The organism is Reyranella sp. (assembly GCF_036558665.1).
Lineage (GTDB): Bacteria > Pseudomonadota > Alphaproteobacteria > Reyranellales > Reyranellaceae > Reyranella.
Map to the genome: position 1 here is coordinate 1 of NZ_DATBFE010000073.1, position 189,200 is coordinate 189,200.

The window sequence follows — 189,200 nt, forward strand, 5'->3', positions numbered from 1 at the left end:
CAGGTGATCGAGGCCAACCGCGGGCGAAGAGCGGCGTGAGATCGCATTGCCGATATGAATTCGAGATCCGCGATGTCGACGCGACAATGGCAACCATCGTTGCCCCGCCCTGCGTCAACCGCGTGCCGACGATGACCGGCGGCGTCTGCCGCAATCAGCTCAAGCGCGGGCGGCCGGGTCGAGATCCCGCTGGTCGCGATCGTGTGCTTCGAGGGGACAAGGTCGCGCACGAGCATTATCTACTGGGATCGGGCCTCGGTCCTAGTGCAGATCTGAAGCCTCGATCCCACCGGCCTGCCAGTGTCGGGGATCGAGACCGCGCGCAAGGTGAGGGACGAGCCCAAACCCAGCAATGCGCTCATGCCGCGCTGGGCCGGCAGCGAAGGCAAGCCGATCTAGCCGGCGACGATCACCACGAGAAAGGCGTCGTCGCGGCGCCGATCACGGCGCCGCCAACGCCACCGATCACCGCGCCGGGCAGGAGGCCGACGCCGGTCGTCGAACCGACCACCGCGCCGGCGCCCGCGCCGATGGCGCCGCCAGTCAGGGCGCGCGTCCCCGGATCCTGACCGCAGGCCGCGACTGCGAACATCATGGCCAGCAGGATCAGAAATCTGCTCACTGAAGATTCCTCCGTCGTGAACACTCCTTAGAACGCGGACGGATCGGTTTGGTTTCGCACCAAAGCGCCCGGGTCGCCGGCCGCCATCGCGAGCCGCGCCATCAATTTGGCAAGAATTGGCCGCTGGCCGACCAAGATCTTCACCATGGCTTCGCGCGGCTCGAACCATGCCGCGCGGTCGACCTCGGGGAAGGATGCAAGACGGCCCGACCGCGGCGGCCATTCCATTTCGAACGTGCCCGGCTTCAGGTCGGCCGGATCGAAGTCCGCCTCGACCGCCCAGGGATGCACGATCTTGCCGCTGGGCTGGCGCACTGGCGGCAGGCGCTCGAACCGGCCGCGCACGGCGAAACCCGTCTCTTCGAGCGTCTCGCGCTTGGCGGCGGCGAGCAGATTCTCGCCCACGTCGACCTCGCCTTTGGGGATCGACCATGCGCCGTCGTCCTTGCGCGTCCAGTAGGGACCGCCGGGATGGACCAGCAGGAACTCGAGCCGGGACGCCGCGCCTTTGGCTCGCCGATAGATGACGAGGCCGGCGCTGGCCTTCTTCTTCGCCATGGCCGATTCAACGCCAGCTGCAAGGAAGTGTTTCCATCGCGCGATTTCCGGCAGATCCGGAAACGCCCCGCGGCTACATCGATCTGGCCTCGCGCTCCTGTTCGGCGCGATCCCGCGCCATGACCTTGCGGAAGTTCACGAGATCGGCGCCGCGAAGCTGCGCATGCTTGAGCGCCGCGTTGCCGATCGGATTGGTCGCGCGGCCGTTGACCCGGATCTCGAAGTGAAGGTGCGGTCCGGTACTGCGGCCGGTGTTGCCGGTATAGCCAATCAGATCGCCCTGGTTCACATGGGCGCCGGCAACGATGCCCGGCGCAAACGCGGAGAGATGACCGTAGATGGTGGCGAGCTTGCCGGGATGCTCGATCTCGATCCAGTTGCCGTAGCCGCCCTTGGCCTCGGCGCCCAGCACGACGCCGTCACCTGCGGCATAGACGGGCGTACCCACGGCAGCGACCAGATCGACGCCGTCATGCATCTCCATCACGCGGCCACCAGGATGGCCCGGACCGAAGCCGAAGAAGCGCTGCGTCCCGGCCGGCGCAAGACCGAGCGACAAGCCGAGGGACGTCGGCTGGTTGACCGATGCGGCCCCTGTGAGCAGAGGACTTGGGGCCAACGCTGCCGGCGGCGCCTGCCAGCGTCCGCCACCCGCCCGCCCCTTCGGCGGAGCTGGTCCAGCGGCGAGCTTGTGCCCCCAAGGCTGGTCCATCGGGTCGGCACGCATGCCGAAGCCCGAGGTGACGACGATCGTCTTCAGCGGCATTTCGAGCACGGGTGGCGAGGTGGCCTCGCCGTTCGCCAGCCAGAACGTATCCTGCGCCGCACCTGCGGGGCGGAAACGGTGAAGGATCAATGTTCCTTTGGCGGCAGTCTTGATCTCGGCCCACAGCAGGCGCCCGACCTCGATCGGATCACCCGCGGCAGTGAAGGCCCGCTCATAGCGAACATAAAAGCGGTCGCCGTCATGCACGTCGCGGTCGAGATCGATGGTGCCGCCCAGCGCTTTCACGAGCTCGAGCACCGCCGTGCGCGGCACCCCGGCCTGGACGGCGGATTCGGCCAGGCTACCGCTCACGCCTCCACTTGTGCCGATCGCGCGCGTGAACGGAAGATAGCTCTGGAGCTGGGCCTCCTCACAGCCACAACCAAGCAGCCGCTCTTCCTCCGGCGATGCAGCCAGAACCGGTGTTGCCAGACAGACGCCGGCGACGGCGAGCATCGCCACAGGCGACGATATCCTGATCATCAGCCCTCGGACGCGGTGAGTGAGGTACACGATGGATTTCCAGCACGAAACCCCACATCGAGGTGTGACAAGCCGGTGACGAGTCAGTGGCCGGGTTTCCAGTCGCGGATCTCGCGCTCCGCTTGCGCGAGCTGGGCCGGCGTCATGCGCGCCCTGAGGGCGGCGCGGTCCTTGATCGCCTGGTCGAGGCGATTCCGGTTCTTGGGAGTGTAGCGCATGATCGCGAGGCTGATCCATTTGTAGGCCTGCACGTCGTCATGCGGCGGAATGCCTTCGCCGAAGCCGTACATGAATCCGATGTCATTCTGGGCGCGCGCATAGCCTTGTCGTGCGGCGCGCAAATACCACTTCGCCGCTTCCGCATGATCGCGCGGCACACCCTCGCCGCTCCAGTACATCGCCCCCAGAAGGGTCTGCGCCTCGGCATTGCCCTGCTCCGCCAAAGGCTGCCAGATGGCGATCGCGGCCGCATAGTCCTTTCGCTCATAGGCTCCTGCTGCAGTGCGCATTCGTTCCTCGAGCGACTGCGCAAAGGCCGTGGTCGCGGCAAGCAGCAACATCAGCGACATGAAGAGTACCGAGGAGCGCATTCGCTCATCGTATGGCGCAACACAATGGGAGTCACAGGTGCCAATTCGCGTGGCAAATGAACTTCCTGCCCGTCAAGTGATCAGGCCGCGTGAAGAATCCGCCGGGCGGCTGTCGCTGCACGCAGGCCCTATGCATCCCTTGTCCGGACGACCGGAGACCGCGCTATAGTCGCGCCCGAACGGAGGATGGGCCATGCAGGAACAAAAGATCTACGGCCGGCGCGACGGCGCGGTTGGGCACGTCGTTTTCAATAATCCGGCCAAACTGAATGCCGTGTCGCTCGACATGTGGGACGGCTTCGTGGGCATCCTCAAGGACTACGAAAAGGATTCCGAGATCCGTTGCCTGGTGATCAGCGGCGCCGGCGGCAAGGCATTCGTTTCCGGAGCCGACATCTCCAAGTTCGAAAGCGAACGCGCCAACGCCGACGCACAGGTTCGTTACGACGCGATCTCCAAGCAGGGCTACGAGGCACTCTACGACTTTCCCAAGCCGACCATCGCCAAGGTGACCGGCTATTGCATCGGGGGCGGCATGAATCTTGCGGCCTGCTGCGACATGCGCTTCTGCAACGAAGGTGCGCGCTTCGGCATACCCGCGGCCAAACTGGGACTCGGCTACGGCTTCCTGCGCATCGAGCGGCTGTCGCGCATCGTCGGCCTGCCGCGGGCGATCGAGTTCCTGTTCACCGGCAGGCAGTACACCGCGAAGGAGGCGTACGAAATGGGCCTCGTGAACGACGTCGCGCCGGATGCCGAGCTCGATTCCCTGGTCGCCAGGACGACCGACGCCATCGCGCAGAACGCGCCGCTCACCATCGCGCTCGCCAAGGCGGCGGCGCGCGAGATCGCCAAGCCCGAGTCGCAGCAGGACCACAAGAAGCTCGAGCTGATGGGCAAGGCCTGTTTCGACAGCCAGGATTACAAGGAAGGACGGCGCGCCTTCATGGAGAAGCGCAAGCCGACTTTCCGCGGAAGCTAGAAAACAAGAATCGTCGCCCCGAGCGAAGCGCAGCGAAGTCGCAGGGCCTCGCCTGCAACCGAAAAGTCCCTCCACTTCGCTTCGCTCCGGCGGGACGACAAAAGCCTCGAGGAAATGCCATGACCGACCTGCCACTTTCCCAGCTCTTCGTGCTCGATCTCACGGCGCATCGCGCCGGGCCGACGGCGGTGCGCCAGCTTGCCGACTGGGGCGCCAGAGTGATCAAGATCGAGCCGCCATCCGACGGCAAGACCGACACGATGGGCGGCGCGCGCCACGGCTTCGACTTCCAGAACCTGCACCGCAACAAGCAGGCGATGACGCTCAACCTCAAGAGCGCGGAAGGCCACGCGATATTCATGAAGCTCGCGGCCAAGGCCGACGTCATCGTCGAGAACTACCGCTCGGACGTGAAGCACCGCCTGAAGGTCGACTACGATACGGTAGCCAAGGTCAATCCGCGCATCGTCTACGGCTCGATCGCAGGCTTCGGTCAAAGCGGGCCGGACGCCGCCCGGCCCGGCGTCGACCAGATCGCGCAGGGCATGGGCGGGCTGATGTCCATCACCGGCGAGCCAGGGCGCGGCCCAATGCGCGTCGGCATTCCGATTGCCGATCTGACTTCCGGTCTGCTGCTGGCCCAGGCGATCCTGCTGGCGCTTTACAATCGCGAGCGCACCGGCAAGGGCCAATGGGTCCATACCTCGCTGATCGAGGCGCAGATCTTCATGCTCGACTTCCAGGCGGCGCGCTGGCTGCTGAAGGGCGAGGTCGCCGAGCAGGCCGGCAACGATCATCCGACCTCGATCCCCACGGGCGTGTTCCCGACCAGGGACGGCTACATCAATATTGCGGCGGCGGGCGACAACATGTGGAAGCGCTTCGCCAGGGCGCTGGGCGCAACCGAACTGATCGATCATCCCGAGCATGCGACCCCGACGCTGCGCTCGCGGCATCGCAAGGCACTCAACGAGCGCATCGGCGCGGTGACCAGGACCAACACCTCCGCGCACTGGATCGAGGCACTCAACGCGGCAGGCGTGCCGTGCGGGCCGATCAACACGATCGACAAGACCTTCGCCGAGCCGCAAGTCCAGCATCTCGGCATCGCGCGGCCGGTGAGGCACCCCAAACTCGGCGCCATCAAGGTCGTGGGCCAGCCGATCAACCTTTCCGATTTCCCGCAGCCGAAGGAGCTCCGGCCGACGCCCGATCTCGGCCAGGACACCGACGACGTGCTGGCGAGCCTCGGCTACGACAAGCCGGCGATCGACGGGCTGCGCGCCGCCCGCGTGATCTGAAGCGCCATCAGGCGGTCGGCAGATCCAGCAGGCTCGCCTGCTCGCCGCCGCTCACGACCTCGAGCAGGGGCGGCCGGCCGTGCGGGGTCTGCACGAAATGGTCGGCATCGGCGCCCGCGATCGAGAGCCGTACGCGGCTGCCCCTGGCGAAGCGCCACGCCACCGGCAGAAGCGCGAACCTGAGAAGCTGCGGCACCCCGAGCGGCATCGGTTTCATGTCCTTGCGCGCGAAAGTGCGCCACGGCCAGCTGGTGCGATAGTTCGCCGGGCACGGCGCCTCGGCGCGATGGACCGCGCGTAGCACGCCCTCGGTGACGTAGCGCACGGCGCCGTCGGCCTCGACTTCCGACAGATAGGCGAAAACCGCGGCGTCGGGCTCGCTCGAGGCAAGCCAAAGCGAGACCACGGGATGGCCGGCGATCTCCAGCAGCTCCCCGAGCGGCAGCGTCGTGAAGCTCGGCAGCTTCGCCTCGCGTTCCGGCCAGTCGTTGTAGTAGGCGGTGGCGTCGATGCCGGCGATCCGCTCGTAGCGCGTTTGCGAGCCGCTGCCGGCGGCGGCGTCTGTCCGATGGGCCTCGCGCGTGCTGCTCACCGGCAATGCGTCCACGAGCTCGCGGCGTGGCGCGATGTACAGGCGGCGGCTCCCCGGCAGCGGTGGCCAGTTCCGGGCCGCGCGCCATTGCTCGGCATGCATGACGAAGTAATGGACCGGATCCTCGTCGGCGAGGCCGGTGTCACGGCCGGCGAGATGCTGGTCGAAGAAGCGCAGTACCTCGCCCAGCACCGGAAACTCCGGCTCCTGGCGCGCACGCCACGGCGATGCGTTGACGCGCGCCCCGTGATCCCAGGGCCCCAGCAGCAGGCGCCGTTCGGGATTGGGCAGGCTGAGAAAGCGCGACAGGGCGCCGTTGGCGTAGCCCGCCCCGTCCATCCAGCCGGAAACGGCATAGACCGCGACATCCTTCGGGATCCGGTCGAGATAGTTGTAGGGACTGAACGACGCCGACGTGAAGTTCGCATCGTAGGGCAGCGCATCGTCGCGGCATTTGAATTCGGTGATGAAGTCGGGCATGCGGAAATTGGCGAGATGCCCCTTCACCGCCTCGCGCGCCAGCGACCCATCGCGATCCTCGTCGACCGGCATCGGGCCGAGCAGCGCCGGATCGGCGAAGTAGCTGAACCGGGCGCGCAGATCGCGCCGGTCGTGGTCGAGCGCCAGCATCAGCTCGTCGTACACGAGTGCCAGCCGCTTGATCAGCATCCCGCCCGGATAGTAGTTGTCGGCCCAGGTATCCCAGACCGCGAACAGCGGCGCGATCGCCTTCACCGCCCGGTGGCCCGTGCTGGCAAGGAAGTCGCACGCAGCTCCCAAATACGAAATTCCGGTCGCACCGATCACGCCGTCGCTCCAGGGCTGACGCACGATCCAATCGGCGATGACCCGATAGTCGTCGCGCTCGCGCGGCGAGCGGAAGGAGTCCCGGGTGCCGAAGCTCGCGCCCGTGCCGCGGGCATCGACCACGACCAGCGCATAGCCGCGCGGCACGAACAAATCCCTGTAGCGACAGGTGTTGGGCGACGACTCGACGGCCGTCGCCCCGGGGGCCAGCTCGAAGCGTCGCACATAGGGCGTCAGGATGAGCACCGTCGGCCATCGCCTCGTCGAGTCGCCGTCGGGCAGGATCACATCCACTGCCAGGCGGCAGCCGTCCGCCATGGTCACGTAGACAGAACTGGGCGCTCCCACCTTGAACTCCGCGGGGCGGCCTTCGAGGTAGCGGCTTGGCGGCACGCGCCACGCCATCCCGAGATCGTCGCGATCGGGCATCTCATTCCTTCGACTGAAATGGAACGGGCAGGCAAACCTTCAGTGGGCGATGTCCTTGCTCGGCCGGGGCGGAGAAGGTCGCGATGACCCGGCCCACCTGCCTACATTCCTGATGTCGTTCGCCCTGGCTGCCGGGCCGGGGAACCGCCGGAAGCCCGGCGATTCCTCGCTTCCTTCGCGATCGTTCGGTAGCGATCGACCTCACATGCCGAGCGTCGTCACGAACTTGGTGTTGAGGTAGGCCTCGAGTGCCTCGACTCCGCCTTCCGAGCCGTAGCCCGAATCCTTGATGCCGCCGAACGGCACCTCGGGCAGCGCAAGGCCATGGTGGTTGATCGAAACCATGCCGCTTTCGAAGGCAGCGCCGACCTGCGCCATGGTCCTGGTGTTCTTGGTATAGGCGTAGGCCGCCAGCCCCCAGTCCAGGCGATTGGCTTCCTTCATCACGCCGTCGAAATCCTTGAACGGGGTGATCGGGGCGAGCGGACCGAACGGCTCCTCGTTCATGATCCTGGCACTGAGAGGTACGTCGGTCATGACCGTGGGCTCGTAGAAATAGCCCTTGTTGCCCTTGCGCTGGCCGCCGGTCTTGACCTTGGCGCCCTTGGCGATGGCGTCGCTGACGAACGTGTCCATGGCATGCAGCCGGCGTTCAGCCACCAGCGGCCCCATCTTGGTGTCGGCCTCCAGTCCGTTGCCGATCTTCACGTTCCTGGCGTAGGTGGTGAAGCGCTCGACGAACTCCGGATAGACCTTCTCGTGGACAAGGAAGCGCGTGGGCGCGACGCAGACCTGGCCGGCGTTGCGGAACTTGTTGGCGCCCAGCACGTTCACCGCCTGGTCGAGATCGGCATCCTCGAACACGATCGCCGGCGCATGTCCGCCGAGCTCCATAGTGACGCGCTTCATATGCGCACCGGCCAGTGCGGCGAGTTGCTTGCCGACCGGCGTCGAACCGGTGAAGGTGACCTTCTTGATGATCGGATGCGGGATCAGATACTCGCTGATCTCGGACGGCACGCCATAGACGAGCTGGATCACCCCGGCGGGCACGCCCGCGTCGACGAATGCCTTGACGAGCTGGGCGCAGGAGCCCGGCGTGTCTTCCGGCCCCTTGACGATGATCGAGCAGCCGGTGGCGATGGCGGCGGAGGCCTTGCGCACCACCTGGTTGATCGGGAAGTTCCAGGGCGTGAAGGCGGCGACCGGACCCACCGGCTCCTTCATCACGAGCTGATGGATGTTCTCCGCCCGTGCCGGCACGATGCGGCCGTAGGTGCGGCGGCCTTCCTCCGCCATCCAGTCGATGATGTCGGCGGCGAGATTGGTCTCGACCTTGGCCTCGGCCAGGGGCTTGCCCTGCTCCATGGTCATGATGGTGGCGATCTCGTCGAGCCGCTGCCGGATCAGGTCGGCCGCCTTGCGCATGACCTTGTAGCGCTCGTACGCCGAGACCTTCTTCCACTGCCTGAAGCCCTTGTCGGCCGCGGCCAGGGCACGGTCGAGATCGGCCTTCTCGGCATGTGCCAATTGGCCGATCACCTCTTCGGTCGCGGGATTGACGATGGGAATGGTCCGTCCCTGCGCGCCCTTGGTCCAGGCACCGTCGATCATCAGGGAGACGTCGCTGTAAGTCGTCATTGGATTCCTCCGTTCTTGTCAGCTTCCGCGATAGGTCGAATAGCTCCAGGGCGTGCACAGCAGTGGCACGTGATAATGCCCCTCGGGCTCGGCAATGGAAAAGCGCAAAGGCACGATGTCGAGGAAGGGCGGATCGCCGCCGTCAACACCCCTACTGCGGAAATGGTCACCGACGGCGAAACGCAACTCGTAGCGCCCGATCGGCAACGGGCGGCCGTCGATCAGAGGCGCGTCCGTACGACCATCGTTGTTCGTTACCGTGCGGACGATGCGGTACGCCCGTTCGCCCGCCAGTTCGTAGAGCTCGATCGCAAGGTCGGCGGCCGGGCGGCCGGCATGGAGATCGAGGACGTGGGTCGAAAGCCGGCCGTTGACATCGGGCACGCCATCGCCCGTCACCAGCGCCACAACGCGCAGCCGCGAGATGTAGAAGACTTCCTGCAAAGCCGCCCTGAATTCGCCTGCGGCATCATGCGGCAGCCGCCGCTCGAACTGATGCAGGATCGAATCGCTCGTGTGGCGGCGGACGCAGACGATGAAGGGAAAGCCGAACTTCGCGCGATAAGCCTCGTTCAGGCGATGGAAGCGCGCGAATTCCTCGTCGGACAGCGAGTCGAGCCTTGCGCTCGTCTGCTCGCTCTTTGACTCGTCGGTGATGGCACCGGCGCGCGCCGCCTTGCCGGCAAGATCGGGGTGATTGCGCAGGAAGGCAAGCTGCGTGTCGTGGGAAGCCGTCTGCACCGCCGCCATCATGGCGGCATGCAGGCCAGTCACGGTGGCGAAAGGCCGCTTGGCGTGGGTAGTCGCCGCCACCCACGGCGCCAGCTCGAAGATTCCGCCGAGCGCGGCCTCGAAATCGGCAAGGTCCATGCGGTTGAGGTCTGCCAGCGCCACCGTCATGGCGCCCGACCTAGCATGCCGCGACCGCCGTCTCTATAGTCCGGCCGGCCCGTCACGACAGAAGACGGGGCCTACTGAAAAGGGAGGATCGCATGATCGACCGAAGCCGTTTCACCCGCCGACGTCTGGGCAAGGCCGCGCTGGCCGGCGCCACGGCGCTCGGGGCGCCGCTGCCGCTGCGCCATGCCCTGGCACAGTCCGGACCCGCGAACCTCAAGGTCGCCCTGCTGCTGCCGACGTCGGGCGGCCAAGCGCAGATCGGTCAGGCCTGCAAGCGCGGTGCCGATGTCGCAAACGCCGTCTTCGCCGACATGAAGATGCCGGTGAAGCTCGAGATCATGAACTATGACACGGAGACCAAGCCGGACGTCGCCCGCACGCAGGCCGAGAAGGCGATCGACGCGGGCGCTCACGTGCTGGTCGGTGCCTTCGATTCCGGACAGACCATCGCCATCGCCCAGGTCGCCGAGCAGCGCGGCGTGCCGCTCATCGTGAATATCGCCGCGGCACCGCAGATCACCGAGCAGGGCTACAAGTTCGTGGTCCGCAACTTCCCGACCGCGCCCATGTTGATCAGCGGCGCCTTCGCGCTCCACAAGGAAATCTTCAAGGCCTCCGGAACCACGCCCAAGACCGCCGTCCTGATGAGCATCAACGACACCTTCGGCACGGCGATGATGGGCGGCATCAAGGCGATGTTCCCCAAGCTCGACATGCCCTACCAGCTCGTCGATATCATCAGCTACGATCCGGCGGCGAAAGATCTCTCGGTCGAGGTCGCCAAGGCCAAGGCCACCAAGGCCGACATGCTGATGCCGGTCTGCCGGCTGAACGACGCCAAGCTGATGATCCAGGAGCTGGTGAAGCAGCGCTGGGAGCCGATGGCGGTCATGAACCCCGGCTCGCCCGGCCTCTACGAGCAGGATTTCCTGAAGACCATGGGCAAGTATGGCGAGTTCCACATCTCCAACGTGCCCTGGCTCGATCCCAAGTCGGCCATGACCCAGTCGCTGGAGAAGCAGCACGCCGCCAAGTTCTCCGGCGATCAGCTCGACCTCAACGGCGGCTTCACCTTCGAAGGCATGCTGATCGCGGCGCAAGCCTGGCTCGACGCCAAATCGACCAAGCCCGACGCTCTGATGGAGGCGCTGCGCAAGGTGAAGATCGACCAGCACGTCATGGTCGGCGGCCCGATCCAGTTCGACGCGAAGGGCCAGAATGTCGGCATCAAGGCGGCCGCCGTCCAGAACCTGAAGCGCAAGCCGACCGTGGTGATGCCCAAGGAATCGGCGGCAGCCGCGCTCGTCTTCCCCGAGCCCGGCTGGAACGACAAGCGACGGACGTGAGCGCAGTTTGCCCAGGGGAGTGCTCCCCTGGAATGACCCGATCGTGACTCCGGACTTCCTTCTTGCGCTCGCCCAAGCCGTCACCAAGGGCCTGCTCACCGGCATGGTGTACGGGCTGATGGCGCTCGGCCTGTCGGTGATCTTCGGCGTCATGCGCGTGGTCAATTTCGCGCATGGCGAGATGATGATCGTGGGCATGTATCTCGCCTGGGCCGGCTTCGAGTATTTCCAAATCTCGCCCCTTGTGAGCTTGCCCCTGATCGCCCTGCTTTTCTTCGCGATCGGCTACGTCCTGCAACGCGGCCTGATTTCCCCCTTCATCGGCCGTCCCGAGCACCAGCAGTTCCTCCTGCTGCTGGGCGTCGCCCTGATCCTCGTGAATCTCTGCCTCGCCGTCGTCGGACCGGACTCGCACGGCGTGCAGCTCGACTCGCAGTTCGATTCCTACGAGATCGGCCCCCTGGTGCTCGACGCCGTCCGGCTGCATGCGGCGGTCGGCGCGATCGTGATCGCGGGCCTGCTGTGGCTTTTCTTCACCCATACACGGATCGGCAAGTCGATCCGCGCCGCCGCCGACAACCACATGGGCGCGCTTGTCGTCGGCCTGAACGTGCGCCGCCTCTATGCCATTACCTTCGGGGTCGGCGCCGCCTGCGTTGGCGCGGCGGGCGCGCTCATGATCACCATCATTCCCGTGACACCGTCGCTTGCCGCCGAATACACCCTGCTCGCCTTCGTGATCGTGATCGTGGGCGGGCTGGGCAGCATGACGGGCGCCCTGATGGGTGGCCTGCTGATCGGCGTTAGCGAGGCGGTGGCGGGGCTGCTTGCCGATCCCTCGCTCAAGAGCATGTTCAGCTTCGGACTTCTGATCCTGGTGCTGTTGCTGCGTCCGCAGGGACTGTTCGGCAAACGCGGCGCATGACGGCCTTTCGCCGCCTTTTGACCGGCGTGGCACCGCATACCTCATGGATGCTGGGCATCCTGCTGCTCCTGCTCGTCGTCGCGCCGCACCTCGTCGACAAGTACGCGCTCTCGGTGCTGATCCTGATCCTGTACTTCGCCTACGTAGGCCAGGCCTGGAACATCATGATGGGTTTCGCCGGCGAGCTGTCGCTGGGACATGCGCTTTACGCCGGTCTCGGTGGCTATGTGGCGGCCGGGCTGTTCATGCACTACGGCATCGGCCCGTGGGCGGGTTCCTTCGCTGCGGCGGCGGCAGCCGCACTAGCGGGTGCCGTTGTCGGCTATCTCGGCTTCCGCTTCTCGCTGGCGGGCGTCTATTTCGCGCTGCTGACCATCGCGTTCGGCGAGTTCACCCGCATCGCCTTCGATCATCTCGACTGGTTCGGAGGCTCGGCCGGCCTGTTCCTCAAGGTCGACGTGGCGCCCAACGCCTTCGATCTGCGCGGCGGGCCTCTTCTCTTCTACTACGTGATCTTGGCCCTGGCGGCGAGCGCCTTCGTGCTGAGCCGGCTGCTGCTCGAAAGCCGGCTCGGCCGCTACTGGCTCGCGATCCGCGAGGATGCGGAAGCAGCGCAGGCCGTCGGCGTGCCCGTCCTGCGCTACAAGTTGATGGCGGTGACGATCTCCGCCGCCCTCACCTCGCTCGCCGGCGTCTGGAACGCGTTTTACTACAACAACCTCTTCCCCGAGACTGCGTTCGGCATCGGTCGCTCGATCGAGATCACGCTGGCCCCGATCATCGGCGGCCTCGGCACCTTGTTCGGGCCCGTCGTCGGCGCTGTCGTCCTGACCGGGCTGGGGGAAGCTTTCACCAGCGTCGGCGACATGCTGGGCATCCCGGGCATCAAGCAGATCTTCTACGGCCTCGCGCTCCTGGTCATCGTCATGTACCGACCGGCCGGCCTATGGCCGTGGCTGGCCGAGCGGCTCGGCGTCACGGAGCGGCGGCGATGACCGGCGCCCATCTCGAGCTGACCGGGATCGGCAAGAGCTTCCGCGGCCTGCGCGCGGTGCACGATGTCAGCTTCGAGGTGCCGTCGGGCGCCATCCATGCCCTGATCGGTCCGAACGGCGCCGGCAAGACCACGATCTTCAACATGATCGCGGGCGTCTATCGACCCGACGCCGGCAAAGCGATGCTCGACGGCCGTGTGATCACCGGCCTGCGGCCCGACAAGGTCTGTGCCGCCGGCGTCGGTCGCACCTTCCAGCTCGTGAAGCCCTTCAAGGGCTTGAGTGTGCTCGAGAACGTGACGGTGGGCGCACTTCATCGCCATCGCGATCTCGGCGATGCCCGCACGAGCGCCGAGGCCATTCTCGCCCGGCTCGGCCTGCACGACCGGCGCCATCACATGGCCGAGAGCCTGACCCTTCCCGATCGCAAACGACTCGAAGTGGCGCGCGCACTCGCCACAGAGCCCAAGCTCCTGCTGCTGGACGAGGTGATGGCGGGGCTGCGGCCGACCGAGGTCGACGTCATGGTCGGCTTTCTGCGCGACCTCAATGCCAGGACCGGCCTCACCATCCTCCTGATCGAGCATGTGATGCGCGCCGTCATGGCGCTTGCCGCCCGGGTCGTCGTCGTAAGCTACGGCGAGAAGATTGCCGAAGGCTCGCCCCGCGAGGTCTCGCGCAACCAGGCCGTGCTCGACGTCTATCTCGGCGAGGAGGATGCGGCGTGAGCGCGCCGCTTCTGCGGGTCGAGGACCTCGATCTCCACTACGGCGACGCCCAGGCGCTTGACGGCGTGTCGCTCGAACTCGCGGCGGGCGAGATCGTGGCCATCGTCGGCGCCAACGGGGCGGGCAAGAGCTCGTTGATCCGCGCCATCCACGGCATCGAAAAGCCGGCCGCCGGCAGGATCCTGCTCGACGGCACAGATATCGCGGGATGGCCGAGCTATCGCGTATGCGAGGCGGGCATCGGTCATGTCGCGGAAGGACGGCAGGTCTTCCCCAACCTCACCGTGCTCGAGAACCTCGAAATGGGCGCGACCCTCAAGCGCGCCCGGCCGGAAGAAAAGAGGACGCTCGACCGCGTGCTGGCGATGTTCCCGCGCCTCTCCGAACGACGCAAACAGCCGGCCGGCACACTGTCAGGCGGCGAGCAACAGATGCTGGCCATCGGCCGCTGCCTGATGGCCCAGCCGCGGCTGATCATGTTCGACGAACCGTCGCTTGGTCTCGCGCCGGCGATCGTGCAGGAAGTCTTTCGCATCGTGCGGCGTCTCCATGAGCAAGGCCTTGCCATCCTGCTGGTGGAACAAAACGTGACGGCCTCGCTCAAGATCGCCCATCGCGGCTACGTGCTGGAGAACGGACGGATCGAGCTTTCCGGCCCGGGCAGCGACCTCCTGGCGAACGACCGCGTGCGACAGGCTTATCTCGGTCTGTGACTCCACGTCATTGACGGACCCGCGGTCGCTCGGCAATTGTGCTCCATCGGATACAGACTGCTGCCGCGTGCGGTGCAGCCCGGTCCGGGATCGCCAGGATCTTCCCGACGACGGGAACATCCGCCCTCCCCGGCAGGCTCGGCCGTGGAGGACCCTCGACATGAATCGTCGCGACTTTTAGAAGGCAGGCGCCGCTGCCGCGGCGGGTCTGGCGCCGCGCCTGGCTTCCGCCGATATCGTCGATTTTTCACCGATCCCCCGGGGCTGGCGCACCTTCGTCGTCACGACGCGGGTCGAGCCGACCTTCGCCAACAAGGCATGGATCCCGCTGCCGACCTTCGAGGGCACTGGCTGGCGGCGGCCCGGCGATGTGAGCTGGAGCGGCAACGCCAGGGTCGCCGAGCGCGTGCGCGATCCCCGATATGGTGCGGAAATGCTGCGCGTCGAATGGGTCCCCGACCTGCAGAACCCGGCTATCGAGGTAACGACCCAGGTCCGGACGCAGGATCAGTCGCTGCACTCCGGTCGGGGCGCGGCAGCGCCGCTCGACGAACACGAGCGCGGGTTTAGTCTCATGGCGACCGACCTTCTGCCGGTGGACGGGATCGTGAAGGAAACGGCTGACGGCATCGTGCGCGGCAAGACCAAGGACGTGGAAAAGGCCCGCGCGCTCTACGAATGGGTGGTCGAGAACACCTTCCGCAATCCTAGCACGCGTGGGTGCGGTGTGGGCGATGTCAGCTTCATGCTCAAGACCGGCAACCTCAACGGCAAGTGCGCGGACCTCAACCCGCTCTACGTCGCGATGGCGCGCTCGGTCGGCCTTCCAGCGCGCGATGTCTACGGTATCCGGGTGGCGCCCTCCAGGTTCGGCTACAAGGCGCTGGGCGCCGGCTCCGAAATCGTTACCAGGGCGCAGCACTGCAGGGCCGAGGTGTGGCTGTCGGGCAGCGGCTGGACTCCGGTCGATCCCGCCGACGTGCACAAGGTGGTTCTCGAGGAGCCGCCGAGCAATCTCGCCATGACCGATCTCAAGGTCCTTGCCGCGCGCAAGACCCTCTTCGGCGCCTGGGAAGGCAACTGGGTCGCCTTGAACGTCGGGCACGACATCAAGCTGCCCGGCTGCAACGAGCCCGCGATCCCCTTCCTGATGTATCCCCAGGCCGAAGACAAATCGGGCCTTGTCGACCCGCTCGACGCGGACGCTTTCAAGTACGGGATAACCGCGCACGAGCTTGCCAGCTGAGCCGCGGGCATTTCGCTCTGGCGCGATCCGCTTTATATCGTGCGATATGGCGGCGTCGTCCATCACGGAGCCGGCCGCAGCGGCCCCGAGTCTCGCCATTCGCTACTACATGGCGATGGCCGTTCCATTCGCGATCGACGTCGCCACCTCCGCCATCTATTCGGTGATCAACGGCCAGCCGCTCGTCCTTCTGCCCATGGCGGCAGTCTCGGCTGCCTTCCTCGTGGTCGGCGTCGGTGTCGGCGCGTTCCTGCTCTTCCGGCCCGTCCAGCGCTTCATGGCCGGCGATCTCGCCTTCCCGGCGATCGAGCATCGCCTCGCGACCCTGCCCTGGTCGTCGGCCGTGCTGGTTGCCTGTCTCTACGCTCCGATGATGGCGTTGCGTCTCCTTTCGCCCCGCATGGGAATCACGTTCGGGGCGACCATCGAGATCGCCACCTGGATCGATACGGTCGCCACCTTCCTCGTCATCACGGCCTTCAACGTCGTGCTGACCTATTTCATCGTCAGCGCCTATCTCGATCGATTGTGCGGCTACTTCTTCCTGAGTCGCGGTGTCAACCTCGCCACGTTTCCCGGCATCTTCGGGCGCAAGATCGGTCTGGCGATCCTGTTCGTCTCGTTCGCCGCCATGACTCTCCTGGCCGGCGACATTGCCAGCTACAGCGGCGACCGCCTCATCCGCGAGGCGACCATGGACGTCGTCGGGTCGGTGGCCGGTATCGCCATCATCTACTACTGGATCGCACAGGCGCTGACGGCGCCGATCGCGCGACTGGACTATGGCATGCGCCATGTGGCGGCCGGCGACCTCGCCGTCCGTCTTCCGGTCACCTCCGACGACGAAGTCGGTCGCGCCACCAGCGGCTTCAACCAGATGGTGGAAGGTCTGGCCGAACGGCAGTATCTGCGCGACACGTTCGGCAAATATGTGAGCGAAAGCGTGGCCGCAGCCATTCTGGCCGATCAGGCGAGCGGCGGCCGCGTCGCCGACACCCTTGCAGAGGCGACGCTGATGTTCACCGATATCGAGGGCTTCACCGCCCTGTCGGAGCGGCTGGCACCGCCTGAAGTGGCGCGAATCCTGAACATCTACTACGCGACGGTGGTTCCCGTGATCCACCGCTATCGCGGCGTCGTGAACAACTGCATCGGCGACGGCCTTTTCGCGAGCTTCAACCTGCCGCTGCCGCAAACCGACCACGCCGCGGCGGCGATGCGGGCGGCCCTCGACATCCAGCGGGCCCTCGCCGGCGCGGCCTTCCCGGCGGGCATCGACGTGCGCACACGGATCGGCATCAACACCGGACCGGTGGTCGGCGTGACGATCGGCACCGCCGATTGGCTGAGCTACACACTGCTCGGCGACGCCGTGAACATCGCGTCGCGCGTCGAGCAGCTCAACAAGCAGCTCGCCAGCTCGATCCTCGCAACCGAAAGCACGGTCCGCGCGGCCGGCGACGGCTTCCGCTGCACCTGCCTCGGTCCGACCGACGTCCGCGGGCATCGCGGCGATGTCGTCGTCTACCGCGTCGATCCGCCCGCATGAGCGCCACCCCGGCCGAGATCGCGGCACTCCGCCGACGCTATCTCTGGATGGCGACATCGATCTTCTTCCTCGACCTTGGCATTGCGCTGATCTTCAGGCTGGTCAACGGAGGCTGGAGCGACTTCTGGATCTCGGAAGGTCCCGGAGTCGTATTGTTGCTCGGCATCAACTGGCTGCTGGCACGCCGCCTGTTCGAGCCGATCAACCGCTTTCTCCAAGGCGCGGCTACGTTCAACGATACGGAGCGGCGGCTGACGCAGCTGCCTCTGCTCACCGCTCGATGGGCGGCGTTGTTTGCTTTCATTCTCTACGCGTTCAGAAATTCTATCAGCTGGTGGCTGCCGTCGCCCACCCCTGGCCTTCAGGGTCAGACGATCGCGGACTACATAACAGTCTGCCTTGTCCTGCCGGTCTTCTACTTCACCTACACCTATTTCGTTGTCAGCGACTATCTTGCCCGCCTCTGCAGCTTCATCTTCGAGCGCTATGGTCGGAATCTTGGGCTGTTCTTCGGCAGCTATACATTGAAGCTGATGGTGGCGCTGCTGGTCATCTCGGTTGCGCCCTTGTCGGCCATCGTCGTTGATCTCTTCTCCTACGATGGCGAGCGCCTGCAGGCCGAAATACTGGTCGATGTAGCGTCGGCCGTGATGGGCGTAGCGATCACCGCCTACTACATCAGCCGCTCGCTGCTCCAGCCGATCACCATCCTGTCGAGCGCCATGTCGAAGGTGGCCGGTGGCAACCTCGAAATCCGCGTGCCGGTGACCTCAAACGACGAGGTTGGCGAGCTGACCGGCCGCTTCAACGACATGGTGGGCGGCCTGCGCGAGCGCGAGCAGATCCGCGAAACCTTCGGCCGCTATGTCGACGAGAACGTCGCGGCGGCAATCCTGCGCCGCCAGGGCGACGGGCAGCGGTCCGGCGAAATCGCCGAGGCGACCATCCTTTTCACCGACATCGCAAGCTTCACGACCATTGCCGAGTACCTGGCACCTCACGAGCTGGTGACGGCACTGAACGACTATCTCGATACCGTGCTGGCGCCAATTCGCCATCACGGCGGAGTGGTGAACACCTTCATCGGCGATGGGCTGTTTGCTTCCTTCAACATGCCGCTCGCCTGCGACGATCATCCGGCGGCCGCCGTGCGCGCGGCGATCGACATCCAGCGTGCGGTGGGAAGCCGCACTTTTGGCGATCAGGGTGTCGCTCTGGCCACACGCATCGGCATCAGCACCGGGCCGGTGATCGGCGGCGATGTCGGCACGGGCAATCGCATGAGTTTCACCTTGCTGGGCGATACGGTGAACCTCGCTGCCCGGCTGGAAGAGTTGAACAAGGAGTACGGCACGCGCATTCTCGCTTCCGAAAGCACCCGCGCCGCCTGCGGCAGGAGTTTTGCCTTTCAACCGCTTGGCAAGGTTTCGGTGCGTGGCCGCAGCGAAGCCGTCGCCGTTTTCAGTATCGATCCGCTTCTCCAGGAAGGTCCGTGATGAATGCCTTGGGGTTGTCTCCAGACCAATTGAAGCTGCAGGCGCGCGCCCGCGAGTTGGCTGCCGGCCCGATCGCCACGCGCGCCGCGGAGATCGACCGGACCGAACAATACCCCTGGGACAACGTCGATCTCCTGAAGGCCGCCGGGCTGATCGGGATGACGATCCCCGCGCAATATGGCGGTCAGGGCAAAGGTTGGCTCGATGCCGTACTCGCGATCGAAGCCCTGTCCGCGACCTGTGCCGTTACCGGCCGCATCGCCGTCGAGACCAACATGGGCGCGATCAGCGCGGTCATGGCCTACGGCTCCGAGGAACAGAAGAAGATGGCGGCCGACATGGTACTCGCGGGCGACAAGCCCGCGATCTGCATCACCGAACCGGACGCCGGCTCCGATGCCGGCGGCATGACCACCCGCGCCGACAGGAAGGGCAATCGTTATCTGCTGAACGGCCGCAAACACTGGATCACCGGGGGCGGCGTCTCGCGCCTGCACCTGATCTTCGCCAAGGTCTACGACGAGCAGGGCGCGTTCGAAGGCATCGGCGGCTTTCTCGCCATCCGGGACGAAACCAAGGGCCTCAAGATCACCCGGCGCGAGCCGACCATGGGCCTGCGCGGCATTCCCGAGGCTGTGATCGACTTCGAGGACATGGATGTGCCGCCCTCCTCGGTCGTCATCCCGCCGCGCGGACTCAAGAAGGGTTTCGCCGACCTGATGAATGCCTACAACAGCCAGCGCGTGGGCGCGGCGACAGTTGCGCTCGGCATCGCCGAGGGTGCCTACCAGCTCGCCCTCGACTGGTCGGAGCAACGTCGGCAGTTCGGCCGGCCGATCAACGAGTTCCAGGGCCTGCAATGGAAGCTCGCCGACATGTCGATCAAGCTCGCGGCGGCCCGGGCGCTGATCTACGGCGCCGCCCGCTCGGGCGAAGGCGGCTTTCCCGACATGCTGCTGGCGGCGCAGGCCAAGGTCTTCACGTCGGAGAATGCCATCCAGGTGGTCAACGACGCCCTGCAGTTCTTCGGCGCACGCGGCTATTCGCGTGAGTTGCCGCTCGAACGCATGGCCCGCGACGTGCGCATGTTCACCATCGGCGGCGGCACCGCGGAGGTGCTGCGCAACGTTGTCGCCGGCGCGCTGCTCAAGAAGAAGCTGCCGCAGACCCGGGACGGCTGGACAGGATGAGCTTCCGCACGTCGTGCAAGCTCGGCACGACGAGGCACAATCTTTGGATCTCGTCAGTCGGCTCGATCAAGTCGGGCACCATCACCGTCATCATGCCTGCGGCCGAGGCGGCGCGAATGCCGTTGTGGGAATCCTCCAGCGCCAGGCACCACTGCGGATCGACAGCCAATTGCTCGGCGGCTTTGAGGAAAGAGTCGGGAGCGGGTTTGCTGGCGATGTAGTCACCGCGGGCGACAATGATATGGAAGCGCTGCGCCAGACCGTGCACTGCCAAATGGCTGCGCACGGTGGCGTGTGACGACGATGTCGCGATGGCGCGCGGCAGACCGAGTTCGTCAAGCAGGCCGAGAAGCTCGACGGCCCCCGCCTTCAGCTCCAGCCCGGCTTCCGCCAGTCGCCTGAATTGCCGCCCCCAGGCGATTCGCAGCTCGTCGAACGGATATGAGTCGCCATAGTGAGCGAGAAGAATTTGCCGCGCTTCGGTTGTGCCAATGAGCAGGCGGAATACTTCGATGTCCAGTCGGCAGCCGACCTCCTTGGCCGCCGTCAAGGCGGCGCGCGCGTGGAGCGTCTCGGTGTCGAACAACAGGCCATCCATGTCGAACACGACGGCCTGGATGGGGTGCGGAAGGATCATCCGGCTCGCCTCGTCGACCCGAGCAGCGTCTCGAGACTGATCGAGCGCAGCGTCGCCTCGGCGATCTCGTCGATTTCGATCAGGATGCGCTGCAAGGCACCCCCGATGTCGGTGTCCTCGCCCGGCTCCTTCGCACGCTGCCCCGGCGCCGGCTCGAACAGGGCCACGATATCCATCAGGGTCGTGCGGCGACGATTGCCGGTGAAACGATAGCCGCCCGCGGCACCGCGGCCACCGCGAACCAAGCCGGCATTGGCCAAGATGCGCAGCACCTTCGCGAGGTGGTGTCCCGACACGTCGAAACGCTCGGCGAGATCGGTCACCGAGAGCGTGCGGTCAGGATCGCGCGCCAGCTCGAGCACGGCGTAGAGACCGAGCCGCGTTCCCGTCTGCAATTTCACGCACCTCTCCTCACGAGAGGTCCTTGTCGAGCTGCAGCGACGGCCCGGCCACCATGCCCTGCGCGCGGAAGAAGGAAAGGATCAGATGGTCCTTGCGATCGACAAGCGTGCGCACGCGCGCCACGCCCTTGGCCCTGAAACGCGCGACCAGCGCCTCGAAGAGCTGCGTGCCGACCCCTCGCAGGCGCAGCCTGGGTTCGATCTGGATGGCGAACACCCAGCCGGCGGCCGGCTGGCCGAATTCCCAGGCACGGATCTCCCCCGCGATGAAGCCCGCCAAGGCGCCCTTGTCGGTTTCGGCCACCAGGAACTGGCGGTCCGGTCCCAGCATTTCTTGCCAGTATTGCGGCTTGCTCGTGCCCGTCAGCCGCGAGTCCAAGGCGGAAATCGCCGACAGATCAGAGATTTGGGCGGGGCGGATGGCAATCATTGGAAGAAGAGTAAGATGCGCTTGCGGTCGCGAAAGTAAATAGGTATTTCCGTACTGAATTGCAGAATACAGGAAACGCCCATGGCCGATGCCGCGCCCATCGACTTCCGCACCTCGCCTGATCGCTATCGACACTGGAAGCTCGCCCTGGAGGACGGGATCGCCTATCTCACAATGGACGTGAACGAGGATGCGGGCCTTCGCCCAGGCTACAAGCTCAAGCTCAATTCCTACGATCTCGGTGTCGATATCGAGCTCGCGGACGCCGTCCAGCGCCTGCGCTTCGAGCATCCCGAGGTCGGCGCCGTGGTGATCCGCAGCCAGCGCGACCGCATCTTCTGCTCGGGGGCCAACATCAACATGCTGGGTCTCAGCACGCACGATCACAAGGTGAACTTCTGCAAGTTCACCAACGAGACACGGCTTGCGATCGAAGATGCGACAGAGAATTCCGGCCAGAGGTATATCTGCGCCATCAACGGCATCGCGGCCGGCGGTGGCTATGAGCTGGCCCTCGCCTGCGACCAGATCCTGCTGACCGACGATGGCTCGAGCGCGGTCTCGCTGCCCGAGCTGCCGTTGCTCGCGGTGCTACCCGGCACCGGCGGCCTGACGCGGCTCGTTGACAAGCGGCTGGTGCGCCGTGATCGCGCGGACTTCTTCTGCACCACCGCCGAAGGTGTGCGCGGCAAGCGTGCGCGCGATTGGCGGCTGGTCGACAGGCTGATCCCGCCCAGCAGGCTCGCCGACGAGACGGAGAAGATTGCCCGGGAGATCGCAGCGAAATCGAGCCGGCCGAGGGATGCCAAGGGTATCGCCCTGCCGATCGTCGAGCGCGCCATCGAGGGCGACACCATCCGCTATCCCCATCTCATGGTCGAGATCGATCGCGACCAGCGCGCCGCGCATTTCCGCATCAACGGTCCGACGAAGTCACCACCCGTCGACGCTGCAGCTGTTCAGGCCGAAGGCGCCGCTTTCTGGCCGCTGGCGCTCGCGCGCTCACTCGATGACGCGATGATGCACCTCAGGCTGAACGAAACCGAGATCGGCACCTGGGTTCTACACAGCCAAGGCGATCCTGCGCAGGTCGAAGCCTATGACGTGCTCCTCGCAAAGGAGGCCTCGAACTGGCTGGTGCGTGAGATCGTGCTCTACTGGAAGCGGACATTGAAGCGGCTCGATGTCAGCTCGCGCAGCCTTATTGCCCTGGTCGAGCCCGGCTCCTGTTTCGCCGGCTCCCTGTTCGAGATCGTGCTGGCGGCTGACCGTTCCTACATGCTGCATGGCCAATTCGAGGCGTCGAACCTGCCGGAGGCCGAAGTGAGATTGACGCCGATGAACTTCGGTCCCTACCCGATGGGCAACGGCCTGACGCGTCTTGCCACGCGCTTCCTGGCCGAACCGCGGCATGTCGACAAGCTGAAGGACGAAATCGGCGAAGCAATCGATGCCGAAACCGCCGACGAACTCGGCCTCGTCACCTTCACGCCCGACGACATCGACTGGGAGGACGAGGTGCGACTTGCCATCGAGGAGCGCGCGGGGTTCTCGCCCGACGGGCTGGTCGGCATGGAAGCGAACCTGCGCTTTGCCGGGCCGGAGACCATGGAGACCAAGATCTTCGCGCGCCTCTCGGCCTGGCAGAACTGGATTTTCCAGCGGCCCAATGCGACTGGCCCGGAGGGCGCGCTGAAGCTTTACGGCACGGGCAAACAGAGCAAATACGACCGACGACGCGCCTAATTGGCGGGCTTGAGGAGGCAATCATGGCCATCGACTACAGCCAGCTCATTCCCAACAATGTCGACCTCGCGAGCGACCGGCGGCTGCAGCGCGCGCTGGAGAACTGGCAACCGCGCTTCCGCGACTGGTGGAAGGAGATGGGACCGGACGGCACGTCGAACTTCGACGTCTATCTCCGCACCGCCATTTCCGCCGAGGCCAACGGCTGGGCCAATTTCGGCTATGTGAAGATGCCGGACTATCGCTGGGGCATCTTTCTTGCCGGCCGGGATCCCAACCGTACGATCGCCTACGGCGACAACAAGGGCAGGCCCGCCTGGCAGGAGGTACCGGGCGAGTTGCGCTCGACATTGCGCCGCCTGATCGTGACGCAAGGCGACACCGAGCCTGCCTCGGTCGAGCAGCAGCGGCTCCTGGGAAAGACCGCGCCCTCTCTCTACGACCTGCGCAATGTCTTCCAGATCAATTGTGAGGAAGGCCGGCACCTTTGGGCCATGGTCTATCTGCTGCACGCCTATTTCGGCCGCGACGGCCGCGAGGAAGCCGAGATGCTGCTGGAACGCCATTCGGGCGACCCCGACAAGCCGCGCATCCTGGGCGCCTTCAACGAGAGGACGCCGGACTGGCTCTCCTTCTTCATGTTCACCTACTTCACCGACCGCGACGGAAAGTACCAGCTCGCTTCGCTCGCCGAATCGGGCTTCGATCCGCTGTCGCGCTCCTGCCGGTTCATGCTGATCGAAGAAGCGCACCACATGTTCGTGGGCGAATCGGGCATCCAGCGCATCGTCCAGCGCACCTGCGATCTTATGAAGGAGCGCAAGACCGATGACGTGCGGTCGCTCGGCGCCATCGACCTGCCGACCATTCAGAAATACCTCAACTTCCACTGCTCGGTATCGCTGGACCTGTTCGGCCAGGAGGCCTCCACCAATGCCGCGAACTACTACACGATGGGCGTGAAGGGCCGGTACCTCGAGACGCGCATCGACGACGATCACGTGCTCACCGAGGCCACCTACGACATCGACACCGCCGAAGATGGCCGCATCGTGCGCAAGACCGTGCCAGCGCTGCAGGCACTGAACGAGCGACTGCGTCAGGACTACCTCGAGGATTGCGCCAAAGGCCTGCTGCGCTGGAACAAGGTGATCGAGCAGGCAGGTATCGATTTCGAGCTCAGGCTGCCGCATCGCGCCTTCCACCGTCGCATCGGCGCCTTCTCCGAGTTCTTCGTCTCACCCGGAGGCAAGGTGATGAGCGAGGCCGAGTGGAAGGCCAGCGAGGCCAAATGGTTGCCGACCGATGAGGACCGCGCCTTCGTCACTTCGCTGATGGGACCAGCGGTCATCGAACCCGGCAAGTTCGCCAACTGGATCGCGCCGCCCCAGCGCGGCATCAATAACCAGCCGGCCAATTTCGAGTACGTGCGCTTCAACTGACGTCCTATAATTAACTGGGAGGAAGACGTCGGGATGGTGCAAGGCATCGATTTCAGCCCGGACCACAAGGTCCGGCTGCCGACTCGTTTCAATGTCGCGGTGCCTTTTATCGATAGGCACCTGGGCGAAGGCCGGGGCGCGAAGGCGGCGATCCGCACCGCGCATGAGACCGTAACCTACGCCGAGCTGGCCGAGCGCGTGAATCGCAGCGGCAATGCGCTGCTGGCGATGGGATTGAGGCCACGTGATCGGCTGTTGATGGTCGTGAAGGACTGCCCGGCCTTCTTCTATCTCTTCTGGGGCGCCATCAAGGCCGGCATCGTGCCAGTGCCTCTCAACACGCTCCTGCGCACGCCGGACTATTCATACATCATTGACGACTCCGGTTGCGGCCTCGTCGTCCATTCGTCGGAATTCGCAAACGAGGTCGCGCCGGCGCTTGCGCAGCTCGAGGACAAAGCACCGCGTGCCCTGACGGTCGACGCCTTCCTGGCGGAGATGGCAAGAGCTGCGCCGGCGGCCGAGCCGCACCTTGCCGACCCGGCCGACGACTGCTTCTGGCTTTATTCCTCCGGCTCGACCGGCCGGCCCAAAGGCGCCGTGCACGCTCAGCGGGACATGGTGGTAACCAGCGAACTCTACGGCGTGCGCGTGCTGGGCGTGACGGAAGACGACATCTGCTACTCCGCGGCGAAGCTCTTCTTCGCCTATGGGCTTGGCAACGCCATGACCTTCCCGCTCTGGGTCGGCGCCACGGCGGTGCTCGACGAGCGACGGCCGACGCCGGACGCGACCTTCGAGACCATCGAAGCCTTCGAGTCCACGATCTTCTACGGCGTGCCGACGCTATACGCCGCTCAGCTCGCGGCTCTGGACGCCAGGCCGCGCCGCTTCCCGAGTCTGCGGGCCTGCGTCTCGGCCGGTGAGGCCTTGCCCGCCGAGATGTTCCGCCGCTGGAAGGAAAAAACCGGCACCGTGATCCTCGACGGGATCGGCTCGACCGAGGCGCTGCATATCTTCATCGGCAACCGACTCGACGATTTTCGTCCCGGCACCAGCGGCAGGCCGGTGCCGGGCTACGCGGCGCGCATTCTCGACGAAGCCGGCAAGCCGGTCGCCAAGGGCGAGCGTGGTCGGCTGTGGATCCGTGCCGAGTCGACGGCGAAATACTACTGGAACAAGCCCGACAAGACGGCCGAGACCATGGTCGAGGGCTGGCTCGATACCGGCGACACCTACCGCCAGGACGAGGACGGCTACTTCATCTACGAGGGCCGCAGCGACGACATGCTGAAAGTGGGCGGCATCTGGTGCTCACCGGTCGAGATCGAGAATTGCCTGATCGGCCATCCCGCGGTCCTCGAGGCGGCTGTCATCGGCCATGCCGACGCCGATTCCCTGATCAAGCCGAAGGCGGTCGTGGTGCTGAAGCAGGCCGCAGATGCACGTGCGGCACTGACAGACGAGTTGATGGCGCTCTGCAAGAAGACGCTCGCCCCCTACAAATATCCGCGTTGGATCGAATACGTGCCCGAGCTGCCCAAGACCGCCACCGGCAAGATCCAACGCTATAAGTTGAGAGCGTAGCGGTCTTCGTCCCATGCTCGGGATGACACTGATCACGTTTTCGGCTTCTATAACGATCAAACGAAACAGGGAGTGGGGTATGAAAAGCACGTTGGTGGGGGCTGCGGCGGTCGCGGCGATCCTGGCATTCGGGTTGCCGCCGGCGCTCGCGCAACAGGGCGTGAAGATCGGGTTCGTCAGCACGTTCTCCGGCCCGCAGGCGGCGATCGGCGAGGATATGCGCCGCTCGGTCGATCTCGCCGTCGAGCATCTCGGCGGCAAGATGGCGGGCAAGCCGATCCAGATCGTCTACGAGGACGACCAGTTCAAGCCCGACGTCGGCAAGCAGAAGTCCGAGAAGCTCGTCCAGCAGGACAAGGTCGACTTCGTTTCCGGCTACATCTGGTCCAACGTGCTGCTTGCCTCGCTCAAGACCGTGGTCGACGAGGGCGACACCATCCTGATCGGCGCCAATGCCGGCCCGTCGCAGATCGCGGGCGAGCTCTGCAACAAGAATTTCTTCTCGACCTCGTGGCAGAACGACCAGACGCCGATGGCGATGGGCGAATACCTGAACACGAAGGGCGTGAAGAACCTCTACCTGATGGGCCCCAACTATGCTGCCGGCAAGGACATGCTGGCGGGCGTGAAGCGCACCTACAAGGGCAAGATCGAGGGCGAGGACTACACCAAGTGGCCCGACCAGCTCGACTTCTCGGCCGAGCTCGCCAAGATCGCCCAGGTGAAGCCCGAGGGCATCTTCATCTTCTATCCCGGCGCGCACGGCGTTCAGTTCCTGAAGCAATACGTGCAGGCCGGTCTCAGCAAGACCATCCCGCTCTATCAGGTGTTCTCGATCGACGCCATCACCCTGCCGCAGCAGGGCGAGCTGGCCCTCGGCACACTGGGCGCCCAGGAATGGGTCAACGACCTGCCCAACGAGCAGAACAAGCGATACGTCGCGGACTTCAAGAAAAAGTACGGCGTCTACCCCTCCTACTATGGCGCCCAGAGCTACGATGCGATCATGCTGATCGCCTCGGCGGTCGAGGCGCTCAAGGGCGACGTGAAGGACAAGGCGAAGGTCCGGGCGGAAATCGCGAAGGCCAACTTCAAGTCGCTGCGTGGCGGCTTCAAGTTCAACACCAACCATTTCCCGATCCAGAACTTCTACATCCAGGAGACGGTGAAGGACGCGGACGGCAAGATGACCGTGAAGACCATCGCCACCGCAGTCACCGATGGCAAGGATCCGTACTATCAGAAGTGCGCGATGAAGTGAGGTTTCGGCCGCGACCGGCGACGGGAGCGCGCCATCGCGCTCCCGTTTCGTTTGGGGCGGCTGCGGTCGTCGACGAATGACATGACGGCTACGGGCTGAAATGGACTATCTGCTGATCCAGGTGCTGAACGGTGTCCAGCTCGGCCTGCTGATGTTCCTGCTCGCCGCAGGTCTCACGCTTACCTTCGGCATAATGGATCTCGTCAACCTCGCGCACGGCTCGCTCTACATGATGGGCGCCTATTTCGCCTGGACGCTGATCGGCTGGACGGATTCCTTCGTATTGGGCACGCTTCTCGCCCTGCCGGCCTGCTTCCTGCTTGGCGTGATCGTCGAGGTCACGGTGGCGCGGCGACTCTATGCCCGCGATCATCTCGAGCAGGTGCTTGCCACTTTTGGCCTGATCCTGTTCTTCAACGAGCTGGTGCGCGCGGTCTGGGGGCCGGACGGCAAGAGCATCGCCGTGCCGGCCTTCCTCAACCGCACCGTCAACATCCTGCCCGGCGTCCCCTATCCCGCCTATCGCTTCGCGCTGATCGCGGTGGGTCTCGTCGTCGCGGTCGTGCTCGCGTGGCTGGTGGCACGCACGCGGCTTGGCATGCTGATCCGGGCCGGCGCCTCGAACCGCCGCATGATCGCTGCGCTCGGCGTCAATATCGAACTGCTGTTCAGCCTGGTGTTCGGTCTCGGGGCGGTGTTCGCCGGTCTCGCGGGCCTGATGGCCGCACCCATCGCATCGGTGAAGATCGGCATGGGTGACGACATCCTGATCGTGGCGTTCGTGATCATCGTGATCGGCGGCATCGGGTCGATCAAGGGCGCCTTCGTTGCCGCCATGGTCGTGGGCCAGATAGACATCGTCGGCCGCGCCTTCCTGCCCGACTTCCTGAAGACCTTCATGGGCGCTGCCAGCGCCTCCGCCGCGGCGCCCGCGATTTCGCAGGTGCTGATCTACCTCGTCATGGCCGCCGTCCTGGTATGGCGGCCGACCGGCCTGTTCGGGCAACGGAGCTGAGGCGTGCAGCAGCCTGCTCGTCTCATGCCCGCTCCCTGGCGCACGCCGCGCGGTATCATTACCGTGCTCCTGCTGCTCCTGCTCGCCGTCCTGCCGCTGCTGACACAGGCCTTCGACCAGCGGTACCTGCTCTCGGTCGGCACCCGCATCGTCATCTGGTCGATTGCAGCAGTGAGCCTCAACATGATCCTTGGCTACGGCGGCCTGGTGAGCTTTGGCCACGCGGCCTTTCTCGGCATCGGCGGTTACGCCGTCGGCATCCTCTCGGCCGAAGGCTACGAGAGCGGCTGGATGCAATGGCCGGTCGCCATCGTCGTCGCCGTCGCATGGGCGACCCTGATCGGTGCGCTGTCGCTCCGCACACGCGGCGTCTATTTCATAATGATCACGCTCGCCTTCGCGCAGCTCGTCTATTATCTGAGTTCGGGCCTTGCCGCCTATGGCGGCGACGACGGTCTCAACATCAGCCGCAGCCGTTTTCCCGGCCTGATCGAGTTGCGCGACAAGGCCGCGTTCTACTGGCTCTGCTTTGCGCTGCTCTGCGCCACGCTGTGGTTCTGCAGCCGCCTTGTCCACTCGCGCTTCGGCCATGTGCTGCGCGGCGCGAGATCGAACGAGCTGCGCATGATGGCGCTCGGCTTCCCGGTCTTCCGCTATCGCCTCGCCGCCTTCGCGATCGCCGGCGGTTTCGCGGCACTTGCCGGCATTCTCCTCGCCAACGATGGCGCCTACATCTCGCCCGCCATGATGTCGTGGGTGAAATCGGGCGACCTCATCGTGATCGTCGTGCTGGGCGGCATCGGCGCCCTGTTCGGCCCGCTGTACGGCACCATCGCCTTCTTTGCCGTCGAGGAATTTCTGCCGCCACTGCTCGATCTGTTGCACCGCGGGTGGGGCGAATACTGGCAGATCGTCTTCGGCCCGCTCCTGGTGATCATCGCCCTCTATGCGCGCGGCGGGATCGATTCCCTGCTGGGCCGGCGTCATGCCTGAGCCGCTTCTTCAGGCGCAGGCGCTGGTCAAGCGCTTCGGCGGCCTGATCGCCACCGACAATGTCGCGCTCGACGTGATGCCGCGCGAGATCCATGCCCTGATCGGCCCCAATGGCGCCGGCAAGACGACGCTGGTTGGCCAGCTCACCGGCAATCTGCGGCCGGATTTCGGCACCATCCGCTTCGCCGGCCGCGACGTCACGCGGCTGCCGATAGACGCGCGCGTGCGCCTCGGCCTCGCGCGATCGTTCCAGATCACCTCCGTGTTGCGCGACTTCACCGCACTCGACAATGTGGCGCTCGCGGTCCAGGCGCACGACGGTCACTCCTTCCGCTTTCTCGCCGATGTCCGCCGCGATCGTGGTTTGCGGGACCGCGCCCAAGAGGGCCTCGAAGCGGTCGGCCTCGGTCGCCGTGGCGAGACGCTGGCCTCGGCCCTGAGCCATGGCGAGCAGCGTCAACTCGAGATCGCCATGGCCCTTGCGGGCGAGCCGAAACTGCTGCTGCTCGATGAGCCGATGGCCGGCATGGGCGTCGAGGAGTCGCAGCGCATGGTGGAGCTGCTGCGCGGCCTCAAGCAGCGTTGCGGCATGCTGCTGATCGAACACGACATGGACGCAGTCTTTGCCCTCGCCGACCGCATCACCGTGCTGGTCTATGGCCGTGCCATCGCCTCGGGGTCGCCCGACGAGATTCGCAACAACGCCGCCGTGCGCCAGGCCTATCTCGGCGGGGAGGCGCCGTGATGCTGCGGGTGCATGAGCTCACGGGCTTCTATGGCGCAAGCCAGGCGTTGTTCGGCATGGAGCTCTCGGTCGATGCTGGCGAGGTTGTGACCCTGATGGGGCGCAACGGCATGGGCAAGACGACGACCGTGCATGCGATCATGGGATTGTTGCCGGGGCGCCGTGGCATCGTAGAATTCGACGGCCATCGCCTCGATCGGCTGCCGTCCTTCCGTATTGCCCGTCTCGGTCTCGGCCTGGTGCCGGAAGGCCGGCAGATCTTCCCCAACCTGTCGGTGCGCGAGAACCTGATCGCTGCGTCGGCCAACCGAAGCAGGCAACGCGATCCGTGGACGATCGAGCGCGTGTTCAGCCTCTTCCCGCGGCTCGCCGAGCGGATGAGGAATCGCGGCAACCAGCTGTCCGGCGGCGAGCAACAGATGCTGGCGATAGGCCGCGCCTTGATGACCAACCCGCGGCTGTTGATTCTCGACGAGGCCACCGAGGGTCTGGCCCCGCTCATCCGCGAGGAAATCTGGTCGTGCCTGCGGCGGCTCAAGGCCGAGGGCCAGGCGATCCTGGTGATCGACAAGAACGTCGCCGCCCTGATCGGCCTCGCCGATCGCCATCATATCGTCGAAAAGGGCCGCGTCGTCTGGTCCGGCAGCTCGCAGGCTCTCGCCCTCGACAGCGCCTCGCAGCACAGGTATCTCGGCGTTTGATCAAGCGGAGCTTGCGATGCGTCTTGGTTTTTTCGTCTGCCTGCTGGCTATCCTCGCCGGTCCCGCCTTTGCCCAGAGGGTCGATGTCTACAACTGGTCGGACTATATCGCCGAAGACCAGCTCGAGATCTTCAGCAAGGAAACCGGCATCAAGGTCAACTACACGACCTACGACTCCAACGAGATCCTCGATGCCAAGCTCCGGACGGGTCATTCGGGGTATGACGTCGTGGTGCCGACGGCCTCGCCCTTCTTCGTGCGTCAGCTCGCCGCCAACCTCTTCCTGCCGCTCGACAAGTCGAGGCTCAGGAACTGGGGCAATCTCGATTCCGGAATCATGGAGCGGCTCGCCAGGTACGATCCCGGCAACGCTCACGCGATCCCGTGGATGTGGGGCACGGTCGGCATCGGCTACAATGTTGCGGCGATCAAGAAGCGCATGGCCAACGCCCCCGTCGACTCGCTCGCCATGATCTTAGATCCTGCGATCGTATCGCGCTTCGTCGACTGTGGCGTGATGGTGCTCGACAGCGCGACAGACGTGCTTCCCGCAGCGTTGAAATACCTGGGCCTGGATCCCGACTCCAAGGAGACAGCGGACCTGAAGAAGGCAGCCGAGGTGATCAAGGCGGTCCGCCCATACATCCGCAAGTTCCATTCCTCCGAGTACATCAATGCCCTGGCCGGCGGCGATATCTGCCTCGCGTTCGGCTATTCCGGCGACATCCTGCAGGCGCGCGACCGTGCCGCGAAAGCGGCGGAGAAGCGCGACATCGCCTACTCCATTCCCAAGGAGGGTGCCATGCTCTGGATCGATGTCGCGGCGATACCGAAAGATGCGCCGCATCCCGACGAGGCCTATCGGTTCCTCGATTTCATGCTCGACCCCAGGGTCGCCGCGGCGTCGAGCGCAATTACCGGCTATGCGAATGGCAATTCCGCCGCTACGCCGCTTCTCGCCAGCTCCATCTCGCAGGATCCCGCCGTCTATCCCCCGCCGGAAGTGCGGGCCAGGCTCTATTCCATCACCGCCGCGAACGCCGAGGAGGTGCGCGCACGCACCCGGCTTTGGACCGCGATCAAGACCGGACGATGAATTGCCCCCGGTAGATCGACCGCTCGTCAGGATCGAGGGGCTTGCCAAGCGCTTCGGCGAAGTCGAAGCCGTGGCTGGCGTCGATCTGGAGGTCGGCCGCGGCGAGTTGTTCGCGCTGCTCGGCGGCTCGGGCTGCGGCAAGACCACGCTTCTGCGCCTGCTGGCGGGCTTCGAGACACCGGATGCTGGACGCGTCGTGATCGACGGACAGGACATGACAGGCGTGCCGCCGCATCTGCGGCCGGTCAACATGATGTTCCAGTCCTACGCCCTCTTTCCGCACATGGACGTCGCGGCGAATATCGCCTACGGCTTGCGGCGCGAGGGAACGGCGAAACGCGAGATCGAAGCGCGCATCGACGAAGCGCTGTCGCTGGTCAAGCTCGAAGGACTTGGCGCGCGCAGGCCTGCACAGCTTTCCGGCGGCCAGCGTCAGCGTGTGGCGCTGGCGCGCGCTCTGGTCAAGCGGCCGAAGCTCCTGCTGCTCGATGAGCCGTTGGCCGCGCTCGACCGCAAGCTGCGCGAGGGCACCCGTTTCGAGCTCGTCCGTCTGCAGGAGCAGCTCGGCCTCACGTTCATCGTGGTCACGCACGACCAGGAGGAGGCGATGTCGATGGCGGGCCGCCTCGCGGTCATGAACGGCGGCCGCATCGTGCAGGTCGGGAGGCCCCACCAGATTTACGAACATCCGGCCTCGCGCTTCGTCGCCGATTTCATCGGCATCGCCAATATCCTCGATCTCGGCGATGGCCGCTGGCTCGCCCTGCGGCCCGAGAAGATCGCGCTCTCGATCGACCGGCCCGCCACGGCACAGGCCATTTCCGGCGACGTCGTCGACATCGCCTACGAGGGCGACCGCTCCCTTTACCGCGTCGCCGTCAAGGGCAGCATGGTAATGCTGGTCTCGCGCGCGAACACGATCCGCACCCGCGAGGACGCTTTCCACCGTGGCCAGCACGTCTGGCTGGGTTGGGCCAACGACGCCGGGCAGGTCCTTCATGAGTAGCCGAAAGCAGTTGGTGGCGTCCTGACCATGCGTGCCGTCATCGCCCTGCCGTTCCTCTGGCTCGCCGTCTTCTTCCTGCTGCCGTTTGTCCTGGTCTTGGCGATCGCGTTCGGCATCAACGCCCCCGACTCCGCGCCGCCGGTCGAGCTTGGCTGGAACCTGGGCAACTTCAAGCTGCTCTTCACCGATGACCTCTATGTCGCGGCCTGGCTGAGCTCGCTGCGCATCGCCGCCACTTCAATGCTCGCCGCGCTGCTCCTCGGCTATCCCATGGCCTATGCCATCGTGCGTGCCCGACCCGAGCGCCGGCCAATTCTCCTGATGCTGGTCGTGCTGCCGTTCTGGACGTCGTTCCTGATCCGCGTCTATGCCTGGATGGGATTGCTGGCCGAGAACGGCATCCTGAACCAGGTTCTGCGCTGGTCGGGTCTCGACGCACATCCCGGCACCATTCTCGGCACCGAGTGGGCGGTGCATCTCGGCATCGTTTACGGCTACCTGCCCTTCATGGTGCTGCCGCTCTACGCCACGCTGGAGAAGCTCGACTGGAGCCTGCTCGAAGCCGCGGCCGATCTCGGCGCCACGCCGATCGAGCGCTTTCTCACCGTCACGCTGCCATTGTCGCGGCCCGGCATCGTCGCCGGCTGCCTGATGGTCTTCATCCCGGCGGTGGGCGAGTTCGTGATTCCCGACCTCCTGGGTGGCACCGGGACGCTGATGATCGGCAAGGTGCTGTGGGACGAATTCTTCACCAATGCCGACTGGCCAATCGCCTCGGCCGTGGCCATCTGCCTGCTGGTGCTGCTGGTGGGCCCGATCGCGCTGTTCCAGCGCCAGCAGGCGAAGAGCCTGGAGCGCCCCTGATGGCCGGCCGCGCGCGCTTCGCCTTCACGGTACTTTGCTTTGCCTACGCCTTTCTCTACCTGCCGATCGCGCTGGTGATCGTCTACTCGTTCAACGCCTCGCGGCTGGTGACGGTGTGGGCCGGCTTTTCGCTGCACTGGTGGCAGGCTCTGCTCCACAACGAGGCCATGCTGTCGGCTGCCTGGCTGTCGCTGCGCATTGCGCTCGTGAGCGCCACGCTGTCGGCGCTGCTCGGGCTTGCCGCGGGCTACGTGCTCGCTCGGGTCGGGCGCTTTCCCGGCCGCACGCTGTTCGGCAGCCTCGTGATCGCGCCCATGGTCATGCCCGAGGTCGTGATGGGCATCTCGATGCTGCTTCTGTTCGTGGGTTCGCAGCAGGTCCTTGGCGGACCGGATCGCGGCTTTCTCACCATCGTGGTCGCCCACACGACCTTCTCGCTCTCCTTCGTCGCCATCGTCATTCAGGCCCGGCTGGCCGACTTCGATCGCTCGCTGGAAGAGGCGGCGATGGATCTCGGCGCCACGCCCTGGTCCACCTTCCGGACCATCACCCTGCCGCTGATCGCGCCCGCGATCGGCTCGGGCTGGCTGCTCGCCTTCACCCTTTCCCTCGACGATCTGATCATGACCCAGTTCGTGGCTGGCGCAGCGACGCAAACCCTGCCGATGCGGGTCTATTCGAGCGTACGCCTGGGCGTCGATCCGCAGATCAACGTGCTCGCCACGCTGATCGTCGCCGTGGCCGCGGCGGCGCTCGCCGTCTCTGCCCGGCTGACCCGCCGGAGATAGTCCTCGTTTCATCTTCTGCGACGTTGACAAGCAGTCGGCTTCGTGACTGGATAATTGTCTCGCATCCGACGCGGAGGTTTTGATGCTTCCACCGGGCCAGCGTGCCGCGATGATTGCTGGTGCAAGCATTCGGGCATCGGCATAGCGGAACTCACGAATGACGCGCCGGGAGCGGCCATCGCGGGTCGCATCAGTCAGGCCAGACCCCAACTTGGCCGTTCCCGTTGTGCGGTTCTCGCAGATACTCCTCGAAGGGCATCGGTCGGCTATCGTTGCCAGCTATAGACGTCGTGCCCATTTCTCCGACCAGACATGCAGCGGCAGGAACAGGTCGAGCAGTTCGCTGCCCAGGGCCGTGAGCCGATAGCCGCTTGCCTCGTCCAGTTCGATCAGCTTCGCGGCGCGCAACTCCGCCAGCCGTGAGTTGACGATCGTCGGACTGGCACCGGTCGCCGCCTGCAGCGCACGAAAGCGCCTGGGCTCCTCGCGCAGCTCCCAGATCAATCGCAGCACCCAGCGGCGGCCCAGGAGGTCGAGCAGCAGCATGATCGGCCGGCCGGTCTTCGAGCCGCGCACAGGACGTCCCGGCACAATCGGTTTCACCATCAATTTCACTCCGTTACTACATTTTATGTAGCGTACCGATCTCGGCTAGTGCTACCAGAACTGTAGCAAAACCGACGGAGTACCTCCATGTCCCGGATCGCCCCCGCTCAACCGCCTCACGCGCCCGCCATCGCCGAAGCCCTGGAGCGCATCATGCCGCCGGGCCTCGAGCCGCTGGTCCTGTTCCGCACCATGGCGCGCAACCCACGCATCTTCGCCAAGCTGTTTGCCGGCGGCCTGCTCGACAAGGGCGCGCTTGGCCTCCGCCAGCGCGAGCTGGTGATCGACCGCACGACAGCGCGCCTTGGCTGCGAATATGAATGGGGCGTCCACGTCGCTCTGTTCGCGAAGCGGGTGGGCTTTGGCCCTGTCGAGATCGCCGCCACGATTACGGGCGACGGTGCGGCCGGTTGCTGGTCGCCTCCCGAACAGGCGCTGGTGGCGCTGGTCGATGATCTGGTCGACCAACGCACGATCGGCGATGGAACATGGCAGAGCCTGACCGCACATTTCGACGAAGCGCAAATCCTCGAAGCCATCGCCCTGGCGGGCTATTACCACACGATCAGCTTTCTCTGTAACGGCCTGCGGCTGCCGCTGGAGTCCTACGCCGCCCGCTTTCCCGACGCCCGCTCGCCGTGACCTCGGCGATGCGCCGGTGCGCAGCCGACTACCTCCGGACCTTCAACAACCGGTCGATCGCCAGGATCGCGAGACCGAACACGAGGCCCCAGAAGGCGGATCCGACGCCCATCAAAGTGATGCCCGAGACGGTGACGGCAAGTGTGCCGGCGGCAGCGAGACGATCCTGATCGGCCGAGAGCGCCGCCCCCATGGCACTCGCCGTCGAGCCCAGCAGCGCTGTGCCCGCCACTGTCGCCAGCAGCGCCGGCGGCAGGGCCGTGAACAGGCCGACCAGCGAGGCGCCGAACAGCGCAATCAGGCCCCACCACAGCGCATAGAACGGACCAGCCAGCCACCGCTTGCCCGGGTCGGGATGGGCATCCGGGCCGGTGCACAGCGCGGCGGAAATGGCGGCGAGGTTCGAGGTGTGTGCGCCAAGGAAGGCGGTGCCGAGCGAGACCGCACCGGTGACGGCGAGCACGGGCTGGGTCGGCGGCTGGTAGCCCGAGGCGCGCAGAACGGCGAAGCCCGGCAGATTTTGCGATGCCATGGTCACGAGGTAGAGCGGCACGCCGAGTCCGATCAGGGTCGGTGCATCCCAGCTCGGGCTCTCGATCATGAGCGTTGAGACACCGAGCGCAGGAATGGGCTTCACCAGACCGAGCGACCAGGCGAGCGCTGCGCCGGCGACCAGCACGATCAGCGAAGCGACAGTCGGCAGCAGGATCCGGGCGAGCAAAAACAAGACGATCATCGACAGGACCAGCAGCGGCTGATGCGGCACCTGCTCGAACATCGCCACCACCAGGCGCAACAGAATCCCGCCCAGCATGGCCGCCGCGATAGCGGCTGGAATCCTCTCGATCAGGCGGCCGAGCGGCCGGATCGCCGCCGTCGACAGGATCAACACCGCCGACAGGATGAAAGCGCCAACGGCAGCGCGAAAACCCGGCACGCCGGCGGTCGAGGCGATCAGAGCGGCGCCGGGTGTCGACCACGCGGTGATGATCGGCATGCGATAGCGGACACTCAGCACGAGCGCACTCAGGGCCGTGGCGATGCCGAGGCCCGACACCCATGAGCTCGCTTCCGTCGGCGTGGCGCCGACGGCCTGTGCCGCCGCCAGCACGATCGGCAACGTGCCGCCCACGCCGGCCACCGTCGCCACCAGCGCGGCCGTCGCGACGGACACCAGACCCGATGTCCTCGATCTCATCGTGATTTGCGCCGGCCCGCCGACGGTCATGTGCGCATTCCAGACAATTTGGGTCGGTGACCATAACGGCGGGCGAAATAAATGCCAGTGAGCGAAATGCAGCGCTTGAGCTTTCTCCCGTTCGCTTGCAAGGGTGCCCGGCGGAGGAAGTTCATTGCATGCTGCCTCTCTCGGATACCCTTGTCCTCGATCTCACGCAGGTGATCGCAGGGCCCACCGCCGGCCAGATGCTGGGCGACATGGGCGCCGATGTGATCAAGGTGGAGCCGCTTCAGGGCGAGCATTTCCGACCGCATTTCGGCGGCGCCTGGGTGCCGTCGATGAACCGCAACAAGCGCGGCCTCGCGCTCGATCTGCGCACACCAGGCGGCCGCGAGGTGCTGATGAGGCTGGTGCGCAAGGCCGACGTCTTCATGGAGGCCTTCACGCCGGGCGTGATCGACAAGCTTGGTTTCGGTTGGGACCTCGTCGCGAAGGAGAATCCGCGGCTCGTCTATGCCTCGATCTCGGGTTACGGCCAGACCGGCCCCTACTCTCGCCGCGCGGGCTACGACCCCTGCATCCAGGCCGAGATCGGGTTGATGGACGCGACCGGACCCTATCAGGGCGAGATGTGCCGAGTGGGCACCGCGCCGATCGACTATTGCACCGGCGCCTTCTGCGCCGCCGGCATCGCCTTCTCGCTGCTCGGCCGCCACAAGACCGGCAAGGGCCAACGACTCGACCTGTCGCTGTTCGATGTCGGCATGCACATGATGAGCCACTGGATCACCAACCATGGGCTGACCGGCGAGGATCCCGAGCGCATGGGCACGTCGAATTCGCTGATCTGTCCGCTGCGCGTCTTCCCGACGCGCACACAGCCGATCTTCATCGCCGGCACCAACGACGCCTTCTGGCGCTTATTCTGCACAGCGCTCGGCCGAAAGGACTGGCTCGAGGACAGGCGTTTTGCCACCAACGCCGACCGCGTCGCCCATCGCCCTATCCTCGAGACCATGATCGAGGCGCACTTCCTGGAGCATACTGCGGACGAGCTCTTGGACAGGCTGATTCCGGCCGGCATGGCCTGCTCCGCCGCCTACAAGGTGAGCGACGTGGTGGCGAACGCACATGCCAAGGCGCGCGGCAGCGTGCTGGAGATCGACTATCCTGGTCTCGGCCCGGTAAGATCGGCCAACAATCCCCTCAAGCTCTCCGACGCACGGGTGGACACTCGGCGCAAGGCACCGGCGATCGGAGAGCACACTGTCGAGATCATGCGTGAAGTGGGCTATAGCGATGCCGAGATCGCCGCCCTCCGGGAGGCCAAGGCCATCGCCACCGCATGAAGATCGTCTATTCCGACAAGCACGCCGTCCACGATCCGCAGACCTTCTTCGTGCGCGGCGTGAAGCAGCGCAGCGCCGAGCAACCCGAACGTGCGATACGCCTGCTGGCGGCCGCACAGGGAGCGGGACATGAGGTCATCGCCGCCAAAGTCCATGGTATGGGCCCGGCAGCAGCGGTGCATACGCCCGATTACCTCGACTTCCTGCAAATCGCAGCGCTCGAGTGGGTGAAGCTCGCGAATGCCTCGGCGGAGGTGGTGCCCAACGTCCACCCGGCGCGCTATCCCGCGACTTATCCGAAGGCGCTGGCCGGCCGCGCCGGCTGGCATCAGGTCGATCTCGCCTGTCCCATCGGACCCGGCACCTGGGAGGCCGCGCTCGCCGCGAGCGAGGTCGCGACGACGGCCGCTGACCTCGTGCTCGGCGGCGCCCGCGAGGCCTACGCGCTGTGCCGTCCGCCCGGGCACCATGCCTATGCCGACATGGCCGGCGGCTTCTGCTTCCTGAACAATACGGCGGTCGCCGCGCAGCGCCTGCGCGGCAGGCACCCGCGCGTGGCGATCCTCGATGTCGACGTCCATCACGGAAACGGCACGCAGGGCATCTTCTATGAGCGGCCCGACGTGCTCACGGTCTCGATCCATGCCGATCCTGCCCACTACTACCCATACTATTGGGGCCACGCCCACGAGGTCGGCGCAGGGGCGGGCCAGGGCTTCAACCTCAACCTGCCGCTGCCGGTCGGGTCCGGCGATGAGCCCTGGCTTGCGGCGGGCGAGGCGGCGCTGACGCGGATTGGGCAGTTCGCACCGGAGGCGCTCGTGATCGCGCTGGGCCTCGACGCCAGCGAAAGCGATCCGTTGCAGGGCCTGAAGGTCACTGGCGCCGGCTTCCATTCGATGGCGCGGAAGATCGCCACTCTCGGCTTGCCTACGGTGCTGGTGCAGGAGGGCGGCTATCTCAGCGACGATCTGGGCCGCAATCTCGTGCAATTCCTTTCAGGCTTCGACGCCGGGCGCTAGCTTGACCGCGGCGATCTCGACTCCGCGGGGTGCGACGGGCGCGACCACCTTGGGCTGCTGCAACTCCATCTCGGCCCATGAACCCCGGAGGATACGCTCATGAAGATCGTTGTCGGCTCCGATCATGCCGGCTTTGCCATGAAGGCGGAGTTGCTGGCCTACCTTCGCGAGCTTGGCCACGACGTGCTGGACGTGGGCTCCTACGACCCCCGGCCTGTCGACTTTCCCGACGTCGCCCGCAAGGTGGCGGCAGCCATTACTTCCGGACAGGCCGAGCGCGGGCTGATGGTGTGCGGCACCGGCGTCGGTGCCTCGATCGGGGCCAACAAGATGAAGGGCATACGTGCCGCCGTTTGCCATGACGTGCATTCGGCGCATCAGTCCGTGGAGCATGACGACGTCAATGTCATGTGCATCGGCGCGCAGATCGTCGGCCCGTGGCTCGCCAAGGATCTGATCGCGGCCTATCTCGACGCCAAATTCTCGACATCCGAGGAGTTTCGTCGCCGCGTCGCCAAGCTCGCCGACATGGATGCCGAACGACAACCAATCGACAAGTGAACCGGCGGAGGGAGCGAGAGATCGCAACCGGCGAACTCCAGCGATCCTCCGTCAGCCGCCGCCGTCACCGCCCACGGCGATGATGGTGAGCTTGTCCGGCAGCTCCTCCTTCGCGACCTCGATCGTGGGTTTGTCCGGCCAGACGAAGGCGGGCTCCAGCGGCGCCAGCAGGGTCACGAACCTGTCGAGTTGCGCACGGCCCCAATAGTGCATGGGCAAAACGATCTTCGGCTCGATCTGCTTCACGACATCGACCATCAGCGGCACGCCCATCGTGTAGGCGCCGTCGATCGGCACCATCAACACGTCGATGCGGCCCAACGCCTCGAGATGCGCGGGCGTCAGGCGCTGATGCAAATGGCCGAGATGGGCGAGACAGAGATCGCCGACGGCGAAGATGAAGATCGAGTTGCCGTTGATGCGCACGCCACCCGACCAGTCGCGTGCATTCGTGGGCACGTTCCAGACCCGCATGTCCTTCAGGGTGATATCGTGCCGAGCCTCGGTCTCGCCTTCGCGCGGCCAGCCGCGCAGGGCGTAGGTGATGCCTTCCTCCGGCTCGTCGGTGAAATGCGTGCCGTGGGCGTTGTTCATGGTGACGATGTCGGGATGACGGCCGAAGCCGTTGATGCCGTTGTAGTCGGTGATGGCCCGCACGCCCTGCGGCGTGTCGATCTGGTAGCTGGCATGCCCGAGGAAGGTGATGATGGCGCGGTTGGGCGACGGGCCGTCGGCCAGCCGCAAGCCGTCATCGAACGAGGCGCGTTGCAGGCGTGGGCTGAACTCCTCGACGAGGTTCTTGGAGCAGCGCGCCAGCGCCGGTCCGGCCAGCAGGGCCAAGGCGGCGGCAATCAGGGCGGTAAGGGAAAGTCGCAGGGCCATGGAAGAACCTCGCGCGGGATAGCTGAATGACGGACTTTCGGGTCAAAAGCAGGGGTAGGCCAGCCCGAACGCCTTCCAGCCTCCCGTTGACTCTTCAAAGAGAGGTGACTAGAACAAAACAGGAACTATTTATCCGCAACTCTGAGAGAACAGTCCGAGGGGGCAATGTCTGTCATTTCCCCGAACGTCCTTGCTTCCCCTGCAGCCAACCAGCAGGGACAGGTTCTGCCGACGCTGAGGGAGCAGGTCCGCCGGCTGGAACGTGCCCATAGCATCCAAAGGACGGGCCGGATGGCCGTTCCAACCGGTATCGCGACCATCGATGCCTTGCTGCCGGAAGGGGGGATGCTGACCGGCGCCCTGCACGAGATCGAAGCGGGTCCCGCCCCCTCCGGCCGCATTGCGTCCCATGATGGCGCTGCCCTGGGCTTTGCCGCCTGTCTCATCGGTCGTTTCGGACCAGGCACGATCCTCTGGTGCCGCCAACCTTTGGGTACGCTCGACGCTCCACCCTATGCCCCGGCCCTCTCTGCCTGGTTCGATCCGGCACGGCTGCTGATGGTCACTGCCCGGCGCGAGGAGGATCTCTTCTGGGCGATGGAGGAAGGACTGCGCGCACCCGGCATCGCCGCCGTGCTGGGCGAGACCCGCGCGGCCGATCCCACCGCCGGCCGCCGGCTCTCGCTTGCCGCCGAAAAGAACGGTGTGCCCGCCTTCCTGCTGCGCCCTCAGCCCGCACCGCCGCAAAGCGTCTGCACGACGCGCTGGCGGGTCGCCTCAGCCGCTTTGCCCTCGACTGCGCCGGGACTGGCCGATCCCGGCATCGCGCGCTGGCACATCGAACTCAGGCGCAACCGTTTCGGCACACCCTCGACCGAGGAAATGCCGTCCTGGCTCGTGGAGTGGAACGATGAAACGCATCATCTCGCTGTGGTTCCCCAAGCTCGCCACGGATCGGCTGGCCCGTCCCCGGCCGGAATCGCCCGGACAGACCCAAACCGCCAAAGACTGGTCGGCTAGGGCCGCCGCCACGGTCGTCTGGCTCGAAGGCTGCCCGCGATTGGCGGCCCTCAACGCCCATGCCCGTGCCGCCGGCCTGCGCCCGCATATGCGACTTGCCGATGCGCGCACGTTGGTGCCCGATCTCGTCACGGCGGGCGTCGAGTCGGAAGCCGATCGTCGCCTGCTCGAAGCCATTGCCAACTGGTGCGATCGCTACACGCCCTGGGTCGCGCTCGATCCGCTGGGGGCTGCGATCGCCGAACCCGATGCGGACGGCCGCCTCGAGGCTTGCAGTGCCGGCGGCTTTGGCGGCGATGCCGGCTTACTGCTCGACGTCACCGGCTGCGGTCATCTCTTCGGCGAGGACGAGGCCGGCGAACGCGCGCTGCTGACCGATCTCGTCGAGCGTCTGGCGCGCCACGATTTCACCTGCCGCGCCGCCATGGCCGACACGGCGGGCGCGGCCTGGGCGCTGGCCCGCTATGCCGAACGCCAGGCCGATCTCTTCTGTCCGCGTCATGGTCAGCGCGAAGCGCTTGCTCCCTTGCCGGTCGACGGGCTGCGGCTCAATACGCCTATCCTGGAGACCTTCCTGAAGCTCGGTCTGCGCCGCATCGGCGATCTCTACGCTTTGCCGCGGGCGCCGCTGGCGCGACGCTTTGGCGATCAGCCACTCACACGGCTCGACCAGGCCCTGGGCCGCGTCGATGAACCGATCGAGCCGCGCCGTGTACCGCCTGCCTTCCGCACGCGCCTTGCCTTCGCCGAGCCGATCGGCCGGCCCGAGGATATCGCCGCCGCGACCAGCCGGCTCCTGGCTGCACTCTGCAGGCAGCTCGAGCAGGCGGGCGTCGGTGCGCGCAAGCTCGAGATCGCGCTCTATCGCGTCGACGGCTCGGTGGATCGCACCGGAATCGGCACCAGCCGCCCCAATCGCGACAACCCCAGGCTCATGAAGCTCTTCGGGGAGAAGCTGGGTGAACTCGATCCCGGCTTCGGCGTCGAGCTGATGATTCTGGCCGCGCCGGAAGTCGAGGAATGGAGCGGCACGCAGGATCTCCTGCCCGACACGGACGCCGCCGGCACTTCTTTCGGCAATGAGGATGGCACGATCGATCTTGCCGATCGGCTGGCGCTGCGACTGGGCACGGAGAATGTCGTGCGCCTCGTCCCGCGCGACAGTCATCTGCCGGAGCGCGTGCAAACGACGGCGCCGATTTCTGCCAAGCCGGTACCGGAGGGTGCCTGGGCGCGGCTCGCCTCGATGAAGGGCGCGCGACCGACCCGGCTTCTGCAACGACCCGAGCTGGTCAGTGTGACTGCGCTGCTGCCCGACGATCCGCCGCGACAATTCCAATGGCGTCGCCATGCCCATCGCGTCGTCCGTGTCGAGGGGCCGGAGCGGCTGGCCGACGAATGGTGGCGGCCGCGCTCCAATGGCAAGTATGCACTGGCCAGTTCAATGCCGCCGGCGCGCGACTATTACCGCGTCGAGGACGACGATGGCGGCCGCTTCTGGCTGTTCCGCGACGGCCCGCACAATGCCGCCAGATGGTTCCTCCACGGATTTTGCGCGTGATCGGCCATGCATTACGCCGAGCTGCAAGTCACGACCAACTACAGCTTCCTGCGCAGCGGCTCGCATCCGGGCGAACTGGTCTATCGGGCGATCGAGCTAGGCCACAACGCCATCGGCATTGCCGACCGCAACACCCTGGCGGGCGTCGTGCGCGCCTGGTCGGCGATCAAGGAATATTACGAAGACGACCCGGCACCGGCGGAAAAATGGATCAAGCTCCTGGTTGGTGCGCGCCTGGAGACGCGGGACGGCTATTCGCTGCTCGCCTATCCGGTCGACGTCGAAGGTTACAAGCGGCTGTCGCGTCTCCTGACGGTCGGCAACCGCCGGGCAGCGAAGGGCGAATGCGCCCTCACCTTCGACGACCTCACCGAACATGCCGAAGGCCTGATCGCGATCGTGCTGCCACCGCGGCGCATTGACGATCCTCTTTTCCACGACAAGCTGCGCCGGCTGGCGCGACTGTTCGGCGACCGCTGCTATCTCGCCGGAAACATGCTGTTTCGCGGCGACGACGCACGACGCCTAGCATATCTCGACAATCTTGCGGCCCAGATGAAGGTCGGCTTCGTCGCCACCAACGACGTGCACTATCACGTGCCCGAGCGGCGCGCGCTGCAGGATGTTCTGACCGCCATTCGCCTCAATTGCACGGTCGAGGAGCTGGGCTTCCGACGCTTCGCCTCAGCCGAGCGACACCTGAAAGCGGCGGAGGAGATGGAGCGCCTCTTCCGCAATCATCCCCATGCGGTCGAGCGCATCCAAGAGATCGTCGGACGCTGCAAATTCAAACTGACCGACCTACGCTACCAGTATCCGGTCGAGTATGAAGGCGGCGAGACGCCGATGCAGAAGCTCGAGCGCTTGACCTGGAAAGGCGCGGTCGATCGCTACCCCGAAGGGATTCCTCCCGACATCGCAGAGACGATCCGGCACGAATTCGCTCTGATCGCAAAGAAGGAAATCGCGCAGTATTTCCTGACGGTGCACGAGATCGTCAAGCAAGCGCGCGAGATGGGCATCCTGTGCCAGGGCCGCGGCTCGGCCGCCAACTCCGTGGTCTGCTATTGCCTGCGCATTACCGAGGTCAATCCCGACGAAACCGAGGTTCTGTTCGAGCGCTTCATCTCGAACGAGCGTAACGAGCCGCCCGACATCGATGTCGACTTCGAGCACGAACGCCGCGAGGAGCTGATCCAATGGATTTACGGGAAATGGAGCCGTGACCGTGCGGCGCTCGCGGCCACCGTGATTGCCTACAGGAGCCGCAGTGCCATTCGCGACGTCGGCAAGGCGCTCGGCCTCTCGCCCGACACGCTGGGCGTGATGGCCGACACGGTGTGGGGCATCGGCTCGGGCGGGGTCGATGTCGCGCATGTACACGAGGCTGGTCTCGATCCCAAGGATCCGCGGCTCGCCCTGGCGCTCGAACTGTCGGCGACGCTGTGCGGTTTTCCGCGTCATCTCTCGCAGCATGTCGGCGGCTTCGTGCTGACGGAGGGCCGGCTCGACGAATTGATCCCGATACAGAACGCGGCAATGGAAGACCGTACCGTCGTCGAATGGGACAAGGACGACCTCGATGCACTCGGCATCTACAAGATCGATGTGCTCGCGCTCGGCATGCTCACCTGCCTGCGCAAGGCTTTTGCCTTGATCGAACAGCATTACGGCACGCGTCCCTCGCTCGACATGCGGCCGACCGATCCGGATGTCTATGGCATGTTGTGCAGGGCCGACTCCATTGGCGTGTTCCAGGTCGAGAGCCGGGCGCAGATGTCGATGCTGCCACGGCTCAAGCCCAAGGATTATTACGACCTCGTGGTCGAAGTGGCGATCGTGCGGCCTGGCCCGATCCAGGGCGGCATGGTGCATCCTTACCTGAAAAACCGCGCCAACCCTGAACGCGTTGTCTATCCCAAGCCGGAGATCGAGAGTGTCCTGAAAAGAACCCTGGGTGTGCCGCTGTTCCAGGAGCAGGCGATGCAGATTGCCATCGTCGCAGCGGGCTTCAGCCCGGCCAAGGCCGACAAGCTCAGGCGCGCAATGGCGACCTTTCGCCGTTCCGGCACGATCCACAGGCTCAAGGACGATTTCATCAAGGGCATGGTTGCCAACGAGTACGAGCGCGAGTTCGCCGAGCGCTGCTTCAAGCAGATCGAGGGCTTCGGCGAATACGGCTTTCCCGAAAGCCATGCCGCGAGCTTCGCCATCCTGGTCTATGTCTCGTCCTGGGTGAAATATCATTTCCCCGAGGTGTTCGCCGCCGCGCTCCTGAATGCGCAGCCAATGGGTTTCTATGCGCCGGCCCAGCTCGTGCGCGATGCACGAGCGCACGATGTCGAAGTGAGGCCGCCCGACGTGAATGCCAGCGACTGGGACTGCACGCTGGAAAAGACCGACGGCCGGCGCTGCGCGTTGCGGCTGGGCTTCCGCCAGATCACCGGCCTCGCTGAAGCCGACATGAAACGCATGGTCGAGCGCCGCACTACGCCCTATCGCGATCCGGCCGATCTGTGGCGGCGCGGCGGCCTCTCCAGGCGCCAGATCCTGACTCTGGCCCGCGCCGATGCCTTTGCGTCGATGGGCCTCTCGCGGCGCGACGTATTGTGGGCGGTGCGCGCCTTCTCGGATGCGCCGCTACCGTTGCTGGACGCGCGGCCGGTAGGCGATGCCGAACCTGCCGTTACCCTGCCCGCGCTGACGCTCGGCGAACAGGTAGTGGACGATTATGCCACCCTCTCGATGTCGCTGCGTGCCCATCCCGTGTCGCTCCTGCGACCGATGCTGTCGGAACGGCGCGTCTCGCGCAGCGATCTCCTGCTCGATTCCCGCAATGGCGACCGTTTCACGCTCGCCGGGCTGGTGCTGGTGCGGCAGCGGCCCGGGACCGCCTCCGGCGTGGTGTTCGTCACCATCGAGGATGAATGCGGCATCGCCAATCTTGTGGTTTGGCCCAAGGTGTTCGACGCGCATCGCCGCATCGTCATGGGATCGCGCCTGCTTGGCGTCAGCGGTCAGGTGCAACGCGAGGGGCTTGTGATCCATCTCGTCGCGGAACGGCTGTGGGATTGGTCGTCCGAGCTCGACCGCATTGCCGACGTCGACGAGAACTTCCGGCTGCTCATGGCGCGCAACGATGCCGTTCGCGCCGACCGGCCAGATCCCCGCACACAAACCCCGCAGGCCGACGCCACGCACTATCGCGCCGCCAAAAGCTTGCCCGTGAAGAAGAAGACCTACGACCGCAGCCAGATCGCGCTCGATCGACCGACGATCCGCATCGCTTCACGCGATTTCCACTGATCCTCGAACCCACCTCTCTCTTCCCGAGGGCACGCCGCGCGCCTCGCGACAGTGACACCCGACGTGCTCCTCTCCCCGCGGCAACCCGCCTATAGTAGCAACATGACTCTGCTGCGCGCTGCCCTGTGGGCCGTCGTGATCGCGGCCACGACGTATCTCCTGGTGGCAGGCCGCGGGCTTCTGCTGCCGCTCGTGCTGGCACTGGCGCTCTGGTACATGATCGACGCCATGGCCGACGCGATCGAGCGGCCGCGCCTTGGCCGTCTCCATATCCCGCGGCCGCTGGCGCTGCTGGGCGCGGTGCTGATCATGAGCGGCATCGTCACCGTGATCGCCCAGACCATCGGCCACAATGTCACCGCCGTCGCCGATGCCGCGCCCGCCTACGAAGGCCGCCTGCAGCATCTGATCGACCAGGCCGCACAGCTGATCGGCATCGAGCAGTCGCCCACGATCAGCGACCTGTTCTCGCGTATGAGCCTCGCCGAGACGGTGGGCGGCGTGGCGCGCGCCGCCGCCACCGTGGTGAGCGTGGCCGGCATCGTGCTGATCTATACCGGCTTCCTGTTCGTCGAGCAGGTCCACTTCGGCCGCAAGCTCAGGCTGATCTTCGGCGCTCGTGCCCAGCGCGCCCGGCTGCGCTCGGTGCTGGAGCAGATCGACCGCGACATCCGCGTCTATCTGCGCATCAAGACCACGCTCGCCGTCGTCACCTCCGGCCTGGCTTACGCCGTGATGCGCTGGGTCGGCGTCGATTTCGCCGGGTTCTGGGCGGTGATGGTATTCTTCTTCTACTACATTCCGACCGTGGGCTCGATCCTCGCCATCGCGGCACCGGCATTGCTGACGCTGGTGCAATTCGATCACCTCACGCCGTTCCTGATCGTGCTGATCGTCATCGGCACCATTCAGATCGTGACCGCGAACGTCATCGAGCCCGCCATCATGGGCCGCTCGCTCAATCTCTCACCGCTGGTGGTGATCGTGTCGTTGATGGTGTGGAGCACGATCTGGGGCGTGGTCGGCATGTTCCTGTGCGTGCCGATCATGGTCGTGCTGCTGATCGTGCTCGCGCATTTCGAGACCACGCGTCCCGTGGCGATCCTCCTCTCCGCCGACGGCCGCATTCCCGAACCGCCCCATGAACCGGCCGAGACGACGGCCAATTGACAAGCGTGCGACTGCCCGCCCGCATGAGCCCATCCGTGATCTATCCTGCCTTGCGACCGGCATCTCTCCGAAAGGAAAGTCTTTGGCGGGCGATCCGGCGTCCCTCTTCGCTGAGCCGCACGCTCTCGCCCGCATAGTCGATCCAGGTACGGCGGGCGCACTCGCGGGCGACGGCAATGCCTTCGTCGGGTCTTATGCCGAGCCGCTCGCCGATGATGGCAATCGCATGCCAGGCTTCCGGATTCTCGGAATGCTCCAGCAGCGCGCGGCAGAAGGCCCGCGCATAGATATGGTTGGATCGCATGGAAGGCCGGAAGACCAAACAGGACGACGGTTGAAGATGCCACGATGATGCAAAACCTGCGCCATCGTCCAAGGAAATGTGCCGCGGCCTGACGCCGAACCGCTTGACGCGGTTGCAACGGAGCTTCAGGTTGAGCCTGCCTGGCGAGGCGGTCCCTTGGGTGGGAGGACGAGGCCGAGGGGCCTTATTTCACTCCGCCGGGCACGGGAGCCCTCCCCATTATTTCGAGGGCGCATCTATTTCGACGTCGTAGATGCTGGCCCCTCGGCTGCCTGGACCATCTGCACCCCGGCCAGGCGCAGCGGCAAAGCCCCCCAGTCGTTAACGGCTTGTGCCGCAAAGCTCTCACCGGTCTTCAACTGCGCGCAGCTCCCCCGCGCGCCCACGGGCGTTCAAGCGGCGCCTCCCCGATCGGCGAAGGCAAAGACCTGCTTTTGCCGACCTCGGCGGGTGCGTTTCCTGATGACCGTGGCCAGCGCAGCGCCAATGTTGTAGCAGTATCAGTGGGAATTTATCCGCTTGCGCTGCAGCGAAGAACGAGGGTCAGGCGTGTCCGGGGGAGGGTCACAATGGCGGCTCGGATCATCATCCAGCATGTGTCGGCTGCGAAGGCCAACCAGATCGAGCAGTTTCCCGTCGACGGCCTCGCCGAGCTCAGCATCGGTCGTGATCCAGGTTGCAACATCGTCTTCGATTCGGGACGCGACGACTATGTCAGTCGCCGCCACGCCGCGATCCGCATCGAGAACGGCGAGCGCTTCAAGCTTGTCGACCTTGGCAGCCGCAACGGCACGCGGCTGAACGGCGAGGTGGTCACGGCCGAGACCGAACTGTCGCCCGGAGATACCATCGAGCTGGGTGCCGGCGGGCCGCGATTCACCTTCGATGTCCAGCCCCGGCCCGCCACTTTCATGGCGCGCACACGCATCATTTCGAAGGATGTCGCCGCGACGCGCATCCTCAGCCCCGCGTCCGGCAATGCGCCGGCGAAGGAGGCAGCAGCGACGCCCCTGGCGGCCCAACCCGTGACGACTGGCATCGGCCGCAATACCGTCATCGGCATGATGGCCGCGCAGCAATCGCGGACCAACCGCAACTGGACGTATGTCCTGGCGGGTGTGCTGTTCCTCGTCGCTGCCGGCGGCGGCGGTCTCTACTACCACAACAAGATCAAGGCCGACGAGGCGGCGGCCGAAATGGCCCGGCAGGCCGAGCAGCTCAAGGCGCAGAAGGAATCCGCCGCCGCCGAAGCAGCCCGGCAGGCCGCCGCGCTGCAGGCGCAGAAAGCGGCCGCCGAGCAGGCCGCAAGAAGGGCCAAGGAGGAAAGCGATGCGGCCCTGAAGAAGGCAATGGGCCTCGGCCCACGCGAGATCGTCCGCAAATTCGGCAACGCCGTCGTCCTGATCGAGGTGCAGTGGCGGCTGTTCGACCAACCTTCCGGCAAGCCGCTCTTTCACAAGGTCGTCACCGTGAAGGACAGGAAATATCCGGCGTATGTCCAGCTCGGGAACGACAAGTTTGTCCGCTGGCTCACGACCGAAGACGAGAACCAGACGAACATTCCGATGGGCATCGCCGCCCAAGGGAGCGGCTTCGTCATCAGCAGCCAGGGCTATCTGTTGACCAACAAGCACGTCGCAGCGGGCTGGACGGTGAGATATTCGCGTGACGCGGGCTTCCAGAGGGGAGTGGCATTCGACATCCGCCAGAAGCAGCCACCCTACTTCTTCAATCCGTCGGAGCAGGACGAACTGAGGCTCTGGATTCCGGAGCAGGGCGTCGTGTTCCGTCCCGACATTCAAATGCCGGTCGACGGACGATTGCACCCCCTCGAGGGGCGCAATGATCAGCTCGATGTGCGCTTCCCCGGCAGCCCTCTGCGGCTGGCCGCGCGGCTGATGCGCGTGTCAGTCGAAGCCGATGTGGCCGAGATCAAGGTCGACAGCGAGCAGCCGCTGACGGCGGTCGAGCTGTCGGACGGCAGCACTGCACCGGTCGGCGAACAGGTTACGGTGCTCGGCTATCCCAGTTTCTCGGATCAGGTGATGTCGCGCGCGCTCATTCCCTCGACCGAGCTCGGTAACCGCAGCCAGCATCAGGAAGTGGTGCCCGAGCCGACAGTCACCAGCGGCAACATCTCCCTGATCAGCACCGGCGTGCAGCGCAGCGGCGGGCTCACGACTGTCGGCGTGGGGGACGCCTATCAGCTCACCGTGCCCAGCACGCACGGCAATAGCGGTGGTCCGGTCTTCGACCACACCGGCAAGGTGATCGGGATCTTCACCTACGGGACGGCGCGCGAAACCACGACCTACGCCATCCCGATCAAATTCGGCATCGAGCTGTTCAAGGTACAGCGCGCCACGCCGAAATAGCGCGGCCACGATTCCTCGGTCCACGCCGCGACCCCGGCGCAACGCCACCGACATCGTCGTGGCGATCCGCTACGGCCAAGGTCGATAGCGACAACACGCCTGACGGCCCTCGCGACGTTCGAAGTCCAGGCACTCGGCGGCCGCAGTCCGGGTGAAGGCACGAGTTCGCAGGGACCCGCGACCGTTCATCTGGCCGCGGAGAAATGGTCACAGGGCGGGCTGCCGACCGCCCTCGTCCAAGGCATCAAGGGCTTATCAGCCAACGTGCGTTCTCGATCTCAAAAACCGGACGCGCGCGGGAAAACTTCCTGTTGCGCGGCCGCCCGCCCCTTGCGTTCTACGGGCCGGGTCTTTGGTCATCACTGTTGGGAGTGATCCATGATCATCGAGGGCGAGTGGGAGCGCATCGATCCGGCAAAACCCAAAGCCAAGTTGGACAGCCAGGCGAAGCCGGTGAAGGTCGAGCCCGTCGAGGCCGATCCGCCCAAGGGGGAGGAACAGTATCTCGCCGCGGCGGTCGAGGCCTATTTCGAGCAGTCCGGAACGGCCCAGGCCGCGCGAAGCGCGGTCGCCGAGGAGCAAAGCGATGCATTCAAGCAGAAGCTGGCCGGCCTGAAGGAGCATCTCAGGGAGCGCGATCCGAAGGGCTAAACAAGTCCTTCGTGATGGTGCTGCGCGGGGGTGAGGCCCGGGGCCGCAGAACAGACGCTGCCCTCGCTACTTCCCGCGTGAGCCCTTGGGTGACGCCCACGGCAACATGCGTTGGCCACTGCGCAGCCGCACGCTCCACCGCTTCTTGCGCTTCTTCTTCCGCGCCTTGGCACGCTCCGGCTCACCCATCAGGAGCGGCAACTGATCGAGCACGTCGCGGCCTTTGTCGGTGAGGGCGACTCGGTAGTCGGCGCGCGCCACCAGGAGCCCGTGCCCGATCAGCAGCGCCACGATCGCGTGCGAAGCATCCATGGGATAGCCCTCCGGGCTCCTGCCGCACCGCTCCAGTATCGCCCACAAGATCGTTTCGGCCCGCGCTGCCATTCGCCCCAAGCTAGGACGGGCCGGCGCCGCACTCCAGCGATTCGTGCGCCGTCTGCGTGGACTACTGGATGACGTCGTCGGCGCGAGCGAGGACAGACGGCGGAATCACCAGGCCAAGTGTCTTCGCAGTCCGGAGGTTGAGGACGAGCTCGAACAAGTTCGGTTGCTCGACCGGAAGGCTGTCAGGCGGCGCCCCCTTCAGAAGCTTGTCGGCATAGTCCGCGCCGCGTCGGTAAACGGCGGCGAGGTTGGGGCCGTAGGAGAGCAGCGCGCCCGCCCGCGCGAAGTCGGTATAGATCGACACTACGGGCAGCGTCCGGCCGGCTGCGAGGTCAAGGATCTCCCGGCGGTGCGCGGTGATGGTGCCGTCGTCCATCACGAACAGCGCTTGCGCGCCGGCAGCGGCGGCGGCTTCGAACGCGGCGGCATAGTCGTCCGGCCGTTGGACCGGCGTGCGGACGAAGGTGAGGCCGAGTCGGTTGCCCCGTCGCACGACTTCGTCGACGATCAGCACCGCGCCAGGATTGTCGGCCTGATAGAGTGCCGCCATGCGTGCGAGGCCGGGCATGATCTCGCGCATCAGCTCGACGCCCTTGGGGCCGAGCGCGTCGGGCATGAAGCTGATGCCGGTGATGTTGGCGCCTGGCCTGGCAAGGCTCGCCACCAAGCCCGACCTCACCGGATCGGCTACGCGCATGATAATCACCGGCACCGTGGTGGTCGCGTTCTTGGCGGCCCGCGCGGCTGGCGTGTTGACCGCCACCATGACGTCCACCTTGGCGTCCAGCAGTTCGCGCGCGAGCGCCGGCAGGCGGTCGCCGTGGCCGGCTGCACTGCGCAGCTCGATAGCGAGCGTCTTGCCCTCGACGTATCCCAGCTTGCGGAACTCGTCCTGCATCGTCTCAAGCAGGCCGGGCTGCAGGTCCTGGGCGAGGATGCCGACGCGGCCTGGCCGCACCGTCTGCTGCGCCTCGAGCCGCGACGGCTGGCCGAGCAACACCAGCCCAATCAGGAAAGCCCCCCGTCCCAGCATCATCGCTCGCCCCCAAAGCTGCGGCAGCTTATCCTGTTTGTGCGCGGCACGCCTCAATCCCGGCCGTGCCGATTGCTGTAGAAGACGAGCGCCATCAGGCCGACGCCCAGGCCGAGCGTGGCCACAATCCCGAGCGTCATGGCGATCCAGCCGTTCGTGGACATGCCGGTACCTTCCTCGCCGCCGGCGATGCTCCAACCCTCGTAGAGGATGACGAGCGCCAGCACGAGCATCACCACCAGCAGCGCCACCGTCATCCACGTGCCCTTTCGTCCACTCGTCCTCAACGCGTGCCTCGCACCATCGCTCGAAGGTCCCGACAGGTAAGGGACTCTGTGGCGCAGAGGTTGCATAGATTCCAGGAGCAGGCATAGTCGTCCGCGACAAGATGCCGATCCACTGGACCATATCCCATCCGACGCGCCTGGTCGTCGCCGTCTGCAAGGATGTAGTCAATCGCCTCGACATCGAGGCTTATCTCGACGGGGTCGTGGTCGAGGGCGCCATGCCCTACCGCAAGATCTTCGAGCTGCACGCCGCGGTCTCCGGTCTCAGTGACGACGACATGATGGCGCTCGGCGCGCGCATCCAGGCCTATGCCGCGGCGCCCGAACCGATGGGACCGCTGGCGATCGTCGCACCCACTGACGAGCAGTACGAATATGCGCGGCGCTACGCGACGCTCGCCGCCGCCCGCCGGCCGCTCAAGATCTTTCGCGAACTGCACGTTGCACGCCGCTGGCTCGATTCGCTCGAGAGCGGGGAATCGAAGGCCTGATGCTCCGAGGAAGCCTGCTTGCGCCGGCGCTTGCCGCAGCCCTCGCGCTGCCCGAGCCCGGGCCTGCCTTCGCCTGGGGGGCGACCGGCCACGAATATGTCAGCGGTATCGCCGCGCAGACACTGCCGGACGAGCTCCCCGCCTTCGCACGCACCCCGGAAGCGATCGCCACCATCGCCGTCCTGGGCCGTGAGCTCGACCGCTCCAAGGGCGCGGGGCTCACGCACGACAGCGAGCGCGATCCCGGCCACTATGTAAATCTCGACGATCAAGGCGAGGTCGCCGGGGTCTTCCCGCTCGAAGAAGCGCCGCTCACGCGCGAGGCCTACGACACGAAGCTGCGCGCCCGGGGTTTCACGCAATACAAGGCAGGTTACCTGCCGCTCTCCATCGTCGATGGCTGGCAGCAGCTCGTGAAGGACTTTGCCTACTGGCGCGCCGCATCGGTGGGCGCACGCACCGCGGCAGGCGCGGCCGACCGCGCCTGGTTCGACCAGGACCGCCGGCGCCGCGAGGCACTCACCATCCGCGACCTCGGCATCTGGAGCCACTATCCAGGTGATGCGAGCCAGCCCCTGCATGTCAGCCAGCATTTCGATGGCTGGGGCCCCTTTCCCAATCCGCGCGGCTTCACGACCAGGCGCGGCACCCATGCGTGGTTCGAGGGTGCGTTCGTACGCGCCAATGTCGAACGCGCCGCAGTGCTTGCCGCGATGCCCGCCTACCGGCCATGCATCTGCACCATTCAGGACAGGGCGCGGGCGGTGATCCTGGAAAGCCACCGCGAGGTGATCCCGTTCTACGAGCTCGAGAAGGCCGGCGCCTTCACCGACGGCAACCCGAACGGCATCGCCTTCGCGACCGCACGCCTGGCGGCTGGCACGGCCGCCGCGCGCGACATGGTCGTCGACGCCTGGCGCGCCAGCGCTGACGTGGGAGTGGGCTATCCGATGATCAATGTGCGCGACATCGAGAGCGGCAAGCACATCCTCACACGGGACGATTTCGGAAGGGATTGAGGAAAGCCTGCCGCCGCAAGAGCACGGCGTGACGGATGAAGCTCACAGGGTCAGGGGACGCGGGCCCGGGTTCAGGAAGCCGAAGGTTGCGAGGCCGAGATTGATCGTTCCCAGGCTGCCGGCGCGGGCGCCCTTGGCCTTGCGGAACGCATCGAGGCCGGCCTTGCCTTTTGCTACGCCCGCCGGGCTCGCCTCGTTGGTTGCCATGAGCAGCGGCAGGTCGTGCGCGTTCTCCGCGCGCGCGAGTTCGCGCAGGACCGTCGTCAGGCTGGCCTCGATCCTCTCGTCACCCCATGCGCCGCCGAACGGCATCGAGATCGCTGTCCGCGGGAAGACGATAAAGCTCACCGGGAAATTATTGTCCCACCGTCCCGGGTTCAGCTTCCGGACGCCGAGGTCGAGGCCGACGCGGTGCGAGCATTCGCCGAGTGCGTGATTCCAGCCGCCCACGTCGACGAAATAGAAGCCGCACTGGCGGTTCTGGTCGTGACGCACCGCGAGACCGAAATCGCCCAGTTGAACGCTGTGCTCGCTCCGCAGATAGCGGTCGAGCGCGCCGAAGGCCACCTTCGATGCGTCGACATAGGAATTCTGGCGAAACTCGGTGATCGCACCCATCGCACGTGCCAGATTGCGCGGCGTGGTCGAGACATAGTAGCCGGGCCTCGGGTCGCCGAACCGCGCCTGCTGCACCACCGGAAACTGCACCGGCAACTTCGGGTTGCCGCCGGGGTGAAAGCCCGGAGCCGTCCGGTCGATCTCGATCTGCTTGCCGGTGACGAACGGATGGGCGGAAGCGGCACTCGCCACTCCGAACCAGCCCTGTGCGACGTTGCCGGCGTTTCCCAATGTATCGTCGGGATTGAGACGAAGCGGACCGTAGGCGGTCGGCGAGCCGTCGAAGTCCAGGTTCACATGGCCGAAGAACACAAAGGCCAGTGCCCTTTCCGGGGCCGCATCCAGCGACACCCGGGTGAGGGCGACGTCCAGGAAGTCCCGACCGTTCCGCCATCCACGAAAATCCTTGAACAGCAACTTGGCCATGGAAACGGCTCCCCTCGCACAGAGTCCGCAGCCGATCTTCGTTCGATGGACGGCGGCTCGCGTCGACCATGGCCGGATTCGGGACTCTTGAAAAGGCCGGACGCTGCGGTGCGTCCGCTGGCGGCACGCGGATGGCCGCGATGCTCAGGGGCTGGCGTGACTCGTGGTCGAGGGATCCACGTAGGACAGCTTGCTTCGATTGAGGAAGTACTCGTCCTTGGGAAAGAGATCGGTGTTCACATCGTGATCGGATCGCGGATCGTTCGGGCCCCACATCCGTGCCGGTTTCCGGGTCAGCCTGGCCAGAATGCGGTCCGGATTCCAATTTGCGGCGTCGAGATACTTCCGCACCTCCACGGAGTGAAGCCGGGCTGCAAGAAGATCCTGGGAATACGCGATCGGTCGATCGCTGCCGATCGCGACATGGAAGAAGCTCGAGGGTGGATGCTATCGCGGCAAGGTGCGCTACCTCGCCGAAGACGAGCGACCTCAACCGGCCTGTCACGCGCGAATTTTGTGCCGAGTGTGGGACCCACGCGGCCATCCGGTGGTCCGACTTTCCGGCCGACATCGCCAAGCTCGGGACGCTCGACGATCCGACCCTGTTCGGCTCACCTCACTGAAGGGCACCGACGACGTTGGGGACAACGGGCGGCGCAGAGGTTCGCGCTACGGCTCAGGAGCGCTCAGCGCATCTTCCAGCCCAGCCGCCTGAAATACTCACAGGCAATCTCGTCACGCCAGGCTTCGGGCACGACCCCATGCAAGGAGAACCAGCGGATGGCACGCAAGAGCCAATCCGGAAATTCGGCGACGAACCTCGCCCGATCGACGTATCGCATCGGCTTCCCCAATCCCACTCCGACAGACTAGCAGACCATGGCGCCTCGGGCAGGATCATTTTTGCGTCCGCCATGGCTAGACGTAGTCGACCGCACGTTCGAGGGCGAGGCTGAGGCGGGGATTGGTGTCGGCGACCGCCAGCGCGCGGTCGGTCAGCGCGCGGCGCAGATCGATCTGAAAGCCGCTGGGCTCGTAGCTGTACCTTTCGAGATCACGGAAGCAGGCGGCGACAGCCTCCCGGATGGCAGCAAATTGCGCCACTTCATCGGGCGTCGACAGGGCGATATTCTCTATCTCCTCGACGCAGCGCGCCATCCGCTCGCTTGGACCGGTCCAGTCCATGACGACGCTGTCCCCTCAGTGGCGTACGCTCTGGATGATGTCGCACAACACGGGAAAGCTGCGCTCGATTGAATCGCCGTCGTCGCCTGGCCCGTGCTCGGCATGGAGGTAGGAGTTGAGCCTGCCGGCATGGTTCCGGGCGACCGCGAGCACCTCGAATACGCCGACCTCGCCCATCCCGTCGACCTGGCGCATACCGACACTCCTGAATTCGAAATACTCGCGCGTCAGCTCGACCGTGCGATCGGACGCATTGATGCGGTTGTCGGCAGTCATTTCGCCGAGGCTGCGCGCGATGCCGACGGTCGCCGGAACAGTCACAAGTCCGCTGTGGACGCTCGTACGCACGGTCATGAACTCGCTGGCGAAGGCGCGCCGGATCGCGATCGCCGCCGCCAATGCCCGGGTCGCATGACCGTCGTCGCCGTCGTCGGTGGTGAAAACCGCGATCAGCCCGTCGCCCCGGGATTGCACGACCGTTCCCTTGTATTGGTGGATGTAGTAGCCGAGCGTCTCGTGGACGCGCCGGGCGAGCTCCGCCATGGCCGGCTGTCCGACCGCATGCACCAAGCTCGGAAATCCCTCGAAGCGCCCCACCATAATCGTGCCAAAAACCTTCGACGCCTGTCCCTCAGGCGCCGGGTCGGCGATCGTTTGCATGGTCCCTCCCGAATTCAGCGCGTACGCCGCACCACCCACACCCCCCGTACCCGACGCGAGTCATAGCCCGCGCGGCCGCCGCCGCTCAACGCCTTTTGTGTGCCAGCTCGGTACCTCTTCAGGACATGGCCAGGCGGAGCCGTAACCCGGGCTAGGTAAGGCGGGTCGCCTCGTCGATCAGTTCCTGAGCGGCGATGTCCAGGAGCTCGTCCTCGGCCGTGCCGTCGAGCACCCGTTCCTTGCCGATCTCAAGCAGTACCGGTACGGCGAGCGGAGAGATGCGATCGAGACGGCGGTATTCGATCCGGCCCTTGGCGCGCTTCAGGAGATCGCCGAGGCGCTTCAAGTCGGCGAGTTGCCAGGCCGCGTCCTGACGCGTGGCCCGCAGCAGGATGTGATCTGGCTCGTGCTTGCGCAGGGCGTCATAGATCAGGTCGGAACTGAAAGTGACCTGGCGGCGCGACTTCTCCTCGCCCGGGAAGCGGCGCTCGATCAGGCCCGCGATCACGGCGACGTTGCGGAAGGAGCGGCGCAGCATGGTGGACTCATCCATCCACGCCTCGAGATCGTCGCCCAGCATGTCCTCTTCGAAAAGCTGGTCGAGCTGCGCCTTGGTGGGCGGGCGGAGGCCCCACAATGCCAGTACATAATCGGTAGCGACGAAGCCCAGCGGCTTCAGCCCCGTGCGCTCCATGCGGCGCGTCAGCAGCATGCCGAGCGTCTGATGCGCGTTCCGTCCTTCGAAGCAGTAGGCGACGATGAACTGCTTGCTGCCGCGCGGAAATCCCTCGATCAGGAGATTGCGGCTGTCAGGCAGGGTCGAGCGCCAGCGCTGCAGGTTCAGCCATTCGCGCACCTCGGCCGGCAGCTTGGGATGCCGCGCCGGGTCCTCCAGGATGCCGCGCACACGGTCGGCAAGGAAGGTCGACAGCGGCAATCGACCGCCACCATAGGCCGGCACCTTGGGATCGCCCGTGGTGGCGAGCGAGCATTGCGCCACCAGCTCCTTCACGCCCTCGAAGCGCAACAGGCGGCCAGCGAAGACGAAGGTATCGCCGGGCACAAGACCCTGGATGAAGGCCTCCTCGACTTCCCCCAGCACAGGCCCCCGCCGGAGCCTCACCTTCAGAAGCGGCAGTTCGACGATGGTGCCGACATTCATCCGGAACTGGCGGGCCACCATGGGCGAAGCGAGCATCCAGCGGCCGTCGGGCAGCTGCTTCAGCCGATGCCAGCGCTCGTAGGCCGCCAGCGCGTAGCCGCCGGTCGCCACGAAGTCGAACGTGTCGTCGAAGTCCTTGCGCGCAAGGTCGCGATAAGGCTGTGCCCGGCGTACCTCGTTGAAGAGGACCTCGCGGTCGATGGGCCGGGCGCAGGCGCTGCCCACGATATGCTGCGCCAGCACGTCGAGGCAGGCGGGCCGCGGCGGGTCGCCGTCGAGCTCGCGCGCCTCGATCGCCTCCAGCGCCGCCAGCGATTCCAGAACCTCGAAGCGGTTGGCCGGCGCGATCATGGCGCGGCTCGGTTCGTCGAGCCGATGGTTGGCGCGGCCGATCCGCTGCATCAGGCGGCTTACCCCCTTGGGCGCCCCCATCTGGATCACGAGATCGACGTCGCCCCAATCGATGCCGAGATCGAGCGAGGAGGTCGCGACCACGGCGCGCAGCTTGCCCGCCGCCATCGCCGCCTCGACCTTGCGGCGCTGCTCGATGGCCAGCGAGCTGTGATGCAGCCCGATCGCGAGATTGTCCTCGTTGATGCGCCACAGGCGGTCGAACGTGAGTTCAGCTTGCGCGCGCGTGTTCACGAACACGATCGAGGTGTTGTGCTGGCGTATGATGTTGTAGACCTCGGGCACGGCGTGCTGCCCCATATGGCCGCCCCATGGCAGCCTTTCGTGGGCATCGATGATCGTGACTTCGGGCGATGCGCCGGGCTCGCCGTGCACGATCTCGACCTTCTCGGCGCTCAGGCGCAGATAATCGGCGAGCTCGGCCGGATTGGCGACGGTGGCGGAGAGGCCGACGAAGCGCGCCTGCGGCGCAAGCGTTGCCAGCCGCGCGAGGCCAAGCGCCAGATGATGGCCGCGCTTCGAGGTCGCGAAGGAATGCAGCTCATCGACGATGACCCCGCGCAGGCTTGCGAAGAACTTCTCCGAGTCGGGATAGGAGAGCAGCAAGGCCAGCGACTCGGGTGTCGTCAGCAGCAGGTCCGGCGGCCGCTCGCGCTGCCGCAGCCGCCGGCTCTGCGGGGTATCGCCCGTCCGGCTTTCGGCGCGCACCGGAAGCTGCATCTCGGCGATGGGCGTCTCGAGGTTGCGGCGGATGTCGGTCGCGAGCGCCTTGAGCGGGGAGATATAGAGCGTGTGCAGTTCTCCCTTGCCCTTGACGTGCGCCAGGTCCTTGCCGGCGTGTCGGCGCCGGGTGAGCTCGATCAGGGATGGCAGAAACCCCGCCAGGGTCTTGCCGCCGCCGGTCGGCGCGATCAGGAGAGCGCTCTCTCCCCGCGCCGCCAGATCGATCAGCGCGAGCTGGTGGCGCCGGGGCGTCCAGCCGCGGCTTTCGAACCAGCGTGCAAACAGGTCGGGAAGCCCCATATCTGCGGGACAAGATGCTTTGCTTTCAATGGCGACTGACACCCTGAATCCCACCCCTTCGAGTTCGCGGACCTGGCTCTACCCCACGCCACGGGGGCTCTATTGCGCGCCTGGAGATTTCTACATCGATCCGGCCGTCGCCGTACCGCGCGCCGTGATCACCCATGGTCACGGCGACCACGCGCGGCCCGGACATCGCAGCGCGCTTGCCACGCCCGAGACGCTTGCCATCATGCGAGCACGCTTCCAGGACATGCCCGATACCCGGCAGCAAGCGCTGAAATACGGCGAAACCGTGCGGATCGGCGACGTGGACGTGAGCCTCGTTCCGGCCGGTCATATTCTCGGCTCGGCCCAGGCGGTGCTGGAGCATAGGGGCCGGCGCATCGTCGTTTCCGGCGACTTCAAGCGCCGGCCCGACCCGACCTGCCCGGCTTTCGAGCCGGTGCCCTGCGATGTCTTCATCACCGAAGCGACCTTCGCGCTTCCCGTCTTCCATCATCCCTCCGATGCCGGCGAGATCGGCAAGCTCCTGCGCTCGCTCCACACCTTTCCCGAGCGCACCCATCTGGTGGGCGTCTACGCTCTCGGCAAGTGCCAGCGCGTGATCAAGCTCCTGCGCGCCGCTGGTTATGACAAGCGAATCTGGCTGCATGGCGGTTTGGCTTCACTGTGCACGCTCTACCAGAAGCACGGCATAGATCTCGGCGACATTGCGCTGGTGTCCGACGCCGTGCTCGAGACATTCAAGGGCGCAATCGTGCTTTGCCCGCCCTCGGCCATCGCCGACCGCTGGTCGCGACGTTTTTTTGAGCCCATCCCCGCCATGGCCTCGGGCTGGATGAGCGTGCGCGCCCGCGCCCGTCAGCGAGGCGCCGAACTGCCACTGATCATCTCCGATCACGCCGACTGGAGCGAGCTTACGCAGACCCTGAGGGACGTCGGCGCACCAAGAGTCTGGGTCACGCATGGCCGCGAGGAGGCGCTGGTCCATTATGCCCGGTCGATGGGCATCGAGGCCGAGGCGCTGCATCTCGCCGGCCGCGAAGAAGAGGACGAGTCCTAGGTGCAGGCCTTCGCCGAACTGCTGGACTCGCTTTCCTTCCAGCCGGCCCGCAACGCCAAGCTGCGGCTGATTGAAACCTACCTGCGCGAAACCCCTGACCCCGACCGCGGCTGGGCGCTGGCGGCCCTGACCGGCGGGCTCGACTTCGCGGGCGCCAAGCCGGCGCTGTTGCGCTCCTTCGGCGAGGACAAGATCGGCGCCGAGCTGTTCCATCTTTCCTACGACTATGTCGGTGATCTCGCAGAAACCCTGGCGCTGATCTGGGAAACCGATCCGAACGCCGGACCGCCGCCCAGCCTGGGCGAGGTCGTCGAGACGCTGCAGCGCGCTACGAAAATGCAGACGCCGGCGATCCTGAAACGGTGGCTCGATGCCCTCGATGCCACGGGCCGGTGGGCACTCCTGAAGCTTCTCACCGGCGCGCTGCGGGTCGGCGTGTCGGCGCGACTCGCCAAGCAGGCCGTCGCCAATGTCGGCAGCCAGCCGGTGGCCGAGGTCGAGGAGGTGTGGCACGACCTCGCCGCACCCTATCGGCCGCTATTCGACTGGCTGCTGGCCGGCGCGCCCAAGCCCAAGAGCAACATGGGTGGTGCTTTCCTCTCGCCCATGCTCGCCAATCCGATCGACCGCGCGGAGCTCGACACGCTCGAGCCGGCGCACTTCCGCGCCGAATGGAAATGGGATGGCATCCGCGTTCAGGTCGCATCGTCGGGCGGCGTGACGCGGCTCTACAGCCGCGCCGGCGAGGACGTTTCGGGCGCCTTTCCCGACATCATCGAGGCCATCGACTTCGATGGCGTGTTCGACGGTGAGTTGCTGGTGCGTCGGGAGGAGTCGGTGGCACCTTTCAACGACCTGCAGCAGCGGCTGAACCGCAAGTCCGTCACGCCCAAGATGTTGAAGGAGCATCCTGCGCACGTCCGCCTATACGACGTACTGTGGCTGGAGGGCCAGGACCTGCGCACCCTTTCCTTCGACGAGCGACGAGCACGGCTCGAGGCCTGGATGGCCGAGAAGCCGCGTCAGCGCTTCGATCTCTCGCCGCTGGTACGCTTCACCGACTGGGCGCATCTCGCCAAGCTGCGCGAGGGGATGCGCCAGGACGGTATCGAAGGGCTGATGCTGAAGCGCGGCGACAGCCCCTATCTTGCCGGCCGGCCGAAGGGACCGTGGTTCAAGTGGAAGCGCGACCCGCTGCTGGCCGACTGCGTGATGATGTACGCGCAGCGCGGGCACGGAAAGCGCAGCTCCTTCTATTCCGACTACACGTTCGGCTGCTGGCGCGAGACAGCGGACGGCAAGCGCGAGCTGGCGCCCGTCGGCAAGGCCTATTTCGGTTTCACCGACGAGGAGTTGCGCTGGCTCGACAAGTGGGTGCGCGACCACACGACCGATCGCTTCGGTCCGGTGCGCGAGGTCGAGCCCAGGCTGGTGCTGGAGGTCGCCTTCGATGGCGTGGCGCGCTCGACGCGGCACAAGTCAGGCGTATCGCTGCGCTTTCCCCGCATCAATCGCATAAGGACTGACAAGCCTGCCGCCGAGGCCGACACCGTCGACAACCTGCTGCGCCTCGTGCCAAGAGCAGGCCATGAAGAGACCGCCTGACGCCTCGCCGACGCAAACCCACACACTGCCGGTGGAAGAGCGCAGGATGCACGGCCGCGCCCTGCGCGGTCGTTGCCCGCGCAGGGAGCAAGCAGCGTGGCGGCCTGCCGCCAATCGGCGCGATCCGATCGAGATCCTGATCGAGCAGGGCGAAAGGCGGCTGCAAGAACTGCTGCCGCTCCGCTATGCGCGCATGAAGGCCTCGCCTTTCGCCTTCCTGCGCGGCGCCGCCGCGGTGATGGCCGCCGATCTGGCCGCGACCGCGTCGACCGGTCTTTTCGTCCAGGCTGCCGGCGACTGTCACTGCCTCAATTTCGGCGGCTTCGCGACGCCCGAACGACGGCTCGCCTTCGACATCAACGACTTCGACGAGACGGCGGTAGCGCCCTGGGAGTGGGACCTGAAGCGCCTGGCGACGAGCTTCGCCGTCGCGGCCGGGGATGCCCGGGCACGCAGCGACCTCGCCCAAACGGTCGCACGCGCCTACCGTGAGGCCATGGCCGGGCTTGCGGCGACGCCGGTGCTCGACGCCTGGTACCAGGCGCTCACCATCGACGATGCGGCAACCGCCGAGGCCATCGGCGTCGACGATCGCGTCCTGAAGAAGGCCGACAAGGTGCTCAGGCACGCCGCCGACATGATCTCGCTGCGCCACAGCGGCGGCAGCGCACCCCGGATCGAGGACCAGCCTCCGCTCGTCTATCACCCGCCGGCTGGCGAAGCCGATGCCTTTCGTTCGGCTGTCGAGGCCATGCTCGCCGACTACGAAGCCTCGCTGATACCCGAGCGGCGGACGCTTTTTCGACGCTACCGACTGGTCGACGCCGCCTACAAGGTCGTGGGAGTAGGCTCGGTGGGCACGCGCTGTGGCGTGCTGCTGATGCGGTCGGGCAGCGGCGAGGCGCTCTACCTGCAATTCAAGGAGGCGGCGCGCTCGGTCCTTGAGGCCCATGCCTGGCCCAGCCCCTATGCCCATCACGGCGAGCGCGTGGTACGCGGCCAGCGCCTGTTACAGGCGGCCAGCGATATTTTCTTGGGCTTTGCGACGGGGCCTACCGGCCGGCACATGTACGTGCGCCAGTTGCGCGATGCCAAGATAAAGCCGCAACTGGAGACGATGTCGTGGCGCAGCCTTCGTCGCTACGCCTCGACCTGCGGCGAGGTACTGGCGCGGGCCCATGCGCGCACGGGCGACGCGGTGCTCCTTTCCGCCTACCTTGGCAAAGGCCCTGCGTTCGACGAGGCCATCGGCGCTTTCGCGCTCGCCTACGCCCGACAGACTGAATTGGACCATGCCGCACTCCTGCAAGCCATAAAGGAGGGCCGTTTGCCGAGTGCGGAGCGGGATTCTTAAGGCCCTTGCAGGGACTGTGACCCGTCCCCATTATCCGGACGTCATGATCGATCCGTTTGGCCGGCATATCACCTATTTGCGCGTCTCGGTGACCGACCGCTGCGACTTCCGCTGCGTCTACTGCATGGCCGAGGATATGACCTTCCTCCCCAAGGCCGACGTACTGTCGCTGGAGGAGCTGGAGCGTCTGTGCACGGCGTTCGTGCGGCGTGGCGTCAGGAAGCTGCGCATGACCGGCGGCGAGCCGCTGGTGCGCAAGAATGTGATGTCGCTGTTTCGCGGCCTCGGCCGCCATCTCGACAGCGGCGCGCTCGACGAGCTGACGCTGACCACCAACGGCAGTCAGCTGGCCAAATATGCGCCGGAGCTGGCCGATATCGGCGTGCGCCGCGTGAACGTCTCGCTCGATACTCTCGACAAGAAGAAGTTTCGCGAGATTACGCGCTGGGGCGACCTCGATCAGGTGATGCACGGCCTCGACGCCGCCCAGCAGGCCGGACTCCGTGTCAAGATCAACGCGGTCGCGCTACGGGGCGTCAACGACGGCGAGTTCGAGGACCTGATCCGCTTCAGCCATGGCCGCGGCATGGATCTGGTGCTGATCGAGGTCATGCCGATGGGCGAGATCGGCGGTGAGAACCGGTTGGACCAGTATCTGCCGCTGTCGCTGGTGCGTACCGAGATCGCCCGGCACTTCACCCTGACCGAGACCGACTATCGCACAGGCGGGCCGGCGCGCTACTTCACCGTCGCGGAAACGGGCGGTCGGCTCGGCTTCATCACGCCTCTCACCCACAATTTCTGCGAAAGCTGCAACCGAGTGCGGCTCACCTGCACCGGGACTCTTTACATGTGCCTCGGTCAGGAGGACGCCGCCGACCTGCGCGCGCCGCTGCGCGCGTCCGAAAGCGATGAGTTGCTCGACCGGGCCATCGACGAGGCGATCGCACGCAAGCCCAAGGGCCACGATTTCATGATCGACCGCCGCCACACCGCTCCCGCCGTGCGGCGCCATATGAGCGTCACCGGGGGCTGACGCCGCTCACGCGGCCTGCCCGGACCGCGTATCTCCTGTCTTGATCTGTGCTCGCCGCACCGCCTCGCGGTGCGAGATGTACATGGCGCTGCCGAAGATCACCGCAGCACCGACAAAGGTCCAGACATCGGGATGCTGGCTGAACAACAGGAAGCCCAGCAGGGCATTCCAGAGAAGCGACAGGAAGCCGATCGGCTGAAGGAGCGTGATGTCGGCGAGTTGGTAGCCGTTCTGCTGGCTGAGATGGCCCAGCGTTCCGCACAGGCCCGCGGCCACGAACCACAGGATGTCGGTCCAGGCGGGCGTTTGCCAGAACCATAGGGCGACGGGAGCAGCGAACAATACGATCGTGAGGTTCTGCCAGATCACGATCGTGTTGGCCGAATCGGTGCGCGCCAACCCCTTCGAGATCAGGTTCGAAGCCGAGAAAATCGGCGTGCTGGCCAGGATGCAAAGAGCACCGATGCCGATGTCGCCGAACCCCGGCCGGATGATGATCATGGCCCCGGCGAAGCCCACCAGCACTGCAATCCAGCGCCGCAGCCGGACATCCTCGCCGAGGAACAGCGCGGCGCCGATGGTGATGAAGATCGGGCCGGTGAAACCCAATGCCGTGACGCTGGCGAGTGTGGTGAGCGGCAGCCCGACGAACCACAGGAACATGCCCCCGGTATGGAGCGCGCCCCGAAAGACATGCAGGCCCGTGCGTCGTGTGTACATCGAGGCGTACAAGCCGCGCCGCAGGACGATCGGCAGCAGAAACATCGAGCCGAAGAAGTAGCGAAGGAACGACATCACATAAGGATTGAGATGTTGCGCCGGGATCAACGTGAACACGTTCAGGAGCGCGAACAGGACGCCCGACAGCCCGACCCAGAGAATGCCGCGAAGGTTGGGCGAAAGCGCGTTCCAGCGCAGTGCGACCGAAGACATCAAGGATGAAGCCACGCGCCGACTATGTCATAGCGGCTGCAACGGCACACGATGCGGCGGACGATGGATTTCGAAGCGCGAGCTTAATCGGCCGCGGTCGCGGTGGCGGGCGGAACGGACCGACCCGCGGCCTCCTCGCGCAGTTGGGCGACCCGCTCCATCAGTTCCTCGAGATAAGCATCGTGGATGCCGAGCGCTCGCGCATGCTCGGCCGTGTTCGCGAGATAATCGCGGCAGGCGCCACGGCGGCCTTCGGCGAAGGCGATGTGATGCGCGGTCCGCTCCATCGACAGGTCGCCGCAATACTGGCAGTGGCTCGTATCGACCTCGAACGTCACGACCGTCACCGTGCGGCCGTCGCGCAGCCTGGCCGCTATCCAGCGTGGCTTGTAAACGCCCGACAGCATCTCGCGATTCCACACGATGGCGAGCTCGCTGCGCACCTGGTGCGGCGCGAGCCGATAAGCGATGCCCTCGCAGCTTCCGCCCTGCTCCAGTGCCAGCATGAGACCCGGCAATTCCGGCGTGCCGCGACCCATCGGCGTCCAGAAGCAGAAGGACCGACGCAGACCTTCCACGAGGCAGGGCGACGATTCGGCATACTCGATCACCGGATTCCACATCAGCGAGCCGTAGGCGAACACCCAGGCATCTTCTCCCGGAGCATAGCGGCCAAGCGCCTCCGTCAGGCTGGCCTCGCGTTGCTCGGCGGTCAGAAAGAAATCGTATCCGGCCTGGTGGGCGTCCCGGACGATCTGCTCGATCCGCTCGTGGCTGAGTTCCTCACGCTTGAGCAACGCCGGCCTCCGTTCAGATGCCGTAGACGATGGACATGGTCTCGGCGACGCAGGCGGGCCGCTCCTGTCCCTCGATCTCGATCGTCATCTGGTTGGTGAGCCGCACGCCGCCACCGGCCACTGCATCCGCGGCGAGGAGTTTGGCTCGGGCGCGCACGCGCGAGCCAGCCGGGACAGGGCTCGTGAAACGCACCTTGTTGCAGCCGTAGTTGATGCCGTTGCGCACGTTGTTGATGTGCGAGATCTGGTGGTTGAGCATGGGAATGAGCGACAGTGTCAGAAAGCCGTGGGCGATCGTCTTGCCGCCCGGCATGTCCTTCCTGGCGCGCTCCACGTCCACATGGATCCATTGATGGTCGCCGGTCGCATCGGCGAAGCGGTTGATCCGGTCCTGCGTTATCTCAACCCAGTCGCTGACCCCGATCTCCTGGCCCACATACTTGTGCATGTCGTTGGGGTGGGCGAATTCCCGCTTTGCCATCTTCTCCTACCTCGGCACTCTTCATTCCTTGGGCGTGCAACATACCACAGGATAGCTGGCTTGGGCCAAATTCCAGCTCGAAGGGCGGCCTCTGGTACGACAATTCTCGGCCGAACCCTAGCCCGGAGATCGGCCTATCGGGTGCCAATTGTAGCGCCGAGGTCCCATTTGTATCGTCGTCCGCTTGCCCGCATTCTGCGAGCCGCAAGAATGCCAGAAGGAGGTGCGCTGATGGCGTACGAAACGATCCTCTACGAAGTCCGGGATCGCATCTGCACCGTAACACTCAACCGTCCCGACAAGCTCAACGCCTGGACGCGCCAGATGCATCTCGACCTCAAGGAAGCCATGCAAACCGCGGGGGCAGATCGGGATGTGCGCGTCATCATCCTGACCGGCGCGGGCCGCGGCTTCTGCGCCGGCGCCGACATGGGCGGCCTGCAGGCCATCGGAGCGGGTGCCGCGGCCGGCCCTGATCGCACATCCAGCGTCAGCCACGCCCTCCCCGGTGCCAGCGAGCTTGCCGATTTCCGCATGACCTATTCGTACTTTCCGGCGATTCCCAAGTTCATCGTCGCTGCCATCAACGGCCCGGCGGCAGGCCTGGGTTTCGTGATCCCGCTCTATGCCGACCTGCGCTTCGCGGCCGAATCGGCGGTGTTCACGACCGCCTTCGCCCAGCGCGGCCTGATTGCCGAGCACGGGGTGAGCTGGCTGCTGCCACGGCTCGTCGGCCTGCCGGCGGCGCTCGATCTTCTCTGCTCCGCTCGCAAATTCCGCGCCGCGGAGGCTCTCTCCCTGGGGCTGGTGAGCCGCGTCATCCCCGACGACAAGCTGATCGAGGAGACGCGCGCCTATGCCCGATTGATGGCGGATACCGTCTCGCCGCGGTCGGTTGCCGTAATGAAACGGCAGCTCTGGGAGGCTCAGTTCCAGAGCCTCGCTGAGGCCACCGTGCAGGCCAACCATGAGATGGAGCTCTCGTTCCGGACCGCTGACTTCAAGGAAGGCGTCACCCATTTTCTCGAGAAGCGCGCGGCGCGATTTACCGGAAGCTGACGGCCACCGTCACGGTCGGCTACACCTTCTCGGTTTCGCTGGCCCGCGGCTGCCAGGTCATGAGACGGGCTTCGATCATGCCGACGGCGGCATCGAGCACCAGAGCAAAGACGGTCAGGACGAGAATGCCGGCAAAAACAGTATTGACGTCGAAGGTTCCCTCGGCCTGCAGGATCAGGTAGCCGACGCCTCGCGCGGACCCCAGATATTCGCCGACCACGGCACCCACAAAGGCCAGCCCCACGGCGTTGTGCAGGCTCGCAAACACCCAGCTCATGGCCGACGGCAGGTAGATCGACCGTAGGAGCTGGCGCGGCGAGGCACCCAGCATCCGGGCATTGGCGATCAGCGTTGGACTCACTTCGCGCACGCCTTGATAGACGTTGAAGAAGACGACGAAGAACACCAGCGTGACGCCCAGCGCCACCTTCGACCAGATGCCGAGCCCGAACCACACCGCGAAGATGGGCGCCAGCACCACGCGGGGCATCGAGTTGAAGCCCTTGATGTAGGGATCCATTACGGCCGACGCGGTGCGCGAGAGGGCCAGCCAGAGCCCGATGGCAAGGCCGAATACGGAACCGATGACGAAGCCCAGCGCCGTCTCCAGGAGCGTGATCCAGAGATGAGCGAAGATTTCGCCCGAACTGAACCATTCGACGATCACCTGGAACACCTTCTGCGGCTCGCCGAAGAAAAAGGCGGCGCGGTTGTCCTGCTCGAAATAGAAGTTCGGCACCAACCCCGGCTTGGTAAGGAGGTACCAGACGGCGATCAGCAGCGCGAGAATCAGGACCTGCAGGGCGCGCAATCGCATGATCAGGCGGCCTTCTGCCGTTCGTAGGCCTTCAATACCTCGTCCTTCATGGCCCCCCAGATCTCGCGGTGCAGCGCCAGGAATGCCGGCGTCATGCGGATCTCCGACACGTCGCGCGGCCGCGGGAGATCGATCTTGAAGTCACCGATCGGGCGTGTGCCGGGGCCGGCCGACAAGACGACCACCCGGTCCGACAGCGCAATCGCCTCCTCGAGATCGTGGGTAATGAACAATACCGACTTGCGGTCGTCCGCCCACAGCGCCAGCAGCTCGTTCTCCATCAGCTGGCGCGTCTGAACGTCGAGGGCGGAGAACGGCTCGTCCATTAGCAGGATATCAGGCCGCATGATGAGCGTCTGCGCGAGCGCGAGCCGCTTGCGCATGCCACCCGACATCTGGTGCGGATAGCGATCGCCGAAGCCCGCCAGCCCGACACGGCGCAACCACGCATCGCCCTGCTGGCGTGCCTCGGCCCGCGGCACGCCGCGGAAGTCGAGGCCGGCGACGACGTTCTCGATCCCGGTCCGCCAGGGCATCAGGGCATCGGCCTGGAACATGTAGCCGGCTCGCCGGTTGACGCCCTGCGCCGCCTGCAGCCGTTCGCCGAATATGCTCACCACTCCGGCCGACGGCGCCAGCAGGCCAGCCGCCACGTTGAGCAAGGTCGACTTGCCACAGCCGGTCGGCCCGACGACCGACACGAACTCGCCCTCGCCCACGCGCAAGGTCGCGTTCTCGACCGCCGTGTAGGGCGCACCGCCGTCACGGCCGGCAAAGCGGCAGGTGATGTCGTCCAGCGCCAGCGCCGGCGTCGCGCTCATCGATGCCGCTTGCCTAGGCGTGCTTCTTGGCGCGCTGCGCGAACTCGTTGGTCCACGTGTCCTCGAGCTTGATCTTGTCCTTGACGGCAGCGATCTTGGGATCGCCTTCGGCCAGGAACTTCAGGCAATTGGCCGGGCCTTCAGGCGGCATGATGCCATCGGGCGAGATCGTCTCGCGCACATTGGCAAATGCCTTCTCGTAGATCGCCTTGTCGCCCAGCAGATAGGCTGGCGGCACCGTGTCAGCGACTTCCGACGGCTTGGCGGTCTGCAACCATTCGTCGGCGCGAACGATCGCCGTCGCCAGCGCCTGCGCCGTATTCGGCGTCTTGGTCAGAAAGCCGGGCTGACAGTAGAGGCACGCTGCCGGCATGGCACCGCCGAACAGCTCCTTGTTGCCCTTCATCGTGCGGGTATCGACGACGATCTTCACTTCGCCCTTTTCCTGCAGGATGGTGAGCGCGGGATCGGCCTGCGATATGCCGTCGACGGACTTGTTCTCGATCGCCGCGACCACCGACGCGCCGGCGCCGACGCCGATCACCGAGAAATCCGTGGCCTTGAGTCCGCCCTTGGCCGCCCAGTTCGCGACCAGCATGTGCGTCTGCGATCCCGGCGCGCTGACGCCGAACTTCATGCCCTTGATGTCGGCGGGACCTTTCACCTTGTCGGCCACGTCGGTTCGCATGCCGATGGCGAGCTGCATGCCGCGCCCGATCAGCGCGAAGCCCTTGATCGCCTGGCCACGCTGCTGCATGCGGATCGTATGTTCGTAGGCGCCGGCGACGACGTCGGCGCTGCCGCCCATCAGGGCCTCGAGCGACTTGGCACCGCCCTGGAAGTCGTTGATCTCGACATCGAGACCGGCGTCCTTGAAGAAGCCCTTCTTCTCCGCGATCGTGAGCGACAGATAGTACAGCGCCGACTTGCCGCCGACAGCCAGGACCACCTTCGATTTTTCGGGCTTGCCCTGGGCGCGCGCGACATGGGGCGCGGCGACAGTGCCGACAAGAAGCGCGGGCGCGGCGGCCAGCACCGAGCGGCGCCGCATATCCAGCTTGGTCATTCGCTTTCCTCCCATCAAGGATCGGCGGGAGATTGCCGCAAGCGCAAGGGCGCTGCAACACGACCCTTCGTCGCGTCAGCTGAACTGTCGTTCGTTCCACCATGGGAAATAGGACGGCATGCCGGTCGTCACCCTCATCGGGAAACGCGCCGTTCGCTTCTCGAGGAAGGCGGTTACGCCTTCCTTCACGTCGGCGGACTTGCCGCGTTCGTAGATCCCCTTCGAATCGACCTTGTGTGCCTCCATGGGGTGGTCCGCCCCCAGCATCTTCCAGATCATCTGTCGATTGAGCGCGACCGACACGGGCGCCGTGTTGTCGGCGATCTCGCGCGCCAGCGCATAGGCCGCGGGCAAGAGCTCGCCCGGCCTGTGAATGGAGCGCACAAGGCGGCCGCGCAACGCTTCCTCGGCGGGAAAGACGCGACCCGTCATGACCCATTCCAGCGCTTGCTGCGGGCCCACGAGGCGGGGCAGAAACCAGCTCGAACAGGCCTCCATGACGATCGCGCGGCGGGTGAAGACGAAACCGTAGCGCGCCGCTTCGGAGGCGAGCCGCACATCCATCGCAAGCTGCATGGTGACGCCGACCCCGACCGCCGGCCCGTTGCATGCCGCGATGGTGGGCTTGAGCGAGTCGTAAAGCCGCAGCGTGAAGAGGCCGCCGCCGTCGCGATGGCCGTCCAGGCCGGGATCGACCGGCCCGCGATTTCGCGCATCGAAGGTACCGGCGCCGCCCGAGAGATCGGCGCCGGCGCAGAAGCCGCGCCCGGCGCCGGTGAAAACGATCGCGCGCACGTCGTCGTCGCGGTCGGCCCGGTCCATCGCATCGAGGAGCTCGGAAAGCATCTTGCCGGTGAAGGCGTTGAGCTTGTCCGGGCGATTCAGCGTGACGGTGAGAATGCCGTCCTCGACGCCATACTTGATCTGCTCGTAGGTCACGCCTCTCTCCTCATCCCTGGTTGATGAGCACCACACCGCCCATGATCAGGACGATACCGCCGATCTGCCTGACGCCGAAGGGTTCGCCGAAGAACAAGTGTCCGAGCACGGCGACGATCGCGTATGACAGCGATACGCTGGGAAACGCCACCGATACCGGCAGCTTGCGCAGCGCGATGATGTAGAGAAAGGCTGCCGATCCGTACAAAGCCAGGCCGCAGAGCGTCGACGGACGCAGAAGCTGGCTGAAGAAGTCCGGCGCGTCGGCACCCTGCTTCAAAAGAATCTGGCCGGCGATGCCGGCCAGGATGCCGACGGCCAGCGCCACGTAGGAAACCAACATCGTTTACAACTCCGATTGAGAAGCCTGGCGGTGCGGCTGCCCGGCGGCCTTCGTGTCCACCGGCGGACGCTCGACCTCGAGCCCGCCGCCCGCCTCGGCCGGCTTGCGCCGGAAGACCTCGCGCACGAGGTATTGCGGCTTGCGGTTCACGGCGAGGAACATGCGGCCGAGATATTCGCCGATCAGCCCCACCACCACGAGCTGCACACCGGCAAGCACGAGCACGGCGACCATCAGCGAGGCCCAGCCCTGCGGCGGCTTCCTGTCGGAAATCGCCTCGGCGAAGACGATGACTGCGGTGAGTGCGCCCAGCGTGCCGAAGGCAATGCCGAACAGGGTGGCGAACCTGAGCGGGATCACCGAGAAATTGGAGAACATCGAGAGCCACAGCCGGAACAGCCGCGGCAACGTATAGTTCGAGCGCCCCTCGACGCGTGCCAGATGCTCGACCTGCAGGCGACCGACGTTTTGGGTGATCTGGAAAACAAGGCCATCGACGTACGGATAGGGGCCCTCGTAGCTCGCCACGATATGGTCGCGGACGAAGGCCGACAGGCAACGAAAGCTCGACAGATAAAGGCCCGACGGCTTGTCGATCAACCGGTCGGCGCACCAGTTGGTAAAGCGACTGCCGAGGTTGCGCCAGACGGCATGCTTCTTCTCGTCATAGTAGGTGTAGACGGCGTCGTAACGGCCGTCGCGCGCATACTCGAACACCCGCTTCACTTCGCCCGGCGGATTCTGCAGGTCGTCGTCCATCGTGATCGTGAAATCGCCGCATGCGCGGGCGAGCCCGGCCATGACGGCGTTATGCTCGCCATAGTTCCGGCTGAGACTGAGCACGATGACCGGCGGTCCGGGTTCGGCGGCAAGCTGCTTGCAGACATCGAGGCTGTTGTCCGGACTGCCGTCGACCACGAGCACGATCTCGAGCCCGCCCGGAATGTCGAGCGCGCGCAACGCGCCCACCAGCTCGCCGACCGTGGCCGCCCCGTTGTAGACCGGCACGACGATCGAAAGCGCCGGCGCGTCAGCCATCGCGGACCGCCACGAGAATCAGCGAGCCCCCGAACGGAAGGCGCACGCCGCATCGGATCGCGGTGCGCTCGACGGCCAGTGCCGCGGAGAACAGCGCGTCCTGCCAGCGTGGGAAATCGCGCACGTCGCTTTCGGCGTCGTTCCTTTCGATCAGTCTGTGCAAGAGCATCAGGGGAAACAGCAGGGTATTCCAGTAGGTCGAGAGCAGGATGCGAAAGCCATGGCGAGCGACCATCGCACGCGCCTCGCCACTGGTGAAGCGCCGGACATTGTGCACGCGCTTGTCGTGCGCCGACAACAGCCACGAGTAGGCTGGCAAATTGAAGACGGCGACGCCCTGCGGCACGAGGCAACGATGGGCCTCGTCGATTGCAGCCGCAGGTTCCACGCCGGCATGGCAAAGCACGTCGAGCGAGAGATAGGCGGCGATGACAGCATCGCCCAGCGGCATCCCGTTGACTGTCCCGGCGACGATGGGCCGTTGCGTCTTGGCGATGGCAAGCGCGGCCGCGTTGAGATCGTATTCGAGGCCGACCGTGGTGCGGCCGGCAACGCTGGCCCCGAGCCGCGCGAGCATCCCTCCGGTGCCGCATCCCGCGTCCAACACGCATCCCCGAGCCTCGGAGCGTTCGAGAGCCCGGCGAAGCAGATCGGCGACGAGGAGACGCAGGCCGCGATACCACCACATGCGATCTTCCACCGCATGCATTCGCTCGTATTCTGCCTGCTCCACGCGCCGCCCGCTCCCGCTTGTCGCTCCGGCCTCTCCTTATGATATCTTCGCCGCGCCTTGCCAACCGCTGTGACCAAGCCCCCTCTGCACGCGCCGCGCATCGAGCGACTCCTCATGGTGCCGCTGTTCGCACTGCCGATCCTGTGGCTGGCCGGCTACTTCTTTCCTCCGATCAATCACGATGTCGGCGCCATCCTCGCCGTCTCGGGCCGCTGGATCGACGGGCAGAAGCTCTACGTCGACGTGATCGACGAGAACCTGCCGCTGACCTTCATCGTCCATGCCGTGCCGGTGCTGACGGCCAAGGTTCTCCCCGGCGACGTGCCGTTCTGGTTCACGGCCTGGATGGTGGCCGGCATCTTCGCGTCCTTCTTCGCCTGCCGACGCCTGGTCCGCCTCGTGCCGTCGGCGGATCACGCCCTGACCGAAGGCTTGTTGCCGCCGGTGCTGCTGTTCCTGTTCACCGTGCTGCCCAACGAGCATTTCGGGCAGCGTGAGCACATCATGTTCGTGGCAAGCGCGCCGTATCTCTTCGCCTCGATGGCACGCGCGGAGGGTGTGTCGAGTTCGCGAGGCACGGCGATCGCGATCGGCCTCGTGGCCGGCGTGGCCTTCGCCCTCAAGCCTTATTTCCTCGCGATACCGGCATCGGTCGAACTCTACCTGCTGATCCGGCGCGGCTGGCGGGCGACGCTCGGTGACGAGATACCCTGGTCGATTCTGGCGGTCGCCGTGATCCACCTCGTCCTGATGTATACGGTGTTCTCGGCTTACGGCCGCTTCGTGATGCCGCTTGCCGTCGAGGCCTATTCACCGATCGGCGATGCCGGGTGGTGGCAGATCCTGACCGGCAACGTGATGGCGCCGACGCTGATTGCGCTTCTGATCTTCGGCGCCTTCGCCGTGTTTCTCACGCGCACGCTCGCCGCGCGTGCGCTGGTCGCATTCGGCATCGGTGCCGCCGTCTCGGCCATCGCGCAGGCGAAGGGGTGGCCCTATCACCTGCTGCCGGCGCTGTCGGTGGCAATCCTGCTGGCGGCGCTCACCATCTCGCAGACGGTCGACCGCTATCTGCCGATCAGCCGCAGCGGCCACCGATTGCCGGTGTCGGTGATCTCTGCGACCCTCATGGTGCTGCTTTACTTCCAGGCGGCGCTCTACACACCGCCCTTCTTCAAGCAACGCCAGTACGAGGACTCGGTCGGCGGAATCCTGCGCCACATCGTCGAGCAGAATGCGCCACACCGCACGATCCTGACCTTGTCACCCGGCATCTATCCCTTCTGGCCGATGCTCAACTACGTCCACGGCCGGATGACCATGCGCTTCCTGACGATGTGGGTGCTGCAGGGAGTCTACGCCACCTGCGAAGACTTCCCCGCGCTCTACAATCCGCCCGATACGATGTCGGATTCGGAGAAGTTCGTATACGACGCCGTCTCGCAGGATTTCGCCGCCGGCAAGCCCGATCTTCTGATCGTCGACACCATTCCCGGCATGCCCCGTTGTCAGGGCAAGGTCTTCGACTACCTCGAATACTTCCGGCAGAACAACACGTTCGCGGACGCCTTCGCGCACTACGAGCACCTGATGGACTTCGACCGGTATCGGATCTACCGGCGCAGGAAGCGCTGACGCGCTGTCAGGGTTCGTCCCATTTGCCCAGCACCTTCGCTCGCACCGCTTCCGGGATCTTGTCGATCTCCGGTACCTTGAAGACGCCGGAAGCGACGAGAACGACCTCGCTGCCGCACACTAGGTCGCAACTGCAGAAGCAGAAGTTGAGCGTGCGGCGGGCAATGCGCGCCGTTCCCTCGAGCCATTGGCCCAGCCGCGCACCGCGCACGAACTCGGTGCTGAGCGATACCGTCGGATGCGGCCAGCGGATGCCGGTAGCGTGGCCCGATCCGGCGCCCATCACCATGTCGGCGACCGTGACGAGCAGACCGCCATGCGCCCACCCCATGGGATTGCCATGGCGCGGCTCGAGCGGCAGGCCGACCCTCAGCCCTTCGCCCTCGGCCTTGCACCAGAGCGGGCCGATCAGCCCGATGAAGTCGTCGGTGACGGCGAGCTTGCGGAAACCTTCGGGGACGAGGGTATGCGTCATGTCGGCAATCCGTTCAGGGAAGCGGCCAGGCGATCGAGCGCGGTGCGCACGGCGGGAGCGAACGGGACGCTGCGACCGGTCTCCTCGTTCAGCGACACCATGACCGCCTTGAGCACGGCGGTGCAGTTTTCTTCGTCATCGAACAGGGCATGGCCGACGAGGCATTTGCGGTCATGCGCCTCGATCAGCCGCGCGCAGGCGGTGGCGGTGCCGGGATAGAACATCTGACGTCTGAAATCGATCTCCAGGCGGCCGACGACGAGACGGAAGGGCGGCAAGCCGGCACGCACGATCGCCCGCAGGTAGGAGACCCGCGAACTCTCCAGGAGCTGCAGGAAAGCGCCGTTATTGATGTGGCCGTTGGCATCGACGTCGGCGAAGCGCAGACGCTCGGAAGTCGCGAAGCCATAGATGCCGCGATCGGCGAGATCGAACACCATGAGGCCTAGCGCTCCGCGAATTCGAGGGTGAGGCCGGCGGCTAGCCCGGGTGGAACCAGAAGTCGCTCCGAATCGGGCTTCAGCAGCGCCACGTCGCGCTTGCGCAAAAGCGCCTCGCAATCGGCGAGATTCTCGACCCGCAACCGCAGCAGGGCCGGATGATCGTCCGGCCGCACCGGCACGATGCCGGGATAACGGGCGGCATAGGCGTCTCGTGTCAGGTAACGGATCGGCTGTGTGCCGGTATCGACCGCAAGCCCCTCGCCTTCGCCCCTGACTGCATCGGCGCCAAAATACCTCTGGAGCTCGCCGATCCAGCTGACGGGCTGCTCGGCGATCACCGTGACGCCGAGGATGCCACGCGCGCCGTTCGGATGGCTGGCCCACTCGTGGCGGTAGACGAACTGCGGCGTGAGGTGCTGGCAGACAAAGAAGCCGACCACCGGCATGTGCGACTTGGGAACCCGCACCGTCATGAATCGCGCGTGCTCGGTTCTTCCCCCGATCTCGACGGCACGGTCGAAGGAAAGCGGCGCGTCGGGCTGCAATCCCGCAGCCCGGAAGGCGTTGTACGCGAGATCCGCGCCGTCGGTCGCCAGCGCCACATTGGCGAGGCCCCCGCCGCCCCTGAGCCAGGCGCGCCGCTCGGCATTGAACTCGGTGTCCTCGACGATGCCCAGAATCTCGAAATAATCGCGCTCGAAGATCATCAAATGGTTGGCGGTGCCGAGCTTCCTGTGAAAGCCGCGCGGCTGAACCTGGAAGCCCAGGCGTTCGTAGGCCGCCTGTGCCGCATCGATACCGTCCACCATGACGACCACATGGTCGAGGCCCCTTACCGCCCGCTTCATTCCGGCCGCCGCCGGATCAGGTTGATGCCTTTGGCCGTCATGACGAGCTCGCCCTTCTGGTTGACGGCGCGCCAGCTCTCGTGAATGACGCCGAGCTCCGGCTTGCTCCGGGACGGCACCTTGGCCGCGCACTCGATCCAGGCAGTGAGGGTATCGCCCGGTCTCACCGGCTTCAGCCAACGGATCTCGTCGACGCCCGGGGAGCCGAGCGCCGTGCGCTTGTCGAGGTAATTGTCGACGAGGAGGCGCATCAGCTTGGCGCAGATCTGCCAGCCCGACGCGATGAGGCCGCCGAACACCGAGTCCCTGGCGGCACCAGTATCGACGTGGAAATACTGCGGATCGTAGTGTCGCGCGAAGTCGACAATCTCCTGCTCGGTGAAACTTGTCGAGCCCAGCGGGTATTTCCTGCCGACCTCGTAGTCGTCCCAATAGCGCGGGGCGTTGAGCGGTGCATCCATCGGGAGCGCAAGATGCGGTCGGACGGTCAGTCTGACAAGGCCTGCCCGAACCGCTTGGCGATCTCTTCCAGCATCACCTCCGACGCACCGCCGCCGATCGCCTGGACGCGCACATCGCGCGCCATGCGCTCGATCGCGCTTTCGCGCACGAAGCCCATGCCGCCGTGGAACTGCACGCAATCGTACAACACCTCGTTCACAAGATCGCCGGCCAACGCCTTCACCATCGACACCTGCGCCACGCAGTCGGTGCCCTGGGCATCGAGCCAGGCAGTGTGATGCACGAGCTGGCGCGCCGCCTCCACCTCGGCCAGCCGACGTGCCAACCGCTGGCGGATCGCCTGCTTCTCCCACAAGGGCGCCCCGAAGGCGGTGCGCTGGCTCACATGGTCGAAGGTCAGGCGGATCGCCTCGCGCGCTTCCGCCATCGCCATCGCACCGATCACCAGCCGCTCGGTCTGGAAGTTAGCCATGATCGAATAGAAGCCGCGATTCTCCCCGCCGAGCACGTTTTCCGCCGGAACGCGGCAATCCTCGAACACGAGTTCGGCTGTATCCGAGCTGCGCCAACCGGTCTTGTCGAGCGCGCGGCCGACCCGAAAGCCGGGCATTCCCTTCTCCACGATGAACATGGTGAGGGCGCGGCTGCCCTTGGCCTCCGCGTCGGTGCGGGCGGCGACGAAATAGAGATCGCCGTGGACCCCGTTGGTTATGAACATCTTGGAGCCATTCAGCACATAGGCGTCGCCGTCGCGCGCAGCCCTGGTGCGGATGCCCGCGACGTCGGAACCGGCGGCCGGCTCGGTGACCGCGACCGCCGTAATCGTTGTGCCGGCAAGAACGCCCGGCAGATACTTGTCGAGCTGCCGCTTGCTGCCGAAGCGGACGAGATGCGGGCTTGCCATGTCGGTGTGGACGAGCACGGTGATGGCGAACCCGCCGTGGGTCGATCGGCCCACCTCCTCGGCGAGGACGACGGACGCCCGGGCATCGAGCCCCGCGCCGCCGAGTGCCTCGGGGACGCGCAGCGAGAAGAAACCAAGCTTCCCCATCTCCTGCAGCACCGCCCGCGGCACGAACCCTGCCTGCTCCCATTTCGGCCCCTCCGGCCTCACCCTGTGGTCGACGAAGCGGCGCAGCTGGGCCCGGATCAGGTCGTGCTCCTCGGTGAAAATGGGACTGTCCATGGGTTCAGATCTGCTCTTGACGCAATTGCGAGTGCCTCTTATCTTCTCTGTGCGAGTAAGTCGCAACTGCATAGGTCCTGCACAGAAAGACGCGCGCCAGAATGTATATCTGTGTCTGCCGAGCCATTCGAGACCGTGATGTCGAAGCTGCCGTCCGGGCCGGAGCCCGGCGCCCGGTGGATGTATTCCGGGCTGCGGGCTACAGCCCGCAATGTGGCGGATGCGCCTCCGACATGCGCAAGCGGATCGACCAAACGATCGCCACCGAACAGGCCGCTCCGCAGACCCTGCTTGCCGCCGACTGACGCCTGACGGCGCGCCGGACGTCAGTCCGGTTCCTTGCCTTCGCTGATCTGGGTCTGCAGGTAGTTCTGCTCGCCGACCTTCTCCAATAGCGCAAGTTCGGTCTCGAGGAAGTCGATATGGGATTCGGCATCCTCCAGGATATCGACCGCGATCTCGCGGCTGACATAGTCCTGGCCCGCCTCGCAGGCGGCGGCCGCTGACACCAGATCCGTCCGCGCCCCAGTCTCCAGCCTCAGGTCGGCATTGAGGCATTCGGCGACGGTCTCGCCGACGCCGAGCCGGCCAAGATCCTGAAGATTGGGCAAACCTTCGAGCAACAGAATGCGCTGGATCAGGCGATCGGCGTGCTTCATCTCGCCGATCGACTCGTCGTAGATCTTTTTGGCCAGCCGCTCGAACCCCCAGTGCTTCATCATCCGGGCATGCAGGAAATACTGATTGATGGCGGTGAGCTCGTTCTTCAGGAGCTTGTTCAGTTCACCGATGATCTGCGGGTTGCCCCTCATGACAGACCTCCCGAGGAATGCATCTCTTTAGACACCGACCGCCGCGGGCAATGCAACCGAAGAGCGCGCGATTGAGAACCGTTCGCCCGGAAATTCGCCAACGCCACAGATTTCGCGGCGCGCCCGCCTGCGAAAATGAGACGCAACAATAAATGCAGGGGAACGTTTCATAGTCCGGGCCGTGGAAAAATGTAGGAGTTCGGTTATGCCACTAGACAAGCCCAAGCACGCTTTCAGCCTTCCAAAGCTGGCCTATGCGGAGAACGCCCTCGAACCGGCGATTTCAGCCAAGACAATCTCTTTTCATTACGGCAAGCATCACGCGGCCTACGTGAACAAGCTGAACGAGTTGATCGCGGGCACCGACTACGATGGCCTGTCGCTCGAGCAGATCGTCGCCAAGTCCGCCAAGAACGAGAAGGACAAGGCGATTTTCAACAATGCCGGTCAGGCCTGGAACCACAATTTCTATTGGGAGAGCATGTCGCCGAAGGGCGGCGAGCCCTCGGGGAAGCTCAAGGACGCCCTGCAATCGAGCTTCGGCGGCGTCAAGGAGTTCAAGGACGCCTTCCAGAAGGCCGCGGTCGCGCAGTTCGGCAGCGGCTGGGCGTGGCTCGTGAAGGGCAAGGACGGCAAGCTCAGGATCACCACGACATCCAACGCCGACACGCCGATCGCGCACGGTGAGACGCCGCTGCTTACCGCCGACGTCTGGGAGCATGCCTACTATCTCGACTACCAGAACCGTCGTCCCGACCACCTCACAGCCTGGCTGGACAAGCTCGCGAACTGGTCGTTTGCGGAGAAGAACCTGGGCTAAACAGGAGGAAGGCACATGCTGGGCACTATCCTGCTGATCATCCTGATCCTGATATTGCTCGGCGCGTTGCCGACATGGCCGTACAGCAGCGGCTGGGGCTACTATCCCAGCGGCGGCGTCGGACTGATCCTCATCATCGTGATCATCCTGCTCCTGATGGGCCGCCTCTAGGTCCATCGGGGGCGATCCCTCAGTAACGAAATGCGACGTTGATCGACGCGTACTGGTCGAAGCGGTCGCGTTCGAAGAATTCCGGCGTGCGCAGAACCTGCGTGAATGAGACGCGCACGCCGCGGAACAGCAGCGCCAGCCCGATCGTGCCTTCGGCGATGAACGGGCGGTGGCTCACGCGCATGCTGTTGCCATCGGTATTGCCGTCGAGAAACATGTTGCGCGCCACCGCTTCCCCCGCCAGGCCGAAGAACAGGTACCACGCGAAACCTTCGCCGACGAAACCTTCCGACCCCGGCAATGCTGGACGCGTCCGCGGCGGACCGAAATCGGCACGCAGATCCTTGCCGATGCGCACCAATCCGCCGGCGCTCGCGTAGGCCGAGACATTGCCGACCGCCGCGCCGACGATCGGCACGACGTCGTATTCGAGTTTCGGGCGATCGAGGACGATGCCGCGCCCCACCCGCCACCGGCGCTCGAAGGTGAGATCGAGGGTCGGCTCGTTATGGAGCTGGTTGGCCCAGCCATTGGCCGGCCCATCATTGATCAGCCGGTGGAAGTTGTTCTGCACGAACGCCCCGCCGGCGGCCGGCCCCACCAGCCCGAAGTCGAGCTGCAGCGTGTCGAGCCGCACGGGCTCGGCCTTCCCGGTCTTGGGATCGACACGCTTGTAGGTCGACTGCAAGGCGACGCTCATGTACAGCCAGGCGGCATAAGGCCGATCGTTGAAGATCGGCTGGCTGGTTTCCGTATCCTGTGGCGTGTAGAGGTTCTGCCCGAGCGAAATGCCGACCCGTCGGGTCACCGAGTTGACGGGCTGCTCGCCGAGAAAGGTCGGCAGGGTGAGCAGTCGCGCCCACCCGTCGGGCAGATCGGACAGAGCCGGCGACAGCCAGCCGATGCGCAGGCCATTCGTGTAGTCGCGGTCCGATTTGCCGACGAGGTTGAAGAAATCGTTTTCGACCTGAACGGTGAAGACATTGCGCTGCTCGTCGGGAGCCGATGCGACGTCGATCGGGACGAACTGCTGTGCGGTCGCGGTGGTCATTTGCCCCAGCAGGAGGAGAGCCGCCAGCGCAGTGGTCCTGGGCATGTCCTTCCCCGATCGGTCGGACGCCAACGTCAGGCCTGTCCAAAGGTTCCTAGTGCCGATTGGCGGCAGCTTGCGGATGCCACAGGTGGGCTCGCCAATGAGAGGCGATCAGCAGGGTGAAGGTAATGCCGATCAGGCTGAACAGGGAACCGGTCACGGCGAAGCCGACATGCTCGATCGAGGGCCCGCTCAGCAGCAGACCTAGCGGCAAGCCGTAGACGGCGAGCATGCGCACACCCATGACCCTGCCGCGAAAGGCGGGATCGGCGGTGCGCAAGAGGATCACCGCCATCGGCACCATGCAGAAGCTCTGCGCCACGCCGATCACGATCAGCAACGCCTCCCCCCAGCGTGGTGTCTCGATCCACGAGAAGACGAGGTTCAGGGTGAACCAGATCAGCGCGCCCGCGATCATCGCGCGGGCGGCGCGGATTCGCGCCCCGTGCATCGACAGGACGATGGACCCGAGCAGAGCGCCGGTCGCGAAGCTCGCGATCAGCCAGCCGAGCCCGGTCTGGTCAAGACCGTAGATGTCCTTGGCGACGTGCGCCAGGAGCGCGCTGACCAGCGGGTAGGCCGCGAAATTCATCAGAAAGGCGAGCAGCGTCGCTGCACGTACATCCGGCGTAGACCAGACGTAGGCGAAGCCCTCCCTGAGCGCCCGGATCGGCGACAACGGCACGGCGGTTTCGCCAACCATGCGCACCCGCCTGAGACCGACATTGAGGGACAGCACAAAGCTCACGAGATAGACGCCGCAGATCACGATATAGGCGACCCCCGAACCGAGCGCCGCCATGAGAGCCGCCCCCGACAAGGCGCCGACCACGCGGGCGGAGTCGGCCGTCATGCGCGAGACGCTCATCGCGCGCATCAGCAGCCCGGCGGTCATTGTTTCTCCCACCAGGAGATTGCGCAGCGTGATGTCCGAGGGCCTGACGAGTCCCATGATCGCCGCGAGCGCGAACACGGAAACAGCCGTCGCGAGGCCCGTCATGAAAAGCAGCATCAGGCAAAGCGCGACGCAAACGTAGGTGATGCGCATCATGCAAAGCACGTTGCGGTTGCCGATCCGGTCGCCCGCCATGCCGAAAAAGGGCGACACCAGCGTGCCGAGAAATTGCAGGGACCCGAACACCGCCAGCGCCGTGACCGAGCCGGTCGAGACAAGGACGAACCAGCCCAGGATGACCCCCTCCATCTCGAACGCCCAAGAAGCGAGAAGGTCGGCCGGCCACTGGAAACGGAAGCTGCGGATCTGGAAAGGCGCCAGCGCAGGAACACGCGCGAATACGGTCACGTCTTGCTGGTTTTCCTCCGACCGGCGTCTCGAAGAGCGCTCCCAATTGCCGGCAGCGTGTCTGCTCGTCCGGAGTTGCGCAATCGACTTCTGCTGACGGCCCGCTCCACGGAAGTTGGGGTCAAGTCGTTTTACGCCCTTGTGGGGAATGCAAATTGCCGCCATAAAGTATTGAAAGGGAATGCGTTTCCCTTGCCGGCATGGGGGCTTGCGTCGGCAGATGATGCAGCGCAGTGTGCATTCGACAGACCGTCAGCGGGGTGACCGGACCGCATGCGGACTTTTGCATTGGAGATAGTCCGCGATGGATGGTTCAACCGACAAGCAGCGCCTCCAGCTTATCCTGATCAAGCCTACTCACTACGACGACGACGGCTATCCGATCACGTGGCTGCGCTCGCACATCCCGTCCAACACGCTCGCAGCGCTCTATGGGCTGGGCGATGACTGCCGGCGCCGGCAGGTGCTGGGTCCGGGTGTCGAGATCGTCATCAGGCCTTTCGACGAGACGAACACGCGCGTGCGACCCGACGTCATCGTCCGTGATCTCGGCCGCGGCGGCGACCGGGCGCTGGTCTGCCTGGTCGGAGTCCAGAGCAATCAGTTTCCGCGCGCCGTCGACCTCGCTCGGCAATTCATCAAGGCCGGCCTTCCGGTGGCGATGGGCGGGTTCCACGCTGCGGGCTGCCTCTCGATGCTGCCGGTGGTGCCGCCGGAAATCCAACAAGCCATGGATATGGGCGTCTCGATCTTCGCTGGAGAGGCCGAGGAAGGCCGCCTCGACGTCGTGCTGCAGGATGCCTGGAACGGCCGCCTGAAGCCGCTCTACAACTACATGGAGGATCTGCCGGGCATCGAGGGCGCACCGACGCCGAGCCTGCCTCCCTCCGCGTTGGCGCGTAACGAAGGCCGCAAGTCGAGCTTCGATCTTGGCCGCGGCTGCCCCTTCCAATGCTCGTTCTGCACGATCATCAACGTGCAGGGCCGAAAGAGCCGCTTCCGCAACGCCGACGATCTCGAGGCCATCATCCGCGAAAACTACCGACAGGGCATTACGTCGTTCTTCATCACGGACGACAACATGGCCCGCAACCGGCATTGGGAGGAGTTCTTCGACCGGCTGATCGAGCTCAAGGAGAACGAGGGCATCCAGGCGTCGCTGATCATCCAGGTCGACACGCAGTGTCACCGCATTCCGAACTTCATTGCCAAGGCGCAGTGGGCCGGCGTCTATCGCGTCTTCATCGGACTGGAGAACATCAATCCCGACAACCTGCTGGCGGCGAAGAAGCGCCAGAACAAGATCACCGAGTACCGCCGTATGCTCCAGGCGTGGCATACGGCGGGCGTCTCGACCTGGGCGGGCTATATTCTTGGCTTCCCCGGCGATACGCGCGAGTCGGTGCTGCGCGACATGGAGATCATCAAGAAGGAGCTGCCGCTCGATATCCTCGAGCTGTTCATCCTGACGCCCCTGCCGGGATCGGAAGACCATCAGACACTCTGGAAGCAGGGCGTCTGGATGGATGCAGACCTGAACAAGTACGACCTCCATCATCGCGTCGTCCATCATCCGAGAATGAGCGACGAGGAGTTCGACCGCACCTACCGGGACGCCTGGAAGGCGTACTACACTCCCGCCCACATCGAGACGGTCGCGCGACGGCACGGCGCCATCGCCGGTCGCAATCCGGCCGAGCCGGCCCAGTTCATGACCATGTTCAAGATCATGTTCGAGGCCGAGGGCGTGCATCCGCTCGAAGGCGGCATCGTGCGCATGAAGTACCGCCGCGACCGGCGCTACGGCATGAAGATCGAGCCCTGGGGTCTATTCCATCTCAGGCTCGCCGCGGAGACGTGGCGCAAGCTCAAGATCTACGGCCGTCTTGCCTGGCAGGGCTGGCGCATCGGCCAGAAGGTCAAGCACGATCCCAGGCGCCTCGAATACAGCGATCTCGCCCTGGAGCCCGTGGCCGAGGAGGAGCTGGACAAGCTTGCCCTGTTCGCCGAGACGGCGGGCGGCGAGGCCGCCGTTGTGAAGAAGCGCGGTGAGGATCTGGCGCGCGCCCGCGCCGCTGTCGCCCACAACCAGAGGCTCGCCGCCGCCGAATAGCGCTATACTCGCGGGCATGGACGAGGACGTCGCCTCCCGCGTCTATGCCGATCCGCTGGCTCGCTGGTTCGTCACCGAGGCCTACAAGATCGCCGACACCGGACAACTCGTTGCCGCGGCGGGCGAGCAGTTGGTCAACGCGGGCATCCCGCTTTTCCGCCTGGCTTACTTCCAGCTCACGCTGCATCCCGAACTCGACGGCAAAGCCTACTTCTGGCGGCGCGGCCAGAAGGTACAGGTGCAGACCGCGGCCGCGGGCCTGAAGGACCGGCCGGATTTCCGCGACAACCCGATCGCCATCGTCTACGAGAAACGCAAGACGCTGCGTGTGCGGCTCGAAGACGTCGAACCCACCGCGCCGGTGCTGCGCCAGTTCAAGGCCGAAGGCGCGACCGACTACGTCGCCCTGCCGCTTCTGTTCGGCAATGGCCACGTCGACGGGCTCAGCGTGATCTCCGACAAGGCGGGCGGCTTTTCGATGGCCGACCTCGATCGCATGTTCCTGCTGCAGTTCGCTTTCACGCGCATCGTCGAGTCGCATTCGCTGCGCGACACGGCCGCCAACCTGCTCGACGCCTATGTGGGCCGTGCTGCGGGGCAACGCATCCTGGCGGGCGAGATCAAGCGCGGCAGCGGCCAGACCATCGAGGCCGTCCTGTGGTACTGCGACCTGCGCGGCTTTACGCGCGCGTCAGACACCCTGCCGCGCGACACGGTGATCAATTTGCTCAACGACTATTTCGACGTGATGGGCAAGATCGTCACCGGCGCTGGCGGCGAGATCCTGAAATTCATGGGCGACGGCATGCTGGGCATGTTTCCCGTACCTGCCCCGGGCGAGCGCGCCCGCGTGGCACTGAACGTCGTCCGCGCAGCCGGTTCGGTAGCCGATGCGATGACCATCCTGAACGGCATCCGCGCGGCAGCCGATGAGCCGGCCGTGCGGTTCGGCCTGGCCCTGCATATCGGCGAGGTAATGTTCGGCAATATTGGCGCCAGCAACCGCCTCGACTTCACGGTGATCGGCCCCGCCGTGAACCACGCCGCTCGGCTGGAGAAGCTCTGCGTGCCGCTTGGCCGCCCCATCGTGCTTTCCGGCGCACTTGCCGAACTGCTGCCGTCACGCGATGTCGAATCACTCGGCATCCACTCGCTGAAGGACATCGACCAGCCGCAGCCGGTCTTCGGCCTGCGCGGCGCCGGCGGCTGGAGTCTTCCCTAGCCTCGCTGGGCGCGGGCAGCGGTCAATGGAGGACAGGCGGCCGCACCTCGTCGAGCCCGTCGGCGACTGTCGCCGAGATCGTCGTGCGCACCATGGTGCGCTCGCGCGCATAGTCCCAGGGGCGCCCGCGGTGCAGCATCGCGCGATTATCCCACATCACCGCGTCGCCCTGACGCCATTTGTGGCTGTAGACGAACTCGTGGCGCGTCGCCTCATCGAGAAGCTGTGCCAGGAGCTGGCGCGCATCGCGCTCGTCCATGCCGTCGATCGCGTAGGCGTGGCTCGCGACATAGAGCGCGCGCCGGTCGTTGCTCGGATTGCGCCAATTGAGACGCCAACGCACCGGCGGCAGCGATCTGCGCTCGATTTCGGTCGCCAGATCGGGGTGGATCTGGTCGCGGCTGTTGGCATAGGAGTGCGTCGCCACCGCATCCTTCAGGCGTGCCTGCATGTCGGCGGGAAGCCGCTCCCAGGCGAGCCGCGTCGAGGTGAATTCGGTCTCGCCGCCATCTTCCGGCAGCACGCGCGCCGTAAGGACGGATGCCAGGGCCGGAGTCTTCTTGAACGACGAGTCCGTGTGCCAAAGGGCATTGGCCTTGGCCACCAGCACCTGCCGATGGTCGGCCGGCACCACCTTGCCGTTGGCCGTGTTGGTGAGCCGCGAGTAGAACGTGTTCTGGCCGAGCGACGAAACCTTGGTCAGCTCCAGCGGCCCGAAGGCGCGGCTGAACGCGACCTGGATGTCGTCGGCGACAGGTTGGTCCCGAAACACCAGCAGCGAATTCTCCTCGAACGCCGAGCGCACCGCCTTGTAGGCCTCGGCGTCGGTGGCGACGTCGAGGATAGTGATACCTCTGACTTCGACGCCGAAGCCCGGTCCCAGCGGAACCAGTTCCATCGCGTTCCTCCCACGGCTCTCGGCCGGATTTTATCGCAACCGGAGCGGCGGTCGCTATAGTAGGAATTCCGTTGCAGCGTCGTCGAGGCCCGATGTCAGCCCCTTCCAGTTCCGCTCCGCGTCTGGCCTTCGTGGCCGCCGCGACGCCGGTCGCCCGTGCCGCGCGCGTGGCGCTGGAGAAGCGCTACGGAGGCGTGAAGCCCGCGCAGGCCGATATCATCGTCGCCCTGGGCGGCGACGGGCTGATGCTGCAGGCGCTGCATCACAATATCCGGCGTGGAACGCCGATCTTCGGCATGAATCTCGGCACCGTGGGGTTCCTGCTGAACCAGTATCGCGCCGGCGGCCTTCTCGCGCGCCTGAAGGCCGCGCGCCAGGTGTCGCTCACCCCCTTGCGCATGGTGGCGACGACGACCCGGAGCCAGCGCCATGAGGTGATTGCCATCAACGAGGTCTCGTTGCTGCGATCGAGCCGGCAGACGGCTCGTATCGCCGTTTCGGTCGACGGGCAAATGCGCCTGCCGGACCTCCACTGCGACGGCGCGCTCGTGGCTACCCCGGCCGGTTCGACGGCCTACAATCTTTCGGCCCATGGTCCGATCATCCCGCTGGCCGCGGGCCTTCTGGCGCTCACTCCGATCAATGCCTTCCGCCCGCGGCGCTGGCGCGGCGCATTGCTGCCGCATCACAGCAAGGTCGAGTTCACCGTGCTTGATCCGCGCAAGCGCCCGGTCGCCGCCGCCGCCGATTCGGTCGAGGTCGCCAACGTCGTGAAGGTGGCGGTCACGGAGGCCAACGACATACAGCTCACCTTGCTGTTCGATCCCGAACACGACCTCGAGGAGCGCATCCTCAAGGAGCAGTTCGCCCCCTGACGGCCGGACTAGGCGCGGATCGTGATGCCGCCGTCCACAACCAACAGGTGGCCGTTCACGTAGGCGGCCTCGTCGGAAGCGAGGAACAGGGCGGCATTGGCGGTGTCCCAGCCGGTGCCCATCTTGCCGGTCGGCGAGGCACGGTTGCGGATGGCGATCATCTTGTCATAGGCCTGATCGTGATCCTTCTCGCCTTTGGCGTACTGCTCGGCGAGGAAGTCGATCATCGGCGTGTGCATCAGCCCGGGCAGGATGGCGTTGCAGCGGACGCCCTTGTCCGCGTACTGCGAGGCGATGGCGAGCGTGAGCGAGTTCAGAGCGCCCTTGCTCGCATTGTAGGCGACATAGGAAATGCCGAGGCTGCGTATCGAGGCGATCGAGCTCACATTGACGATCGCGCCCCTGCCCTGCTTCTCCATGATCGGCAGAACGTGCTTGGCCGTGAGGAACGCGCTCTTCACATTGACGTCGAACACGCGCTGCCATTCGTCTTCGCTGAGATCGACCGGCCCGCCCGTCGAGGCGATGCCGACATTGTTGTCGAGCACGTCGATCCTGCCCCATTTCGTCATGCAGGCGTCGACCATCGCCTTGACGCTGGCATTCCGCGAGACGTCGGCCTCGAAGGCAGCAGCGATGCCGCCTTCCTTCTCGATAAGACCGACCGTCTCCTCGGCGGCGGCGCGATTGCGGTCGACGCAGAACACCTTGGCGCCCTCCCGGGCGAAGGTGACCGCGGTGCATTTGCCGTTGCCCCACCCTGGGCCGATCGAGCCCGCTCCAACCACGATCGCCGCCTTGTCCTTCAGCCTGCCCGCCATGGCGCTTGCCTCCTCGGCGACTGTAGCACGCGCTTCCCCTCCGGCAGCAGGCACCCCTTCAGATGCGCGATCGCGATCCAGCTCTCTTCTTGCGCCGGTGATGGGTCAGGGCGAGGGCAAGGCAGTGGCGCAGTTCACGAACAGGCAGGCGGTCGTCGAGACCGAAGACGATGGCCCGCCTGCCCTCGTAGCGGAATGTCCCGGGATACAGATCGCGAAAGGTCTGGACCAGGCCGCTCCGGCAGTGGAAATACACGGCGTAGCCGTCGCCACGTCGCAGACGATCGATGCGCACCGTGGAACCGCTTCCCGTTTCGTTCGTCAAATAGCTTGGCTGTCCCCACTTCAAGGTTTCGGTCAGACGGCCAACGCCTTCGGTTTTCGCCGCGACATCGAACATGAGCGTCCGCAAGACGATCAACCGGCGACGCATGGCCGCCGGATAGGCCTTGAACGCCGCTGCAACCGCTTGATCGGCGAATCTCTTCATCGCTGGACCTTAGCACGCGGCGCGTGGACTGCAGCCGACCTGAGGTCTTGAGAAGCTCGACAAGGGCGGCACCAAGCCGACCTATCTGGGTCCGATCGCCATGCGCGCCGAGGTCGACACCGAAAGCCGGATGTTCGCCGACATCATCAAACGCGGCCACGTGACACCGGGCTAGACATCCAGCGGTCAGCGTCGAAACCAGGCGCGCGGCCAGAGGCAGGAGACGAAGAGTGCCGCCAGCAAGCCGCCGCCCGCGGCCATGAAGGCGAAGCGATAGCCGGCGAGAAACCCGTCGGTTCCGCTCGACGCCGCGGCGCCATGCGCCTGCAAGGTGCTGAGGACAGAGGCACCGCTCACGACGCCCAAGGTGCGCGTCAGCAGGGCGAGGGCGCCGGCCACGCCGCGATCGCGCCGCGCGAGGGTCGCGGTCACGATATCGGTGTAGGCGACCACCAGCAGGCCATAGGCGCTGCCTTCGATCAGCAGCAAGACGACGAGCAACGGCAAGGGCGTGGTCTGTGTCGTCCAGCCCAGGGCCATCAGGCTGGCGCCCACCACCACGACGCCCGCGAAAGCGGTCGGCCGCTGGCCGATCCTCGGCACGAGACGGGCGGCAAGTGGCGCCCCGGCCGTGCCGCCGACGAAGGCCAACGCGATCATCAGCCCCGATGCGGCCGCCGACAGTCCCAGCACGTTCACGAGATAGTATGGCGTCAGCAGCAGGATCGCGAAGCTCGCGAGATTGGCGAGCACGCTGATCAGGTTGGGAATGACAAAGGCTGCATCGGAGAACAGCGCGGGCCGCAGGACCGGCTCGTCGAACCCTTGCTCGTGCCGGATGAAGACGACGATGCCTGCCAGCGCGCCGACCGCCAATACCAACGGTTGCCACGTCGGCACCGCCCGCTGTGCCAGGACCAGCGCAAGCAGGAACGCGCTCGTGCAGCAGGCGAGCAGCACGGAGCCCAGCGCATCGAACGGCCGGTCGTCGGGTCTGGGCGCGGGCAGCAGCCCCGAGAGAGCGAGCGTCACCAGTGCGATCGGGACACGGAACCAGTAGACGGCGGACCAGTCCCAAATCTCGATCAGCACCCCGCCGAGCAGCGGACCGATGGTCGAGGCCAGCGCCTGGCCGGCGGCGAAGCCCGCGAGCGCCTTGGTCCGCTGACCCTCGGGATAGAGCGACGTCGAAAGCGCCGGGCTACAGGCCAGAGCGAGCGCCGTGCCGATGCCCTGGCCGGCGCGAGCCCACAGGAACAGCGGCCAATTCGGCGCCGCCGCGCAGGCCGCACAACCGATCGCCGAGACCAGCAGACCCACGCGAAAGACCAGGCGATGACCCACCAGATCGCCCAGTTTGCCGCAGACCAGCATGAGCGAGCCGTAGACCAGCACGTAGCAGATCACCAGCCACTGCACGTCGCCCAACGCCAGCCCGAAGTGTGCGCTGATCGCCGGCAGCGCGACGTTGACCGCGATGTCGAGCGGTGCGAGCGCCGCGCCGAGGCCGACGATCGCCAGGCCGAAGGCTGGTCGCACGAGCGCCACTCGACCGGCGCGGTCCGCTGAACTCAGAGGTGCTTGCCCAGGAAGGTCAGCGTGCGATCCCACGCCTGCTTTGCCGCCGCGGCATCGTAGGCCGCGCCGTCATCCTTGGCGAACGCATGGGCCGCATCGTAGCGATAGACCTCGGGCTTGTTGCCGGCCTTGGTCATCGCCGCAGCGAACTCGTCCACTACCTGCGGCGTGCACCAGTCGTCCTTGTTGGCGAAGTGCCCCTGGATCGGAATCCTGATCTTGGCCGGATCAGCCAGCTGCGCCGGGGGAACGCCGTAGTACGGCACGCCGCACGCGATCCCCGACACGCGCGCACAGGCCGCAATGGTGAGCGCACCGCCGAGGCAGAAGCCGGTGACGCCGACCTTGCGGCTCAGGTCGGCGAGGTGCTTCACGGCACCCGCGATGTCCTGATCCGATGCCCCGACGAAATCGAGGCCGTTCATCATGTGATTGGCCTCGTCGGGATTCTGGGTGACGCGGCCCTTGTAGAGGTCCGGCGCCAGCGCATTGTAACCGGCAGCGGCGAAGCGATCGGCGACGCGCTTGATCTGGTCGTTGAGGCCCCACCATTCCTGGATCACGACGATGCCCGGCTTGCCCCTGCCCGCTTCGGCCAGATAGCCCTTGCAGGCCGAGCCGTCCGGACGCTTGAAGTCGATCATGCTGCCCATCGTTTCCTCCTGTCTGTTGGCGACGACCCTATAGCAAGGTCCGAAGCTCCGTCTTGAGAATCTTTCCGTAGTTGTTCTTCGGCAAGGCATCGATGAAGCGGTAGTCTTTTGGCCGTTTGAAGCGAGCGATATTGTCGAGGCAAAGCCGATCGAGCTCGGCCGAAGTGACCGTGGCGCCGGGTCGCGCCACCACGAAGGCCACCACCTCCTCGCCCCATTCGGGATGCGGACGCCCGACCACCGAGCATTCGGCAACGGCGGGATGGAGGTTGAGCACGTCCTCGATCTCGCGTGGATAGACGTTGCTGCCGCCCGAGATGATCATGTCCTTGGACCGGTCCTTCAGCGTCAGGAAGCCATCCTCGTCGAAGGCGCCAATGTCTCCGGTCCACAACCAGCCGTCGCGCAGCGATCGGGCCGTCGCCTCGGGATTGTTCCAGTAACCCGACATCACCGTATCGCCCTTGACGATGATCTCGCCGACTTCGCCGACGGCCAGCCGCCGCCCCTCCTCATCGACCACGCGCACCTCGACGCAGGTATCGGCGACACCGGCCGAGGACAGCCGCGCTTCCCAGCGCGGATGATCACGCAGCGCATGCATCTCGCGCGACAGATGGGTGATGGTCATGGGACTCTCGCCCTGGCCATAGAGCTGGCAGAGAACGTTGCCCAATCCCTCCAGGGCGCGCTTGAGATCGCTCACGTACATGGGTGCGCCACCATAACTGACGACTCGAAGCGCGCCCGGCTCGAGGTCGCCCAACGCCGTACTCTCCACCAGGCGCTTCACCATGGTAGGCGCGAGGAAGATGCTGCAGTCGGGCCAGCGATTCATCAGTTCGACCGTTTCGGGCACGTCGTACCTGCCGCTTTCCGGAAAAACCTGGACCACGCCGCGGGCCAGCATGGCGAAATTCCACAGTCCCGAGCCGTGGCTGATCGGCGCAGCGTGCACCATCGATCCGCCCGTGACCGGCCGATCGACGTCGGCGTAGTAGTTGAGCGTCATCACCAGCAAGTTGCGATGGGTGAGCGTCGCGCCCTTTGGCCGCCCGGTGGTGCCGGAGGTATAGAACAGCCAGGCGGGAGCTTCGGGCGCACAGTCCACCAGCGGGCTCGGGTCGCCCACGGCCATGAAGGCGTAGGACCGCATGGTGACATCGACGATCTCCTTCAGTTCGCGCGCTTCCTTTGCCGCTTCGGCGATGGTGACCGCGAGATCGGGTGTCACGAAGCAGAGCCTGGCGCCCGAGTTTTCGAGGATGAAGGCGAACTCCCTGGCATGCAGCTTGGCGTTCATCGGCACGGCGCAAAGACCGGCGTGCCAGATCGCGTACATGACCTCGATCGCCTCGACACAGTTGGAGAGCGCGAAGGCCACGCGATCGCCGGTCTCGAGGCCGAACCGCACACGCAGATGCGTGCTCATGATCGAGACCTTGCGCCACAGGTCGCGATAGTCGAGATGCGCCGTGCCGCCGCGTGCCAGCGCGATGTGATCGCGGAACTCCCGTGATGAACCGAGCAACAGATGCGCGATGTTCATGGTCCTCGGACTATTGCAGGCCGACCGGCAACCTTGCAATGTGAGCTCATGCAGGAATTCGATTTCGTCATTGTCGGCGCCGGCATCGCAGGCGTGGCGGCCGCCTATCATCTCGCCCCGCAAAACCGCGTCGCCATCGTCGAACGCGAACATGTCGCGGCCTATCACACGACCGGTCGCTCCGCGGCGCTGCATTCGGAAACCTATGGTTCGGCGGAGATCCGGGCCATCACGGTCGTCTCCGGCCGCTTCTACCGCGCACCGCCGCAAGGCTTTACCGACCATCCTTTGCTCACGCCGCGCGGTGCCGTCATTGCCGGCCGCGCGACGCAGGAGCCCTCGCTCAGGAAGGCGGCTGGCGACTGCGCCGAGCTCGTGCCGAGCGTGCGCTGGCTAGACCCCGCGGAAGTGCTGCGCCTTCAACCTCTGTTCAAACCGGAGGCTGTTTCAGGCGGCGCCATGTTCGAGCCCGAGGCGGACGACATGGACGTCGCCTCCATTCATGGCGGCTTCCTGCGCGGCGCCCGGGCGGCCGGCGCCGTCCTGCGTCTTTCGGCCGAGGTCGTACGTCTCGAGCGCAACGACAATCGCTGGCGCATCGGCTTTCGTGATGGCGAAACGATGGTCGCGGCGAACGTCGTAAATGCGGCCGGCGCATGGGCCGACATCGTGGCGGGGCTTGCCGGAGCGAGGCCGGTCGGACTGGTGCCCAAGAGGCGCACCGCTTTCACGTTCGATTCGCCACCTGGCATGGACATCGCGCACCTCCCGATGGCGATCGACTTCGACGAGACTTTCTACTTCAAGCCCGAAGTCGGACAATTCCTCGCCTCGCCTGCGGACGAAACGCCATCGCCGCCTTGCGACGCACAGCCCGAAGAATTGGACATCGCCATCGCTGTCGACCGCATCGAGACGGCGACGACCCTGCATATCCGTCACATCAAGAACAGATGGGCCGGCCTGCGGACCTTCGTCGCCGACAAGAACCTCGTGGTCGGCTATGACGGTGCCGCCACGGGCTTCTTCTGGCTCGCCGGCCAGGGCGGATACGGCATCCAGACCGCTGCGGCCGCAGGCCGGCTTGCTGCCAGCCTCGCGCTCGAACGCAGTTTGCCGACCGACATCGCCGAGCTTGGCGTCACCGAAGCTGCCCTTTCGCCGCGCCGCTTCACGCTGCGGTGATCGCCCGTTCACGATTCTTCCCCAAGCTCTGACTTCTCGGCTTGTGCGACGGGGGGCAAGATGGCCCGCCCGTCGAGGAGACCGAATATGACCAAAAGCCATTTCGTCATCGCTTCTGCAGCCGCTTTGTTCGCTGCCGGTGCCGTTGTGGCCGGTGCATCGGCCGAGGATCGCGTGAGGTGCGCCGGCGTAAATTCCTGCAAGGGCACAAGCGCCTGCAAGACTGCCTCATCGTCCTGCAAGGGACTGAACTCTTGCAAGGGCCTGGGCTGGAGCGAAGTCGGCAGCAGGGACGAATGCACATCCAGGGGCGGCAAAGTATTTTGATGGGAAGCCAAGCTTCGCCGAAATCCAAATTGCAGGAGCCACCCGGGTGGTTTGCAGGCCTGCCAGGGCTGCGTGTGACAATGCGTCACCTACACGTGATGGTTTAGGGCGATCCGGTTGTCGGCCGGGAACGGCGCTGCCCAAAGTCCGGCAGCGCCTTTTTGCTGTCCGTCTGCTTGGCGCCAATGCTCGCGAAAATGTCGCCTTGGCTCTTCTCTTCCAATTGCGCCGTCCGTGCAGAATGGCGGTTGAAGACGCGCGGGCGCCGATGGATCAATCCCGCACGCCAGTTTGCCTTTTTGGACTACAATCGAGCGCATGAGCGCGTCCGCAGTGGACTTCGGACTCGGGCTCCGTCCCGACCATTATGAGGAAATCGCGGCCAGTCCCGGCAGGGTGAGTTGGTTCGAGGTGCTGTCGGAAAACTACATGGTGTCCGGCGGCATGCCGCTGCAGTGGCTCGACAGGATCCGCCGCGACTATCCGGTGGCGATGCACGGGGTGTCGCTGTCGATCGGTTCCGTCGATCCGCTCGACTTTCGATATCTCGACGAGATGAAGGCGCTGATCGATCGCGTGCAGCCGCTGTGGATCTCCGATCATCTCTGCTTCACCGGCTTGCGCGGCATCAACATGCACGACCTGTTGCCGCTTCCCTATACCGAAGAGGCGCTGGATCACGTGGCCGAGCGGGTGATCCGCGTACAGGATCATCTCGGCCGGCGCCTGGTGCTGGAGAACGTGTCGAGCTACATCACCTACGCCGCATCGGAGTTCACCGAGTGGGAATTCATCGCCGCCCTCGCCGGGCGAGCCGACTGCGAGATCCTGCTCGACGTCAACAATGTCTATGTCAGCGCCTTCAACCACGAGTTCGATGCCCGCGCCTTCCTGCGCGCCATGCCCGCGTCCCGGGTACGACAGTTCCATCTCGCCGGCCATCTTCACAAGGGCACCCACATCATCGACACGCACGACCATCCGATCGTGCCGGACGTCTGGGATCTCTATGCCGAAGCGGTGAGGCTGTTTCCGGGCGTGCCCACCATGATCGAGCGCGATGCCGACATCCCATCCTATGCCGAATTGCTGGCCGAACTCGACGTCGCCCGCGAGGTTGCCGCGCGCGTGACGCGCAAGCGTATCGTGGAGGCAGCCGAATGAGCGGGACCGGGCCGGCGGCGAACGCCCTCTCTCTCGCCGACCTGCAGCAGGCCTTCCAGGACTACCTGCTCTTCGGCAGCGATCGCTTCGCCGCCTCCGTGCGTGACACGCGCAAGGCCGACCTCGCCGCCCTGCTCGATGTCTATCGCGATGGATACACCCTGCGTCTGATCGAGGTGCTGACGGGCGACTTTCCGGGCGTCATGGCGATGGCGGGGGTCGCCGACTTCGATCACATGGCGCGGGCGTACGTCGCGGCGCATCGCTCGCACCATCCTTCGGTGCGCTGGTTCGGCAAGGACCTGGCGGATTTCCTGGCCGGCACGCCTCCTTTCGACCGTTCACCCGCCGTCGTCGAGATGGCGCGCTTCGAATGGGCGTTGGGCGAGGCCTTCGATTCGGCCGATGCCAAGCCCGTCACCGCCGATGCCGTGATGGCCGTGCCGCGGGGAGCATGGGAGACCCTGAGCTTCGTCCCGCTCCCCTCCTTGCGCGTGTTGTCGTTCGACTTCGACGTGCCGCGCGCCTGGCAGCGCCGGGATGAACAGGAGGCCGGCAGCCTGCATGTCGAGCGGATGGAGGCGACCACGTCCTGGGTGATCTGGCGGCCGCAATTCATCTCGAATTTCCGCTCGCTGGCCGCCGACGAGGCGGCGATGCTTGCCGCCGTGATCCGGGGCGAAGCCTTCCCCGACCTGTGTGAATGCGTCGTCTTCGCCACCGGCGAGGAACAGGCGCCGGCGCGCGCCGCCGGCCTGCTGCGCGGCTGGGTGGAGGAAGGGATGATCGGATCGTTCCGCCACTAGCAACGTTGCTGTCGTTTCGTCCATCATGGCGGCCTGCCGAGGAGCAAAGAGTGGAAGTAAGCGAGCTTGTCGCAGCGCTGGTCGATATCGAGCGGGCGGCCCATGAATTCATCGAAATGCCCGACTCCGCCGAGGCCGACCGGCGGCTGCTGGAGACGTTGCACCGGTGCAACGGGCGGCTGAACGAGCCCTACGGGTTCGATTCGGACACCGATGCCGTGCGCAGCCGGGTCTGGAAAGACTGCATGACGATCCTGTCGAACCTTGAACTCGCGCCTCAGCATGCCGCGGGCCAGAACTCCGAGCTGGTGCGCACCCAGGCGCAGAAGCTGGCGAGCCTGACCCAGGGACTGCTCGATCTCGTGCAGCGCAGGACGGAAAAGCGCTAATCTCGCGCCGCATGCCCGCTTGATGGAATTGGTAGACATACAGGACTTAAAATCCTGAGGCCGCAAGGCCGTGCCGGTTCGAGTCCGGCAGCGGGTACCATCGCGCGCCTGCAACCGCAGGGGCGGCGTGACGTTTGTCCCCTAGCGCATCGCTACACCAGCGAAGGAAATGGCCATGACCAGCAACGTCGATCTGCGTCGCCGGTGGTTTTTCGGCGCGGCCGCCGTCTGGGGCATGGCGCCGGCTCTGCCCGCTTTCGCAGACGAGCGCGGCACCGGCATGAGCACAAAGGCCGAGGCCGAGGCGCCCGTCCCGCCGACCGAGGATCTGATGCGCGAGCACGGTGTGCTGCGCCGGCTTCTGCTCATCTATGAAGCAGGCGCCCGCCGCCTCGGCCAGGGCGAGGACATGGAGGCGGCCGTCTTTGTTCGCGCAGCCGAGACGATGCGCGACTTCATCCACGACTATCACGAGAAGCTCGAGGAGGACCATCTCTTCCCGCACTTCAGGAAGGCCGGTCGGATGGTCCCGCTGGTCGACATCCTGGTGACGCAGCACGCGGCGGGGCGCAAGCTCACCGAGCGGGTCCTGCAGATCGCGCCGACGGCGCGCACCGACAGCGGCCGGCGCAAGACCATGATCGACGCCATGCAGGCGGCCATCGTGCTTTACCGGCCGCATGCGGCGCGGGAAGACACCGACATCTTTCCGACCGTGCGCAGCCTGGTCACCCCGAAGGAGTTCGACGCGCTCGGCGAGACCTTCGAGAAGGAGGAGAAATCGAGGTTCGGCGCCGACGGTTTCGAGAAGGTGGCCAAGACGGTCGAGGCGATCGAAAAGCGCATCGGCATCGACGATCTCAGCAAGTATACGCCCAAAACCTGAGTCCTAGCCGCGATAGTGGCAGGCGACCCAATGGCCGGGGCGGCTTTCACGCAGTTCGGGATCGCGTCGCGCACAGTCGGCCCGCGCGATCGGGCAGCGGGTATGGAAATGGCAGCCCGACGGAGGATGGATGGGGCTGGGCACGTCGCCCTGCAGCATGATCCGCTTGCGCCTCACGGTCGGATCCGGGATCGGCACCGCCGACAGCAGCGCCTCGGTATAGGGATGCAGCGGTTTGTCGTAGAGCTCGCGCGAAGGAGCGATCTCCACCACACGGCCGAGATACATCACCGCCACGCGCGTCGAGATATGCTCGACCACGCTGAGATCGTGCGCGATGAAGAGGTAGGTAAGGCCGAATTTGCCCTGCAGATCCTCGAGAAGGTTGATCACCTGGGCCTGGATCGAGACGTCGAGGGCGGAAACGGGCTCGTCGCAGACCACCAGCTTGGGTTCGACCGCCAACGCCCGGGCGATACCCACGCGCTGACGCTGCCCGCCCGAGAATTCGTGGGGGAACCGACGCATGTGGTCGGCCTGAAGGCCGACCGTCTCGAGGAGCTCGACGACGCGCTCCTCGAGAGCGCGGCGCGATTTGGCGAGCTTGTGGATCTGGAGTGCCTCGCCGATGATCGCACCGACCGTCAGTCGCGGATTGAGCGAGGCGTATGGATCCTGGAAGATGATCTGCATGTCGCGGCGCAGGGCGCGCAAGGCATCGCCGCCGAGGCGGCTCACGTCCGCGCCCTGGAACCAGATCTCGCCGGAGGTCGGCTCGATCAGTCGCAGGATGCAACGACCGGTGGTCGATTTACCACAGCCCGATTCGCCCACGAGGCCCAGCGTCTCACCCTTGCCGATGTCGAAGCTCACACCGTCGACGGCATGGACGCGCTCGACCTCGCGCGAGAAGACGCCGCCCTTGAGGGCGAAGTATTTGCGCAGACCCTTGACGGCGAGAAGCGTGGTGCCATTCACAGGACGCACCGCACGAAATGGCCGGGACCGACTTGCTTGAGCGGTGGCATCGCCTGCCGGCAGACGTCGGTGGCGAAACGGCAGCGTTGCGCGAAGCGGCAGCCCGGCGGCGGATCGAGCAGGCTCGGCACGGTGCCGGGTATCGCCTCCAGCCGCTCCTTGTGCGTGGCCGCGCGGTCGACGCGGGGAATGGAACGAATCAGGCCCTGCGTATAGGGATGCCGCGGACTGCCGAACAGGGCCGCAACCGGCGCTTCCTCGACCACCTTGCCGGCGTACATCACGATCACCCGCTGGCAGGTTTCCGCCACCACGCCCATGGCGTGGGTGATCAGCATGATCGCCATGCCGAAACGACTCTTCATCTCCTGCATCAACTCGAGGATTTGCGCCTGGATCGTGACATCGAGCGCCGTCGTCGGCTCGTCGGCGATCAGCAGCTTCGGACGGCAGGAGAGCGCGAGCGCAATCATGACGCGCTGGCGCATGCCGCCCGAAAACTGGTGCGGATAGTCGTGCACGCGCGCCTTCGCGTTGGGAATGTTGACGAGTGACAGCATCTCGACGGCGCGGTCGATCGCCTTCCGGCGCGTGAGCTTCTCGTGCTCGCGCAATACCTCGGCGATCTGGTCGCCCACCGTATACACGGGATTGAGCGAGGTCATGGGCTCCTGAAACACGATGGCGATCTCGCGCGCACGGATCCGGTCCATGTCGGCCGCGTCGAGCGGCAGCAGATCGCGCCCCTGCCACAGGATCTGACCGCCCTCGAAGCGCCCCGGCGGCATGTCGATCAGCTTCAGGATGGAACGAGCGGTCACGGTCTTGCCGCAGCCCGACTCGCCCACCACGCCCACCGTCTCGCCGCGGTTGATGCTGAGGTCGATGCCGTCGACCGCCCGCACCATGCCGTCGTCGGTCGCAAACCACGTCTTCAGTCCGCGAATGTCCAACAGCGTTTCAGCCATGCCCGCCTACAGCACGCGGCGCGGATCGAGGGCGTCGCGCAGGCCGTCGCCGATGAAATTGATGGACAGCACCGTCAGGAAGATTGCGGCGCCGGAGAACAACGCCCAATGCGGCGCGACGTCGAGCGTATCCTTGGCATCGAACAGCACGCGGCCCCAGGTCGGGATGTCGGGGGGAAAGCCGAGACCCAGGAACGACAGCGTCGATTCAGCGATGATCGCGGCGGCAACGTCGATCGTGCCCGCGACGATCACCGGTCCGAGCGCGTTGGGCAGGATGTGACGCACGACCTGGCGTATCTTCGAGGCGCCGAGTGCCCGCGCCGCCTCGATGAACTCCTTTTCCCGAATGGACAGGATCTGGGCGCGCACAAGGCGGGCGACCTGCATCCAGCGCAGCCCGCCGATCACCGTCACGACCATAATGAAAATCCCGCCCTGGGTACCGAACACGCTCGTGAGCGCACCGCGGAAGAGATAGATGATCAGGAGCAGCAGGGGTAGCTGCGGCAGTGACAGGAAGAGGTCGGCGAGCCACATCAAGGCAGCGTCGACGCTGCCACGCGACATACCCGCGATTGCCCCGACCAGAACGCCGACCACGGCCGCCACCAGCATGGCGCAGAGGCCGACGGCAATCGAGATTCGTCCGCCATAGAGCAGGCGGGCGAGAATGTCCTGCCCCAGATCGTCGGTGCCGAGCGGGTGCGCCCAGGACGGCCCTGCAAGTTGGGCGGAGAAGTCGATATCGTTGATCTGCACACGCCAGACGAGTGGCCCCAGCAGGACCGCGAGGACGATGACCAGCAGCACGGCCGCGCTCGCCATCGCGAGCTTGTGCCGGCGGAAACGCCGCCACGCTTCGAAGCCCGGCGAGACGTGCACTTTCTTCGCCGCTTTGGCGACGGCAGAAGCGCCCGCCGGCGCTTCAACGGTAAGCGATGCGGGGGTCGAGCCAGCCATAGAGGATATCGGCGATCAGGTTGAAGAGAACGACGAGACAAGCGAAGACGAAGGTAACCGCCATGACGACCGGCGTGTCGTTGGCGAGCATCGCCGAAATCAGCAGCGAACCGATACCCGGCACACGGAAGATCTGCTCGGTGACGATGGCGCCGCCGAACACGACCGGCATCTGAAGGGCGACCAGCGTGACGACCGGAATCAGGGCCGTCCGTACAACGTGCTTCAGGATGACCTTGCGCTCGCCGATGCCCTTGGACCGCGCCGTCGTGACATAGTCGAGTCGTACGACATCGAGCACTGCCGAGCGCACGTAGCGGACCAGCGATGCACCCTGGAACAGTCCGAGCACGGCCACCGGCATGATCGACTGCCTGACCTCGGCGACGAACCACTGCCAGCCGGTGGCGCTGAGGTCGGCCCGATAGACCATCGGCAGCCAGTCGAGTCTGACCGAGAAGATCAGGATCAACAGGAGGCCGGTGAAGAAGGTCGGCAGGGAAAAGCCGATGAAGGCCAGCGTATTGGCCACCTGGTCGAAGATCGAATAGGGACGCGTGCCGGCCAATACGCCGACCGGCAACGCGACGATGATGGCCAGGATTTGCGCTGCCCCGATCACGACCAACGTCGTCGGCAATCGTTGCAGGATCAGCATGTCGACATCCATGCGGCTCGCGAACGAAAATCCCCAGTCGCCATGGAGCATCGCGACCAGCCAATGGACGTAGCGTGTCCAGACGGGGTCATCGAGACCGAACTTGGCGCGCAAGGCCGCCGCCACTTCGGGCGGTATGGCGGGATTGCTCGCCAGCTCGCCGAACGGATCGCCCGGTGCAAGCGCCAACACGGTGAACAGCACGACGCTGATCCCGAGCAGGCTCGGAATCGCAATCAGCAGCCGCCGGATCAGATATTGCCGGGACACTTCACGCCTCCGCAGCGCACCCTAACCAGATTGACACTTCACCACCGCCATCATGCCCGTCCGGCGGCGCCGCGATGCCGTCACGCCTCCTTGTACCAGTCCGCGATATCCCAGGTGTTATTGTCCCAGCCGCTGATGTTCGCTCTCAGCTTGTCGTTGTGGGCGGTGACGCCAGGCCGGGCGACGACGGGGATCACGACGTAGTCGTTGACCACCATGTCGTTGGCCTTGATGAACATCGCCGCGCGTTTCACCGGATCGACCTCGACCTGGGCGGCCTTGTAGTTGTCGTCGTATTCCTTGTTCTGCCAGCGGGTGATGTTGCGGCCCTGCCACTTGTTGGCCTTGGTCGAGACTTCCCATGAGCAGAACTGGTTCATGAAAAGCTCCGGATCCGGCTGCGTCATGGTCGTCGTGTACATCTGCAGGTCGCAGTAGAAGTGCGTGTAGGTATCGGGATTGGCGACGTCGGACGAGAAGAACACCGATGCCGTCACGGCCTTCACCTCGATGTCGATGCCGGCCTTCTGGCAGGCCTGCTTGACGATCGCCTGCGTCTTCTGGCGCGGCTGGTTGATCGAGGTCTGGTAGACGAACTTCAGCTTCTTGCCGTCCTTGGCACGAATGCCATCGCCGCCCTTCTTCCACCCGGCCTTCTCGAGAATCTCCGCCGCCTTCTCGACGTTGAACTCGTAGTGGGTGTTCTTCGAGCGGAACTTTTCCGGGTTGTTGACGAAATTCGCAGTCGCGATGCCGGTGCGGCCGTAGATGTATTTCTGCACCGACTGCTTGTCGACCAGCATCGACAGGGCCTGTTTGACTGCCGGATCCGAAAGCGTCGGATGCTTCGTCTTGAGGCTCGAGCGCTCGCCGTCGACCTCGGTCCACGGATCCGTGTTGTTGAGCTGGATGTGCTCGATGTTGCCGCCGTCGGAGATGACGACACGTCCTTTTCCGCCCTTCTCGAGGCGCAGGAGGATCTCGTCCTCCACCTGCATGTTCCAGGCGAAGTCGAACTCGCCGGTCTGCAGCACGGCGCGCGCGGCCGAGACGGCGTCACCGCCTCCCTTCATCTCGATCGCGTCAAAATAGGGCCGGTTCTCCGCGTGGTAGTTCGTGTTGATCTCGCCGCTCACGATGTCGCCGGGTCGGAATTCCTTGAACTTGTACGGACCGGTGCCGACCGGCTTGAGGTTGGCGGGCGCCTCGCGCGACTTGGCGCCGATATAGTCGGCGAACAGATGCTTGGGGACGATCATGCCCTGCGGCCCGACGAAGGCATTCGCCCAGAACGGCGTCGGCTTGTCGAACAGCACCTTCACCGTGTAGTCGTCGACCTTCTCGACCATCACGTCCTTGTAGACCGCGATGGTGACCGCGGCGGTCGCCGGGTCCTTCGAATACTCCCAGTTGAAGAGAACGTCGTCGGCGGTGAAGGGCTTGCCATCGTGCCAGGTCACGCCCTTCTTGAGCTTCCACGTCACCGACTTGCCGTCGGCCGCCAGCGTTCCATCCTCGCGCCCGGGAATCGAGGCCGCCAGGACCGGCTTCAGATTGCCGTTGGGGTCCCAGCCGGCGAGCGGCTCATAGAAAAGCCGCGAGCCGTCCTGGTCCTTGGTGCCCACCGCGAAGTGCGGATTGAGCAGGGTCGGACCCTGCCACCACAAGACCTTGAGCATGCCGCCGCCGCCGCGCTTCGTCGGCTTGTAGGTCGAAGCGCTCTGCGCCATCGCCACACCCGAATAGGCCAGGAGTTGCGTCGCCATCGGTGCCGTGAGGCCGACCGCCATCATCTTCTGGACGAAGCGGCGGCGCGACAGGCCGCCCGACTTCACCTGGTCGATCAATCGTCGCAGTTCGCGTTCGTTCATAGTACACCCCGTCCTTGAGCCATCCCGCCCTACGCTCTCGCTATCTTGCAAGATGCGTGCAATCCTCTATCAGAACAGCACCAGCGGACATTCGTCAATGACGGTCCAGTCGCAGGTCGGGGAGCCGACGCCCCAAGGGGCGACCGCTATACCCCGGTTCGGGTGCGCGGAACCTACGATGGCGGCTGGAACCGACCCATGTTGCGCCAGATGAGAGAAGCCCTCGGTGGGAGAAGTCACCATGCGCCTGAAAGACAAGGTCACCCTGATCACTGGCGGGGCCAGCGGCATGGGTGCCGCAACTGCCCGGCTCTTCGCCCGGGAGGGCGCCCGCGCCGTCTTCGTGGCCGACCAGCTCGAACGCGAGGGCGCAGCGGTCGTCGCCAAAATCGAGAAGGCCGGCGGCAAGGCGGTCTTCCTGCCGCTTGACGTCACACGCGAAGACCAATGGCGGGCCGCCGTCGCCAAGGTGGAGTCCGCGGGCGGCGGCCTGGACGTGCTGGTCAACAATGCCGGCATCAGCGGCTCGGCCGAGCAGGATCTCTACGATACGGCTGCGTGGGAGCGCCTGATGGCCGTCAACGCGACCGGCGTTTTCCTGGGCATGAAGCATGGCATCGCGGCCATGAAGAAAACCGGCCGCGGTGGATCGGTGATCAACCTCTCGTCGATCTCCGGCCTTGTGGGCCAGGGCTATATCCATGTCGGATACAATGCTTCCAAGGGCGCGGTGCGGCTGATCACCAAGGCAGGGGCAGCCCAGCACGGCAAGGATCGCATCCGCGTGAACTCCGTCCATCCCGGCCTGATGCCGCCCATGCGCACGTCCGGCCGCACGGCGGATCCCGAGATGCGGGCGAAAACCCTGAAGGGCGTTCCGCTCGGCCGCGCCGGTGAGGTCGATGAAGTGGCCTATGCCATCCTGTTCCTGGCCTCCGACGAGTCCTCGTACGTGACGGGTGCCGAGCTGGTGGTCGATGGCGGCTGGACGGCTGTCTGACGCGCGACCGATCCAGCGACAAGCTGGCCCTTTCCCGTCAATGCGCGACGGCCCATAGTTGATCGATGGATCGTGGTCGCTCCCCGTCGGGCTGGCGTGCCTCGGCTTTGGCCGTGGCGCTGTTCGCGATCACCCTCAATTTCCTGCAGCCGCTTGCCCATGCCGCCCTGATGCGCGACGGCCCGGCGTCGACCTTGTGGAACGTCATCTGCAGCGCCTCGGCCGCGGATCCCGACCACGACACGAGCTCTCACCCGGTCACCGCGAATGCGCACAGCTGCTGCCTGGGCCTCGCCCACGCCGTTGCGTTCAGCGCGCCGTCGACCGCGTTCAGCATAGTCGGGCCGATGAGCGTTGCCGCGGCGCCGTTGCCGACGGACGAGCGCCCGAACACCGCCGGCATCCGCGACGGGCCCGGTCGACCACGCGGCCCACCCCTCCCCGCCTGACGCCTGAAGCCGCATCGCCCGCGGGCGATGCGTTCGTCCGTCGGTCAAGGGGAGTTCCATGCTGCCGATCCGTGCGGCGACCGTCGCCGCCTTCGCGGGCTTTGCCGCGGTCCCGGCACTCACACAGGCGCAAACGGCGCCATCCAGCCCGTCGCCTGCCGGGCCCTCCGCCACCGCGCAGCCGGCCGTCGTCCTGCCGCCCGTGACCGTGAGCGCCGCGCGCGGCTCGGACATCGAAAAGCTCGATGTCAGCACGACGGTCCTTTCGCGGCAGCAGATTCAAGCGATGCCTGAAACCGGAGTCGATCAGATCGTCAACAAGATTCCGGGTGTCTGGACCTTCACCATCCCGACCGGGCAGCTTCATCCGACCGGCCAGCCCTTCAGCATCCGCGGCTTCGGGTCAAGCACGACGATCAACACCCTGGTTATGGTCGATGGCGTGCCGATCAACGATCCCTATTTCCGCACTGTCGACTGGAGTGTAGTCTCCAAGGACTCGATCGAGCGGATCGAGGTCATCCGCGGCGGCGGTGCGACCAGCCTGTGGGGCAACATGGCGATGGGCGGCGTCGTCAATATCGTCACCCGCCAGCCAAGCCGCACGGGGGTTTCGCTGGACGCCAATTTCGGCAGCTACGATACATTCAACGGCGATGCGAGCGGAACCGTAATCCTGAACGACCGGCTGAGGGCCGGGCTCGACTACAGTCACCAGCAGAGCGCGGGCTACAACCTCACGCCTGCGCAATACCGCAATGCCAATCTGGTGGCGACCGCGTCCAAGGTCGACAATGTCGCCTTCTCGACCTTCCTCGCGCCCAGCGACAATTTCTCGCTCTTCGCCAAGGCCTACTATCACCAGGCCTACGAGGATGGACTCGTCTGGTCGTTGGCGCACAATCAGTGGTCAAGCTATCGCCTGCTGCTGGGCGGCAGCTACAAGCTCGATGAGACGTCCGCCGTCAACTTCAGTGCCTGGGCGGCCGGCGGAGTGTTCGGCACCACGAATGCCAGCAGTGGTTCCTATACTCTCAACAACATCACCGCCCTCAATCAGTTCGTCAGCCAGACCGAGACGGCGCCCAACAACAACCAGGGCGGATCGATCTTCTATCGGCTCGACACCGAGCACATCAAAGACGTGAAGATCGGCGTCGATTTCCGCCGCATACAGATCACCGACAACATTAACCTGTTCGCAAGCGCCACCTCTGCTCCCTCCATTTTCGTCAACCGCGGCGAGCATCGGCTCGAAGGCGCGTTCGCACAGGGAACGTGGCGCTCCGCGAATCTTCCGCTCGACATCACGGTCGGTTTGAGAGGCGACTTCTACCAGGCGGTCGATGCCAGCCAATTGATCGCCAATGTGGCCGCGACGAACACCATCCCCGATTCGAGCGCGGCAAGCTTCGATCCGCGCATCGGCGTCAAGTACTACGTTACCGACGAGCTGGTGCTGCGCGCCGCGGCCTACCGGAACTTCTCCGCTCCCGGCATGAACCAGATGTACCGCAGCTTCGCCAGCGGCACGAGCTTCACCACCACCAATCCCACTCTGCAGCCGATGACCAACCTCGGCGAGGAGGCAGGCTTCGACTTCAATTGGCGGAAGGTCAGCCTGTCGGCTACCTTCTTCAACAACGACCTCGACAACTTCATCGACTTCGTGAAGGTCTGCAATGCCAACGCCGCCTGCGCCGCGCCCTTCACCGCTGCAGCCGGTCTCGGCCCTGCCTTCACGACGGTCAATCAGTACAACAACGTCGGCAGCGCCAACTTCCGTGGCTTCGAGGTGATTGCAGGTTGGCAGGTGCTGCCCGAGCTCAGGCTCAGCGCCAATTTCACGCAGACCACCGCCCGGCTCACCAGCTCGAACTTCCCCGCCCTCGAACCGACCGGGGTACAACTGGGCGAGGTTCCAGGCTGGATGCTCAATTTGGGCGCCGAGTGGCGCCCGATGCCCGAACTCGTACTCAATATCAACCTCAAGTCGTTCCCCGCCTACTGGAACGACACCGGGCATACGCAATTGAACGACGCGGCCACGCTGGTCGATCTCGGCATCTCCTATGCGATCAGGAAGGGAGTCGAGATCTATGGCATCGCCCAGAACCTCTTCAACACCCAGTACCTCGCGCAAGGCTACACCCTGACGTCATTCGAGGGCCCGACCGTGAATGCGAGCTCCATTCCCGCCCTCGGCATGCCGCTCACGATCGTCGGCGGACTCAGGGCCTCGTTCTGATGGCGAGCAGCGATCGAAGGAGATCGACGATGCGCAGAATTCTTCTGCCGGCCCTTGCAAGCATGTTCGCAGCCGGCATCGCGACCGCCCAACCGCATCGGCATGTGATGGGTGACACCCACCAAGCCTTCACCGCCACGCCGGCTTTCGCGCCGGACGGCACGCTTTGGCTGGCCCGGGCGGAGGCCGACCGGGTCGAGGTGGCCAAGTCGGGGGATCTCGGCAGGACTTTCAGTGCGCCGGTCTCCGTGGTGCCCCAGCGGATCAAGGTCGATTGGGGTCCCGACACGCGCCCAATGATAGTGGTCGACCGCACCGGCCATCTCGTCGTCACCTACGCGATCTTCCAGGACGAACGCTTCAACGGCCGCGTCTACTACACGCGCTCGACCGACGGCGGACGGTCGTTTGCGCCGCCAAGGCCGATCACGACCGACGAGACGAGCCAGCGCTTCCCGTCAATGACCATCGATTCCGATGGCAGGGTATTCGCGGCCTGGCTCGACAAGCGCAATGCAGCCTCGGCCATTGCCGCCGGCAAGTCCTATCCCGGCGCGGCACTTGCCTACGGCTGGTCGAATGACGATGGCCAGACCTTTACCGACTCCCGGATCGCGATCGACAACACCTGCGAATGCTGCCGCCTGGGTGTGGCTCTGGCCGGTCCAGGCCGGCCGGCGCTGCTGTTCCGCAATATTTTCGACGGGTCCATTCGCGACCACGCGCTGGTCGCCTTCAAGGGCCCGACCGAGCCTGGCCCGCTGCGCCGCGTGAGCATCGACGACTGGAAGATCGAGGCCTGTCCTCATCAGGGCCCCAGCCTCGCGATCGCGGCGGACGGTTCGTATCATGCCGTCTGGTTCACGGACGGGACGGTGCGGCGAGGCTTGTTCTATGCCCGCGCCGACAATGGTGATGCGGCCTTCAGCCCGCCGCGCGCCCTCTCTGCGCCGGAGCTCCAGCCCAGCCGGCCCTATCTGCTCGCAACCGGCGACACCCTGCATCTTGTCTGGAAGGAGTTCGACGGCAAGCGCACCCATGTCCGCTGGGAAGTCTCGCGCGACAGCGGGCGGACGTGGAGTGCCCCAAGAACGGTTGCCGACACTGAAGATGCCTCGGACCATCCGCTGCTCGTCGCACATCAAAGTCGCACCTACCTTTCCTGGCTGACCAAGCGCGAGGGTTATCGGTTGATCCCCCTGGAGAACGCGCCATGAGACTCTCGATCCTGACCGGTTTCCTGGCCGGCCTCATCGGGCTGGTCGGCCTCGCTGCCCTTGGCACTGCCCATGCTGGCGAACCGTTGCCCTTTGGGCGCGGAAGCTGGGCAAAGCTACGCGAGGCCCATGCCGGGCAGCCGACCGTCGTGCACTTCTGGGGCCTGACCTGCGGACCGTGCCTGGTCGAGCTTCCCAACTGGGGAAGACTCCTGGCCGAGCGCAAGGATCTCAATCTGGTGCTCCTGGCGGCCGATCCGATGCCGGAACCGACAGAGCAGCTCGCGGCGACGCTCGATCGCGCCGGGCTGGGCTCGGCCGAGAGCTGGGCCTTCACTGACCGCTTCTACGAGCGGCTACGCTACGAGATCGATCCGGCCTGGGCGGGCGAGCTGCCCCGCACCCAAATGATCGCGCGCGACGGCACGCTCACGGTGCTGCGCGGTGTTGTCGACCTGACAAAAGTGCGCGCCTGGTTGGACGACCAGGCGAAATACCAACCCCCGGTCCAGAGGTAATGAACATGATGTCCTTTCGTCTCGCCCTCGTTTTTCTTGCGCTCGCACTGCTGCCGGCCTCCGCTTTCGCCCGCGACTACAAGCTGGGTGCGCTCGAGATCAGCCAGCCCTGGGCCCGCGCCACGGCGTCGACGGCGCCCGCCGGCGGCGGCTATCTGACCGTGACCAACAGGGGGACGACGCCCGACCGGCTCGTCTCCGCCAGCAGTCCCGTTGCCGACAAGGTCCAGATCCACGAGATGAAGATGGACGGTAACATCATGCGCATGCGCGAAGTCGGACACGGGCTCGAGATTGCGCCGGGCGCGACCGTGAAGCTGGCGCCCGGCGGCTTTCATCTCATGATGATGGGCCTGAAGGAGCCCTTGAAGCAGGGTGCACGCGTGCCGCTCACGCTGGTGTTCGAGAAAGCCGGCCGCATCGATGTCGAGCTCGACGTCGGGAGCATGGGCGCCACCCAGCCCCCGCATGACATGTAGTCGAAGCTAGAAGAGCTGCACCGCGATCATGATCATGCCGACTACCGACACCGCCCAGGCGAGGGTGCGGAGCCAGGGAATGCCGATCAGGTAGATGATCGCATGGGCGAGCCGTCCCCAGAAGAAGATGGCAGCACCGGTCGCCGTCGCAGCATTGGCCTTGCCGGCCGCGGCGGCGATCAGCACGAGAGCCGCGAACAGCACCAGGTTCTCAACCATGTTGAGATGCGCGCGCTTGGCGCGGCCGGCAACGCCGGTCAGTACTGGCAGCTCGTCGCGGTTGCCGGCCAATGCTGGCAAGCCGACCTGGACCTGGGCAGTCGCGGCGGCAATCAACACCTGGACGAACGCAAGGACCACAGAGAACAGAAGATACTTGAGATCCGGACTCATGCGTCTCTCCCCTACCTCGTTCCGAACAGGCGGTCGCCCGCATCGCCGAGGCCGGGGACAATATACCCGTGATCGTTGAGTTTCGCATCGATGGCGGCTGTGAACACCGGCACGTCGGGATGGACCTCGGCGAAAGCACGGGCGCCTTGCTCGGAACCGAGGATGCAGATGAACTTGATGCGTTTGGCACCCGACTCCTTCAGGCGATCCACTGCGGCAATCGCCGAGTGCGCGGTCGCCAGCATGGGGTCACAGACGATGACATCGCGATCGGAGATGTCGCCGGGCGTGCGGAAATAGTACTCGACGGCCTGCAGCGTCCGCGGATCGCGATAGAGCCCGACATGCCCCATGCGCGCGAGCGGCATCAGATCCAGCAGGCCCTCCGCCAGGCCGAGCCCTGCACGCAGGATGGGCACGACCACGAGCTTCTTGCCGTCGAGCAAGGGCGCGTCCGTCGGCTCGATCGGCGTCTCGATGTGCGTGGGTACCAGTGGCAGGTCGCGCGTCGCGTCGTAGCCGAGCAGCAGGCCCATCTCGCGCAGCAGCCGCCGAAAATTGGCGCTCGACGTCTGCCTGTCGCGCATCTTGGTGAGCTTGTGCTGCACCAGCGGATGGGACACGACGTGGATCGAATGCGGCAAGGACATGGTCTTCTCCCCGTTTCAGAAAAGAGTACCGTCGCTCTCGACGGTGATCGGCGGACCGCCGCCGGCGCGCCGCTCGGCGGCGAGCTTTCGACCGGCAAACCAGGTGCCGGCTTCCAGCACCTTCACGAGCGGCAACCGCGCGGCATCCATCCCCAGATGCAGCCGCAGATGCTCGGCGATACGGTCAAGCAGGGCGACGGTGAGCGCGCGCCATTCCACGACCGGCTCGTCGGCAGGCGCGAACGTTCCGGTCAGCAGCGCCGATTGCTTGGGCCGAAGCGCGCCCGAATCCACGAGCAGGCCGCCATTGCGATACTCCGGCAGGCCGGTGAGCGCGTCGAGCTCGACGACTCGCAGGCCCGCGCCTTCCAGCGGCTCGACCAGCGAATAGGACATCCATTGCGAGAGCTTGTGGAACGGCACGAGGCCGATCGCGGGATGCGCCCACACGTCACCCAGAGGCTGGCCGTCGAGCGAGAGCCGCGAGGGCCAGATCGACGACATCCTGTCGAGCACGGTGGCGAGGATGGCAGCGGCCTTCACTTCGCCGCCACCCTCCGCAAGGATATCGAACAGGGCTCCGGGCCGTACCAACCCGATCCCCCCCAGCTTTCGCAGCAGCCCGGCGCGACCCTCGAGGCCGAGCAGGGGATTGTGCGCCGTCACCTGGAAGCCGAGCGCAATGTCGGTCGGCGTCAGCGCGGCGAGGCGTTCGGCATCGACCCGCAGCGGATCGCGCTTGGGATCGCAGCTGAAGGCACCTGCGGCAAACATATGGAAGCTCGCCACGCCCAGCCCTTCGGAGCGCGCGTAGGTCTCGCCCGTGCCGGGCTCGCGGTAGGACCAGCCCGAACCTGCGCCGGCATCGAGCAGTACCGAGACGATAGCGAGATCCATGCGCCGACGCGCCACCTCGTCCCTGGCGAGCATGGCGAGCCCTGGCGCAAGCGCGGCCCAGCGGTCGCGGCCGCCCGCTTCGAAGTGCCGCCACCGCGAATGGAACGGGATCGCCGCGGGATTGGCGTAGCGCTGCCGCGTGACGTCGAGCGTGGCCTGCACCGCGGCTTCGAGGCCGTCGCCGTCGAGCGCGAACCACCGGGAACGGCCGGCCTCGACATATTCGAGGACCTGCCCTGCTCGTTCGCGGATTGCGGCCGGGTTGCGAAGGTAAGCTATCGAGTCATTCATCGGAGCGCGCCACCGCCGTGGCGCTCACCCTCGTGGTGCGCCACTTCAGCGCGGGCAAAGCCCCCGCGCGCAGTAGCGCGCTCCCATGAGTCATTCCGTCAGCCTCCGACCCTTGGCCTTGGCGAGCTCGCCCAGCGCCGGCTTCTTGAGGGTGAAATAGCCGGCGGCCTTCTTGGCATCCATCTCGACCAGGGCGTCCGCAGGTATCAGCTCGTCGGGAATCGGCACCTGCTCGACGATCGCGATGCCTTGTTCACGCAGAGCGTTCGCCTTCATGTTGCTCATGGAGGCGAAGCGATCGATCCGGGCGATGCCCAGCCAGTGGAAGACGTCGGGCATCAGCTCCTGGAACCGCATATCCTGAACACCGGCAACGCATTCCGTGCGATTGAAGTATTGCGCTGCCGAATCTCCACCCGGCTGGCGCTTGCGCGCGTTGTAGACCAGGAACTTGGTCACTTCACCGAGAGCGCGACCTTCCTTGCGATTGTAGATCACGACGCCGACGCCGCCCCTCTGGGCCATCTCGATGCAGATCTCGATGCCGTGCGCGAGATAGGGGCGACAGGTGCAGATGTCGGAGCCGAACACATCGGATCCGTTGCACTCGTCATGGAGCCGGCAGGCGATCCTGGTCTCGGGCTTGCCGAGCTTGGTCACATCGCCGAAGAAGTAGATCGTCGAGCCACCGATCGGCGGCAGGAAGATCTCGAGGTCGGACCGCGTGACGAGTTCGGTGTACATGCCGCCGGTGTGCTCGAACAGGGTGCGGCGCAGCTCGGTCTCCTTGACGCCGAAGCGATCGGCGATGCCAGGCAGCCACCACACCGGCTCGACCGCCGCCTTGGTCACGCGCACGTCGCCGTTGGGCATCAGAAGGTCGTTGTCGGGCTTCAGCCGGCCGGCGACGATGGCGTCGCGGATCTCCGGCATCTGCACGCGTGCCTTGGTGACGGCGATTGTGGGACGGATGTCCCAGCCGGCGGCGAGCTTGTCGGCAAATACCTCGGCGACCATGTGGCCCCAGGGATCGAGCGACACGATCTTCGACGGCTCGAACCAGCTTTCGAACGGTCCGATCGGCTCGGCCGGGGAAGTGTTGGTGAGGTCGGGGCGGTGTCCCGGTTTCAGTTCCTGCGCGGCAATGGCGAGCGCGCGGTAGATGCCATAGCTGCCCGAATGCACGCCGATCGCGTTGCGCTTGGCCGGATCGGCGACGGTGCCGACCACCGGCCCGCGCAGCGCCGGATCGCTCGCGCCCCAAACCAGGGCCGGCGCCGCCTGGCCACCCTGCGATGGATGAGTATTCAGTCTGATGTGGGCCATATGCTTTCCTGATGCCAAAAGGCGGGAAAGCGAGGCATTCTAGGGCCTGTGGACGAAGAAGGAAAGAACGTCTCTAACTCGTTAAGAACCAACGATTTGCGGCCACACGCAGGAGGAATACCATGCCCGACAGCCATGCTCACGCAGGCAAGCTCGAGATCGTGAACCATCTCGGACCGGATTCGTTCAGGCCGGATGGACTGCGGCCTTTCTTCGAATATCGCCCGCTCGGCATCGACAAACTGACCGGCGGCAAGGTCGGCGCACACGTGATCCGCGCGAAGCCTGGAATGCATGCCGATGCCCCGCGCCACACACACAGCCTCGGGTTCCAGTTCGTCTATGTGCTGAAGGGCTGGGCAATCTTCGAGTACGACGGCTACGGTGAGCACAAGCTCGTCGCCGGTTCGACCGTCTATCAGCCCCCCGGAATCAAGCACAAGGAGGTTGCCCACTCCGACGACTTCGAGGTGCTCGAGATCACCATGCCGGCAGAGTTCGAGACCGCAACCGTGGAGTAGCGTCACGCTCATGAGGCTCGCTTTGTCCTTCCTCGCGCTGCTGCTGTCCGTTGCCGCAACCCTCGCCGCCGATCCGGCGCCACAGCCCGTGCCGAAAGTGAGGCCTATCTTTTTCCCGAGAGGAGCGACCGGCGGTACGGTCGGCGGCTACGTGCTGCGCGGCAATCGCGATCTCTACTCGCTTACCGCCGCCAAGGGACAGACGCTGACCGTGACCATCACCGCACCCGACGACAATGCCGTGTTCCAGATCTACGAGCCCGACACCAAAATCCAGCGCGATTCCGCCGGCACACTCGAGTTCATCGGCAAGGCGCTTCCCGACGCCAACGACGGTGACGACGCGACGCGCTGGAGCGGGCGCCTGCCGCGCGCCGGCACCTACCTGATCGTGATCGGCAGCACCCGCGGCAATGCGCGCTACAGCATCGATGTGAAGGTGGAATAGGGGCGGAGACACCAACGCGAGTGCGGGGCAGTCGTGCTTATCGTTCGCAAGTGCCAAGCGGTACATGACCAGCATAGGCGGCGGTGAGGCAATCAGCAGTCGTGCGGAACGCCCGGCGGTCGAAGGCCGGCGCCATGCTGAGCGCGCGCGTGCTGCTTGCCGACTCGGCCGTGAGCGGCGGCGCGCAGGCCAGACCCGCAGCACGGGCAGCCTCGCACATTTCTTCGTTCTGACGCGCGGCCACTGCCGTTGCCCCCTCGGCCATTGCTGCCGAGGCGACGCTCGCTGATACCGCGGATCCGCCGGGCAAGCCCGCGCTGGCAGAGCCAGGGCCTTCGGCGGCACTGGCTTCCGCCGAGCCGCCGGCTGACGCGGAGCCCGCAGCACCACCCGACGCGCCGGCGCCCGCACTGGCGGCACCGACCCCTGGGGCGCTGCCGCCTGCGCCACCGCCCGCACCTGATGCGCCGCCACTCGACCCGCCGGCACCCGAGCCGCCGGCGCCGGAGCCCGCTGACCCGGCGCCTGAAGTCCCCCCGGCCGAGCTCGCACTCGAGCCGCTGCCACCCGACGCACTGGCGGCGGAAGTGCCGCCGCCTGAAGCGCCAGCGGCGCCCGAGGCGCTACTGGCGCCCGAACCGTTGGCCCCTGACGCACTACCTCCGGATGAGCCGCTGCCCGACGTACCACCGGCCCCCGAACTTCCCCCTGCAGAGCTGCTGGCGGATGCACTGGAACCTCCGGACCCGCCGGATGTACCGCCGGCACCCGAGCCGGCAGCACCCGCGCCGGCGCCGGCCGCGCCTCCTGCTCCCGCACCGCCGGCTCCGCCGCCTCCACAACCGCCGGAACCACCCGCGCCAGCGCCACCACCATGCACCCTGATCAGACCCGCCAATGGAGAACCGTGTGCGATCGCCAGTCGAAAGCCGACCGTTCCGGATGCCCCGGTTGCAGGTCGCAGCAAGATGGAACCCGCCTGGGCGTTCGTACCCAGACCTGGAAGCAACACGAGAGAAGCCGCGACCGCGGCAAATGCGGTACCGGAAGTCATGCACACACCCTTCGTTCGAGACCCGATGAGCAACGAACGCCCGAGGGATGGGTTGCGCGCGACAACGACGCGCCAGGCTTCCCGCCGGCCACGCTTTCCATGAACGAATCGCCGACAGGCCTCGCGCGCTGGAGCGGCCGACTGCCGCGCGCCGGAACCTATCTCATCGTGATCGGTAGCACGCGCGGCAATGCGCGCTACAGCATCGACGTGAAGGTGGAGTAGCGCTCGACGACGCTATCATCGGACATGACGTTTCACGCCGCCTTCGGTGCAGATTGCGCGGCCGCCGTGAGCGCCATGATGCCGCCGGGGTTCATGCTGTCGACCATGGCGCTCGGAATCAGGATCGTGGCGCCACGCTCCTTGGTGGTCTCGTAGATGATATTCATTGCGCGCAACTGCAAGGCCGCAGCGCTGCGCCCATAGGTTTCGGCAGCCTCGACGAATTTCTGCGCCACTTCCACTTCAGCCTGGCCCAGCATCACACGCGCCAGCCGCTCGCGCTCGGCCTGAGCCTGACGGCTCATTGCATCCTGCAAGGCGGAGGGAACACCGATATCGCGGATCTCGACGGAGATCACGTTGACGCCCCACTCCGCGGTCTTGCGGCTGATATCCTCGCGCAAAAGCAAGTCGCCCTGTTTGCGGTCGGCAAGTAGCATCGACAATAGCGACGAACCCACCATCTCGCGCAGTGACGTCTGAGCCACCCTGCCGATCGCCGACCGATAGTCGGTGATCTCCAACGCGGCGCGCTGGGGATCGTGTATCTGCCAGAACACGATCGCGTCGATGTTCACCGGCACCGTGTCCTTGCTGAGTGCCTGCTCGGCATTGAACTCTGTTATCTGGATACGTTGGTCGAGCCAGGAAGCAACAGAGTCGATAAACGGAACGATCATGAACAGGCCAGGACCGCGGATCGCCGTGAGTCGACCGAGTCGCAGCACGACGGCACGTTCCCATTGATTGGCGATCATTAGCGCCTGCGGTACCAACAATCCCGCGAGCACCAGGATGGCGGCAGCCACCCAACCGAACGGCTCCGCACGGCTGTAGGCGAACCATGCCGTAACGAGGCCAAGGCCAATGAGTATGTTGGCCAAAACGACGGCGGGTCGATTGCGCCCGCCCCATGTCAAGGCGTTCATCATGGCTTGTTCTCCTTCCCTGCCAGGGCCGTTATGCGATCGGCCAATGTCGCGGGATCGACTCCCATCGCTAGCGCCGTCGCGATCACCTGCTTTGCGAGCGTATCGGTCTGTGCCATCGCGGCGCGCCCGTTCATCGCCGCCGGCGGCTCGGCGACAAAACTGCCCCGCCCCCGAACCAGCGTGATGGCACCCAGCCGCTCCAGTTCGTCATAAGCATGGCGCACCGTGTTGAGATCGACTTTCAAGGCGACGGCGACCTCGCGCATCGTCGGCATCTGGTCACCGGGGCTGAGCGCCCCCGCGCCAAGCAGCCGTAGGATCTGCTCACGGAGCTGGACGTAGATCGGCACTCCCGTGTTCTCGAGCCGAATACGGTTGAGGATATCCTCTGTATGCATTATGTAGTACACTATACTTATATGGTGCAGCAGTCAAGAGATCTGGCCGACGGCAAAGGCGTGAAATCCCGCCCCGCCCACCCCATTTAGCCCCTCCTTTCCCGGAGGTGCCCTGTGCCGCTCGACGATCCCCGACCGCCTGATGCCCGCCCGCTTGATGACAGTTCCCTGCTCGACGCCTATTCGCGCACCGTGATCTCGGTCGTGGACAGGGTCGGGCCGGCGGTGGTGCGTGTGGAGCGGTTTGGCGAGGGCGGCAAGCCGGGCGGCGGGACCGGATCGGGCGTGGTAATAGCGGGCGACGGACTGGTGCTCACCAACTCCCATGTCGTGGGTGGCGCTCCGCGCGTGCAGCTCACCTTCGCCGAGGGCAGCGTGCGCGAGGCGCGCGTGATGGGCGACGATCCCGACACCGACCTCGCGCTTCTGCGCACCGATCTGCCGGCCGGCACGCCGGCAGCAGCGCTCGGCGACTCGAAGGCCCTGCGTCGCGGCCAGCTCGTGGTGGCGATCGGCAATCCGCTCGGCTTCGAATCGACGGTCACTGCGGGCGTCGTCTCCGCGCTCGGGCGGTCATTGCGCGCCACCTCGGGCCGGTTGATCGACGACGTCATCCAGACCGATGCGGCGCTCAATCCCGGCAATTCGGGTGGGCCGCTGGTCTCGACCGCAGGCGAAGTGGTCGGCATAAACACTGCCATGATCGCCCGCGCGCAGGGCATCTGTTTTGCCGTGGCGTCCAACACGGCGGTGCTGATCGTGAGCGAGTTCATCACTCATGGGCGCGTGCGCCGCGCCCATATCGGCATCGCCGCCGGGACCGTGCCGCTGCCGCGTCGCATCGGCCTTGCGACGGGCGCCGGCAAGCGCGCGGTCCGCATCAGCGAGGTGATGCCGGGCGGGCCGGCTGCCGCGGCGGGTCTGCTGGCCGGCGACCTGATTCTGTCGGTCGACGGCGTAGCGGTCGAGGGCGCCGACGATCTGGTGCGGCTGTTGAGTGCGGCGCGGATCGGCAAGGAAACCGCGGTCTCGATCCTGCGGGGCGGCGCGGTCGAAACGCGCACGCTGGCGCCGGTGGAGCGGAGAGCGAAAGGTTAGCAACGCCGGCGCGGCCGGAGCCGCGCTCGCCGCGATGCCTACCTTCTTGCCGCGATCGCCACGAGCCGGCGGCCGTGATGGATGATGCCGTCGGCGGTCATCAGGTTCTGCAGGCGCTGGCGAATCGTGACGCGGGCACGAGCCTTCAGCTCGGGCGGCAGATGGCCGAGAAAGTTGCCGAAGGAGCTCGCCTCCGAGAAACTGATCGCGGCCTCGGGCGAAGGCCACATGCGGGTACTCTCGCGCACCTCGATCAGCAAGGCCGAGAAACCCGTCATCTCGAAGAAAGCCCGCATCTCCTCGGCGTCGACCGGAAAGGTGAGCTGCGCGCGAGGCCGCGGAAAACGGTCGAATGGCGGCTCGGAGAGCACCTTGCTCGCAATCTGGTGCACCCGCGTGCGATGGCCCTTCAGCATGGTGCCGATACCCACCCGTCCGCCTGGATGCAGCACGCGCGCGCATTCGAGTAGCGGCCGGGTCTTCTCCGGAAGCCAATGGAACACCGCGTTCATGATCACGACGTCGAACGAAGAGTCCTGCAGCATGTCGAGATGAAAGGCATCGCCGACCTCGAACGAGAGGTTGGGACGCTGCTTGCTGCGCGCGAGCTCTATGCGCAATGGCAGGGGATCGATGCCCACCACGCTGCCCTGCGGACCGACGAGATCGGAAATATGCTCGGCCAAAAGACCGGTGCCGCAGCCCAGGTCGAGCACGCGCTCGCCCGGCACAATGCCGAGCTCGGCGGCCAGCCGCTGGCCCGACTGGAACTGGCGGGTAGCGCTGATCCGCTCGTAGTCGCGCGCCAGCTCGTCGCTGTCGAGCGAGAGCGAGGGCGCCCCGACCAGACGAAGATTCGCCGCCCCCAAGCCATTCTCTCTTACGCTACCCATGGGCGCATTGTAGGGCGTCCAACCTCTGGAGACGCAGCGCAATTGTCGCGATACTGGCATGTCGTCAAGGAAAGGCAGCCGGCAGACATGCGCGTGGAGATTCTGTGCACAGGCGATGAGATACTGACCGGCAAGACCGTCAACACCAACTACGGCCACATCGCCCGTCGCCTCGTCGAGGTCGGCCTGGACGTCCATTGGGGAACGACTGTCGGCGACGACCGCGCGAGCCTGTTGACCGCCTTCCGCCAGGCTGCCGAGCATGCCGATGCAGTGATCGTGAATGGCGGGCTGGGGCCGACCGTCGACGATCTCAGCCAGGAGGTGGCCGCGGAAGCCTGCGGCGTCCCGCTGGTGCTGAACGAGCATTGGCTGCAGCGCATGACCGAATCGTATGCCCGCCGCGGGCGGATGATGCCGGTGAACAACAAGAAGCAGGCGATGCTGCCCGAGGGCGCGGAGCTCATCGACAATCCGATCGGTACAGCCTGCGGCTTCGCCGTCACCATCGGCAAGGCGCGCTTCCTGTTCACGCCCGGCGTGCCGCGCGAGATGCGGCGCATGCTCGACGAGCAGGTGATCCCGCGACTCCTGAAGCTCGCCGGCATCGTGGGCGTCACGCGGCTCAAGCGCTTCCACACCTTCGGCATCGGCGAATCGCGCGCCGACGAGATGCTGGCGGGCATTCCCGGGCTCGCCATCGACGGCGAGATCAAGCTGGGCTTTCAGGCGCATTATCCTCAGCTCGAGACCAAGCTCGCCGCTCGCGGCGTCAACGCGGACGATCTTGCGGGCAGGCTCGGCGCCGCGGAAGCCGAGGTGCGCCGGCGCCTCGGCAATTTCGTGGTCGCCGAGGACGAGCAGACACTGGAGGGCGTGCTGCTCGCCAGGCTCAGCGGTGACGGACACACCCTTTCGCTGGCCGAGACCTTCACCGGCGGCATCATCGCCGCGCGCATCGCGCCGCTCTCGGGTGCAGAAACGGTCTTCAAACGTGGCCTGGTGACGCGCACCCTGCCCTCGAGCGGCGCCTCGGTGGAAGCCGCAGCCCGGACCGCGGACGAGTTGCGCCGGGACAGTGGCGCGAGCCATGCGCTGGCCGTGCTGATGCAGCTCGACGAGGCCGCCGACCGCCCCGATTTCGGTGCCACGATCTGCATCGGCATCGCCGACCCAGGCGGCACCGTCGGCCGCCTCGCGCGACTGATGGGCAGCCGCGACTGGATCCGCCTGGGCGCTGCCGAGCTCGCCCTGGACTGCCTGCGCCGCCATCTTCTGGGACTGCCTGTCGATGAACGCATCGACTTCGAGCGGCGCTGACGTTGACTTGGGTCTTCACCTGACCCTGAATTGCGCGAACACATATGGGAGGAACTGCCGGTGTTCCTGAAGAATTGCTGGTACGTGGCGGCGTGGTCCTACGAACTGATCGACGGCAAGTTGCTGGCGCGCACCATCTGCGATCAACCGATCGTCTTCTACAAGAGCGAGAGCGGCAAGATCGTAGCGCTGGAAGACCGCTGCTGCCATCGCGGCGCGCGGCTGTCGAAGGGTCGGCGTGAGGGCGAGTGCCTGCGCTGCATGTATCACGGGCTGAAGTTCGATGCCGACGGCATGTGCATACAGATTCCCGGCCAGGACACCATCCCGCCGAAGCTCGGCGTCCGCAGCTTCCCGGTCCTGGAGCGCGATCACCTCATCTGGGTGTGGATGGGCGACAAGGAGCAGGCCGATCCGGCCAAGATCGTCGACTTCCCCTATCTGCGCGATCCCGGCTGGCGTGGCGTTCCGGACTATCTCCACTACAACGCCAACTATCTCTTCATCGTCGACAATCTCAGCGATTTCGCGCACCTCGCCTTCGTGCATACCAACACGCTCGGCGGCTCGGAGGAATATGCCTACAAGACCAGGCCTGCCGAAATCGAGAAGGCGGACTGGGGATTTCGCGTCAGGCGCGGGCACATGAACGCTGCCCCGCCGCCCTTCCACAGGAAGGTGGTGAAGAACGACGAGCCGGTCGACCGCTGGAACGTCGGCACCATGTACATTCCCGGCATCTTCTTTCTTGAGACCGGCTTCTCGCCAGCCGGCACGGGCGGCGAGAATGGCAGTGTCGTCAACAGCGCCAAGCAGTATCGCAACTGCCAGTTCATCACCCCCGAGACCGAGCGTACGACGCATTTCTTCTGGAACTACCTCCACAACTACGACCTGCACGATCCCGACATCGCGCGGTCGCTGCACGACAGCATGGTCGAGGGATTCATGGAGGACAAAGCCATCATCGAGGACCAACAGGTCGTCGTCGACGCCGATCCCGACTTCAAGATGCTGGCGATCCGCGCCGACGCGCCGCTCGCCCATTTCCGCTGGACCCTGAACAAGAGGATCGCGCAGGAACAGGTGCAGTAACGTCATCGGGCTGCAACCCTGCAGTAGCAGCGCCTATGACAGGTCCGGCCCGCGTTGCGTCGACGCCATCACGAGGTCGTCGAGCGGCCTCTCGGTCAGGACGCCGGTATTGAGAATGGCAATGCGCCGCACGCCATGTGGTTCGAGGTTGCCGGCCAGGTCGCACACGATAGCCTTGAAGGTCTCGGCGCGGAGATGCAGGCTGCCGGCGGACGTGGCGGGCAACGGCGAAGCATGCCGCGGGCCAGCACGTGCCCCCTCTGCTCGACGTTACACGTTACGGCGAGCGACCGCCTTGCCGGCGATGTAGCCGAACGTGAGACAGGGACCGATGGTGGTGCCGGCGCCGACGGCTTTGGTGCCGATCGGGCTCGCCATGGCGATGCCTGCGCAATAGAGGCCGGCGATCACGCTCCTGTCGGGACGCAGGACTTCGCAATGGCGATTGGTGCGCGGTCCGCCCTTGGTGCCAAGACTGACGTAGAGGAAGGGGGCAGCATGGAACGGCGCCTTCTCCACTGTCGCCAATGCGCGGTCTTTCGTGTAGTGGCGCTCCCAGGCCGTCTCGCCGCGGTGGAAGTCGCGATCGACGCCCTCCTTCGACCAGCCGTTGAAGCGCTCCACGGTCATCTTGAGCGTCCGCGGATCAAGGCCGATCTTGCCGGCGAGCTCCTCGATCGTGTCGGCCGTGCGCACGAAATCCGGATCCTTGGCCGCGTACATCGTCGACAGCCGGTTGGCGTAGCGCGCATCGAAGATGCGCCAGGCCGGAATGTGCCTCGACTTGCCGTCCGGTCCACGTTCGTCGATGGCAGCGCCCAGCGCCGCGCTGCCTTCGCTGACGAAGCGCTTGCCTTCGCGGTTCACGAGGATGCAGTGCGGAGCGTAGGTCTCGTAGAGCGGCTGCGCATGGCGTCGCCCTTCGTAGCGGGTGAAGGTGGCGGGCCCGATGTTGGACTGATCCATGTGGGCAAGCTCGGCGCCAGCCTCGGCGGCCATGCGCTGGCCATCGCCTGTGTTGGTCCGCGGCGCGCCGATCAGCTCGATACCGGGAAAATAGTGCGGCATGTAGTCCGGCGACCAGTCGAAGCCGCCGGTCGCCAGTACGACTCCCTTGCGAGCCGCGATGGTGATGGCCTTGCCGTCGATCATCGCTTCGACACCGGTCACACTGCCACCATCGACAGTGAGGCGCTTCACATCGGCGTTGAGAAGAACGTGACAATGGTGTTTCAGACATCCGCTTGCGAGCCCGACAATCAATCCGTTGCCGAGGCCGACCTGTCCCGCAATCACACGCCACGCCAGTGACGGCCCCAACCTGAGCACGGCACGAACGGGATCCTTCAGCACACCGTCGATCATTTCCTTGTAGGTGAAGAACTGCGGCTTCACCGACTTGCGCACGCGGTTCCACCAGCTTCCCAGCCTGTAGCGGCTGACCAGGGTCGGCGAGACCATGCGGCCGAAGAGCTTGCCGCCCGGCGCCTCGACATAGAGGTCCGGATGGTTCACCAGCTCGAACACAAGCGGCGTGTGGTCCTCGACAAAACGCAGCATAGGGGCCGCGTTCTCGGCCAGCGCCTGCCAAAGCTCGTCCTCCGTCTCCTGCCAGCCCGGCGGCGCCGTGGCGCGCAGATAGGTGAGCGTCTGTTCGACGGAGTCCTCGATACCGGCGGCCCGCATGTGGTGATTGTTCGGAACCCAGGTTCCCGCGGCCGACATTGCCGTGGTGCCGCCAAGCACGCCGGCCTTTTCGAGCACGAGTACCCGCGCTCCATCGACCGCGGCAGCCAGGGCAGCCGACAGGCCGGCCGCGCCGGAGCCGACGACGACGACGTCCCATGCCGTGTCACGCATGCCGCGCCCAGATTCGCCGCCACAGGGGCGCGAACAGGCTCGCGAGCCCCTCCATGCTGAAGCGCATCAGCACGATCACCACCAGCGCGAAGATCGCGAGGTTCCATTCACCGTATTTCTGCAGGTAGGTCATCACCACCTGCACCGGCGCCGCGCCGATCACCGGGCCCAGAAAGGTGCCGAACCCGCCGATCACCACCATGATCACGATCTTGGCCATCTCGCTGAAGTCGATCATCTGCGGGCTGAGGAGCACGATGAAGTGACCGTAGACGGCACCAGCCAGGCCGGCAACAGCGCTCGAGATCGAGAACACGGCGACCTTCACCCGAGTCGTATCGATGCCGAGGCTCTTGGCGCGCAGCTCGTCGTCCTTGATGGCGCGCATGAAGTAGCCGATGGGCGAGTCGATCAGTGCCCTGAGCCCGATCAGGACCACCGCCGTCAGGGCGAGGAAGGTGAAGTAATACGGCAGCGGATCGACATTGCCGTAGAGAGGCTTCACGGAGAGGCCGAGTTCGCCGCGCGTGAACTGGTAGTCGGCCGTCAGGTAGATATGCACCGTCTCGGCGAAGGCCCAGGTCGCAATGGCGAGATAGATCGCGCGCATGCGCAGCACGAGGCGGCCGAGTACGAGGCCGAACAGCGCCGCCATCACGACTCCGGCGGGAATGCCGATCCACGCCGGAATGCCGTAGTGGTAGCCCAGCAGGCCCGAGGTATAGGCGCCAATCGCCGCGAAGGCGTGGTGCGCGAGCGAGAATTGGCCGGTGTAACCCGCCAACAGGTTCCAGCTCGACGCCAGAATCACGTAGTAGAAGCTGATGGTGAGCACATGGAGCGCGAAGCTGCCGACCGTCAACGGCGCGAAGGCGAAGGCGGCCGCCGTCACGACGATCGCGATCACCGATCGCCGGAAACTCGGCGGGAAGGTGAAGGAAGCGCTCATCCCAGCAGACATTCCTGGATCAGCTCGCGCACGCGAGCCTCGCCGAACTCGGCAACGGGCCCGGCGGCCTTCACCTTGCCCAGATTCATCATCACCACGTCCTCGGCGTGGCGAAGGGCGTCGGAGACGTTCTGATCCACCAGCAGGATGGTGGTCGAGATTGCCTTCCGCGCCGTCTGCAGGAGACCGTACACCTGCTCGGCGAGGTTGGGCGCCAGGCCCACGGTCGGCTCGTCGACCAGCATCAGCCGCGGCTCGGTGATCATCTCGCGCGCCACCGAGAGCATGCGGCCCTGGCCGCCGCTCAAGCCGCCGGCCTTGTCGCGCCGCCGCTCCGCCAGCACGGGAAAGATCTCGTACACCCGTGCGATCCGCGCCCTGAGCCGCGGCGAATCGCGACGAATCGTCCAGCCGCCGACGCGCAGGTTCTCCTCGACGGTGAGATGCGGGAAGGTGTTGAGCTCCTGCGGCACGTAGCTCACGCCCAGGCGTTTGATCTCGTGCGGCGCCAGGCCGGCGATTGTCCGGCCTTCCAGCGAAATGGCGCCGCGATGCGGTGCCAGAAGACCGAACACCGTCTTGAGCAGGGTCGACTTGCCGGCGCCGTTGGGACCGATCACCAGCACGAAGCCGCCGATCGGTACCTGGAGCGACATGCCCTGCAGGATATCGACGCCGCTTTGATAGGCAGCGTGGATGTCGTCGACGGCGAGCAGGGTCGCGCTCATTCCATCGCCTTCCCGAGATAGCCCGCGATCACTTCCGGCAGGCGCGCCACCTCGTCCAGCGTGCCCTGGGCGGCTACGCGCCCTTCCATCATCACCGTGACCTGCCGGCAAAGGCGGCGGACGATTGCCATCTCGTGGCTCACGACCAGGAAGGTGGCGCCATGGCGACGGTTCACATCGAGGATCATGTCGATGATCGCATCCTTGATCACCGGATTGATGCCGGCGAACGGTTCGTCGAGCACGTAGCAGGTGCCGGGCACCATGAAGCCGCAGGCCATTTGCAGCAGCGCGCGCTGGCCGCCGGACAGCTTCTTGGCCTGGGTGTCGGCGAGCGGGCCGAGCCTGGTGAGCGCGATCATGCTCTCGGTCTGCTCGGTGCCGTCGCCGGAGGCCCTGTCGCGGCGGGCGAGAAACGACGTCATCAGGTTCTCGCGCACGGTCATGCTGCCGAACAGCCGTGTGACCTGGAAGGACCGCACGAGGCCGAGCCTCGCGATCTCGTGCATGCCGCGCCCGCGCAGGCTCTGCCCGCCGAGCGTCACCTCGCCCGCGTCCGCCGGATGCACGCCGGTGACGAGGTTGACCAGGGTGGTCTTGCCCGCGCCGTTGGGCCCGATCAGGCCGCGAATCTCACCCCGGTCGACTTTCAGCGACACGTCGTTGGTGGCGAGCAGGCCGCCGAAGCGCTTGACGAGGCCGATCGTCTCGAGCGCGGGTTCCATCAGGCCTCGCGGGCGCGCTCGCCGAACAGGCCGGTAGGCCTCAGCACCAGGATCAGCAGCACGAGGGCGAAGCCGTAAATATTCTGGTACGCCGAATCGATGAAGGCCGCACCGAACGACTCGATCAAGCCGAGCAGCACGCCCGCGATCAACGCGCCGGGAATCGAGCCCAGACCGCCGATCACCACGATCTCGAAGCCTTTGACCGTGGTGATGAGGCCGTTGGTCGGATAGACCAGGAACACCGGCGCCAGCAGCGCGCCGGCAAGACCGGCGAGGGCGACACCGATGCCGAAGGCGACGCGATCGACGCCCAGCACGTCGATGCCCGCGGTCTGCACCCCGACGCGGCTTTGCGAGGTCGCGCGCAGCGCAAGCCCGTACCAGCTGTAGCGCAGCAGCAGATAGAACAGGGCCAAGGCAGCCAGCGCGAAGACGAACGCCGCCACGCGTGCGCCCGCCATCGGCATCGGGCCCACCATCACGACCGGCAGATCGGAGCCTGGCGAGAACTGATTGGGACCAGCCAGGCCGGTAGCGAGACTGCGCAACAGCAGCAGCAGCGCCAGCGTAACGACGGTCGCGTAATCGTCGCGCACCTCGGGCGGCTTCCTGAGGATGGGCTTCAGCAGGCCCCATTGCACGAAGAGGCCGAGCACGAAGACGCCCGCAGCCGATAGCGGGATGGCGAGCCACCACAGGTCGGGACCCAGCAGGAACGCCACCAGCGCGTACTGCAGGTAGCTTCCGATCATGTAGAACTCGCCCATCGCCCAATTGATCATGCGCATGATCGAATAGATGAACGTGATCCCGAGCGCCATGAGTGCGTAGAGCACGCCGATCATGATGCCCGAGATGAACGTCTGGACGACGAGCTCTGTCGAGAACATCCGTCTGTGGCGCTTGGCCGGGGCGATCAGTCCTTCGGCGCGACCGGCGCGTATTGGACCGCGACCTCGGCTTCCTTCCAATCCTCCATCGGCTTCGTGTAGTGCAGGATCAGCACCGGCGCCGACCAGTTGTGCCAATAGACGCCCTTGGCGCGGGGGAAGGTCACGGGGTTGGAGGGCCAGCTCTTGAAAGTGCCGGTCTCCAGCGTCTTGATCAGCGCCTTGGAATCCGTGCTTTTCGCGGAGTCGATCGCCTGCGCGATGATCTCCATCGCGCCGAACCCGTTCAGGGAGCCGTAAACGGGATCTTCCTTGTATTTTTCGGTATAGGCCTTGGCGAACTTCGCACCGATGTCGGACAGCGGGCTCTTGGGCGAGAAATAAGCGATGAAATAGATGCCCGCGCCGTTCTTGGGATGCAGCTTCCAGTATTGCGGCCGCACCGGCGCGTCGTAGGAGACCAGCATCGGCGTGTTCGGCAGGAGGCCGATCGTGGTCGCCTGATCGATGATCAGGTCGAGCGGCTGGCCGACGCCGATATTGATCACGAGGTCGGGCTTGAAGGCCTTGATCTGCAGGAGCTGCGGCGTGAGGTCCGTCACCGTGCGGTCGAACGGCACCTTCTGGATCTCGATGCCGCCCACCTTCTTGGCCTGCGCGATCGTCTCGTCGGCGATGCCGATGCCGTAGTCGGTCGTCTCGGCGATCATCGACACCCGCTTGAAGCCCTTCTGCTTGATGAACTCCATGAAGGCCGAGACGCGCACCGGATCGACTACATGGGTACGAAAGGCAATTTCATAGTGCTTCGCCGTGATGTCGGCGGCCGATGCTTGCAGCGACATCGTCGGCACGCCCATCTCGTTCGCGACCTCGTTGGCGGCAATCGCGACCGAGCTGTGGAAGAAGCCCGGCACGAAGACGACCTTGTCCTCGCTCACCAGACGCCGATAGGCAGCCACGCCGGCTTCCGGCTTGCCCTGCGAATCCTCGACGTAGAGCTTGAGCTTGCGGCCGCCCAGGACACCACCCGCCGCGTTCACGGCCTCGACGCCTATCTCGGCACCACGACGAATGAGCTGGCCGCCGACCGGATCGCCAGGCGGCGACAAGGGCACGATCAGGCCGATGCCGATATCCTGCGCCTGTGCCGGCGATCCGCCTGCGAAAAGACCCGCGACGATGGCGCCAGCCAGCACAAATCCACGTCCCCGCATTGCCGCCCCCTTGTGATTGTTGGGATGCAACTATTGCAGCAATTTCGATGCCCGTCAGCCGCGTTCGACGTGATGACCCAGCCGCTTCCAAAAGTCGCGCAAGAGGTCCAGCACATCGTAGACCTCAATGGCCAGCGCCCCCTCGAGCGCGCGCTTGTAGGGCGGCAGATTGGTGCATTCCAGCACGATCGCCTCGATTTCCGGGTTCTTGCGCAGCAAGGCGCGGCCGGCTTCGATGGTCTCCCGCTCCACGACGGCGCGATCGAGGTCAGGGCCGTTGGCAAGAAACGTGGCGGCGAACGAACCATTTTCGGGCATGCCCTCGATCGGGGTGTTTTCAGGCGCCCCGACCGCCCGAAGATGCCGGACGGTCAGGTTCCGCGCTGATGCGGTGATGACGCCGACCTTGCGGCCCTTCATGGCCGTGACGAGCAGCAGGGCCGAGGTCGCGACCGGCACGGGCGAGAGCGCCTCCAGTTCCTTCTGGAATAGCGCCAGAAACCCGCAGCTGGTCGATATTCCGGCAGCACCCTCGGCGGCGAGCTTGCGGGCGTTCGCCTCCAGCGCCGCCAAGATGCGCGACTTGTAAGGATGGGCCGCGACTACGTCAGACGGCACGATTCCCTCCAGCCGCCGGTAGATCACCGGGAAATCGAACGACGCCGGATTGCCGATATCGCCCACGATCCGCGGGAAGCGCGTATCGAGCACCAGAATGCCGAGCGGCTTCACCAGCGCCTACTGTGGCGGTTCGGGCCAGGGTTTTTGCGGCCCGCGCGCCTGCTCGAACCAGCGCGAGAGCCGCAGGACGCCGAGATCGTCGAAGCGCCGGCCGGCGATCTGCAAGCCGATCGTCTTGCCTTCCCCGGTGTAGCCGCAATTGATCGATGCCGCGGGCTGCTCGCTCATATTGTAGGGCATGGTAAAGGAGATGTGCTCCAGCGGCCGAGTGACGTCGTTCGTCGGCGTCTCCCATTCCGCCGGATAGGTCGGCACCGGCGAAACGGGCGAGAGCACGAAGTCGAACGGCTGCGTGGCGCGCGTGGTCGCGGCGCGGATCGCCATGTAGTTGTTGAGCCCGCGAATGACCGTGGCGCCCGACACGTCGGCGCCGCCGCGGCACCAATCGGCGATGAAGGGGAGCACGCTGGCTTGCTTCGCGTGGCTCAGCGCCGAGAAATCGGCCCAGCTCCGGACGCGCCAGAAGAGATCCTGGAGATACAGCATGTCGGGCGAAAGGAAGCCTTCGAGCGGCTCGACGTTCGCACCCGCGCCGGCAAACAGCTTGGCTGCCTTCTCGACCGCCTCCTTCACCTCCGGATCGACGGGCAGGCCCGAGCCGGCATCGAGATGCAACCCGATCTTGAGGCCGCTGGGTTTGAGCGGCCCCGCCATCCAGTCGATCGCAGCAGGCGGCAGGCTCATATGGTCGCGCGGGTCGGGCTTGGAGAGCTCGCCCATCAGCAAGGCCGAATCCGCAACCGTCCGGGTCATCGGTCCGACCACACGACCGAGAAAGGGCGGGTCCACCGGCACGCGACCGAGACTCGGCTTCAGGGTGAAGATGCCGTTCCAGCTCGCAGGCAGGCGCACCGAGCCGCCGATATCGGTGCCCAGATGCAGCGGGCCATAGCCCGCCGCCGCGGCGGCGCCCGCGCCGGCGCTCGAGCCACCGGGATTCCAGGCGAGATTCCAGGGGTTGCGCGTCAGCGGATGGAAGGAGCTGCGGCCGGACGACAGCATGCCGTAGTCCGGCATGGTGGTCTTGGCGAGGATGATGGCGCCTGCCTCCCGTACGCGCGCCGCCGCCGGCGCATCGGCAGTAGCCGGCAGCAGTTCCGTCGCTGCAGTGCCGAGCGGCACGGGCACGCCCTTGGTAGCGATATTCTCCTTGATGGTGATTGGCACGCCATCAAGCGCTCCTTGGGGATGCCCCATCTGCCAGCGCTTTTCCGACTCCGAGGCGGCCTTGCGCGCATTGCCGAAATCCGGCGCATACAGCGCCTTCAGCTTCGGCTCCCAGCTCTCGATGCGGGCGATGAAGGCATCAACCGCCTCCAAGGGCGAGAGTTTCTTGCCCTTATAGGCGGCGAGCAACTCGGCTGCGGTCATGTCGTGAATGCTCATGCCACAACCTACAACGCACGCCGAGGACAGGCCACGCAGATCAGCTTTTGGGATCGGCACCGAATCCCGCCCGCGTCGCCAGGAACCTCGTAAGTGGTGGTCCGAGGAACAGGACGGCGATCAGGCGGACCGTCTGCATCGCCATCACGAAGGAGACATCGCCGCCGCTCGAAGCGGAAATGATGGCGACCGAATCGACGCCACCGGGGCTGGTGGCGAGATAGGCGGTGAGCGGATCGACGCCGGCACCCACGACGAGCACGCCGGCGACGGCGCCGCACAGGGCTATGAGGATCAACGTGAAAGCGACCACGACCGGCAGGGAACGCGCGGCATGGATGAGCAGCGGTCTGGTGAAACGCAACCCGATGTTCCAGCCGACAAACGCGTAGGCACCGGCCAGCAGCCAGGTCGGCAGCTCGATGCGCATCAGATCGAAATGCACCAGTGCGATGCCGATCACCATCGGCACGAGGAAGGCGCCGGCCGGAATGCGCAGGACCTTGGCGAGATAAGGCCCTGCAACGGCGAGCGCGACCGTCTCGACCAACGACAGCGTGTCCACTGGAGGAAACCAGACGATGGACGATGGTGCATGCGCCGTCGTGTCGACGCCGAATATGTGGGCGACCAGTGCAGCGACCGCGGCCACGGCAAGGACACGGAAATATTGCATGAACGCGACGAGGCGCACGTCGGCGCCATAATCCTCGGCCATGATGGTCATGATCGATGCCGCGCCAGGGCTCGATCCCCACAGGGCGGTGGTACCCGGCAGCAACCGCAGCCGTCCCATCATCCAGCCCAGGAGGCTGCTGGCGGCCACCACCGCCAGCACGCCGACGGTGAAAAGCGGCCAGTGCCGCAAAATGTCGCCCACGATCGACACCGGCACCATGCGCGCGATCAGGCAGCCGATCAGCCCCTGGGAAACGACGAACAGGCGGACCGGAAACGTAACCTTGCCGCCATTGGCCGCCAGGACAACGCCCGCGAGCAGCGGCCCGAGCAGTAACGCCGCCGGCGCATGGATCCACAAAAGCGCAGCACCGATGGTCACGGAAAGGCCGACCAGCGAGACCCACGGTCGTGCCGAAGCGCGCCCATGGCTTCGTCGCGAAGCGCGATGCGCGTCCTTGTCGGGCATGGACTACTGGACCAGCTCCTCGGCCTCGCCGTTCATCCCGTGGATCGTGTCGATCAGCTCGGCGGCGGCCGCGACCAGCCGTGCATCGTCGGTGCCCCGCAATACCAACGATACGCTCACCTTGCCGGCGCGAAAGCCGGGATAGCTGCCGATATCGAGATCGTCGAACCGCTTCTGGAGTGCGCCCAGCGGCTCGGCGATGACCCCTTCCGGCAGGTTCGTGCGCACGGTGCGCGAAAGGACCGGATCGCCGCCGACCAGCCGATGCTTCATCGACTGGAACATGCTCTCGACGATCATCGGAATGCCCGCGAAGGTAAACACATTCTCCATCTGGAAGCCGGGAGCGACCGAGATCGGATTGTCGACCAGAGTCGCGCCGTGCGGCACCCGCGCCATGCGCCGGCGGGCCGGTGTGAAGAGCGTGGAATCGCCGTAGTGCCGGGTCATTCGAGCCACCGCCTCGGGATGCTCCGAAATGCCGACACCGAAGGCCCTGGCGATCGAATCGGCGGTGATATCGTCGTGCGTCGGGCCGATACCGCCGGTCGTGAAGACATAGTCGAAGTTCGCTCGCACCTCGTTGATCGTGGCCACGATCGTCGCCTCGACATCGGGAATCACCCGACACTCCATGACGCGCACGCCAAGTTTGCCGAGCTCGGTCGCAAGATAGGGAATGTTGGCGTCCTTGGTGCGGCCGCTCAGGATCTCGTTGCCGATCACCACGATGCAGGCGGTGACGATTTTTGGCGGCGCTGCGGTGGCTTCGGACATGAAGGCGGTCTTTTCCGTTGGATTTCAGCACATTAAATGACACCTTCTGCGCGGCCAAGCGAGTGCGCACGGCCTTGTTACCATCGGTATCGCATGCCAAATAGGGGCCATGAGCAGTCCCCGCGATATCCAGGACGACAGCGTCGACTATTGGCGGCGCGACGAGCGTACGATCAAGCTACATGGGGCCGAAGGCTTCGAGGGCATGCGGCGTGCGGGCCGCCTGGCGGCCGAGACCCTCGACTTCATCACGCCCTACGTCCAGCCGGGCGTCACCACCGGCGAACTCGATGGGCTGTGCGACCAGTTCATCCGCGATCATGGCGCGATCTCGGCGCCCCTCGGCTATCGCGGCTTCCCGAAATCGATCTGCACGTCGATCAATCACGTCGTGTGCCACGGCATCCCGGGCGAAAAGAGGCTGCAGAACGGCGATATCATCAATCTCGACGTGACGCCGATCCTCGATGGCTGGTACGGCGATTCGAGCCGCATGTATTTTGCCGGCGAAGTAAGTGTGAAGGCGCGCCGGCTGTGCGACGTCACCTACGAGGCCATGATGCGTGGCATCGCCGCGGCCAGGCCGGGGGGGCATGTCGGCGATATCGGCCACGCGATCCAGACCTACGTCGAAGGCCAGCGTTTTTCGGTGGTGCGCGACTTCTCCGGCCATGGGCTCGGCCGCATCTTCCATGATGCGCCGAATATCCTGCACTACGGCCGGCCGGGGACCGGGCCCGTCCTGAAACCCGGCATGTTCTTCACCGTCGAGCCGATGGTGAATGCCGGGACCTGGCAGGTGAAGATCCTGAGCGACGGCTGGACAGCCGTGACGCGGGACAAGCAGCTCTCGGCCCAGTTCGAACATTCGGTCGGCATTACCGAGAGCGGCGTCGAATTCTTCACCCTCTCCCCCAGGGGGCTCACCAAGCCGCCCTACGATCTCGGCCAAGGGGCGACGGCCGAGCTGCGCCAAGCCATTTCGGCCTGATCCATGCCGCGGCGCAAGGCTGAGGCCGCGGAGGCCGAAGCGCGTGCCGACGATGATGCGCTGCTCGCCTTGCTGGCGGCCGGCCTGCGGCTTCAGGCCGGCAAGGAGTTCTGGCGGGTCAGCGGCAACACGCTGGCCCATCGTGCGCTGCTGCGCGATTGTGGCGGCGCCTGGAACAAGCTCGATCAATGCTGGGAGTTCAGCGGAGAAGATCCGACGGCGAGGCTCGCCGCCGCGCTCGCGGCCGCTCCGGCCGCGCCTGGCCACAATAGCGGCGAGGTCGCGACCGAGAAGCCGCATTACTGGGGCCATCGCAGCCGCGTCCGCGACCGGGTGCTGAAGGCCGGCGTCGAACCGCTGGCCGACTACGAGCTGCTCGAGCTGCTGCTCTTCTACTCGATCGAGCGCGTCGACACCAAGCCGCTCGCCAAGCGGCTGCTCGAGCGCTTCGGCACGCTGGGCGACGTCTTTGCCGCCGAGCCCGCGCAACTGCGCGAATTCGAGATCGACCGGCGCACGCTTGTCCTGTTCCGCGCCATCCGCGAGTCCGGACGACGGCTTGCCGAGCGCAAGGTCAAGGACATGCCCGTGTTGACCAACTGGCAGCAGCTTCTCGACTACTGCCACGCCGCGCTTGCGCACGAGAAGACCGAACAGTTCCGCATTCTCTTCCTCGATCGCAAGAACGTGCTGATCGCCGATGAGGTGCAACAGCGCGGTACCATCGACCACACGCCGGTCTACCCCCGTGAGGTCGTGAAGCGCGCGCTCGATCTCGGCGCGGCGGCGCTGATCCTCGTGCACAACCATCCGTCGGGCGATCCCAAGCCGTCGCGCGACGACATCGAGATGACGAAAGAAATCCGCAAGGCGGCCGAGGCGCTGGGCATCTCGGTTCACGATCACCTCGTGATCGGCCGCAAAGGTCACTCGAGCTTCAGGAGCCTCGGTCTGCTGTAGAGGTTGGCATGGCGCTGCGGATTGAAGAGTACGCGATGATCGGCGACTGCGAGACCGCCGCCCTCGTCGGCCGCGATGGTTCGATCGACTGGTTGTGCTGGCCGCGCTTCGATTCGGCCGCCTGCTTCGCGGCCCTGCTCGGCAAACCGGAAAACGGCCGCTGGCTGATCGCTCCCAAGGCCGCGCCCTTGGAGACCACGCGACGCTATCGGCCGGGCACGTTGATCCTCGAAACCGATTTTCGGACCGAGAGCGGGTCGGTGACGGTGATCGACTTCATGCCTCCGATCGATGATGCTTCCGACCTCGTGCGGCTCGTGGTCGGGCGGACCGGTCGCGTGACGCTTCAGACCGAACTCGTCATCCGCTTCGACTATGGCGCAACGGTGCCTTGGGTTACGCGTGCCGAAGACGGCGTCATCGATGCGATCGCGGGCCCGGAACGGCTGGTGCTGCGCACGCCGGCGGCGCTGCACGGCGAGGATCTCAAGACCGTGGGTGAGTTCGAGGTCGGGGCCGGCGAGGCCATCCCCTTCGTGCTGTCGCATGGCCCTTCGTTCGACCGTCCCCCTCCCCCGATCGATCCGTTCGATGCGCTTGAACGCACGCAGGCATTCTGGCGCGGGTGGAGCGATCGCTGCCCCAAGGTCGGTCCCTACACGGAGACGGTCAAGCGTTCGCTTATCACGCTGAAGGCACTGACCTACCATCGCACTGGCGGAATCGTCGCTGCGGCGACCACCTCGCTGCCCGAGGATCTGGGCGGAACGCGCAACTGGGACTACCGCTTCTGTTGGCTGCGCGACGCCACCTTCACCCTCCTCGCACTGATGAATCTCGGCTACTACGATGAAGCCCGGGCATGGCGAGACTGGCTGTTGCGCGCCGTCGCGGGTAGTCCGCGCCAGGTGCAGATCATGTACGGGGTGGCCGGCGAGCGCCGCCTGCCTGAATGGATCGTGCCCTGGCTGCCGGGCTACGAAGGATCGTCGCCCGTGCGCATCGGCAACGACGCGGCGCAGCAGCTGCAAATCGATGTCTTTGGTGAAGTCGCCGACGCAATGTTCCAGGCGCTCAAGGCGGGCCTCGCACCGCCCAAGCGGGCCAATGCAATCCGACGCGAATTCCTCGAGCACCTGGCGGCCACATGGCGCCAGCCGGACGAAGGCATTTGGGAGGTGCGTGGCGGCCGGCAGCATTTCGTCCATTCCAAGCTCATGGCATGGGTCGCCTTCGACCGCGCCGCCGACGATATCGAGACCAAGATCTTTGACGAAGACGGCCGACGCTGGCGCAGCATCGCCGACGAAATTCACGCCGAGATCTGTGAGCGCGGCTTCGACCGCGAGCTGAACAGCTTCGTTCAGGCATTCGGCTCGAGCCGGCTCGATGCCAGCCTTCTCCTGATTCCGCTGGTCGGCTTCCTGCCGGCGGATCACCCGCGCGTCCGTGGGACCGTCGAGGCCATCGAGGAAAGGCTTCTGATCGACGACGAGTTCGTCCTCAGATACGAAACCGATCGCGGTCTCGACGGTCTGCCGCCGGGCGAAGGTGCCTTCCTGGCCTGCAGCTTCTGGCTGGTCGACAACTATCTCCTGCAGGGCCGCTACCGGGATGCCCGTCGGCTCTTCGAACGTCTGCTCGCCCGGTGCAACGATGTCGGATTGCTGGCGGAGGAATTCGATCCCCGCGCTCGGCGCATGCTCGGCAACTTCCCCCAGGCCTACAGCCATGTGGGCCTGATCAACAGCGCGCTCAATCTCGCCAGATCGGAAGGTCCGGCGGAGGAGCGGGCTCAAGCGCACGAACGACACGTGGCCGCAGATGCTGGCGGGCGCGCGCCGTCGGATTGATCCAGCAACCCCGGCGTCCGACGGAGCCTGGGGCCAGTGACGGGCAGGCGATGTGATGCAGCCATCACCGAAAAGGCACAGGGTGACATTGCTGCCGGATACGTCAGGGTATGATGCCGTGACGCCTGTGTGACCCGAAAGTGTATTAAGACCATTGTGAGGCAAGGCGGGCGTCCACAAGGTGGGACGTTGAACCTTGCGCCAACCGACGTATGGTGGGTGGTCCCCGCTCGAACGAATGGATCAACGGCGCCATGTCGACCGAGACCCTGACGTCCCCCAACGTCGATCAAATATCCGTTGAAGAAGTGCCTGAAGAATTGTCGTTCTACATCGCAGCGACCGGAGCGGCGTCCAGTCCGCGCTGGACGCTGAAGCACGACGATGCCTTTGCCGTCGTCGACAGTTTCGGCGACATCCGCGCATCCGACGGACTGTTCTTCAAGGACACGCGCTACTTGTCCCGCCTTCAGCTCCGGCTGAACGGGTTGCATCCGTTACTGCTCGGTTCGAACGTCCGCGACGACAACAGTTCGTTCTCCGCCGACCTCACAAATCCCGATTTCGTGATCGACGGCAAGATCGTCCTTCAGAGGGATCTGGTCCATCTTGGACGGACGCTCTTCCTGTGGCGCGGCATCGCCTATCAACGCGTCGCCATTACCAATCACGCCGACCGGCATATCGGCCTCGCGCTGTCGCTTCTGTACGACAACGACTTCGCGGACCTCTTCGAGGTGCGCGGCATGCGGCGCCCGCGTCGAGGCACCGCCACTCGCACGAAGGTTGGCGCCAGCAGGGTCCGGTTCGAGTATCGCGGACTCGACGGCGTTGTCCGCAACACGATGCTGACTTTTGATCCCTCGCCCTCGACTCTGACAGTGAACGAGGCCGTCTATCGGCTCGAGCTCGCACCCGGCGAGACCCGGCCGATCTACCTCGCAATCGGCTGCGACCGCCGCGAGGAGCAGCGACCCCTGCCCTTCCTCAAGGGTCTGCTCGAGTCGAGGCGCGAGTTGCGCGCGGCCGCCTTCGACATGACGACGATCGAAACGTCCAATACGCATTTCAACGAGATCCTGTGCCGCTCCGCCGCCGATCTGCGCATGCTGATGACGGAGACGCCCGAAGGCCGCTATCCCTATGCCGGGACGCCCTGGTATTCGACGACCTTCGGGCGGGATGGGCTGGTCACGGCACTGCAGATGCTGTGGTACGAGCCGAACGTCGCGCGTGGCGTGCTGCGTCGGCTCGCAGCCCACCAGGCGACCGAGACCAACGAATTCTCGGACGCGCAGCCGGGAAAGATCCTGCATGAGATGCGCGGCGGCGAAATGGCCGCCTTGGGCGAGGTACCGTTCGCGCACTACTACGGGAGCGTCGATGCCACGCCGTTGTTCGTCCTGCTCGCCGGCCTCTACGCGGAACGTACCGGCGACATGGTGACGGTCGGCGCGCTCTGGCCCGCCATCGAGGCGGCCCTCGGCTGGATCGACGGGATGGGCGATCCCGACCGCGACGGTTTCGTCGAGTATCACCGGGCCACCGATCTCGGGCTCGCCAACCAGGGCTGGAAGGACTCCTACGATGCGATCTTCCATGCCGACGGCCGGCTCGCCGAGGGACAGATCGCCCTGGCGGAGGTCCAGGGCTATGTCTTCGCGGCCAAGATGGCGGCCGCCCGCTGTGCGCGTCGACTGGACCGCGCCGAGCAAGCTCAGCGACTCGAGGCGGAGGCCCTGCGGCTTGCCGAGCAGTTCGAGAATGCCTTCTGGTGTCCGGATCTCGGCACCTATGCCCTGGCCCTCGACGGCAACAAGCAGCCCTGCCGCGTCAGCACGTCGAATGCGGGACAGCTCCTGTTCACGGGCATCGTCCGGCCGGAACGGGCCGCCTCGGTCGCGGCGGGCTTGCTGGGGCCGCGATTCTTTTCGGGCTGGGGCATCCGGACAGTTGCCCAGGGCGAGGCGCGCTACAATCCCATGTCGTACCACAACGGCTCCGTCTGGCCGCACGACAACGCACTGATCGCGCTCGGCTTCGCCCGCTATGGCCTGAAGTACTCCGTCGAGACCCTTTTCAAGGGTTTGTTCGATGCCGCGACCTACATGGATCTGAGACGCCTGCCGGAGCTCTTCTGCGGCTTTCGCCGCCAGCCCAATCGTGGGCCGACGCTCTATCCCGTCGCCTGCTCGCCGCAGGCGTGGGCCAGCGCCACGCCGTTTTCGCTGATCGAGGCGGCGCTCGGCCTGCAGCTCGATCCCGACCGCGAGGAGATAAGGCTGTGCAATCCATGTCTGCCCTCGTTCCTCGACAGCATCGAGCTGCGCAGTCTCCAGCTGAACTCATCGAGCGTCGACATCAGGGTTCGACGCCATCGCCGTGATGTTTCCGTCGAGATCACCCGTCAGCGCGGCCAGGCCAAGGTCTCGATCGTTTCATCGCGCTGATTGGCCACGGAACCGGTACGGCGCTTCGATGTCATTCGACCGGCGTGGAGGATTTGGATGGGCGGAAGGTTAGGACAAGGCGCGATTGCGATCATGTTTGCGGTCGCCACCGCGACCGGCAGTACTCTTGCGCAGAGCCCGCCGCCCAGCTCCGCTCCGGCGCCCCCCGACGCATCGACAGCCCCGGCGCCCGATTCCTCCACGACGCAAGCACCCGCCGCGCCGGCCGTTCCGTCGGACACGCCGGCGCCGGCGCCGGCTTCGACGCCGACGCCGCCAGCGAAGCCGAGCGACAGTGCCAGCAGCCCGCCCTCCGTCACCGTCATCGGCAGCCGCGAGGTGCAGGGCATTCTGGGCAACGAGGTGCGCAGCCAGAACAATGAAAGCATGGGGCGCATCGTCGACGTCATCGTCGATGGCGAAGGCAAGCCGCGCGCCGCAATCATCGATTTCGGCGGCTTCCTCGGCGTCGGCAGCCGCAAGATCGCCGTGGACTGGAAGGCGCTTCACTTCGTGCCGGCCGCGAGCAAGCGCTACAGTATCGCACTTGCCCTCACACGCGAGCAGGTGAAGGCCGCACCTGAGTACAAGGAGGGCCAGCCGATCGTCATTCTCGGCGCCTCGGGAAGTCTCGAGCCCATTCCCTGATGGCCCCGTCGCGACGCAGTCTGCGCGGCCTCGACTGGTTCGCGTTCTTCGTCGCCGACGTCCAGACCGGCTTCGGACCCTTCGTCTCGGTCTATCTCACGGCAGAGAAGTGGACCCAGGTCGATATCGGGCTGGTGCTCTCCGTTGCCGGCGTCGTATCGCTGGTCGGCCAGATTCCGGCTGGCCGGCTGCTCGATGCGGCGCGCTCCGAACGCCTGGTAGCCGCGGTCGCGGTCGGGCTGATCAGCTCGAGCGCCATCGCCTACGCCGGCTGGCCGATCTTCCCCATCGTGCTGGCCGCGGCCTGTCTGCATGCGGCAGCGAGCTGCCTCCTCGGACCGGCGATCGCCGCCATCAGCCTGGGGCTCGTCGGCCCGCGGGAGGTCGGCGAGCGGTTCGGCCGAAACGCCCGATTCCAGTCGATCGGCGCCGGCCTGTCGGCGGCTGTAATGGGCGCGGTCGGCTACTTTCTCGAGCCGCGCGCGGTCTTCCTCGTTACCGCCGCGCTGCTCATCCCGACCTGGACGGCACTGCGCTTCATCGAGCCGCGCGAGATCGATCCCGAGCAGGCCCACGGTGCCAGCCCGCGAGAACCGCAGGACCACCCGCCGGTTCGCTTCCGCAGCCTCGTGACGAAGCCACTGATCGTCTTCGGTTGCGCGATCCTCCTCTTCCACCTCGCCAACGCCGCCATGCTTCCGCTGATGGGCAGCGTACTGACGAAGCGGTCGAGCGAGTGGGCCACGGTCCTGATCGCGGCGTGCCTGGTCGGCCCGCAGCTCGTCGTCGCGCTCTGCTCGCCCTGGGCTGGCCGCCAGGCTCAGCGGCTGGGCCGACGGCCGATCCTGCTGGCCGGACTGGCCGCGCTGCCGATCCGTGGTGTCCTGTTTGCGACCGTGAGCGATCCTTATCTTCTGGTCGCCGTCCAGCTGCTGGACGGCATCACCGCCACGGTGTTCAGCGTCATGGTGCCCCTGACCATCGCCGATCTGACGCGCGGTACCGGTCGCTTCAATCTGACCCTGGGACTCGTCGGCACCATGATGGGCGTGGGCGCTTCGCTCAGCCCAACGCTGGCCGGCTACATCACCGACACCTTCGGCAGCTCGACCGCGTTCTTTACCCTGGCGGCGATCGCTCTTGTCGGCCTCACCGTCGTCGCGTTGCTGATGCCGGAAACCCGTCCGCGCGAGCAGGAACCTCTCAACCAAGATGTTCGCGGATGAAAGCGCCGGCCTTCGCCAGGGCCTGACGGCCGGGCGTGAGGCCCGCGTTCCACAATGGCCAAGCGTGGATCATGTGCGGCCAGATCTCGAGCGTCACCGGAACGTTGGCAGCCCCGGCCGCTTCGGCAAAGCGCGTGGCGTCCGCCAGCAGGGTCTCGTCGCCTCCAACCTGAATAAGCGTCGGCGGCAAGCCGCGAAGATCGGCAAACAGCGGCGACAGGTGCTGGTCGCGTCGATCCATGCCGGCTGGGACATAGGCTTCCGCGAGCTCGCCGAGATAGCCCTTGTGGATCAGCGGATCGACCGCGTCCTTCGTGTCCATGGTTGCGCCGGACATGGTGAGGTCGGTCCATGGCGAGACCAGCCATGCGCAAGCCGGTCCCTCCTCGCCAGCCTCGCGCAAGACGTTGATGAGCACGGCCGAGAGGCCGCCGCCGGCGCTGTCTCCGGCAACGGCGACATGGCGCGGCGCGATCCCCTGACGGCGCAGCCAGCGCCATGCCGTGCGGGCGTCATCCAGCGCAGCCGGGAACGGATGCTCGGGCGCGAGACGGTAGTCGACGGCAAGCGTCCTCACACCGGCGGCGCGTCCTGCCTCTGTCACCATGCTGCGATGACTGACGACGGAGCCGGAGCAATAGCCGCCGCCGTGGAAAAAGATCAGGACGCGTGCCATGTCTGCGTCCGGCGTCGCCGACCATTCGCCGGAGACGCCGTCGAGATCGACTGCTTGCAGCCTCACGTCGGCGGCGATCGGCCAATGGGCGCCCACCTCGTTTATGCGTTCCCGCCGCGCGGGCCATCCGACGGGCCGTGGCTTGGCGCCAAGCAACGCCCGGATCGACTCGATCTCGCTGCTGCCCATCGCCCTGCTCCCTGCTTCGGTGAACAACGTAGGACAAGGCGGCGGCGTTTGTCATATGGTGCGCCTGCAGGGGAGTTGGCGATGGCAGGCAAGATCCGTATCGGCGTCGGCGGCTGGACCTTCGAACCTTGGCGCGGCGTCTTCTATCCAAAGGACCTCCCGCAGAAGCGCGAGCTGGAATATGCCAGCCGCAAGCTCACCTCGATCGAGATCAACGGCACCTACTATTCGAGCTTCAGGCCCGCGAGCTGGGCCAAATGGCGTGACGAGACGCCGGACGGCTTCGTGTTCGCGATGAAAGCCTCGCGCTTCTGCACCAACCGCCGGGTTCTGGCCGAGGCTGCAGAGTCGGTGGGCCGGTTCGTAAGCCAGGGCCTCGTCGAATTGCGCGACCGGCTGGGGCCGATCGACTGGCAATTCATGGCCACCAAGAAGTTCGACCCCGGTGACATCCAGGCCTTTCTCGCGCTTCTGCCGCGCGAGGTGGGCAAGCTGCCGCTGCGCCACGCGCTCGAGGTGCGGCATCCGAGCTTCAAGGACGAACGCTTCTACGACCTTTGCCGCAGGCACAACGTCGCCATCGTCCACGCGCACGACAAGGCCTTCCCCGAGATCGACGAGCCGACGGCCGACTTCACCTATGCCCGCCTGATGGGAACCGAGGACAAGGTGAAGACCGGCTACCGGCCCGGCGAGCTCGACAAATGGGCCAGGCGGGCAAAGGCCTGGGCCAAAAGGGGCGACGCCTTCATCTACATCATCTCCGGCGCCAAGGTACGCAATCCGGCAGCCGCGCAGGCCCTGATCGAAAGACTCTGAGCCGCCCTTGACAAGGAAAGCCGTGCGCCCCAATAGTTAACGTTATGGTTAACTATCAGGCAGCGAGCCTCGATCGCACCTTCGCCGCCCTGGCCGACCCGACGCGGCGCGCGTTGCTGGCCCGGCTCGACGATGAACCGAGCGTAACCGTAAGCGAGCTCGCCCGCCCGTTCCCCGTGTCCCTGCCCGCCATCATGAAGCACCTCGACGTGCTCTCGGACGCGGGCCTGATCGTGCGGACAAAGACCGGCCGCACCGTCGCGTGTCAGTTGAGCCCGGCGCCCATGGAGCAAGCAATGGAATGGCTCTCCCGATACGAGCGCTACTGGACCGATCAGCTCGATCGTCTCGCCGCTTTCCTGGAGCAGGATCAATGGCAACCAAGCCCAGCCTCACCCTCAAGCGTCAGCTCAAGGCCCCGCCGGAAAAAGTCTACCAAGCGTGGACGCAGCCGGAGCAAATGATCCGCTGGTGGGGTGTCACGCCGCACAGGAAAAAGCCGATTGCCGAGACCGATCTGCGGATCGGCGGCGGTTTCCGGGTCCAGTTCTGGGGTCAGAACGGCGAGCACCACAGCGTGAGCGGCCTCTATCGCGAGATCGTGCCTAACCGCAAACTGATCTTTACCTGGACGTGGCAGAGCACGCCCGAGCGGGAATCCCTGGTCACGATCGACATCGCGCCGGCAAACGACGGCAGCCTTCTCACCCTCACCCACGAGCAGTTCATCGACGACAAGGTGCGCGACGATCACCGCGTCGGTTGGAACGACGCACTCGACAACCTTGAAAGGCTGTTGGCATGAGCCTCGATTTTTATCGCCAACCCGTCGATTTCAGCGATCCCAAGGACCATGCGCACCTGTTCGACGATGTGCCGCGGGGCCCCGCCGCCACGGCCGGAGTGGTGCAAGGTCTCCTGATGCACGAGCATATCGCGCCTGCCTACGGCGTATCGCTCAGCGACCGGCAGCATGCCGAGGCCCATGTCCGACCCGTGGCAGGCATGCTGGCGGCCATCGTTGCCCACGACGCCCGGCCCTTGACCGAGCCGCGTCTGCCGGCGGAGAGGCAGGTCGGCGTCTGTCGCCACTTCGCGCTGCTCCAGGTCGCCATGCTGCGCGGGCAGGGACTGCCGGCACGAGCGCGCTGCGGTTTCGGCGCCTACTTCGAGGCAGGCAGGTTCCTCGACCACTGGGTCACGGAATACTGGAACGACGAGCAGGGCCGCTGGGTCGTGGTCGATGCGCAGATGGATCCACGCCAGCGCGAGCTCTTCAGGCTGGCCTTCGACCCGCTCGACATGCCGCGCGGGCAGTTCCTGATCGCCGGCCAGGCCTGGGCGCTGTGCCGCGAGGGTGCCGCCGATCCGCAGGCCTTCGGCATCCTCGATATGCACGGGCTTTGGTTCGTCGCCAGCAACGTGATTCGCGATCTCGCCGCGCTCAACAACCGCGAAATGCTGCCATGGGATGGCTGGGGCGCCATGGTCATGGACGACAGCAAGCTCGACGTCGAGCTGATCGACCGCATCGCGGCGCTGACGCGCGAACCCGACGCGCATTTCGACGAGGTGCGCACAGCCTATCGCGATCCGCGGCTCGCCGTTCCCGAGGCCGTGTTCAATCATGTGCTCAATCGCCAGGAAGCCGCCTGAAAGGAGAGACCCATGGAAAGCACTCGCAAGATCGTCTCCGCTGACGAATGGCTCGCCGCCCGCCGCGCCCTGCTGGCCAAGGAGAAGGCGCTGCTCAAGGAGCGCGACGAACTGCGGCAGCAGACCCGCGAGCTGCCGTGGGTCAAGGTCGAGAAGGCCTATGTGTTCGAGGGGCCCGACGGCAAGCAGACGCTGGCCGATCTTTTCGAGGGTCGCAGCCAGCTGATCGTCAACCATTTCATGATGGCGCCCGGTTGGCAGCAAGGCTGCCTCGGCTGCTCGTTCGGTGCCGACCAGGTCGAGGGCTCCGTGGTGCACCTGATCAACCACGATGTCATGTTCGTCGCCATCTCGCGCGCGCCCTATCCGGAGATTGCCGCCTACCACAAGCGAATGGGCTGGAAGTTCAAGTGGGTGTCGTCCAACGGCAGCGACTTCAACTTCGACTACAACGTCTCCTTCAGCGAGGCGGACAAGGCGCGCGGCAAGGTCTTCTACAACTTCGAGACGACCGACTACATGGGCGAGGAAATGCCGGGCTACAGCGTCTTCTACAAGGACGAGGCCGGCGACATCTTCCACACCTACTCCACGTTCGCGCGCGGCACCGAGCTGATGGGCGGGGTCTACGGCTTCCTCGACGTGACGCCCCGCGGCCGCAACGAGCCGCCCGGCGGAAACCTGACCAACTGGGTCCGGCGCCACGACGAATACCCCGTCAAGGGCTGAGATTCCCGCTGCCACGGCTGGGCCGGATGGGTGTAGGCTGGACCCGTAGAGGAGGAACCCATGCCCGCGCTCTCGCTCGACCATTGGAATGTCTATTGCAAGGACCTCGATGCCACGGTGCGCTTCTATGAGCGCTATGTTGGCCTGCGCAACGGTGACCGGCCACCGTTCCCGTTCCCTGGTGCCTGGCTCTATGCCGGGGACAAGGCGATCCTTCATCTGGTGTCGGAGACCGGCCGGACCGAGCACGGTGGCGGCGCCATCGATCATGTCGCGATCAATTGCTCCGACATTCGCGGCACGCTCGACACGATCAAGAAGGACAAGGTGCCGTTCGAGGTCCGCAAGGTGCCGCAGCGGCCACTGCAGCAGGTCTTCGTGCACGACCCGGACGGCGTGATGATCGAGCTCAATTTCTGGCACGAGCAAGACGTAGCCGAGCTCGAAGGCTTCGATCCGATGACCAACCGGGCCGGCGCCCGCAAGGAGAAGGGCCTGGCGACCGCCAGGTAGGCAGGGATCAATCGGCCGTGGGAGTGGCGCGAAGCCATTGCCAATAGTCCGCTGGCAAGAGATCGCGCCCGGCAAGGAGATGGTCGAGATAGGCCCGCGTTGGCCGAAGCCCTTCGGCGGTCAACAGGGCAACGTACGTGATTGCCTCTACCGTGACGCCGTTGTCGGCGCGAACGACCGGCAGCACTCGTCGCTCGTAGTGGCCGCCGGCAACGCCTTCCCACCCGTCGAGCACATCGAAGCCGGCCGGTGGCAACGCGTTCAGTGTGCCGTGCACGACCCCGCACGCCAGCGGACGGATATTGCCGGCGCCCGAGCCTGCCGGACCGCGGGCGCGCTTGTCGAACACGAGCTGCCACCCGTCCAGCCGCCCGCCCAGGCGCTCGCCCATGGCGATACCTTTCGGTTTCAGCCTCTCGCCGACAAGCCGGGCCGGATTCATGTTCGACCCGTAGGCGAAATACCACTTCATGCGACTTTCCAGACATTGACCGGCTCGCCATAGCCGCGAATCGCCATCGGGCCCAGATCGACGCCGCCGCCCGACCGCGCAAGGCCACCGAGCGCATCGGAGACGAGCAGGCGGGCGCCGGTGTCCTTGGTGAGTTGCTCGAGCCGGGCAGCGAGATTCACCGTGTCGCCGATGACGGTGTATTCCTTGCGCTGGGCCGAGCCGACCGTCCCGGTCACCGCCTCGCCGGCATGGATGCCGATGCCGACGCGCAGCGCCTGCGCCGGACGCGCACGATTCCATTCGTCGACGGCGGCCAGCATGTCGCGTCCCGCCGCCAACGCATGAGCCGCGGCCTGCGGATCGGCGAGCGGCGCGCCGAAGACAGCAAGGAATCCGTCGCCCAGGAACTTGTTCACGATGCCACCGTGGCGATCGACGATCGCGACCATACCGGCGAAGAAGTCGTTCAGCAGCGCCACCGTCTCGCCGGCCGACCGGGCGCGACTCATCGCGGTGAAGCCGCGGATATCGAGAAAAAGCACACAGACCGGCCGGATCTCGCTTGGCGGGTCGGCTTGCGTGGCCAGCAGACGGTCGACCACGGCAGGCGAAACGTGCTGGCCGAACAAATTGGTCACCCGGTCGCGGGCCGCCCCTGCCGCAACTGAATTCTCGAACTGGCGCCGCAAGCTCTGCGCCACGACGGCGGCCACGATGCCTGCCAGCAACAGCATGATGCTGCGGCTCAGATGGTAGTAGATCGTCTCGTCGGCGCGGCTTGCCGTCGTGCTGACCGGCAGCAGCCAGTAGGCAAGCGCGACCTGCTCGACGGCCGCAACCGCGCCGGTCCAAAGCGACAGCCAGAAATCGAGGCGCAAGGTCGACAGCACGATGAAGATGAAATAGAGAAGCGGCGGCCAGAAGCCGAAGACAAGGCGCGGTTCCATGTAGTGCGAGAGGACGAGGATCACCACGCCGGGAAGGCTGGTCTCGACCAGAGCGTTGGCGAAGCGCGCCGGCTGCGGGAAGTCCCGATCCCTCGCGATTCGCCAGCGCAGCATACCAAGCGCCGCGACCTCGAAGAGAACGAACGAACCGATGCCGGCGATTGGCACCCAAGGCGAGATGCCTTGCGGAAAGAGTTGCCGGCTGAAGCGAGGAGCGACGCCGAGGACGATCAGGATCGTCGTCAGCAGAAGCGCCAGCAGGATGGCCAGGGCGCGCATGCGCCGCTGCTCGCTGCGCAGGATCTCGCGCCTGAGCGCGTGAGCATAGGCGCCGGTTACCGCTTCGGCCATTTCGAGCCAACGCTAGCCATTGCGATGCGCCCCGTCGAGGTGACAACCGGCCCCCTGCCCGCCGCGCAAAAGTCATGGTAGGACAACACCATGCAGATGAGGGAGACGGCGCGCGCGTTGCAAGGACACATCGCCAACATGGCGCTGCGCATGCCGATTTCCTGGGTCCATATCGCCGCCGGTCCGCCGGTCGTGGTGGACGGGCGCACGCTCGACAGCCGCACGCAGTGGTTCCTCCAGCTTCTCGCCCGCAGCGGGCAACGCTCGCTGCACACGCTCGGCGTGTCGCGCTCGCGCAACGAATTCGACCTCTTCATGAAGGCAATGGGCGGCCGGCCGCTGCCTGCGGGCGCGATCCTCGATCGGACCATAGCGGGGCCGGCAGGTCCGCTGCGTCTGCGCATATACCGGCCGGCCGGCTCGGTGGCGCGGCTGCTGCCCACGATCCTATTTTTCCACGGCGGCGGGTTCGTGATCGGCAGCCTCGAAGGCTACGATCTTCCTTGCCGCTATTGGTGCGCACGCACGGGCTGCGCCGTGGTCGCACTCGACTATCGTCTGGCACCGGAACACAAGTTCCCGGCCGCGATCGAGGACGGCGTGGCCTCGTTCCGCTGGCTGGCAGCCGAGGGGCAAGCCTTAGGGGTCGACCCGGCGCGCATCGTGGTCGCAGGCGATTCGGCGGGCGGGACGATAGCCGCGGTGGTCGCCCAGGAAACGCGCAGCGCACCTCAAGCGCCGTGCCTGCAGTGGCTGATCTATCCGGCGACCGATCTCAGCGAGGAAAGGCCTTCCCACATAAGTTGCGGCGAAGGATTTCTGCTCACGCGGCCCGATATGGAATGGTTCCGCGAACAGTATCTCGACAGCCTTGCGCAGACCGCCGATCCCCGGGTATCGCCGTTGCGTGCGGCCGATCTGTCGGGTCTGCCGCCGGCACTCGTCTTCACGGCGGGCTTCGATCCGCTGCGCGACGAAGGACAAGCTTACGCCGAGCGGCTGACAGGATCGGGCGTGAAGACCGTTCATCGCGAGTTCGATTCGCTTGTTCACGGGTTCGTCTGCATGCGTGGAGCATTGCCGGCGGCGGCGCGGGCGATGGACGACATGGTCGTCGGAGTGCGTCACGAGCTTGCGCGGTTGGGGCACTGAGCATGGACAACCACACAGTGACGACGCCGCCGGCCCGTGAGCGATCCGGCCGGCGCGAGCAGAACAAGGCAGAAAATCGCGCCGCTCTCTTGAAGGCGGCGCGTTCGGTCTTTGCCGAGATCGGGTTCGGCGCCGCCGGTGTGCGCGACATCGTGCGGCGCACCGACCTCGCCTCCGGCACCTTCTACAACTACTTCAAGGACAAGGAGGAAATCTTCGAGGCCGTCGTCGCCGAGATGGCGGCGGAGCTCCTGAAGCGTCACCGCGAGGGTCGCGCCAAAGCGCGGACGGCCGAGGAATTCCTTCGCGGCCATATCGCCGTCTACATGAAGTTCGTAGCCGAGGATCCGGAAATTCTGTCATTCGGACGGCAGAACGTAACGCCCATCCGCATGCTGATGGAAAAGCCCAATCTGCAGGTGCTGGCCCGTCAGCTCCTCGATGACGCGCGGCAGGCAGTCACCAACGGCATCCTGCCCGACGTGGATATGGGCTATCTCGTCGCTGCCCTGTCCGGCGTGGTTTTCGAGGTCTCGGTGGCCATGGTGGCACGCGATCCCGTCAATCCGGACGATGCGGTCGAGTTTGCGACCAGGTTGATGATGGGCGGTCTCGACAGTCTGCCGAGGCGCCATCCCGGTCCTTGAGCATGCACCGGGGCTATGCGCCCTGTACGATGTTGTTGCGCAGCACGCCGATCTTCTCGATCTCGACCTCGCACACGTCGCCGGCCTTCAGCCACGGCTGCGGATCGCGCGCCATTGCCACACCCGAGGGCGTGCCAGTGATGATGATGTCGCCCGGATCGAGGGTCATGACCTTCGAGAGTTCGTGCACCAGGGTCGGCACGTCGAAGATCAGATCGTCGGTGTTGCTGTCCTGCATGATTTCGCCGTTGACCCGCGTCATGATGCGCAGTGGTGAGCCGCCCGGTGGCAGTTCGTCGGGCGTGACGAGGTCGGGGCCGAAACCGCCGGTGCCGTCGAAATTCTTGCCAAGCGTGAACTGGCCGCCCGACTTGCGCTGCCAGTCGCGCACCGAGCCGTCGTTGAAGCAGGCGTAGCCGCCGATCACGGACAGTGCCTTTTCCTTCGGCACGTTGCGGCACTTCTTGCCGATTACAATCGTCAGCTCGGCCTCCCAATCGAGCTGCGGCGAGTGGCTCGGCACCGGCATCTTGCCGTTGTGCGGCGTGAGCGTATTGTTGAATCGGCAGAATACGACCGGATAGGGCGGGATCGGATTGCCGGTCTCCTCCGCGTGCTTGCGATAGTTGAGGCCGATGCAGAGGATCTTGCCGGGCGCCGGAATCGGCGGCAGGTACTTGGCGGACTTCTCCGATACCGTCGCTCCGGCTTTGGGCTTGGCGCAAGCCTTCAGCACCGCCTGCTGGACTTTTTTGCCGCCGGTCAGGATCTCGACCACCGATTTCGGCCCGCGCGGCATCTGCTTGCTGAGGTCGACGACCTTGCCGTCGCCCATTTTCACGCCGACCGCCGGCTTGCCCCCGCTCACGATGGTGCAAAGACGCATTTGTTCCCCCCTCGATAGATCGTCCAGCTTCGCGAATGTGGCGTAAACTCCTCCGTCCCGATGGTGCGGTCAAGCAGGACGCGCTCTGATAGGCTCGGCTGATGCGTTTGTTGGCCTTCCTTGTCGTCCTGACGACGGCGCAGCCGGCCGCCGCCCAGCTCGTGGCGCCGCTCACGACCTCCGACGGGCGCATCGCCTGCATACAAGGCGAGACCGGCATCGGACGGCCACCAGCCTGGAAGGCCGTACCGGATCCGAAGGCATTGGGCGGCTGGGCGCTCGCCGAGACCGCGGGCGACACGACCGAGCTTCACTTCCCGCTCTGCATCTCGGGCCAGACCGTGGCGCTCGACGTCGACGCCACCTTGCGCTTCAAGCCGGTCTCGGGCACCGCCGCCCGCAGCGCCGGAATCGTACTGCGCGCGCAAAATGCAACCGACTACTACGTGGTCGCCGCCAATGCACTGGACGGATCCGTCCGGCTCTACCGGATGCAGGGCGGCCGGCGCGCCCAGATCGCTGCGAAGGAGACCGCCATCGCCACCGGTCGCTGGCACAAACTCCGGGTCGTCCTGGTCGGCGACAAGTTCCAGGTCTCGCTGGACGATACCGCGCTCTTCACGGCGAACGACGGCAGCCTGAAGATTCCGGGCACGGTAGGAGTCTGGAGCCAATCCGACAGCATCACCCATTTCGGTTCGCTGCTGGTGGCGCCGCCGTCCTGACGGCCGGTCACTTCAGCAGGAAGCTGAGCTTGATCGCGACGATCAGGCCATTCACGGCGATGCTGGCGAGAATCAAGCCGAACACTCGACTGATGACCTCGATGCCGGCCCGCCCAACCAGCCGGAATATCACGCCAGACAGCGCGAAAAGGAGGAACAGGCAGACGAGGCACAGAGCCAGGACCCCGGTCGTCGACGCCTGTTCGGCAAAGGTGCGGGAATTGTTGTCGGTGAGCAAAACGACGGTGAGCATGGCGCCCGCGCCGGCAATACCCGGAATGGCGAGCGGAAAGATCGCGCGTTCCAGCAAGGCGGTGTCGGAAGGAATGGCTTCTACGTCCTTCGCCATCCTGCCCAACACCATGTTTATTCCGAACAGCAGCAGGATGATCGAACCCGCGAGCTGGAACGCCGCCATCGGAATCTTCAGCGCCTCGAGCAGGAATTGTCCGCCGGCAATGAAGAACAACAACACCAGGAATGCGACGACGAGCGCGTAGCCGGCCACCGCAAGCGATTGCCGGCGGCTGAGCCCTGCAGTGACGAGAAGGAACAACGGTATTGTCGCCACAGGATCCAGGATGACGAAAAGCGTCACGAATTCGTAGACGAACCTGTTGTCGAATGTCGTCGGCACGTGCGTTGTCCCCCGCTCGCGAGTCGTCAGGGCGTATGCTGTTTCCGGGCGGCAATCAGTGCCCGAGCCAGCTCGACGAAACCCGCACCTGAACGTGCGGTCGTCACCCAGTGGGGCAAATGGGCCATTGCCTCTGCGAAGTCGCATACGTTGGCCACGCCCACCGCGTTCGGAAAGAAGCCGAACATCGGCGAATCGTTGGGCGAATCGCCGGAAAACACGTAACGCCCCGCCTCGTGCGTGAGATCGACGCCGAACAGCTCCGCCATCATCGCCTTGCTGGTGGTAAGCTTGTCATAGTTGCCGAACCAGCCATTGACGTGGATCGAGCTCACCTTGGCATGCGCGCCATGCTTCTCGAAGATCGCGACAATGCGCTCGATGTCGGAGCGCGGCAGCGCCGGCACGTCCTCGCAGAAATCGATCGCGAGATCGGCGAGGCGATAGGGTTGGTCGGAGGCGATGCCGGCGCCGGGAATGCAGCGCAACACCTCGCTGCGGACAGCCTCCAGCCGATGGCGGCCATCGGCACGCTCGGAGTCGGACTGGATGAAACGCGTGCGCAGCTTCCCCGCCTTCGTATCGTGCCACATCCAGAAGGCACCGTTTTCGCCGACAACAGCGTCGACGGGCCAGAAACGCGCAATGTGGTCGCACCAGCCGGCCGGGCGTCCTGTTACGGGGATGACGAGCAGGCCTGCCTTCTTGAGCGCCTCCATGGCGAGGTAGGCTTCGGCGGTCAGTCGTCCATGGGTCGAGAGGGTTTCGTCGATGTCGGTGAAAACGCCGCGAATCGCGGCCAGGATGTCCCGGGGACAGGAAGCGAGAGGGGTCATATCGGGCACTTCTAACATGGCCCCGGCCGCATATCGGCGCTAAAAGCCCGGCCATGATCGCGCGCTATTCCCGGCCCCAGATGGCCGCCATCTGGACACCCGCCAATCGCTTCCGCATCTGGTTCGAGATCGAGGCCCATGCCTGCGATGCCATGGCGGCGGCGGGCGTCATCCCGAAAGAGGCGGCCAAGGCGATCTGGGCCGGCGGCCGGAAGGCCATGGAGGCACTCAAGGCCGATCCTGCAGGCAGTGTCGAGAAGATCGACGCCATCGAGCGGGTGACCAAGCACGACGTCATCGCCTTCCTCACCTGGCTTGGCGATTTCATCGGGCCGGAATCACGATTCGTGCATCAGGGCCTGACCTCGTCCGACGTCCTCGACACCAGCCTCGCGGTGCAGCTCAAGGAGGCGGCGGATATCCTCATCGAGGATGTGGACCGGCTGCTGGAAGCGCTCAAGAAGCGTGCGCTCGAGCACAAGAACACGCCGACCATCGGCCGCAGCCACGGCATCCATGCGGAGCCGACGACCTTCGGCGTCAAGCTCGCCGGCCACCATGCCGCCTTCCAGCGCAACCGGGCCCGTCTCGTCGCCGCCCGCACCGAGATCGCGACCTGCGCCATCTCGGGCGCCGTCGGCACCTTCGCCAATGTCGATCCGGCGGTGGAAGAGCATGTCGCGCGAAAACTCGGACTCGCGATCGAGCCGGTCTCGACCCAGGTGATACCGCGAGACCGGCACGCCGCCTTTTTTGCAGCACTCGCAGTCTGCTCCGCCTCGATCGAGAATCTCGCCACGGAGATCCGCCACCTCCAGCGCACCGAGATGCGCGAGGCCGAGGAGTTCTTCTCGGCCGGCCAGAAGGGCAGCTCGGCGATGCCGCACAAGCGCAACCCGGTGCTCACCGAGAACCTGACCGGACTCTCGCGCATGGTGCGCAGCACCGTCGTGCCCGCGCTCGAGAATGTGGCGCTTTGGCACGAGCGTGACATTTCGCACTCGTCAGTCGAGCGCTACATCGCCCCGGACGCGACCGTCACGCTCGATTTCGCGCTCAGCCGGCTGACCGGCGTGGTCGAGCAGCTCGTGGTCTATGGCGAGCGCATGAAGGCCAACCTCGGATCCCTGGGCGGCCTCGTCTTCTCCCAGCGCGTGATGCTGGCGCTCACGCAAAAGGGCATGAATCGCGAAGCCGCCTATGCTGCCGTGCAGCGCAATGCGATGGAGGCTTGGCGAGGCAACGCCTCCTTCCTGGCGCTCTGCCGGGCCGACAAGGACATCCGCGAGTTCCTGTCGGACGACGAATTGGTGGCGCTGTTCGACATGGGCTACCACACAAAGCACGTCGACACGATCTTCAGGCGCGTGTTCGGATAGCCCTGCGCAGGAGCACGTCCGAAGGTCGGGTGAAGGCTCAGCTTTTGACCTCGGTCATGAGCTGTTTCATCGCCACCACCAGGAGGCGCTCGCCCTGACGTCGGATGGTGTGCTCCTCGGTCGGCTTTCCGGCCGCGGCGAGATCGTGCATCAGAGTGTGCACGACGTCATGGTCGCCCGGCTTCTCGAAGTCGGCCATGACGAGATCGCGCGCGTAGTCCTCAGCCGCCGCGCCGGTCTTGCCCATCTGCTCGGCCGCCCACAGGCCCAGCAGCTTGTTCTTGCGTGCCCGGGCCTTGAACTGCAGTTCGAGGTCGTGCTCGAACTTGTGCTCGAAGGCCTTTTCGCGCTCGTCGAACGTCGTCATTTCAGCTGCTCCATCAGGCAAGTTGCGGCGGTTTATAGCCATCGCCGCCGGCCCTTTCCACCCCGCGCTCACGATGGCAAAGTCCCCGCCACACGGAGGAAAAGCAGAGATGTCGCTGGAAAAGCTGGGGGATTGGGTCGGAAAGGCGCGGACCGTCGAGGACCAGATCACCGCCTGGCCGGTCCGTGCCCTCGCCGCCACCTTGGACGACAAGGATCCATCGCCCCGCAACGGCGATCCCCTGCCGCCGCTCTGGCACTGGCTGTTCTTTCTCGAAGCCGTGCCACAGTCCGCGATCGGCCCCGACGGGCACGCCGAGCGCGGCGACTTCCTGCCGCCGGTACCCTTGCCGCGGCGCATGTGGGCGGGCAGCCGCTTTGCCTTCGACGGTCCGGCGCTTTCGATCGGCGAGAACGCCACGCGCAAATCCGAAATCAAGTCGATCGAGTCCAAAACCGGTTCCACCGGTGCCATGGTGTTCGTCACCGTGCGGCACACGATCTCCGGATCGCGTGGCCATGCCTTCGTCGAGGAGCATGACATCGTTTACCGGCAGGCGGCAAAGCCGGGCGAGAAACCGCGGGAGTCCCAGCCCGCGCCGACCGACCCTACATGGTCGAAACGCATCGTCCCCGATCCGGTCCTCCTGTTTCGTTTCTCAGCTCTCACCTTTAATGGCCATCGCATCCACTACGATCAACCGTATGTAACAGGCGCCGAAGGGTATCCGGGCCTTATCGTGCACGGGCCGCTTCTGGGCATGCTGCAACTGGAGTTGGCGCGACGTTCGAACGTCGGCAAAGTTACAGCGGGCTTCGAGTTTCGCGCGTTGTCGCCGATATTCGCCGGCACACCACTGACGGTCGGCGCACGCAAGGAGACTGATGGTTCCGTGACCACGTGGATCGCCAACGACAAAGGCGGTCTGGCGCAACAAGGAAAGGCTGTTTTCAAATGAAATCGCAGACTCATCACGCAGGTTGCAATTGCTTGGCAACGTTTCAACGCCGTCGTCTGCTGGGACTGGGCCTCGGCGCAGCAGCTCTTGCCGTCACCGCCGGTCCTGCCGGCGCGCTCGACAAGGGCTATGAAGCGATGCTGCTGAAGTGCATCGACCCGCGCTTCACGACCAACACGTGGGCCTACATGTCGAGTCGCGGCTGGCAGAACCTCTACAGCCAGTTCAATATCGCCGGCGGCCCGATCGGGGTCGTGGCGCCGGTCTTCGCCGACTGGCACAAGACCTTCTGGGACAATCTGGCGATCACGGTCGACCTCCACGAGGTCAAGCGAGTGCTGGGCATCACCCATCGCGATTGCGGCGCCGCGGCCGTCGCCTATGGCGATCGCATCAAGACGGACCGGACCTTCGAGACCGAGATGCATGTCAAGGCATTGCACGAATTCCGGTCCGAAGTACAAAAACGGCAGCCCCATCTGGCAGTCGAACTCGGCATCATGGAACTTTCCGGTGCGGTCGAGCCCGTGACCTGACGCGCAATGCGACGACCGCGTACTATACAAGTCTCAAGGCCGCTTTTATTGATCGATCCTGTTTCCACGGCTGAGGAGGAACCAGCTCGGACTCTCCTCGACCCTACGAAAATGCTCGTTCAGATACGGCATGTAGGCGCGCGTAATCGCTTTCGTTGACGGGCTCTTGGTCGAGAATTTCGGGATGAGGACGTAGTCGACCTCGGCAAAGAACTGCTCGGCCGGCCGCACCGGCTTCGTGGGATCCTGCCACAGGTTCTCTCCCCGCGGCGGCGGCCAGCCCAGTACGAATGGCAGCGGATTGACCTGGTCGAGTACGGCGACGCCACCTCGCGGATATCGCCTTCCAGTCAGGAGGTCCGCGGCCTCGAGAATTGTTTCGACATACTCGAAAGGCGAGAGTTCAAATTGTGAATAGACGGCGCGAGACCTGTTCAGCAGCGGATAGCCGACATTGCCGGCGGCGAAGTCCGCCAGCAGCCCGTCTTCTTCGACCGGGACTGCAAGTCCCTTGAGATTGGTGCGATCGACGACGCGTACCGCCTTCTCGCTTCCGGCATTGTAGTGGTACGCAACAAGACTGAGGGTTGAGGTGCCGATGTAGGATATTGGAAATGCCAGCAGTATCAGTAACGCCACCATCGCGCCGTCGAATCGTTCGCCGGCAAACCGTTGGCGGATCGCATCGTACAACAGGAAGGCGACCACCATGGCAGGCGGGATCCCACCCGTCTGCGCATTCTGCGACAGCAGGGCCGCTCCGCTGCCGATAAGATAGGCGGCGGCGACGGGGAGCCGCAGAGATGCATAACCGCGCCACCATACCCAGATCGCCACCGCCAAGCCGGCGACATAGATCGCGGGCTCTGCTGAATTGGTGAAGTATTGCATGAGCTGGAGGCTGAGCTTGTCGCGAACGCCGCCGCCCTGCGCGACGGCCCACAGGTCGAGCAGATAGGCATGGTTGTAGGGCGCGACAGCGTTGGCCGCGACGACGAGACCCATCACCGTCCAGCCGATCCACCGGGCACGCACATGGGGGCACAGCGCCAAAGCAGGCGCCAGCGCCGCCAACCCGACGACGAAATAGGTGATCTTGAGATAGAACATCGCCAACAGCAGCCCACCGGCGATCAGGATGTCGGCAACATCACCGTTGCGGCCATTGCGGGGCGGCAGGAACAAAATCAACGCCAGGACGCAGAGCGTACTCCAGCAGTACCGGTTGTAGGACATCGCGAAGGAATAGGCGTTCGGCGCCTCGCCGACATTGGCCGGCATCAACACCAACAGCGAGCAGAACAGGACGAAGACAGCAGCAGGCAACAGTGGCAAGCGGCGCCATGCTGCAAAGCAGGCGGCGGCGAACAGCACGGCCGCGACGATCGTCATCCCGACGAGCGTCGCGCGAGGCGACGGGCCGACAAAATGGAAGCCGGCAGCCGTCAACAGAAAGTTGAGCTGGCCCACCGGCTCGTGGAAATCGACGTGGGGAATGTGCGCAAAGTGAAGGTTCCAGGCGCCGGCGAGATTGAACAGCAAATCCCAGGTCATCGTGCGCGAGAGTACGTGGGCGGGCGATAGCAACGCCCAAGCCGCCGCGAGCACGGGCAGGCCGGCCAGCAGCACTAGGGCGACGAGGGGCGAATCGGCGACCGCAAACGCGTCCAGCAGCCCCTTTGCACCGCCTTCGGGCGCAGGCTGCGCGCGCGCCGGCTCATTGTTGGCTTTCAGCAATACCCTCATGGTGTGGGAGCATCCTCGGCAGGAATCGTTTTCCCGTTTCTTGATCTGCAGCAGGATCTGCAATTGGCGAGCATGAGGTGCTCCGGTGACAATTTTGAGGCACGGAGCAGCAAAACTTCCAACGAACCTGGAGCGACAAAGCCCTGATCGCGGCGATCAGACTCGCTGCAATGTCTCCCGACGCCTGGACTCACGACAGGTTCCGCGCGCTGCTTGCTTTTCAGACAATGCGTCGGTTGAAGACGCGTACGCCCACGCGGCAGGCCACAGATCTGCGTGAAATAGGGGTTGATTCGAGCCTCCACTTTTGATTCCTTCTGAAGGCTGGGGGATGTAGGGGTCACACCATGCTGGAGGAAACCCGCACTCCGTGCCCGAATCGATCCTTCCCATTTCCCATCACTGCAGCAGCACCCTCGAACGGCAGCTCGCCGACCAGCGCGGCCGCCGGACCCACGATCCGCTCTTGTCGCTCGTTGTGCCGGTATTCAACGAAGAGGAATCCATCGACATCTTCCTTGAGGCCGTAACGCCTATGCTCGAGCGCGACCGGCTGCGGTTCGAGATCGTCTTCGTGAACGACGGGTCGCGCGACGACACGCTGGCCCATTTGCTCGACTGCAGCATGCGTGACCGACGCATCCGGGTCGTCAACCTGTCGCGCAATTTCGGCAAGGAGGCGGCGCTCACTGCCGGCATCGACCATGCCAAGGGGAATGTGCTGATCCCCATGGACATCGACCTTCAGGATCCGCCGGAGCTGATCGAGCCGTTCATTGCCCGCTGGCGCGAGGGCTACGACATCGTCTATGGCGTGCGCGCCGCCCGCGCCCGCGACACCGCCGCCAAGCGTGTCTCGGCCGGATGGTTCTACCGGGTGTTCAATTCCATGTCGCCGGTGCGCATCCCGGCCAATGTCGGGGACTTCCGCCTGGTCGACCGCCGCGCCATCGAGGTGTTGCGCCAGCTTCCGGAGCGCAATCGCTTCATGAAGGGCCTGTTCGCCTGGGTCGGCTTCAATGCGGTCGGTGTGCCTTATGAGCGGCCGCAGCGGGTCGCGGGCTCGAGCAAGTTCAACCTCTGGCGCCTGTGGAATTTCGCGCTCGACGGCGTCGTGAGCTTCTCCACCGTGCCGCTCAGGGCGTCCTTCTACGGTGGCCTCGCGATCGCGGCATTCGCTGTCCTGTACGCTCTGTTCATCATCGGCCGTGTGCTGCTGCTCGGCATCGACACGCCGGGCTATGCGTCGTTGATCATCGTCGTGCTCTTGATGGGAGCGATCCAGCTCGTCTCGATCGGCATCATCGGCGAATATCTCGGCCGGCTGTTCCTGGAGGTGAAGGGACGGCCGATCTACGTCGTCGAGGGCGTATACGAAGAGGGCGCCGTGCGCCCGCCCCAAGCGTGACGACTTTGGCCTGATGGACCTCAAGGAAGAGGACATCCTCGGCGCCGATATCGGCCGACACTGGTACTATCGCTCGAAAGCGGCGGCGCTGCATCGCATGGTCGATGGATTGGCGCCGCGTCGCCTGCTCGATGTCGGGGCGGGTTCCGGCTTCTTCTCGCGTCACCTCCTGGCCGGGAGCGCGGCCGAAACTGCACTCTGCGTCGATATCGGCTATGCGACCGACCGCGACGACAGCGTCGCCGGCAAGCCCGTCCGTTATCGCCGCGACTGCGGCATGACCGACTGCGACCTGGTGCTGATGATGGACGTGCTGGAGCATGTCGTGGACGACCGCGGCCTGGTGCGCCACTACGCGGCGAAAGTGCCAGGCGGCGCGCATTTTCTCGCCACCGTGCCCGCGTTTCGCTTTCTGTGGAGCGGCCACGACGTCTTCCTGGAGCATCAGCGCCGCTATCGGCTGCGCGAGATCGAAGCGACCATGCGCGAGGCCGGCCTCGAGGTCGTGCGCGGATCGTACTTCTTCGGTTTCGTATTTCCCTTGGCAGCGGCGGTCCGATTGGCGGCGCGTGGCGAAGCGGTGCCGAAGAGCAGCCTCAGGAAGCACGGTCCCGCCACGAATGCCACCCTCGTGGCGATCTGCGCCGCCGAGCTGCCTCTGTTTCGGGTCAATCGGCTGGCAGGCCTCTCGGCCTTCGTGCTGGCGAGAAAGCCTTAAAACCTACGCCGCCAGTTCCTTGCTGCTGATCCGCCGCCGCTTGGCGTTGATTTCGCGCAGTACGACAAGCATTTCCTCGGCCACGACGTCGCCCGGGATACCCTCGCCTTCCGCCTCCAGTTCCTTCATGTCGACCCAGACCGCGTAGAGCGGCGCGGTACGCTGCGTGATGATCCCGGCGTGGAGCAGCGTCTTGATCAGAACGCGGAAGATGTTGGTGCTGTCCTTGAGCTGGTCGCGGCGGTCGTCGTCGCTGAACGTCTCCTTGACCGCGTCGCGCACCCATTGCCAGTCGAGGCCGTACTTGGCGTAGATGACATGCTTCTGCTCGGCATTGATGAGGTTGAACAGCAGCATCTGGAAAAGCTGCGCGGACCAGTCCTCGACCTTGCGATGCTCTTCCTCGCTCAAATGCCGGATGGTCTTGGCGGCCCACAGACGCCCGAAACGATGATGGAACGCCTCATCACTCATCACGAGCTGCACGAGCCGTCGCAGGACCGGATCGTTGGTCCTCGCGTTGAGCGTCGCGAACGAGCCCATGGCGAGGCCCTCGATCAGCATCTGCATTCCAACGATCTTCTTGTAGACCTCGCCGGTGCTGACGAGGTCGGCCAGCACCGTGGCGATGGTCTTGCCCACCGGCAGCGGCTCACCCCAGCGCCTGGCGATGTACCGGCTGAAGCCCGCCACATGGCGCGCCTCCTCACGCGCCTGGTTGGCGGCGTATTCCTGCGCGCCGGGATCGAGCAGCACATGACAGAGGCTTGCCGACAGTGACAAGGCGCCCTGCTCGCCGTGCAGCAGGTTCGAGACCGACCAGTGGGTTACGTCGTTGGCGAGCTGGATCTTCTGGCGTTCGTCGAGCCGGTCGGCGACCGCACTCCTAAGCTCGATGATGTTGTCGAGCGGCATGATCGGCGCAGCCGTCATGTCGAACGGCTGGTCGAAATCGATATAATTCTTGTCGAGCGGGTCCCAGAAATGGTCGTGGGTCGCGGAGATGATGCTGTCGAAGGCGTCACTGCGCCGCCCATAGCGCGGCACTTCCAGCATCGCCGCAAAGTCGCCCGGCGCGACGGCATCGTAGGCCTTGTCGTAGGTGATTTGCTGGGCCATTTGAGGGCCTCCCGAGAGAGCGAATATGACGATCGCGTCACCTTTTTCAATGGATTTTTCCCCAGTCCCGGCGCATGGGGTTTCCGCCATATTCTGGCCGAAGGGTGGGTGGCCCCGGCCGCCCGCACAGGAGTGAGAAATGTCCCGCCGCCGCCGCATCTACGAGGGCAAGGCCAAGACCTTGTTCGAGGGGCCCGAGCCCGGGACGATCGTTCAGTATTTCAAGGACGACGCCACCGCCTTCAACAACCAGAAGAAAGGGACGATCACCGGCAAGGGGGTGATCAACAACCGGATTTCAGAATTCCTGATGACCAAGCTCGGCGAAATCGGGGTGCCGACCCACTTCATCCGCCGGCTGAACATGCGTGAGCAGCTCATCCGCCAGGTCGAGATCATCCCGCTCGAGGTCGTAGTCCGGAACGTCGCGGCCGGCTCCTTTGCCAAGCGGTTCGGCCTGGAGGAGGGCACGCAACTGCCGCGCTCCATCATGGAGTTCTTCTACAAGAACGACACGCTGGGCGATCCGATGGTGACCGAGGAGCATATCACGGCCTTCGGCTGGGCGACGCCACAGGATCTCGACGACATCGTGGCACTTACGCTGCGGGTCAACGACTTCCTGTTCGGCCTGTTCCTGGGATGCGGCATCAAGCTTATCGACTTCAAGATCGAGTTTGGTCGCCTATATGAGGACGACATGGTCCGCATCGTGCTGGCCGACGAGATCAGCCCGGATTCCTGCCGGCTGTGGGATCTGCGGACCAACGAGAAGCTCGACAAGGACCGTTTCCGCCGCGACCTCGGCAGGGTCGAGGAAGCCTACCAGGAAGTGGCGCGGCGGCTTGGCATCCTGATCGATCAGGGACCGGGCGATGTACGCGGCCCGACAACGTTGCAGTAAGAGGCGAGATGAAAGCCAGAGTTCATGTGACCCTCAAGAACGGCGTCCTCGACCCGCAAGGCAAGGCCATCGGACATTCCCTCAATCGTCTGGGCTTCCCCGAGGTCGGCGACGTCCGCCAGGGCAAGTTCATCGAGCTGGAGCTTGTCGAAACCGACAGGACCAAGGCCAGGGCCCGGCTCGACGAGATGTGCCGCAAGCTTCTGGCCAACACGGTGATCGAGAACTACTCGATCGAGCTGGTGGGCTGATGAAGGCTTCCGTCCTCGTCTTTCCCGGCTCCAATCGCGAGGCCGATGTGGCGCAGGCGATCGAGCTGGTCACGGGCCGCAAGCCTGCCATGGTGTGGCACGGCGACGGCGACTTCGAGAAGACCGAGCTCATCGTCATTCCCGGCGGCTTTTCCTACGGCGACTACTTGCGCTGCGGCGCTATGGCGGCCCAGTCGCCGGTGATGGCCGAGGTGAAGAAGCGTGCAGCCGAGGGGGTGCCGGTCCTGGCCATCTGCAACGGCTTCCAAATCGCGGCCGAAGCGGGCCTGTTGCCGGGCGTACTGATGCGCAACGAGAACCTGAAGTTCGTTTGCTCGGACGTCCATCTCAAGGTCGAGACCAGTCAGAGCCTGTTCACGAACCGCTACCAGGCAGGCCAGGTGATCAAGGTCCCGGTGGCTCACGCCGAGGGCAACTATTTCGCCGATGCCGAGACGTTGAAGAGGCTCGAAGAGCGCGGCCAGGTCGCCTTTCGCTACTGCACCCCCGACGGCGCCGTCGACGGTACGGGCAATCCCAACGGCTCGATCCGCGACATCGCCGGCGTGTTCAACGAGACCAAGACCGTGCTCGGCCTGATGCCGCATCCGGAGAACGCGGTCGAACCGGCATTCGGCGGCACCGACGGCAAAGCCCTGTTCGAAGGCATCGTCGAGGCTCTCTCGTGAGTAAGTCGTCGTGACGATCGCCGCTGAAAGGAATCCGCCGGTCAAGCTTCCCAACGAGCCCGAAATCACGCCGCAGATCGTCGCCGAGCACGGACTGGCGCCGGACGAGTATGCGCGCCTGCTGAAGATCATGGGCCGCATGCCGACCCTGGTGGAACTCGGCATCTTCTCGGCCATGTGGAGCGAACATTGCTCCTACAAATCTTCGAAAGTGTGGCTGAAGAGGCTGCCGACCAAGGCGCCTTGGGTGATCCAGGGCCCGGGCGAGAATGCCGGCGTGATCGATATCGGCGACGGCCAGGCCGCCATCTTCAAGATGGAGAGCCACAACCATCCCTCCTACATCGAGCCTTATCAGGGCGCCGCGACCGGCGTTGGCGGCATCCTGCGCGACGTCTTCACCATGGGCGCGCGGCCGGTGGCCAACCTCAATGCGCTGCGGTTCGGCGATCCTTCCCACCCCAGGACGCGGCATCTCGTCTCGGGCGTGGTGGCGGGCATCGGCGGCTACGGCAACTGCATGGGCATCCCGACAGTGGGCGGCGAAACCAACTTCCACGCCGCGTACAACGGCAACATCCTCGTCAATGCCATGACCGTGGGGATCGCGCCCACGGATCGCATCTTCTATGCGGCTGCTGCCGGCGTCGGCAATCCGCTGGTCTATGTCGGCTCCAAGACCGGGCGCGACGGCATCCACGGCGCCACCATGGCCTCGACCGAATTCCGCGAGGACAGCGAGGAGAAGCGGCCGACCGTGCAGGTGGGCGATCCGTTCGTCGAGAAGCTGCTGCTCGAGGCCTGCCTGGAGCTGATGGCGACCGATGCCATCGTCGCTATCCAGGACATGGGTGCAGCCGGCCTCACTTCCTCGTCCTTCGAGATGGCGGCCAAGGGCGGACTGGGGGTGATCGTGGAGCTCGACAAGGTGCCCATGCGCGAGCAGGGCATGAATCCCTATGAGCTCATGCTGTCCGAGAGCCAGGAGCGCATGCTGATCGTGCTCAAGCCCGGCCGCGAAGAGCTCGCCCGGACGATCTTCGAGAAGTGGGAGCTCGACTTCGCCATCATCGGCCGGCTGACCGATACAGAGCGCATGGTGCTGACCTGGGGTGGCGATGTCGTGGCCAACATCCCGATCCCGCCGCTGGTCACCGAGGCACCGGTCTACGAGCGGCCGTGGACCCTGACGCCCTTGCCCGCCGTGCTCGAGGCCTCGCAGGTGCCGTCGCCCGAAGACTGGAACGCCTCGCTTATCGCGTTGATGAGCTGCCCCGACCTCGCCAGCAAGGCATGGATCTGGCACCAATACGACCATCTGATCATGGGGAACACCGCCATCCGTCCGCAGGACGGCGATGCCGCCATGGTGCGCGTGCATGGCGGGTACAAGGGGTTGGCCATGACCTCCGATTGCACGCCACGGTACGTGCAGGCGCATCCGGAAACCGGCGGACGCCAGGCCGTGGCCGAGGCGTGGCGCAACATCACCGCCACAGGGGCCATGCCTCTCGCCGTGACCGACAACATGAATTTCGGCAATCCGCAGAAGCCCGAGATCATGGGCCAGTTCGCCGGCGCCATCATGGGCATGGCAGAGGCCTGCAACGCGCTCGACTTCCCGGTCGTGTCCGGTAACGTCTCGCTGTACAACGAGACCGAGGGTCAGTCGATCCTGCCGACCCCGACCATCGGTGCGGTCGGCGTCATCCAGGACATCGCCAAGGCAGTAGGCTCGCGGCTGATGCAAGGCGGCCTCGCGGTGATTCTGATCGGCGAAACCAAGGGCTGGCTTGGCCAGTCGCTCTATCTGCGCGAGGCCTGCGGGCGCGAGGAAGGCGCTCCTCCGCCGGTCGATCTGGCGGCCGAACGGCGCAACGGAGATTTCGTGCGCTCCCAGATCGACGCTCGCAATGTCGCCGCGTGCCACGATCTCAGCGACGGTGGCCTCCTGGTGGCGCTGGCCGAGATGTGCATGGCGGGCGGTACGGGCGCGGAAATCGCGCTGCCGCCGACCGACGTTCCGTCGCACGCATTTTTGTATGGCGAGGATCAGGCCCGCTATCTCGTCGCGACAGGAACGCCGGACCAGGTCCTGCACGCGGCCGGTGCGGCCGGCGTGCCGGCCCTTGTGCTGGGCTACTCGGGGGGCGAGTCGCTTGCGGTGAAGGGCTTCCTATCGGTCGAGCTCAGCGACATAAAGGCCGCTCACGAGGCGTGGCTGCCGACCTACATGAACGCGGCCGAATAACGCAGGAAAAACGATCAATGCCTATGGCTGCCGACGAGATTGTCCGCCTGATCAAGCAGGGCATTCCCGATGCTGAAGTCGAAATCGAGGATCTCGCGGGCGACGGCGACCACTATGCCGCCACCGTCGTTTCCGCCGCCTTTACCGGCAAATCCAAGGTCCAGCAGCACCAGATGGTCTATGGCGCGTTGGGTGGACGGATGGGTGGCGTCCTTCATGCGCTCAAGTTGACCACCATGGCGCAACGTCCCTGAGCGTCCTATATTCTCGGGGAATTCGCACCCTTTCCCGCACCCACGAGGGGCCCCAGGAGAACGATATGAGCGAACCCGAGGTCTTCGGCCGCATCCGTGACGAGATTGCCAAGGGCGACGTGATGCTCTTCATGAAGGGCACGCCGGTTTTCCCGCAATGCGGTTTCTCGGCGGCTGTGGTCGATGTGCTGAGCCAGCTCGGGGTCAGGTTTCACAGCGTGAACATCCTGACCGATCAGGAGCTGCGCCAGGGCATCAAGGAGTTCAGTCAGTGGCCGACCATTCCCCAACTGTATGTGAAGGGCGAGTTCGTGGGCGGCTGCGACATCGTGCGCGAGATGTTCGAAACGGGCGAGCTGGAGCAGCTCCTCAAGGAAAAGGGCGTGGCCCTGGCCAGCGCCGCATAGCAGCCGCCTACTCCCGCCCTAGGCAAAAGCGTAGGACGCCATCGACAAATTCCCGCTTGTGAAGCTGCGGTGCAGCGCCTTGCCGCGCGCGCCTGGACCAGCGGCACCGAACGCGACATGGAGCGGCAGGAAGTGCTCGTCCGTCGGATGGGCCTCACGAGCAGAAGGGGCGTCGGCGCGATAGTTGGCGAGCGCCGCCTCGTCGCCCTTTTCGACCGCTTCCGACAGCCAGTCGTCGAATTGCCGGGCCCAAGGTTCGGGCGCCGCGTCGTTGTCGCCGCGCCGCAGCCGCCTGAGATTGTGCGTGGCGCTGCCGCTGCCCAGCACCAGCACGCCCTCCTCGCGCAACGGTGCGAGCCGGCGGCCGAGCTCGATATGATCGGCCGGAGAACGGTAAGGCTGCACCGAAAGCTGGAAGATCGGGACGTCTCCCTTCGGCCAGCCGAGCATTGCCGGCACCCAGGCGCCATGATCGAGACCGTAGGCCGGATCGCGCTCCGCCCCGACGAGCTCGGCGACGCGATTGGCGAGTTCCGGCGCACCCGAGGCGTCGTAGCGCAGCCGATACAGTGCGTCGGGAAAGCCGTAGAAATCGTGGATTGTCTGGGGTCGCGCCGCGGTCGAAACGGTCGGCCGCTCGGTGTTCCAATGTGCCGACACCGCGACGATCGCCGTCGGCCGCGGCAGGAGGCTGCCGAGTGTGGCGAGGAAGGACCGCGCCGGCAGGTCCTGCAGGATAAGCATGGGCGATCCATGCGACACGAAGACGGCAGGCATCGACATTGAATCAATCCTCGCACAACATATGAAGTTCAACAAAGAGAGGGAGAGTCATGATGGGTTGGCGCAAATTGGCGGCGTTGGTCGCCGCGACATGGTTCGTCCTGGGCGCGCCTGCAATGGCGCAAACGACAGTGCGCGTCGTTGCCCATGCCGACCTCAAGGTGCTCGACCCGATCTGGACCACCGCCTACATCACCCGCAACTTCGGTTATATGATCTATGACGTCCTGTTCGCCAAGGACGCCAATCTCGAGATCCGGCCGCAGATGGCGGATCACTACACGGTTTCGGACGACAAGCTCACCTACACGATCGTGCTGCGCGACGGGCTGGTCTGGAGCGACGGCACACCCGTCACTTCCGAGGATTGCATCGCCTCGATCAAGCGCTGGGCGGCCCGCGACAGCTATGGCCAGCTTCTGATGAGAGATACCGCCGAACTCAAGGCGATCGACGACAAGAGCTTCGCCCTGACCCTCAAGCGGCCGTTCGGCTTCGTGATCGACGCGCTCGGCAAGGTCTCGTCGAACGTGCCCTTCATGATGCCCAAGCGCGTGGCCGAGACCGATCCCTACAAGCAGATCACCGACTTTACCGGCTCCGGCCCCTTCATCTTCAAGAAAGACGAATGGAAGCCCGGCGAGAAGGTCGTCTTCGTGAAGAACCCCAAATACAAGCCGCGCTCCGAGCCGCCCTCTATGCTGGCCGGCGGCAAGGTAGCCAAGGTCGATCGAGTCGAATGGCTGGCCATTCCCGATCCCAGCACTGCCGTCAACGCGCTGTTGGCGGGCGAGATCGATCTGATCGAGTCGCCGCCACCCGACCTCTTCCCGATCCTGAAGGCCGACAAGAATGTCGAGCTCTACCCGTGGAACGCTCAGGGCAGCCAGATCGTCATGCGCTTCAACGCGCTCCAGCCGCCATTCAACAACGTGAAGGCGCGGCAGGCGGCGACGTATGCGATCGCGCAGGAGGACCTGCTGCGTGCCCAGGTAGGGGATCCGGCAATCTACAAGGTCTGCAATGCGCCCTTCATCTGCGGTACCAGGTTTGGCAAGGAATACGGCGATCTCCTGATCAAGCCGAACCTCGAGAAAGCCCGGCAACTTCTCAAGGAGTCGGGCTACGACGGCACGCCGGTCGTGATGATGCATCAGACGGACCTGCAATCGTCCAACAACGTGCAGCCGGTCGCCAAGCAGCAACTGGAGAAGGCCGGCTTCAAGGTCGACCTGCAGTCTATGGACTGGCAGACCGTGGTGACGCGGCGCGCCAAGAAGGACCCGCCGGGCCAGGGGGGATGGAACATCTTCTTCACGACTACCATCACGCTCGATGCCGACAATCCCGGCACCAACCCCTTCGCATCGGCCGCCTGCGAAAAGGCATGGTTCGGCTGGCCGTGTGATCCGGAGACGGAGAAGCTGCGCGACGCCTTCATGCACGAGACGGACCCGGTCAGGCAGAAGGAACTGGCCGCCGCCATCTCCGACCGGGTGATGGAGCAGGCCTACTATGCGCCAGTTGGCCAATACAAGGCGTTCGGCGCCTATCGCAAGGACCGGCTGCAGGGCTGGCTGTCCGGCCCCGCGCTCGTGATGTGGAACATCAGCAAGAAGCAATAGAGCGATCTCGCCCGGCAGGATTGGTCTCCCAGAAGGGCCTGCTTTGCGCTGCCGGAGCAAGCGGCGGAGCTTGTTGATTACTCAAAGTGACTGGAAATAGTTGGGCACTGTACTATATTTTTGCTAGTAGATACCAAATAGTGACCAAGGGAATTTCCCAATGAACGCGAATTCGTTCTCGGCGCAGGGCAAGGAAGGCGGTGCGTCCTGCCCAATGGACTTCATCCTGCGCATGCTGATGGGACCGTGGACGACATACATCGTCTACAATCTCCGCACGTTCGGGCCGCAGCGCTTCGGCGAGTTGAAACGCCGCGTGGCCGGCATCTCCGCCAAGATGTTGACCGAGCGGCTGCGCACCCTCGAAGGGGCAGGTCTGGTCCGGCGCGACTACGAGGCGACCATTCCGCCCAAGGTCACATATTCGCTGACCAAGCGCGGCCATGAACTCGACGAGGTGCTGGGCAAGCTTGCCGAGGTTGCGATCCGCTGGCAGGCCGAGGACGCCGCTGCGCGCAGGTTGGAAGCTGCCGAGTAGCTGGCCTGCGCTTCGCCGTCTCGTCTACGATCCCGCCAACGACGTGAAGGATCGGAAACGTGAGGCTCACGCCCGAGGAGACGGCGATGCTGCATGGCGATGCGGGTCCCGCGCGCCAGTGGGCGATGCGGCATCAGATCGCCGTCGGGGACTTCTTCGACGCACCGGATTTCGTGCCGGTAAGTCAGGCTCACATCATGGCGGACACCGAAAGCCTCGGCCCCTCGGGCGTCGAATGGCTGGAGCGCCTGGTCAGACAGCTCGGCAAAGACAAGGGAGTCGTCGTGCCGACGATCACCGATCCGCGCGGTCTCGACATCGCCACCTACAAGCGGCTGCGCCAGACCGAAGCGATGGCTGCGATCGAGGCACGTGCGAGTCGCGCCTTCGAGGGGCTGGGCGTGCTGATGACCAATACCTGCATCAACTATCAGACCGTGCTGCCGGCCGTCCGTGGCGAGCATCTGGCGATGGGCGATACCGGGGTCGCGATCTACGTCAACAGCGTGATGGGCGCGCGCAGCAATTTCGAGGGCGGTCCTTCGGCACTGGCTGCCGCCTTGACCGGCCGCACGCCGCGCTACGGCTATCACCTTGCGGGCAAGCGCAAAGGCACGCGGCATTTCGATGTCACGGACACGCCGCGTGACCTCGCCGACTGGGGCGCGCTGGGCGGCGTCATCGGACGTGCGTCAAACAGCTACTGGGAAGTGCCGGTAATCACCGGCTTCGACCGCACGCCCAACTCCGACGAGCTGAAGCATCTGGGCACTGCCATGGCAAGCTTCGGCTCGACCGCGCTCTTCCATATCCCTGGCCTGACGCCGGAAGCCAATACCCTGGCCGAAGCCTTCCTCGGGGCCGCCATCCCGCCCGCCACCGGCATCGGCAGGCGCGATCTCGAGCGCTTCTACAAGGCCTACGCCGCAAAGGGCGCAAAGGTCGACGTCGTCGTGTTCGGCGCACCGCAGCTGTCATTGATCGAGCTGCAGCATCTGGCCGTTCTGCTCGACGGCCGGCAGGTTCATCGCGACACGACGCTTCTGGTCACCACATCGCCGGAGAACAAGTTCGCGGCAGACCGGCTGGGCCTGACGACCCGGATCGAAAAGGCCGGGGGCATCGTGGCGTCGGGCATCTGTTTCTACCAGAGCTATGCCCGCGAGATGGCGCAGGCCAACGGCTGGCAGAGGCTCCTCACAAATTCGGCGAAGCTGGTGAACATCATTGGCGGCTACGGCTACCGGCCCTCGCTCGCCACGACCGAAAGATGCGTCGAGAGCGCCGTCGCCGGAAAGATGCGCTGATGCCGGTCACGCTCAAATGCCACAAGGGCATCGGCCCCGCGGTGACCGGCACAGCACTCGTCGCGACGGACAATTTTTCGGCGCGCTACGACCTCGACCGCGTCAAGGGAGTCTTCTCGCGCAAGGCCCACCGGCTCTATGGCCAAAGCTATGTCGGCAAGATCCTCGTCCTGGAAACGGCCAAGGGTGGCGTCGCCTCGGCCTGGATGCTGCGCGAAATGGCAGCCCGCGGCATGGCGCCGCTCGCCATCCTGTTCGACCACGCCAACACCATCCTGGCGCAGGGCGCGGCCTTCGCTGATCTGGCGATGGTCGACCGCTTCGAAAAGGGCCGCCCCAGCGAACTCATCCGCACCGGCGACGAGCTCCGTGTCGAGCCGGCCAAGGGCCGGGTGACGGTCCTCAATCGCGACGCCTGAGCTGAACCGTTCCGCGCCGGCCGCTATTTCTTGCGGACGCCCCAGAACACCGTCACGGGCGGCAGGGGCTTGGGGAACTCGACATTGTCGCGCGCGGCGCCGACGGAGAACCACTCTCCCAGCGGAACGTGGGTGACGACCTGCATGGCGTAGGTCTGCACGGCATCCGCCACCGCGCGTTTCTCCTCGAGCGTGTTGGCCTCCACGTACTTGTCGCGCAGCTTCTCGAGCTCCGCGTCACAGGGCCATCCGGCCAGCGCCTTGTCGCAGGTGGCGATGAGGAACGCCGTGGTCAGCGGGTTCAGGATGTCGATCTGCGACCAGCTCGTCGCCAGGGCATTCCAGCCGCCTTCGGACGGTGGTCCCTTCTTGGTCACGCGCGCGACCATGCTCTGCCAGTCCATCGGCTGCACATCGACCTTGAAGCCGGCCCGCTCGAGCTGCGCCTTTGCGACGGGCGCGAGCTGCTTGATCGCGCCGAGGTCCGTGGGCTGCGGCATGACCACCGGCGTTCCGTCATAGTGCGCTTCGGCCAGCAGTTGCTTGGCCTTGGCCACATTGCCCTCGATCAATCCGTCCATGCCCGCCGTCGAGGCAAGGGGCGAGTTGCAGGTGAACATCGCCTTGCAGGTACGGTAGTAGCGCTTGTCGCCGACATTGGCCTCGAGGAACTCGGGTTGACTGAGGGCATAGACCGCGGCGCGACGGACCTTGACGTCGTTGAAGGGCGGAATGAGCCAATTCATGCGAAACGCATACTGGTTCGAGACGCTGCTCGTCAGGATCTGGATCCCCTTGGTCTTCTCGAGCGTCGGCAGGTGATCGTGGTCGACGCTCTCGACCATGTCGATCTCGCCGCTGATCAGCGCATTGACCCGGGTCTCCGCATCCGGAATCCACACCCACTCGACGCGATCGAGGTTGACCACCTTGCCGCCGGAAAGGCCGGACATCGGCTCTGCGCGTGGCTTGTATTTGACGTTCTTGACGAAGACCAGCTTTTCACCGGGCTTCCATTCGTCCCTCTTGAAGATGAAGGGCCCGGAGCCGATGGAGCTGTCGATCTGCTTGAAAGGGTCGGTCTCGGCCACGCGCTTGGGCATCATGAACGGCACGTTCGACGAAGGCTTGCCGATCGCATCGAGCAACGGTCCGAACTTCCGCTTGAGAACGATCTCGAAGGTCTTCGGATCGACGGCCTTGTACTCCGCCACCGCCGCTGCGAGCTTCTGACCCATGGCATCGCGTGCCGACCAGCGCTTGAGCGAGGCGATGCAGTCATCGGCCGTGACCGGCGTGCCGTCGTGCCATTCGAGCCCGTCGCGCAGCTTGAAGGTCCAGGTGAGTCCGTCGCTGCTGGTGGTCCAGGTGTCGACCATCTGCGGCTTCACCTCGAACTTGCTGTCGACCGCGAACAGCGTGTCGTAGATCATGTAGCCGAAATTGCGCGTGATGTAGGCGGCGCTCTGGATCGGATCGACCGTCTTCACGTCGGAATGCATCACGACCTTGAGGACCGATTGAGCCGAGGCGGCAAACGAGACGAAAACGGCGGCCAGAGCGATGGCCGACGCGGCAACAAAGCGACGCATGACGTATCCCCCAAAAGGCGAGGAGAGAAGTCTAGAGGGCGTTCGCTGTCACGCCAAGGCAAGCTTGTAAACGCGCGCAGCGGTACCCGAGAACAGCGCTTTCTTCTCGGCGGCCGAGGCGTTCGCGGCCAGGCGCTTGAACGCGTTCCACAGGATCGCGTAGCTCGACGTCACCTTGTCGACCGGGAAGTTGCTCTCGAACATGCAGCGCTCGGCGCCGAACAGCTCGATGCAGGTCTCGACCCACGGCCTGAAGGCGTCGGCGAGCGTCTGGGACGTGGGTGGTGCCGGCCGTTCGTAGAAGTCGAACCACCCCATGGGCATGCCGAGCCCGCCCACCTTCACCGTCACGTTGGCGCGCTTGGACAACTCGACCAGGGATTTCTTCCACGCCGCGAATTCCTCGTTGTGACGCAGGCCGTAGGGTCCGTAACCCAACGGGCCGCCGACATGGTCGAGGATGATCGGAGTGTCGGGGAAGGTGCCGGCAAGATCGGCCAGCTCCCCGAGCTGCGGATGGTAGAGCCAGGCGTCGAACGTAAGACCGAGCTTGCCGAGCTGCGCGAAGCCCTCACGCCACGTGCTGTCGGCCATCAGGCCTTCCGATGGATTGGTGTGGGTGCGCCGGATCTCCTCGTGCCTGTCCCAGCCTGTGGCGTAGCGAATGCCGCGGAACCGGCCGTTGCCGGCCACGATCTGCGCTTCCAGGACTTCCCGTACTTTCGCGCCCAGTCGAAGATCGGCGTAGCTCACGATGCCGGCGCAGGCCTGCGCCGGGCCGTAACTTCCGCTGGCGAACATCGCCGCGACGCCGTTCACGAACTCGGTCTCGCCGACGGGACGCATCTCAGTCGGCCCGCTCTTGCGGTACATCGAGCGGCAGTCGACGAAGACGGTAGCGACAACGTTGTGGCCGGCGCGAAGATCCTCCAGCAGGTCGCGGTACATGTAGATCATGTCGCCGCGCTCCCACAGGTGATGGTGCGGATCGACGATCGGGAGGTCGGGCTCGAGCGCGGGCTCGCTCACCTTCGCGAGCCACGCCGGATCGGGCGGCGCGAGGGAATTGCCGAGGCGCGGCGAGGCATTCGTCATCGTTTCCTCCGTCTTGTCTTCGCCTTACAGCACGGGCTGTTCGCTGATCGCCGAGACGTGAGCTGAAATCACCCGCCATCCCACGTCGGGAAAGCGCACCCAGGTCTGGCTCTGGCGGCCGGTCATGTCCTTGCCACGGACCTTGTAGACGAGGTTCACGCTGGCGATGTCGCGGCCCAGGGTCAGGATGTCGAGGCGGTAGCGCTTCTCCTTGGTGCCAGGGCCGGGCGGTCGTGCGACGCGATGGGCATGGATGCGATCGAACCCGTAGCCGTGCTCGTTGTGCGCAAGACGAATGGTGTGCGGGCTGTCCCAGAAGGTCGCGTCGAGCACGTCGACGTTCCTGTCGACCAGGGCCTGCTCGTAGCGCTCGAACAGAGTCCTGATCTCGGCCACGACCTCGGGCATGTTCGGCGTCAGGTCCTGCATCGGCTCCCTTCCCTCACTTCGCGGCCTCGAGCGCGCGCGCTACTGCAACCAGGCCGGCATCGCTGCCCCGCGCACCGATGATGGACAGGCCGATCGGCAGCCCGTCGACCGTCGCACCGGGAAGGCTGACCTGCGGATGGCCGGCCAATCCACCCTGCGCGCAGAGGCAGGTGATACGGTCGCGCAGCGGATCGAGCACCGACAGCGCCTGGCTTGCGCGCGGGGCGGGAAACGGCGTCGTGGGCAGGCAGAGGATCGTGCCCGGCGGCACCAGATAGGCCATACGGGCCCTCGCCTCCTGCCGCATGAGATTGGCCCAGCCCTGCTCGCTTGCCGGGATCATCGCGCCGGCCAGCAGCCCACGTGCCACCGAGAAGGCCATGCGCGGATTGCGCGCGTCGAGCCAATCCTTGAACGTCGCGTAAGCCTCGGCCGGCTGCAGCGCGCGCTGCGCCCGCGCCCAGACCGACAGGCCCTGCGGCGCCATGATGTCCTCGCGGCTATGGCCGATCAAACCGACGAGGCGCTTCAGCATCGGTTGCAGAGCCGCGGCTACGCCGGTATCGGCAAAGCCGAACGTGTCGACGGCAACCACGAGGCGCGTCGGCAGCGCAGCCGGGATCGTCTCGCCCAGCATCACCGCGGCGACCCTGGCGAAGGTTTCGGCATCGCGCGCGAACCAGCCGGTGGTGTCGGAGGTGGGCGCCTGCGGCAGCATGCCGGCCATGTCGATGCGGCCATGCGTCGGGCGGATGCCATAGAGGCCGCAGAAGCTCGCCGGCACGCGCACCGACCCGCCGGTATCGGTGCCGAGCGCGGTGTCGCAAAGCCCGGCAGCGACCGCCGCGGCCGAGCCCGAGGACGAGCCGCCCGGAACGCGACCGGGCGCGCGCACATTGGCCGGTGTGCCGTCGAAGGGGTTCTCGCCCAGGATGCCGAGCGAGACCTCGTCCGTGATCGTCTTGCCGATCAGCGTCGCGCCAGCATCGAGCAGCGTCTGCACCGCCCAGGCATGACGCTGCGGCACGGCCCGGCCCGTCGGCCAGTCATGATTGCCACCGCCCGTCGGCACGCCCGCCACGTCGAACAGATCCTTGGCGGCGAAGGTGAGGCCCGACAGCGGACCGCCGGCGCGTCCCTCGATGCGCACACGCGGCCCCGCCACGAAGGCGCCGATCTCGTCGGTCATCCGTCACCCCCTGATGACGAGACAGTAGGCCGGTGCAAAAAAGCCCGCCACAAAGGGCGGGCTTTCGCTTTCGTTGTGCGGGTGAAGAACGGATCAGCGGCTGTAGTACTCGACCACCAGCGACGGCTCCATTTGCACCGGATAGGGCACATCGGCGAGCTTCGGCCCGCGCACGAAGGTGCCCTTCATCTCCTTGTGGTCGACCGTCACATATTCCGGAACGTCGCGCTCGGGGCTCTGCGTCGCCTCGAGCACGCGCACCATCTCCTTGGCCTTGGCCGCGAGCTCGATCACGTCGTTGTCGCGCACCAGATAGGAGGCGATGTTGACGCGCCTGCCGTTCACCTTGACGTGGCCGTGGCTCACGAGCTGGCGCGAGGCGAAGGGCGTGATCGCGAATTTCATGCGATAGATGACGGCATCCAGCCGACGCTCCAGAAGCTCGACCAGATTCTCGCCGGTGTCGCCCTTGCGGCGCACCGCCTCGAGATAGTAGCGGCGGAGCTGGCGCTCCGAGACCGAGCCGTAATAGCCCTTGAGCCGCTGCTTGGCCATGAGCTGCAAGCGGTAGTCGGTCGGCTTTTGGCGGCCCTGGCCGTGCTGGCCGGGACCGTAGTCGCGCTTGTTGATCGGGCTTTTCGGCCGGCCCCACAGGTTGACCCTGAGGCGGCGGTCGATCTTGTACTTCGAATTCTCGCGCTTGCTCACGCGATCGCTCCTTCGTTGTGCGCCATGCGACGCTGTTGTCCGGATAGGCCTGGATCCGAGTCCCCGCTGCTTGCAGCGGGTGCCACTCGGGGCGGGAGGAAGCCCCAAAAGGCCTGCCACCACGTTCTCCGGAGAAGGCGCGGAACATACTGGCGGAGCAGGCGCAGTCAAGCGGCCGGATTAACCCTAGTTTCTCACGGTTTCTCAACGAGATGAGAAGGCTTCGCTGTCCATGGCATCGGCATTTCGGGCCAATTTTCTCACTTTTCGCCCCGCCCCTCAGCGCAGCGCATCGGCCGCGCCCGGGTCTTCGAGGCCGGCGGCAATGCGCAGGAAGACGTGGGTCCGCCGTCGATCCTCCGGCCGGGCCGCCACCGACACACCCCCCAACCTGCTCTTGAAGAGCGCCGGCGCGAGCTCTTGCCCCACGGCGAAGGCCGCCTTCGCCCTGTCGATTTCTCCCGCGCCGACCAGGCACGTCACGAGGTTGACGTGCGCGATGGGAAACGAGGGCATGTCGTGCAGCGCGCGCAACGCCCAGGCGATGCCCTCCTCATACTTCCTTGCGAAGAAGCTCGCATGGGCCAGGACCTGATAGATCTCGTAGCTGCGCGACTGGCGCGGACTCAATCGCAAGGCCTGATGCAAGTGCTCGATCGCCCGCCCGGGTTCACCAGTTGCGGCTTCCAGCATCGCCAGAAATCGCAGCACGATCGGATCGTTGGGGTTCATCCCATGCGCGCGCCGTTCATCGGCGAGTGCGGCCGGATAGCGATCCTTCTCGAAGCTCTGCAGCACGAGATAGCCGCGCAGCGCGTAGCCAAACGCATTCGCGTCGTCGAGCTCGATCGCGCGCCCGATGGCCCACGTCGCTTCCCGACGGGCCTGTTCCCGATCCGCCGCCCACTCGAGGACCAGGGCGTTTGCATGAGCGCGGGCAAGTTCGAGCAGGGCCGGAACGCAGCCCGGGTCGATCGCAAGTGCCTCCTTTGCCTCCTGGATCGACCGATCGATAAGCGCTCGATCCCCCTTGTCATATCCTTCCAGCGCGTGAGCCCGGGACCGCAGCGCGATTTCGTAGGCGGTGAGGTTGCCCGGGCGTCGTCGAACGGCCTTCGATTGCTCGCTCGACTCGATCTCGGGTGCGATCGCCCCGACGATGGCTCGCGTCACCTCCTCCTGCACCGCGAAGATGTCTTCCAGCACGCGATCGTAGCGCTCCGCCCGGATGTGATTGCCGGTGAGCGTGTCGATCAGTTGGGCGGTTACCCGGATCCGGTTCGACGACTTGCGGATGCTGCCGTCGAGCACGTAGCGGACGCCGAGGTCCCGGCCGACCTGGCGGACGTCGGGCGACTTGCCCTTGTAGGAGAACGACGAGTTGCGCGCGATCACGAACAGCGAGTGGAAGCGCGACAGCTCGGTGATGATGTCTTCGGTGACGCCGTCGGTGAAATACTCCTGCCCGGGATCGCCGCTCAGGTTCAAAAACGGCAGGACCGCGATCGACGGCTTGTCGGGCAGCGCCAAAGCGGGTCGCGCCGCGTCGGCGGCGCTCTCGCCGACGCCGGCGCCGGCGCGGCCGGCATCGTCGTCCTGCCGGACATCGCCGACGAAACGCACGCCCTTGCGCGGCAGCGTGCGGATCCGCTGTTGCGCCTTGCCGCTGTCGCCGACCGCGCGCCGGACCGCATTGATGCAGGTCGTCAGCGCCGTTTCCGAAACGATGCGGCCGCCCCAGATGGCGGCAACGAGGTCGTCCTTGCTGACGACGCGCTCGCGGTTGGCGATCAGGTAGACCAGCAGGTCGAAAGCCTTGGGCTCAATCGGCAGCAGCCCGTCCTTGCACCTGAGTTCGCGCCGGTCGGTATCGAGGGAAAAGACATCGAACAGATAGCGCAAGTCGCTGGTCTCTGACGGTGCCCGGGAGGTTAACACCGCGGCCCATCGGAGCAAGGCAATCCCAAGGAAAAAACAAGGCCGGGCTGACGGTCGCCTCAAGCGCGTCTCGCACCGTGCCGGCATCGTGATCCGGCACGAAGCGAGGAGGCCATCATGCGCGCAACGCTCGAGGCAAGCCTGGCAGCAACCGCGATCTGGTCGCTGTCGCTCCCGGCGATGGGCAACGAGCCGCTCGGCTACCGGGGCGATCGCCTCAAGGGCTCGATCTCCTGCGTCCATCCGACCATCGTTCGCGATCTCGTCGAGCGCATCGGCGACGCCGAAAGCTACACGGTCGTGCTGAGACTCTATATCCAGCAGGGATACTGCCTCGAGGCCGATATCCCGACGGTCCTCACACGGCCGATGGCCGACCACACGTTCCGGACCTGGGACGGACATGAAGCCGAGATCTGGGAAACCGTTCTGAGGCTCGATCGTGGCGATGGAACAAGTGAAGCCTTGAAGTCCTTCAGCATCGTCTTTCCGCGGGAGATGGAGCAGACCAGCAACAATTGAGGCAAACAATCCCCATTCGAATCAGGTCAGGCTGTCAAACTTCCACCAGCACGACATCGTGCGTGACCTTGGCCGATTTCTTCACCATTGCCGTCGCCGAGCAGTATTTCTCGTCGGAAAGGCTCACCGCGCGCTCGACGAGCGCCCGGTTGAGCTTGCGTCCGCGCACGGTGTAGACGAGCTTGACCGAGGTGAAGATGCTGGGATGGTCCCCGGCCCGCTCGGCGAGCAGCGAGACCTCCACGCCCTCGATGTCCTGGCGCTGCTTCCTCAGCATGGCGACGACGTCGATCGCGGTGCAGCCGCCCATGCCCATCAGAACCACCTCCATCGGCCGCGCGGCGAGGTTGCGGCCGCCAATGTCGGGCGCACCGTCCATGGTGATGGTATGGCCGCTGCCGGCCTCGGCGACGAACAGGGCGCCCTCGACCCAGGAAACTTTTGCGGTGGTGGACATCCCTACTCCTCGTGCTTGTGCTTGCTCAGGAACTTGATGACGCCGTGGAAGGTCCGCGCCTCCTGCTCGGTCATGGCGGCGCGCTGCAGGAGGGCGCGCAGATTGAGCACCATCGACGGCCGCATGGCCTCGTGGCGCAGGAAGCCCGACTGGTCGAGCGCGCGTTCCAGATGATCGAAGAGGTTCTGCAGCTCCTCCTTGCTGGCGGGCCGCGTGGCGTGATCGGCCAGCCGTTCGGCCAGCGTGGCATCGTTGGCCGCCGCCCATTCATACGCCACGATCAGCACGGCCTGGGCGACGTTGAGCGAGGAGAATTGCGGATTGAGCGGGATCGTGAGCGCGGTGTCGGCATGAACCATGTCGTCGTTCGACAACCCGGTACGCTCGGGCCCGAACAGGATGCCGACCTTGCGGCCGCGGGCGATCCAGCCGCGCATGTCGAGGGCCGCTTGCCGGGCCGTCACGATGCGCTGCACGAGCTCGCGGTTGCGCGCGGTCGTCGCCACGACATGCTCGAGGTCGGCCACCGCCTCGCCCACGGTCTCGAACACGCGGGCCTCGTCCAGCACGACATCGGCACCGGAAGCGGCCCGCCAGGCGCGCTCGTTGGGCCAGCCGTCGCGCGGCCCGACCAGCCGGAGCGCCGACAATCCGCAATTCAGCATGGCGCGCGCCGCCATGCCGATATTCTCGCCGAGCTGCGGCCGCACCATGACGATGAGCGGCGCCGGCCGGTCGGTCGGCCGCCCTTTCGAGGCTCGTCCCATGGAGCCTTATATCAACGTCGCGACGGACGGGGCAGCAGGGCCTGTCGCTGCATCAGCACCACGAGCGGGATGACGATCACGGTGCAGAGCATCATGACGCGGAAATCGTTGAGGTAGCCGATCATCGCCGCCTGGCGCGTGATTTCGCCATCCCACACGGCGAGCATTTGCGGCTGGGTACCGGGCCAGGCCGAGCCGAGCGGCCAACCCGGATCGAATGGCGTGAACTTCTCGGCGAGCTCGGCATGATTGGTCTGGGTGTTGCGAGCGAGCAGCGAGACCAGGACGGCGATGCCCACCGAGGCGCCGAGATTGCGCAGAAGGGCGTTGATGGCGGCACCTTCGGTGCGCAGCCGCGCCGGGATGGTGGCGAAGGCGAGCGTGGTCAGCGGCGGGAAGACCAGCCCCAGCCCGAAGCCGAGATAGACACCGTTCCAGACGATGCGGCTTTCGCTGACTTCGAGGCTGAACAGGGTCATCTCGTAGAGCGACAGCCCGCAGAGACCGAGCCCGATCGCGATCAGCCAGCGTGCATCCATGCGGCCGATCAGGCGTGACACCAGCATCATCGCGACCATCATGCCGATGCCGCGCGGCGCCATGACGATACCCGTGGTGAACACCGGATATCCTTTGAGCTGCTGAAGGAAGGGTGGCATCAGCGTCGAGGTGACGATCAGGATCAAGCCGGCAAGGGCGGTGAAGACGAGCCCGATCATCAGGTTGCGGTTCTTGAATAGGTCGCGCGACAGGAACGGATGATCGTCGGTCAGCATGTGGATCACGAACATCGCGGCGGCGACGCCGGCCACCAGGGTCTCGATGACGATCTCGCGCGATTCGAACCAGTCGAGCTGCTGGCCGCGATCGAGCATGAGCTGGAACGTGCCGATGGCGATGGCGAGCAAGGTGAAGCCGAGCAGGTCGAAGGAGCGCCGGGTCTCGCTCACCTGGTTCCTGATCAGCAGCATCAGCCCCGTGGCACAGAGGATGCCGACCGGCAGGTTGATGTAGAACACCCAGCGCCAGGTGTACTGGTCGGTGAGCCAGCCGCCGAGCGTCGGGCCGGTGATCGGCCCGACCATGGTGCCGACGCCCCACATCGCCATCGCCTTGCCCTGCTCCTCGCGCGGGTAGGTCTCCATCATCAGCGCCTGGCTGAGCGGCACCAGCGATGCACCGAAGGCGCCCTGAAGGGCTCTGAACAGCACAAGCTGCTCCAGCGTCTGCGCCACGCCGCAGAACATCGAGACGATGGTGAAGCCCACGACCGCGCTCACCAGGATGCGGCGCAGGCCGAAGCGCACCGCGCAGAAGCCCGCCAGCGGCGTCATGATCGCCGACGACACGATGTACGAGGTGATCACCCAGGAGACCTGCTCCTGCGTGGCCGACAGCGAGCCCTGGATGGAGGGCAGAGCGACGTTGGCGATCGTGCCGTCGAGCGCATGCATGATGGTGGCCATCATCACCACCAAAGTGATCAGCCGGCGGCGGCGCAGAATCGCGGGATCGACGTTCATGCAGGCTCGCCGAAAGAGGTCACAGCCCGAAGATCGACAGCAGCTCGCCGAAGGTGCGGTGGTGACCGGTGTCGACCTCGACAGTGGTGCTCATGCCCACACGCAGCGGCGACTCGTCGTTCTTGCAGGTGACGGCGATGCGGACGGGGATACGCTGCACCACCTTGACCCAGTTGCCGCTGGCATTCTGCGGCGGCAGCACGGCGAACTCCGCGCCCGTCGCCTGGGCGATCGACTTCACCCGGCCGGTGCAGGTGTTGTCGGGATAGGTGTCGATGTTGATCGCCACCGGCTGGCCCTGGCGAACGCGCGTCAGCTCGGTTTCCTTGAAGTTGGCCTCGATCCACAGATCCTTGTCGGAGACCACGACGATCGACGGCTGGCCCGCGGTCGCGTAGCTGCCCGGCAGCGGCGTCTTGGAGACGACACCGTCGAGCGGGGCGTTGATGATGGTGCGCCGAAGATTGAGCAGTACTTCCTGGCGCTGGGCCAGAAGCTCCTTCACCTTCGGATGATGATCGACCTCGATCTTGGGATCGCCGGCAAGGGCTGCCTCGATGCGAGTCAGATCCTGCTCGGCGGCCGAGATGCGCTGGCGCGCCACGTCGAGCGACATGCGCGCTTCCTCGAACTTGGCGGCCGAGGCGAACTTGCGTTCGGCGAGATCCTTTTGCCTGTCGTAGTCCGCCTGGGCGTAGACCTGCTGGCTGAGCGCGGCCTTGATCTCCTCGCGCTTGGTGCGCCATTGCGCACGCAGACCACGGATCTCGGCGCGCGCCGTGTCGATGGTGGCGTCGATCTTGGCCAATGCCAGCCGGTAGGGCGTGTCGTCGAGCCTGAACAGGAGCTGGCCGCGCGAGACGTGCTCGTTCTCCGAAACCGGCACCTCGGTGATCACGCCGCTCAGCTCGGTGGCGACAAGGACGCGGTCGCCCTTCACATAGGCATTGTCGGTACCGACATAGCGGCCCGTGGTCAGCCAGACGGCAAGCGCGCCTGCGGCGACGACGAAGGGCAGCGACCACATGATGATACGCGCCCAGCCGCGCCGATAGGAGCGCGGCATTCGCGGTGGCGGCGCGACGGCGATTTTAGGCGGCGATGCCGGTAGCGGTATTCCCTCTCCGTCCATTCGCTAGATATGGTCTGCCGGCCCGGCACGACCGTCAACCGAGGGCGCGGCATGGCTGCCAGCTTCCGCTATAGGTACTGCCGACCGTACCGGTCCTAGCCCTGCTTTGACCCGGCCGGCTTGGCGCCGTCGCGGAACAGCTTGTAGGTGATGGCGTCGTAGAGGGCGTTGTAGGAGGCGTCGACGATATTGGGCGATACGCCGATCGTCGACCAGCGCCGCCCCTTGGCGTCGGCGCTTTCGATCATCACCCGGGTGGTCGCGGCCGTGCCGCCGGCGGAATCGAGGATGCGCACCTTGAAGTCAACCAGACGCATGTCGCCGAGCTCGGGATAGACCGGGGTGAGCGCCTTTCGCAGCGCAGCATCGAGAGCGTTCACCGGGCCGTTACCCTCTCCCACCTCCATGGCGACATGGCCCGCCACGTCGAGCTTCACCGTGGCCTCGGAAAGAGCGATGAGCTGGCCACGGGCGTTGACCCGCCGCTCGGCCAGAACGCGGAAGCTCTGCAACGCAAAGTAGTCGGGCACGGTGTGCAACTCGTGCCGCGCCAGAAGCTCGAACGAAGCGTCGGCGCCGTCATAGGCATAGCCCTCGGCCTCGCGCTCCTTCACGATCTCCAGGAGCCGCGCCACGCCCGGGTCCTTCGGATCGACGTCCAGCCCGATCTGGCGGAAGCGCGCCATGATGTTGGAACGGCCAGCCTGATCGCTCACCACGATGATGCGCTGATTGCCGACGGTCTCGGGATCGACGTGCTCGTAGGTCCTGGGATCCTTCTCGACCGCCGAGACATGCAACCCGCCCTTGTGGGCGAAGGCGCGTGTGCCGACGTAGGCGGCGCTGCGGTTGGCCGGCGCATTCAGCCGATCGTCGAGCAGGCGAGACAAATGTGTGAGCCGCTGCAGCGCGCCCTCTTTCAAGCCTGTCTCGTAGCCCATCTTGATCACCAGGTTGGCGATCAGCGAGATCATGTTGGCATTGCCGCAGCGCTCGCCCAGGCCGTTGATCGTACCCTGCACCTGGCGCGCGCCGGCCCGCACCGCCGCCAGCGTGTTGGCGACGGCGTTCTCGGTATCGTTGTGCGTATGGATACCGATCTTCTCGCCGGGAAACTTCCGGCAGACCTCGCCCACGATGCGTTCGATCTCGTGCGGCAGCGTCCCGCCGTTGGTGTCGCACAGCACCAGCCAGCGCGCGCCGTTCCTGTCCGCCGCCGACAGGCAGGAGAGCGCGTACTCGGGATTGGCCTTGTAGCCGTCGAAGAAATGCTCGGCGTCGAACATCACCTCGTCCATGCGTGCTTTGGCGTGGGCAACCGAGTCGCCGATCATCCCGACATACTCGGCACGGTCGAGCTCGAGCGCGACATCGACATGGAAGTCCCAGGTCTTGCCGACCATGCAGACGGTGCGTGCCCTGGTGGCGAGAATGGCGTTCAGGCCCGGATCGTTGGCCGCCGAGCGGCCGGCACGCCGGGTCATGCCGAAAGCCACGAACCTCGCGTTCTCGAACGACGGCGGCTCGGCGAAGAAGCGGTCGTCGGTCGGGTTCGCGCCGGGCCAGCCGCCTTCGATATAGTCGATGCCCAACCGGTCGAGCTCGCGCGCGATCGCCACCTTGTCGGCGACCGTGAAGTCGACGCCCTGCGTCTGGGCGCCGTCGCGCAGGGTGGTGTCGAACAGATAGAGGCGGTTGGACGTGGTCATGGCGGCGGCATCATAGTGGGCCCGACAAAACGGAGACACGCCTTATGACGACAGCGACGACCATTGTCGAACTGCGCTCGACGCTGCTGCAGGTGCCATGGCGCGGCAAGCCGCCGGCGGCGGGCATCCTCTCCGACCCGTTCCGCGAGATCTATGTGCTCGAGATCGAGACCCAGGGCGGTCTCGTCGGCATGAGCTATCTGCAGCCGCTGCGCGGCGGGCTGCAGACGATCGACTCGGCGATGAGGGAGCTGGTGGCGCCGCACCTGATCGGGCGCGATGCCACCGAGATCGAGGCGATCTGGACGCAGCTCTACAGGAGCAATTTCTGGCTCGGCCGCATGGGCGTCACGGTATTCGCCCAGAGCGCGGTCGACATGGCGCTGTGGGACGTCGTCGGCAAGCGCGCCGGCCTGCCTCTGTTCCGCCTGTGGGGCGCCGCGCGTCCAACCGTACCGGCCTACGGCTCGGGCTGTTTCAGGGGCCTCGGCCGCGACGGCATGATCGCGCGCGCGAGGGAGTTCACGGCCATGGGGCTCACGGCCATCAAGATGCAGGTTGCGCACATCAGGCCGTGGCGCGAGGACGTCGAGAACGTGAAGGCGATGCGCGAGGCGACGGGTGATGGCATCGAGATCATGATCGACGTCAACATGGGCTGGGACGCCGACACCGCCATCCAGGCCGGCCGCCGGATCGACGATTTCGATCCCTACTGGCTCGAGGAGCCGGTGATCGCCGAGGATTTCGCGGGCTACCGTCGCATCGCCGCCGCCCTCAGGACGCGCATCGTGGGCGGCGAGAGCCATTTCACGCGCCAGGACCTGCGGCCGTTCTTCGAGACGCCGTGCGTGCCGATCCTGCAGCCCGATCCGATGCGCGGCGGCTACACGGAACTGCGCAAGATCGCCGCCGCAGCCGAGCCGTGGGGCATCCGGATCGCGCCGCACCTCTTCCACGAGCAGATGGTGCATCTCCTCGCCTCGATCCCCAATGCCAGCTACCTCGAATACATGGACTGGAACGACGATCTCTGGATCGACCCGATCCTGCCGGCGAAGAATGGCACCATGACGCCACCGGAGCGGCCCGGGCACGGGTTGGCGTTCCGCCCGGAAGTGTTGAAGGATCACCGCGTCGGCGGGCAGAGGATGAAGGGGTGAGGCATCTACTTGCGCTGACAATCGTCTGCGCCGTCAGCCTCGGAACCGCCGCCGCGCAGACGCTGAGCCTCGCCGACAGGCAATCCTCCAAGCGCTATACCGTGCAGGAATTGTTGGCCGATCCGGCGACGCGCGACGTCACGGTGGACGACGTCGTCTATCGCCGCACCATGACCTATCGCGCGATCCCGACGGCGGAACTCCTGAAGCGGGTGGCGGCCGGTGACGACGACTACGTGCAGGCCCGGGCCACCGACAATTTCTCCATCGCCATCCCGGCACAACTCCTCGAGCTGGCAACGGCGGACACCGAGGCCTTTGTCGCGATCGAGAGTCCCGCCGCGCCCTGGCCTGCCCTGCCGCGGGACAAGGAAAGGAAGAGCGCAGGCCCTTTCTACATCGTCTGGCGCACGAGCGGCGCGGCAAGGATCAGCAGCGAATACTGGGTCTACAAGCTCGCCGCGCTCACCGTGACCGACAGCCCGATCAAGCGCTGGCCCGCCCTCGGTGTCGAGGCGAGTGTGCCCGCCACCGATCCGATCCGCCGTGGCCTCGACCGCTTCGTGGCGGTCTGCATGGCCTGCCACCGCTTCAAGGGCGAGGGCGAAGGCACGCAAGGCCCCGACCTCGGCATGCCCATGAACCCCGTCGACTACTTCCAGCCGGAGGCGCTCAGGAAACTCTTGCGCGATCCCAGGTCCGTGCGTCACTGGCCCGAGCAGAAGATGCCGGCCTTCTCCGCGGACGCTCTCTCCGATGCCGACATCGACGCCATCGTGACCTGGCTTTCCTACAAGGCGAAGCACCGGTAGGGTTGGAGAGGCTCGAAAACAAACCGTTTCAATAAATCCGGAGCGCATTTCGAGTAGCGCTCATGTTCACAGCTCTCGACGCCAATGGCCAGGTGGCGCAGCTCTATCGCTTACTCTCTCTGAAATCGACTTACTTTCGCGTAAACTCGAACGTGCAGTGGCGTTCCTTCGTACGGTCTCCATGTCCTTGAGTGGAAGAGAATTGCCCCTCGATGGCATACGCGTAAGGAGCGCCAGCCGATACGCCGCCAGCAGTGTAACGCGAGTCGCCCGTGTAGCCTGCAACCGAAAATGCTGCTTTGCCATCGGGCTGCACGTTGCCCGTCAGAGCGAAGGAGTCCGGCTTCCCTTCGCTACCCCATTGGGCATGCGCCGCGCCTTTCACCACAGTCATTTCATAGCGAATCGTGTAACCTTTGGCCTGTCCAATCGGAGCGCAGGTATGGACGACGGCCCATTTCCCGTCGAACGATCCCGGAGTTCCCGGGACAGGAGCCGAGACACTCCCGGAAGCACCTGCAAGAAATTTCTTGAGATCACTCACCGTGTTCGGCCAATTATCGACGCCATACCGGTCCGAGATGATTCTGCCGTCTTTCTCGATGAGATAACGGGGTACGCCTCTTCCTCCTGTTTGCGCCAGGACCGGCAGCAAATCCTGAGGCCAATGCGTCGGCAGGTAAGATTCACTGATCGAGGGGGACTCGATCTGCACGTACCTGACCAGCTTGTATTCCGGCGACCTGAGCCACTCAGTTTTGTAAACGTTCTCCCATCGGAGGCAGGGCGGGCAATCCAATGCATGGATGTTGATGACGACAAAGCCTTGGTCACCAGCCGCTGATTGGGCAAAAATTGGAAGCGAGACAAACAAACCGATGAAAGTCGTCAGCCTAACGAGCATGAGAAGCTCCTAATCTTTGTCCATAGCAGGTTTCTGAAATGTAGATGCGGCTGCGCTGCCGTACCCGGTTCGCAGCGCCGAAGGAATGTCTCATGTCCAGAGTAGTTTACACTGCAATCACGCGCTCTCCGATGCCGACATCGACGCCATCGTGACCTGGCTTGCCGATAGGCGAGGCTGCGGCGGTAGCGCGACCTAACCCGTCTGCACTTCCAGCCAGCGGCGCGCCTCGGCGACAGTCTCGAAGATCTTGACCGGTCGCGTCGCCCCCATGACGAGATTGATGTAGCGCCTGACATAGTCGAGCACGTCGGGCCTGGTCACGACGAAGGCGAGCGGGCCACCCTCCAGGGTCGCCACATAGGCCCGCATGCGCCCGCCAAGCTGCATCATTTCCTCGTCGCTCGCGTTTGTGTGCATGGCGGTGCAGTCGACAAGCTTGCGGTAGGGCATGGCATCGTTGACGACGATCGCGTCGAGATATTCCTCCGCCTCCTTGAGCGTGATCGGACCCTCGGCCTTCACTGTCACAAGCCGGTCCGCATGCGAAATGGTCCACGTAATGGGCATGGCCCCTCCCCTTCCCGACTACCGGATCGGACGACTCGACGGCAACCTAGCCCCCGTCGTGTCGTCCTGTTCAGCGACACATCGTCCGGATTGCTTGCCAGTCGGCGGCGCTGAAGTCCGGCGCGCCCGTGGCCGGCCTGCGGGTTGCCGCCACGCGCTCGGCCGTCGGCGGATGGTCGGACCAGATGCCGGCGAGGGCCGCCGGATCGTGCGGCTCGATCTTCAAGAGCGCCTCGAAGAAGCGCGACATGCCGTCGGCACGCAGGCCAAGCTGTTCCAGAAGCGACACGCCGGTCGCATCGGCCTCGCGCTCGAACGCCCGACCGTTGCGCAGCGCCAGCAGCAGTGTCCCGCCCGAGCCCAGGGTGCCGATCTCGGAGTAGCCGCCGGTGATCGCTTTCAGGATCTGCTCGGTGCCGTATTGCCGCGCCAGCCCCTTGATCGGGTGATAGCGCACGGCGTGGCCGATCTCGTGCGCGATCACCCCGCCCAGCTCTTCACCATCGGTGGCCCGGTCGATCAGGGCCGAATAGAGGACGATGATTCCGCCGGGCAAGGTGAAGGCGTTGATCGGCCCGCCTTTGACGACGCGCACGCTGACTGGACGATCATACCCGCCCTGGGCCGCAAGCCGACCGGCGAACAGATTGACGGCCTCCAGTCCCGCCTTGCCGTGGCAGAGTGGGCGTTGGCCCACGAGCTGCGCGTAGACGCCTTCGCCCAGGCGCGCCTGCAGGGTGTGGGGCACCATCGGGGCCAGCGCATCGCTGCCGGCCTGCAGCCCGGCCCAGAACAGGCCGATCACCGCGGCAAGCCCCGCGCCGAATTGCAGGATGCGCCCGGCGGTCGACGGCCGAGGCGCACCGAGGCGTGCGATCTCCGGCACCGCCGCGGCGAGCGCCCGGCGCTGATCCACATCCTCGATGGCAAGCCGCGCCTCGTCGTTGCGCCGCATGAGCAGCGGCACCGCCTCGTGCTCGCTGTCGCCCAGCACGGCGAGATCGACGATGGGCCAGCGCGCGATCGCCGACGTGTCGGCCGCATCGCGAAGGATCACCTCGCCCGGGGTTGCTGCGACCGTGACCTCGCGCACGTTCGCCGTGCGGCCGTCGTAGTAGCGGCCGCGGATCGTCGCGTGCCCGTGCGTCATCAGATGCCGCTCACGTCGAACATGTCGAGCAGACCTTCGCCGAAGCGCGGGCCCTTGCCGGACGGCTGGCCGATCGCGCCTCCGTCGGGCATGCCGTAGAGCCAAAGCTCGCGCGCGATCAGCCGCAACGTGCGATGCATCGCCCATGGCCAGCCGAGGCCGAACGTGAGCAGCACGATCAGGTAGTTCAGCACCAGGTAGCCCCACATCTGGCGCGTGGTGATGCCGGTCGTGAAGAGCACGCCGCCGGCGCGCGTATGGCTCACGAGGTAGCGGTAGAGGTAGGCGCGCCACCAGCAGCGCAGCGGCAGGATCATCACGCCGAACAGCAGGTACCCGCCGACCGCCAGGGCCGCGACCAGCAGGATCGTGCGCAGCCGACCAAGGTCGCCGAGGCCCTTGATGTCCTCCAGCCTGAGGCCGGATCTCTCGGCGAAGCCGCCCACCACAAACGCGACGACCGTGATGGCAGCGATCCAGGCCAGGATATTCAGGAAATAGTAGCCGACATAACGGCCGTAGATGTCGCCGGCGCCGCCGGCGAAGTCGAAGCCTTGCGTGCCCAGACGGGCATGCACGATGCGCGGCCGGGCAAGGTTCACCGACACCACGGGCGTCAGCAGGCGCGCCGTCATGGCATTGGCGAAGTTGAGGAACGTTGCTCGCGCGCCATAGCTCCAGGCGGAGCCTTCCATGGCACAGCGTATGCCGCGCCAGCGCGTGCGCGAGAGCTTGTAGCGGAGCCCCGAATAGTGGCCGACATAAGCCAGGGGCACGCCGATCAACGCAATCGACAGGAAGATGAGATTGACGAGATCGAAGCCCGGCACGGAGCGGTCGTGCAGGACGAAATGCCAGATCGCCCAGACGGTGCCGGCCCACAGGCCGAGGATCGCGAGCACGACGAGGAAGCCCACCATCAGCTCGATGCCGCGGCCGCGATACTCGAAGCGGTCACCGAGGATTGCCATGTGGTTCCACAGATAGCGGCGGATACGGGTTCGGCCCCAGAAACGCGACCAGCCGAGCGTAACCACCATCAAAAGCAGGTGGCGCAAATAGATGCCGTAAAGCTCGCTGAGCTTGCCGTCATAGGCCGGCCGGGTGGGCGCGCCCGCGGACGCCGGCTGCGGCGCGGTGGGCTGTGGTTGGAAGGGCGGAGGCAGGTCGGCTGTGCCCCCGAAAGAGTCGTTCACGACAGGCTTTTACCTCTTGGCTGCATCGCGGAACGTTCTATGCTGCAATGCAACATCGGTTGCAGGATCGGAGCTTACACCATGACCGGCGCCATGCGCGACAAGCCCCTCCAGGGAGGACCCGTCAGGGACAAGCCCTGGCTGATCCGGACCTATGCCGGTCATTCGACGGCCGCCAGGTCGAACGAGCTTTATCGCACCAATCTCACACGCGGCCAGACCGGCCTCTCGGTCGCCTTCGATCTGCCGACCCAGACCGGCTACGATTCGGACCATCCACTCGCCAAGGGGGAGGTCGGCAAGGTCGGCGTGCCGATCAGCCATCTGGGCGACATGCGTACCTTGTTCGCCGACATCCCGCTCGACCGCATGAACACGTCGATGACCATCAATGCGCCCGCGGCGTGGCTGCTTTCGCTCTACATCGCCACGGCCGAGGCGCAGGGCGTTGCGCGCGCCAGGCTGCAGGGCACCACCCAGAACGACATCATCAAGGAATATCTCTCGCGCGGCACCTACATCTTCCCGCCCGAGCCGTCGCTGCGGCTCACCGCCGACACGATCGGCTTCACCTACCGCGAGGTTCCCAGGTGGAACCCGATGAACGTCTGCAGCTATCACCTGCAGGAAGCCGGCGCGACGCCGATGCAGGAGCTTGCCTTCGCGCTAGCCAATGCGATCGCCGTGCTCGATGCAGTGCGCACGCGAGGGCAAGTGCCGGCAGCCGACTTCCCGCAGGTGGTCGGCCGCATCTCCTTCTTCGTCAACGCCGGCATTCGCTTCGTCACCGAGATCTGCAAGATGCGAGCCTTCGCCGAGCTGTGGGACGAGATCACCCGCGCCCGCTACGGCGTCGGCGATCCGAAGCAGAGGCTGTTCCGCTACGGCGTGCAGGTGAACTCGCTCGGCCTCACCGAGCAGCAGCCGGAGAACAACGTCTATCGCATCCTGCTCGAGATGCTCGCGGTGGTGATGAGCAAGAACGCACGCGCCCGCTCGGTGCAATTGCCGGCGTGGAACGAGGCGCTCGGCCTGCCGCGGCCGTGGGACCAGCAATGGTCGCTCCGCCTGCAGCAGATCGTGGCCTTCGAGACCGACCTCTTGGAGTACGGCGACATCTTCGACGGCAGCACCGAGATCGCCCGCAAGGTCGAGGCGCTGAAGGCCGAGGCGAGCGCCGAGATGCAGCGCATCGCCGACATGGGCGGCGCGGTGGCGGCGATCGATGCGGCGTACATGAAACAGCGCCTGGTCGAGTCCAATCTCAAGCGCCTGGCCGCGATCGAGGCCGGCGAGCAGACGGTGGTCGGCGTCAACGCCTATACCGAGGGCGAGCCTTCGCCCCTGTCGGCCGGCGAAGGCGCCATCCTCACCGTCGATGCGTCGGTCGAGCGCGAGCAGGTCGAGCGATTGCAGAAGTGGCGGACGAACCGGGATGGCAAGGTCGTGGAGTCGGCGCTGGCGGACCTCGCGGCGGCCGCCAGGGAAGACCGCAACGTCATGCCGGCGTCGATCGCCTGCGCGCAGGCCGGGGTGACGACGGGCGAGTGGACCGACACCTTGCGC

Annotated in this window: 194 protein-coding genes and 1 tRNA gene; 99 read left to right on the forward strand and 96 right to left on the reverse strand. The window is 65.4% G+C overall.

Annotated elements, in window-relative coordinates; genetic code table 11:
- The 5 genes from VH499_RS11730 to VH499_RS11750 all read right to left on the reverse strand — a co-directional run.
- Positions 1-236: hypothetical protein (locus VH499_RS11730; protein WP_332052915.1), on the reverse strand; the 236-nt coding region annotated here is incomplete at its 3' end.
- Between the two features lie 173 nt (positions 237-409).
- The gene (locus tag VH499_RS11735) at positions 410-622 is read right to left on the reverse strand and encodes a bacteriocin (protein ID WP_332052916.1); all 213 of its coding nucleotides are present in this window, start codon (positions 620-622) and stop codon (positions 410-412) included.
- 27 nt (positions 623-649) lie between these two features.
- Positions 650-1,180, reverse strand: coding sequence for an NUDIX domain-containing protein (locus VH499_RS11740; protein ID WP_332052917.1), 531 nt, complete (start codon positions 1,178-1,180; stop codon positions 650-652).
- Between the two features lie 73 nt (positions 1,181-1,253).
- Complete coding sequence (locus VH499_RS11745) at positions 1,254-2,402, reverse strand: peptidoglycan DD-metalloendopeptidase family protein (RefSeq protein WP_332053105.1); 1,149 nt, start codon at positions 2,400-2,402, stop codon at positions 1,254-1,256.
- Between the two features lie 110 nt (positions 2,403-2,512).
- Entirely contained in the window at positions 2,513-3,019 is a 507-nt protein-coding gene (locus VH499_RS11750) for a tetratricopeptide repeat protein (RefSeq protein ID WP_332052918.1), read from the reverse strand.
- A gap of 193 nt (positions 3,020-3,212) precedes the next feature.
- On the opposite strand from VH499_RS11750, the gene VH499_RS11755 reads away from it, so the two are divergent.
- Positions 3,213-4,001 carry an enoyl-CoA hydratase gene (locus VH499_RS11755; protein ID WP_332052919.1) on the forward strand — a complete coding sequence of 263 codons (789 nt, stop codon included), beginning with the start codon at positions 3,213-3,215 and terminating at the stop codon, positions 3,999-4,001.
- Between the two features lie 119 nt (positions 4,002-4,120).
- A complete protein-coding gene (locus tag VH499_RS11760) occupies positions 4,121-5,302 on the forward strand; it encodes a CoA transferase (protein WP_332052920.1) in 1,182 nt (393 codons plus the stop codon).
- Positions 5,303-5,309: 7 nt separating this feature from the next.
- Here the strand turns inward: VH499_RS11760 and VH499_RS11765 are convergent, their stop codons facing one another.
- From VH499_RS11765 to uraD, 3 genes are all read right to left on the reverse strand, one after another.
- The gene (locus VH499_RS11765; RefSeq protein WP_332052921.1) at positions 5,310-7,130 is read right to left on the reverse strand and encodes a CocE/NonD family hydrolase; all 1,821 of its coding nucleotides are present in this window, start codon (positions 7,128-7,130) and stop codon (positions 5,310-5,312) included.
- 201 nt (positions 7,131-7,331) lie between these two features.
- On the reverse strand, positions 7,332-8,771 hold the full coding sequence (locus VH499_RS11770) for an NAD-dependent succinate-semialdehyde dehydrogenase (RefSeq protein ID WP_332052922.1): 1,440 nt from the start codon (positions 8,769-8,771) through the stop codon (positions 7,332-7,334).
- Between the two features lie 18 nt (positions 8,772-8,789).
- Complete coding sequence (uraD, locus tag VH499_RS11775) at positions 8,790-9,671, reverse strand: 2-oxo-4-hydroxy-4-carboxy-5-ureidoimidazoline decarboxylase (RefSeq protein WP_332052923.1); 882 nt, start codon at positions 9,669-9,671, stop codon at positions 8,790-8,792.
- 92 nt (positions 9,672-9,763) lie between these two features.
- Between uraD and VH499_RS11780 the strand changes: the two genes are divergently transcribed.
- The 9 genes from VH499_RS11780 (at position 9,764) to acdA (ending at position 19,859) form a co-directional block, all read left to right on the forward strand.
- Complete coding sequence (locus tag VH499_RS11780) at positions 9,764-11,017, forward strand: ABC transporter substrate-binding protein (protein ID WP_332052924.1); 1,254 nt, start codon at positions 9,764-9,766, stop codon at positions 11,015-11,017.
- Between the two features lie 43 nt (positions 11,018-11,060).
- Positions 11,061-11,942 (forward strand): branched-chain amino acid ABC transporter permease, encoded by an 882-nt coding sequence (locus tag VH499_RS11785; protein WP_332052925.1) that lies wholly within the window; start codon positions 11,061-11,063, stop codon positions 11,940-11,942.
- Complete coding sequence (locus VH499_RS11790) at positions 11,939-12,937, forward strand: branched-chain amino acid ABC transporter permease (protein WP_332052926.1); 999 nt, start codon at positions 11,939-11,941, stop codon at positions 12,935-12,937. Before VH499_RS11785 ends, VH499_RS11790 begins: the two co-directional genes overlap by 4 nt.
- Positions 12,934-13,665, forward strand: coding sequence for an ABC transporter ATP-binding protein (locus tag VH499_RS11795; RefSeq protein ID WP_332052927.1), 732 nt, complete (start codon positions 12,934-12,936; stop codon positions 13,663-13,665). Before VH499_RS11790 ends, VH499_RS11795 begins: the two co-directional genes overlap by 4 nt.
- Positions 13,662-14,378: an ABC transporter ATP-binding protein gene (locus VH499_RS11800; protein WP_332052928.1), complete on the forward strand. Its 717-nt coding sequence runs from the start codon at positions 13,662-13,664 to the stop codon at positions 14,376-14,378. Before VH499_RS11795 ends, VH499_RS11800 begins: the two co-directional genes overlap by 4 nt.
- 433 nt (positions 14,379-14,811) lie before the next feature.
- Positions 14,812-15,624: a transglutaminase-like domain-containing protein gene (locus VH499_RS11805; protein WP_332052929.1), complete on the forward strand. Its 813-nt coding sequence runs from the start codon at positions 14,812-14,814 to the stop codon at positions 15,622-15,624.
- 46 nt (positions 15,625-15,670) lie between these two features.
- On the forward strand, positions 15,671-17,173 hold the full coding sequence (locus VH499_RS11810) for an adenylate/guanylate cyclase domain-containing protein (RefSeq protein WP_332052930.1): 1,503 nt from the start codon (positions 15,671-15,673) through the stop codon (positions 17,171-17,173).
- Positions 17,170-18,669, forward strand: coding sequence for an adenylate/guanylate cyclase domain-containing protein (locus VH499_RS11815; protein WP_332052931.1), 1,500 nt, complete (start codon positions 17,170-17,172; stop codon positions 18,667-18,669). The genes VH499_RS11810 and VH499_RS11815 overlap by 4 nt, the downstream gene beginning before the upstream one ends.
- A gap of 29 nt (positions 18,670-18,698) precedes the next feature.
- Positions 18,699-19,859, forward strand: a complete 1,161-nt coding sequence (gene acdA / locus VH499_RS11820; RefSeq protein ID WP_332052932.1) for a 3-sulfinopropanoyl-CoA desulfinase — start codon at positions 18,699-18,701, stop codon at positions 19,857-19,859.
- Here acdA and VH499_RS11825 read toward each other — a convergent pair.
- The 3 genes from VH499_RS11825 to VH499_RS11835 are packed head-to-tail and all read right to left on the reverse strand — an operon-like array spanning position 19,816 to position 21,276.
- Positions 19,816-20,466 (reverse strand): HAD family phosphatase, encoded by a 651-nt coding sequence (locus VH499_RS11825; RefSeq protein WP_332052933.1) that lies wholly within the window; start codon positions 20,464-20,466, stop codon positions 19,816-19,818. The two genes, acdA and VH499_RS11825, sit on opposite strands and share 44 nt — an antisense overlap.
- A 26-nt stretch (positions 20,467-20,492) precedes the next feature.
- Positions 20,493-20,897 carry an Rrf2 family transcriptional regulator gene (locus VH499_RS11830; protein ID WP_332052934.1) on the reverse strand — a complete coding sequence of 135 codons (405 nt, stop codon included), beginning with the start codon at positions 20,895-20,897 and terminating at the stop codon, positions 20,493-20,495.
- Positions 20,898-20,907: 10 nt separating this feature from the next.
- The gene (locus tag VH499_RS11835) at positions 20,908-21,276 is read right to left on the reverse strand and encodes a GNAT family N-acetyltransferase (protein ID WP_332052935.1); all 369 of its coding nucleotides are present in this window, start codon (positions 21,274-21,276) and stop codon (positions 20,908-20,910) included.
- A 132-nt stretch (positions 21,277-21,408) separates the two neighbouring features.
- Here VH499_RS11835 and boxC point away from each other — a divergent pair, with 132 nt between their 5' ends.
- The 12 genes from boxC (at position 21,409) to VH499_RS11895 (ending at position 34,571) form a co-directional block, all read left to right on the forward strand.
- Complete coding sequence (boxC, locus tag VH499_RS11840; RefSeq protein WP_332052936.1) at positions 21,409-23,073, forward strand: 2,3-epoxybenzoyl-CoA dihydrolase; 1,665 nt, start codon at positions 21,409-21,411, stop codon at positions 23,071-23,073.
- Between the two features lie 23 nt (positions 23,074-23,096).
- On the forward strand, positions 23,097-24,515 hold the full coding sequence (gene boxB, locus VH499_RS11845; RefSeq protein ID WP_332052937.1) for a benzoyl-CoA 2,3-epoxidase subunit BoxB: 1,419 nt from the start codon (positions 23,097-23,099) through the stop codon (positions 24,513-24,515).
- Between the two features lie 33 nt (positions 24,516-24,548).
- Entirely contained in the window at positions 24,549-26,102 is a 1,554-nt protein-coding gene (locus VH499_RS11850; protein WP_332052938.1) for a benzoate-CoA ligase family protein, read from the forward strand.
- A gap of 79 nt (positions 26,103-26,181) precedes the next feature.
- Positions 26,182-27,363, forward strand: a complete 1,182-nt coding sequence (locus VH499_RS11855) for an ABC transporter substrate-binding protein (protein ID WP_332052939.1) — start codon at positions 26,182-26,184, stop codon at positions 27,361-27,363.
- A 100-nt stretch (positions 27,364-27,463) separates the two neighbouring features.
- Positions 27,464-28,378, forward strand: coding sequence for a branched-chain amino acid ABC transporter permease (locus VH499_RS11860; protein ID WP_332052940.1), 915 nt, complete (start codon positions 27,464-27,466; stop codon positions 28,376-28,378).
- A 24-nt stretch (positions 28,379-28,402) separates the two neighbouring features.
- Positions 28,403-29,371: a branched-chain amino acid ABC transporter permease gene (locus VH499_RS11865; RefSeq protein ID WP_332053106.1), complete on the forward strand. Its 969-nt coding sequence runs from the start codon at positions 28,403-28,405 to the stop codon at positions 29,369-29,371.
- A complete protein-coding gene (locus tag VH499_RS11870) occupies positions 29,364-30,116 on the forward strand; it encodes an ABC transporter ATP-binding protein (protein WP_332052941.1) in 753 nt (250 codons plus the stop codon). Before VH499_RS11865 ends, VH499_RS11870 begins: the two co-directional genes overlap by 8 nt.
- Positions 30,116-30,817 (forward strand): ABC transporter ATP-binding protein, encoded by a 702-nt coding sequence (locus VH499_RS11875; RefSeq protein ID WP_332052942.1) that lies wholly within the window; start codon positions 30,116-30,118, stop codon positions 30,815-30,817. Before VH499_RS11870 ends, VH499_RS11875 begins: the two co-directional genes overlap by 1 nt.
- A 16-nt stretch (positions 30,818-30,833) precedes the next feature.
- Positions 30,834-31,913, forward strand: a complete 1,080-nt coding sequence (locus tag VH499_RS11880; RefSeq protein ID WP_332052943.1) for a polyamine ABC transporter substrate-binding protein — start codon at positions 30,834-30,836, stop codon at positions 31,911-31,913.
- 1 nt (position 31,914) lies between these two features.
- Complete coding sequence (locus VH499_RS11885; protein ID WP_332052944.1) at positions 31,915-32,919, forward strand: ABC transporter ATP-binding protein; 1,005 nt, start codon at positions 31,915-31,917, stop codon at positions 32,917-32,919.
- A gap of 27 nt (positions 32,920-32,946) precedes the next feature.
- The gene (locus tag VH499_RS11890; RefSeq protein WP_332052945.1) at positions 32,947-33,783 is read left to right on the forward strand and encodes an ABC transporter permease subunit; all 837 of its coding nucleotides are present in this window, start codon (positions 32,947-32,949) and stop codon (positions 33,781-33,783) included.
- Positions 33,783-34,571 (forward strand): ABC transporter permease, encoded by a 789-nt coding sequence (locus tag VH499_RS11895; RefSeq protein ID WP_332052946.1) that lies wholly within the window; start codon positions 33,783-33,785, stop codon positions 34,569-34,571. The genes VH499_RS11890 and VH499_RS11895 overlap by 1 nt, the downstream gene beginning before the upstream one ends.
- Positions 34,572-34,850: 279 nt before the next feature.
- Here the strand turns inward: VH499_RS11895 and VH499_RS11900 are convergent, their stop codons facing one another.
- Entirely contained in the window at positions 34,851-35,177 is a 327-nt protein-coding gene (locus tag VH499_RS11900; RefSeq protein WP_332052947.1) for a helix-turn-helix domain-containing protein, read from the reverse strand.
- A gap of 87 nt (positions 35,178-35,264) precedes the next feature.
- On the opposite strand from VH499_RS11900, the gene VH499_RS11905 reads away from it, so the two are divergent.
- A complete protein-coding gene (locus tag VH499_RS11905) occupies positions 35,265-35,819 on the forward strand; it encodes a carboxymuconolactone decarboxylase family protein (protein WP_332052948.1) in 555 nt (184 codons plus the stop codon).
- A 28-nt stretch (positions 35,820-35,847) separates the two neighbouring features.
- Here VH499_RS11905 and VH499_RS11910 read toward each other — a convergent pair whose 3' ends face one another.
- Positions 35,848-37,017 carry a benzoate/H(+) symporter BenE family transporter gene (locus VH499_RS11910; protein WP_332052949.1) on the reverse strand — a complete coding sequence of 390 codons (1,170 nt, stop codon included), beginning with the start codon at positions 37,015-37,017 and terminating at the stop codon, positions 35,848-35,850.
- A gap of 158 nt (positions 37,018-37,175) precedes the next feature.
- On the opposite strand from VH499_RS11910, the gene VH499_RS11915 reads away from it, so the two are divergent.
- From VH499_RS11915 to rpiB, 3 genes are all read left to right on the forward strand, one after another.
- Positions 37,176-38,348: a CaiB/BaiF CoA-transferase family protein gene (locus VH499_RS11915; RefSeq protein WP_332052950.1), complete on the forward strand. Its 1,173-nt coding sequence runs from the start codon at positions 37,176-37,178 to the stop codon at positions 38,346-38,348.
- The gene (locus VH499_RS11920) at positions 38,345-39,370 is read left to right on the forward strand and encodes a histone deacetylase family protein (protein WP_332052951.1); all 1,026 of its coding nucleotides are present in this window, start codon (positions 38,345-38,347) and stop codon (positions 39,368-39,370) included. Before VH499_RS11915 ends, VH499_RS11920 begins: the two co-directional genes overlap by 4 nt.
- Before the next feature lie 99 nt (positions 39,371-39,469).
- Positions 39,470-39,931, forward strand: coding sequence for a ribose 5-phosphate isomerase B (gene rpiB / locus VH499_RS11925; RefSeq protein ID WP_332052952.1), 462 nt, complete (start codon positions 39,470-39,472; stop codon positions 39,929-39,931).
- A 51-nt stretch (positions 39,932-39,982) separates the two neighbouring features.
- Here the strand turns inward: rpiB and VH499_RS11930 are convergent, their stop codons facing one another.
- Positions 39,983-40,813, reverse strand: coding sequence for an MBL fold metallo-hydrolase (locus VH499_RS11930; protein ID WP_332052953.1), 831 nt, complete (start codon positions 40,811-40,813; stop codon positions 39,983-39,985).
- A 291-nt stretch (positions 40,814-41,104) separates the two neighbouring features.
- Here VH499_RS11930 and VH499_RS11935 point away from each other — a divergent pair, with 291 nt between their 5' ends.
- The 4 genes from VH499_RS11935 to VH499_RS11950 all read left to right on the forward strand — a co-directional run bounded on the left by VH499_RS11935 (position 41,105) and on the right by VH499_RS11950 (position 47,870).
- Complete coding sequence (locus tag VH499_RS11935) at positions 41,105-41,833, forward strand: inducible mutagenesis protein A (protein ID WP_332052954.1); 729 nt, start codon at positions 41,105-41,107, stop codon at positions 41,831-41,833.
- Positions 41,724-43,394, forward strand: coding sequence for a DNA polymerase Y family protein (locus VH499_RS11940; protein ID WP_332052955.1), 1,671 nt, complete (start codon positions 41,724-41,726; stop codon positions 43,392-43,394). Before VH499_RS11935 ends, VH499_RS11940 begins: the two co-directional genes overlap by 110 nt.
- Positions 43,395-43,400: 6 nt before the next feature.
- Positions 43,401-46,700: an error-prone DNA polymerase gene (locus tag VH499_RS11945; RefSeq protein WP_332052956.1), complete on the forward strand. Its 3,300-nt coding sequence runs from the start codon at positions 43,401-43,403 to the stop codon at positions 46,698-46,700.
- A 102-nt stretch (positions 46,701-46,802) separates the two neighbouring features.
- Entirely contained in the window at positions 46,803-47,870 is a 1,068-nt protein-coding gene (locus tag VH499_RS11950) for an AI-2E family transporter (protein WP_332052957.1), read from the forward strand.
- 40 nt (positions 47,871-47,910) lie between these two features.
- Here VH499_RS11950 and VH499_RS11955 read toward each other — a convergent pair whose 3' ends face one another.
- Complete coding sequence (locus tag VH499_RS11955) at positions 47,911-48,174, reverse strand: hypothetical protein (protein WP_332052958.1); 264 nt, start codon at positions 48,172-48,174, stop codon at positions 47,911-47,913.
- A 569-nt stretch (positions 48,175-48,743) separates the two neighbouring features.
- Between VH499_RS11955 and VH499_RS11960 the strand changes: the two genes are divergently transcribed.
- On the forward strand, positions 48,744-50,549 hold the full coding sequence (locus tag VH499_RS11960; protein ID WP_332052959.1) for a trypsin-like peptidase domain-containing protein: 1,806 nt from the start codon (positions 48,744-48,746) through the stop codon (positions 50,547-50,549).
- 378 nt (positions 50,550-50,927) lie between these two features.
- The gene (locus tag VH499_RS11965; RefSeq protein ID WP_332052960.1) at positions 50,928-51,200 is read left to right on the forward strand and encodes a hypothetical protein; all 273 of its coding nucleotides are present in this window, start codon (positions 50,928-50,930) and stop codon (positions 51,198-51,200) included.
- Positions 51,201-51,266: 66 nt separating this feature from the next.
- Here VH499_RS11965 and VH499_RS11970 read toward each other — a convergent pair whose 3' ends face one another.
- The 3 genes from VH499_RS11970 to VH499_RS11980 form a co-directional block, all read right to left on the reverse strand.
- Entirely contained in the window at positions 51,267-51,584 is a 318-nt protein-coding gene (locus tag VH499_RS11970) for a hypothetical protein (protein ID WP_332052961.1), read from the reverse strand.
- A gap of 61 nt (positions 51,585-51,645) precedes the next feature.
- The gene (locus VH499_RS11975) at positions 51,646-52,620 is read right to left on the reverse strand and encodes an ABC transporter substrate-binding protein (RefSeq protein ID WP_332052962.1); all 975 of its coding nucleotides are present in this window, start codon (positions 52,618-52,620) and stop codon (positions 51,646-51,648) included.
- 50 nt (positions 52,621-52,670) lie between these two features.
- The gene (locus tag VH499_RS11980) at positions 52,671-52,874 is read right to left on the reverse strand and encodes a hypothetical protein (RefSeq protein WP_332052963.1); all 204 of its coding nucleotides are present in this window, start codon (positions 52,872-52,874) and stop codon (positions 52,671-52,673) included.
- Positions 52,875-53,005: 131 nt separating this feature from the next.
- On the opposite strand from VH499_RS11980, the gene VH499_RS11985 reads away from it, so the two are divergent.
- The gene (locus tag VH499_RS11985) at positions 53,006-53,395 is read left to right on the forward strand and encodes a hypothetical protein (RefSeq protein ID WP_332052964.1); all 390 of its coding nucleotides are present in this window, start codon (positions 53,006-53,008) and stop codon (positions 53,393-53,395) included.
- The gene (locus VH499_RS11990; protein ID WP_332052965.1) at positions 53,395-54,414 is read left to right on the forward strand and encodes a hypothetical protein; all 1,020 of its coding nucleotides are present in this window, start codon (positions 53,395-53,397) and stop codon (positions 54,412-54,414) included. Before VH499_RS11985 ends, VH499_RS11990 begins: the two co-directional genes overlap by 1 nt.
- Positions 54,415-54,456: 42 nt before the next feature.
- Here VH499_RS11990 and VH499_RS11995 read toward each other — a convergent pair whose 3' ends face one another.
- The 6 genes from VH499_RS11995 to VH499_RS12020 form a co-directional block, all read right to left on the reverse strand.
- The gene (locus VH499_RS11995; RefSeq protein ID WP_332052966.1) at positions 54,457-55,458 is read right to left on the reverse strand and encodes a hypothetical protein; all 1,002 of its coding nucleotides are present in this window, start codon (positions 55,456-55,458) and stop codon (positions 54,457-54,459) included.
- A gap of 144 nt (positions 55,459-55,602) precedes the next feature.
- The gene (locus tag VH499_RS12000) at positions 55,603-55,734 is read right to left on the reverse strand and encodes a hypothetical protein (protein ID WP_332052967.1); all 132 of its coding nucleotides are present in this window, start codon (positions 55,732-55,734) and stop codon (positions 55,603-55,605) included.
- A 410-nt stretch (positions 55,735-56,144) separates the two neighbouring features.
- Positions 56,145-56,300, reverse strand: a complete 156-nt coding sequence (locus VH499_RS12005) for a hypothetical protein (protein ID WP_332052968.1) — start codon at positions 56,298-56,300, stop codon at positions 56,145-56,147.
- Positions 56,301-56,376: 76 nt separating this feature from the next.
- Positions 56,377-56,643: a hypothetical protein gene (locus tag VH499_RS12010; protein WP_332052969.1), complete on the reverse strand. Its 267-nt coding sequence runs from the start codon at positions 56,641-56,643 to the stop codon at positions 56,377-56,379.
- 15 nt (positions 56,644-56,658) lie between these two features.
- Positions 56,659-57,303, reverse strand: coding sequence for a hypothetical protein (locus VH499_RS12015; RefSeq protein WP_332052970.1), 645 nt, complete (start codon positions 57,301-57,303; stop codon positions 56,659-56,661).
- Between the two features lie 151 nt (positions 57,304-57,454).
- Positions 57,455-59,899, reverse strand: coding sequence for a ligase-associated DNA damage response DEXH box helicase (locus VH499_RS12020; RefSeq protein WP_332052971.1), 2,445 nt, complete (start codon positions 59,897-59,899; stop codon positions 57,455-57,457).
- 28 nt (positions 59,900-59,927) lie between these two features.
- Here VH499_RS12020 and VH499_RS12025 point away from each other — a divergent pair, with 28 nt between their 5' ends.
- From VH499_RS12025 to moaA, 4 genes are read left to right on the forward strand one after another with little or no spacing between them, the layout of a single operon-like run.
- Positions 59,928-60,965 carry a ligase-associated DNA damage response exonuclease gene (locus VH499_RS12025; protein ID WP_332052972.1) on the forward strand — a complete coding sequence of 346 codons (1,038 nt, stop codon included), beginning with the start codon at positions 59,928-59,930 and terminating at the stop codon, positions 60,963-60,965.
- Positions 60,966-62,570 (forward strand): cisplatin damage response ATP-dependent DNA ligase, encoded by a 1,605-nt coding sequence (locus VH499_RS12030; RefSeq protein ID WP_332052973.1) that lies wholly within the window; start codon positions 60,966-60,968, stop codon positions 62,568-62,570. It begins immediately after the preceding gene.
- Positions 62,554-63,924, forward strand: a complete 1,371-nt coding sequence (locus VH499_RS12035; protein WP_332052974.1) for a DUF2252 domain-containing protein — start codon at positions 62,554-62,556, stop codon at positions 63,922-63,924. Before VH499_RS12030 ends, VH499_RS12035 begins: the two co-directional genes overlap by 17 nt.
- 43 nt (positions 63,925-63,967) lie before the next feature.
- On the forward strand, positions 63,968-64,960 hold the full coding sequence (gene moaA / locus VH499_RS12040; protein WP_332052975.1) for a GTP 3',8-cyclase MoaA: 993 nt from the start codon (positions 63,968-63,970) through the stop codon (positions 64,958-64,960).
- A gap of 6 nt (positions 64,961-64,966) precedes the next feature.
- On the opposite strand, the gene VH499_RS12045 is transcribed toward moaA, so the two are convergent.
- From VH499_RS12045 to VH499_RS12055, 3 genes are all read right to left on the reverse strand, one after another.
- Entirely contained in the window at positions 64,967-65,908 is a 942-nt protein-coding gene (locus VH499_RS12045) for a DMT family transporter (protein WP_332052976.1), read from the reverse strand.
- A gap of 68 nt (positions 65,909-65,976) precedes the next feature.
- The gene (locus tag VH499_RS12050) at positions 65,977-66,690 is read right to left on the reverse strand and encodes a gamma-glutamylcyclotransferase (RefSeq protein ID WP_332052977.1); all 714 of its coding nucleotides are present in this window, start codon (positions 66,688-66,690) and stop codon (positions 65,977-65,979) included.
- A 13-nt stretch (positions 66,691-66,703) separates the two neighbouring features.
- The gene (locus VH499_RS12055; RefSeq protein ID WP_332052978.1) at positions 66,704-67,171 is read right to left on the reverse strand and encodes a MaoC family dehydratase; all 468 of its coding nucleotides are present in this window, start codon (positions 67,169-67,171) and stop codon (positions 66,704-66,706) included.
- A 231-nt stretch (positions 67,172-67,402) separates the two neighbouring features.
- Here VH499_RS12055 and VH499_RS12060 point away from each other — a divergent pair, with 231 nt between their 5' ends.
- Positions 67,403-68,230, forward strand: coding sequence for an enoyl-CoA hydratase (locus VH499_RS12060; RefSeq protein ID WP_332052979.1), 828 nt, complete (start codon positions 67,403-67,405; stop codon positions 68,228-68,230).
- A 19-nt stretch (positions 68,231-68,249) separates the two neighbouring features.
- Here VH499_RS12060 and VH499_RS12065 read toward each other — a convergent pair whose 3' ends face one another.
- The 7 genes from VH499_RS12065 to VH499_RS12095 all read right to left on the reverse strand — a co-directional run bounded on the left by VH499_RS12065 (position 68,250) and on the right by VH499_RS12095 (position 73,963).
- Positions 68,250-69,047: an ABC transporter permease gene (locus VH499_RS12065; RefSeq protein ID WP_332052980.1), complete on the reverse strand. Its 798-nt coding sequence runs from the start codon at positions 69,045-69,047 to the stop codon at positions 68,250-68,252.
- Between the two features lie 2 nt (positions 69,048-69,049).
- Positions 69,050-69,868, reverse strand: coding sequence for an ABC transporter ATP-binding protein (locus VH499_RS12070; RefSeq protein ID WP_332052981.1), 819 nt, complete (start codon positions 69,866-69,868; stop codon positions 69,050-69,052).
- A gap of 13 nt (positions 69,869-69,881) precedes the next feature.
- On the reverse strand, positions 69,882-70,934 hold the full coding sequence (locus VH499_RS12075; protein WP_332052982.1) for an ABC transporter substrate-binding protein: 1,053 nt from the start codon (positions 70,932-70,934) through the stop codon (positions 69,882-69,884).
- A 75-nt stretch (positions 70,935-71,009) separates the two neighbouring features.
- Positions 71,010-71,873: a crotonase/enoyl-CoA hydratase family protein gene (locus VH499_RS12080; RefSeq protein ID WP_332052983.1), complete on the reverse strand. Its 864-nt coding sequence runs from the start codon at positions 71,871-71,873 to the stop codon at positions 71,010-71,012.
- 10 nt (positions 71,874-71,883) lie between these two features.
- Entirely contained in the window at positions 71,884-72,201 is a 318-nt protein-coding gene (locus tag VH499_RS12085; RefSeq protein ID WP_332052984.1) for a DMT family transporter, read from the reverse strand.
- Between the two features lie 18 nt (positions 72,202-72,219).
- The gene (locus VH499_RS12090) at positions 72,220-73,254 is read right to left on the reverse strand and encodes a glycosyltransferase family 2 protein (protein WP_332052985.1); all 1,035 of its coding nucleotides are present in this window, start codon (positions 73,252-73,254) and stop codon (positions 72,220-72,222) included.
- On the reverse strand, positions 73,247-73,963 hold the full coding sequence (locus tag VH499_RS12095; protein WP_332052986.1) for a class I SAM-dependent methyltransferase: 717 nt from the start codon (positions 73,961-73,963) through the stop codon (positions 73,247-73,249). Before VH499_RS12095 ends, VH499_RS12090 begins: the two co-directional genes overlap by 8 nt.
- Before the next feature lie 81 nt (positions 73,964-74,044).
- Here VH499_RS12095 and VH499_RS12100 point away from each other — a divergent pair, with 81 nt between their 5' ends.
- Positions 74,045-75,622, forward strand: coding sequence for a hypothetical protein (locus tag VH499_RS12100; protein WP_332052987.1), 1,578 nt, complete (start codon positions 74,045-74,047; stop codon positions 75,620-75,622).
- Between the two features lie 7 nt (positions 75,623-75,629).
- Here VH499_RS12100 and VH499_RS12105 read toward each other — a convergent pair whose 3' ends face one another.
- From VH499_RS12105 to VH499_RS12125, 5 genes are read right to left on the reverse strand one after another with little or no spacing between them, the layout of a single operon-like run.
- The gene (locus VH499_RS12105) at positions 75,630-76,097 is read right to left on the reverse strand and encodes a PaaI family thioesterase (protein ID WP_332052988.1); all 468 of its coding nucleotides are present in this window, start codon (positions 76,095-76,097) and stop codon (positions 75,630-75,632) included.
- Positions 76,094-76,537 carry an acyl-CoA thioesterase gene (locus VH499_RS12110; protein WP_332052989.1) on the reverse strand — a complete coding sequence of 148 codons (444 nt, stop codon included), beginning with the start codon at positions 76,535-76,537 and terminating at the stop codon, positions 76,094-76,096. The genes VH499_RS12105 and VH499_RS12110 overlap by 4 nt, the downstream gene beginning before the upstream one ends.
- 5 nt (positions 76,538-76,542) lie before the next feature.
- The gene (locus tag VH499_RS12115) at positions 76,543-77,388 is read right to left on the reverse strand and encodes a VOC family protein (RefSeq protein WP_332052990.1); all 846 of its coding nucleotides are present in this window, start codon (positions 77,386-77,388) and stop codon (positions 76,543-76,545) included.
- On the reverse strand, positions 77,385-77,849 hold the full coding sequence (locus VH499_RS12120; RefSeq protein WP_332052991.1) for a MaoC family dehydratase: 465 nt from the start codon (positions 77,847-77,849) through the stop codon (positions 77,385-77,387). Before VH499_RS12120 ends, VH499_RS12115 begins: the two co-directional genes overlap by 4 nt.
- A 26-nt stretch (positions 77,850-77,875) precedes the next feature.
- Positions 77,876-79,036 carry an acyl-CoA dehydrogenase family protein gene (locus VH499_RS12125; RefSeq protein ID WP_332052992.1) on the reverse strand — a complete coding sequence of 387 codons (1,161 nt, stop codon included), beginning with the start codon at positions 79,034-79,036 and terminating at the stop codon, positions 77,876-77,878.
- A gap of 101 nt (positions 79,037-79,137) precedes the next feature.
- Between VH499_RS12125 and VH499_RS26145 the strand changes: the two genes are divergently transcribed.
- On the forward strand, positions 79,138-79,341 hold the full coding sequence (locus VH499_RS26145; protein ID WP_414709777.1) for a (2Fe-2S)-binding protein: 204 nt from the start codon (positions 79,138-79,140) through the stop codon (positions 79,339-79,341).
- Between the two features lie 21 nt (positions 79,342-79,362).
- Here the strand turns inward: VH499_RS26145 and bfr are convergent, their stop codons facing one another.
- Positions 79,363-79,848, reverse strand: coding sequence for a bacterioferritin (gene bfr / locus VH499_RS12130; protein WP_332052993.1), 486 nt, complete (start codon positions 79,846-79,848; stop codon positions 79,363-79,365).
- A gap of 205 nt (positions 79,849-80,053) precedes the next feature.
- On the opposite strand from bfr, the gene VH499_RS12135 reads away from it, so the two are divergent.
- Both VH499_RS12135 and VH499_RS12140 read left to right on the forward strand, forming a co-directional pair.
- Positions 80,054-80,668, forward strand: coding sequence for a superoxide dismutase (locus tag VH499_RS12135; protein WP_332052994.1), 615 nt, complete (start codon positions 80,054-80,056; stop codon positions 80,666-80,668).
- 15 nt (positions 80,669-80,683) lie between these two features.
- Positions 80,684-80,839, forward strand: coding sequence for a DUF3309 family protein (locus VH499_RS12140; protein WP_085935636.1), 156 nt, complete (start codon positions 80,684-80,686; stop codon positions 80,837-80,839).
- A 19-nt stretch (positions 80,840-80,858) separates the two neighbouring features.
- On the opposite strand, the gene VH499_RS12145 is transcribed toward VH499_RS12140, so the two are convergent.
- Together VH499_RS12145 and VH499_RS12150 are read right to left on the reverse strand one after the other, a co-directional pair.
- A complete protein-coding gene (locus VH499_RS12145; protein ID WP_332052995.1) occupies positions 80,859-81,935 on the reverse strand; it encodes a lipid A deacylase LpxR family protein in 1,077 nt (358 codons plus the stop codon).
- A gap of 49 nt (positions 81,936-81,984) precedes the next feature.
- Entirely contained in the window at positions 81,985-83,235 is a 1,251-nt protein-coding gene (locus tag VH499_RS12150; protein WP_332052996.1) for an MFS transporter, read from the reverse strand.
- A gap of 304 nt (positions 83,236-83,539) precedes the next feature.
- On the opposite strand from VH499_RS12150, the gene VH499_RS12155 reads away from it, so the two are divergent.
- Both VH499_RS12155 and VH499_RS12160 read left to right on the forward strand, forming a co-directional pair.
- Positions 83,540-85,348 (forward strand): radical SAM protein, encoded by a 1,809-nt coding sequence (locus VH499_RS12155; protein WP_332052997.1) that lies wholly within the window; start codon positions 83,540-83,542, stop codon positions 85,346-85,348.
- Between the two features lie 16 nt (positions 85,349-85,364).
- Positions 85,365-86,570 (forward strand): adenylate/guanylate cyclase domain-containing protein, encoded by a 1,206-nt coding sequence (locus tag VH499_RS12160; RefSeq protein ID WP_332052998.1) that lies wholly within the window; start codon positions 85,365-85,367, stop codon positions 86,568-86,570.
- Between the two features lie 22 nt (positions 86,571-86,592).
- Here VH499_RS12160 and VH499_RS12165 read toward each other — a convergent pair whose 3' ends face one another.
- On the reverse strand, positions 86,593-87,468 hold the full coding sequence (locus VH499_RS12165) for a TauD/TfdA family dioxygenase (protein WP_332052999.1): 876 nt from the start codon (positions 87,466-87,468) through the stop codon (positions 86,593-86,595).
- A 92-nt stretch (positions 87,469-87,560) separates the two neighbouring features.
- Here VH499_RS12165 and VH499_RS12170 point away from each other — a divergent pair, with 92 nt between their 5' ends.
- Complete coding sequence (locus tag VH499_RS12170) at positions 87,561-88,343, forward strand: NAD kinase (protein WP_332053000.1); 783 nt, start codon at positions 87,561-87,563, stop codon at positions 88,341-88,343.
- Positions 88,344-88,351: 8 nt separating this feature from the next.
- Here the strand turns inward: VH499_RS12170 and VH499_RS12175 are convergent, their stop codons facing one another.
- The 5 genes from VH499_RS12175 to VH499_RS12195 form a co-directional block, all read right to left on the reverse strand.
- The gene (locus VH499_RS12175) at positions 88,352-89,164 is read right to left on the reverse strand and encodes an SDR family oxidoreductase (protein ID WP_332053001.1); all 813 of its coding nucleotides are present in this window, start codon (positions 89,162-89,164) and stop codon (positions 88,352-88,354) included.
- A 58-nt stretch (positions 89,165-89,222) separates the two neighbouring features.
- Complete coding sequence (locus VH499_RS12180; RefSeq protein WP_332053002.1) at positions 89,223-89,654, reverse strand: DUF1801 domain-containing protein; 432 nt, start codon at positions 89,652-89,654, stop codon at positions 89,223-89,225.
- A 186-nt stretch (positions 89,655-89,840) separates the two neighbouring features.
- The gene (locus VH499_RS12185) at positions 89,841-91,193 is read right to left on the reverse strand and encodes an MFS transporter (RefSeq protein ID WP_332053003.1); all 1,353 of its coding nucleotides are present in this window, start codon (positions 91,191-91,193) and stop codon (positions 89,841-89,843) included.
- A 32-nt stretch (positions 91,194-91,225) separates the two neighbouring features.
- Positions 91,226-91,885 carry a dienelactone hydrolase family protein gene (locus tag VH499_RS12190; RefSeq protein ID WP_332053004.1) on the reverse strand — a complete coding sequence of 220 codons (660 nt, stop codon included), beginning with the start codon at positions 91,883-91,885 and terminating at the stop codon, positions 91,226-91,228.
- A 28-nt stretch (positions 91,886-91,913) separates the two neighbouring features.
- Positions 91,914-93,434, reverse strand: a complete 1,521-nt coding sequence (locus VH499_RS12195) for a class I adenylate-forming enzyme family protein (RefSeq protein ID WP_332053005.1) — start codon at positions 93,432-93,434, stop codon at positions 91,914-91,916.
- Positions 93,435-93,482: 48 nt separating this feature from the next.
- On the opposite strand from VH499_RS12195, the gene VH499_RS12200 reads away from it, so the two are divergent.
- The 6 genes from VH499_RS12200 (at position 93,483) to VH499_RS12225 (ending at position 98,191) form a co-directional block, all read left to right on the forward strand.
- Entirely contained in the window at positions 93,483-94,619 is a 1,137-nt protein-coding gene (locus VH499_RS12200; protein WP_332053006.1) for an FAD-dependent oxidoreductase, read from the forward strand.
- Between the two features lie 645 nt (positions 94,620-95,264).
- Positions 95,265-96,110, forward strand: coding sequence for a DUF692 domain-containing protein (locus VH499_RS12205; protein WP_332053007.1), 846 nt, complete (start codon positions 95,265-95,267; stop codon positions 96,108-96,110).
- The gene (locus tag VH499_RS12210) at positions 96,107-96,916 is read left to right on the forward strand and encodes a DNA-binding domain-containing protein (RefSeq protein WP_332053008.1); all 810 of its coding nucleotides are present in this window, start codon (positions 96,107-96,109) and stop codon (positions 96,914-96,916) included. The genes VH499_RS12205 and VH499_RS12210 overlap by 4 nt, the downstream gene beginning before the upstream one ends.
- 50 nt (positions 96,917-96,966) lie before the next feature.
- The gene (locus VH499_RS12215; protein WP_332053009.1) at positions 96,967-97,305 is read left to right on the forward strand and encodes a hypothetical protein; all 339 of its coding nucleotides are present in this window, start codon (positions 96,967-96,969) and stop codon (positions 97,303-97,305) included.
- Between the two features lie 13 nt (positions 97,306-97,318).
- Positions 97,319-97,405: transfer RNA gene (locus tag VH499_RS12220), tRNA-Leu, on the forward strand.
- 75 nt (positions 97,406-97,480) lie between these two features.
- The gene (locus VH499_RS12225) at positions 97,481-98,191 is read left to right on the forward strand and encodes a hemerythrin domain-containing protein (protein ID WP_332053010.1); all 711 of its coding nucleotides are present in this window, start codon (positions 97,481-97,483) and stop codon (positions 98,189-98,191) included.
- Between the two features lie 3 nt (positions 98,192-98,194).
- On the opposite strand, the gene VH499_RS12230 is transcribed toward VH499_RS12225, so the two are convergent.
- The 5 genes from VH499_RS12230 to VH499_RS12250 form a co-directional block, all read right to left on the reverse strand.
- Complete coding sequence (locus VH499_RS12230) at positions 98,195-99,169, reverse strand: ABC transporter ATP-binding protein (protein ID WP_422662703.1); 975 nt, start codon at positions 99,167-99,169, stop codon at positions 98,195-98,197.
- Positions 99,166-100,137: an ABC transporter ATP-binding protein gene (locus tag VH499_RS12235; protein WP_332053012.1), complete on the reverse strand. Its 972-nt coding sequence runs from the start codon at positions 100,135-100,137 to the stop codon at positions 99,166-99,168. Before VH499_RS12235 ends, VH499_RS12230 begins: the two co-directional genes overlap by 4 nt.
- Before the next feature lie 6 nt (positions 100,138-100,143).
- A complete protein-coding gene (locus VH499_RS12240) occupies positions 100,144-101,100 on the reverse strand; it encodes an ABC transporter permease (protein ID WP_332053013.1) in 957 nt (318 codons plus the stop codon).
- Positions 101,066-102,028, reverse strand: a complete 963-nt coding sequence (locus VH499_RS12245; RefSeq protein ID WP_332053014.1) for an ABC transporter permease — start codon at positions 102,026-102,028, stop codon at positions 101,066-101,068. The genes VH499_RS12240 and VH499_RS12245 overlap by 35 nt, the downstream gene beginning before the upstream one ends.
- Positions 102,029-102,108: 80 nt before the next feature.
- Positions 102,109-103,899, reverse strand: coding sequence for a peptide ABC transporter substrate-binding protein (locus VH499_RS12250; protein ID WP_332053015.1), 1,791 nt, complete (start codon positions 103,897-103,899; stop codon positions 102,109-102,111).
- Between the two features lie 241 nt (positions 103,900-104,140).
- Here VH499_RS12250 and VH499_RS12255 point away from each other — a divergent pair, with 241 nt between their 5' ends.
- The 6 genes from VH499_RS12255 (at position 104,141) to VH499_RS12280 (ending at position 109,810) form a co-directional block, all read left to right on the forward strand.
- On the forward strand, positions 104,141-104,899 hold the full coding sequence (locus VH499_RS12255; protein WP_332053016.1) for a glucose 1-dehydrogenase: 759 nt from the start codon (positions 104,141-104,143) through the stop codon (positions 104,897-104,899).
- A 65-nt stretch (positions 104,900-104,964) separates the two neighbouring features.
- Entirely contained in the window at positions 104,965-105,348 is a 384-nt protein-coding gene (locus VH499_RS12260; RefSeq protein ID WP_332053017.1) for a DUF2946 family protein, read from the forward strand.
- A gap of 58 nt (positions 105,349-105,406) precedes the next feature.
- Positions 105,407-107,596, forward strand: a complete 2,190-nt coding sequence (locus VH499_RS12265) for a TonB-dependent receptor (protein WP_332053018.1) — start codon at positions 105,407-105,409, stop codon at positions 107,594-107,596.
- A 29-nt stretch (positions 107,597-107,625) separates the two neighbouring features.
- Positions 107,626-108,813 carry a sialidase family protein gene (locus VH499_RS12270; protein WP_332053019.1) on the forward strand — a complete coding sequence of 396 codons (1,188 nt, stop codon included), beginning with the start codon at positions 107,626-107,628 and terminating at the stop codon, positions 108,811-108,813.
- Complete coding sequence (locus VH499_RS12275; RefSeq protein WP_332053020.1) at positions 108,810-109,331, forward strand: TlpA family protein disulfide reductase; 522 nt, start codon at positions 108,810-108,812, stop codon at positions 109,329-109,331. The genes VH499_RS12270 and VH499_RS12275 overlap by 4 nt, the downstream gene beginning before the upstream one ends.
- A 5-nt stretch (positions 109,332-109,336) precedes the next feature.
- Positions 109,337-109,810, forward strand: a complete 474-nt coding sequence (locus tag VH499_RS12280; RefSeq protein ID WP_332053021.1) for a copper chaperone PCu(A)C — start codon at positions 109,337-109,339, stop codon at positions 109,808-109,810.
- Between the two features lie 6 nt (positions 109,811-109,816).
- On the opposite strand, the gene VH499_RS12285 is transcribed toward VH499_RS12280, so the two are convergent.
- The 4 genes from VH499_RS12285 to VH499_RS12300 form a co-directional block, all read right to left on the reverse strand.
- Entirely contained in the window at positions 109,817-110,203 is a 387-nt protein-coding gene (locus VH499_RS12285) for an MAPEG family protein (RefSeq protein WP_332053022.1), read from the reverse strand.
- Between the two features lie 11 nt (positions 110,204-110,214).
- On the reverse strand, positions 110,215-110,853 hold the full coding sequence (upp, locus tag VH499_RS12290) for a uracil phosphoribosyltransferase (protein ID WP_332053023.1): 639 nt from the start codon (positions 110,851-110,853) through the stop codon (positions 110,215-110,217).
- 15 nt (positions 110,854-110,868) lie between these two features.
- A complete protein-coding gene (locus VH499_RS12295; protein ID WP_332053024.1) occupies positions 110,869-112,041 on the reverse strand; it encodes a URC4/urg3 family protein in 1,173 nt (390 codons plus the stop codon).
- 90 nt (positions 112,042-112,131) lie between these two features.
- A complete protein-coding gene (locus VH499_RS12300; protein WP_414709778.1) occupies positions 112,132-113,385 on the reverse strand; it encodes a GTP cyclohydrolase II in 1,254 nt (417 codons plus the stop codon).
- A 104-nt stretch (positions 113,386-113,489) separates the two neighbouring features.
- Here VH499_RS12300 and VH499_RS12305 point away from each other — a divergent pair, with 104 nt between their 5' ends.
- From VH499_RS12305 to VH499_RS12315, 3 genes are all read left to right on the forward strand, one after another.
- Positions 113,490-113,888, forward strand: a complete 399-nt coding sequence (locus VH499_RS12305; protein WP_332053026.1) for a cupin domain-containing protein — start codon at positions 113,490-113,492, stop codon at positions 113,886-113,888.
- 10 nt (positions 113,889-113,898) lie between these two features.
- Positions 113,899-114,336 (forward strand): hypothetical protein, encoded by a 438-nt coding sequence (locus tag VH499_RS12310; protein WP_332053027.1) that lies wholly within the window; start codon positions 113,899-113,901, stop codon positions 114,334-114,336.
- Between the two features lie 1,153 nt (positions 114,337-115,489).
- Positions 115,490-115,615 carry a hypothetical protein gene (locus VH499_RS12315; protein WP_332053028.1) on the forward strand — a complete coding sequence of 42 codons (126 nt, stop codon included), beginning with the start codon at positions 115,490-115,492 and terminating at the stop codon, positions 115,613-115,615.
- A gap of 32 nt (positions 115,616-115,647) precedes the next feature.
- Here VH499_RS12315 and VH499_RS12320 read toward each other — a convergent pair whose 3' ends face one another.
- Positions 115,648-116,547 carry a slipin family protein gene (locus VH499_RS12320; RefSeq protein WP_332053029.1) on the reverse strand — a complete coding sequence of 300 codons (900 nt, stop codon included), beginning with the start codon at positions 116,545-116,547 and terminating at the stop codon, positions 115,648-115,650.
- Positions 116,544-116,945 (reverse strand): GntR family transcriptional regulator, encoded by a 402-nt coding sequence (locus tag VH499_RS12325; RefSeq protein ID WP_332053030.1) that lies wholly within the window; start codon positions 116,943-116,945, stop codon positions 116,544-116,546. Before VH499_RS12325 ends, VH499_RS12320 begins: the two co-directional genes overlap by 4 nt.
- 114 nt (positions 116,946-117,059) lie before the next feature.
- Between VH499_RS12325 and VH499_RS12330 the strand changes: the two genes are divergently transcribed.
- Entirely contained in the window at positions 117,060-118,043 is a 984-nt protein-coding gene (locus VH499_RS12330) for a S1C family serine protease (protein WP_332053031.1), read from the forward strand.
- Positions 118,044-118,081: 38 nt separating this feature from the next.
- Here the strand turns inward: VH499_RS12330 and VH499_RS12335 are convergent, their stop codons facing one another.
- A complete protein-coding gene (locus tag VH499_RS12335; protein ID WP_332053032.1) occupies positions 118,082-118,936 on the reverse strand; it encodes a class I SAM-dependent methyltransferase in 855 nt (284 codons plus the stop codon).
- 87 nt (positions 118,937-119,023) lie between these two features.
- Here VH499_RS12335 and VH499_RS12340 point away from each other — a divergent pair, with 87 nt between their 5' ends.
- Together VH499_RS12340 and VH499_RS12345 are read left to right on the forward strand one after the other, a co-directional pair.
- Positions 119,024-120,256: a CinA family nicotinamide mononucleotide deamidase-related protein gene (locus VH499_RS12340; RefSeq protein WP_332053033.1), complete on the forward strand. Its 1,233-nt coding sequence runs from the start codon at positions 119,024-119,026 to the stop codon at positions 120,254-120,256.
- A 60-nt stretch (positions 120,257-120,316) separates the two neighbouring features.
- A complete protein-coding gene (locus VH499_RS12345; RefSeq protein ID WP_332053034.1) occupies positions 120,317-121,351 on the forward strand; it encodes an aromatic ring-hydroxylating dioxygenase subunit alpha in 1,035 nt (344 codons plus the stop codon).
- Positions 121,352-121,384: 33 nt separating this feature from the next.
- Here VH499_RS12345 and VH499_RS12350 read toward each other — a convergent pair whose 3' ends face one another.
- The 11 genes from VH499_RS12350 to VH499_RS12400 are packed head-to-tail and all read right to left on the reverse strand — an operon-like array spanning position 121,385 to position 131,774.
- A complete protein-coding gene (locus tag VH499_RS12350; protein WP_332053035.1) occupies positions 121,385-121,576 on the reverse strand; it encodes a hypothetical protein in 192 nt (63 codons plus the stop codon).
- Between the two features lie 45 nt (positions 121,577-121,621).
- Positions 121,622-123,211 carry an FAD-dependent oxidoreductase gene (locus VH499_RS12355; RefSeq protein ID WP_332053036.1) on the reverse strand — a complete coding sequence of 530 codons (1,590 nt, stop codon included), beginning with the start codon at positions 123,209-123,211 and terminating at the stop codon, positions 121,622-121,624.
- Positions 123,204-124,160 carry a branched-chain amino acid ABC transporter permease gene (locus tag VH499_RS12360; protein WP_332053037.1) on the reverse strand — a complete coding sequence of 319 codons (957 nt, stop codon included), beginning with the start codon at positions 124,158-124,160 and terminating at the stop codon, positions 123,204-123,206. The genes VH499_RS12355 and VH499_RS12360 overlap by 8 nt, the downstream gene beginning before the upstream one ends.
- Positions 124,157-124,888 carry an ABC transporter ATP-binding protein gene (locus tag VH499_RS12365; protein WP_332053038.1) on the reverse strand — a complete coding sequence of 244 codons (732 nt, stop codon included), beginning with the start codon at positions 124,886-124,888 and terminating at the stop codon, positions 124,157-124,159. Before VH499_RS12365 ends, VH499_RS12360 begins: the two co-directional genes overlap by 4 nt.
- Positions 124,885-125,613 (reverse strand): ABC transporter ATP-binding protein, encoded by a 729-nt coding sequence (locus VH499_RS12370; protein WP_332053039.1) that lies wholly within the window; start codon positions 125,611-125,613, stop codon positions 124,885-124,887. The genes VH499_RS12365 and VH499_RS12370 overlap by 4 nt, the downstream gene beginning before the upstream one ends.
- Positions 125,613-126,506: a branched-chain amino acid ABC transporter permease gene (locus tag VH499_RS12375; RefSeq protein WP_332053040.1), complete on the reverse strand. Its 894-nt coding sequence runs from the start codon at positions 126,504-126,506 to the stop codon at positions 125,613-125,615. Before VH499_RS12375 ends, VH499_RS12370 begins: the two co-directional genes overlap by 1 nt.
- Before the next feature lie 26 nt (positions 126,507-126,532).
- Positions 126,533-127,723: an ABC transporter substrate-binding protein gene (locus VH499_RS12380; protein WP_332053041.1), complete on the reverse strand. Its 1,191-nt coding sequence runs from the start codon at positions 127,721-127,723 to the stop codon at positions 126,533-126,535.
- 54 nt (positions 127,724-127,777) lie between these two features.
- Positions 127,778-128,455 carry an aspartate/glutamate racemase family protein gene (locus tag VH499_RS12385; RefSeq protein ID WP_332053042.1) on the reverse strand — a complete coding sequence of 226 codons (678 nt, stop codon included), beginning with the start codon at positions 128,453-128,455 and terminating at the stop codon, positions 127,778-127,780.
- A gap of 6 nt (positions 128,456-128,461) precedes the next feature.
- Positions 128,462-129,850 (reverse strand): amidase, encoded by a 1,389-nt coding sequence (locus VH499_RS12390; protein WP_332053043.1) that lies wholly within the window; start codon positions 129,848-129,850, stop codon positions 128,462-128,464.
- Positions 129,851-129,890: 40 nt separating this feature from the next.
- Positions 129,891-130,997, reverse strand: a complete 1,107-nt coding sequence (locus VH499_RS12395; protein ID WP_332053044.1) for an AbrB family transcriptional regulator — start codon at positions 130,995-130,997, stop codon at positions 129,891-129,893.
- A 3-nt stretch (positions 130,998-131,000) separates the two neighbouring features.
- A complete protein-coding gene (locus VH499_RS12400) occupies positions 131,001-131,774 on the reverse strand; it encodes a competence/damage-inducible protein A (RefSeq protein ID WP_332053045.1) in 774 nt (257 codons plus the stop codon).
- 109 nt (positions 131,775-131,883) lie between these two features.
- Here VH499_RS12400 and map point away from each other — a divergent pair, with 109 nt between their 5' ends.
- From map to VH499_RS12430, 6 genes are all read left to right on the forward strand, one after another.
- Positions 131,884-132,765, forward strand: a complete 882-nt coding sequence (gene map / locus VH499_RS12405) for a type I methionyl aminopeptidase (RefSeq protein ID WP_332053046.1) — start codon at positions 131,884-131,886, stop codon at positions 132,763-132,765.
- 333 nt (positions 132,766-133,098) lie between these two features.
- Positions 133,099-133,725: a RadC family protein gene (radC, locus tag VH499_RS12410; protein ID WP_414709779.1), complete on the forward strand. Its 627-nt coding sequence runs from the start codon at positions 133,099-133,101 to the stop codon at positions 133,723-133,725.
- A gap of 8 nt (positions 133,726-133,733) precedes the next feature.
- Positions 133,734-135,578, forward strand: coding sequence for a glycoside hydrolase family 15 protein (locus VH499_RS12415; RefSeq protein WP_332053048.1), 1,845 nt, complete (start codon positions 133,734-133,736; stop codon positions 135,576-135,578).
- 254 nt (positions 135,579-135,832) lie between these two features.
- Positions 135,833-138,028: an amylo-alpha-1,6-glucosidase gene (locus tag VH499_RS12420; protein WP_332053049.1), complete on the forward strand. Its 2,196-nt coding sequence runs from the start codon at positions 135,833-135,835 to the stop codon at positions 138,026-138,028.
- A gap of 93 nt (positions 138,029-138,121) precedes the next feature.
- Positions 138,122-138,676: a PRC-barrel domain-containing protein gene (locus VH499_RS12425; RefSeq protein WP_332053050.1), complete on the forward strand. Its 555-nt coding sequence runs from the start codon at positions 138,122-138,124 to the stop codon at positions 138,674-138,676.
- Positions 138,676-139,902, forward strand: a complete 1,227-nt coding sequence (locus VH499_RS12430) for an MFS transporter (RefSeq protein ID WP_332053051.1) — start codon at positions 138,676-138,678, stop codon at positions 139,900-139,902. The genes VH499_RS12425 and VH499_RS12430 overlap by 1 nt, the downstream gene beginning before the upstream one ends.
- Here VH499_RS12430 and VH499_RS12435 read toward each other — a convergent pair.
- The gene (locus VH499_RS12435; protein ID WP_332053052.1) at positions 139,880-140,767 is read right to left on the reverse strand and encodes an alpha/beta hydrolase; all 888 of its coding nucleotides are present in this window, start codon (positions 140,765-140,767) and stop codon (positions 139,880-139,882) included. The genes VH499_RS12430 and VH499_RS12435 overlap by 23 nt on opposite strands.
- 81 nt (positions 140,768-140,848) lie before the next feature.
- On the opposite strand from VH499_RS12435, the gene VH499_RS12440 reads away from it, so the two are divergent.
- Genes VH499_RS12440 through VH499_RS12465 form a run of 6 tightly spaced genes read left to right on the forward strand, consistent with a single transcriptional unit; the run spans position 140,849 to position 144,484 of the window.
- Positions 140,849-141,586 carry a DUF72 domain-containing protein gene (locus tag VH499_RS12440; protein WP_332053053.1) on the forward strand — a complete coding sequence of 246 codons (738 nt, stop codon included), beginning with the start codon at positions 140,849-140,851 and terminating at the stop codon, positions 141,584-141,586.
- A 44-nt stretch (positions 141,587-141,630) separates the two neighbouring features.
- Positions 141,631-142,050 carry a metalloregulator ArsR/SmtB family transcription factor gene (locus VH499_RS12445; protein WP_332053054.1) on the forward strand — a complete coding sequence of 140 codons (420 nt, stop codon included), beginning with the start codon at positions 141,631-141,633 and terminating at the stop codon, positions 142,048-142,050.
- Entirely contained in the window at positions 142,047-142,391 is a 345-nt protein-coding gene (locus VH499_RS12450) for an SRPBCC family protein (protein ID WP_332053055.1), read from the forward strand. The genes VH499_RS12445 and VH499_RS12450 overlap by 4 nt, the downstream gene beginning before the upstream one ends.
- Entirely contained in the window at positions 142,388-143,242 is an 855-nt protein-coding gene (locus tag VH499_RS12455; RefSeq protein ID WP_332053056.1) for a transglutaminase-like domain-containing protein, read from the forward strand. The genes VH499_RS12450 and VH499_RS12455 overlap by 4 nt, the downstream gene beginning before the upstream one ends.
- 12 nt (positions 143,243-143,254) lie before the next feature.
- The gene (locus VH499_RS12460; protein WP_332053057.1) at positions 143,255-143,971 is read left to right on the forward strand and encodes a thioredoxin family protein; all 717 of its coding nucleotides are present in this window, start codon (positions 143,255-143,257) and stop codon (positions 143,969-143,971) included.
- A 60-nt stretch (positions 143,972-144,031) separates the two neighbouring features.
- On the forward strand, positions 144,032-144,484 hold the full coding sequence (locus VH499_RS12465; protein ID WP_332053058.1) for a VOC family protein: 453 nt from the start codon (positions 144,032-144,034) through the stop codon (positions 144,482-144,484).
- A gap of 7 nt (positions 144,485-144,491) precedes the next feature.
- On the opposite strand, the gene VH499_RS12470 is transcribed toward VH499_RS12465, so the two are convergent.
- Together VH499_RS12470 and VH499_RS12475 are read right to left on the reverse strand one after the other, a co-directional pair.
- Positions 144,492-144,956 (reverse strand): gamma-glutamylcyclotransferase, encoded by a 465-nt coding sequence (locus VH499_RS12470; protein ID WP_332053059.1) that lies wholly within the window; start codon positions 144,954-144,956, stop codon positions 144,492-144,494.
- Positions 144,953-146,236, reverse strand: coding sequence for an adenylate/guanylate cyclase domain-containing protein (locus VH499_RS12475; protein WP_332053060.1), 1,284 nt, complete (start codon positions 146,234-146,236; stop codon positions 144,953-144,955). Before VH499_RS12475 ends, VH499_RS12470 begins: the two co-directional genes overlap by 4 nt.
- Positions 146,237-146,326: 90 nt before the next feature.
- Here VH499_RS12475 and VH499_RS12480 point away from each other — a divergent pair, with 90 nt between their 5' ends.
- Together VH499_RS12480 and VH499_RS12485 are read left to right on the forward strand one after the other, a co-directional pair.
- Positions 146,327-147,388, forward strand: coding sequence for an alpha/beta hydrolase (locus VH499_RS12480; protein WP_332053061.1), 1,062 nt, complete (start codon positions 146,327-146,329; stop codon positions 147,386-147,388).
- Positions 147,389-147,390: 2 nt separating this feature from the next.
- Complete coding sequence (locus VH499_RS12485) at positions 147,391-148,035, forward strand: TetR/AcrR family transcriptional regulator (RefSeq protein ID WP_332053062.1); 645 nt, start codon at positions 147,391-147,393, stop codon at positions 148,033-148,035.
- A 13-nt stretch (positions 148,036-148,048) separates the two neighbouring features.
- On the opposite strand, the gene VH499_RS12490 is transcribed toward VH499_RS12485, so the two are convergent.
- A complete protein-coding gene (locus VH499_RS12490) occupies positions 148,049-148,921 on the reverse strand; it encodes a fumarylacetoacetate hydrolase family protein (RefSeq protein WP_332053063.1) in 873 nt (290 codons plus the stop codon).
- A gap of 101 nt (positions 148,922-149,022) precedes the next feature.
- Here VH499_RS12490 and VH499_RS12495 point away from each other — a divergent pair, with 101 nt between their 5' ends.
- Positions 149,023-149,646, forward strand: coding sequence for a LamG domain-containing protein (locus tag VH499_RS12495; protein ID WP_332053064.1), 624 nt, complete (start codon positions 149,023-149,025; stop codon positions 149,644-149,646).
- 7 nt (positions 149,647-149,653) lie between these two features.
- On the opposite strand, the gene VH499_RS12500 is transcribed toward VH499_RS12495, so the two are convergent.
- Positions 149,654-150,283 (reverse strand): MarC family protein, encoded by a 630-nt coding sequence (locus VH499_RS12500; protein ID WP_332053065.1) that lies wholly within the window; start codon positions 150,281-150,283, stop codon positions 149,654-149,656.
- A 26-nt stretch (positions 150,284-150,309) separates the two neighbouring features.
- Positions 150,310-151,119: an HAD-IIB family hydrolase gene (locus VH499_RS12505; RefSeq protein ID WP_332053066.1), complete on the reverse strand. Its 810-nt coding sequence runs from the start codon at positions 151,117-151,119 to the stop codon at positions 150,310-150,312.
- Between the two features lie 53 nt (positions 151,120-151,172).
- On the opposite strand from VH499_RS12505, the gene purB reads away from it, so the two are divergent.
- On the forward strand, positions 151,173-152,498 hold the full coding sequence (purB, locus tag VH499_RS12510; RefSeq protein ID WP_332053067.1) for an adenylosuccinate lyase: 1,326 nt from the start codon (positions 151,173-151,175) through the stop codon (positions 152,496-152,498).
- A gap of 37 nt (positions 152,499-152,535) precedes the next feature.
- On the opposite strand, the gene VH499_RS12515 is transcribed toward purB, so the two are convergent.
- Positions 152,536-152,865 (reverse strand): DUF1476 domain-containing protein, encoded by a 330-nt coding sequence (locus tag VH499_RS12515; RefSeq protein ID WP_332053068.1) that lies wholly within the window; start codon positions 152,863-152,865, stop codon positions 152,536-152,538.
- 109 nt (positions 152,866-152,974) lie between these two features.
- Between VH499_RS12515 and VH499_RS12520 the strand changes: the two genes are divergently transcribed.
- Positions 152,975-153,823 (forward strand): FAS1-like dehydratase domain-containing protein, encoded by an 849-nt coding sequence (locus tag VH499_RS12520; protein ID WP_332053069.1) that lies wholly within the window; start codon positions 152,975-152,977, stop codon positions 153,821-153,823.
- 32 nt (positions 153,824-153,855) lie between these two features.
- Complete coding sequence (locus tag VH499_RS12525) at positions 153,856-154,359, forward strand: hypothetical protein (protein ID WP_332053070.1); 504 nt, start codon at positions 153,856-153,858, stop codon at positions 154,357-154,359.
- A gap of 45 nt (positions 154,360-154,404) precedes the next feature.
- Here the strand turns inward: VH499_RS12525 and VH499_RS12530 are convergent, their stop codons facing one another.
- A complete protein-coding gene (locus tag VH499_RS12530; protein ID WP_332053071.1) occupies positions 154,405-156,105 on the reverse strand; it encodes a hypothetical protein in 1,701 nt (566 codons plus the stop codon).
- A 370-nt stretch (positions 156,106-156,475) separates the two neighbouring features.
- On the opposite strand from VH499_RS12530, the gene VH499_RS12535 reads away from it, so the two are divergent.
- Complete coding sequence (locus VH499_RS12535; RefSeq protein WP_332053072.1) at positions 156,476-157,513, forward strand: glycosyltransferase family 2 protein; 1,038 nt, start codon at positions 156,476-156,478, stop codon at positions 157,511-157,513.
- A 13-nt stretch (positions 157,514-157,526) separates the two neighbouring features.
- Complete coding sequence (locus VH499_RS12540; protein ID WP_332053073.1) at positions 157,527-158,231, forward strand: class I SAM-dependent methyltransferase; 705 nt, start codon at positions 157,527-157,529, stop codon at positions 158,229-158,231.
- Positions 158,232-158,234: 3 nt separating this feature from the next.
- On the opposite strand, the gene VH499_RS12545 is transcribed toward VH499_RS12540, so the two are convergent.
- Positions 158,235-159,350: a ferritin-like domain-containing protein gene (locus tag VH499_RS12545; RefSeq protein ID WP_332053074.1), complete on the reverse strand. Its 1,116-nt coding sequence runs from the start codon at positions 159,348-159,350 to the stop codon at positions 158,235-158,237.
- 139 nt (positions 159,351-159,489) lie between these two features.
- Here VH499_RS12545 and purC point away from each other — a divergent pair, with 139 nt between their 5' ends.
- The 6 genes from purC to grxD all read left to right on the forward strand — a co-directional run bounded on the left by purC (position 159,490) and on the right by grxD (position 164,106).
- On the forward strand, positions 159,490-160,254 hold the full coding sequence (purC, locus tag VH499_RS12550) for a phosphoribosylaminoimidazolesuccinocarboxamide synthase (RefSeq protein WP_332053075.1): 765 nt from the start codon (positions 159,490-159,492) through the stop codon (positions 160,252-160,254).
- Positions 160,255-160,262: 8 nt separating this feature from the next.
- Complete coding sequence (gene purS, locus VH499_RS12555) at positions 160,263-160,505, forward strand: phosphoribosylformylglycinamidine synthase subunit PurS (RefSeq protein WP_332053076.1); 243 nt, start codon at positions 160,263-160,265, stop codon at positions 160,503-160,505.
- Complete coding sequence (gene purQ / locus VH499_RS12560) at positions 160,505-161,194, forward strand: phosphoribosylformylglycinamidine synthase subunit PurQ (protein WP_332053077.1); 690 nt, start codon at positions 160,505-160,507, stop codon at positions 161,192-161,194. Before purS ends, purQ begins: the two co-directional genes overlap by 1 nt.
- A gap of 10 nt (positions 161,195-161,204) precedes the next feature.
- Positions 161,205-163,445 (forward strand): phosphoribosylformylglycinamidine synthase subunit PurL, encoded by a 2,241-nt coding sequence (purL, locus tag VH499_RS12565; RefSeq protein WP_332053078.1) that lies wholly within the window; start codon positions 161,205-161,207, stop codon positions 163,443-163,445.
- Positions 163,446-163,462: 17 nt separating this feature from the next.
- A complete protein-coding gene (locus VH499_RS12570) occupies positions 163,463-163,699 on the forward strand; it encodes a BolA family transcriptional regulator (protein ID WP_332053079.1) in 237 nt (78 codons plus the stop codon).
- Positions 163,700-163,764: 65 nt separating this feature from the next.
- Positions 163,765-164,106, forward strand: a complete 342-nt coding sequence (gene grxD / locus VH499_RS12575) for a Grx4 family monothiol glutaredoxin (RefSeq protein WP_332053080.1) — start codon at positions 163,765-163,767, stop codon at positions 164,104-164,106.
- A gap of 18 nt (positions 164,107-164,124) precedes the next feature.
- Here grxD and VH499_RS12580 read toward each other — a convergent pair whose 3' ends face one another.
- Positions 164,125-164,889, reverse strand: a complete 765-nt coding sequence (locus VH499_RS12580; protein ID WP_332053081.1) for a class III extradiol ring-cleavage dioxygenase — start codon at positions 164,887-164,889, stop codon at positions 164,125-164,127.
- 53 nt (positions 164,890-164,942) lie between these two features.
- Here VH499_RS12580 and VH499_RS12585 point away from each other — a divergent pair, with 53 nt between their 5' ends.
- From VH499_RS12585 to VH499_RS12600, 4 genes are all read left to right on the forward strand, one after another.
- Positions 164,943-166,514, forward strand: a complete 1,572-nt coding sequence (locus VH499_RS12585; protein WP_332053082.1) for an ABC transporter substrate-binding protein — start codon at positions 164,943-164,945, stop codon at positions 166,512-166,514.
- A gap of 160 nt (positions 166,515-166,674) precedes the next feature.
- Positions 166,675-167,052: a helix-turn-helix domain-containing protein gene (locus VH499_RS12590; protein ID WP_332053083.1), complete on the forward strand. Its 378-nt coding sequence runs from the start codon at positions 166,675-166,677 to the stop codon at positions 167,050-167,052.
- A 59-nt stretch (positions 167,053-167,111) separates the two neighbouring features.
- Positions 167,112-168,359 (forward strand): aconitase X catalytic domain-containing protein, encoded by a 1,248-nt coding sequence (locus tag VH499_RS12595; RefSeq protein ID WP_332053084.1) that lies wholly within the window; start codon positions 167,112-167,114, stop codon positions 168,357-168,359.
- Positions 168,359-168,778 (forward strand): aconitase X swivel domain-containing protein, encoded by a 420-nt coding sequence (locus tag VH499_RS12600; protein ID WP_332053085.1) that lies wholly within the window; start codon positions 168,359-168,361, stop codon positions 168,776-168,778. Before VH499_RS12595 ends, VH499_RS12600 begins: the two co-directional genes overlap by 1 nt.
- Positions 168,779-168,801: 23 nt before the next feature.
- Here the strand turns inward: VH499_RS12600 and VH499_RS12605 are convergent, their stop codons facing one another.
- From VH499_RS12605 to VH499_RS12630, 6 genes are all read right to left on the reverse strand, one after another.
- Positions 168,802-170,370 (reverse strand): ABC transporter substrate-binding protein, encoded by a 1,569-nt coding sequence (locus VH499_RS12605; protein ID WP_332053086.1) that lies wholly within the window; start codon positions 170,368-170,370, stop codon positions 168,802-168,804.
- A 48-nt stretch (positions 170,371-170,418) separates the two neighbouring features.
- Positions 170,419-171,465, reverse strand: coding sequence for an amidohydrolase family protein (locus tag VH499_RS12610; protein WP_332053087.1), 1,047 nt, complete (start codon positions 171,463-171,465; stop codon positions 170,419-170,421).
- Positions 171,466-171,489: 24 nt separating this feature from the next.
- Positions 171,490-171,894: an AtzH-like domain-containing protein gene (locus VH499_RS12615; protein ID WP_332053088.1), complete on the reverse strand. Its 405-nt coding sequence runs from the start codon at positions 171,892-171,894 to the stop codon at positions 171,490-171,492.
- A 13-nt stretch (positions 171,895-171,907) separates the two neighbouring features.
- Positions 171,908-173,083 (reverse strand): amidase, encoded by a 1,176-nt coding sequence (locus VH499_RS12620; protein ID WP_332053089.1) that lies wholly within the window; start codon positions 173,081-173,083, stop codon positions 171,908-171,910.
- A gap of 93 nt (positions 173,084-173,176) precedes the next feature.
- Positions 173,177-173,791 (reverse strand): 30S ribosomal protein S4, encoded by a 615-nt coding sequence (gene rpsD / locus VH499_RS12625; protein ID WP_332053090.1) that lies wholly within the window; start codon positions 173,789-173,791, stop codon positions 173,177-173,179.
- Positions 173,792-174,070: 279 nt separating this feature from the next.
- The gene (locus VH499_RS12630) at positions 174,071-175,693 is read right to left on the reverse strand and encodes a winged helix-turn-helix domain-containing protein (protein ID WP_332053091.1); all 1,623 of its coding nucleotides are present in this window, start codon (positions 175,691-175,693) and stop codon (positions 174,071-174,073) included.
- A 153-nt stretch (positions 175,694-175,846) separates the two neighbouring features.
- Here VH499_RS12630 and VH499_RS12635 point away from each other — a divergent pair, with 153 nt between their 5' ends.
- On the forward strand, positions 175,847-176,251 hold the full coding sequence (locus tag VH499_RS12635; RefSeq protein WP_332053092.1) for a hypothetical protein: 405 nt from the start codon (positions 175,847-175,849) through the stop codon (positions 176,249-176,251).
- Positions 176,252-176,285: 34 nt separating this feature from the next.
- Here the strand turns inward: VH499_RS12635 and VH499_RS12640 are convergent, their stop codons facing one another.
- From VH499_RS12640 to cimA, 5 genes are all read right to left on the reverse strand, one after another.
- Positions 176,286-176,708, reverse strand: a complete 423-nt coding sequence (locus tag VH499_RS12640; RefSeq protein ID WP_332053093.1) for an OsmC family protein — start codon at positions 176,706-176,708, stop codon at positions 176,286-176,288.
- Between the two features lie 2 nt (positions 176,709-176,710).
- Positions 176,711-177,475, reverse strand: coding sequence for an RNA methyltransferase (locus VH499_RS12645; protein ID WP_332053094.1), 765 nt, complete (start codon positions 177,473-177,475; stop codon positions 176,711-176,713).
- A gap of 11 nt (positions 177,476-177,486) precedes the next feature.
- Positions 177,487-178,998: a DHA2 family efflux MFS transporter permease subunit gene (locus VH499_RS12650; RefSeq protein WP_332053095.1), complete on the reverse strand. Its 1,512-nt coding sequence runs from the start codon at positions 178,996-178,998 to the stop codon at positions 177,487-177,489.
- 19 nt (positions 178,999-179,017) lie between these two features.
- The gene (locus tag VH499_RS12655) at positions 179,018-180,064 is read right to left on the reverse strand and encodes an HlyD family secretion protein (RefSeq protein ID WP_332053096.1); all 1,047 of its coding nucleotides are present in this window, start codon (positions 180,062-180,064) and stop codon (positions 179,018-179,020) included.
- A gap of 161 nt (positions 180,065-180,225) precedes the next feature.
- Positions 180,226-181,839: a citramalate synthase gene (gene cimA, locus VH499_RS12660; protein WP_332053097.1), complete on the reverse strand. Its 1,614-nt coding sequence runs from the start codon at positions 181,837-181,839 to the stop codon at positions 180,226-180,228.
- Positions 181,840-181,883: 44 nt separating this feature from the next.
- On the opposite strand from cimA, the gene VH499_RS12665 reads away from it, so the two are divergent.
- The gene (locus VH499_RS12665) at positions 181,884-183,002 is read left to right on the forward strand and encodes a mandelate racemase/muconate lactonizing enzyme family protein (protein WP_332053098.1); all 1,119 of its coding nucleotides are present in this window, start codon (positions 181,884-181,886) and stop codon (positions 183,000-183,002) included.
- Positions 182,999-183,814, forward strand: a complete 816-nt coding sequence (locus VH499_RS12670; protein ID WP_332053099.1) for a cytochrome c — start codon at positions 182,999-183,001, stop codon at positions 183,812-183,814. The genes VH499_RS12665 and VH499_RS12670 overlap by 4 nt, the downstream gene beginning before the upstream one ends.
- 130 nt (positions 183,815-183,944) lie before the next feature.
- On the opposite strand, the gene VH499_RS12675 is transcribed toward VH499_RS12670, so the two are convergent.
- The 4 genes from VH499_RS12675 to VH499_RS12690 form a co-directional block, all read right to left on the reverse strand.
- The gene (locus VH499_RS12675) at positions 183,945-184,718 is read right to left on the reverse strand and encodes a hypothetical protein (RefSeq protein WP_332053100.1); all 774 of its coding nucleotides are present in this window, start codon (positions 184,716-184,718) and stop codon (positions 183,945-183,947) included.
- A 195-nt stretch (positions 184,719-184,913) separates the two neighbouring features.
- Positions 184,914-185,288: an STAS/SEC14 domain-containing protein gene (locus VH499_RS12680; RefSeq protein ID WP_332053101.1), complete on the reverse strand. Its 375-nt coding sequence runs from the start codon at positions 185,286-185,288 to the stop codon at positions 184,914-184,916.
- A 70-nt stretch (positions 185,289-185,358) separates the two neighbouring features.
- A complete protein-coding gene (locus tag VH499_RS12685) occupies positions 185,359-186,438 on the reverse strand; it encodes a M48 family metallopeptidase (protein WP_332053102.1) in 1,080 nt (359 codons plus the stop codon).
- Positions 186,438-187,634, reverse strand: coding sequence for a YjgN family protein (locus VH499_RS12690; protein WP_332053103.1), 1,197 nt, complete (start codon positions 187,632-187,634; stop codon positions 186,438-186,440). Before VH499_RS12690 ends, VH499_RS12685 begins: the two co-directional genes overlap by 1 nt.
- An 81-nt stretch (positions 187,635-187,715) precedes the next feature.
- Between VH499_RS12690 and VH499_RS12695 the strand changes: the two genes are divergently transcribed.
- A partial coding sequence (locus VH499_RS12695; RefSeq protein ID WP_332053104.1) for a methylmalonyl-CoA mutase family protein occupies positions 187,716-189,200 on the forward strand: 1,485 nt, incomplete at its 3' end.

Coding starts and splice junctions, on each gene's coding strand:
- VH499_RS11740 (WP_332052917.1), bottom strand. CDS start 1,180: ATGGCGAAGAAGAAGGCCAGCGCCGGCCTCGTCATCTATCGGCGAGCC.
- VH499_RS11745 (WP_332053105.1), bottom strand. CDS start 2,402: ATGCTCGCCGTCGCCGGCGTCTGTCTGGCAACACCGGTTCTGGCTGCA.
- VH499_RS11750 (WP_332052918.1), bottom strand. CDS start 3,019: ATGCGCTCCTCGGTACTCTTCATGTCGCTGATGTTGCTGCTTGCCGCG.
- VH499_RS11755 (WP_332052919.1), top strand. CDS start 3,213: ATGCAGGAACAAAAGATCTACGGCCGGCGCGACGGCGCGGTTGGGCAC.
- VH499_RS11760 (WP_332052920.1), top strand. CDS start 4,121: ATGACCGACCTGCCACTTTCCCAGCTCTTCGTGCTCGATCTCACGGCG.
- VH499_RS11765 (WP_332052921.1), bottom strand. CDS start 7,130: ATGCCCGATCGCGACGATCTCGGGATGGCGTGGCGCGTGCCGCCAAGC.
- VH499_RS11770 (WP_332052922.1), bottom strand. CDS start 8,771: ATGACGACTTACAGCGACGTCTCCCTGATGATCGACGGTGCCTGGACC.
- uraD (WP_332052923.1), bottom strand. CDS start 9,671: ATGACGGTGGCGCTGGCAGACCTCAACCGCATGGACCTTGCCGATTTC.
- VH499_RS11780 (WP_332052924.1), top strand. CDS start 9,764: ATGATCGACCGAAGCCGTTTCACCCGCCGACGTCTGGGCAAGGCCGCG.
- VH499_RS11790 (WP_332052926.1), top strand. CDS start 11,939: ATGACGGCCTTTCGCCGCCTTTTGACCGGCGTGGCACCGCATACCTCA.
- VH499_RS11795 (WP_332052927.1), top strand. CDS start 12,934: ATGACCGGCGCCCATCTCGAGCTGACCGGGATCGGCAAGAGCTTCCGC.
- VH499_RS11805 (WP_332052929.1), top strand. CDS start 14,812: ATGCTGCGCGTCGAATGGGTCCCCGACCTGCAGAACCCGGCTATCGAG.
- VH499_RS11810 (WP_332052930.1), top strand. CDS start 15,671: ATGGCGGCGTCGTCCATCACGGAGCCGGCCGCAGCGGCCCCGAGTCTC.
- VH499_RS11815 (WP_332052931.1), top strand. CDS start 17,170: ATGAGCGCCACCCCGGCCGAGATCGCGGCACTCCGCCGACGCTATCTC.
- boxC (WP_332052936.1), top strand. CDS start 21,409: ATGGCCGATGCCGCGCCCATCGACTTCCGCACCTCGCCTGATCGCTAT.
- boxB (WP_332052937.1), top strand. CDS start 23,097: ATGGCCATCGACTACAGCCAGCTCATTCCCAACAATGTCGACCTCGCG.
- VH499_RS11850 (WP_332052938.1), top strand. CDS start 24,549: ATGGTGCAAGGCATCGATTTCAGCCCGGACCACAAGGTCCGGCTGCCG.
- VH499_RS11855 (WP_332052939.1), top strand. CDS start 26,182: ATGAAAAGCACGTTGGTGGGGGCTGCGGCGGTCGCGGCGATCCTGGCA.
- VH499_RS11860 (WP_332052940.1), top strand. CDS start 27,464: ATGGACTATCTGCTGATCCAGGTGCTGAACGGTGTCCAGCTCGGCCTG.
- VH499_RS11865 (WP_332053106.1), top strand. CDS start 28,403: ATGCCCGCTCCCTGGCGCACGCCGCGCGGTATCATTACCGTGCTCCTG.
- VH499_RS11870 (WP_332052941.1), top strand. CDS start 29,364: ATGCCTGAGCCGCTTCTTCAGGCGCAGGCGCTGGTCAAGCGCTTCGGC.
- VH499_RS11875 (WP_332052942.1), top strand. CDS start 30,116: ATGCTGCGGGTGCATGAGCTCACGGGCTTCTATGGCGCAAGCCAGGCG.
- VH499_RS11880 (WP_332052943.1), top strand. CDS start 30,834: ATGCGTCTTGGTTTTTTCGTCTGCCTGCTGGCTATCCTCGCCGGTCCC.
- VH499_RS11890 (WP_332052945.1), top strand. CDS start 32,947: ATGCGTGCCGTCATCGCCCTGCCGTTCCTCTGGCTCGCCGTCTTCTTC.
- VH499_RS11895 (WP_332052946.1), top strand. CDS start 33,783: ATGGCCGGCCGCGCGCGCTTCGCCTTCACGGTACTTTGCTTTGCCTAC.
- VH499_RS11900 (WP_332052947.1), bottom strand. CDS start 35,177: ATGGTGAAACCGATTGTGCCGGGACGTCCTGTGCGCGGCTCGAAGACC.
- VH499_RS11905 (WP_332052948.1), top strand. CDS start 35,265: ATGTCCCGGATCGCCCCCGCTCAACCGCCTCACGCGCCCGCCATCGCC.
- VH499_RS11910 (WP_332052949.1), bottom strand. CDS start 37,017: ATGAGATCGAGGACATCGGGTCTGGTGTCCGTCGCGACGGCCGCGCTG.
- VH499_RS11915 (WP_332052950.1), top strand. CDS start 37,176: ATGCTGCCTCTCTCGGATACCCTTGTCCTCGATCTCACGCAGGTGATC.
- VH499_RS11920 (WP_332052951.1), top strand. CDS start 38,345: ATGAAGATCGTCTATTCCGACAAGCACGCCGTCCACGATCCGCAGACC.
- rpiB (WP_332052952.1), top strand. CDS start 39,470: ATGAAGATCGTTGTCGGCTCCGATCATGCCGGCTTTGCCATGAAGGCG.
- VH499_RS11930 (WP_332052953.1), bottom strand. CDS start 40,813: ATGGCCCTGCGACTTTCCCTTACCGCCCTGATTGCCGCCGCCTTGGCC.
- VH499_RS11935 (WP_332052954.1), top strand. CDS start 41,105: ATGGCCGTTCCAACCGGTATCGCGACCATCGATGCCTTGCTGCCGGAA.
- VH499_RS11940 (WP_332052955.1), top strand. CDS start 41,724: ATGAAACGCATCATCTCGCTGTGGTTCCCCAAGCTCGCCACGGATCGG.
- VH499_RS11945 (WP_332052956.1), top strand. CDS start 43,401: ATGCATTACGCCGAGCTGCAAGTCACGACCAACTACAGCTTCCTGCGC.
- VH499_RS11950 (WP_332052957.1), top strand. CDS start 46,803: ATGACTCTGCTGCGCGCTGCCCTGTGGGCCGTCGTGATCGCGGCCACG.
- VH499_RS11955 (WP_332052958.1), bottom strand. CDS start 48,174: ATGCGATCCAACCATATCTATGCGCGGGCCTTCTGCCGCGCGCTGCTG.
- VH499_RS11960 (WP_332052959.1), top strand. CDS start 48,744: ATGGCGGCTCGGATCATCATCCAGCATGTGTCGGCTGCGAAGGCCAAC.
- VH499_RS11965 (WP_332052960.1), top strand. CDS start 50,928: ATGATCATCGAGGGCGAGTGGGAGCGCATCGATCCGGCAAAACCCAAA.
- VH499_RS11970 (WP_332052961.1), bottom strand. CDS start 51,584: ATGGCAGCGCGGGCCGAAACGATCTTGTGGGCGATACTGGAGCGGTGC.
- VH499_RS11975 (WP_332052962.1), bottom strand. CDS start 52,620: ATGATGCTGGGACGGGGGGCTTTCCTGATTGGGCTGGTGTTGCTCGGC.
- VH499_RS11980 (WP_332052963.1), bottom strand. CDS start 52,874: ATGACGGTGGCGCTGCTGGTGGTGATGCTCGTGCTGGCGCTCGTCATC.
- VH499_RS11985 (WP_332052964.1), top strand. CDS start 53,006: ATGCCGATCCACTGGACCATATCCCATCCGACGCGCCTGGTCGTCGCC.
- VH499_RS11990 (WP_332052965.1), top strand. CDS start 53,395: ATGCTCCGAGGAAGCCTGCTTGCGCCGGCGCTTGCCGCAGCCCTCGCG.
- VH499_RS11995 (WP_332052966.1), bottom strand. CDS start 55,458: ATGGCCAAGTTGCTGTTCAAGGATTTTCGTGGATGGCGGAACGGTCGG.
- VH499_RS12000 (WP_332052967.1), bottom strand. CDS start 55,734: ATGTGGGGCCCGAACGATCCGCGATCCGATCACGATGTGAACACCGAT.
- VH499_RS12005 (WP_332052968.1), bottom strand. CDS start 56,300: ATGCGATACGTCGATCGGGCGAGGTTCGTCGCCGAATTTCCGGATTGG.
- VH499_RS12010 (WP_332052969.1), bottom strand. CDS start 56,643: ATGGACTGGACCGGTCCAAGCGAGCGGATGGCGCGCTGCGTCGAGGAG.
- VH499_RS12015 (WP_332052970.1), bottom strand. CDS start 57,303: ATGCAAACGATCGCCGACCCGGCGCCTGAGGGACAGGCGTCGAAGGTT.
- VH499_RS12020 (WP_332052971.1), bottom strand. CDS start 59,899: ATGGGGCTTCCCGACCTGTTTGCACGCTGGTTCGAAAGCCGCGGCTGG.
- VH499_RS12025 (WP_332052972.1), top strand. CDS start 59,928: ATGGCGACTGACACCCTGAATCCCACCCCTTCGAGTTCGCGGACCTGG.
- VH499_RS12035 (WP_332052974.1), top strand. CDS start 62,554: ATGAAGAGACCGCCTGACGCCTCGCCGACGCAAACCCACACACTGCCG.
- moaA (WP_332052975.1), top strand. CDS start 63,968: ATGATCGATCCGTTTGGCCGGCATATCACCTATTTGCGCGTCTCGGTG.
- VH499_RS12055 (WP_332052978.1), bottom strand. CDS start 67,171: ATGGCAAAGCGGGAATTCGCCCACCCCAACGACATGCACAAGTATGTG.
- VH499_RS12060 (WP_332052979.1), top strand. CDS start 67,403: ATGGCGTACGAAACGATCCTCTACGAAGTCCGGGATCGCATCTGCACC.
- VH499_RS12065 (WP_332052980.1), bottom strand. CDS start 69,047: ATGCGATTGCGCGCCCTGCAGGTCCTGATTCTCGCGCTGCTGATCGCC.
- VH499_RS12070 (WP_332052981.1), bottom strand. CDS start 69,868: ATGAGCGCGACGCCGGCGCTGGCGCTGGACGACATCACCTGCCGCTTT.
- VH499_RS12075 (WP_332052982.1), bottom strand. CDS start 70,934: ATGACCAAGCTGGATATGCGGCGCCGCTCGGTGCTGGCCGCCGCGCCC.
- VH499_RS12090 (WP_332052985.1), bottom strand. CDS start 73,254: ATGGCTGACGCGCCGGCGCTTTCGATCGTCGTGCCGGTCTACAACGGG.
- VH499_RS12095 (WP_332052986.1), bottom strand. CDS start 73,963: ATGCATGCGGTGGAAGATCGCATGTGGTGGTATCGCGGCCTGCGTCTC.
- VH499_RS12105 (WP_332052988.1), bottom strand. CDS start 76,097: ATGACGCATACCCTCGTCCCCGAAGGTTTCCGCAAGCTCGCCGTCACC.
- VH499_RS12110 (WP_332052989.1), bottom strand. CDS start 76,537: ATGGTGTTCGATCTCGCCGATCGCGGCATCTATGGCTTCGCGACTTCC.
- VH499_RS12115 (WP_332052990.1), bottom strand. CDS start 77,388: ATGAAGCGGGCGGTAAGGGGCCTCGACCATGTGGTCGTCATGGTGGAC.
- VH499_RS12120 (WP_332052991.1), bottom strand. CDS start 77,849: ATGGATGCACCGCTCAACGCCCCGCGCTATTGGGACGACTACGAGGTC.
- VH499_RS12125 (WP_332052992.1), bottom strand. CDS start 79,036: ATGGACAGTCCCATTTTCACCGAGGAGCACGACCTGATCCGGGCCCAG.
- VH499_RS26145 (WP_414709777.1), top strand. CDS start 79,138: ATGTATATCTGTGTCTGCCGAGCCATTCGAGACCGTGATGTCGAAGCT.
- bfr (WP_332052993.1), bottom strand. CDS start 79,848: ATGAGGGGCAACCCGCAGATCATCGGTGAACTGAACAAGCTCCTGAAG.
- VH499_RS12135 (WP_332052994.1), top strand. CDS start 80,054: ATGCCACTAGACAAGCCCAAGCACGCTTTCAGCCTTCCAAAGCTGGCC.
- VH499_RS12140 (WP_085935636.1), top strand. CDS start 80,684: ATGCTGGGCACTATCCTGCTGATCATCCTGATCCTGATATTGCTCGGC.
- VH499_RS12145 (WP_332052995.1), bottom strand. CDS start 81,935: ATGCCCAGGACCACTGCGCTGGCGGCTCTCCTCCTGCTGGGGCAAATG.
- VH499_RS12155 (WP_332052997.1), top strand. CDS start 83,540: ATGGATGGTTCAACCGACAAGCAGCGCCTCCAGCTTATCCTGATCAAG.
- VH499_RS12160 (WP_332052998.1), top strand. CDS start 85,365: ATGGACGAGGACGTCGCCTCCCGCGTCTATGCCGATCCGCTGGCTCGC.
- VH499_RS12165 (WP_332052999.1), bottom strand. CDS start 87,468: ATGGAACTGGTTCCGCTGGGACCGGGCTTCGGCGTCGAAGTCAGAGGT.
- VH499_RS12170 (WP_332053000.1), top strand. CDS start 87,561: ATGTCAGCCCCTTCCAGTTCCGCTCCGCGTCTGGCCTTCGTGGCCGCC.
- VH499_RS12175 (WP_332053001.1), bottom strand. CDS start 89,164: ATGGCGGGCAGGCTGAAGGACAAGGCGGCGATCGTGGTTGGAGCGGGC.
- VH499_RS12180 (WP_332053002.1), bottom strand. CDS start 89,654: ATGAAGAGATTCGCCGATCAAGCGGTTGCAGCGGCGTTCAAGGCCTAT.
- VH499_RS12190 (WP_332053004.1), bottom strand. CDS start 91,885: ATGGGCAGCATGATCGACTTCAAGCGTCCGGACGGCTCGGCCTGCAAG.
- VH499_RS12195 (WP_332053005.1), bottom strand. CDS start 93,434: ATGAACATCGCGCATCTGTTGCTCGGTTCATCACGGGAGTTCCGCGAT.
- VH499_RS12200 (WP_332053006.1), top strand. CDS start 93,483: ATGCAGGAATTCGATTTCGTCATTGTCGGCGCCGGCATCGCAGGCGTG.
- VH499_RS12205 (WP_332053007.1), top strand. CDS start 95,265: ATGAGCGCGTCCGCAGTGGACTTCGGACTCGGGCTCCGTCCCGACCAT.
- VH499_RS12210 (WP_332053008.1), top strand. CDS start 96,107: ATGAGCGGGACCGGGCCGGCGGCGAACGCCCTCTCTCTCGCCGACCTG.
- VH499_RS12225 (WP_332053010.1), top strand. CDS start 97,481: ATGACCAGCAACGTCGATCTGCGTCGCCGGTGGTTTTTCGGCGCGGCC.
- VH499_RS12235 (WP_332053012.1), bottom strand. CDS start 100,137: ATGGCTGAAACGCTGTTGGACATTCGCGGACTGAAGACGTGGTTTGCG.
- VH499_RS12240 (WP_332053013.1), bottom strand. CDS start 101,100: ATGGCTGGCTCGACCCCCGCATCGCTTACCGTTGAAGCGCCGGCGGGC.
- VH499_RS12250 (WP_332053015.1), bottom strand. CDS start 103,899: ATGAACGAACGCGAACTGCGACGATTGATCGACCAGGTGAAGTCGGGC.
- VH499_RS12255 (WP_332053016.1), top strand. CDS start 104,141: ATGCGCCTGAAAGACAAGGTCACCCTGATCACTGGCGGGGCCAGCGGC.
- VH499_RS12260 (WP_332053017.1), top strand. CDS start 104,965: ATGGATCGTGGTCGCTCCCCGTCGGGCTGGCGTGCCTCGGCTTTGGCC.
- VH499_RS12265 (WP_332053018.1), top strand. CDS start 105,407: ATGCTGCCGATCCGTGCGGCGACCGTCGCCGCCTTCGCGGGCTTTGCC.
- VH499_RS12270 (WP_332053019.1), top strand. CDS start 107,626: ATGCGCAGAATTCTTCTGCCGGCCCTTGCAAGCATGTTCGCAGCCGGC.
- VH499_RS12275 (WP_332053020.1), top strand. CDS start 108,810: ATGAGACTCTCGATCCTGACCGGTTTCCTGGCCGGCCTCATCGGGCTG.
- VH499_RS12280 (WP_332053021.1), top strand. CDS start 109,337: ATGATGTCCTTTCGTCTCGCCCTCGTTTTTCTTGCGCTCGCACTGCTG.
- VH499_RS12285 (WP_332053022.1), bottom strand. CDS start 110,203: ATGAGTCCGGATCTCAAGTATCTTCTGTTCTCTGTGGTCCTTGCGTTC.
- upp (WP_332053023.1), bottom strand. CDS start 110,853: ATGTCCTTGCCGCATTCGATCCACGTCGTGTCCCATCCGCTGGTGCAG.
- VH499_RS12295 (WP_332053024.1), bottom strand. CDS start 112,041: ATGAATGACTCGATAGCTTACCTTCGCAACCCGGCCGCAATCCGCGAA.
- VH499_RS12305 (WP_332053026.1), top strand. CDS start 113,490: ATGCCCGACAGCCATGCTCACGCAGGCAAGCTCGAGATCGTGAACCAT.
- VH499_RS12310 (WP_332053027.1), top strand. CDS start 113,899: ATGAGGCTCGCTTTGTCCTTCCTCGCGCTGCTGCTGTCCGTTGCCGCA.
- VH499_RS12315 (WP_332053028.1), top strand. CDS start 115,490: ATGAACGAATCGCCGACAGGCCTCGCGCGCTGGAGCGGCCGACTGCCG.
- VH499_RS12320 (WP_332053029.1), bottom strand. CDS start 116,547: ATGATGAACGCCTTGACATGGGGCGGGCGCAATCGACCCGCCGTCGTT.
- VH499_RS12325 (WP_332053030.1), bottom strand. CDS start 116,945: ATGCATACAGAGGATATCCTCAACCGTATTCGGCTCGAGAACACGGGA.
- VH499_RS12335 (WP_332053032.1), bottom strand. CDS start 118,936: ATGGGTAGCGTAAGAGAGAATGGCTTGGGGGCGGCGAATCTTCGTCTG.
- VH499_RS12340 (WP_332053033.1), top strand. CDS start 119,024: ATGCGCGTGGAGATTCTGTGCACAGGCGATGAGATACTGACCGGCAAG.
- VH499_RS12355 (WP_332053036.1), bottom strand. CDS start 123,211: ATGCGTGACACGGCATGGGACGTCGTCGTCGTCGGCTCCGGCGCGGCC.
- VH499_RS12360 (WP_332053037.1), bottom strand. CDS start 124,160: ATGAGCGCTTCCTTCACCTTCCCGCCGAGTTTCCGGCGATCGGTGATC.
- VH499_RS12365 (WP_332053038.1), bottom strand. CDS start 124,888: ATGAGCGCGACCCTGCTCGCCGTCGACGACATCCACGCTGCCTATCAA.
- VH499_RS12370 (WP_332053039.1), bottom strand. CDS start 125,613: ATGGAACCCGCGCTCGAGACGATCGGCCTCGTCAAGCGCTTCGGCGGC.
- VH499_RS12375 (WP_332053040.1), bottom strand. CDS start 126,506: ATGTTCTCGACAGAGCTCGTCGTCCAGACGTTCATCTCGGGCATCATG.
- VH499_RS12380 (WP_332053041.1), bottom strand. CDS start 127,723: ATGCGGGGACGTGGATTTGTGCTGGCTGGCGCCATCGTCGCGGGTCTT.
- VH499_RS12390 (WP_332053043.1), bottom strand. CDS start 129,850: ATGAGCATTCACGACATGACCGCAGCCGAGTTGCTCGCCGCCTATAAG.
- VH499_RS12395 (WP_332053044.1), bottom strand. CDS start 130,997: ATGCCCGACAAGGACGCGCATCGCGCTTCGCGACGAAGCCATGGGCGC.
- VH499_RS12400 (WP_332053045.1), bottom strand. CDS start 131,774: ATGTCCGAAGCCACCGCAGCGCCGCCAAAAATCGTCACCGCCTGCATC.
- map (WP_332053046.1), top strand. CDS start 131,884: ATGAGCAGTCCCCGCGATATCCAGGACGACAGCGTCGACTATTGGCGG.
- VH499_RS12415 (WP_332053048.1), top strand. CDS start 133,734: ATGGCGCTGCGGATTGAAGAGTACGCGATGATCGGCGACTGCGAGACC.
- VH499_RS12420 (WP_332053049.1), top strand. CDS start 135,833: ATGTCGACCGAGACCCTGACGTCCCCCAACGTCGATCAAATATCCGTT.
- VH499_RS12425 (WP_332053050.1), top strand. CDS start 138,122: ATGTTTGCGGTCGCCACCGCGACCGGCAGTACTCTTGCGCAGAGCCCG.
- VH499_RS12430 (WP_332053051.1), top strand. CDS start 138,676: ATGGCCCCGTCGCGACGCAGTCTGCGCGGCCTCGACTGGTTCGCGTTC.
- VH499_RS12435 (WP_332053052.1), bottom strand. CDS start 140,767: ATGGGCAGCAGCGAGATCGAGTCGATCCGGGCGTTGCTTGGCGCCAAG.
- VH499_RS12440 (WP_332053053.1), top strand. CDS start 140,849: ATGGCAGGCAAGATCCGTATCGGCGTCGGCGGCTGGACCTTCGAACCT.
- VH499_RS12445 (WP_332053054.1), top strand. CDS start 141,631: ATGGTTAACTATCAGGCAGCGAGCCTCGATCGCACCTTCGCCGCCCTG.
- VH499_RS12450 (WP_332053055.1), top strand. CDS start 142,047: ATGATCCGCTGGTGGGGTGTCACGCCGCACAGGAAAAAGCCGATTGCC.
- VH499_RS12455 (WP_332053056.1), top strand. CDS start 142,388: ATGAGCCTCGATTTTTATCGCCAACCCGTCGATTTCAGCGATCCCAAG.
- VH499_RS12460 (WP_332053057.1), top strand. CDS start 143,255: ATGGAAAGCACTCGCAAGATCGTCTCCGCTGACGAATGGCTCGCCGCC.
- VH499_RS12465 (WP_332053058.1), top strand. CDS start 144,032: ATGCCCGCGCTCTCGCTCGACCATTGGAATGTCTATTGCAAGGACCTC.
- VH499_RS12470 (WP_332053059.1), bottom strand. CDS start 144,956: ATGAAGTGGTATTTCGCCTACGGGTCGAACATGAATCCGGCCCGGCTT.
- VH499_RS12475 (WP_332053060.1), bottom strand. CDS start 146,236: ATGGCCGAAGCGGTAACCGGCGCCTATGCTCACGCGCTCAGGCGCGAG.
- VH499_RS12480 (WP_332053061.1), top strand. CDS start 146,327: ATGCAGATGAGGGAGACGGCGCGCGCGTTGCAAGGACACATCGCCAAC.
- VH499_RS12485 (WP_332053062.1), top strand. CDS start 147,391: ATGGACAACCACACAGTGACGACGCCGCCGGCCCGTGAGCGATCCGGC.
- VH499_RS12490 (WP_332053063.1), bottom strand. CDS start 148,921: ATGCGTCTTTGCACCATCGTGAGCGGGGGCAAGCCGGCGGTCGGCGTG.
- VH499_RS12495 (WP_332053064.1), top strand. CDS start 149,023: ATGCGTTTGTTGGCCTTCCTTGTCGTCCTGACGACGGCGCAGCCGGCC.
- VH499_RS12505 (WP_332053066.1), bottom strand. CDS start 151,119: ATGACCCCTCTCGCTTCCTGTCCCCGGGACATCCTGGCCGCGATTCGC.
- purB (WP_332053067.1), top strand. CDS start 151,173: ATGATCGCGCGCTATTCCCGGCCCCAGATGGCCGCCATCTGGACACCC.
- VH499_RS12515 (WP_332053068.1), bottom strand. CDS start 152,865: ATGACGACGTTCGACGAGCGCGAAAAGGCCTTCGAGCACAAGTTCGAG.
- VH499_RS12520 (WP_332053069.1), top strand. CDS start 152,975: ATGTCGCTGGAAAAGCTGGGGGATTGGGTCGGAAAGGCGCGGACCGTC.
- VH499_RS12530 (WP_332053071.1), bottom strand. CDS start 156,105: ATGAGGGTATTGCTGAAAGCCAACAATGAGCCGGCGCGCGCGCAGCCT.
- VH499_RS12540 (WP_332053073.1), top strand. CDS start 157,527: ATGGACCTCAAGGAAGAGGACATCCTCGGCGCCGATATCGGCCGACAC.
- VH499_RS12545 (WP_332053074.1), bottom strand. CDS start 159,350: ATGGCCCAGCAAATCACCTACGACAAGGCCTACGATGCCGTCGCGCCG.
- purC (WP_332053075.1), top strand. CDS start 159,490: ATGTCCCGCCGCCGCCGCATCTACGAGGGCAAGGCCAAGACCTTGTTC.
- purS (WP_332053076.1), top strand. CDS start 160,263: ATGAAAGCCAGAGTTCATGTGACCCTCAAGAACGGCGTCCTCGACCCG.
- purQ (WP_332053077.1), top strand. CDS start 160,505: ATGAAGGCTTCCGTCCTCGTCTTTCCCGGCTCCAATCGCGAGGCCGAT.
- VH499_RS12570 (WP_332053079.1), top strand. CDS start 163,463: ATGCCTATGGCTGCCGACGAGATTGTCCGCCTGATCAAGCAGGGCATT.
- grxD (WP_332053080.1), top strand. CDS start 163,765: ATGAGCGAACCCGAGGTCTTCGGCCGCATCCGTGACGAGATTGCCAAG.
- VH499_RS12580 (WP_332053081.1), bottom strand. CDS start 164,889: ATGTCGATGCCTGCCGTCTTCGTGTCGCATGGATCGCCCATGCTTATC.
- VH499_RS12585 (WP_332053082.1), top strand. CDS start 164,943: ATGGGTTGGCGCAAATTGGCGGCGTTGGTCGCCGCGACATGGTTCGTC.
- VH499_RS12590 (WP_332053083.1), top strand. CDS start 166,675: ATGAACGCGAATTCGTTCTCGGCGCAGGGCAAGGAAGGCGGTGCGTCC.
- VH499_RS12600 (WP_332053085.1), top strand. CDS start 168,359: ATGCCGGTCACGCTCAAATGCCACAAGGGCATCGGCCCCGCGGTGACC.
- VH499_RS12605 (WP_332053086.1), bottom strand. CDS start 170,370: ATGCGTCGCTTTGTTGCCGCGTCGGCCATCGCTCTGGCCGCCGTTTTC.
- VH499_RS12610 (WP_332053087.1), bottom strand. CDS start 171,465: ATGACGAATGCCTCGCCGCGCCTCGGCAATTCCCTCGCGCCGCCCGAT.
- VH499_RS12615 (WP_332053088.1), bottom strand. CDS start 171,894: ATGCAGGACCTGACGCCGAACATGCCCGAGGTCGTGGCCGAGATCAGG.
- VH499_RS12620 (WP_332053089.1), bottom strand. CDS start 173,083: ATGACCGACGAGATCGGCGCCTTCGTGGCGGGGCCGCGTGTGCGCATC.
- VH499_RS12635 (WP_332053092.1), top strand. CDS start 175,847: ATGCGCGCAACGCTCGAGGCAAGCCTGGCAGCAACCGCGATCTGGTCG.
- VH499_RS12640 (WP_332053093.1), bottom strand. CDS start 176,708: ATGTCCACCACCGCAAAAGTTTCCTGGGTCGAGGGCGCCCTGTTCGTC.
- VH499_RS12645 (WP_332053094.1), bottom strand. CDS start 177,475: ATGGGACGAGCCTCGAAAGGGCGGCCGACCGACCGGCCGGCGCCGCTC.
- VH499_RS12650 (WP_332053095.1), bottom strand. CDS start 178,998: ATGAACGTCGATCCCGCGATTCTGCGCCGCCGCCGGCTGATCACTTTG.
- VH499_RS12655 (WP_332053096.1), bottom strand. CDS start 180,064: ATGCCGCGCTCCTATCGGCGCGGCTGGGCGCGTATCATCATGTGGTCG.
- cimA (WP_332053097.1), bottom strand. CDS start 181,839: ATGACCACGTCCAACCGCCTCTATCTGTTCGACACCACCCTGCGCGAC.
- VH499_RS12665 (WP_332053098.1), top strand. CDS start 181,884: ATGACGACAGCGACGACCATTGTCGAACTGCGCTCGACGCTGCTGCAG.
- VH499_RS12675 (WP_332053100.1), bottom strand. CDS start 184,718: ATGCTCGTTAGGCTGACGACTTTCATCGGTTTGTTTGTCTCGCTTCCA.
- VH499_RS12680 (WP_332053101.1), bottom strand. CDS start 185,288: ATGCCCATTACGTGGACCATTTCGCATGCGGACCGGCTTGTGACAGTG.
- VH499_RS12685 (WP_332053102.1), bottom strand. CDS start 186,438: ATGACGCACGGGCACGCGACGATCCGCGGCCGCTACTACGACGGCCGC.